Below are 193,683 nucleotides of genomic sequence, written 5' to 3' on the forward strand. Positions count from 1 at the left end.
GTCGGCGATCGCGGGACGGATGTACTTACGGATCGTCTTACGATCCACCGCCAGACTGTCGGCGATCTCGTACTGAGAGCGGCCTGCATACCAGTGGACCAGGATCTCCGTGATGTCGATCACGTCGAAGGTTCTCCTTGCCATCACGTCTCCTCGCCTGTCCCGACAAGGAGCGATGATCATCTTCTGGTGATGGCCAGGTCCACGCTGACACGCACGTCATCCCCCGGGGGAATTACGTGACACACCAGCCGCGCCCACGTCCTCCTCCAGGGGAGAACCGTGAAGCGCCAGGGGAATTACCTGATCGGAAACCCCTCACAGCAGGGGAATTCCGTGATCGTCGACAGCGATCCGTACACACTGGCTTCACCTCACCGGATCCACTGGTGCAGGAGATGCCGTCAACCCCACACACTCTCAGCTCGATCATCGAAAAATACGGTGACCGCACACCGTAGAACAGAGGCCTGGCACAACAGACCCCGTGACCACACACGTGATCGCCGTGCCATTAGCGTGCCATTAAGGGTGGTCAACAGAGGTCAGTCACGGTCACTGGCGGACTGTCGGTCGCCCAGGTCGAGGCCGTGGTAGTCGAAGATCAGACCGTTTTGCAAGCAGGAAGTCAGGAGTTCGAATCTCCTAGGCTCCACCTCTCTCTTCGTGTAGGTGGACCGTGTGCCACCCACCCCTTGCCCGTCTTGGTGGTTGGCCGTGGCAGCCCGCCCCGAGCGGTCCTCGCTATCGCTCGGGCTGTCCTTCCTTGGCGCACAATCGTCTTCGTGGGGGCGCTTCGCGCTGAGGGCTCAGGCGTTTCTTCCAGTCGGGCCGCAGCCCCGACCCCTGGAGGACTTCGCTTCGCTCAGACGTCTTATCTTCCTGAGCGCAGGCTTCGCCTGCGCCTCTACATGGCCGTTTATCTGATGTTCGCTGGAAAGCTCCTGCTGGCTCTCGAACGACGGCGGGACTCCGGGCCGCACACAGCACCCGCCGTACCAATCCTCACGCGCCGACCGGGGACGCGCCGTCGCAGCACAGTTGCAGCACGACGATCGCCATGCTGTGGCTGGCCAATGCACGGGGTTGGGGGCGATCGACGGTTCCTTAGCCCACCGAGCCACGTGCCTTGGGCCGTGTATCAGGTGATCGCTTTCCCGTCCTCACCATCTGGATGAATACTTCGCGGTGAGTGGTCTCCAGGCTGATGTTGGTTGAGGCGGACAGAACGGCCGACCTTGTCAGTCGTGTCCGCGTTGGCCCTGTCGAGGACCGAGAACGTTCGCCCATTCGGCGATCATTTGCTCATCGACTGTGGCGTTCCTGCCCGGGTCGAACTGGCTGCTGATGAATTCGTAGGTGTCCTGGCGGAACACCAGCCGAACCTCGATTTTGTGTATCGGACCGGCGGCACTGGCTCGGACTGGCTGAGTGTGGGCGAGGACGACCACCGGATGGCCTTCCGCGTCGAATGTGCTGCTGACGATCCGTACACCGTTGATCTGGGCCAGCATCCGATACAGGCCTGCACGCGCCTTCGGCGTGATCGGCTGAGCGAACAGGCCCGGGGCGAAGCTCCACAGGAAGCTGTCCAGAGCGGACCCTCGGGGCTTCCCCACGGCTGACTTGGCGATCACATCGCGAAGCGCGCTCGGGTCGGACGGCAGGTTCGTCAACTGATCGAGCCCCATGTGATTTCCGTCCAGACCCCACTTGGTGAAGATCTGATCGTTGTCCTCGGTGTAGCCGAGCCGCTGTGTCAACGCCGGTGCGCCGTCGGCACGCCAGTTGGATTCATCTCCAGGCGTGTCAAAGGAGACCTTCGGGTCGAGGCCGATGATGGTGCGGACGAATCCGCTCCTGGAAGTCCATTTCTCCAGGGTTTCGCATGCGGTGAATCGGTAGGGAAGCCCACTTGGTCGGGACGACGGCGGGTTGTCCACCGCGGCCATTGGTCGCTGAACGCCGGTGCGACACCTCCGCGTCTTCAAATGCCAGTACTTGCCGGCAACCGGCTCCCGGGCAGCCGCGATGTGCTCCGCCCCGGCGAGCAGGAAAGTCCTCGCGTCGAGGGGGGTGGCAGTGCCGGCATGGTTCGGAGGGGTGAGGCGGCGGTGATCGTTCGCGCTGGTAAGCGAGGTAACCCCTACGGCCGCCACGACGGCGACCACGACCGAAGCAGCCAGCAGAAGCGGCATCCGGGGCGCCCGGTGCCTACGGACGGCAGGAGCCGGCCGTGGAGTCGCAACGATGGCGGCGATCTTCGCGTCTGAATCGAGCGCGGTCACTTCGTCCAGGGCTGAAGGCTTGAGCGCCGCTACGAGGTCGTTGGTCATCAGCGATGTCCTTCCAGAACGTCCTTAGGGAATGTCGCCGAGGGTGCACCTTGCTTCAGCGCGCGTGCCAGGCGCCGGCGCGCACGGTGGATTCGGACGTAGTAGAGGGCTGTCGTGCAGCCGAGAACCGTCGCGGCCTGCGCCGGGGTGAGGCCGTACCAGGCGCTCAGGATCAGGATTTCGGCATCTTGTCCCGGCAGGGAAGCGAACGCGGCCAGGACGGCGTCTCGCTCGACCACCAGGTCACCGGTATCCCAAGCCGCCACGTCGCGCTCATCGGTGAGCTGCGCGATCCGCTGGGCGATCGTCTCGTGTCTGCGGCCGACGGCGAACTGTTTGAGCCGGTGGTTCCTGGCTACTCCCAACAGCCACGGCAACGGATCGTCGTGCGGAACCGCGTCGAGCTTGCGCCATGCCGTCATGAATGTTTCGTTGGCGACATCTTCTGCCATGCTGCGCTGGCTGTACGCGAGCGCATAGCTGAACACCTTCGCGTAGTTGCTCTGATAGATGAACGTGAAGCGGGCGACTTCATCGCTGTCATCGGGATCATGGAGGCTGTCGTTCGTCACGCCACCACCCCCTCTCGTGTGTGCTGCCAGGTCTGATACCGGGTAACCCCGCGCACACCTGCACTTCTTACACGCCGCACCAGAAATTTAGGCCGACCCACCGCCGATCGAGGGATCGCTTTTGAGCTCTGGGATCTGATCAACTATCGATTCCGCAGCACTGGTCAGGCTTCGTAGCGCTTACTCGGGCCCGGCCCTCTCCTTGGGCGGATCGGGACGATCAGCAGCGGATGGCAATCGAACAAGGAAGAAACACCAGGTAAGGGACAGCGAAGCACTTGTACCCTCGACTCCCTGTAAACCGTCAGCCGGTGTGGCGTGTCAGAACCGCATGTAACGGTCGCAGGGCAGTGTGATCACGAGTCCGCTCGGTGGATCCGCAAAATCCATCACGGCATTGAGGTGCCCAACAGATTCCGGACAGTCGGCTACATAAGCTGACAGAAGTCTGGAAGAGGTAGGTACGTGACGAGGCATCGCAGGCAGTTCTCACGCGAGTTCAAGGAAGAGGCCGTCCGCATGGTGTTGGAGGGCGAGCGGACGGTCGCGTCGGTGGCGCGGGAGTTCGGGATCAACCCCAGCACCCTGGGCAGTTGGGTGAACAGGCATCGGATCGTGCACGGCGAGGTCGAGCAGCCACCCTCCGGCCCGGAGCGGGCGCGGGTGCGCGAACTGGAGCGGGAGAACGCCGAGCTGAGGGAGAAGCTGGCGTTCTTGAAAAAAGCGGCCGCCTTCTTCGCGGCCGAGAGTCGATGACGCTCGCCAAGTTCGAGCTGATCGACGCGGAGAAGGCCCACCATGCGATCGCCCGGATGTGCGGCTGGCTGGAGGTGTCCCGGTCGGGCTACTACGAGTGGCGCGATCGGCCGGCCTCGGCCACCGCGCAACGCCGCGCGCTGCTCACCGCGCTGGTCGCCGAGGTCTTCGCCGGCTCGCACGAGACCTACGGCTACCGGCGGGTGCACGCCGCGTTGCTGCGCCGCGGCGAGCACTGCTCGGCCGAGCTGGTGCGTGCCCTGATGCGCGAGCTGGGCCTGACCCCGGCGCAGGTACGGGCGTTTCGGCCGGTCACCACCGTGCAGGGCGACTTTCGTGGCATCCCCGACCTGGTCAGGCGCGACTTCACGGCCGAGCGGCCGGGACTCAAACTGGTCGGCGACATCACCTACATCCCGACCTGGGAGGGCTTCCTGTATCTGGCCACCGTCATCGACTGCCACAGCAAGACGGTCCTGGGCTGGGCAATGGCCGACCATTACCGCACCGAGCTGATCAAGGACGCGATCCGGATGGCGGCCGGCACCGGCCTGCTCGAGCCGGACGCCGTCTTCCACACCGACCGCGGCTCCAACTACACCAGTGATGAGTTCGGCCGGTTCTTGGCCGGCCTGCGGATCCGCCACTCGGTCGGCCGAACCGGCATCTGCTACGACAACGCGATGGCCGAGTCATTCTTCAGCACGATCAAGAACGAATGGCTCCACCGCTTCGTCTTCACCACCCGAGCGAAGGCAAAACGGCAGGTCATCCGCTACATCGAAGGTTTCTACAACCGGCTGCGTCTGCACTCGGCACTCGGCTATCGGCCGCCTCTCGAGGTGCTCAACGAGTCCCTTTCATCCCGAACAGCCGCATAGGCTACGCCCATAAGGCGACTGTCCGGAATCACCGTGGCCCCTCAGCATACGGTCGGTGCATGCGCAACTGGATCTGCGTAGTACTTATGGGCACACTCCTGACCTGTCTCACCGGCTGCACAGTCGCCGCCAACGGCTATGTCGGTATCAGTGTGGACGAGTCCGGCCATCTCGTTGCCGTACTGGCCTGGTGTGGCCCTGCACCGGACGGAGTGCGGCTCTACCATGAGCGTGCCACCGCCCGGCGGAGCTCGACCGGTAACCCGGACGATGTATACGTCGATGACGCGAGGTATCACGCGTCCACCTTGAGTGGACAGAGCGCCTCGTTCCGGCTCGACACCCCTGTTGGCGGCTGGACGGTCACGCCCAAGCCTCCCTCCCTGGATCCAGCCATCACCTACAACGCGTACGGCTTCACCAATGACAGCACCAGTTCGCTACGACACGTGGCGTTCGAGATTGACGATGCCGCCAAGGTCGACCCGGGCCAGGTGCTGATACAGGAATGGGACGAGAAGAGGCAGCAAGACGTCGACGTCGTGATCTCTCTGGCTGCTTTCGAGCAGATGGGTCAGGATCCCCGGAACTGCCCTTGAGCGCGCCTGTGCAATATGTATGAAATGATCATGATGGCGGGAACGAAGTGACACCCTAGCGCCGCAGCTCGAGGGCCATACGTGAGTGGAAACGGTCGCGAGCTGTAAAACCGTCGGCGGTCTGTACCGTCCTTACGATCGCCTGTCTGTGGTCAGCCGCCGTAGGTGGTCGGGGGCGATCGACGGTTCAGGGCTTCGTTCCTCAGCCCCGGCCCACCGAACAACGTGGATGATCACCTTATCGGCGGTGGAGGGCGATGAGGTTCGGCGCTCAGTTCGTGCACCTAGAGGCCCCGCCCGTTACCGTGCGAGCGTTCCTATCGCCAGCCCTACGATAAGTCGTACTCGTCGATCCATAGATCGGCTCCAGCTCTGTTAAGAAAACTGATGGCTTCTTCGTCAAGAACGAGCCCCCGCGGGCTGAAGCCCCCTCCCGGTTCAAACGACCGAAGCATGACCAACGTGGCCGCTGCGCCACCAGCGGTCAGTTCTCCGATTCGATCCCAGGCGCCGGCCAACTGATTCATCACGGCTTGCACCTGCTCATTGAGTGAGGTGGTCTCCGCAAGGCCGGAGTCGAGCATCCATTCGTGTCGTCGTGGTATCAGGCGCCCACTCTTCCTGCCGCGTCGTGACTCCTTCGCCTCAGATCGAGTCGGCTCGACGCCCACGTACTGGGTGATCTGACCGGGATCCAGTTCATCGGACTGGATCATAAAGTAGACCTGCTGCTCGACGATCACGTGGACACGGTAGCGGTTCAAGGGTTGGCGAGCGCTTGCATGACTTGGAAGAGGCCATCGCTTCCACTTCTCAAGACCATGATCGTCGTGCCATTAGCGTGCCATTAAGGGCGGTCAGCAGCGGTCAATCACGGTCACTCGTGGACAGTCCTCAGCGCAGGTCGAGGCCGTTGTCCCTGAAGGTCGGACCGTTTTGCAAGCAGGAAGTCAGGAGTTCGAATCTCCTAGGCTCCACCATTTCCTTCGTCTAGGTGGACCATGCTCCGCCCACCCGTTGCCCGTCTGGGTGGTTGACCGTGGAAGCCCGCCCCGAGCGGTCCTCGCTATCGCTCGGGCTGTTCTCCCTGAGGCGCCTTCGGCGCACAACGGTCTTCGCAATGGGGCGCTTCGCGCTCAGGGGCTCGTACGCTTTCTTCCAGTCGGGCCGTAGCCCCGACCCCTGGAGGGCTTCGCTTCGCTCAGACGTCTTATCTTCTTGAGCGCAGGCTTCGCCTGCGCCTTCTACGTGGCCGTTTATGACGGTTAGCTGGAAAGAGCCTGCTGGCTCTGCGGCTCCCAGGTCAGACGCCTGAGCCTCGTTCTGCCGCTGGCCAATGGAGATCTGGTCTTCTCCTACCGTGAGCGGGGGTGACTGAGCGAGAGCATGATGGCGCGCTTTTATGCTCGGGAAGATAGGTTGGTCGGTATGGCCGCTCAGCCTGTGGAGCCCGTTGCGCCCCGTGATCCAGGTGAGGATCCGGCCGCGATCTTCGAGGCGCTTCCGCCGTCGCACCGTTCCCGGTTCCGGGCGGAGTACGACGAGGCTTTGGAGGCCGCGCACGACTTGGCCCGCTTCAAGCAGGTGCAGACGCTGTTGCGTCAGTGGCGCCTGCGTGCGATCGCTTACGCCCGACCGGGCTATGAGGAGGCTGTCCAGGACGCTCTCCAGAACCGTTCGGAGATGTTCACTCGCTACACCCCGCCGGAGTGGGAAGCCCGGGTGTGAGCTACAAGTTCGATGGTTTCCACGGACGCGCCCTCTAAGAGCTGGGAGACGAGCCGCGTTCGCTGCCTCACGCCCTACGAGTCCACCCTTGAGCCGGGAGACCTCATCGCGCAGCCGCACGAGGAGGGCGTCTGATTGCGTTGGTGCGACCGGGCAGCGCTTGTAGGGTCCAGGCCCAGGTCGGCGTGACCCATTACGCTGCACATGTGCACGCCGACGACGTCCTCGCGATCTACAGCAACCTCGCCGCCGAGAGTGTCCCCGTCTGGATTGATGGCGGGTGGTGTGTTGACGCACTTCTCGGCAAGCAGACTCGCGAACACGCCGACCTCGACATCGCCGTTGCCCGTGAGCACGCGCAGCGTCTCAAGGAGTTGTTCGCACGGTGGGGTTACGTGCTGCAGCCACGACAGGACGCGACCGACTGGAACTACGTTGTTGGAGTCGGAAGCGGCAGCACGGTCGATGTTCACGTGTTCGAGTTCGACGACCAGGGCAACAACACGTACGGGATCGAGTACCCCAAGGACTCCCTGACGGGCACGGGTGTCATCGCCGGGCAACAGGTGCGGTGCATCTCTGCTGAATGGATGTTCAGGTTCAAGACGGCGTACACGCCCAAGGACAAAGATCTTGATGACGTTCGCGCCCTCGGCGAAAGGTACGGGTTCGAGGTCCCGGCCACACATCGCCGCCCAGCGCCTCTGCTCTGAATCGCGCGCACGCTTCGGGTGGCCAGCGCCCGTTCCGCCGTGATCAAGCGGAAGAGGGTGCTGGACGATCTTCAGCCGACGTGCGCTTCGGCGCGTGCCTTGGTTTGTGCGAGCCGGTAGGACTGGATGCCGAACGCATGCTCATCGCTGCCTCTGTGCGTCTCTGAGGACCGTACCCGGAGTTCCAAAATCCCTCCAAAGGAGGCCGCCTCAGCCGGGGTAGCACAGCAACGAGCTAGCCCACGATCATGGTGTGCATGGCGATACTCCGGTTGCTGGCGATCGGCCTTTTCGGCGGTGTCATCACAGTGCCGTTCCTGTGGTTGCAAGATGGCGACGGCTTCGAGTACGCACGGCTCGCAGCCCTGACGGCGTTCGTACTCGGCCAGTTCCTTACCGTCCCTGCCGGGTTGGTGGTGGGTTGCGTACTTACCGCCACGGGATCGTGGATACGTACCCCTGGCTATGTCCTGGGTGCGATCACGACCGTGTTCGGAGTGATCGTCGCCACGCAGGCCTGGGCCACGATGAACTGGGTCGATGGAGGACCGGCCGGGCTTGGTGATCCGGAAGAGGAGTCCTTGGCGATGTTCCTTGCCTCTTTCTCCGGTGGGGTCACGTCTCTCGTCGGTGTCTCCATCGTCTTGTTTCGATGGGCTGGCTACGATTCGCAAGCCGCTCCGGTACGTCAACGAGGTCCACGTAGATACGGCAGGACGAGACGTCGGCGTTTGCCCCACGCGGAAGGCCATTCCCCGTGATCGAGGGAATGGCCTCGTCGACCTTCGCCGGTGCTGGACGCTACTACGACTCCAACTGATCACCGAGCTTCTTGAGCGCTCGGCGCGTGTCTGCGGACGAGACTTCGCTGTACACGTTCCTCCCGCGCGAGCATGCGGCCTGGGGGCCGGTCTCGCGCGGGAGCCGCGCGGCTAACCAACTGCCCTCTCCCGTGAATGTTCCTTCGACCACGCGCGGTGCCGGGCTCTACCGATGCCAACGATCATGAGCGCGACGAATGCGAGCACGAAGAACGACAGAAGGTGCCACATCGGCCAGGCCATTCTGGGCGTAGTGAACACGAAGCCTATTCCGGCTCCGAGCCACCCGATCTGGAAGCACCAGATCGCTGCCGCCACGCGGAACCAGATCGAGCGCTTGAACTCATCCACGCGGCGCAATCTTCCATTGAACTCCCACACTGGGCAAGAGCATGCCTCCGGCGGGGATTCAGCTCCGGGATGACCGCTCCCGGACTGCGTAGGTCAGGTGGGTCACCCGCTGCGTCGGCTCCGCGCGGACCTGCTCCAGGGCCACGCGGCCCGCGTCCACGCCCTCGAACAGGCGGATTCCGGAGCCGAACAGCACGGGTGAGAGCGCGATCGAGAACTCGTCGATCAGGCCGGCGTTCACGTACCCCAGGATCGTCGCGCCGCCGCCCGCGATGCGGACGTCTCGGTCGCCGGCGGCCTCGTGGGCCTGGTCGAGCGCGGTCTCGATGCCGTCGTTGACGAAGTGGAAGGTGGTCCCACCCGGCCGCTCCCAGGGGTCACGCTTCTCGTGCGTCACGACGAAGACCGGCGTGTGGAACGGCGCCTCCTCCGGCCACGCCTGCTCGCCGGCGTCGAACATGCGCTTGCCCATCACGCTCGCGCCGGTGCGCTCGAATGTCTCCCGCAGGATGTCGTTGTCGCGCCCTTCCTCGCCGCCCTCGCCGAGCTTCAGGTTCTCCCGGAAGAACCGCTGCGGGAATATCCACTGCTGCAGTTCCATCCACTGCTGCCCCATCAAATTCTCGAGGGACTCGGGTGCGATGAAACCGTCCAGCGACATCGACACGCTGAAGAACACCTTTCCGGCCATCAGTTCTCAACTCCCTTCCGAACGATCTCGGTGACGTAGGCAGCCAGGTTGCTCAGGGTCTGCTGGCCGCCCTCGATCGCGTGGTACTTCTCGACCGCCTCGTCGCGCAGCTCCTTGGTGGGGAACACCGTGCGCATCTCGATCCGGGTCGCCGCGCCGTCTGGCGCGAACGTGAGGACCGACTCGAAGGCGTTCGGGTCGCCGCGGGACTCACCGTGCAGCAGCGCGATCCGCTCCGGCGGGGCGATCTCGGTCCAGGAGATCCACTCCTGGTAGTCCGTCCCGTCCGGTCCGTGCATCACGAAGTCCCACTCCCCGCCGATGCGGAACTCGAACGCCCGCGTGGTGGTGGTGAACCCGTCCGGTCCCCACCATCGCGACAGGTGCCGGACTTCGGTGAACGCCTCGAACACCAGCTCCCGTGGGGCACTGATGACCCGGGAGATTACGATCTCGCGGTCGGCCGTCGCCGACTGCGCCGGCGCGTCCCGTCCTGTTGCTGCCATCGGTCACTCCTCCTGCCTTTCCTGCTTGAGGTCCTGCACGTACGCGTCCAGCCGGTCGAAGCTCTCATTCCAGAACCGCTCGAACCCGCCGGTCCACTCGTGGACCGGTCGCAGCCCGCGGGCGTCAAGGCCGTACAGGCGCTGTTTGCCTGCCTTGCGGTCCCGCACCAGCCCGACTTCCCGGAGCACCCGCAGGTGTTTGGACGCCCCCGGCTGGGTCATCCCCAGCTCCTGGGCCAACTCGGTCACCGGCCGCTCACCCGCCCGCAGCAGCAGCAGGATCTCCCGGCGCTGCGGCTCGGCGATCGCGTTGAACACGTCCGACGTCGTCGCTGCTCGTGCCATGGGCGCCATCATATGCCGTTATAGGCATGCGTCAAGCCGGAGGAATCAGGCGGGTCTTGTCAGATGACGATCGTGACCCTTGTCAGCGGCTGCGGAAACGCGTATCCCGGAGACGGCACGCGCGACGGCGGCGAGCAGGGAGGGCGATGGGTGAGCAGCTCGCCAACGGCTGGCGGGTGAGCCGCCACCGGCTGGTGGCCGATGCCACGGTCGGCGTCATCGCCAACCCGATGTCGGGCCGTGACATCCGGCGGCTCGTCGCGAGCGCGTCCGTGTTCCCCGACGCCGAGAAGGCCAGCATGGTGGTCCGGCTGATGGCCGCCGCCGGAGCGCTAGGCGTGGGCCGCGTGCTGGTGTCCACCGACACCTTCGGGGTCTCCGCGGCGGTCTTGCGGGAGTCGCGCCGCCGCGCCGAGGCGGGCGAACCCCGGTCAAAGCTGCGCATCAGCAGGCACGCCAGGGCCACCAGCAGCGTCGTGGCCACCGCCTGGTGGGAGAACTGGGCCGTGCTCGCGGCCTTTCGGACGGCTCAGTTGTAGGGGTTGTCGTAGGTCACGGATTTGGTGCGACTGTTGTAAGTGTTGCCGGGATAGAACCAGCCGCCCGTCACGTACAAGGTGACGTTCGTAAGGGTGGTGGAGTGGGTGTATTCACCGTCGTAGAGGAATAGGGATAACTGGCATCCGGGGGGAGCGGCTGCCGTGCCCGTCTGGCTCGGATAGAAGACGGTGCTGCCGTTGACGGAGACGTAGAAGTTCGGCATGGGGTAGGACCCGCTCCCCCAGCACAGCCGGAGCGCGTACCTGAACTTCGTGTTCCCGTCGTCGAACGCCAGCGTGCCGGTCAGCTGGGCGAGCATGATCGACGGGCCGGCATTCGAGGTCACCGTGATGGACACGGCCTGGTCTGGACCGTAGGCGGCGTGCGCGGGAGTGGCGGGCATCAGGATTGCCGCGAGTGTTGCGATGGCGATGGCGATGGCGATGGCGATGGCGACAGAGCTGGCCGCACGACGTGCTTTGGAACGTGTCAATTCCAACCTCATCTCTTTCACGATGTAGGCGGAGCGCGCACGGAGAATATTGTCGGGGCCTCCAGGCGTCCAGAGAGACGATTGAGAGCCACCGATTCGGCCCGGCGTTAACTTGTGCCATGGCAGCTTGCGCGTGGGTAGGCGAGGCGTGCCACCAGGTCGGGGATTAGACCTGCAGAGCCGTAATACCGGGATGACGGGTGAAATTTTCATTTCACCCGGACGCGGTCGGCTCCTGCACCGGAGACGGCTAGACCGGCGTGATCGTTACTCGCTGAGCGAGATGCACGCTGCTTGCTGTATAGCAGTCCTGTACAGCAACATCGACGCATACGAGCGCGCGGCACCAGTCAGCATCTGCCGCTTGACCAGGATGAAGACCGCTGGACGATGTGGCTGGTTCCCGTTTGCAAGCAGGAAGTCAGGAGTTCGAATCTCCTGAGCTCCACCGATAGAAAACCCAATTAGCCCGGTTTCGCTGCCGTGCCCGTTGCGTCTTCGGCTGTCCAAACGGGGTGATCAAGAGCTTCGCTGAATCAGGGCTGGTTCAGTGAAGTTTCTCCATTCAGGCCGCAGGGCCGGCCTCCCTCATGCACTGCCCCACCGTGGCCGAGTTACCGGGACCACGGTGAGCAGGTGGTCCAGGCCCTTGAAATCCTTGGGATTGCAGGTGTAAAGGGGGAGGCGGTTCGCGATGGCCACGCAGGCGATCATCAGGTCTGCTGTTCGGGGGCGGGGTTTGCGTCCTGACGTGATGACCGCGGTCCACAACTGGCCGTACTCGCGGGCAGCGGTGTCGTCGAAGGCAAGGGGGTCGAACTCGGCCTCGGCGGTTTGAAGGATCTTCATTCGCTGCGCGAGTTCCTGTGCGCCGGAGGCTACCAGTACGCCGACCGACAGCTCGGCAGTGGTGATGGCACTGATCATCATCTCGTCGGGCAGCTCGTCGGGGTCGATTCCGGCACGCAGGATGAGGATGTTGGTGTCGAGCAGCCCTTGAGTGAGAGTCATTCCCCGTCCTCTGCGAACTCGCCTCTGCTGTAGGCGCGATCGTAAGGGTCGTAGAGGTCGTCGTCGACGTGGCGGTCCATGTCCTCGCGGTATTTCTGGTCGTCCAGTCGCGGCATGCCGCGGGACACCGCGGCGAACTCGGCGCGCGAGATGGCCCGGCGCCGACGGCGGATGGGGACCAGGTCGCCGATGTGATGACCGTTGCGTGTGACGGCGAACCGCTCGCCGCGTTCCAGGCCGTCCATGATCTCCGCTGACCGGTTGCGCAGGTCGCGTTGGGAGATCTGATGGGAGTGGTCGGGCTCAGGAGCGCTCACCCGTCAACTCTATCCCAGCGTGCTATCCGGTGCTACATGGTAGCACCATCGGTGTCGTTCGTGATCCTTCACAGGGTCTGGCCCACTTTTTTTCATGGCCACGGACAAGTGGGGCGCTCCACCTTGACCCCTGGCCCTTGGCCCGCCTGTCCTACGGGTGGACGAGGCAGACGGGAAGATCGGGCTAAGGACGGCATACCCCGCAGTAAGGCCCTGGGCTACGCAGCTCTGATCGTCACATCCAAAGCCAGGAGCCTACTGGGCCGGAGACCGAACATCGCGTGGAAGGCGCTGCTGAAGTGGGAGGGGCTGGCGAAGCCCGCCTCCATGGCCGCCGTGCTCAGATCCGGCCATATCTCCAGCAGGGTGGCCACCCGCAGCATGCGCGCCCACAGGCGGTAGCGGCGGAACGTCGTCCCGGTCTGGGCTCGGAAGAGTCGAAGGAACGCCGATACGGACAGGCCAACCTCTGCCGCCAGTTTCTCCGCCGAGAGTTGCTGACCGGCATCCTCCGCCAGCCGGTGGCTAGCATGCCGGATCCGTGCGTCCCTGATCTCCGCGCGGTCGTCGGGGCCCGCGAGATCCAGCCAGTGCCGGACAGCCGAAACCGAGGTATCCCCGTCCATCGTCGCGGCCAGCCGCGAGAGTTCGAGCTCGTGTCCGTGCCCCCAGGCGAGGTCGACGTTCCCGTTCATCATCCGGCGGCACGCTCGCTCCCGTGCCGAGGCGGGGTCCAGGTAGCAGAAGGCCATCCGGTCCCCGTGAGCGACGATCCGGTGCCGCGCCCGAGCCACTATCAGCGCGGTACGGGCGACCTGGCAGGGGCCGTTCTCCAATTGGACGGTGAACTCCGCGTCGACGCCCACCACCAGGCAGCTCACCGATCCGGAGTGGACGTCCAGCGCCAGGGACGGGCCGACGTACAGCGCCTGACCGGGCCACAACCACAGCGCAGCCTGATCACGACACGTTTTTGAAAGCGGCGGCGGCTGCATGCGGACATGCTAGCCAGCACCTCGATCGCACTTCCCATCCCGTAGAAGGACTGACATGTGGTTTGACCGCGTCGCGCCCGCTCTGCTGCTCCTCGTCGGGGCAGTGAACCTCGTCCCTGGTTTCGTCGCGTTCGCGCCGTCTCGGATCGCGACGGTGTACGGAGTGTCGGTCGACGGCCCCGACTCCGCTGACCTGACAGTGCTCCTGCGTCACCGGGCCGTCCTGCTGGGGCTGGTCGGACTCTCCCTGATCTGTGCGGTGTTCATCCCGTCGCTACGTATCCCCGCCGTCACGGCCGGGGTGATCAGCATGGGGTCGTTCCTGCTGCTCGCTTACTCCACGTCTGGTCTCAACAGCGCGACGATGCGCGTGGCGCGGATCGACGTGGCGGCGATCGTGTTGCTGGCCGTCGCCGCCGTCCTCGTCTGGCGGAACAGCGGCTGAGTCTCTCCGAGCCAGTGGTGCGGTACGGACGGCCGCCGCACGTCGCTTCCTGTCCGACGAGGATTGCTGACGCCCTGAGACGGGCGCCGCGCTCGGTCGCCCCTGAGAGGAGGAGCGAGATCCGCAGCTCGCCGTTCAAAGCGCTGTGTGCGGCAAAAAGCGCCACTTTTAATGAGGCAGCTTCAGCACAGAAGTCCGTCGTCCTCCGGGACGTCGCCGTAGGAGGCGGAGATATCGATGCCGTAGCCCTCGACGCCCTCCACGCTGTGCTTTCCGACTGAGAGGAAGGCTGTGGCCCCCTCGATCTTCTTGGTGTAGCAGATGTCCGTTGAGGGCTCTTCGGTAGCGACCAGCCGCCATCCGTCCGCCTTGGCCGCGGTCGCGTAGAAAGAGGCGTACTCCTCCTGGGCGCCGCGGAACTCGTAGAACCTGCCCGCGTAGGGGAACGGGTCGTCCTGGAAGCATCCGGTGTAACTGTCGTGGGCGACGGCCTCTTGCGGCTGGGCGGTGAGGATCTCCTGTGCTGCCAGGACCGGGATCAGGTCTTCCTCTTCAGAAGTGCACTCTGAACCGGTGAACGTCATCAGGGTCATGTACCCGAGCCCGCCCAGCAGGAGAGCCGTTACCGCCAGACCGGCGACGATCTTCACGAAAGCGGAGCGGACTGCCATCGCTGGAGCGTACCGGAGCCGATCAAGGTCGGAAAAGCGCTGGAGCGTCTTCTTGAACTCCTCCGCGATCCGTGGGACGCGGATGCCGTAGTGCTTGGTGATCTCGTTGAATGCCAGTTGGACAGGGGTACGCAGAGCGCTTCCTTCTCTTCTCAGCGCGGACGACAAGCGCGACGTCCGCGGCGACCAGAACAGCTGAGACGAGTGATCAGCCCGGCGCCTTGCGGCTGAGGTGCTCCCAGGCCCGGTACTCCTCCGTGCGGGCTTGGTCCATCTGCTGGACCATGTCGTACGAGGCGGCGCCGACGATCAGCCGGAGCGGCGGCTCCGCCAGGCCGACCAACTCCGTAATCACCGGGGCCGCGGTGCTTGGGTCGGGACCGGCGTCCTCGCCCCACATCTCGGCCAGTTGGGCACGCAGCGGCTCGTACTCCGGGCGCGGCTCCGTCGTCGTGGTGCCCCGTGTGAACAGGTCCGTGCCGTACCCGCCGGGCTGCACGATCGTTACCTTGATCCCGAACGGCGCCACCTCCATCGCCAGTGCCTGGCTCATCGAGTCGAGCGCGCTCTTGCTCGCCGCGTAGAACCCGACCGACGCGAACCCGCCGCCGGTCCCCATCGAGGTGACCTGCAGGATGTGGCCGGATCCCCGCGCCCGCAGATGCGGCACGACGGCCTGGGCCACCCAGACCGCGCCGAAGAAGTTGACGTCGAACTGGGCGCGGATCTGCTCTTCAGTGGCCTCCTCCACCATGCCGAACAGCATCGAGCCGGCGTTGTTGACCACCACGTCGAGCCGCCCGAACGCCGCCGCTGCCCGGTCCACCACCGACCGCACGGCCGCGCGGTCGGACACATCCAGCGGCAGCCGTACGAGGTTGTCCGGATGGGCGGCAGCCAGGTCGTCGAGCGGGCCGAGGTCGCGTGCGGCGGCCACGACGCGGTCTCCAGCGGCGAGCGCCGCGTCGGCGAAGGCCCTGCCCAGGCCCCTCGACGCGCCGGTGATGAACCACACTCGGGCAGTCGTCATGCCATCTCCTCATTCATCCAAGACGAGACGATACGATCCGTCTCGCAGAAATTGAGTATGAAGGCATGCCGTCCTAACGTCAAGACGGAACGTCTCGTCTCGCTCGGTGGTAGGTTTCCGAACGTGTCCCACCCCAGAAAACCGAACCCCGCCCGGCGCAGTGAGCGATCCCGGCGAGCCATCCTCGACGCCGCGCGCGAACTGGTCTCCGAACTCGGATACGCCAAGGTGTCCATCGAGGCCATCGCCGCGCGGGCGGGAGTCGGCAAGCAGACCATCTACCGCTGGTGGCCGTCCAAGGGCGCGGTGATCTTCGACTCGTTCCTGGTGCTCAGCGAGGGCGAGGAGGGCATGCGACTGCCCGACACCGGCGACATCGAGGCCGACCTCAAGACCGTCATGCGGGCGACCGTCGCAGAGTTCGCCGACCCGGCGTTCGAGGCACCCATCAGAGCGCTCAACATGGAGATCATCGGCGATCCCGCCCTCGCCGCCCTGTACCGCGAGAAGTTGGCCGGCCCCGTTGACGAAGCCAAGAAGGAACGGCTGCGCAGCGCCCAGCGGGCGGGCCAACTGGCCGCGGACGCCGACCTCGACCTGGTGCTCGAGGTGCTGTACGCGCCGCTGTACCAGCGCTGGCTGCACCGCTCGGGGCCGCTCACCCAGGAGTACGCCGACGCGCTCGTGGAGATCACCCTCCGCGCGTTCGGCCCCTGACCGACCCGGAACCTCGACGACCGAGAGCTGGCCGACCGGCGTGCGACTTCAGGATGAAAGACCCCAAAGTCGGACCTCAGTACGTTTGACCGCGTTGGTGGCAAGGTTGCAGGCTGGCCCGCATGGTCTTCACACCGGCAGAACTTGACTATCTAGCCAGCCAGCACCTCGGTCGTCTGGCCACCGTCTCTCCCGCTGGTCAGGTGCAGAACAACCCCGTGGGATTCTTTGTGGACGCCTCCGCGGGCACGATCACGATCGGCGGGGGCGCGCTGGGAGCCTCCAAGAAGTTCGGAAACGTCCAGAAGGGCAGCACCGTGTCGTTCGTTGTGGACGACCTGGCCTCGGTGGACCCGTGGGTGGCGCGCGGCATCGAGATCCGGGGTACGGCGGTGGCTCTGACAGATCAGGAGCCGCCGGTGCCGGGCCTTTCTCGGGAGATCATCACGATCACGCCCAGCAAGATCATTTCTTGGGGAGTGGGCGGACCCCGATCGAGCCGCAAGGTGTGAAGGCTGGTGGCCCTTGCGAGACGATCCTCTCGCAAGGGCCACGAACGTTCGCGGGGGTGCGATCACGGTGCTCGCTGACATCGATTGGGCCACCGAGAGCGCCGGACGTGACATCCGAATGACCGTGGCGTCATTTCTCTTTGGCTGCACCATGGGTCGAACCCACTGGCCATGACCCGGGAGTGGCCTATTCGACCTGTACAGCTATAGGTGCGGTTTGTTGCCCGCTGGGCTATACATTCAGTTCAGGTGAGAGAGCCGACGAAGGCCTCTGCCTGGGCTCTCGGCTTGAGCGTTCCTGCCTCCGGGTCTCAGCATGCTAACCAGCATGTTGTTCGCATGCTCGTCCGTGCTGCTCAGGGAGAACACGGTGCTCGACGAAGAGCGCGGCTCCAGGATCAGACGCCGGTGCTATGAGGCGAAAGCGTTGCGTCTAGCCGGCGGCAGGTGCAGGGCAGAACACCGATACGAGGGCTTTGTCGACGCGCATCCCCACAGCGCCGCGCTCGGCATCGTCCGCGGCCACCGTCACGGAGACCGCGAACTGCAGCTTCCCGTCCGGGGAGGTGTAGGTCACGGCGACGAAGCCGGGAGCGCTGCCGCCGCGTGGCTGGAAGCTGGGGTTACCCTCGCACAGGCCGCCCTTCGGCGGCGGCTGCTGGCCGGGCACCGGGTCAGTGAGCACTTTGCTCAGGGAGTCCGGCAGCAGCTTGCCCTGAACGAACGCGCGTTGGAAGGCGCTGATGTCGTGCGTGGTGGAGATCACGCCGCCGGCGCCCAGCATGGTGGTGGGGTTGAGCTTGTCGACATCGAGCAGCTTGCCCGTCTTATCCACCATGTAGCCGTGCCCATGCGGGCCCTTGATCCCCTCGGCGGCCTTGACCGGCAGGTAGGTGTCCCGCATGCCCAGCGGGGTGAAGATCCTCCGCTTGAGCTCGGTCGCCAGCGAATGCCCGGTCAGCTTCTCGATGATCATGCCGAGCAGGATGTAGTTGGTGTTGGAGTAGTTGAAGGTCCCGATCTCCGATGGCCGTTGCTGCTTGCGGGAGGCGGCCAGCAAGTCGACGGGGCGATACGTGATCGTGGAGTCCAGCGGGTCGATGTCGGGGGTGAGGAAGTCGGGGATGCCCGAGGTCTGCTGGATCAGGTTGCGTACCGTGATCTCGTCGGCCCGTTCCACGAGATCCTTCTCCGGCACCTCGGGGAGCAGCTTGCCGAGCTTGTCGTCCAGCTTCAGCTTGCCGCTCTGCACGAGTTGCAGGGCCGCGGTGGCGGTCATGTTCTTGGTCTGTGAGCCGATCCGGTAGCGGGCGGTGGAGGGGATCGCGCCGCCCTGGCCGTCGAGCAGCCGGGATCCGGCCGACCCTTTCCCGGCCCGCTTGCCGTTCACGTACACCTCGCCGATGGCGCCCACCACGTGGCCTGTCTTCACCAAGGCCTCCATCGCCTTCTGCACGTCCCCTACCTTGACGGAGGCGTTGTCCGTCGACGCGATGGCGGGCGCGGACACGCTCAGGGCCAACGCCGCGCATCCCGCCGAGACGACGCGGGCGACTGCCGATTGACGCGAAACCATGAATCACTTCTCCTGGAAAGCCGAAGCTCCGATGTGAAGCTCCAGTCCTAGCCAGGAGACCGTTTCCTCGGCGTTTCCATCGAGCCGGTACGAGCCAGGCCCTGCCGCACCTTCCACCTCATATCTTTTCGAACCCGCCGGCCGCCGGCACGCCGCCAAGGTCGCCCATCGATCGGCATCCAGGTCCTCGGCCCGCTCGCTAAGATCACTCAACCCTTGAAGGAGGCAGTTGTTCCGTGGGTGGGTCCAGCGAGTTCTCTCGATCGAGTCGCAGGCTGCGAGGCATGTGGTGACGGCTTGCGGCGACGTCACATGATCGCGACTGTCCGGCGTGGACTGGTTCTGATGGTGTCGGGACTCGTGCTCTCAGCGGTTTACACGGTCGGCCTCCACGCGGCGATTCAGTACGCCGTCGATGCGACCATCCAGCACGACATGGAGATGAACATCAGGTTTGGCGCGGACCTGACCATGGATCCCGGGGGCCTGGCAGAGGATCTGGCCGGGATCCGAAGTACAGTGCGCCGGCTGGTGTTTCCGGTAGGCGCTGTCACAGTCTGCCTCAGCTTCATCACCCTTCTGCTGCCCTGGTTGCGAGGGCGGATCAAGTCCGGGGTGCTGGTTCTGTCGGGCGTCTTGTGGGTGATGTATCCGCTGACCGTGCTGTCCACCCTCGGCAGGTGGGTGGGGTTCATGGTCGGTGACGGCGGTGTCACCGGGGTTCCCCATCGGTTCGCCGGCGGGCTGGCTCTCGGGGCGCTCATCCTGTTCGTCGCCGCGACGCTGCAGGCGATCGGCCTGGTCCTGCTGGCACGCCGAGGTACGACCGATTCCCGCGTACCCACCACGTAGACAGCATCCCGAGCCGTAACTGAAGGAACTCCGGCCGGGTACCGTGCGCATCCTGTTCGCCTTTGTTCTCGCCCGGTACGCCACTGCGCTCGGTGGTCGGCTCCATCAGTCGATCTACTTCGACGACGGCGACATGAGGGTTTCAGGGAGACACGTGGTCTCGCGGTAAGCCAATGAGCTGTGAATGCCCCGAGACCCACAGCAGCCTCGATCCAGTCGCCAAGATGCTCTTGGTCACGCTCCTCACCGGTGACTCGTCCGTAAGCTGAGGGTGTGTCCCCCGCACTCGTCCTGCTCGACGACGTTCGCTGGCGGGGTGTGCGCGTGGTCGGTGATCGCGCGCAGACCCTGCTGGCCGTACTCGCCATGCACGGCCATGCGGGGGTCAGTGTCGAGCGCCTGGTCGAGGAGTTGTGGCCCGAGGAGGAGCCGGCCAACCCGGCGAAGGCGCTGCAGGTGGTCGTCTCGCGGACCCGGGCGGTGACCTGCGCCGACGTCGTGGTGCGGATCCCGCGTGGTTACCGGCTCGGGCTGCCCGCCGGTCAGGTGGACGCGCTGCTGCTCGGCGCGCTGGTGGAGCAGGCACGGGCCGCACTGGGCGAGGACGACATGGTGCTCGCGCGGCGCCGCGCCGAAGAGGCCATGGCTATCGTGGCCGACGGCGTGGACGGCGCCGCGGGCCCACTCGCTGAGCTGAGAGGCGTCGCAGCAGGGTGGGTGGCTGAGGCGCGGCGGGTGGCGGCGATCGCGCGGGGCCGGAGCGGCGCTCACGAGGGCGCGCTGCCGCTGCTGGAGGAGGCCGCGGCCGATCGGCCGCACGACGAGGAACTGCTTGCCTGCCTGCTGCGCAGCGAGGCCGCCGTAAGAGGTGCCGCCGCCGCTCTGGAGCGTTACGAGCGGTATCGCGCGGGCCTGGTCGCGCGGCTCGGCACCGGACCAGGGCCTGAGCTGGCCCGCGTGTACGCCGAACTCCTCGTCGCCGATCGGCCGGTACGTGAGGGCATCCTGTTCGACGCTTCCTCGCTGCTCGGCCGCGAGGGCGACATCCGTGCGGTGCACGCCCTGTTGCCGACCAACCGGGTGGTCTCCATCATCGGCCCTGGCGGACTGGGCAAGACGCGGCTGGCACATGTCGTCGGCAGGAACGCCACGCAGCCCATCGCTCACTTCGTCGAGCTCGTCGGCGTCTCCTCGCCGGAGGGCGTGGTGGGCGAGGTGGGCTCGGCGCTCGGGGTTCGGGACTCGGTCAGCGGGCGTCGTGTCCTGACCGCCGAGCAGCGCTCCGACGTACGCACCCGGATCGCCCAGCATCTCGACCAGGCTCCGGCGCTGCTGATCCTGGACAACTGCGAGCATGTGATCGAGGCCGTCGCCGACCTGGTGGCCTTCCTGACCGTGACGACCCGCGACCTGCGGGTGCTCATCACCTCGCGCGCTCCCTTGTCGATCCCCGCCGAACGCGTCTACCCGCTCGGCGAGCTGCCCACGGGCGACGCGGTGGAGTTGTTCCGCCAGCGCGCCACGGCCGCCCGCCCGGGTGTGCGGATCGACGAGAACGTGGTCGAGGAGGTCGTCGCCCGCCTCGACGGGCTGCCGCTCGCGATCGAGCTGGCCGCGGCCAAAGTGCGGGTGATGTCGGTGGAGGAGATCGCGCGGCGCCTGGCGGACCGGTTCGCCCTGCTGCGCGGGGGGAACCGGATGGCCCCCGACCGGCACAAGACACTGCTCGCGGTCATCGACTGGTCGTGGAATCTGCTGGAGGAGCCAGAACGGCGGGCGTTGCGCTGGTTGTCGCTGTTCGGCGACGGGTTCACGCTGGCCGTGGCCGAGGACGTACTCGGCCCGGACACCCTGCGCGCCGTGGACGCGCTGACCGAGCAGTCGATGCTGAGCGTCCGCGAGACGACGTACGGCCTGCGCTACCGGATGCTGGAGACCGTCAGGGAGTTCGGGCGGATGCGGCTGAAGGAGGCCGGCGAGGAGGCGCCCGCCCGGGCGGCGCAGCGGGCCTGGGCGACGGCGTACGCCCTCGAACACGCCTTCGCACTGTTCAGCCCGGCGCAGTTCGCGGCGGCCGACGCGTTGCACGCCGAGGAGAGCAACCTCGCCGAACTGCTCCGGCAGGCTCTCGGCGAGTCCGATCCCGTCACGACGGTCCAGTTGCTGGCCGGTGTCGGCGCGTTGTGGTCGATCCGCGGCGACCACTTCCGGGTGTTCGTTCACCGGGGCGCCATCACCCAGGTGATCACCGACTGGGTGCCGCCGCCGTACCTCGTCGAGGCGACCAGGGCCGCCATGCTGATCGCGCTCATGAACATCATGATCGTCACCGACCGCCGCGACGATCCGCTGCGCGATCTCCTCCGTGCGCTGCCCACCAGCGACACGACGGATCCCCGCCTGTCGGCGCTGGCCACGGTGCTGATCGCGTGCGACGTGCCCGATGGCGCCGACATGCGCCGCCGGCTAGCGGAGTTGTGCCGGAGCGCCGACCGTGACGTGGCCTTGGCGGCGATGCAGATGAACGTCCAGATCTTGGAGAACGCGGGAGACATGACCGAGGCGGTCGAGGCCGCCGAGCGAACCCTGACGATGATCCGCGAGGGCGAGGGGCCGTGGTCCGCCGCGATCATGCACGCCGTGCTGGCCCACCAGGTCATGCAGCTCGGCGACCGTCGGCGGGCGGTCGGACACGCGCGGACCGCCATCCCGGTGCTGAGCCGGCTCGGCGCCACCGACGACGAGACCCAGCTCCGCGCGCTGCTGCTGGTCTCCGCGCTCGCCGACGGCGATCTCGACACCGCGGCGGCCGAGCTCGCCGAGATCACCCGGATCAACGACAACGAGGCAGTGCTCGGCGGGGTGGCGATCGTCTCGTTGTGCGCGGCCGAGCTCGCGCTCGCCCGCGGCGAGACGGCCGCCGCGATGGTGGAATACCGCCTGGCCGCCCAGCGGGCGCACGACCTGCGCCTGCCCGGGGTGCCACGCTCGGAGCCCACGCTGTGGACGATCATCGCGGTGTCGGTCACCCTGACGGCGTACGCGTACCACGCTCCTCCGGAAGACGTCCGGTACGGCGAGGAGCTGTTCTCCACCGTCCGGGGCTACGACCTGCTGACCGCGGAAAACCCCAACTTCGACTACCCGGTGTGCGGCTCGATGCTCTTCGCGCTCGGCGCTTGGGGGCTGCTGCGGGGAGCCATGGCCCCCCGCGACGCAATCAGGTTGCTGGTGCTGGCCGAGCGGTTCGCGTACAACGGCAGCATGCCCTGCATGACCTTCGAGCGGATCATCCCGTACGCGGAGCGGGCCGCGCCCGGGATGATCGCGGCCGTGCGGGCCGAGTACGGCGATCGACGTGGCTCCGACCTGCTCGACGAGGCGCGCGGTCTCGTTGAGCAGGTCTCCGGCCGTGACGGGCGCAGGTCACATATGCCGCTTGTAACTGCGTACCGACAGCGGCGCGAAGATCGCGATGACGATCAGGCACGCCAGGAGCGTCCAGGCCACCTCTCCGCTGACGAGGGCACTGTTGGCGAGGTCGCGGGCGGCCGTGACCAGGTGTGAGACCGGGTTGATCCGAACGAACGCGGCCAGCCAGCCGGGCAGGGTCTCGACCGGGACGAACGCGTTCGACAGGAACGTCAGCGGGAACAAGATCATCATCGAGATGCTCTGGACGGCCTGGGCGCTCCGGGCGATTGTGCCGACCCAGGTGAAGACCCAGGCCAGAGACCAGCCCGTGATGATCGCCAGCAGGATCGCGGCGAGCACGCCGCCCGCTCCGCCCCCCGGGCGGTAGCCCATCACCAGGCCCATGCCGAAGGTCAGAGTGGCCGCGATCGTGTAGCGCAGCAGGTCGGCCACCATGGGGCCGGCGAGCGGCGCGATCCGCGCGATCGGCAGCGACTTGAACCGGTCGAAGACGCCCTTCTCCATGTCCTCGCGGAGTTGCGTGCCCGTGGCCATGCACGTCGTCAGCACGGTCTGGGCGAGGATGCCGGGGATCATCAGGGGGAGGTAGCTCTGCACGTCGCCGGCGATGGCGCCACCGAAGATGAAGGCGAACATCGCGGTGAACAGGATCGGCTGCAGCGCCACGTCGAAGAACTGCTCCGGGTTGCGGCGCATCTTCTTGAGCGCCCGCCACGCCATCGTCAGGGTCTGGACGATCGTCTCCCCCGTGGAGACGCGCCGCCGGGCGGCCGCCACGCGGTCGGCGGCCCGGACCACCTCGCGGGCGGGTGCGGTCATGGTGCTCATCGGTTCTCCTCCGTGCCGGTCTCGTCGTCCCCGTCCGTCCCGTGGCCGGTGAGGGCGAGGAACACCTCGTCCAGGCTGGGCTTGGCCACGCTCACCGAGGAGATCGACACCCCGGCGGCGCGCAGCGCGATCAGTACGTCCGCGGCCAGGTCGGCCTGGTCGAGGGCGACGTTGAGGCGGCCCTGCTCCGGGCTGAGGACCGGGTCGGAGCCGAGGACGCGCCGCACGACCTCCACGGCGGTGGGCACCTCGTCCGGCTCGGCGAGCAGCAACTGGAGGGCGGAGTTGCCGACCGCTGTCTTCAACTCGTCGGGGGTGCCCTCGGCGACTTTGCGGCCGTGGTCGATGACGGCGACGCGATCGGCGAGCTGATCGGCCTCGTCCAGATATTGCGTGGTCAGCAGCACGGTGCAGCCGTCGGCGACCAGACCGCGGATGGTGTCCCACATCTGGCCGCGCGTACGCGGATCGAGGCCGGTGGTCGGTTCGTCGAGGAAGATCAGCGGTGGCCTGGTGATCAGGCTGGCCGCCAGGTCGAGGCGCCGGCGCATGCCACCGGAGAACTGCGCGATCGGTCGGTCGGCGGCCTCCTCCAGGCCGAACTGGTCCAGCAGTTCGACGGCGATGCCCCGGGCGCGCGGCGCGGCGATGCCCTGCAGGCGGCTGAAGAGCCAGAGGTTCTCGCGGGCGGTCAGGTTCTCGTCGACCGACGCGTACTGTCCGGTGACGCCGACCAGTTGGCGGATCATGTGCGGGTTGCCGGCCACGTCGACCCCGAAGATCTCGGCACGGCCCGCGTCGATCTTCAACAGGGTGGCCAGCATCCGCAGCATGGTGGTCTTGCCGGCGCCGTTCGGGCCGAGGACGCCGAAGATCTCACCGGGGCGTACGTCCAGGTCGATCCCGTCGACGGCACGGTTCCCGCCGAACGTCTTGACGAGCCCTTCCGCACGTACGGCCAGATCGGTTCCTCCGCCGGAGGCCGGGCCGCCCCCGGTACGTCCGAGTTCTGTGATGCTCATGGCTTCACTCTCGGCGGCGCCGGTTTCACGGCACCTTCGGCCGGTTTCACCGATTGCCGGGAGCGGCGTTTGTGGCATTGCAGCCCTAGCGGCGTACCTTGAACCTCAGGTGCAGCACCCCGTCGCCCTGGATGACCACGTGGGGATCCTCCAGCAGATGCTGCCCATCGATGCTGCCGAAGTAGCGTTTGCCCGACCCGAACACCACCGGCACCACGTCCATCGCCACCTCGTCCACGAGGCCGGCCGCGAGGATCTGGCCGCCCACCTCGCCGGCGTTCACACCGATGGTTCGCTCCCCGGCGAGCTCCTGGGCCTTGTCGATCGCGGCCGTCACGCCATCGACGAAATGGTACGACGCCTCAGGGTGCCAGCCCTCGGGCTTGGGCCGGTGGGACACCACGACCACGTGGTCGCCCGCGGGCGGCCGCCCCTCCCAGCCGTTCACCAGGTCGAACAGGTTGCGGCCCATCACAATCACGCCGATCGCCGCCCACATCGGCCGGACGTACTCCGCCGACGCACGTGAGACCTTGAAGCGGCTTCCAGCTCCGGAGTGGTCGTACTGCTGGTCGCCACCCTCGGTTATCGGGGTATCCCCGTTGAAGTACCAATCGTGCAGTGGCCCGACATCGTCGTTCTTGTCGGCGATGAAGCCGTCCACCGACACCACGTTGTGCATGATCACTGTGCCCACAGGGTCTCCTCGAGTCTCCTCGTGCGTTCGCCCCCGATCCTGTCGCCCCTGGGGGCGACTGGGCTTGTAAAAAATCAATCAGCGGGCATCGGACCGCTGTCCGGCGGGAACCCCCGCTCGGCGGGGAATCGGCGCCGCAGGGCCAGGTATTCCGTCGGCGTGTGGCCGGTGAAGTCCTTGAACTCCCTGCAGAAATGCGCCTGGTCGAAGTAGCCCGCCGTTTGAGCGAGCTGCGACCAGTCGACCGGACGCAGGGCGTCCACGGACACGATCAGCCGCGCGAAGCGGTAGATCCGCGCCACCCGCTTCGGGGTGACCCCGACATGAGACTTGAACTGCGCGGCCAGGTGATTGCCACTCACCCCGGCGACATCGGTCAGCGCACCGACCGGGACCGCGCCATGGGAGATCTCCAAACGCCCGCCTGTGTACTGGACCAGGTCGAGGCCGCGCGGCGGTGCCTCGGCAAGTCGCGACCGCAGCTCCTCCTCCACCACCCGCAGCGTCTCGGTGGCCGATGCGATGTCGCCGACCTGGTTGCGAATCCGATCCAAAGACCGTTGCCAGACGGCGTCGACCGGTACCCATCGGTCCCGCAGCTCCATGGCCGGCATGTCGACGAACGGCGAAATCCCCCAAGGCTTGAAATGCACCCCGACGAGCCGCACCCGTGCGGGGTACTCGACGAGGAAACGCCTGGTCCATACACCCATGAACCACCCATCGGTGAACACTGCCGGCGGCACCGAAGGGTCGGAATCCCACAGGCGGGCGGGCCCGCCCAGGTTGATGAACAGGTGTGCCGACGGCATCGGCGGGACGTTCATCCGGCGGTGGCGCGGCACTCCGGTGAGGCAGTAGATGTCGTCGATGAACCGGTCGAGCGGCGGGGCGGGCACCCGGCCGACGTATTCCATGGACTCAGTGTGGCCGACGAGGCTTCAGTTCGACGTTGGCGCGTCGCCTGACATTTCCAGCAGTTGTTTCGTCGGACTACTGGGACACCGGGCCGCAAGGCTCGACAAAGGAGGGCTCATGTTCGCTGCTTATGCCACGGTCACCATCTTCGCCTCGGTACTGTACGGCAGCGCCGCCGTCGTCTACCTGATCGGCCACGAATTTCCCAAGGCTCAGGCGGACATGAAGCGCCTGCCACGGTCGTGGGTACCGGTGTTGGGCATGTTGCTGGCGGCGGGCTCCTTGGGACTGTTGGGCGGGTTCGCCGTGCCCATGCTGGGGACACTCGCTGCCGCCGGCCTCGTGCTGTACTTCATCGGCGCGCTCCTTGCGCACCTGCGAGTGGGTTCCCGCAAGCTCGTGAATTGGGGCGGATTCTTCGCCACCGCGGTTGCCGCACTTGCCGTGAACCTGGTCTACCACTGGTCGTGATCCGTGGAGACAGGCCGTCCCCGCGGCCGGCAACTTCGTGATGGAAGACCAGTTGTAAGTCCCAAGAAGGGAAACCTTGTCATGTCCACGCCCACGACGGCCGAGCAGGACAACCTCCGGTCGCGGCTGCCCGACCCCGCCCAGTTCTTTCCCGAGGTGGGAACAATCGCCGGGGCCATGCTCAAAGCCACCCTGAACGGTTCGATTCCGCAGGCCACCGTCAACCTGGTGCAGCTCCGCGCCGGGCAGATGGTCGGCAGCACGTACCACACCGTCCGGCAGACCGGCCTCCTCCGTAAAGCCGGGGAGACGGAGGAGCGCATCACCGCCGTGGCGTCCTGGCGGGACGCCCCTTACTTCACCGACGCCGAACGGGTCGCGCTGGAGCTCGTGGAGGCCGTCCTCACCCCGAACCCGTCCGGGGAACGCGTCCCCGACGAGCTGTACGCCAAGGCCTCCGCCCACTACGACGACAAGGCGCTGTGGACGCTCACCCTGGTGATCGGCCAGATCTGCTTCTTCATCCCCGTCGCTCTCATCGCCAAGCCGGTCCCCGGTAAGCCCCCCGGGAAGAATTACCGCACGTAACTGAGCATGGTGGGCGTGGCGGCGCTGCCAGGTGCCGCACCCTGGCCAGCGCCCTGAACTGGGCGCTCTCTCCGCGGTACCCCTAGCTATACCCCCATTGGGGCGTACGCGGGAACGACTGGGAAGGCCCGCGGCTGATGTGCTGATCACTGTCAGTCAAGCGCTCCTCCCAGGAGAAATAAAATGGCAGTCAACAGCCGGCCGGATATCGAGCAGCAGCCGAGTCAGACCGGGCTGCGGGGTTTCATCCGTCGCCGTCCACTGATCAGCTTCTTCGTCCTGGCCAACCTGCTGAGCTGGGTCGCCTGGGTGCCCTACATTCTCTCGGCGACCGGCCTGGGGGTCCTGGATTTCGCATTCCCCTCGCTGCTCGGTAGCACGCAGTTCCTCGGCGTTCTCCCTGGCGCCTATCTCGGTCCCATCCTCGCCGCGTTCATCGTGACCGTGGTGGCGGACGGCAAGGCAGGCGTCCGCCGGTGGATCGGAGGGATGACGAAGTGGCGGGTCAGCTGGGTCTGGTACGTCGTGACCGCTGTCGGCGTTCCGGCCGCCATCATCGTTACCGGTCTCGCGGTGTCCAACCAAGATATCCACATGCCGCCCGTCGCCGTGCTGGTGGCCTACCTGCCGGGGCTGCTGCTCCAGATGGTCACCACCGGTCTGGCGGAAGAGCCCGGCTGGCGTGACTTCGCCCTGCCCCGCCTGCAGCGCAGGTTCGGCCCGCTGGTCGCCACCTTCGTCCTCGGCCCGCTTTGGGGCCTCTGGCACATGCCGCTGTTCCTGAGCGAGTGGGGCGGGTGGCCGAACGTCACCCCGATCAGGATCGGCGAGTTCGTCGCCCTCTGCTGCGCCTTCAGCGTGATCATCACGTGGGTGTTCAACCGGACCGGCCAGAGCCTGCCGCTGGTCATGCTGCTGCACGTCAGCGTCAACAACTTCATGTCGATCGCCTACTCGGACATGTTCCCGTCGATCGCCACCGCCGAGCAGGCGTCCCAGGTCACCCTGCTCGCGGGCACCACGGCAGCGATCGTGGTGCTCGTCGCGACCCGCGGCCGCCTCGGCTACCGACCGGCCGAGGAACCCACACCTATGGTCGCCCATCAGAACTGACCGACCGCGCCACGAAAGCGGGCGTGGGACCGGAAAACCGGTCCCACGCCCGCTTCGCGTCTGGGAGAAAGGACGCACGGACGGCCGCTCCTCGGGAGGCGGGAAGAAGATGCGGGCGTGCGGCGAAGGATGGATGAAAGTCATAATCACCATCCGGAAGGCACACTTATGACGGAGACGGGCACGTGACCGCCAATGTGGGCGAACAGGTGACCGACGCCGATCTTGTCGCCGGCTACCGGCGGAACTCCGAGCTGTTCACCGCCGTGCATGACCGGTATTTCCGTGACATCTACCTGTACGTGGCGGGTCGCCTGGACACCCAGGTGGCCGAGGACATCACGGCGGAGACGTTCCTGCTGGCGTTCGACCGGCGTGACCGCTTCGACCTGGAAAAAGGGGGGTTGCGGCCCTGGCTGTTCGGCTTCGCCACGAACCTGGTGGCCAGGCACCGCCGCAAGGAGGCCCGCCACTACAAGGCGCTGGCCCGGCTGGACCCCGCTCCGGTCGTGGAAGGACACGAGAACCGGGTCGTCACCTCCGTGACCGCCCAGCGCATGCAGCCGCACCTGGCCATGGCGCTCGCCTCGCTGAACGGCGGCGAACGTGACGTGCTGCTGCTCCTGGCGCTGGGCCAGCTCAGTTACGACGAGATCGCCCAGGCGCTCGGCATTTCCATCGGCACAGTGGGCTCGCGGCTCAGCCGGGCCCGCGCCAAGATCCAAGCCCTCATCGACAAGGAGACGACCCATGAATGACCTGGAAGAGGTCGCCACGCTGCTGGCCAAGCCGGAGCCGTCCACTCAGGCGGTCGCGCGCAGCAGGGACCGCCTCCAGCAGAGGACGCGGGCGGGCCGGGCGCGCAGGCGCGTCGGCTGGTTCGTGCCGGGAGTCGCCCTGGTCGCCGCCGGGGCTGCCGCAGCGGTCGTGCTCGCCACGGGGGCGCCCACGAACGACGGTGCCCCGGTCACAGGCAAGGAGGTCCTGCTCATGGCCGCCGTTGGCGCGGAACGTACGCCTCAAGGTTCTGGGACGTACTGGCACGTCACGCGTAAGTGGTCCAAGGCGGACGTTCCGCCGATGGAGAGCTGGACCGGGCGCGACGGCAAGCGCTGGATCAAGGGCGAGCCCGGAAATCCCCCCGACGCCGTCGTACAGGTGCCGGCATGGATGACGCTCAGACTCAAGGGCGCCAAGGTGAGCTTCGAGGACCTCGAAAGGCTGCCGACGGACCCGGAGGCGCTGAAGGCGTGGATCGTCGAGCGCAAGGGCAACGAGAACGACATGTCCTCCTCCGAAATCGAAGGTAACCCCACATTCCCTCTGCTCACGCTGATCACGGAGCTGCCGGCACCCGCGGAGGTCCGCTCCGCGGCGTTCCGAGCGCTCGCCGCGACGCCGGGAGTCGAGAACACGGGCGCGGTCGAAGGCGGCCAGCAACTGCGCTTCCCTGATCCTGAAGGCGGTGAAAAGAGCATCGAGCTGGTCGTCGATCCCGAGAAGGCTCGGGTGACCCGCGCCAATCTCATCCTCGCCGGCGACGGTGGCGTGGCGTGGAGCGACACGTTCATCTCCGTGACCACCGAGTGGACGGACCAGCTTCCTTCGGTGAAGAAGAGCTAGCCCGGTTTTCCACACGTGGCAACACTCCCCAACAGCCCGATGCGCGGAAAGCGGGGTCAGCAGGAGTGGTCCTCCACGGTCGTGGAGAGCGTGGTGGTCACGCTTGACTTCGGTGCGTCGGGTTGCGGAGGTGAGACGCGCAGGCAGTAGACGCCGTCCACATCGTCCGACCTGATCTCGAAGTCGTCCGTCGTCCGGTTCGCACCGTAACCGTCGGCCCGCATGGCCGAGACCTTGACCGATCCGTGTGCTGGTCCCGCTCCGGTGTTCCTGATCGCCTCGTAGATCAGCTCTTCGTAGCCGGTGAAAAGACTCACGGTCTGCGGCTCTACCTCCAGCACGCGGGCAGCTCCATGGACGGCGTCCCGCAGCTCTCCCTCACTCCAGTTCGCTCGGTCGTTGATGTAGTACATCCCGCCTACCGCGAGCAGGAGGGAACCCACAATGAGGGCGACGCCCATGGGGTGCCTCGGGTTGTACACATAGCGAGCCGTCCCCCACTTCGAGCGGACGAAGACCGGTTCGACATCCTGCTCTCCGTCCATACGGCGACCCTAGTTGTCGATCGTCTGGTAGGCCGTGGTCCAGAAGTCGCGGTGCAAGCGAGGGGTGTCCAGGGAGTCCATCGCCGTCTGGGTGAACAGGATTCCGGTGAGCTGCGCGGCCGGGTCGACGTACGCGGTCGTGCCCAGGCCGCCGTCCCACCCGAACTGGCCCACGGACGCCAGGTCGCGGCGGTGGGTGCGGACGGCCATTCCGAAGCCGTAACCGCCGTGCCTGCCGAAATGGTCGCCGAACGCGTCCTTCTCGACCTTCTGCTCCGGCGTCAGGTGGTCCATGGTCATCAGTTCGACCGACGCCCGGGACAGGATGCGCTCGCTGCCATGAGCTCCCTTGTTCAACAGCATCCGGTAGAAGGCGTGGTAGTCGTCCACCGTCGAGACCAGTCCGTCACCGCCCGCTTCGAACGCCGGCGGCGAGCTGTACTTCCCACCGGCAGCCTCGTCCCACACGAGCAGCTCACCGGTCTGCGGATCGTGGGCGTAGCTGGTCGGCAGCCGGTCGATCTTGTCCGCGGGCACGGAGAAGCCGGAGTCCCTCATCCCGAGCGGACCGAAGAGCCGCTCACGCAGGAACGCCTCGAACGACTGCCCCGCGACCCTGCCGACAAGCACGCCGAGCACGTCGGAACCGGTGTGGTACTGCCACAGCTGTCCCGGCTGGTACATCAGCGGCAGCTTGCCCAGACGGCCAAGCCATTCATCCGGTCCTGCCGCCGGTGACGAGCCGTCGAGGCCCAGCTCGCGCATCGCGACCTGGATCGGGTACGTGTCCGGCGCCGCCAGCACCGCCCCGAACCCGAAGGTGAACGTCAGCAGGTCTCGTACGGTGATCGGCCGCAGCGCCGGCACCGTGTCCTCCAGCGGGGCGTCGATCCGCGTCAGCACCTGGCGGTCGGCGAGCTCGGGCAGCAACTCGTCGATCGGGTCGTCCAGCCGCAGCCGGCACTCCTCGACAAGGATCATCACCGCAGCGGCCGTGATCGGCTTGCTCAGCGAGGCCATCCGGAAGATCGTGTCCCTGCGCATCGGCGCGCCGCCACCGGCGTGCAGCGTCCCCATCGCTTCAACGTGCGTGTCATCTCCGCGACCGAGCAGGGCGACCAGCCCAGGAACCGCCCCAGATTCCACATATCCGGCCAGAACGTCACGCATCCGGCGCAACCCCGTCTCCGACAGGCCCCGCTTCTCCTGCATGCTCCAGTTACCCTGCGCATCCCAGCTCGCGATCGTCGACATAGCTTTCTCCTTCAATTATGCGCACACTGTGTGCGTCTTGCGCACACTGTACTCACGATGCGTTGCCGCATGCAAGGCGGTTGGCTGGAAAGTGCCTGCTGGCTCTGCGGCCCCCAGGACCTACAGATCAGATGTTCCGAGCGTGTATCGCGTGTACCGGTCGCCAGGAGGGGTGAACTCGATGCCGTTCTCATCAAGCGCGTTGTAGATCGTCACTCGGCCGTTGGGGAAGCTGAACCCCAGAGACACGCTTGCCCCCTCCACGAGGTCCCTGCTTCTCCACATCAGCAGTTCCACCGCCCAACAAGGCTGCCCGACCAGCGCAGTGAGCTCAGCTGGTACGTCGTCTCGCCATGTCAGGCGGAAATCCGGCCAGTCCAGCGCGCGCATCGGATCTACGGTGTTCCAGGTGATGGAGACCTCGTCGAACTTCCAGTGGTTGATCTCAACCTGTTCGCCCTCGAAGTCCAGGAGGACCGGGCAGTCGGCGAACCACTCATCCTCTTGGAGATCCCACACCAGCAGTGCGCGAGTCAGTCGCCGGTCGGCAAGGTGCGCGAGCCTCGCTCCATGAGCGGCCGTGATCGCCGAGCGTCCGCTCAACCACTCCGGCCTGTATCCGGGGACCCCGAAGTTGAACATCCAGTGATTGTGCCGGAACGTCCTCGCTTCCGTCGTGCCATTAAGGGCGGTCAGCAGTGGTCACTCGCGGACCATCATCAGCGCAGGTCGAGGCCGTTGTCAGACGGTCCATCGCGGGGCGTACTCCAGGTGGATGTCCTGCCCGTCGCCTGGATCCAGATTCGGCCAGTAGAACAGTCGGCAGACGTGATAGTTGCAGGCGCCCGAGATGTACAGCGAGGTCGCGGCAGCGGGCGGCCCTTCCTTCGCCACAGTGAAAAAGTGACGGGCCGGCTGCCGGAACGCCGCAGTGCTGCCGGTCAGAAACAGCGTCTCGGCGTGCACGCGCTGGTGGAGTGTGTCCTTGTTCTCCTGGTAGTTCAGGGCCCGGTAGTCGATCTCTTCGTCGTCGGATAGGTCGGTGTCCGGCACACCTGCTGTCCGTATTTCACGGGGAGAGCTTCCCGCGGTGATCTGCTTTCGTACCTGCTTCCAGCGGGAGGGCGGGAACTGCAGCGAATGGTGGACCAGCACGAGATCAAGCGGCCGGTCCGGGCACCTCTCCTCCTTGTCCCAGTCGGGGTTGATCCCAGGGGCGGCCGGAGTGGCGCGCATCGGCAGGTAGACCAGAGAGTGTGGCGATCGGGCCGCGAGCAGCCACAACGCGCCGATCCGTCGGCCATCCGTCCGGTCCACATACAGGTGATACTGACGGCCGGTGTCGTAGAGTGCCCCATTGGCCAAAGGTTTGGCCGGGCGGATCACCCGGAATTCCGAGGCTCCCAGCCGCACTCGCTGAATGGCGATCTTCACCTGCACGATCATCGGTTCCTTTCATCCTCAGGCTGGCTGTGCGACGCGGTGGTTTTGAAGGACGGCACAGGTGACCAAGGCCGTTCAGGCAGGCCTGGGGCGTCGGCCTCGAATCATCCGGCAAAAGGAGAAGCGCAATGTTCAGTACAGACGGGCCGGACTTCGGCTGATAGCCTGATAAACCATGAGGAAAGCTATTATCGCATTGGCGATCGCCGCTGCCACCCTCTTCTCCTTGTGCGCGACTTTCGCGTCACCCGCCTCGGCGACCGACGGGACGATCATCGTCGAAAACTAAGCACCCATTTGTTGATCTCCGCATGGGCCCGGCCGGACACGCCCAACCGGCGGGACGATCGAGCAGGAGAGGTGCGACGTGCTACTGGGTATGATCATTATGTTTGCCATACCCGTGGTTATTGTCGTGGCATTACTTTTCGTGACGTCCCGTAGCGCGCGACGTAATATCTGCTACTTGTCCGCCACCTTTGTCGCCTCCATTGTGGTGCTCGTGATCGCCTGGATGGTGTGGCCGGACGACTGGGGGTTCTGGATGTTCTTCGTGCTCCCCACCACGTTCGTCACGGGATTACGGCTCATTGTCGCGGCCGTCGTAGGTCCGCCGAATTCCGCCGACGCCCCGCCATGGGTCCGCGATGCGGGTCGCAATGGGTCAACGCCAGGGCTGAGTTGAGCGCATCTCCTTAGCAACCTAGGTTGACTATCTCGACGATAGTCAACTACGGTTGCTAAACGCCGTGGTCGGCGAGATGCTCCTCACCATGCCCAAGGAGGCAACATGTCCATTTCGCGTGCCCGTACAAGCCTGCTCGTCGTCGCCTTAGCCGTCGCGGGAACCGTCATGACGATCCCCGGCGCCGCCGCAGCGGACCGCGACCATGTCGAGATCCAGCGCGTGCTCAACGAAACCGTGGCCAACGGTGGCGGGCCCGGCATCGTCGCCGATCTAAGGGCCGGTCGCCGGGCGCCGTGGTTCGGCACGGCTGGGGTGGCCGACCTGGAGACCGGTCGAAAGCGGCAGCCGGGTGAGCACTTCCGCATCGGCAGCTTCACCAAGGCCTTTACCGGCACGGTGGTGCTGCGACTGGCGGCCGAGGGCAGGCTGGCCCTGACCGACACCGTGGCCAAGTGGCTGCCCGGGGTGGTGGAGGAGTACCTCGGCGCGGACGGTACGAAGATCACCATCAGGCAGTTGCTCAACCACACCAGCGGACTCCCCGACGCCATCCCCGGCCAGGAGACCCCGCACCCCGAGGAGCCCGGGAAGCGCTTCATCTACTCCAAGGTCAACTACAACCTCGCGGGAATGATCGTCGAGAAGGCGACGGGCTCGACGCTGGCGAAGGAGATAGAGCGCCGTATCGTCCGCCCGCTGCACCTGACGGGAACGTACCTGCCCGGCAGCGACAAGACGCTCCCCGACCCGCATGCCCGCCACTACTCGAAGTTCACCGAGACCGGCCAGGAAACGCAGCTCCACGACGTGACCGAGATCGATGTGAGCTGGGCCGGAGCCGCCGGCGGCATGGTCTCGACGACCTCGGATCTGCACCGGTTCCTGAGCGCCCTGCTGGGCGGGCGTCTCCTCCCGCCGGCTCAGCAGAAGGAGATGTTCACCACCGTCTCGACGGAGGGCGCGGACTGGGTGCCGAACACCAGGTACGGCCTCGGTATCTACTCCCAGACGCTCCCGTGCGGGGTCATGCTCTGGGGCGGCGGCGGCTTCATCCAGGGCTCGACGTCGTACGCGATGGGCGACCGCCAGGGCACCCACACGCTGGTCAGCAACATCAACGGCGACTGGAACGACTTCCTGAAGACCTTCACCGATCTCTTCGAGACGACCTTCTGCAAGAAGCCGGCCTAAGGAGCGTCCGGCGAACGCCGGCCGCCCGCCACCGCCGAGGCCCTGAGCGAGACAAGGCCCTCTAGTACCAGGCCAGGCTGTAGGTGGCCCGGTCCGGCTCCGGGATGAGGCCGGGCAGGCCGAGCTGGGCGGCGCCCGGCAGCCGCCGCATCACGTCACCCAGTTGCCTGTTGACGCCGGTCAGAAACTCGGCGGCGTCTTTGTCATCGCCGCCCCAGAGGTCGGATATCTCCCAGCCGCCCTTGTTGACCACCGCGTCGAAACGATGCTGGGCGCTGATCAGTATCTCGGCGCATTCGGTCGTGCGCAGCCCCATGTCGCCGTGGACGGACGCCAGCCCGCGGACGGTCTCGAAGATGGACTGCAGCGCCCCCTGCGCCTTGTCGGCCGCGGGGCCGTGCCAGGGCGCGTCCCGGATCTCCTGGGCGCGGAACACGATCCCGTGCGCGACCTCGACGAGACCGTTGGCGATGGCGGTCGTGGCGGTGGCGTAGTCGGTCAGCGCGTTCGGCTTCCACGACATCAGCATTTCCCGGATTTCGGCTCTGTTCAGGCCGTGGTGCGACGTCGTGTTGAGGTGGGTCACGTGTGGACGTTTGCCCGGGACGTGCAGCGGGACCGCCAACCGGTCCAGCGTGGCGCGAGGGTCCACGACGCCGAGGTGGAAGAAGGCCGCCCCGGTCATGGTCACCGCCCGCTCGATGAGGATCTGGGCGATGGACCGCGAGGTGATGCAGTTGGCCCAGACATGCTGGGGGCGGAGTCCACCGGCCAGCATCAGCGCCATGCCCGACATGCCCGACATGCCCGACATCAGGTCGATCTCGTACCGGGAGAACCAGACCATGGTCGGCACGCCCGTCGTGCCCGTGGTCTGGGCGAGTACGGCCGGGCGGGCCCGGTCGGCGACGAACGCGGAAGGCAGGTCGCGCAGCGCGGCCTTCGTCGTCGGCTCGATCGACGCCAGGGAGTTCAGGGTGATGGATCCGGGGTCGATGCCGTGCTGCTCGAACCACCGCCGGTAGTAGGGGGTGTCGCGGGCAGTCGACCGCACCGTCCGCCGGAGCCGGCGCGCGGCGAGGTCCCGCTGCATCTCGGGATCGGGTGCGGTCAGCATCTCGCCCGCGCCCTCACCGGGGGATCCGAACTCCTCCAGGGTCGCGCGCAGGTCGTCCACCAGCGCGGCCACGTCCTTCACCCGGAAGCGCCGGCCTGCCAGCATCGACCAGGCGTAACCCATCTGCCGGGCGGCTGTCCCGAACATCCTGTTCCATCCTTTGCGAGGTGGTCGTGGAACACGACGGCCCCTGGGGCGGCACGAGGCCGCTCCCAGAGGCCGTCAAGTGGGACCGAACCTCAGCCGTTAAGGACGAACACGGCAGTGGAGAGGGTGCTGACGACATAGCGCGCGTAGAACCGAACCGTCTTGACCATGACTTCCCCTTTCGTTCCTGTCCCTGTGAGAGACGGGAACGACTTTCGTCGCGGGGCCTACACGATCACTACACGGCCACTATCGGAGCAGGTCAGCACGCCGACTCCGGCGGGACCGAGGACGTCCAGGCCGGCCGGCGTGGGCCGGCCTGGACGTCATGATCAGACGAGGTCGAACCGGTCGAGGTTCATCACCTTGTCCCACGCCGCGACGAAGTCCTTCACGAACTTCTCCTTCGCGTCATCGCTCGCGTAGACCTCCGCGACCGCGCGCAGCTCGGAGTTCGAGCCGAAGACGAGGTCGGCGCGAGTGCCGGTCCACTTGACCTCGCCCGTGGCGGCGTCGCGGCCCTCGAACGTGTTCGCGTCCTCGGACGTCGCCTGCCACGTCGTGCCCAGCTCGAGCAGGTTGGCGAAGAAGTCGTTGGTCAGCGACCCGGGGGTCGTGGTGAAGACGCCGAGCTGCGACTGCTGGTAGTTCGCGCCCAGGACGCGAAGGCCACCGACGAGGACCGTCAGCTCGGGGGCGCTCAGGGTCAGCAGGTTCGCCCGGTCGAGGAGCAGGTACTCGGCCGGCAGCCGGCTGCCCTTCCCGAGGTAGTTGCGGAACCCGTCGGCGGCCGGCTCGAGCGCGGCGAACGACTCCACGTCGGTCTGCTCCAGCGAGGCGTCCGCGCGGCCCGGCGTGAAGGGGACCTCGACGTCGTAGCCGGCGTTCTTGGCGCCCTGCTCGACGGCCGCACCACCGGCGAGCACGATCAGGTCGGCGAGCGAGACCTGCTTGCCGCTCTGGGCGGCGTTGAAGGCCTGCTGGATCCCTTCCAGCGTGCGCAGCACGATCGCGAGCTGGTCGGGGTCGTTGACTTCCCATGCGCTCTGCGGCTCGAGGCGGACGCGCGCACCGTTGGCGCCGCCGCGCTTGTCGCCGCCGCGGAAGGTCGAGGCCGACGCCCACGCGGTGGATACGAGCTGGGACACCGACAGGCCCGAGGCGAGGATCTGGCCCTTGAGCGAGGCGATGTCCGCGGCGTCGATGAGCTCGTGCGTCACCGCGGGGAGGGGGTCCTGCCACAGCAGCGTCTCGGCCGGGACCTCCGGGCCGAGGTAGCGCACGATCGGGCCCATGTCGCGGTGGGTGAGCTTGTACCACGCCCGGGCGAAGGCGTCCGCGAACGCGTCCGGGTTCTCGAGGAAGCGTCGCGAGATCTGCTCGTAGATCGGGTCGATGCGGAGCGAGAGGTCGGTCGTCAGCATCGTCGGTGCGACGCGCTTCGACGGGTCGTGGGCGTCGGGGACGGTGTCCGCCCCGGCGCCGTCCTTCGGCCGCCACTGGTTCGCGCCGGCGGGGCTCTTGAACAGCTCCCACTCGTAGCCGAACAGGATCTCGAAGAAGCTGTTGTCCCACGTCACCGGGGTGTTCGTCCAGATGCCCTCAAGGCCGCTGGTGATCGCGTCGGCGCCCTTGCCGGTGCCGAAGCTGTTCTTCCAGCCGAAGCCCTGGTCCTCGATCGAGGCGGCCTCGGGGTCGGCGCCGACGTTCTCCGCCGGGCCGGCGCCGTGGGTCTTGCCGAAGGTGTGACCGCCCGCGATCAGGGCGACCGTCTCCTCGTCGTTCATCGCCATCCGGCGGAACGTCTCACGGATGTCGCGGGCCGCGGCGAGCGGGTCCGGGTTGCCGTTCGGGCCCTCCGGGTTGACGTAGATGAGGCCCATCTGGACCGCGCCGAGGGGGCTCTCGAGCTCCCGGTCGCCGGTGTAGCGCTCGTCGCCGAGCCAGGTGGTCTCGGGACCCCAGTAGACGTCCTCGTCAGGCTCCCAGACGTCCGCACGTCCGCCGCCGAAGCCGAAGGTCTTGAAGCCCATCGACTCCAGGGCGACGTTGCCGGTGAGGATCATGAGGTCGGCCCACGAGAGCTTCTGGCCGTACTTCTTCTTGACCGGCCACAGCAGGCGGCGAGCCTTGTCGAGGTTCCCGTTGTCCGGCCAGCTGTTGAGCGGGGCGAAGCGCTGCTGGCCGGCGCCGGCGCCGCCGCGGCCGTCGCTGATCCGGTAGGTGCCCGCGCTGTGCCACGCCATCCGGATCATGAACGGGCCGTAGTTGCCGAAGTCGGCCGGCCACCAGTCCTGCGAGGTCGTCAGCACCTCCGCGATGTCCCGCTTCACGGCCGCGAGGTCGAGGGTCTGGAACGCTTCGGCGTAGTCGAACTCCTCGCCCAGGGGGTTGGCCACGGCGGGGTTCTTGGCGAGGATCTTCAGGTTGAGCCGCTCTGGCCACCACTGGCGGTTTCCGCCGCCCTGCGTCGGGTGCGGAGCGCGCTCGTGCGCGACCGGGCAGCCACCTCCGCCCTCTGCCTTCGCGTCTGTGACGATTGCATCATGGTTCTCGGACATGGGAATCCTTCCGGACTTTGGGTTCACGGTGCTCAGGAACGGCTGGCGGTGGAACAGTCGGGACACAGGCCCCAGTAGATGACCTCGGCCTCGTCGATCAAGAAGCCGTGAGCGTCGGACGCGGTCAGGCAGGGCACCTCGCCCACCGCGCAGTCGACGTCACCGACGACACCGCACGACCGGCACACGACGTGGTGGTGGTTGTCCCCGACGCGTCCCTCGAACCGGGCCGGGCTGCCGGCCGGTTCGATGCGGCGTACGAGTCCCACCGCGGTGAGTGCGTTGAGGGCCTCATACACGGCTTGCAGTGAGATGTGGCCCACGCGATCGCGTACGCCGGAGGCGATCGCCTCGACGTCGAGGTGGTCACCCTCGCGGACGGTCTCGATCAGTGCGACGCGGGCGGCCGTCACCCGGAGGCCCGCACCGCGCAGTTCCTCGGCGGTGGTCGGAGTCCTGGATGCGGTCATAGCGCCAAACCTACCTACATAAACACGAAAGATACAAGTTAACGAACTATGTAAGTTTAGTGAGGTGTTGGCAATGTTTGTCCCGTTACGGAGTTATGTGCCGGCCGGGTGTTCCCCAAGATCCGCGCCCCGGTCCACTTCCTCGAACAGCGCCGCAGCCCGCCCGGCGGTGTCCGCGGCCCAGCGCCCCGTGCTGAGCAGCCCCAGGACAAGGATGCCGACGCCGAGCCCGAGCACCAGCCACCACACGCCGTGCGCCGCGCCGGTGTACGCCGTCCCGTCGCCGGCCAAGGCCGATCCCACGATCGTTCCGGAGATCGCGACGCCGAGGGTGGTGCCGGTCTGCCGTCCGGCGGAGGCCAATGAGGCGGCCACCCCGGCCATCGAGCGGGGCATTCCGGAGACCGCCGTGTTGGTGATCGGCGGGTTGACGGTGCCCAGGAAGACCCCGAACAGCAGATAGATCGCGAGTACGGCCGGCAGCGGGGTGGCCGGGCCGAGCCAGATCGACGCGCCGCCGCCCAGAGCCAGTGCGGCCCCGGCGACCACCAGCGGCAGCCGGGGACCGCGCCTGCCGACCAGCCGGCCGGTGAACGGGGACAGCACCACGACCAGCACCCCGACCGGGAGCAGGCACAGCCCGGCCGTCAGCGCCGACATGCCGCGTACGTCCTGTAGGTACTGGGTGGTCACGAACAGGAACGCGCCGAACCCGCACAAGGCGAAGAGCGCCATCAGGATCGCCGAGCTGAACGGCACGCTGCGAAACAGGCGCAGCTCCAGCAGCGGGTCGGCCCGGCGCGCTTCGTAGCCGAGGATGCCCAGCGCGCCGAGCACGGCGACGGCGAGCAGGCCGAGGATGAGCGGCGAGGTCCAGCCCAGCGTGCGGGACTCGATGATCGCGTAGACGACGCTGCCCAGCATCAGGATCACCAGAGCCTGACCCACCGGGTCGAACCGGCGCGCCCGGGCGGCACGGGACTCGGGCACGAACAGCGCGGTGCACACGATCGCGGCGACCACGATCGGCACGTTGATCCAGAAGATGGAGCGCCAGCCGAGGCCGTCGACCAGGGCGCCGCCGAGGATCGGCCCCAGCGCCAGCGACAGGCCGGACATCGAGCCGAACACACCGATGGCCCTGGCCCGCTCGGCCGGGTCGGGGAACGTGGTGGCGGTGATCGCCATCGCCACCGGGTTGAGCATCGTGCCACCGACAGCCTGCAGCGCCCGCGCCGCGATCAGCCAGCCGATGCTCGGCGCCAGGCTGCACAGCAGCGAGCCGAGCCCGAAGGCGGCGAGGCCGGCCTGGAAGACGCGCCGGCGGCCGACCCGGTCGGCGGTGGACCCGCCCAGCACCAGGAAGCAGGCCAGCACCAGGGTGTACGCGTCGACCGTCCACTGCAGGCCGGACACCGAGGCGTGCAGGTCGCGACGGATCGCCGGCAGCGCGACGTTGACGATGGAGATGTCCATCACCACGACGACGATGCCGGCGCAGCAGATCGCGAGAACCAGGAGCCGGCGGCCTCGGCCGAGCTCGTCGGCCGTGGTCTTCGGCAGCATTGAGGTAGCCATGACCACGACGCTAGAATTTAGAGCGTGCTCGAAGTCAAGCGCTCCGTCCCCCAGACCGGCCTGAGCATCGCCGAGGCCGCCCGCCGCACCGGGGTGAGCGTGCACACCCTGCGCTACTACGAACGCGCCGGCCTGGTCGTCACCACCGTCGACCGCACCGCCGGCGGCCGGCGGCGTTACCAGCAGCTCGACCTGGACTGGATCACCGTCTGCACCAGGCTGCGGGCCACCGGCATGCCCATCAAGACCATCCGGCGCTACGCCCAGCTCGTCTCCGCCGGGCACGGCAACGAGCAGGAACGACTGGCCCTCATGGAGGCCCACCGCGCCGACGTGAGCGCCAAGCTCGCCGAGATACAGGAGAACCTCAAGCTCATCGACCACAAGATCGACGTCTACCGAGGCCGGCTCGCCGCCGGTGACGCCGACCGGCTATGGGCGCCCAACCGCGAGAACCACACGAGAAAGGCCACTCCCTGATCGGGTAGTGGCCTTTGACGTGTGTTGCCGAGCCGAGAGAACTATCCGCAGTGCTCGGAAGGGCTGGTGTAGGTGCTGCTGCCGACCGAGCCGCCCCACACGACGCACTGTCCGGCCGCGTCGCGCTTGACCGGCCCCGCGTAGTACTCGAACTTGCCCGAGTCGCTCGCCTTGCTCTCGTCCTTCGGCTGCAGGAAGGCCGACACCGACGTCGCCGTGCCGAGGCTCGTCGTCTTCATCGTGACGACGCAGTTGTTCTTGTTGCCCGAGTTGTAGAGCAGGTAGGTGCGGCCACCGGTGAGGGCGGCCGAGTCGATGACCGTGAAGCCGCTGCCGCAGACGCTCTCCGGGGTGTTGGGGTTGGTGGGGGTGCCGCCGCCCCCGCAGCCGTTGGTGCTCTTGAGGGCCTTCTTCGAGCCCAAGGACACGGTCGTGCCCTCCACGGTCGGGCTGGTGTCCATCGCGCCGCTGGAGGTGCGCTGTTCGTAGTGCAGGTGCGGAGCGTTCGATCCGCCCGTCGAGCCGACGGTCCCGATCACGGTGCCCTGGCTGACGGTCATGGAGCTGCCGGCCGACTTCACCTGGGTCGCGAGGTGGGCGTAGCGGGTTCTGCTGCCGTCGCTGTGACGGATCTCCACCCACCTGCCGTAGCTGGTGCTTCCCGCGTTGTAGAAGGTCGCGGTGCCCGCAGCGGTGGCGCGCACGGTCTCACCGTTGATGGCATCGCTGCCATAGTTCTGCCAGTCGATGGAGCCCGCCGGGTTGTGGGTGGGGGTCCAGTTGTTGGCGTAGAAGGTCTTCCCGCAGTTGAACGGGCTCTTGTGGGACACGGCCAGTGCGCCGGCGGCCTGCGCTGAGGCGGCCTGGGGAATCAGCGCCACCGCGAAAGTGACCGCTAGGGCGGTGATCGCGGATCTGACGGTCGGCCTGCTGGTTGCGGGCATGCTCACCTCTCTGAACAGGTGCGTATGGGGGGGATACGGTTAGGCGCTCAGTTCCTTGCAGGACGAGTTGATCATGAACATAGCGCCGGAGAGTTCTCTTCATCCACCTTTGCGGACATGAAAAATTGGTGCGATCTGGTGTCCAGATGACTCCGGAAGCAGACGGTAATCGAGGGCCCGCATAGCACCCGCATATCGCCCGCATATCAAGGCGAGCGCTTTGCGGGTGGCGCCTTCGATCAAGCCAGGAGGAGCATATCTTTCTGCACGCCCAAAATCCTAGATTTGGTCACCTCTTAAGGAGCGTCGATGAGGCAACCCGTACACATTCCACTGCCGGACGGAAGTTCACTGACAGCGACAATGACACTACCGAAAGGGACCGCACCGGCGGCCGGATGGCCGGGAATGGTGGTCGTGCACGAAATCTACGGCGTCGAACCGGACATGCTTGATGTAATAGACCTGTTCGCCGCGCATGGCTACGCAGCGGTTTTGCCGGATTTGTACAGCCACGGCACCAGGATCGGGTGCCTGACACGGGCCATGCACCAGCTCGCGACCAACAAGCCGGGGCGCCCGGCCGCCGACATCGACGCGACCCGGCGGTGGCTGGCCGGCCGCGAAGACGTCGACGGCGGCCGGCTCGGGGTGATCGGATTCTGCATGGGCGGTGGATTCGCCCTCGCGTACGCGGCGAGCGAGCCGCCCGGCGTGCGAGCCGTATCGGTGAACTACGGCGCGGTCCCCCGGGACCAGGAAGAGCTGCGGGCGGTGTGCCCGGTCGTGGGCTCCTACGGCGGCCGCGACCTAGGCTTCCGGCCGCACGGTACGCGGCTGCGGGAGCACATGCGGACGCTCGGCATCGAGCACGACGTGGAGATCTATCCCGGCGCCGGGCACTCCTTCATGACCGACGGTCATCACCCCATCGCGAAACTCGCGCTGTTCCCGCTGCGTCACGGCCTCGTCCGTCCGGCGGCGGACGACGCATGGCAGCGCACATTCGCCTTCCTCGACAAACACATCGCGAACCACGAGTAGGCCGCAACCTGGGAGCCGCCTTCGGGATAGAGGAGATTGTCAGCACCTCGGACACGGAGGAACTACCCATGACGGGACACACCGCCCCATGGTTACGGCGAGAGTGGTGAGTCAACCTACGGAGCAGCTCGGCGATCTGGAAGTTGTCGCCGCCTCTCTGGAAGACCCCGAGGCCTTCGGCGAATTGTTCCGCCGCCACGCCCCACGACTCCATGCCTACATCAAGCGGCGCCTCGGGCCCGCTCTCGCCGATGACGTCGTGGCGGAGGCGTTCGCCACCGCGTTCCGGCAGCGGGAGCGGTTCGACGGGCGATCGGAGTTCGGCGCGTGGCTGTGGGGCATCGCCAGCAATCTGCTCGCCAAGCACCATCGGCAGGAAACCCGTATGTACAAGGCGTTCGCCCGAACGGGCGTGGATCCCGCGGAGGACGGCCTCGCCGAACTGGTCAGCGATCGGGTGGCCGCCGCGGCGCACGGCCCTCGTCTGGCGAAGGCCCTCGCCTCGCTGAGCGCCCAGGACCGCAGCGCCGTTCTGTTGCTCGCCTGGGGCGAGCTGTCGTACGCCGAGATCGCGGCGGGGAAAGGATCGGCACCCTGTTCCTGGAGACCACGAAGAGAGGGCGGACGTGCCACCGGAGTAGTGATCAACGATTCTTCGGCATGACCCCCGAACAGGTGGCCGCGCTGCCGACCCAGCCCGAGCAACTGGAGAACGCCCTGCTGGACCTCAACGGCAACTGGGAGGCGTACACCCCGACCGTCACGAGGAAGCCGATACGGGCGCTGCGGGGTGAGAAGCGCGTCCGGGCGCTGAGTGATGTGGCCGGCACCCTGCTGGCCGGGGCACCCGCCCCTCCGGAGGTACGGGCGGCCGCGTTCCGGATGCTCGCCACCCTGCCCGGCGTCAAGGTCGAGGCCGAGACGACCGACCCCCTGGGCCGCCGCGGAGTGGTGATCTCCTTGCCGGTGGAGACGACCATTCCCCTCGGCCTCTCCACCGCGCCCAAGCAGCTCGGCACGTACCGCCGCCAGTGGATCATCAACCCCCGCAACGGAACGCTGCTGGCCATGCGGTATGTCGTGGCGACGCCGCCGCATGGCTCCCGGGAACTCCCTCCGGGAGACGACGGCAAGCCTCGCCGCCTGACGGTCGGGGGCCAGCCTGACCGGTTCCATAAGCCTGGCGAAGTGTCCGAGTACGAGACGTACGAGGTCGCGGAGTGGACCGAAACGGCGCCGAACTGACCTATCCGAACCTCGGCCGATTCGGTAGATCGTCGCGTGGCCATCAATTATGGACGCGGCCGCCACAGGGCTCCCATAAAGCCGCCATAAAATGGCCACACGATGGACATTCGCCCCTCTGACCTGGGATGACGATATTTATTAGCGCTTTCCAGGAATTGCCGCAACGCATAGTCCGTACGCGATTTGAGCACCGACTTAAATGTTTGTACAGGCCCTTGTTGAGAGGTTTTTGGTCATCTACTGTCCAGGTGGCAATGATCAGATCACCAGCTCACCAGGAGAACTACTTGCGCCGATTAACGATAACCATCGCCGCCGCGATGATGATGCTCCCCTTGCTCTCCCCGGAGGCATCCGCCACCACCACCGATGAACCGGCGCCGGCCGAGGTCCAGGAAGTCGGCCCGGGTCAATACTTCGCCGACTCCAACACCTTCAAGATCAGCGAACTGGACGTGTCCGAAGGGGTGATCGGCCGCCAGCACGGCGTCGCCGCCGCCGCCGGTGATCTGGCTCGGCCGCAATCGGCCCCCGCCACCCGCCCCGAGCTGGCCGTCTTCGGGCCCGGATGGCAGGCGGAGTTCCTCGGCGGGGCGATCAACCGGAAACTGGAGGTCCAGAGCGGTGCCATCGTGGCCACCGAACTGGCCGACGGAACCGCGATCCGCTACACCCTGAAGAGCAGCGTCTCGTTCCCCGACGGCGGCGGTATCCAGACCTACGAGGACACCACCGGATCCAAGATCACCCAAACGACCAAGTGGGACGCGGTCGCCGGGACGATGCGCACCACGATGTCCGAGGCGGTCGTGGTGGATCCGGGCGCCGTGGAGGCCGGTGACGACACCTTCACCGACGCCAACGGCAACCCCGTCAGCGCGGCCGATCTCAAGTACACCTACACCTGGGCGCAGCCGGCCGGGCTGCAGAGTACCGACACCTGGCGGGTGACCAGCGCCGGTACCGCCGCCTACGGCAAGTCGACGGTGGGCTACGACTCCCAGGGCCGCATCGGCACCATCACGGAACCGGCCGGCGCGGAAGCGCCCGCGACGCTCCTCACGTTCGCCTACGCCACGACGACCACGGCCATCGGCAGCACGCTCGGTGACTACGCGGGCCGGCTCAAGGGGATCACGGTCACCGCCGGCACCGAGTCGCCGCAGACCTTGGCCGGCTATGCGTACGACCCGTCCGGCCTGCTGCGCACCGTGACCGATCCCAGCGACGGCAGCACCGAGGCGACCTACGGCTACGACGAGATCGGGCGCCTGACGTCGATCAACTCAAGCACCAACGGCGGGTGGCAACTGGCCTTCACGGCAGGCACCGCGGCTCCCACCGTGACCTCCACCGATTCCGACCGGCCGGCTCCCGACGCGCCGATCGCGGGTGCGGCATTCCCCGACCCCAACGCCACAGGCCCGCCGGCGAGCGATTTCCTCCCGGACGGCGTCGATCCTCCGCAGGCCTACCCCAAGTACTGCCCCGCGGCCAAGGACTGGATGTGGTGGACCAAGATCGGCTGCCTCTCCTGGGCGGCTCACTATGGCTGGCACATTCCGAGCTGGAAGCGGACCGCCAGCGGGTTCAAGGTCATGGGCATCACCCACGACCACTGCACGCAGTCTCCGGACCGACCCTCGGGGTTCGACTTCCGACCGGCCTGTGACTCGCACGACTACGGCTACGGGGTGATCGGCAACTCGTACAAGCATTACAAGTACTACCTCGACCGCAGTCGCAAGGCCGATGTGGACGGCCGGTTCTACATCACGCTGCGGGACAAGGTATGCGGTGGGTACTTCATCCTGTTCCGCGCGACCTGCAGGCGGATCGCGCTGGTCTACTGGGGGGTTGTCCGCGTCAAGGGCAATCCCAAGAACGGCGCGAACGCGACGTGATGCCACGGGTGAGCCGGGCGACATCGTCGTCCGGCTCACCCGGATTCATGCGGCTTCATCCTCGCCCGCGGGCGGCTGCGCGGGGCCGGGGGACCCGGCGTGGACCAACCGTATGATCGCCTGGCTCATCCGGGCGTAGTCATGGTCGTTGACCAGTTCGCCGCGGAGGCTGAAGTCGCTCATCACCGCGATCCGGTCGGCGAGGGTGACGATCTCCGGCAGGTCCGACGAGATCAGCAGCAGGCCCAGCCCGGAGCCGGCCAGTTCGGCGATCAGCTCGTGGAAGGCCGCCTTGGTGCGTACGTCGATGCCGACGGTCGGCTCGTCCACGATGAGGATCTCGCAGCGCGCGGCCAGCCATTTCGCGAGGCTCACCTTCTGCTGGTTGCCCCCGGAGAGCTGGCCGGTGAGCTGGCGTACCGAGGAGGCCCGGATGCCGAGCCGGTCGGCGTACTCCTCGGACAGACGCCGCTCCGCCCGGTCGGTCACGAGCCCGGCGCGGGCGAGGCCACGCCACACGGTCACGCCGATGTTGCGGGTGATCGGCTGGTCGAGGAAGAGCCCTTCTTCCTTCCGGTTCTCCGTCACGTAACCGATCCGGTAGCGCCGCAGCGCCTCGCCGACGTCGCGAATGCGCACCGGGTGGCCCTGGACCTCCACCGTGCCCGACGTGATCCGGTCCAGCCCGAGCAGCGCCTTGGCCAGCTCGCTGCGGCCGGCACCCACCAGGCCGTACAGGCCGAGGATCTCTCCGGGGCGTACGGACAGGGAGATGTCGCGGTGGCCCCGCGCGGTGCTCACCCCGCGCAGGCGCAGAGCGGCCGGCGTCTCGGGGTCGACCTGCCGCTCGGGGAGGCGCACCGAGGCGTACGCCCGCCCGACCATCAGATCGACGATCCGGTCCTGCGTGTAGTCCGCCAGCGGCTCGGCCTCGGCGACGGTACGCCCGTCGCGGAGCACGGTCACCGTGTCGGCGACGGCGAAGACCTCCTCCAGCTTGTGGCTGACCAGCACGACGGCGTGCCCGCTGTCGCGCAGCCTGCGGACGATCGCGTAGAGCCGGTCGGCCTCGTCGCCGGTCAGCGACGCGGTCGGCTCGTCGAGCAGCAGCACCTTGCTGTCGATGCTGAGCGCCTTGGCGATCTCGACCAGTTGCGCCTGCGCGACGGAGAGCCCGGCGACCAGGGCGTCCGGGTCGAGGTCGAGGTCGAGCAGGTCCAGGCAGCGCTGGGCCTCGGCCCGCATCCGGGAGCGGTCCACCAGCCCGAAGCGTCGTGGCAGGTGGTGCAGCACGATGTTCTCGGCGATGGAGAACTGGGAGATCAGGTTGCGTTCCTGGTGCACCACGCCGATCCCGGCCCGCTGGGCGTCCAATGGACCGGTCAGGTGCACCTCGGTGTCACCGAGCTGCACCCGCCCGCCGTCCGGCTGGTACACCCCGGTCAAGATCTTGATCAGTGTGCTCTTGCCCGCGCCGTTCTCGCCGAGCAGGGCGTGCACGCTGCCGGCGGTGAGCCGCAGGGTGGCGCCGTCCAGCGCGCGTACCCCCGGGAACGTCTTGACCAGACCCTCGGCCGTGAGCATCACGACGACCTCCGCAACAGTCTCTGCCGGACGGTGCCGAGCAGCACCGCGCCAAGGACGACCGCGCCGACGATCAGGTCGATCCAGCGCGGGTTGATGCCGAACTGGGCCTGCATGACGTCCACCAGCCGGACCAGGAACGCCGCGAGACAGGTGCCGATGACGCTGACCACGCCGCCGGTGAGCGCGACCCCGCCGATGATCGGCGCCGCGAAGCTCGGCAGCAGCAGGTCATCGCCGATGCTGGAGTTGACCGAGCCGGAGGCGGCCACCGTGATGATCGCGGCGACCCCGGCCAGCAGTCCGCTGAGCCCGTGCGCCACGATGATCGACCGGTCGTTGGAGACCCCGGACAGCCGCGCGGCGAAGGGACTCCCGCCGGTGGCGAGCAGTTGCCGACCGGCGACCGTACGCGCGAAGAAGACGCCCACGAGCGCGGCCACCGCGAGTGCGGCGAGGAAGACCACCGGCAGCCCGAGCACGGAGGCGCGGCCGAGGTCCCGCAACCCGGGCGAGTAGCCCTGGAAGGTGTCGGGGCCGTTCACCCCGTACCGGAGTCCCTCGATGATGGTCATGGTGGCGAGCGTGACGATGAAGCCGTTGATCCGGGTGAAGACGACGAGCAGCCCGTTGACCAGGCCGGCGGCGCCGCCGACGGCGAGTGCGCCGAGTACGGCCACCGGCGCCGGCAGTCCGGCGTCGATCATCAGCCAGGCCGCGACCATCGAGCAGAGCCCGGTGAGCGCGCCGACCGACAGGTTCATCTGGCCGATCGCGAGCACCACCATCTGGGACAGTCCGATGATGATCGGGACGGCCAGGAACCGGAAGAACGCGCCCAGCGTGCCGCTGGAGAGCAGGCCGCCCCCGGTGGCGACGGCCAGTGCCACGAAACCGGCCGCTGCCAGCAGCGCGAGGGTGAACTCCGGCCGGCCGGCGATCACGCTGGTACGGCTGGTGGTCATGCCCGCGCCCCCCTTCGCTCGGCGATCACGTGACGCACCCGGTCCAGCGAGAGGGCGACCAGCAGCACCAGCCCGATGTAGAGCTTGAGCTCGTCGAGCTGGAACTGCAGCAGGTTCAGTCCCTTGTAGATGACCTGGGTGAGCGTCGCGCCGAGGACCGTGCCGAGGATGCTGACCGCGCCGCCGGCCAGCAGCGTGCCACCGAGCACCGGCCCCAGGAACGACGGCAGGAGGAACTGGTCCCCGATACTGGCCGAGAACGCCCCGTTGTTCGCCGCGAGCAGGAACCCGGCCAGCCCCGCGAGCAGCCCGCTGAGCGCGTGCGCCTGCACGACGCGGTTCTTCGTGGGAATGCCGGACAGCTCGGCGGCCTTCTCGTTCGAGCCCGTCATCAGGATCTCCCGGCCCAGCCGGGTGTAGCGGAACAGCAGTCCGACCGCGAGCGCCGCGGCCAGCGCCAGTGGCACGATCAGCGGAACGCGCGGACCGCACACCTCGCCCAGGCAGTAGTCGGCGAACGTGTCGTTGCGCAGCACGGTCATGCCCGCCGGCTGACCGCTGAAGTCGACCCCGTCGGTGAACCTCGTGTAGAGGATCGTGATGAGCCCGACCAGGGCGAAGTCCATCGCGAGCGTGACCACGAACGAGTTGACCCCGGTCCGCGAGATGATCAGGCCGGCCAGCGCGCCGAGCAGCGTACCGACGGCCAGCCCGATCACCAGGCCGACCGGCAGCGGCACGCCGAGCCGGTCGTAGGCGAGCCCCATGGCGAACGCGCTCATCGCCGCCATGCGGCCGACGGCCACGTTCATGTGCCCGAGCGAGAGGACCGCGAGCTGGGCGAGCCCGACGACCGCGTACACGCTGATGTCCGACTGCAACGGCACCAGCGTGAGCACGGTGTCCAGGAACGCCGGCCGCAACGTGGTGAAGAGCGCGACCAGGCCGACGAGCAGAACGACCAGGCCGAGGCGGGGATTGGCCCAGAGCGGGATACGCGGCGGCTTGCGCGCTCCGGCCGGCGCGGCCTCCGGTGGCGCCGCGGTCCGCGTGCTCACCGGACTCTCCGGTCGTCGATCGCGTCGCGGTCCCACTCGATGCCGAGCCCGGGGGCCGTCGGCGCCAGCGCGTGCCCGTCCACGATCTCGATCTCGTGCTGGGTGATCGCCCGCAGCTGCGGGATGTGCTCCAGGTAGCCGCTGTTCGGCACCGCGCAGCAGAGGCTGACGTGCAGCTCCATGAGGAAGTGCGGGCAGACCGGGACGTTGTACGCCTCGGCCAGGTGCGCGACCTTCAGCCAAGGGGTGATGCCGCCGATGCGGGCCACGTCGACCTGGACGATGCCGGCCGCCCGCCGGTGCAGGTACTCGCGGAACTGGGCCACCGAATACAGCGACTCGCCGACGGCGACCGGGATCGTGCTCGCCGCGACCAGCGCCTCGTGCCCCGCGACGTCGTCGCCGGGCAGCGGCTCCTCGAACCAGTACGGGTCCGCCGGTTCGAGGAGCCGGGCCCGCCGGACCGCCTCGGCCGACGTGAGCGACTGGTTGGCGTCGAGCATCAGGTCGAAATGGGGGCCGACGGCCGCGCGTACGGCGGTCAGCCGCTCGGCGTCCTGCACAGGAGAGCGGCCGAGCTTCAGCTTCGCCCCGCGCCAGCCCGCGGCCTGACTCGCCTTCGCGCCGACGATCAGCTCCTCGGTGCTCAGGTGCAGCCAGCCGCCCTCGGTGTCGTACAGCGGAATGCGATCCTTCGCGCCCCCCGCGAGCATCCACAGCGGCCGGCCGGCGTCGCGGCACCGCCAGTCCCACAGCGCCGTGTCCACGGCGGCGAGGGCCAGCGAGGTGATCGCGCCGACCGTGGTGGCCCGCGTCGCGGCGAACAGATCCCGCCACACCGCCTCCACCCGGCTGGGGTCCGCGCCGACCAGCCGCGGCAACAGGTAGTCGCGCAGCAGGGCGAGCACGGCGGTGCCGCCGGTGCCGATCGTGTACGAGTAGCCGGTCCCGGAGCCGCCGTCATCGGTCTCGATCTCGACGAAGATGGTCTCCTGCTTGAGGAACGACTGGACTGCGTCGGTGCGTACCGTCTCGACCTCCAGATCGACAAGGTACGCCTCGACGTGACTGATCGCGGGCAACGAAGCTCCTAGTTCTCGCAGGTCAGGTACTGGCTGTCGAACGCCTTCCGGAGCTCTTCGGTCTTCGCCTGCCGTTCGGTCTCGTAGCTGTCGACGTTGGCCTTGGTGACGACGAAGGAGCCGGAGTCGACGGCCACTCCCGGCTTGCTCATCGTGCAGCCACCGGCGAGCTTCATCAGCGCGTACGAGCCGACGGACGCCTGGCCGACCGGGTTCTGCAGCACCGTGCCGGCGACGGAGCCGTCCTTGATACCGGCCAGGATGGTCTGGTCGTCGTCGATCGCGATCACCTTGATCGGCAACTTGGCCTGCTTGACGCCGTCGGCGGAGGCGACCGCCGGGTTGTAGGCCGTGTTGACGATGCCCTGCATCTGGGTGCCCTTGGCGGCGAGCAGGTCGGCGACGGCCTTCTGCGCGCTCTGCAGGTCCTTGTCGACGTCGGTCACCGTCTGCAGGAGCTTGACCTTGCCGCCGGTCTCGTCGACCGCCTTCTGCACGCCGGCGATGCGGCGCTGGGTGTTGGAGTCGACCTTGTTACCGGTCAGGTGCACCAGGTTGCCCTGGCCGCCCATGGCCTGGATCGCGGCCTGCGCGGCCTTGTACGCGGCCTGCTGGACATCGGTGGAGAGGCAGAAGCCGGCCTTGTCGACGTCCCCGGCCGGGCACGAGCCGAGGGAGGCGGTCGGGTAGCCCTGGCGCGTCAGGTCCTCGAAGGTGGCGTTGATGTTCTCCGGGGAGACCCCGAAGACGCCGAAGGCGTTGTAGCCCTGGGCGGCGAGCGACTTGAGGACGTCGTTCTGCTTGGTCTGATCCCAATCGGAGGTCTCGTTGAAGGTGACGTCGCCCAGACCCAGGTCGGTCTTCACCTTGGCGCCCGTTGCCTTCCAGGGCTGGAAGTAGGGGTGCGCACCGCCCGGGACCAGGGCGATCTTGACCTGCTCGGGCTTCCGGGTGGTCGTCGCGCCGGTTGCCGCGTCGTCGCTCTTCCTCGTGCAACCGGCCATGGTGCCGACGGCGAGCGCCAGGAGGGCAGCCACTCCGCCGAGCCTGGTGAATGGTCTTTGCTTCATGACCGCGCCTCTCGCGACATCATCGATCCTATAGGATATTTCATGGATGTATAGCCGCAGGTGACGGAACCCGTCAAGGGTTGACGTCCGCGAAATGCGCTGATGCGTACCGCGCGACGCTGAGGGTTGCGACCAGTGGGGCTCGGAATCGTACATCGTGCGTGATACGCTGCAGCGGATGATGTCCAGCGGCGTGGGGAGCAGTGATGGCCAGGGATCGGGTCGGCGCGGCCGGCAGATCGGCGGAGCCGATGATCGCCCCATTGCCCAGCCGCCAGTCTCTGACTGACGACGTCTACGAGGCGATCAAGACCCTGATCATGGATCACGTCATCGCCCCGCAAGCCCGGCTGAGCATCGATCAGCTGGCCCGCGACCTGCGCGTTTCGTCGACTCCGATTCGGGAGGCACTGATCCGGCTGGAGTCGGAGGGCCTGGCCCGGAAGGAGGCGCTGCGCGGCTACACCACCACGCCGATCCTGACGCCCGAGGAGGTCAAGGAGCTGTTCGAGTTCCGTGCTGTCATCGAGCCCTGGGCCGCGGCACGAGCCGCACAACGACGAGACGCCGCCAGTATCGCCCGCCTCCAGGCCGAGGTGGACTCCGTCGACACGCTGCCGACCGGCGATACCTACCAGGCATACCGCGAACTGGCCGGCCACGACGAGCGCTTCCACCGCCAGATCGCCGAACTGTCCGGCAACGACCAACTCCTACAGGCATTCGTCCGGACACACTGCCACCTGCACCTGTTCCGCCAGCGCTACAGCACGAGGCTCGGATCCGCCACCATCGCCGAGCACCAGGACATCGCCGCCGCCATCGCGGCCGGCGACGCCGAGCTCGCACGAGCGGCGATGCTCACCCACCTGCGGCGAGCCCAGCAGCGCCTCGCCTAGTAGGCGGTACGAGCTGAAGTGATCGCGGCTTGATTGAGCGCGATAGCGTCGTGGTCATGCGGCTTCATGTGGGATGCGCGATGTGGACGCACGTGCCATGGCAGGGGCGCTTTCTGCCTCATCCGCTTCCGCCCGGGGAACGCCTGCGCGCCTACGCGAGCTGGTGTAACGCGGTCGAGGGCAACACGACGTTCTATGCGACACCGGCGAGGAGCACGGTGGAGTCGTGGGCCCGGCAGACCGCGCCCGACTTCCGGTTCGTGGTCAAATTGCCCAAGTCGATCACGCATGAGCGCCGCCTTACCGGTATCGACGAGGAGCTCCGGTCGTTCCTGGAGGCGGTCGAGCCGCTCGAATCGCGGGCTCACGCCCTCTGGATTCAATTGCCGGGGTCGTTCGGTCCGACCGATCTCGGCACCCTGGCGGGCTTCTTTCGGCAGCTTCCCCGCTCCTACAGATACGCCGTCGAAGTCCGGCACCGCGCGTTCTTCGATGACGCGCGATCCGTACGGTTGCTCGAAAGCGTTCTCGCCCGCGCTGAGGCCGAATGGGTCCCGTTCGACACCACCACCCTCTTCCAGAGCCCTCCGACCAGCGACGCCGAACGAGATGCGTGGACGAAGAAACCGCGCGTGCCCCGCCGGTCGTCCGCTCTCACCGACCGTCCGATCGTTCGCTACCTCGGCAGGGACGCCACGGCGCGTACGGTCGAGGGCTGGCAGCACTGGATCGATACGGTCGTCGAATGGCTGCGCGAAGGGCGCTCGCCGACCGTGTTCGTGCATACCCCGGACAACGCCGACGCCCTCATGCTCGCCCGGCGGTTCCACGACGAGGTGCGGAGCCGGTTGCCCGAGATCGAACCGCTGCCTGAGCCCCTGCCGAACGAGCCACTGACCCTCTTCTGACCGTGTACGACCCGTGGAAGCCGACGGGCGGCTCCCACACCCTCAGCGCCTCGGCCCTGGCCAAGGTTCTCCAGCCGGGCGGCAACATGTACTACGTATCCAAGCTCTGAGTTGAGCGGGCGGGCATCGCCGCGGTCCGGCAAGCGGACCGCGGCGATGCGGCTCAGCCCTTGTCGTGCGGCTCAGCCCGTGTAGTCGGTGGTGTGGCTGTCGCCGTCGGTCGGCCACAGGTACTTGCCGTTGTCGGCCGTCGAAAAGGCGGTGTTGCCGTCCCCTGTACGTGCCTGGATGAGATTGTCGCGCCAGGTGGAGCCGCGAGCCGATCCGCCCCAGATATTGCCGTACAAGAAGCCGTACAACTGCTCGAGTTCGGCCGAGAAGATGTTGCCGGTGACAGTGATGTTGGTGGCATTGTTGGTGACGCCGATGCTCACGGCATAACCCCAGCCGGACACATAGTTGTTCGTGAACGAGATGTGATCGTAGACGCCGTCGCCCTGCAGGGCCAGGGCGTTGGTATTGCCCAAGGAGGCCAGGGTGTTGTGGTCGACGATCATGGGCCCGCCATCGCCTTCACTCTGCGGGCCGATGCCGTCGTGGTGATAGACGTCATGCGACGTATCAGCCATGTCATGAATGTAATTGTTCGTCCAGGTCGACGGGCGTCCCGGGAAACCCGTCGTCATCTCCAGACCCGCGTTTCCCCAGATGTCGTTGTGGTCCATGACCGCAACGGCTTCCTTCATCGTCGTGACCAACTGCCAGGATTTGTCGAAAGGCGTGCCCGGCTTGGTGGGGGATGACGAGACGGTGCCGTCGTTGCCGGGCGGCATCGAATAGGAGTTGGGCTTGAACGTCGAATACAGGAACTTGACGTTGTTGTCCGAGTAGATCTGAATGAGATTGTCATTGGGATCGGTGCCCTCGAACATGCAGCCGACGAACGTAAGATTGTCGCCGTAGATCACCACCTTCAACGCCAGGAAATGCTTGAAGGAGATGACGCTGTTGTCTGGATAACGCAGCGTCAACGGTTTGCTGGCGCTCATGTTCGCGGCATGGTCGGTGAGGCTGCCCGGATACGCGCCCAAGCCCAGTCCGCCGGCATTGGCAGGCGTGTTGGCATAGCCGGTGTTCGAGAAGTCCGGCCAATACCCGGAACCGTCGTTGGGCCGCGCGTCGACGGCCGAGACGGTCTTGGCCGACACGGACACCCGAGATTCGGCGCCGGCGGTGGAGGCGGACGTCATCAGCGCGAGAGCGGCCGCGACGGCGACGGTCGCGCGGATGAGGGGAGAACGGCGGAGCTTGAATAAGGCTCCGCGAGATGATGTCTTGATGTCGTGCTCCGATGTAGTCAAGACTCCCGTGCGGCTCAGGAGTGGCCACGCGTGTCCGGGACGTTATCAATCTTCACAAGAGCCGTCAATATTCGCGTTCTGCGACTAGTCAACCGCCTGCGGTAACGCCGCTTTCCCCTGGCGCTATATGGATTTCACCCACGAACGCGCCTTGTTGATGGGCATCGCAAGCTCGTCCTGCACCAGGCGTACGGCTTCATCTTCGTCGCCGCGCACCTTGAGCTGGCGCACGCGACCGGTGATGTCCATGGCTCGCATCGGATCCGTGTACTTGTGTATGCGTCGTTGCCGCATGACCCTGACGAGCTGCACCACCCAAACAATGATGAAGCCGATAAAGAGTCCGCAGAAGATGAGATGGATCGCCGTATCCAGCACGGAGTGATCATAAGATCGGCCGCCGTCTCCCAGGAGTTTCGGCGCGGGCATTCGCCCAGCTCGCACCGAAGTTTTGCCCTTTGGCGAGGTGGTGGGGCGGCAGGCGTGGATCCGGGGGTGACCGCCCGAGGTTCACCATGCGGACGCCTGGCTGCCCCCGATGGGAGACTCCACCGTCATTTCGGCATGTCGACATGGTCGCGAGACGCTTTCAGGGGAAGGACCCGCGCCCATGACGATCGCTCTTGACACCGGCCGCTACACCGTTGGCATGGCCACGAGCGCTGCCGACGTACAGGCCGCGCAACGGCTTCGACACCAGGTCTTCGGCGAGGAGATGGGGGCGCGGCTCGACAGCCCGGTCTCCGGCCTCGACGTGGACAGGTTCGACGCGTACTGCGACCACCTCCTGGTCCGCTACGACGACAAAGTGGTCGGTACCTACCGGCTGCTCCCCCCAGGGCGTATGGACCGGCTGTACGCCGACGCCGAATTCGAGCTGGCCAACCTCGCGCCCATCAGGAAGAACCTGGTCGAGGCAGGTCGCACCTGCGTGCATCCCGATCACCGAGATGGCGCGGTGGTCGGCCTGATGTGGGCGGGCATCGCGCGCTACATGGTGAACGGCGGTCACAAGTGGCTGGCCGGTTGCTGCTCGGTACCCCTCGATGACCGGGGCGTGCTCGCGGCCGGTGTCGTCGAACGGGTGCCGCTGGGTCCGGTGGAGTACCGCGTGACGCCGCGCGACCCGTGGCGGCGGGGTCGGGGCGTGGTCAGTTCCGACCGGTTCGTACCGCCTGCTCTTCTCCGCGGCTACCTGCGGCTGGGCTCCTGGGTGTGCGGGGCGCCCGCGCACGACCGTGACTTCGGCACCGCCGACTTCTTCGTCCTGCTCTCGATGGACAACGTGAACGCCCGCTACCTGCGGTACTTCCTCGGAGAGCCGCTGTGAGTGTCACCACCGCCCGCCCTCTGGAGATCAACCCCTGGCTCCGGATGGGGCCGTGCTCCCCCGCTGCCTGCGTGGACGCTCCGGCCGCCGCCGCCGGCCACGTCCACCGGGTGGCGCGGCTCCTCGCGGCCTTCCTCGTCCTGCTCGCGGGCCTCTCGATCTCCCTCGTAGCCTGTCGAGCCCGTACGGCCTGGCGGGCGGAGATCACGAAGATGTGGGCGAGGTCGCTGCTGCGCGCGCTCGGCATCAGAGTCGAGACCACGGCCGGCGCCGCGTTCTACGCGGAATCGCAGGTGGCGCCGGTCGTGCCGGTCGTGCCGGGAGAGGGGGCTCTTCTCGTGGCCAACCACGTCTCCTGGCTCGACCCGCTGGTCATGGCGGCGACGGTGCCGTCACGCCCGCTGGCCAAGCGGGAGATCGGTGAATGGCCGCTCATCCGTACGCTGGCGGCCGGCTCCGGCACGCTGTTCATCGACAGGGAGCGACTCTCCGCCCTCCCGTCGGCCGTCGCGACGGTCGCGAACGCCCTCAGAGCGGGCGACACGGTGGTCGCGTTCCCCGAGGGCACGACGTGGTGCGGGCGTGGGATGGGGGAGTTCCGCCCGGCCGTCTTCCAGGCGGCGATCGACGCGGGTGCCGCGGTACGCCCGGCGGCGCTGCGCTACCGCGAGGGAGAGTCGACGTCGACCCGCGGCTGTTATGTCGGAGACGACTCGCTGCTCGCCTCCCTCCTGCGGGTGACCGCGACCCGGGACCTGGTCGTCGAGGTGACCCTCTTCGCTCCGGTACGCCTCGCGCCCACCGGACGACGGCACGAGGCCCGCGCCACGCTGGCCAGAATCGCCGAGGACCAGGTGCGCGCCGGCGTCGCCGGCGCAGCCGTCGTCGAGGAACGCGACAGCCGCGCGGGCCTCCCCGCGGCGTTCGCGCTGACCGGACCGGCCACCTGCCACTCCAGAGGCGTGATCACCGAAGTTTCACGAACCATCTCTCTTTGAAGAGCCATTTACTTTACGGCCGGCATGGGCCGGCCCCACCCGCCGCACGTGGCCCGGCTCCCTCCAGGGGAACGCTCCTCCGGTTCCCGGGCTGAGCGCCGTGACGTGCGCATTCTTGACCCCGGCCACCCCCTGGTTGCCCGTCGTCATCGGACCACGGGCAACCAGGGGCCGTCCTATCGAGCCAAGGACGTGAGCGTGTCGGGCTTGTTGGTGATGATGCCGTCCACCCCATAGGCGATCAGGCGGCGCATGACGTCGGGATTGTCCACCGTCCAGGCGAAGACCGCCATCCCCAGGCTGTGGACGCGCCGGACGTACTGCGCGGAGAGGTCGCCATACGGTGTGTTGATGTGGCTGGCGTAGGTCGTCAGCTTCGGTAGGTCCGCGACGGACGGTGTGCCGAGCAGGCCGATGGGCACCTCGGGCATGGCGCGGTGAAATGTCCGCATCGATGCCCAGCTGAACGACTGCACGACCAGTCGGCCGGGGCTCAGCCACGAGGTGTTGCGCCGCAGCTCGTCGGCCACGCGGCCTTCGATGCCCTGGTAGAGCGCGGGTTCCTTGATCTCCAGGAGCAGGCTGAGGCCGCTGCCGTCCATCTCGTGCAGCGTCTCTTCGAGGGTCGGCACGGGCTCGCCGTCGTACTTGTCGGCGAACCACGAGCCCGCGTCCAGCCTGCGGATCTCGGCGAGCGTGAAGTCCCCGACCCGCCAGGGCGCCCGGTCGGGGAAGATCCGCTCGACGTCCGTGGTGCGCGACAGCGTCGTGTCGTGCATCAGGACCAGCTCGTGGTCCTTGGTCTCCTGTACGTCGAGTTCGAACGAGTCGGCTCCCAGCTTCCCGGCCAGTTGGAAGGCGGCGATGGTGTTCTCGGGCGCGTACGCGGAGGCTCCGCGATGCGCGACGGCGGTGATGTCGGGGGCTTCGCGATAGTTGATGATCGTCGACGGCGATACGGCGGAGGCTGTGGGGGCTACGGCGGCGAGGGCGGCGAAGGAGATGACGACGATTGCTCCGAGTGGGCGGAACATGGGGCTCCTCGGGCTTGGGGAAGCAGCCGGCAATCCAAACTTGACAACCACGTGTGACGAGGAGTTGAGGGAAGGGCAACTCACTGATGCCGGGAGGATGAGCATTGGGACACCGGGCTATCTCGTCAGATGTCCTCCGCCCACGACGTGCTCCTGGCGCTCCATCGCGGCTTCGGGCAGCCGCCCCGGAGCGGTGCCGGTCGGGCCGACGGCGCGGTCGTACGGGATGCCGTGCTCGTGGACCGTGCGCAGGCGCCCTCTGGCCAGGCCGCGCGGGTCGACCCGCGTCCGCTTCCTTTCCTCGGCGGCCTCCAGCGAGCAGTGCACCCCCACGAACAGCACGTCGAGCCCGGTCGGCGCCGACCTCCACACGTGGATGAGATCGGGGAGGGCGACATCTCGTCGATGACCACATGGGGTCCCGATCTCGGCGGAACCGCGATCGATGGGTATGCGGCCTCCAGCATCCGGCGCCTTGCGGGCCTGCACTGGATCTCGACCATGGTCGCCCTCCGTGAGCGGACAAGTACCTGTCGTAACGGAAGCCTTCCCGGCTCAGCGGTCCGCCACGCCTGCCGCCCCGCTTTGGCGGCACTCCGTGTGTGCGGGCTGGACGGCCCGGGCCGGCGTCGTCTTGCCCGCGCTGGAGGTGCCGTCGAATGTCGTGATGAGAGGTAGACCCAGCACTACTGCCTGCCCGCCCACCAGCGGATACCGTCGAACGCGTGTTGACGAGGACCGCGCTGGAAGCGCTGACTCAGCGGCCGCCGGCCTTCCTGCGGTCCGCCTGGCCGTGGCGCTCATTGGCGTACCTGCTCGCCGGTGCGGTTCCGGGGCTCGTGGTGTTCGCCGTCGTGGCGAATGGGCTGCTGTCCCGCCTGCCTCTGGTGGTGATCGCTGCCGTACTGGCCGTGGGGGTGCTGGGCAGGCCCCTGGTTGCCCGCTTCGAGCGACAGCGGCTGCGACTGGTGGACGGCGCTCCGCTGCCGGAGACGCCCGACCGGGGCAGGCGGGAGATGGTGCTGACCCTTGTCACGGTGTTCGGGCTGTGGTGGATCGATGTCGTGGTGGTCGGGTTCACCACCGGCGGGCCGATCGTCCTGATCCTGTCTCCTGTCGTCCAGCCCGACGCGACCGGGCTCGTCGCCGGGGTGGCCGCGCTGGCGGGGGTGCTGCTGCTGCCGGTGGCCGCGTACACGGTCACTGCCTGGGCCGGCGCCCGAGGCGCCATGGTCCGGGCGATGCTGGCCCCGCCCGAGCTGAACGAGGTGCTCAGGTCACGCGCCCGGCTGGTCGACGCGTTCGAGGCCGAGCGCCGCAGGATCGAGCGCGACCTGCACGACGGCGCCCAGCAACGGCTCGTCGCCCTGTCGATGACCCTCGGCCTGGCCAGACTGGACCTCGCCGATGACGACCCCGCCGGCAAGCTGGTCGAGCAGGCCCACGACCAGGCCAAGCAGGCGCTGGCCGAGCTGCGCGAGCTGATCAGGGGCGTACACCCGCAGGTCCTGACGGACCGCGGCCTGCCCGCGGCCGTACGCGACCTGGCCGGCCGCTCGCCCCTCCCCGTCAACGTGCACATCGACCTGACCCCCCACCCACCTGTCCGTGAGAAACCGTCACCCGAGAAACCGGAGCCTGGGAGAGCGGCGGCTGGGGAGCTGTCACCCGAGAAACCGGCGTCCGGGGGACCGGCGCTCCAGAAAGCGGTACCCGAGAAGCCGGACACCGACCTGACCCGCCGCTCCCCCGTACGTGTGGGTGGGGCTGGCCACCCACCAGCACCTGTTGGTGGCGATTCGCCGGTCAGGCTGCCGGTGGCCGTCGAGGCCACCGCCTACTACGTGGTCGCCGAGGCCCTGGCGAACGTCGCCAAGCATGCCCGGGCCACGAAAGCCACGATCAACGGTCACCTGGAGAAAGACAGGCTGGTCGTCGAGATCCACGACGACGGATGCGGCGGCGCCGACCCGGCCGACGGGACCGGGCTCACCGGCCTGGCCGACAGGCTCGCCGTGGTCGGCGGGAGACTGTCTCTGTCCAGCCCGGTGGGCGGCCCGACCCTGATGCGAGTGGAGATCCCGTGCGCGTAGTGATCGCCGAGGACGCCGTCCTCCTGCGCGAGGGCCTGGCCGGGCTGCTCGAACGCTTCGGCCACACCGTCCTCGCCGCGGTCGGCGACGCGTCCGCGCTGGTCGAGGCCGTGACGGAGCATCGGCCCGACGCGGTGGTGACCGATGTGCGGATGCCGCCCGGGTTCGCGGACGAGGGCCTGCGGGCCGCGCTGGAGCTGCGCGGGAAGGACCCGGGGCTGGCTGTGCTGGTGCTCAGCCAGTACGTCGAGCAGACGTACGCGGCCGAGCTGCTCGACTCCGAAGGCGGGGCCGGCATCGGCTACCTGCTCAAGGATCGCATCGGTGACGTGCGCGAGTTCGTCGACGCGCTCGACCGGGTGGCGGCGGGTGGCACGGTCGTCGATCCCGAGGTGGTGCGCCAGTTGCTGAGACGCCGCCGCGATCCCCTCCAACGGCTCACCCCGAGGGAACAGGAGGTGCTCGCACTGATCGCCGAAGGCCGCTCGAACGCCTCGGTCGCACGGGAGCTGTTCGTCACCGAAGCCGCCGTGGCCAAGCACATCGCGGGCATCTTCACCAAGTTGGACCTACCACCGGCGCCCGACAACCACCGCCGGGTGCTGGCCGTACTGGCGTATCTGCGGGCCTGATCGGGCCGCGACCCTGCGGGGTTGACCGGGTGGGACGCAGAGTTCATTTACGCGGGGCTGCTTGGGCCGCGACCCTGCGGGGTTGACCGGGCGCGACGCAGAGTTCATTTACGCGGGGCTGCTTGGGCCGCGACCCTGCGGGGTTGATCGGGCCGCGAGGCGGAGCTCGTCTACGCGGGCCTGACCAGGCCGCGACCCTCCGCCTCCTGGCCGAGCGCGCCGACCCATCAGTCCGCCGCGAGCGCGTGCGGGTCTTCGGTTTCGATCATGGCTTGAAAGTCCTATGCCACGTCGCGTTCCTAAGTAGAGTTCTAGCAGCGTCCCGACATGAGATTCAGGATCGAGCGATGAACGAGCAGTGGCGGGAAATCGGCGACCGGGTCTACGTCCGGCGCCACAAGTCATTCGACATGAACGTCGGCCTGATCGTCGGAGACGGTCACTGCTTAGTGCTCGACACGCGCGTGTCCCACCGCGAGGCCACCGACCTGATCGAGGCGATCAGGCGGATCACCGCCAGCCCGTGGACGGTCGTCAACACCCACTCCCACTTCGACCACTACTTCGGCAACGCGATGTTCCTGCCGGGCGAGATCTGGGGTCACTCCAGGTGCGCCGAGGAGATCGAGCTGCACGGCGAGCAGCAGCGGGCGACCTGGATCGAGCTCCTGCCCGCAAACCGGCGGGCGGAGCTGGAAGAGGTGGAGATCGTCCCACCCGATCACACGTTCACCTCCATGGCCACGCTCGACATCGGTGGCCGGGCCGTGCACCTGCGTCACTTCGGCCTCGGCCACAGCAGCAACGACATCGTCGCGCACGTGCCCGACGCCGGGGTGGTGTTCGCCGGTGACCTGCTCGAAGAGGGCGCACCGCCGGCCTTCGGCGACTCCTACCCGCTCGACTGGCCCGTCACGGTCGCCGCGATGCTGGCCGAGCTGCCCGAGCGGGTGATCGTGCCGGGGCACGGCGCGGTGGTCGATCGTGGCTTCGCCCTCGCCCAGCAGGCCGAGCTGGTCGCCGTGGCCGAGCTCGCCACGCGGGCGCACGTGGAGGGCCTGCGCGACCTCATCACCCGCTTCCCGTACCCGGAGGACGTCGCCAGGCAGGCCATCGAGCGAGCCTTCCTGCAGCTCGACAGCCAGCTGGCGTAGCCGAAGCCTGGACAGCCGTACTGCCTTCTTCTATATTGCATATTGCACTATAGAAGGAGGCATCATGGCACGACGCCATGACCTGGTGGGGCTGACGGTGCTCGCCATGCTCTCGGTACGTGCCAGCCATCCCTACGAGCTGCACCGCTTCATCATCGACACGCACAAGGACTACGTGACCGGGTTGCCACGCAGCCTCTACCACGCGGTCGAACGGCTGGCGAAGGACGAGCTGATCGTGCCCGCGAAGACCGACCGCGAAGGCCGCCGGCCCGAGCGGACGGTCTACGAGATCACCGGCGACGGCCGTCGGGAGCTGGCGACGAGGCTGCACAGGCTGGTGGAGCAGCCGGACCCCGACCGGCGCACGCTGGTGGCCGCCATATCCCTGCTCGGCGCGCTGGAGGTGCCTGACGCCAAGCGGGCCCTACGCACGCGTACGGCTTCCATCGAGGGGACGATCAGCGGGATCGACGCGCACCGGCGGGCGATGGCCGACAGCGGCCTGCCGGAGATCCTCACGCTCAAGCTGGAATGCGAGCAGGCTCTCTACACGGCCGAGCTGGCCTGGTTGCGCGACGTGCTCGACCGGCTGGACAAGGGCGAGCTCGACTGGACGGGCACGGTCAGGCAGTCGCTGATGGAGCAAGTGCTGGAAAGTTGAGTGGCCGCCGGGGTGCGCCAACACCCCAGCGGCCGGAAATCCGAACAAAGGCGCCTGCCCTGTCCAGGACTCGCAGTCTCAGGATAGGCGCCGCGACGACAGGAGCTGTGCCATGTCCACTGAGATCAAGGACCTTCTCACCAGGCTCACCGAAGCCTGGAACTCCGGCGACGCCACGGCCTATGCCGAGCTGTTCACCGAGGACGCCGACTACATCACCTTCTTCGGCCTGCACCTCCAGGGCCGGGAGGCCATCGAGGTCACCCATCGGCAGCTCTTCCAGAGTCCCATCAAGCTGACCGGAGGCGGCGGCGAGCCGGTCGTCAAGCCGCTGGGAGACGGCGCCGCGCTGGTGATCTCCGGTGGCGGCTCGACCGTCGACGGACGGCCCGACCCGAGCCGCGATTCGATCGTCACCTTCACCGCCGTCAGCACGCCCGGCGGCTGGCGCTTCGCCTCGTTCCAGAACACCCGGGTCGGCCGGCCATGAAGCGGTCACTGCTGGCCGAGGTGTCCGGGGTGGTCGAAGCGCCGCCGGAGCGGGTGCGGGAGGCGCTGGTCAAGAGCCTGATCCCCAACGGCGTCCCTAACGGCGTGCCCAACGGTGTGCTCGGTGGAGTGCCGGGCGTGCCGGGCGAAGGCCGGTTCACCGTCGAGGACGTGCCGGGCCACACCTTGACCGTCGAGGTCACCGACCGCTCGATCGCTTTCCAGGGCGGCTGGTGGTATCGCGGCGAGTGGTCGCATTCCGGGCACCCACAGGGCACGCTCGTCGTCCACCAGGTCTACAACGTCGCCGAGTGGATGCGCTGGGCCGTACCGCTGGCGAACCGGTTCTTCATCGGCTTCGACGACACCACTCGCGAGGGGTTCGCCAAGGGGCTTGCCCGGATAGGAGAGGACTTGGGGTGCTCCGTGCACCTCGCCTAGGCTCCCGGCCATGAGTCTGGAATGGGCACCCCTGGACGAGGACGACGCCGGGCCGCTCGCCGAGCTGGCCGCCGCGATCGAGGCGGAGGACAGGGCCGGCGAGCACTTCAGCCTCGAAGACGTCGCCGGACACCTGGCGAACCCGATGCTCGACCTGGCCGAGGGCACGCTCGCGGCCAGGGACGGGCAGCGGCTGATCGCCTACGGCCACCTGCCGGTCAAGCAGGTACGCGACGGCGTGCACACGATGCTCCTCCGCGCCGGCGTCCACCCCGCCTTCCGCGGGCGGGGACACGGTGCGCGGATCCTGGACTGGGCGATCGAGGTGGCGCCGAAGCTGCATGAGCGGGCCTTCCCCGGCAAGGGGCTGGAACTGCAGAGCCGAGTGCCGCAGGCGAACACCGCGGCGGCGGCGCTGCTCGAACGCAAGGGCTTCGCCGCCACGCGCTGGTTCTCCCAGATGCGCCGCGACCTGTCGGGGGAGCCGCCCCAGGTGCGGGTGCCCGACGGGATCGACTTCGTCACGTACACGCCGGAATTCGAGGAGGGCGCCCGGGGGGTGCGCAACGAGTCGTTCCGCGACCATTGGGGCGCCGTGCCGCACACCGCGGAGAGCTGGCGGCACAACATCACCGGCAGTCACGGCTTCCAGCCCGAATCGTCCTTCGTGGCCCGCGCGGGGGACGAGGCGGTCGCCATCGTGATGACCCATCACCACGAGGCGGCCACGGCCGAGACCGGCGTGCGTACGGCCTGGATCGACATCATCGGCACGCTGCGGGAGTGGCGCGGCAAGGGGGTGGCGGCCGGCCTGATCGCGCACGCGCTCGCCGCGTTCAAGGAGCAGGAGTACGACAGGGCGAGCCTGAGCGTCGACGCCGACAACCCCACGGGAGCTGTCGGCGTCTACACCCGCGCCGGGTTCGAGGTCTACCAGCGCACTACGGCGTACTCGCTGACGATCACGCCAGCGTGATCTTGCCCTTCACCAGTTTGATCTTCTTGGGGGCGAGCGCACGCTTGGCCGGACCGCGGACCACCTTGCCCGTGGTGGCGCTGAACTGGCTGCCGTGACACGGGCAATGGATCTTCCCGCCGCTGACGCTGGCCACCGTGCAGCCCTGGTGGGTGCATACGGCGCTGAAGCACTTGAAGACGCCCTTCTTCGGCTGGGTGATCACGTACTTGCCCTTAACAATCTTTCCCTTTCCGACCGGGATGCTCTTGGCGCTGGCCAGAACCGGACCGGCGGCCTCCTCTTCCGCCTCGGCGGGTTGTGCCCACAGGAAAACGACTCCTGCTGCGCCCGCGGCGCCACCTCGGGTGATCAGTGCACGACGTGTGAGCATGATTGCCTCCTTCAACTATCCACACGGCTGAGATGTGGCTAGTGGTTCAGGGGAAATCTTGCGATAAATCCGCCCTCTTCGGCGATGAGCGTGCCGCCGTGCAGCGACGCGATGTCCCGCGCGATCGGCAATCCGAGCCCGGCGCCGCCGACATCCCTGGCCCGCGCCTCATCCAGCCTGGTGAACCGGTCGAACACCGCCTCCCGCTGCCCCTCCGGGATCCCCGGCCCGTCGTCGAGCACGCGGAGCACGGCCTGACCGTCCTCCCCGTGCACCCGCACCCGTACGGCCGTCGCGGCGTGCCGTACCGCGTTGTCCACCAAGTTGGTCACCAGGCGGGCCAGGTGGGCGCGCGACCCCTGGAAGACCACGTCGGGCTCAACGTCCAGCTCCATGCGCAGCTCCGGCCGCCGCTTGATGCGCAGCGACTCCTCCGCCGCGACCTGGCCGAGATCGAGGTCGCCCGTACGCAGCGGCTCACCCGCGTCGAGCTTGGCCAGCAGGAGCAGGTCGGCCGCCAGCGACTGGAGACGGTCCACGTCGGCGAGCGCCTCGGCGGTCAGCTCGCTCGGTTCGGCCAGCTCCAGCCGGGCCCGCAGCGTGGCGATCGGGCTGCGTAGCTCGTGCGCCGCGTCGGCGACGAACCGCTTGTGCGTCTCGACGGCCGTCTCCAGCCGGTCGAGCGTGCCGTTCACGGTGGTCGCCAGGGCGGCGATCTCGTCGCCCGAACGGGGTACGGGCACCCGCTGGTGCAGGTCGCGGGCCGTGATGTCGGCCACCTTGGCCCTGATGGCCGCGACCGGGGCGAGCGTGCGGCCGACCGAGAACCAGGTCATGCCCGCCACCACGAGCAGCAGCGCGGGCACACCGGGCAGGAGGGCGCCGTTGAGCGTCGCCAGCGCCTGGTCGGCACTGGCGAGCGAGGCTCTGGCCCAGAGCATCCCCGATCCGCTGGACGTCGACACGGGCATGCCCGCGACGGCGAATTCACCGCCCTGCGCCCAGCTCTCCACCGGCACCGCTCGCTCGGCCGTGACCACGACGTCCATATCGGCCATCCGCACCGCACCACCCGACTCGGCCGTCCGCCCGGTCAGCATGTCGCTGTAGGTGCGGACCTTGCCGGTTGCGGCGGGTTCGCCGCAGGCACGGGCCGGGCCGGCCGCGGCGGGTTCGCTGGACGTGCGGGCTGGGCCGGTTGTGGCGGGTTCGGTGCAGGTGCGGACCGGGCTGGTCGCGGCTGCTTCGCCGAACGTGCGCACCAGGCCGGTCGCGCCCTGGAGGGGTTCGACGCTCAGCGCGATGGTCTGCGCGTACGGCACAGCGGCCACGGCCTTCCTGGCCGCCTCCTCGTCCGCGCTGCTCAGCAGACTGCCCCGCAACGCCACCACCAGCACGACCGCCGCCAACCCCAGCGCGACGGCCACCACCAGCGTCGCTGCCGCGGTCGCGCGCAGCCGCACGGACGCCAGCCCCATCGGCAGCCGTCCCGCGAGCCGCTCAGCGACCCACCCCGTCAGACGCCTCCGCCGCGAAGCGATGCGATCCCATCCCGAGGTCATGTCGCCTCCAACCGGTACCCGGCGCCACGCACCGTCACCAAGGTCGTCCTGCCGAACGGTTGGTCGATCTTGCGGCGCAGCGCGCTGATGTACACCTCCACGATGTTCGGATCGCCGTCGTAGGCGAAGTCCCAAGCCTGCGCCAGCAGCTCGCTCTTGGACACCACCTCACCGGCCCGCCTCGCCAGCCCATGAAGCACCGCGAACTCCTTCGGCGTCAGCGCGATCTGCACCTCCCCCCGGCGGCACCGCAACCCGGCCGGATCGACGACCAGGTCGCCGACCGTGATCGTCACCGGCCGCTCGTGCCCGCCCCTCCGTACCAGCGCGCGCAGCCTGGCCAGCAGCACCACGTACGAGAACGGCTTGGCGAGGTAGTCGTCCGCGCCCGTGTCGAGCGCCTCGGCCTCGTCGTAGATGCCGTCCTTGGCGGTGAGCATCATGATCGGTGTCCAGTTGCCGGCCTCGCGCAACCGGGAGCACACCGTGTAGCCGTTCAGCCTGGGCAGCATCACGTCGAGCACGATCACGTCGTAGGCGTTCTCCGAGGCCATCCAGAGCCCGTCTCGCCCGTCATAGGCCACGTCGACGGCGAACCCCTCGCCGGCCAGGCCGCCCTTGACCAGATCGGCCAGCCGCTGCTCGTCCTCCACTAAAAGCACTCGCACACCGGCCAGAGTGCCGTATGTCACCTAAAGCCAACCTGAAGATCGTTTCGGCTGTCTTCAGGATCACTTCAGGTACGGCGGGCCAGGCTCGGGGCGTCCGATCGTTTCCAGCAAGGAGATTCCATGTTCAAGCGACGTCTCGCGGTACTCGGTGCGGTGGGCGTGCTCGTGCTCACGGCCCTGGGCGGATCCGCGATGGCCGACGAGGCCCCGTCGACGGCCCCGGGCGCCAAGGTGACGTGCACGACGAGCGACGGTAAGTCCATCGCGTTCGCGCGGGCGGAGGCCGCGGGGGCGCCCGGTGAGGTGTCGAAGGGGGAGGCGGGTGAGGGGATCGCGGTCACCCGTACCGTAGACGGCAAGATCGAGATCAAGCCGATGCCGGCGGGGGAGGTCTTGGAGGCTGTCCCGGCCACGCCCGCCACCCCCACCGAGGGTGAGAGGTTCACCACCAGCGGTGGCGAGCCGATCGACGCCGTGGAGATGGAGAGGGGCATCGCCCAGAAGGCGGAGGACGGCAGCGCCCCGGTCGAGCCCCCCGCCGAGGCGATCACCATCACGTGTGAGTCGAAGTAAGTGAGGCCGCCCGCCGTAGCACCGGGGGTGTACGGCGGGCGCGCGCTCACTCGGGGAACGACGGGTGCGGCCCCAGGGCCCAGTACTCGAACAGGCCGTGCCCCACCAGCCCGTCGTACTCGAAACGACCCACGGCGTCGACCATCCCCCACATCTTGGCCGCGTCGTCAGGCAGCGTGTACGTGACGCCCTGCACGACCGGCCCGGCACCCTGATACATCCCGTGCTTCCAGTCCGGCTCCAGGCCGTAACCGGTGCCGACCATGAGGTGGACCGGCAGCACGGGCGTGCAGCGCACGTCGAACGCCTTGCCGCCCGGCGGTGAGAACGTGATCGTGGCCTCGACGACGTCACGGGTGCCGGGGGCGTAGACGGGGTGGTACTCGGGTCGGCCCAGGTACTCCTCCTCGCGCCCGTCGGACCAGACCCGGGTGGCCTCCTCCAGCACCCGGCGGCCCTTCTCGTCCTCCTGGACGATGCAGAGGATCGCATGGTCGTCGAACCTCATGGGCGCGTACAGCCAGTAGAAAGTGCCCGCGTTCTTCGTCTGGATGCCGGGCGGCTCGGGCTCGCCGACGGGCCTGATGCCCCAGGAACGGTCGCGGGCGCCCTGCCACCGATCCGGGGTGACCGGTATGTCCACGTCGTCGATGCGGATGTGCCCGGACCAGAGCCCGGTCTGCGCCAGCCGTATGGAGTCGAAGATGACCCGCTCCTGCCAGCGGACGAAGTGCCGCGGTTCGAGCGTCGCCGGGATCGTGCCCTCCCAGGTGAGGTCGAAGGAGAGGCCATGCTCATTGGGCTCCAGGATGATCTGGAGCCGTTTGAGCCCTTCGAGGACCTTCACCTGGAACGGGCCGATCTCGGTGTTCATCCGGTCGGTGCCGAGCTCACGCGAGGCCCGGACGACGCGGTGCAGGTTCCCGTAGCGGACGCAGGCGAAGGCGTCGGTGACGCCCAGGTTCGGGTACTGGCCGGCGCCGACGAGCAGCATGAGCTCGTCGGTGCCCGCGTGGCAGTTGAAGTAGTAGCGGTCGTAGAAATTGCGGTCGGAGGTCGCCACGTGCCGCATGACCTGGGCCGCTTGGTGGATGGGGTAGTCGTCGAGCGGGGACAGCGCCATGCCGCTCGTTGTAGCAAGCGCTTGGTATGGGCGTCAACCAGGAAACGCGCTCGAACGCGAAGTGCGCCCCCCGCTCGATCGAGCGGGGGGCGCACCTTCGTGCGGATCACGACATCTTGCGCGATGTCTCGTCCGCCGTGTCGGACACCGTGGACGCCATCCCTTCGGTGGAGCCCGCGGTCCTGTCGGCCGTGTCGTCGGCCCAGCGCGACGCGTCCGAGGCCGAGTCCTTCATGTGCTCGGTCCACTGCTGGGCGTTACGCCGGTAGAACAGATAACCGATCGCGCCCACAGCCAGACCCGTCATCAGGATCATGACCGGCCACTGCCGCGACCTGCGCGGTGTGGGGTCGATCTTGTCGGCCGCGGTGACCAGCATGGCGCTGACCTTGGGGGCGAGCTGATCCTCGACCCGATGCGCGACCTCTTCGAGCCTCGGTGCCGCCCAGTAGCGGGCGTCCTCGATGCGATGGGCGGCGACCATCTTGGCCTGATCCGCCATCGGTGTCATTTGCCGGCCGGTTCGCACGGCCTGGGCCTTCATACGGCCCATCCACGTGGCTGGGACTGCGATGACCACGCGGCGATTTCTCAGTGTCAGGGACACAACAACCTCCCCTGCTTGATGGGGCCCCGAGCCTGACCTTCCCGGAGGGCGGCGGCTCAATCATCGCCGTCCATGGGAGGATGGCTCTCGAGGCCCAACGGCCGTCGTCATCAAATCACCGCAAAACCAACCTTGTGCATAGAGGGGGGCTGCTGTCTCGTGGCCGAGAAACTGATCGCAAACCTGCAGACAAATCGTGGAAATATCAAGATAGAACTCTTCCCCAACCAGGCTCCCAAGACGGTCCGCAACTTCGTCGAGCTCGCCGAAGGCGGCCGTGAGTGGACCCACCCGGGCACCGGCGAGAGGAGCACCGGCCGCTACTACGACGGCACGGTCTTCCACCGGGTGATCCCCGGCTTCATGATCCAGGGCGGTGACCCGCTGGGCGAGGGCATCGGCGGCCCGGGCTACGACTTCGACGACGAGATCCACCCGGATCTCTACTTCAACCGCCCTTACCTGCTGGCCATGGCCAACGCCGGCATCCGGTTCGGCAAGGGCACCAACGGCTCGCAGTTCTTCGTCACGGTCGTGCCCACGCCGCATCTCAACGGCAAGCACACCATCTTCGGCGAGGTGATCGAGGGCCAGGACATCGTCGACGCGATCGCCAAGACGCCGACCGGCCAGCGCGACAAGCCGATCGACGAGGTGGTCCTGGAGTCGGTCACGATCGACCGCGTCCAGGGTTGATCAGAGCGCACGGGGCGGGCTGCAGGGGCTAGCGCGGCAGTGTCGCGCAGGCCGTAGGCTGCGGTCATGACCAGCCAGCCGCCCAGCCCGCCCCCGCAGCCCGAGCAGCCCGCGGAGGCCGTGCCGACGTGCTACCGGCACCCGGGGAAAGAGACCTGGGTCCGTTGCCAGCGCTGTGAGCGCCCCATCTGTCCCGACTGCATGCGCGACGCCGCCGTGGGCTTCCAGTGCCCCGAGTGCGTGGCCGAGGGCAATCGAGGGCTACGCCAGGCGCGGTCGGCCTTCGGTGGCGCCGTGGTCGCCACTCCATACGTGACGTGGGCGCTCCTGGCCCTCAACGTGCTCGTCTTCGGCGCCCAATACCTGACGGGCAACGTGGTCACCGCCGAGCTGGCCATGCGGCCGTACGAGGTCGTCACGCAGAATGAGTATTACCGGCTGCTCACCTCGGCGTTCGTGCACGGCGGGGTCTTCCACATCCTGTTCAACTGCTGGGCGCTCTACGTCGTCGGCCCCTACCTGGAGCGAGCCTTCGGGCATACCCGCTACCTGGGCATCTACCTGGTCAGCGCGCTGGGCGGCTCGGTGCTCGGCTACTGGATCGACCCGCTCGACCAATTCACGGTGGGCGCGTCAGCGGCGATCTTCGGCCTGTTCGGCGCCGTGTTCGTGGTGGGGCGCAGGCTGAACATGGACGTACGCGGCATCGCCGTGCTGATCGTGATCAACCTAGTGATCACCTTCGTGGTCCCAGGCATCAGCTGGACCGGCCACATCGGTGGACTGATCACCGGATCAGCCCTGGCCGGGGCCCTGGCGTACGCTCCCAAGAGCAACAGGACCCTCTGGCAGGTGCTGACGATCGTGGGAGCGGTGGCCATCCTCGTCGTGCTCGTGGCCGTCAGATCCTCGGCCCTCTTGAGCGGCGTCGCGGGCTGACTTCCCCAGGGTGTGGAAAAACTGTGGAAAAAACTAACGCCAGCGGGTGGATAGCACCACCCCGAAGATGATGAAAACAAACCCGATCAGCAGATTCCAGTTGTGGAGATCGCCGATGAAGGGCGCGCCGGGAGCCACGTAGTAGATGGATATCCACAGGATGCCGATGATCCACGAAACCACCATGGTGGGCGCCAGCCAGCGGGGGCTGACCGTGACCTGCTGGGACTTCTGCGGCGGTGTGTAAACCGCCTTCTTGCGAGCCTTGGACTTGGGCACTGGAAACTCCTGCTGGGCGCCTGGGCATCCGGATTGTCCGCAGGCTATTCGTTGAGCGTAGTTGAAGCGTGCCCAGGATAGTCGCCACGCGCACGAGATGGCGATCCCCGGCAGCCGGATGGAGCGCGCATACGCTGGGCGCGTGAGGGCCGTGCTGCGGGCCGCGGGGGAGTTGAGCATCACCGCGGGCCTGATCCTGTTGCTGTTCTGCGCCTACCTGCTCTGGGGGACGGGCGTCTACACCCAGCGTATGCAGCTGCAGTTGCAGCAGGAGCTGGGGGAGGCGCACGCGCCGGGCAGGCTCCCGAAGATCGAGCTGGGCCGGGCCGTGGCCATGCTGCGCATCCCGAGGTTCGGGCGCGATTACCACTACGCCGTGGTGGAGGGCGTGGACACCGAGCATCTGAAGAAGGGCCCGGGCCACTACCCCGGCACCGCCCTCCCCGGACAGATCGGAAATTTCGTCGTATCTGGGCACCGGACCACGTATTTGGCGCCGTTCAACCGGATCGACCAGCTCAAACGCGACGACGAGATCATCATCGACGCCGCTGAGGCCCGCTACACCTACCGGGTGACCTCTCAGAAAATCGTGGAGCCCGACGAGGTGGACGTGCTCAGCCCGGTGCCCGGCAAGCCCGGCAGCAGGCCCACCAGAGCCTTCATCACGCTGTCGACCTGCCACCCCGAATACTCCGCCGCCCAGCGGCTCATCGTGTCCGGCGTGCTGAAGAAGACCGAGCTCAGGAAGGAATGACATGTACGGATGGCTCTGGCGCAGCCTGCCGGGCGGCACGGGTGCCAAGCTGCTGGCGGCCGCCGTGCTGGTCGCCGTGGCGGTGGCCGTACTCTGGTATGCCGTGTTCCCGCTTCTCGAACCCGCGGTGACGCTCGACGAGGTGACCGTACGGAAATGACCCGCGTGCTGGTCGTGGACAACCATGACAGCTTCGTCCACACCATCGTTCAATACCTGCGCGAGCTGGGCGCCACGTGTGAGGTGCGCCCGCGCGACGACGTCCGCGTGGGCGACGCCGACGGCTTCGACGGCGTCCTGGTGAGCCCGGGCCCCGGCACGCCGGAGGCGGCGGGCGTGAGCGTCCCCCTGGTGCGTTACGCGGCCCTGCGCGGCCTGCCGCTGCTCGGGGTCTGCCTCGGGCACCAGGCGATCGGCCTGGCCTACGGTGCCACCGTGTCGCGGGCGCCCGAGCTCGTCCACGGCCGGACCAGCGCGGTGTCGCACGACGGGCTCGGGGTGTTCGCCGGGCTCCCCTCGCCGGTGCGGATGACCCGCTACCACTCGCTGGCCGTACGGCCCGACACGGTGCCCGCCGAGCTCGACGTGACGGCGCACACCGCCGACGGCGTCATCATGGGGCTGCGGCACCGTACGGCGCCCATCGAGGGCGTGCAGTTCCATCCCGAGTCCGTGCTGTCGGAGCATGGCCACCAACTGCTCGGCAACTGGCTGCGCGGGATCGTGTAACACTCGCCCGCCGCCGGACGACAGACAGATGAGCGTCCCCGCCGTTGCCCCCGAGCGGCGGGGGCGCTCTTTTACGTGCCCACCCCCTGACGCACCAGGGCCGCCCTCCCGGTGCGGGAGGGCGGCCCTGGTGGGCGGCTAGGGGGTCAGCCCAGGTCGCCGTCGTCGATCGGTGAGTCGTCGGTCGGCTGTGTGTCGTCCGTGGGCTCTTCCGTAGGCTGCTGCGTGTCGTCCGTGGGCTCGGCCGTCGGCTGCTGCGGATCCTGCGTCGGCTGCTGCTCGGGACCCGTGGAGACCACGATCGTCACGGTGATGCCGGGGTTGACCGTGGCGCCCTCACCGGGGACCTGCTGGACGACCGTGCCCCGCGGCTGGTCACTCGACTGCGGGTCCGCCTTGACCCTGAAGCCTGCCCCCTTGAGCGTCTTGGTGGCTTCCGCCTGGGTCAGGCCGATCACGCTCGGGACCTGGATCTGCGCCTTGGGCACGTAAAGGATGACGGTGCCGTCCTTCTCGACCTCTTCGCCGGCCTTGGGGTCGGTCTCGAGGACCTTGTCCTGCGGCTTGCCCGGCGCCGTCTTGGTCTTGACCGTGCCGGTCAGCCCGACCTCCTCGAGGATCTTGTTGGCCTCCACGGTCGTGGCGCCGACGAGCCCCTCGGGAACCTTCACCTTCGGCGGACCCTTGGACACGTACAGCTTGACCGTCGAGCCCTTCGCCACCTCGGTGTCCTGGGCGGGATCGGTCTTGATCACCGTGCCCTTGTCGAACTCGGCGTTGGCCTCCTGCACCACCTCGGACTTCAGGCCCAGAACATCGAGCTGGGCCTGGGCGGCCTTCGCCGTCTGCGTGGAGAGCGCGGGGACCTTGATCTGCCCGGTGGTCTTGTCGCCGCCGCTGCTGAACACCGCGTAACCGATGCCGATGAACGCCCCGATGATCAGCAGCGGGATGATGATCCAGGCCGCGGTCTTGAGCGCCTGGTTGCCGCCGCCGGACGCCCGCCGCCGGCCGCCACGGCCGCTGTGCCCGTCGTCGTACTCGTACGGCGGGACCGCGCGGTTGCCCTGAGTGGCCGGGCCGGTGGCGGACTGGGTCGCCGTCATCATGCGGGTGCCCGCGCCGTAGTTACTGGTCATCGCCATCGTCTGGGCGTCGATCGGCTGGCCGGACACCGCCCGCTGGATGTCGGCCCGCATCTCGGTCGCGTTCTGATAGCGATGCGCGGGGTCCTTGGCCATGGCCTTCAGCACGATCGCGTCGCACCACGGGGGGATCTCGGGGTCGATCTGCGACGGCGGGATCGGCTCCTCACGCACGTGCTGGTAGGCGATCGCCACGGGGGAGTCGCCGGTGAACGGCGGCTGGCCGGTGAGCAGCTCGTAGAACACGCAACCGGTGGAGTAGATGTCGCTGCGGGCGTCGACCCGCTCACCGCGTGCCTGCTCGGGCGACAGGTATTGGGCGGTCCCTATCACCTGCGCGGTCTGCGTCATCGTCGCGGCCGAGTCGGCCATCGCGCGGGCGATGCCGAAGTCCATCACCTTGACGTCGCCGGCGCGGGTGATCATGACGTTGGCGGGCTTGATGTCGCGGTGGACGATGCCGCCGCGGTGGCTGTAGTCGAGCGCCCGCAGGATGCCGTCGACGAGCTCGGCCGCCCGCTCCGGCAGCAGCCGCCGGTCGGCCCGCAGCAGGTCGCGCAGCGTCCTGCCGTCGACGTACTCCATCACGATGTAGGGCACGGGGGCGCCCTCGCTGACATCCTCACCCGTGTCGTAGACCGCGACGACGGCCGGGTGGTTCAGCGAGGCCGCGGACTGCGCCTCACGCCGGAAACGGGCCTGGAAGGTGTGATCACGCGCCAAATCAGAGCGGAGAGTCTTGATCGCGACTATGCGGTCCAGCCGGATGTCTCGGGCGCGATAGACCTCGGCCATGCCGCCGCGCCCGACGACGCCGTCGAGCTCGTAGCGACCTCCGAGTCGCCGAGGCTGAGTCATTTCCTGCACTGTCCCTTACCGTTCATCTTGGGTACCGGCCTGCTCGGGGGGGACGCCGGTGTCCATCATCGACCCCGTGGCGCATCACGTCTTCTCCTTCGGCGGGTTTGTTACCCCGGGATCAGGCGAAGCGCTTGGTGTCGGACTTTTCGGTGTCGTGGTGGGCGTTGGGGTTGGTGTGGGAGTCGGGGTCCGGGTGGTCGGCGTCGGCTTGGGGCTTGGTTTCTTCGTTGGGCTTGCCGACACGCTTACCGTAGCCGAACGTGAGGGTACCGGCCTCTTCGACTTCACCGTAATCACCGGCGGTCGTCGAGTGTGAGGTTTGGCCCGAGGTGTCTTCGAGGTCGGAGCATGGCTCGCCGACTCCGACGGGTCGGCGACGCTGGGCGGGCCGGGCACCGCGTCGCGTTCCATGAACGTGAAGGCGCTGAACCCGACGGCGGCGGCGCATCCCGCGCTGGCGACCAGCGCCAGCGTCAGTCTGCCCCGGCGGCGGCGGGGTCCGGTGGTCGAGCCGGCGGGCGACGCGTGCATCGTCGCGCCCGCCGAGCCGCCGAAGTCGTGGGTCGTATGGTCGGCCGCCGGCTGCCGCACCCGGAAGCCCGCCGGGTCGGTGAGCATGCTGAGCTCGGTGGCCGATGTGCCGCCGGCCAGTGACTCGCGCAGCATGCGGGCGCGCTCGGCGACGTCCGTCGCCGATGCCGGGCGGTGCCGCGGGTCCTTGATCAGCAGCGTCATGACCAGCTCGCGCACCGCAGTGGGCACGTCGGCGCCGAGCGGCGGCGGCGGCTCGTTGAGGTGCATGAGCGCGATCGCCACCTGGCCCTCGGCCTGGAACGGCGTGCGCCCCGACAGGCACTCGTAGGCCACCACGCCCAGCGAGTAGAGGTCGGTCGAGGGAGTGAGAGGCAGGCCCTGCGCCTGCTCCGGGCTGACGTATTGGGCGGTGCCGAGCACGGTGCCCGTCAGCGTCACCGGAGCCGCCTCCACGGCGCGGGCGATGCCGAAGTCGGTCACCTTGATGGCGCCCTCGGACGTGACGAGCAGGTTGCCCGGCTTGATGTCGCGGTGGATGACCCCCGCCGAGTGGGCGGCGTGCAGCGCCTTGGCCGTCTGGTGCACCACGTCGAGCGCCACCTCGGGGCCGAGCGCGCCGTTGCGGGCCAGGATGGCGGACAGCGGCTCGCCGTGCACCAGCTCCATCACCAGGTAGGCCAGGTCGCTCTGCTCGCCGTAGTCGAAGATCTGCGCGATGCCGGGGTCGCCCAGGGCGGCCGTGATCCTGGCCTCGTTGCGGAAGCGGCTGCGGAAGGTGGGGTCGGCCTGGATGTGGCTGCGCAGCACCTTGACCGCGACCTCGCGGCCGAGGAGCTCGTCCCGGGCGCGCCAGACATCCCCCATACCGCCCGAGGCGATGCGGGAGAGCAGAAGATAGCGGTTACCGAGCCGCATGATCCAGCAGCGTAGCGGTCATCACTTGTTCAGCACCGCCTCCATCACGGCTTTGCCGATCGGCGCGGCGGTGTGGCCGCCCGTCGCCTCGGCGCCGACGTTGGCGGCGCCCGACTCGACGATGATCGCGACCGCGACCTTCGGGTCGTTGGCCGGCGCGAAGCTGATGAACCAGGCGTGCGGCGGCTGCTTGTCGGCCGTCTCCGCGGTGCCGGTCTTGCCCGCCACCTCGACGCCGGGGATCTGGGCCAGGTTGGCGGTGCCGTTGTTGACCACGCTGACCATCATCTCGCGCAACTTGCCCGCCGTCTCGGAGCTGACCGCCTCCGACAGCTCCTCGGGCTCGGCGTCCTGGATCGAGTCGCCCTTGGAGTCAGTGATCTTGTTGACCAGGTACGGCTTCATGACCTTGCCGTCGTTGGCGATGCCCGCGGCGATCATGGCCATCTGCAGCGGGGTCATCTGGTTGCTGCGCTGGCCGATGGAGGCCATGGCCAGGGCCGCCTGATCCTCCTTCTTGCCGAAGGAGCTCTGGGCCACCGGCATGGGGATGCCGAACTTCTCCCCCATGCCGAACTTCTGCGCCTGCTCCTGCATCTTGTCGTAGCCGAGCTCCATGCCGATCTTGCCGAACGGCGTGTTGCAGGACTTCTCCAGCGCGTAGACCAGCGGGACCTGTCCGGCTCCGCAGGCCGCGCCGCCGTAGTTGGGCAGGCTGATGTTGGTGCCGGGCAGCGGGAGGCGCTGCGGGGCGTCCACGACCGTCTGGGGGCCGCGGCTGGAGTCGTCCTCCAGGTATGCCGCCGCGGTCACCACCTTGAACGTGGAGCCGGGCGGGTAGGTGCGGTCGGTGACACGGTTGAGCAGCGGCTGGCCCTTGTCCTTGGCCAGCTCGTCATAGCGGGGGAAGACCTTGCCCTTGTCGGTGTCCGACAACTCGGCCGGCTCGTAGGTGGGCAGCGACACCATCGCCAGGATCGCCCCGGTCTTCGGGTCGAGAGCGACGACCGCGCCGCGCTTGCCGCTCTCGCGCAGCGCGTCGTAGGCGGCCTTCTGGGCCTTCGGGTTGATCGTCACGTCGACGTTGGCGCCCTTGGTGGGCTCGCCGGTGAACAGGTCGATGCTCCGGCGCAGCAGCAGGTCGGGGCTGGAGCCGTCGAGCAGTTTGTTCTCGGACGCCTCGATCTGCGAGGCGCTCTCCGGCGAGAAGAAGCCGGTGATGTGGGCGTAGAGCTTGCCGTCGGGGTATTCCCTGAGGAACTTGAAGTCGCCCGTCTTCTGCTCCACCGACTGAGCCAGGATCACCTTGCCGCCGGCGGTGATGCGGCCGCGCTCGACGGCATAGCGGTCGTAGTAGTTGCGTGTGTTGCGGGCATCGCTGCTCAGGGTTTCGGCCCGACCGACCTGCAGGACGTTCACGTTGATCATCAGGAGCGCGAACATGGCGAGGCAGGCCACGGCCACACGCTTCAGAGTGCCGTTCATCGCTGGAACACCTGCGTCATTCCTTCGTTCTGGATCGCCTGGGGCGGAGGCTGCCGCGCCGCGTCCGACATGCGTACCAGCAGCGCGATAAGGATCCAGTTAGCCAGCAGCGCGGATCCGCCCTGGGACATGAACGGGGTCACCAGTCCGGTCAGCGGGATCAGGTTGGTCACGCCGCCGACGATGATGAACACCTGCCAGGCGAGGATGAACGACAGCCCGCCCGCCAGCAGCTTGGAGAAGGGGTCGCGGGCGGCGAGCGAGGTGCGCAGCCCGCGCTCGACGATCAGCGCGTAGACCATCAGCAGCGCCATCAGCCCGGTCAGCCCGATCTCCTCGCCGGTGGCGGGGAAGATGAAGTCGGAGAAGGCCAGCGGGATCAGATCGGGATGGCCCTGGCCCAGGCCGGTGCCCATGATGCCACCGGCGCCCAGCCCGAACAGGCCCTGCATGATCTGGTAGCTGCCGCCGAACGCGCGGTTGTAGTAGACGTTGCTGCCGGGGTCGAGCCAGACGTCGAACCGGTCGCCCACGTGGCTGAAGATCTGCCCGGCCAGCCACGCGCCGCCGACGAAGAGCAGGACGCCGATCAGCACCCATGAGGTGCGCTGCGTGGCGACGTAGAGCATCACCACGAACGCCCCGAACAGCAGCAGGGACGAGCCCAGGTCCTTCTGCATGACCAGCACGCCGATGGCGACCACCCAGGTGATGATCACGGGGCCGAGGTCGCGGGCCCTGGGCAGGTCGATGAAGAGCAGCCGCCGCCCGGCCAGCGCCAGCACGTCGCGCTTGGCGACCAGGTAACCGGCGAAGAAGATGACCAGCGCGATCTTGGCGAACTCCGCTGGCTGGATGCTGAAGACGCCTTTGATCCCGATCCAGATGCGCGCGCCGTTGATCTCCTGGCCGACCACGGGGAGCAGCGGCGAGACGAGCAGGCCCAGCCCGATCAGCCCCGCGGTGTAGGTCATCCGCTGCAGCATGCGCTGGTCGCGCAGCACGATCAGCGTCACCGTGAAGAGCACGACGCCCGCGCCGGTCATGACGATCTGGCTGGTGGACGACGCGCCGGCCTGGAGCTTGGAGCCGGAGTTCTCCAGCCGGTAGATCATGACCAGGCCGAGCCCGTTGACCAGCGTCACGAGGGGAAGGATGAGGGGGTCGGCCCATGGCGCCCACTTGGCGAGCACCAGGTAGGCGGCCAGCATCAGACCGCCCAGGCTCAGGCCGTACGTCAGCATGCCGGCCGGGATCGTGCCGTTGAGCCCCAGCCCGACGTTGGCATAGGCGCCCATGACGATCACGACCGCGAACGCCAGCATGGCCAGCTGGGCGCCACGCCGTTTGGCCGGCATCAGGACAGGTGCTTCCGCCACTTCACTCATCTACTGCGGCTTCGCCTTCGTCTTCGTCGCGCTCGGGGTGGCTGAGGCGCTCGCGCTCGGGGTGGCCTTCTGCTCCGGCTGCTCGGCCGTGGCCTTGAAACCGTTGATGCGCGTCACGCCCTCCGCCACGGTCTTGACATCGATGCCGCCCTTGACCAGTGCCTGGTCGGGATCGGAGAGCTGGGAGAGCGGCTTGCCGGTGTGCTGCGCGACCGAGAAGAACTGAAACGGCCCCACCTCTTGGCGGATGCCCCGGAACACGACCACCTCGTCGCCCTTGGCCCCCACGAAGAACTGGTCCTGAGTCCACTGCCAGCCGAAATAGCCGCCGACGCCGATGGCGACGACGGCCACGCCCAGCACCGAGACCAGCAGGGGCCACACCCGGCGCCGCTTGACCGGCCGCCGGACCGCCTGTGGGCCAGAATCTTCGAAGTCGTCCTCGGTCAGCACCGGCTGGGGCGCGGTCACCGCACCGGGCCGCCCCGGTGAGGTGTCGTGCGGCTCGTGCCGCAGGCGGGTCATGCCCGCCGCCCCGACGATCGCCACCTCGCCGGGCACCGGCTGCCCGTCGGTGAGCTCCAGCACGTCTGCCAGCACGCAGGTGATGTTGTCGGGCCCACCGCCTCTGTTGGCGAGGTCGATGAGCTGGCGCACGACCTCTTCCGGGTCGTCGATGTTCGTCAGCGTGGCGTGCAGCGTCTCCGCGCTCACCACTCCGGACAACCCATCGGAACAGAGGAGATAGCGGTCGCCCACCTGCGCTTCGCGCAACGTGAGATCGGGATCGACCTCGCCGCTCCCGTCGAGTGCCCGCAGCAGGATCGAGCGCTGCGGGTGCGTCGCCGCCTCCTCCGGTGTGATGCGCCCGTCGTCGACCAGCTGCTGCACCAGTGTGTGATCGTGGGTGATCTGGTAGAGCTCCCCGCGTCTGAGCAGGTAGGCGCGCGAGTCGCCGACATGCACCAGAGCCACCGAGGTGCCGTGCCAGAACATGGCGGTCAGCGTGGTGCCCATGCCCTTGAGGCTGGGATCCCGGCCCACCATCTCGTGCAGCTTGCGGTTGGCGTCGCGTACCGCTGCCTCGATGGCGTTGAGCAGGTCACCACCCTGTTGAGCCTCTTCGAGAGAGGCCATTGCGGCGATGGCGACAGAACTCGCCACCTCACCGTGTGCGTGTCCGCCCATACCGTCGGCGACGGCTAGCAGGCGGCCGCTTGCGTACGCCGAGTCCTCGTTTCCTTCGCGGAGGAGGCCGACGTCCGAGCGGGCGGCGTAGCGGAGTGCGATGGTCATTTGCGCAATTCAATGACTGTCTTGCCGACGCGGATCGGAACACCGAGCGGCACCGGGGTCGGACGGGTGACTTTTGAGCGGTCGAGGTATGTGCCGTTGGTCGAACCGAGATCTTCCACGATCCACTGACCGTCCTGAGGGAAGAGCCGGGCATGCCGACTGGAAGCGTAGTCGTCTGTGACTACCAGCGTGGCGTCGTTCGCCCGGCCAATGCTGATGGGCGTCTCCGTGAGAGTAATGGTGGTGCCTTGCAGCGGGCCACCCGTCACAACGAGCTGGCGTGGCTCGCCCTTCTTATTCTTCGGCTTAGCCGCCGGTTTGGTGGGCTTGATGCCACCCTTGCGTGGACCCGCGGGGGCCGTACGTGATCCGAACAAGTCAGTCCGGATCACGCCGACTGCGGCAATGACGAAGAACCACAGCACAGCCAGGAAGGCGAGCCGGATCAGCAGCAGCGTGAGCTCGGACATGGACCGTTTGTCTACCCCTAATCGCGCCGGAACACCAGAGTCGTGCGTCCCAGGGTCACTCGCGTGCCGTTCTGGAGCTCGACTCTGCGTACCGGCTGGCCATTGACGAACGTGCCGTTCGTCGATCCGAGATCGACTAGGGCGACTAGCTGACCCTCGACGCGAATCTCCGCGTGGTGGCGAGAGACGCCGGGGTCGACGAGACGAAGATCGCAGTCGGTGCCCCTGCCCAGCAAGGTCACCGGAGTGGTGAGCTCGTAGGAGCGGTCGCCCTGCGGATCGTCCTGAGTGGACACGAGCAGCCGGGGCCGCCCGTTGAAGGCATTGGGCCTGGATGGTGGCAGATCACTCGCCGGCTGGCGAATCTCGTCCTGCTCCACAGTGGCGCCGCGGATGACCCCCGACCTGATGCGGAACAACCCCACTGCCAGGTCGGCGGCGGTCTCGAAACGGACCCGGACCGGTCCCACGAAGGAGTAGCCCTGTTCTTTGGCGTACTCCCTGGCGAGGTTGGCCAGCTCGTGGCTGATGCTGTCGGCGTAGACCTCAAGCCGTTCGCTGTCGGTCGTGGACAGCTCAACCACGAAGTCGTTGGGCACGAGCGTCCGACCTTGAGCGACGATCGCCGCGCGCTCATCCATCTCCCGCTGAACCGCGCTGGCGACCTCGACCGGCTGAAGGTCAGATTTGAACGCCCGCGCAAAGGCCCCCTCAACCAAGCCTTCGAGCCTTCGCTCGAAGCGCTGAAGGACTCCCACCGGGTACCTCCCTTCCTCCGTGCATATGATCGCGGCCACCGGACGCTAGCCGCGCCTGGCCTCCGCTCGTCCCACGTCGCGGGTGGTCCGGGCGCTCGTCAGCTGTCGCGCCCAGCTCCTCCGCTCCCGTGTCTTATGCGATCGTATCCGGGTTCAGTACCAGCGACTGTTCCGTGCTACTGTTTCTCCGCACCCACAAGGGCGGGTGGCGGAACGGCAGACGCGCACGGTTCAGGTCCGTGTGTCCGAAAGGACGTGAGGGTTCAAATCCCTCCTCGCCCACTCGATGACAGGGGACCCATGGTCGCGACCCTCACGGGATCGCTTCCCTCGGTCCCCTCGTCGTTTACACCGGGGGATGACCCCCGGACCCCCAGCATTAGACTCGCTGGTGGCTTGGCTTTCATATGAGACTTTGCCTTCGTTGTGTTTGTTTGTTTGGTGCAGACCCACACTGACGAAGAGGGCCCCGGTTCGCAAGAGCCGGGGCTTTTTGTTTTTGTGGGTGGCGGTTGGAAGGTAGGCCCGGCCGGTTGCAGTTTGCTTTCGGATTGCTTTCCGGCCGGGTGTGTGGTTTTGGACACACTGGGGGTTAGGCGGCCAATGCTCGGGTGTCTAGGAGCTCGCCTAGTAGGTCGGTGAGGCTGACCATGCCGATGATCTTGCCGTCCTGTGTGGTGACCAGGGCCAGGTGGGCTCGGGCCTCCTGTAGTGCTGTCACTGCTTCGGGGGCTTGGGTTACGCAGGGCAGCTTGGGGATTGGGCGGGCCAGGTCGGCTGCTGTGCGGTTGGGGTGGATCAGGGCGTCTCTGGCGTGGAGGACGCCTCGTACGTCGTCTGGAGTGCCTACCAGGAGCCTTAGGTGGCCGCTCTCCGCTGCTACCTGTCTGATTCCCTTGGCGTCTGCCGATGGTGGGACGGTGGTGGCCTCGTTGATGGGGACCATGAGGCGTTCTATGCCTTCTGCCTGTAGGCGGAGGGCTCTTGTGAGGAGGTCGTGTTCCTCCCTGTCCAGGAGGCCCATTCGGCCTGATTCGCCGACCAGCATGGCCAACTGGCGGGGGGTTCTTGTCGTGGCCAGTTCGTCTCTTGGGCTTACGCCGAACAGGCGGAGGATGACGTTGGTCAGGCCGTTGAGGGTGGAGAGCAAGGGGCGCATCAGCCAGGTGAAGCCGCGGAAGGGCAGCGTCAGGATCAGGGCCGCTCGCTCGGGCTGGGTCAGTGCCCAGGACTTGGGGGCCATTTCGCCCACCACCATGTGGAGGAACGTGACCAGTGCCAGGGCGATGGTCAGGGCGATCGGCATGCGCATGGATTCCGGTATGCCGACCGCGGCGAAGACCGGCTCCAGGAAGTGTTCGATCGCGGGTTCTGTTACCTGGCCCAGGCCCAGTGTGCAGAGGGTGATGCCGAGCTGGGCGCCGGCCAGCATCAGGGAGAGGCGTCGGCCGCCGCCCACTGCCGACTTCGCGGCGATGCGGACCAGGCGGTTGCCGTTGGCGGCCATTTCCTCCAGGCGGTGGCGCTTGGCGGAGACGAAGGCGAACTCGGCTGCCACGAACAGTGCGTTCAGTAGCAGTAGCACCAGGCTGATCAGGATCATCGTCATCGGGTCGCCTCCGCGTGCTGGACCGGGGCCAGTCGTACTCGTTCGGGTACGCGGCGGTTGAGCGACAGGACGGTGAGCTCGGCCAGGTGCTCCTGGTCGTCCTCGGCGAACGGGTCCGTCTCCGGAATGACGGGCACGGTCACGGTGTCGCCGGGTTCGGGCATGCGCCCGAGTCTGGCGAGGACCAGCCCGGCGAGCGTGTCGTAGTCGTCGCTCTCGGGCAGCGAGACGCCGGTGGCCCGCTCGACCTCGTCGAGCCGGAGCCGGCCCGGCACCTCCCAGATGCCGCCCGGCTGCTCGACGGCGCCGTCGGGCTCCGGGTCGTTCTCGTCGATGAGCTCGCCGACCAGCTCCTCCGCCAGGTCCTCGACGGTGATGACGCCGGCGAGGCCGCCGTACTCGTCGATGACGCAGACGAGGTCGTCCTTGGACGAGCGCATCTCGTTCAGTACGGCGGGCAGCGGCAGCGAGTCGGGCACCAGCACCGCGGGGCGGGTGATGCCGATGATCGGGCCGTCGTCGAGACCGGACGTGATCAGCTCGCGCACACCCGTCACGCCCATCACGTCGCCGTCGGCGCCGAGCACGGGGTAGCGGGAGTGGCCGCACTCACGGATGACCTCCACGAGGTCGGAGACCGGCTGCGAGTCGCGGACCACGACCACGCGCGGGCGCGGGACCATGATCTCCTCCGCGGTGCGGTCGCCGAACTCCAGCGCCCGCTCCAGCAGCTCCGACAGGCGCGGGGGCAGCTCGCCCGCCAGGGTGGACTCGGCGATGATCCGCGAGAGCTCCTCGGGGGTCGCGCCGTGCTCCACCTCCTCGACGGGCTCGATGCCGACACGTCTGAGCAGGCCCGTGGCCGCCGAGTCGAACAGCCGGACCACCGGGCCGACCACGGTGAGGTAGGCCAGCGTCGATCCGGCGAGGAACTTGGCGACGGGCTCCGGATGGGCGATGCCGAGGTTCTTGGGCGCCAGCTCGCCGAAGACCATCTGCACGACGGTGGCGAAGAACACCCCGATGGCGACGGACAGGCCGGTGACGACACCGGCGGGCAGGCCGGTATTCGTCAGCCATGGGCCGACGATCGTCGCGATGGCGGGCTCGGCCAGGAAGCCGACCAGCAGCGCGGTGACGGTGATGCCGAGCTGCGCGCCGGACAGCATGAAGGAGAGGCGTGAGGTCACCTGGAGCGCCTTCTCCGCGGCCGGATCGCCGGCGGCGGCCTGCTCACGCAGGAGGCCCCGGTCGGCGGCCACGAAGGCGAACTCCTGCGCGACGAAGTAGCCGGTCGCGGCGGTGAGCAGGAAGAGGGCCAACAGCCCGAGATACGCGCTCACCGGGGTGAGCTCTGGAAAAGAGAGTTCTCAGGGGATCCCGTGCGTGTGCACGGGCGAATATTCCATGGGTCCGGGGCGGACACGATCATCCCTTCGATGGCGGAAGTCCATAAACCGTAACGATGGGGTTGGCAGCAATGTTTCCGAAGTGACGCTCCGCTAGTTCTGCGTACTTTTCCGTGGGAAAACCTTGGTGAGACGTCTTCACTGGTGGGGGGTTGGACGTAGCGTCTATGACAACCGAAGGGGAAAGAGGCCAAGTGTCTGAGGAAGACCGGACGAGAGCCATGCGCTCGCCGGGCGATGGCCGCCCGTTGCCCGGCAGGAACGCCGACGGCCCGCGCGCGGGTGGTGCGCCCGCGCATCGGATCCCGTCGGCTCAGCAGGTTCCGCCGACGGCCCAGCAGGCGCCGCCGTCCAACCTGCCCGCCGAGCCGGTCTCCGACGCGCCTCGGGCCGGCAGTTCGCGCGTGTACGGCCGGCAGCGCTCGGGCGGCAGCCCGATCAAGCCGTTCACGCCCAAGTCGGAGCCGACCCCGTCCGGCGCGTCCGATCCGTCGGGTCCCAAGCCGCCGCGCAGGCGGATCAAGGGCCGGACCATACTGACGATCATCGCCGCCGTGGTGGCGCTGCTGCTCGTGGTGGGCGTGGGCCTGTTCTTCTGGATCGACTCGCGGCTGACCGGGATCCCCGGCGTGCTCGACGACTACGCGGGCCGACCCGCCGACACCCCGGGCACCAACTGGCTGCTCGTCGGCTCCGACAGCCGCAAGGGCCTGTCGGCGGCCGACCGCAAGAAGCTCGCCACCGGCCGCGCGGCCGGTCAGCGCACCGACTCGATGATGCTGCTGCACATCCCCGCCGGCAGCGACAAGCCGACCCTGGTCAGCCTGCCGCGTGACTCGGCGGTCACCATCCCCGGCAAGGGCCGCAACAAGCTCAACGCCGCGTACGCCTTCGGCGGCCCCAAGCTGCTGGCCCAGACGGTCGAGACCGTCACCGGGATACGCGTCGACAACTACATGGAGATCGGCTTCGCCGGGTTCGTGGACATCGTCGACGCGGTCGGCGGCGTCGAGATCAACGTCCGCGCCGCGGTCGACGACCCCAAGGCCGGGCTGAAGCTCAAGAAGGGGCTCCAGACGCTGACCGGCGGCCAGGCGCTCGGCTACGTCCGTACCCGCAAGGGCGGCGCGCTGCCCGACTTCGAGCGGACCAAGCGCCAGCGCCAGTTCCTCGGCGCGGTCGTGAAGAAGGCGGCCAGCCCCGGCGTGCTGATCAACCCGTTCACCTCGATCCCGCTGGCCATGAGCGCCACCGACGCGGTCGCCGTCGACGCGAGCACGGGGGCGTTCGACATGCTGTCTCTGGGCCTGGCCATGGGCGACAGCCCGGTGACCACGGTCGTGCCGTTCGGCGGCAACGAGATCGCGGGCGGCGGCAGCGCGGTCAAGTGGGACAAGGAGAAGGCCCTGGCCCTGTTCGACGCGCTCAAGCAGGACAAGCCGGTGCCGAAGGAGATCCTCGACGCCGGCTGACCCCGGGGCCGCGAATGGTCCGGTACGGCATGCCGTACCGGACCGTCAGTTTCCGCTCGTGTAGCTGGGGCTGATGGCGGCGGTCGTGGCGGCGATCATGATGACCGAGTTGATGGCGGCGATCGTCTTGGCCACCGCGTCGCCCGCCCACTCGCCCTCGGCGATCGCCTTGACACGTGCCTTGTCCGACTCGGGGAACGCCTTGCGGTCGAGCTTGGCCGCGTACATGACGGCGATGAGCACCGCCGTGCGCGCGTCGGGATCGGCGCCCGCCAGCACGCTGCCGACGCGCTCTCTGACCTCCGCCTCGACGCTGCCGTCGGCCTCCGGCCAGCGGGTGGTGGGGAAGATGCCGAGCACCCGGCCGCGCTCCTCGGTCAGCACGCCCGCCTCGGCGAGCCGGGTCAGCAGGCGCCTGCGCAGCTTGGCGGAGTGGAGCTTCTGGACCCACCAGTCGGGTTTGCGCTCCTTGCTGTCCTCCGCGATGCGACTCAGTGCCGCGTCGAGCTCCTCGTCGCCCAGCGGGGTGGCGTTCTCGACCGACACCTTCTTATCGGTCAGGGCCACCCGCTCGGTCACCGCCAGCTCCGCCAGGATCGCGCCGCCGAGCGCTGGATCGAGCTGGGTGGCGCCGATCAACTGCTTGCCCTCCTTCTCGCTGTAAGCGAGCAAGAGCAGTTCCTCCGCGATCGTGACAGTCATCCTTTGACACTAACGTGCCGTTCATGGGTATCTCGGAGAAGCTGCACGCGGTGGGTCGCCCCCTCCTCGACGCGCAGCTCGCGCATCCCACCGTGGTGGGTATCGGGCGTGGCGATCTGGCGGAGCCGGTGTTCCGGTCGTGGCTGGAGCAGGACTACCTGTTCCTGCTGGACTATGTGCGGGTGTTCGCGCGGCTGGCCTGGCAGGCGCCGGCCGCGCATCTGGGCGACCTCGTGGACCTGGCGCACACGACCTTCCACGACGAGCTGAGCCTGCACCGGGAGCTGTCGGCCCCGTTCGGGGCGGACCTCGAGAACGCGCGGAAGGGGCCGGCGTGCGCGGCCTACACGGCGTTCCTGCTGGAGTCGGCCGCCGATTACGGCGAAGGGCTGGCGGCGCTTTATCCGTGTATGTGGGGATACTCAGAGCTTGGTCAGGCACTGGCCGAGAATTTGCCCGCCGAGCCGCGTTACCGCAGGTGGGTGGAGACGTACGCCGATCCCGGCTTCGCGGCGCTGACCGTGCGGATCGGCCAGATGATCGACGAGGCCGGGCCCGAGCCCGCGCGCGCCGAGGCGCTGTTCGCCGAGGGCATGGCGCACGAGCTGGCGTTCTGGAGCGTGCCGTAGTTGTCCACAGGCTGTGGACGACCACGGCACGTACCCTGGTGGCATGCCGGAACTCCCCGAAGTGGAATCGCTCGCCGGTTTCCTGCGCGAGCGGGCGGTTGGCCGTACGGTCCTGGGTGTCGACGTGGTCGCCTTCTCGGCGCTCAAGACGTTCGACCCGCCGGTCACCGCGCTCGGCGGGCTGACCATCACGGGCGTGGCGCGGCACGGCAAGTTCCTCGACCTCGACTGCGACGGGCTGCACCTGGTCATCCACCTGGCCCGCGCGGGGTGGCTGCGCTGGCGCGAGGACCTCTCGGGCGCGAAGCCGGTCCGTCCGGGCAAGAGCCCGCTCGCGGTACGGGTACGGCTGGCGCCCGACGACGAGGGGCTCGCACCCGGGTTCGAGCTGACCGAGGCGGGAACGCAGAAGCGCCTCGCCGTCTATGTCACGAAAAATCCGGATGACGTGCCGGGTGTCGCCGCCCTCGGCCCCGACCCCCTCGACGACGCCTTCACCGTGGCCGCGCTCAAGGCCATCCTGGGCGGTAGCCGTACCCAGGTGAAGGGCCTGCTGCGCGACCAGAAGGTCATCGCGGGGATCGGCAACGCCTATTCCGACGAGGTGCTGCACGCGGCCAAGATGTCCCCGTTCAAGATCGCCGCCACCCTCACCGACGACCAGATCGCCGACCTGCACGAGGCCATCGTCACCACGCTGCGCGAGGCGGTCGAGCGGGCGCACGGCCTGGCCGCCAAGGACCTCAAGGCGGAGAAGAAGTCCGGCCTCCGCGTGCACAACCGCGCCGGCCAGGCCTGCGACGTCTGCGGCGACACGATCCGCGAGGTGTCCTTCGCGGACTCCTCGCTCCAGTACTGCCCCACCTGCCAGACAGGTGGCAAGCCGCTCGCCGACCGCCGCCTGTCCCGCCTGCTGAAGTAACGCTTCACGCCCTGACGGCGACGGCCTCCTCGGCCTCTCCGTGCTGGTCGTTGGGGGCGGCCGGGCGGCGGCGGAGGCCGGTGGCGATGACGAGCGCGGCGACCGCCGTGGCGGCCACCGGCACCAGCAGCGCCGTCCTGATGGCCGCCAGCCCGGCCTCGGCGGAGGTCGCGTCACCGAGCGCCGCCACGCTGACGGCCGTGACCATCGACAGCCCGAGTGCCGCGCCGAACTGGAAGGCCGTGTTCAGCAACCCGCCGGCCAGCCCCTGCTCGTCCTCCGCGATGCCCTCCGTCGCGACGATCGTGAGCGGGCCGTACACGAAGGCGAACATCAGCCCGATCAGCAGCATCGAGGGCAGCATGGCCGCGTACGACCAGTCCATCCCGACTCCGATGAACAGGCCGTAAGCCGCCAGCCCGGACAGCAGGCCGCCGAAGATCACCCGGGCGTTGCCGTACCTCTGCACCAGCCAGGGGGTCAGCGTGGGCGCGAGCACCACGTCGGCGGCGGCGGCGAGCAGGGCCAGGCCGGTCTGGACGGTGGACCAGCCGCGCAGTTCCTGTAGGTACAGGGTGATGAGGAACTGGAAGCCGAAGAACGACGCGGTGAGCAGCAGCGCCGTCAGGTTGGCGCGCACCAGCGGAGCGGAGCGCAGGACGCCGAGGCGGACGAGGGGCGTGGCCACCCGCCGTTCGATCGCCACGAACGCCGTCAGCAGCGCCACGCCGCCCGCGAACGCTCCGATGGTCCAGCCGGGGCCATCGGCGGGGTGCTCCAGCCGTACGAGGCCGTAGACCAGCAGCGTCATCGCCCCGGTGATGGTCGCCGCCCCCGCCAGATCGACGCCGCCGGCGGGCCGGGGCGTGCGCTGCTCCTTCAGCACCGGGATGGCGATGATCAGGATCGCCAGCGACAGGATGACCGGCGCGAAGAAGACCCAGCGCCAGCCGATCGAGCTCAGCAGGCCGCCGATCACCAGCCCGAGCGCGAATCCGGCCGCGGCCGTCCCCGCGTACACGAGCAGCGCGCGGTTGCGCAGCCTGCCCTCGGGGAAGCTGGTGGTGATCAGCGACAGCCCGGCGGGCATCATGAACGCGGCCGCGACACCGGTGAGGAACCTGGCGACCAGCAGCACCCACCCCTCGGTCGCGAACCCGCCCAGCCCGGAGAACACCACGAACACGCCGAGCCAGAGCAGGAACATCCTGCGCCTGCCCAGCAGGTCGGCCGCCCGGCCGCCGAGCAGGATGAAACCGCCACAGCCCAGGACGTAGGCGCTCACCACCCCGCTCAGCATGCCCGTGGACAGCCCCAGATCCGCCCTGATCGACGGCAGGGCCACGTTCAGCATGGCCACGTCGGTGCCCTCGATGAAGACGGCCCCGCACAGCACGATCAACATGCCCCAAGCGCGTTTGGACATGATCAACCCCCGGTTACTTATCGGCATCTCGGTTATCTCTTGTAACCGTGAAAATGATCCGGCAGCATGGGATCCCATGGAAGACGGCACTTCAAAGTCACCCGGTTACTGCGAGGGCACCGTGGACGACGACGACTACGACGTGCGGCAGTGGGACACCAGGGAGGACTGCGAGGTCCGGCAGATACTCGACCGCGTCGCCGACAAGTGGTCGCTGCTGGTCATCGCCCTGCTCGACTGCAAGAGCCTGCGCTTCACCCAGTTGCGCCGCGAGATCGACGGCGTCAGTCAGCGGATGCTCAGCGTGACCCTGCGCCACCTGGAGCGCGACGGCCTGGTCAGCCGTACGGTCTATCCCGTGGTGCCCCCGCGGGTCGACTACGCGCTCACGCCCCTCGGCCGGACCCTGCACCAGACGATCAAGAGCCTGGTCACCTGGACCGAGGAGCACCAGCGGGAGATCGCCGAGGCGCGTGCCGCCTACGACGAGAGACGCGAGATGATGGAGGCATGACGGTTCCAGAGATCCCGGCCAGCGACGTTCCCGCCGACGGTTACCTGCTCGACGTGCGGGAGCAGGAGGAATGGGTGGCCGGGCACGCGCCCGAGGCAGTGCACATCCCGATGACGCAGATCCAGGGGCGGGTCGAGGAGGTGCCGGGCGACCGGACCGTCTACGTGGTCTGCCGGGTCGGCGGCCGCTCGTTCCAGGTCGCGGCCTGGCTCAACCAGCTCGGGCGCGAGGCCGTCAATGTCGACGGCGGCATGCAGTCCTGGGCGGGCGCGAGCCGTCCGATGGTCAGCGAGACGGGGCACCCGCCGTTCGTCGCCTGACGGATTACCTGATCAATACTTCTTGATGTCCCAGGCGTGGCCGACGGCGTTGCGATTACCGGGGCATACAGCGACGGATTGCCCCTCGGTACCACCGGTGACCGGCCTCCACGGACCCTTCACCTTCTTGGTGGTCGAGCCGTTGGGACACGTGGCTATGGCCTGCACATACCCCGAGCCTCTGTCGCAGCTGGCCCACGTCTTGTAGGGCTGGTAGTAGATACCGCTGTGGCAGCCGGAGGGCACCGGTTCGGCCAGCGCGGTGCCCGGCGCGAGCGGGATGACGGTCGCGGCGGCCGCGGCCACCACGAGGGACATGATCGTTTTCTTCATGGCGGCGATCTTACTGGGATGAACCGCCCTTATATGGCTTTTCGGATGATCACGGACGGGGGGTGTGAGACCCCCCTGTGGTCAGTCGCCTCCTCATAGGGCAAGATGAGGGCGCAAACTGCACAACTGACGCGGGAGCTTGGGGCAACCAGGCTGAGAGGGCAACTACCGCTGTTGCCGACCGCTTGAACCTGTCCGGGTAATGCCGGCGTAGGGAGTGAGCGATGACACATGTCGTTGACGAAGTTCCGCTGACCCTCGAGGGAACTCCCCCCAAGACGCTCGGGCTGCTCGACCAGGGTGCCCTGTGGGCGAACCTGGCCGTGAGCCTGCTGGGGTTCAGCGGGGCGCTGTTCCTGCTCGACCCGCTCGGCGGGGCCCCGCTCACCCTGGCCGCCGCCCTGGCGGCCGCGCTGGTCGGCAGTCTGGTCGGCACGGCCATGGTGGGGCTGTCGGCCATTCCGGGCACGCAGACCGGGCGGCCGGCGATGGTGTTGCTGCGCGGGTTGTTCGGGGCGCGGCTGTCGTACATCCCGACCGTGCTCAACATCGTCCAGATGATCGGGTGGGGCGCCTTCGAGCTGTGGGTGATCTCCAAGGGCGCCATGGCCATCTTCGGCGACACCGTGCCGTACCAGGTGTGGGTGGTGGTGGCGGGGGTGCTGACCACGTCGCTGACCATCTGGCCGCTCGGGTCGATCCGGCTGCTGCGGCGTTACGTCACCATCGGGGTGATCATCTCGCTCGTCTGGTTCGCCGTGGAGTTCCTGTCGAAGGCTCCGCCGCAGGTCGGTGGGTCGTGGACGGCGTTCGCTCCCGCGGTCGACTACGTCATCGCGCTGTCGGTCTCGTGGGTGCCGATCGCGGCCGACTTCGCCCGGCACTCCAGGTCGAGCCGGGCGGCCTTCACCGGCGTGGTCGGTGGCTACACGCTGGCGCAGGTCGCCTGCCTGGGGCTGGGCGTGTACGCGGTGGCCATCGCCGGGTCCGCCGCGGTGACGGCCGACGGCACGGCCGTGTTCGGGCCGTTCGTCGCGGCGCCGCTGGGGGCGCTGTTCTTCGCGATCCTGGTGCTGCGGGAGGCCGACCAGTCGTTCGCGAACGTCTACTCCACGACCATGTCGCTGCAGAACCTCATGCCACGCGTCGACCGGCGGGTCTTCTCGATCGCCATCGGCGTGCTGACCACCGGCATCGCGCTCGTGGTCGACGTGAACTCCTACGGGGCGTTCCTGGGGGTGATCGGGGCGGTGTTCGTGCCGATGTTCGCGGTGCTGGCGGTCGACTACTTCCTGCTCGGTGGCTACTCGCGGTGGAACACCGAGGAGGACGCGCCCGCCCGCTGGTCCATGCTGGTGCCCTGGGCGCTCGGCTTCGTGGCGTACTGGCTGACCACCTCCACGCCCACGGTCGCGCCGTGGGACCACCTCTGGGCGGTGGTGCGTGAGGCCATCGGGTTCACCCGGCAGCCGTGGATGAACGGCGCGCTGGGCGCGGCCCTCGTGGCGACGCTGGTGACCCTGGCGATCGGCGCGACTGCCAGGCGCGCGGCGGCCAGGCGCGCGGCGGACACCCGCCGCTGAGTACGGGCGTCAGGCTCTGTGTATGGACGTCAGGCTTCGCGTACGGGCGTCAGGCGCGCGAGCGCTGCTCGACGTTGAGGAGGTGGCGTTTGGCCGCCTGGCCGCCCGCGTAGTCGCCGAGCTCGCCGTCGCCCGGCACGATCCGGTGGCAGGGCACGATCACGCAGACGGGGTTGGCGTTGAGCGCGTTGCCGACCGCGCGGAGCGCGCGGGGCCGGCCGATGCTCTCGCCGATCTCGCCCAGCGTCGCCGTGCTCCCGTACGGCACGGCCATCGTCTTCTGCAGCACCGTGCGCGCGAACGCCGTGGCGATGGACAGGTCGACCGGCGTGGCGAAGGCCCGCAGGCGGCCGGAGAAGTAGGCGTCGAGCTCCCTGCGCACCGGGTCGAGCCGCCCGGGGTCGGGTCCGACGAACGCGCCGACATGCCTGACGACCAGCTCGAAGACGGTGTCCTCGGCCTCGAAGCTGCACGCCACGACGCCCTTGCCGCTCACCGCCAGCACGAGCCGGCCGACCGCGCCGTCATAGGTGCCGAACGCCACATCGGGCGGCACCTCGCCGCGATAGGTGGAGGAGGTCACCCGCAGCAGGGCATCGAGATCGCCACTCGACATACCCGTCACCCTCTTCCCCCGCCTGGAAAGGCCGTGCCCGCAGCGTATCGGACGGATCGCCCGACGAACGCCGCACGCCACAGGCACTATGGAGGTGTGGGTGACGACAGAGCAGGCAGTGACGATGAGATCGCACGCGCGGTGCTCGCCAGCTCGCCCAACGCCGTGATCGCGCTCGACCGGGATCAGACCGTACTCGTCTGGAACCGCGCGGCGGAGCGCCTCTTCGGCTGGTCCGCCGAGGAGATGCTGGGCCGCAGGGCGCCGATCGTGCCGGGGGAGCTGACAGCGGAGCACAACGCGGTGCTCGAACGCGTGCGCACGGGCGGCCAGGTGTCGCTGCGTACCAAGCGGTTGCGCAGGGACGGCACCGTGCTGGATCTTCGGGTCGACACGAGCGCGTTGCTCACGGGCAGCGCCGTGGCGGGCTACGTCTTCGTACACCATCTGACCGAGGCCGACGAGGCCGCCAGGAACCGCATGGCGCGGCGGGCCAGGCTGGTGCGCCGGCTCACCGACGTGGTCGGTGACATCAACGCCGAGCTGGAGCTGCCCGCGGTCCTCGATCGCATCGCGGCCAGCCTGACCGAGCTGACCGGCGCCGACGCGGGCGGCTTCGTGCTCATCGAGGACGAACGGCTGCGGCTGGTGAGCACTCACCAGTTGCCCGACTCGCTCAAGGGCGTGACGGCAGAGCTGCGCACCAGCCTGGTCGGCAAGCTCTTACGCACCGGCAAGACGGTGATGCTGGAGTCGCAGGGCCTCGGCGACCTGGTCTGGGCCGAGCTCGACGGGCTGCACACGATCGCCCTCGGACTGGCCGCGGTCGGCGGGCGCCCCTATGGCGCGCTGTACGCGCTGTTCGCCAAGCGCAAGCCCGGCCACCTGGAGCTCGAACTCCTGGAGCTGCTCGCCGGGCACGCCGGCATCGCGGTCGGCAACGCGGTGGCCTACCAGGAGGCGGTACGCCAGCGGGCGCACGAGCGGGCGGTGTTCGACGCCAGCGCCGACGGCATCGCCGTGCTCGACCGCGCGGGGCGGGTCAGCCAGTGGAACCCGGCCGCGGCCGAGCTCACCGCGATGCCGGTCGAGGCCGTCATCGGTGGGCCGCTGCCGTTCCCGCTGCCCAGCCCGGGGGAGAAGCTCGCCCACCAGTTGGAGACCGGGCGCTGGCTGGACGTGGTCAGCGCCGAGATCGAGGAGACGGGAGAGGTGGTCATCGACTTCCGCGACGTGACCGCGGCCAAGGAGCTGGAGGAGGCCAAGGACCTGTTCCTGGCCACGACCAGCCACGAGCTGCGCACGCCCATCACGATCGTGCGCGGGTTCGCCAGCACGCTCGACTCGCGCTGGGACAAGCTGAGCGACGCCGAGCGCCGCGCCGCCGTCCACACGATCGCCGAGCGGGCCAGGTCGCTCGGGCAGCTCATGGACCATCTGCTGCTCGGCGCCAGAGCGGGCGCCGACGAGCCGCCGGTACGCATCGAGGCGTTCGATCTGGCCGAGCGGATCCACGCGGCCACGCTCGGGCTGCCCGTGCTGTCCGACAGGCACCGGGTCGAGGTGGCCATCTCCGACGCCCTGCCGCATGTCAGCGGCGACGCGCTCGCCACCGACATCATCCTCGGCCAGTTGCTGGAGAACGCCTTCAAGTATTCGCCGAAGGGCGGCCTGATCAGCGTCGGCGCCTGGCCCGAGGAGAACACGGTGGTCGTGGTCGTGGACGACGAGGGAGTCGGCATCGCCGCGCCGGACCGCGAACGGGTCTTCGAACGGTTCGTCCAGGTCGACAGTGGTGACCGGCGCAGGTTCGGCGGAGTCGGCCTCGGGCTGTACATCGTCCGCAGTCTCGCCAGGGCTCAGGGCGGCGATGTAAGCGCTCATCCGCGACCCGGCGGAGGCACCCGAATGCGCCTCGTGTTGGGCAACGCTTCTCTTATCCGATCCGACACACCGATGCGGTAACGACGTGGTCACAGTTGAGCTGATCTATCGTCCAATGTGTACAAGCTGTGATCGAGATGCGGTTTCTGGGATCGAGTAACGGGGCATTTCGGTCGTACCGGGGAAGTGTTCCCGTGGGGGGCACTGGGAGCGGGGAGGTGGGTGTGTCAAGCGTGGTGCTACTGCCGTACGCGCCGTCCAGCGTCGCCGTCGCCCGCCAGCGTCTATCCACTGACCTGCAGGATTGCGGTGTCTTCTCCACCGCGATCGACGATGCCGTCCTCGTGGTGAGCGAGCTGCTGAGCAACGCGCTACGGCATGCGCATCCGCTGCCGTCGGGCATGGTCAGGGTGGCCTGGCTGCGGAGTGACGAGCACATCGAGGTGGCGGTGAGCGATGGGGGCGCGGCAACCGAGCCCCGCGCCGGCCGGCCGACTCTGTCGTCGCTCGGGGGCAGGGGGCTCGGCATCGTCGAGTACGTCGCGGAGAGCTGGGGAGTCCGCCACGACGGTGACATCACGACGGTGTGGGCGATCCTGCTCGCCCCCGACGGAACGATGAACGGGCAGGTCCACGCACTCAAAGAGGCCGGCTAGCCGGGCGCTCAGAGCGGCCGGGCGGCCAGGATCGCGCGCTCGCCCGCGACCCACGCCGTGGAGATCAGCAGATAGAGTCCCGCCGCCAGCGGCAGCACCGCGGCGGCCAGCACCGAGCCGAACGGCATCAGCGGCATGAGCCTGCGCATCAGCGCGGGCTGTTCCGCCGGCAGTGTGGCGCTCACCTTCCGGGCCGAAAGCCATGCCACGACCGCGATCAGCACGATGACCACGGCGAAGACCGTAAATGGCACACTGACCAGACCGTAATTGGTGACAATTCCGGCGACATGCTGACCCAGCGGAGCGCCCAGCAGGTCGTGGCCGAGGAAGGCGGTCGGGTGCGTGGCGACCCGATACATCACCCACATGAACGGGAGCTGCCCCAATCCCGGCAGGATCGAGGCCAGAGGCGAGGTGCCTTCCTTCGCGTACAGCTTGGAGGTCTCCTTGACCAGCCGCTCGGGATTACGCGACCACCGCTTCTGCAACTCGCGCAGCTTGGGCGCCAGCCGCTGCTGGATCTGCGTGGCGCGGGCCTGGCGGATGCCGAGCGGCAGCAGCAGCAGGCGTACGGCCACGGTGAACAGCATGATGGCGACCGCGGCATTGTCGCCGGAGACGGTCAGCAGGAACGAGACGAGAGAGTCGAACATGAGCCCCTTCAATCAAGAAAGATGGATCAGGGCTCACTGAAGAGAGAGAGCCCCGCTCAACCGGAAGCGGGGCGCGATGACGGAGCTCGTGGCCGCGGCCGACCGGCGGCGGCGGGGTGGCGCAGGCGCTGGAAGGCCGTGCGCCGGGCATAGCTCAGCGGGAAGCCGGGCGCGTCGCCGCCGATGGCGGGCAGCAGCCGGGCGGCCCAGGTGGCGAGCAGCAGGATCGCCACCATGGTCACGCCGATGAGCCAAGGGTCGAGCAGGAAGAGCGTCACCGTGACGAGGACGACTTCCCGACGAGCGTGACGGCGATGAACACCAGAAGGGCGACGACTCCGATGATGAGCGCGACCTTGAGCAGCCCCATGATCATGGGCAGCACGAAGTTGAAAAGTACGAAGAGCCCCAGAAGGGCGCCCAGTACGAGCATGATGACTCGACTCATGGGCCCACCGTACGTCCTGCGGGCATGATCCGCGACGCTTACGAACCAATGACGTAAGTGTCGATTCGGGGTGCCCCGCCGTACGGTGAAAGAGTGAATGCGCGCATCCTGGTGGTCGACGACGACCCGACCGTGGCCGAAGTGGTGGCGCGTTACCTGGAGCGCGACGGACACGAGGTCGAGTGCGTGGGTGACGGCGCCGAGGCGCTGCGCCGGGCGCTCGCCAGGCCGCCCGATCTGATGGTGCTCGACCTGATGCTGCCCAAGATGGACGGGCTGCAGGTGTGCAAGAAGCTCAGGGAACGCTGGCCGGTCCCGGTGATCATGCTGACCGCGCTCGGCGAGGAGATCGACCGCGTGGTCGGCCTCGAAACCGGCGCCGACGACTACGTGACCAAGCCCTTCAGCCCGCGAGAGCTGGCGCTGCGCGTCCAGTCGGTGCTGCGCCGCGCCCGCGGCGCCTCGGTCACGGGCGGCACGGGCGTGCTGCGTGACGGCGACCTGGTGGTCGACGTCGGGGCCCACGAGGTGGGGCTGGGCGGCGCCGAGGTGATGCTCACCGCCCGCGAGTTCGACCTGCTGGCCTACCTGATGCGCAACCCGCGGCAGGCGTTCAGCCGGTCGGCGCTGCTCGACCAGGTGTGGGGATGGTCGTTCGGCGACTCGTCCACGGTGACCGTGCACGTCAGGCGGCTGCGGGAGAAGATCGAGCCGGACCCGACCGCGCCGCGGCGGATCGTCACGGTCTGGGGTGTGGGCTACCGGTACGAACCGCTCGAAGGCCAGCCATGAGACCCCACCCCGCGATCGTGATCGACCTGGGCATGATCGTGGCGGTCACCGCGGGGCTGGGGCTGCTGGTGGCCATCCTGGGCGTGTCCGTGATGTGGTGGCTGCGCACCCGCTCGATCGGGGTCATGCTGGCCGTCGTCATGGTGGTCGCGATCGCGGCGACGCTGGCCGGCCTGGTGGCGATCACGCTCAAGATGATCATCGAGGGCCCGGTCAAGGACACCGTGCTCAGCGTGGTGGCCGTCGGCGGGCTGGTCGGGCTGGGAGTGGCGTTCGTGCTGGCCAGGCGGGTCGTGGGCGAGAGCAGGCGGCTGGTGGCGGCCGTACGCGACCTGCCGTTCATCGCGCCCAAGGGGCTGCCGTCGGAGCTGCAGACGATCGCGAACACGCTGGAGGAGGCGTACGAGCGGGAACGCGCCCTGGAGGGGGCGCGGCGCGAGCTCGTCGCCTGGGTGAGCCACGACCTGCGTACCCCGCTCGCCGGGATGCGGGCGATGGCCGAGGCGCTCGAAGACGGGGTGGTGTCCGACCCCGTGACCGTGGCGCGCTATCACCACCAGATCAAGCTGCAGGTGGAGCGGCTGTCGGCGATGGTCGACGACCTGTTCGAGCTGTCCCGGATCCACGCCGGGGCGCTGCGGCTCTCCCCTGTCCGGATCGGGCTCGCCGACCTGGTCGCCGACACGCTCGCGGGGGCCGAGCCGCTGGCCCGCGCCAAGGGGGTGCGGCTGACCGCCGAGGCCGCCGAGGCGGTGCCCGTGCGGGCGGACGCGAACGCCCTGAGCCGGGCGCTGGGAAACCTGGTCGTCAACGCGATCAGGCACACGCCGTCGGACCGCACGGTGGTGTTGCGGGCGGCCGTCGACTCGGGCATGGCGTGCCTGTCGGTCAGCGACTGCTGCGGGGGCATCCCCGACGAGGACCTGCACCGGGTGTTCGAGGTGGCCTTCAGGGGCGAAGCGGCCCGGACCCCGACCAAAGACGGCGGGGCCGGGCTCGGCCTGGCGATCGCTCAGGGCATCGTGGAGGCGCACGACGGGGTGATCGGCGTGGTCAACGACGGGCCGGGCTGCCGCTTCGAGATCCGGCTGCCGCTGGTCCCGGGATAGCGCGTCCGTCAGGTCGGGACTTCAACCGGACTCCGGAAGGGTGCTGTCGTGGCCGCCGCCGAACGACTCCGACATCGCGCGGAACGTCGGGCACGGCCAGCGCCACATGCAACTCCGGCACCGAAGGATGGGATTGGCGGAGTCGCTGGTGATGCCTCCCGCGTCGCGCGGCTGGTGGAGGTCGAACAGCCGCAGCCCGAGCTCGGAGAATCTGAGCAGGTCGTCGCGGGCGTCGGCGAGGAAGTCGAGGTCCTCGCCGGCGAGTTTCGTGTGTACGGGGACGAAGCCTTCGTGATTGACCAGGCTACGCAGGCGTCCCACTCTGTCATGCCACGAGGTGGCCTTCTCGGTGCGAATGAGGATGGCTTCCAGTCGTTCGCGGAGTCGCTGTCGGTGCGGATCTTCGGATCTGTCTGTTCTCATGAATGCTCGGGCCCGTGGTCGCCCGGCCCCTCCTTCAGTGAAGTAGTGACCAGAAGCGAGGTGCCGGGCCGCCCCCCTCTCCGGCCATGCCGGTGTCACACAGTCAAGCTTCGCGTACTCTCAGTTTTCATGGAGCCCAAACGCAGGACAAAAACCTGTGCTTGCCCTATCGGCGTGACAACGTGACCGGAAGGCTCCGCGCCGCTAGCCTGCCCATGTGGAGCTCAAGGTCTCGACTCGATCACATGCCGGCCATGCGCTAGTCGCCATCACCGGTGAAATCGACCTCTATACGGCACCCCACCTGCAGGCGGAGTTCGCTCGGCTGTTGCAGGACGGGCCCAGCCGCGTGGTCATCGACATGTCCGGCGTGGATTTTTGCGACTCCACGGGGATGAACGTGCTGCTGTCCGCGCTCAAACGCGTCAAGGAGCAGGGCGGGGCGCTCGACGTCGCCGCCCCTCGGCCGGCCGTGCGTAAGATTCTGCAGGTCACCGGCCTCGATTCGGTCTTCACCGTGCACGACGAGGTGCCGCAGGAGTTCCTCATCTCCGAGGGGTCATGACGGACACCGCGGTCATCATCCCGGCCAAGGACGAGGCCGACCGCATCGGTGCCACGGTCGGTGCGGCGCTCGCCCTGCCGGGCGTCGACCTGGTCGTGGTCGTCGACGACGGTTCGACCGACCAGACCGGCCGGGTGGCGCGGGGCGCGGGGGCCAGGGTGGTACGCCACAGCCGCAACCGCGGCAAGGCGGCGGCCATGGAGTCCGGCGCCGAAGCCGTGCGCCTGCTCGACGGTGAGACGCCGCACTACTTACTCTTCCTGGACGCCGATCTGGGCGAGACCGCGCGGGCCGCGGCTCCGCTCATCGAGCCGGTGCGGTCCGGCGCGGCCGACATGACCATCGCGGTCTTCGCCACGCGCGTCAGGCTGGGCGGCCACGGCCTGGTCGTCCGCCTGTCCAGGGACGGCATCCGCAGGGCCACCGGCTTCGAGGCCGCTCAGCCGCTCAACGGCCAGCGTTGCGTCACCAGAGATGCCTTCGAGGCCGCCCGGCCGCTGGCGCACGGGTTCGGCGTGGAGACGGCGCTGACGATCGACCTGTTGCGCAAGGGCTACCGGGTGGAGGAGGTCGAGGTGGAGATGACCCATCGGGCCACCGGCACGGACTGGCGGGCCCAGGTGCATCGGGCCGGGCAACTGTGGGATGTGGCACGCGCGCTCGCCACTCGGGAGCCGCTAATCGCCCAAAACATCAACAAACTCCGCCCCAAGCGCTAGCCCCCTGCGTTGCTGAATCCGGCAAACTTCGTCAACTCCCCGATCCGCTGGAAAAAGGGCCGTTTTACCGCGTCGTGTTTACCGGGACACGGGCGGGCCGCCGCCGGCGGGAACTGTCGGTGTCGGCCTGTTGAATACAGGCTCATGGACACCGAAGCGCAGGGGCGCGGGCCGTTCTGGGACATGCTGGCCGGACGGGTCCCGCCGCCCGCCGCGGCCGAAACCCTGGGCTGGGAGCTGATCGAGGTGGATCCCGACCAGGGCGCCATCGAGGTGGCGTTCAAGGCGAGCGAGCGGTTCGTCAATCCCATCGGCGTGATCCAGGGCGGCTTCCTCGCCGCGATGCTCGACGACACGCTGGGTCCCGCGCTGGTCGCGACGCTGCCGGAGGACCAGTTCGCGGTCACCCTCGACCTGCACGTCCAATACCTCCGCCCGGCGCGGCCGGGGCGGCTCATCGGCCGGGGGCGGGTGGTGCGGCGCGGCAGGGAGGTGTGCTTCCTGGCCGGCGAGCTCATCGCGCCCGACGGCAAGACCGTGGCCGTGGCCACCGCGACCGCGCACCTCCAGACCCGCCGGGGCTGAGAGAATGCGGTCGTCGTCGCCGCCGTGCGCGAGGCGGGCCTGGAGGTGTCGAGCCTGGTCAAGGTGACGACGTTCCTGTCCGACCGCCGATACGCGGACGTCAACGGCGCGATACGCCGGGAGGTGCTCGGTGAGCACGCCCCGGCACTGACGGTGATCATCGCCGAGATCTTCGACAGCGCCTGGCTTCTGGAGATTGAGGCCGTCGCCGCCGGGTGAGATTGCACACCCGAAATAGGCCACTAAAGTAGCCCTCGGACGAGTGTGGCCAGGGGCCACGGTCAACCTCTGGAATGGAGTGTCATGAGCGATGACAGCCCTGCCGGCCAGCCTGCCTGGGAACGCATTGACACGACCATCCCCCATTCGGCCCGCGTGTGGAACTACCTGCTGGGCGGCAAGGACAACTTCGCGCCAGACCGTGAGGCCGGCGAGCTGCTCCTCCGGACATTTCCTGACTTCGCCGAGGTTGCCCGGCTGCAACGTGAATTCCTCATCCGTGCGGTGACGTACCTGGTGGAGGAGACCGGTGTCCGGCAGTTCCTGGACATCGGCACCGGCTTGCCGACGGCCAACAACATCCACGAGGTCGCCCAGCGCATCGCGCCCGAGACCCGGGTCGTCTATGTCGACAACGACCCCATCGTGCTGGTCCACGCCCGTGCCCTGCTGACCAGCACCCATCCGGGCGTCACCGCGTACATCGACGCCGACGTGCGCGACCCCGACGTGATCCTCGAAGGCGCGGCCAAGACCCTCGACTTCAGCGAGCCGATCGCCCTGGTGATGCTGAGCATCGCCGGGCAACTGCCCGACGAGGACGACCCGTGGGCGATCGTCGACCGGCTGATGGCCGCGTTACCGTCGGGCAGCTACCTGGTGCTCAGCGACGGCACCAACACCAACCCGGCCTTGCTGGAGGCCGTCACCGCCTACAACAAGGCCGCCGCCAACTCCTACCACCTGCGCAGCCCTGCCCAGATCGGCGCCTTCTTCGAGGGGCTCGATCTCGTCGAACCCGGCGTCGTCCCCACCCCCGAGTGGCGGCGGCCGAGCGATGCGTGGGATGAGCCGTCCAGGGTGGTGAGCGCGGTGTGTGGCATCGCGCGTAAGTCGTAGCGGCTTCTGGACGTCCATCGCGCCGTCTGCTCCTCGGTCGCGGCGGCCGGGCGATGCGTGGTGTGTGGCATCCCGCGTAAGCCGTACCGGTTTCCGGACATCCATTGCGCTCTCTGATCCGAAGCACCTATGGTCGGCGCCGCGTCGACCACCGTTGGAGGGTGCATGGAAGCGGGACGCGAACCGGGCCGCATCGCAGCGGGACGCGAGCCGAACCGCATCGAGCCGAACCGCTTCGAGGCGGGACCCGAGTCGGGTCGCCTCGCAGCGGGAGGTGAGCCGGGTCGCTTCGAGGCGGGACCGCAGCCGGGCCGCGGAGGTGGGCAGCCGCCGAGCGTCGAGGAGTTGCTGGAGGCCACCGCGCGGGGTGACCGGGCGGCGTTCGAGCGGCTGTACGAGGCCGTGGCGCCACGGGTGTTCGGGTTGGTGCTGCGGGTGCTTCGGGACCGGGCCCAGAGCGAGGAGGTCGCTCAGGAGGTGCTCGTGGAGGTGTGGCGCAACGCGGCCCGCTTCCAGTCGGGGCGGGGCTCGGGGCTGGCGTGGGTGCTGACGATCGCGCACCGCCGCGCCATCGACCGGGTCCGCTCGTCTCAGGCGAGCATGGACCGCGAGGAGCGGGCGGCCCGGATGGAGGTGTACCGGCCCTTCGACGAGGTGGTCGAGTCCGTCGAGGGCCGGCTGGAACGCGAGCGTCTGCGCCGCTGCCTGAAGGGCCTGACCGCGCTGCAGCGAGAGTCGGTCACCATCGCCTATTACGGCGGATACTCCTATCGTGAGGTTGCTGAGCTGGTCAAAGTCCCGCTCGCGACGGTGAAGACCAGGATGCGCGACGGGCTGATCCGGCTGCGCGACTGCCTGGGGGTGGACCGATGAGGGGTACGGCCGGCGGGTCCGATCCGCACACGCTGGTGGGCGCGTACGCGCTGGACGCCATTGACGACGAGCTCGAACGGCACCGCTTCGAGGAGCATCTGGCCGGGTGCCCTGATTGCGCCCTGGAGGTCGCCGGGTTCGCCGAGACGGCGGCCCGGCTGGGTTCCGCCGTGGCCATCGAGCCGCCGCCCGGCCTCAAGGAGCGGGTCTTCGCCCAGATCGACCAGGTCCGGCAGGCCCCACCGACCGTCGCCGAACCCACCCACGGGGACCAATCCCAGTGGCAGCCTCAGCGGCGGCCAGAGGGATGGGCAGAGGAACGGCCGGTGGGTCGGTCGGGCGAGTGGTCGGAGGAGCGGGTCCAGGGGGGACCGGCGGGTCGGTCGGACGAGTGGTCAGGCGGGCGGCTGCCGGGTCGGTCGGACGAGTGGTCAGCGGGACGACCAGCGGGACGGCCCGAGGGACGGCCGTCGGGGCGGTCAGAGGAGTGGGCCGAGCGGCGGACACAGCGGGGGCAACGGCGGCGGCCAGAGGGACGGGCGCGGCGGTCACGGTGGCGGCCGCTGGTGGCGGCCGTGGGCGTTGCCGCCTGTCTGGCGGCGGTCGCCGTGCTCGGTGCGGTCGCCTTGCAGGCCCGCGGCGAGCTGGAACAGGCACGGCGTACGGACCGTGAGGTCGCCGCCGTGCTGACGGCGCCGGACTCCCGCACCGCCACGGCCTCGGCCCGGCAGGGCGGTCGTGGCACGGTGGTCGTGTCACGCTCGCAGGGCAAGATGGTCTTCCTGGCAGCGGGGCTGTCCGATCTGCCGGAAGGCAGCGTGTACCAGCTCTGGCAACTGGCCCCTGGACAGATCAGCTCGGCCGGACTGCTCACCGCCGACGCCGCAGGCCACATGCTGCCGGTGATCACCGAACCGGGACCCGGGGTGGCCAAGATCGGCGTGACCGTCGAACCGACCGGCGGCTCCGCACAGCCGACCACCAAGCCACTGTTCCTGGTGAACCTGCCCACCACCTGACCGAGAACGGCTCCTGATCGGGAACGGCTCCTGACCCAGGTCCGCACCCGATCCGGAGGCGTCACCCATCCGTCCGGGGGGCTGCGACGAATCCCTGATACCGCAGCACCGGCGAGCGCGTCACCCTTGGCCATCTCGTGAGTGACGCGCCGACCGGTCTGTTGTTGAACTGTTATTCGGCGCGCCACGTATCTCCACGTGACCCATCCCCCCACCCCAGCAAGGGGAAGCATGCGTTGGACCACGATTGCCGGCGCGCTGCTGTGCGTAGCGCTGGCCGGCGGCTGTGCCGCATCAGCGGCGGGAGCGCCCGTCGCCATGGCCGCCTACGACCAGGAAGACGTCCAGTTCAGTCAGGACATGATCACTCACCATCGCCAGACCATTCAGCTGGCCGAACTGGTCGCGAAACGCACTACCACGCCGTACGTACGCGAGCTGAGCGAGAAGCTGGAGGCCGGTGAGAAGGCCGACATCCAGAAGATGTCGTCGTGGCTGAAGTCCTGGCAGGTGGCCGTACCGCCAGAGGACGCCAAGGGCGTCGCCAATCAGGTCGCCCAGCTCAGCCCGAAGTCCGGCAAGGCCTTCGACAAGCTCTGGCTGTCGCTGATCTCGGCGCACCTCGACCACGGCATCATGATGGCCTCGGCCGCGCAGAGTGGCGGGAAGCACGGTCCCACGATCGAGATGGCGGCACGGCTCGTCACTGAGCAGACCGCCCAGATCGCGGAGATCAAGGAGCAGCTGGCCTGACCGTGACCAGTACTCAGGATTCGTGGCGGCAGGTGGGCGTGACGCGCGCCCGGATGCCGTTGCGCCTCGCGCGGTCGGCCTCGTTCACGGTCGTCTGCGTGGCCCTGTCCGCCATCGGGCACTGGCTGGCGGGTGGCGACGCACCCGGGCCGGCCATGGTCGCGGGCGCGGGCGCCGTCGTACTGGCCGCGGCCACCGCGATGGCCGGCCGGGAGCGATCCCGGCCGCTGATCATCGGGCTGCTCGGCACGGCGCAGGTGGGCCTGCACGTGCTGTTCGCCGCGCAGGGGGAGACCCCGCATCTGGCCGGGGTTCATGATCAGAGCGCCTGGCCCGGTATGTTCCTGTGCCACGCCGTCGTCACGCTGCTGACCGCGTGGTGGCTGGCCGGTGGCGAGGCCGCTCTCTGGTCGCTGCTGCGCCGTCTCGCCGCGCGCGCCGTACGGATCCTCCCGCCCGTCAACGACCCTATGTGGCCGCTCGCCGCTCCCGTGGCCGCGGACCTCGTTCCCGACCGGCCGCGCGAGCACATGTTGCGGTACGCGGTCGTCCGGCGCGGACCTCCCTTTCGTTCTGCCTGACTCCCTACGACGCGAGCCGCCTGCTTGAGCGTCATGTCCGGCATTTCTGAAAACGAAGTGGAGATCCCATGCTTTACCGCCGAATCGGTACCATCTCCGCGGCAGCCCTGGCCCTCACGTTCGGCCTCGCCCTGCCCGCCCTCGCACATGTCTCGATCAACCCCGGCACCGCGGAGAAGGGCGGCTGGACCAAGCTCGCCTTCCGGGTGCCCAACGAGCGTGACGACGCCTCGACCACCAAGCTCGTCGTCACCTTCCCCACCGACCACCCTCTGCCCTTCGTCTCGGTCAAGCCCGTGCCCGGCTGGAAGGCCGAGTTGACCGAGGGCAAGCTGCCCGAGCCCATCGTCGCCGACGACGGGGACAAGGTCACCGAATCCGTCCTGAAGATCACCTGGACCGGCGGCAAGATCGAGCCGGGACAGTTCCAGGAGTTCGAGGTGTCGGTCGGGCCGCTGCCCAAGGACGTGGACGAGATCGCCTTCCCCACCGAGCAGACCTACTCCGGTGGCGATGTCGTCAAGTGGGCGGATGAGCCCAAGGCCGACGGCACCGAGGCGGAGCATCCGACGCCCACGCTGAAGCTGGTGGCGGCCTCCAGTGAGGAGCACGCCGGGATGGCCATGCCCGCGGCGGCTCCGCCCGCCACGCAGGCCGCCCAGAGCGTCGCCATGATGAAGCAGGCCGCCTCGTCGCCGGTGTCCGACGGCACCGCCCGGATCATGGGCGTGGCCGGCATCGTCGTCGGCCTCGTGGGCGGCGGCATCGGGCTGGTCGGCTTCAGGCGGCGCTCGACGGCCGCCTAGCACGTCGGCCTCGGGACGTACTCGACGGTCGCGTAGCGCGTCGGCCTCGAGACGCACTTGACGGCCGCCTGGCGCGTCGGCCTCAGGACGCACTCGACGGCCGCCTGGCGTGCCCGGCTCGGGACGCAGGGCGGCCGTCGAGCGGGTCAGCGACAACCGTTCGGCGGCCGCTTCCGATGAGTTTCCGGCGGTTAGCCTGTCTGCACCTGGGACAGCGGTAGCAGCAGGCGGAGGGAGCGGGGATGAGCGACATCCAGCAGCGGGTTCAGCGGGCCATCGACCGGATGGTCGAGTCGGGGGCGGAGCGTGGCGTGCAGGTCGCCGTCTACCTGCACGGCGAGCAACTGGTCGACGCGGTCGCCGGGATCGCGGATCCGGCGACCGGACGGCCGGTGACGCCGGGCAGCGTGTTCTACAACTATTCGATCGGGAAGGCGGCGACCGCGACGGTGGTGCACGTGCTCGCCGAGCGCGGCGCCTTCTCGTACGACACGCGCGTGGCGGAGCTGTGGCCGGAGTTCGCCGCGCACGGGAAGGGCGCGGCGACCGTCCGGCACGTGCTGACCCACGCGGCCGGCGTGCCGGGCGTGCCGGCGGAAACCACCGTGGCGGACCTGTGCGACTGGGACAAGATGTGCGCGGCGATCGCCGACGCCGAGCCGTGGTGGGAGCCGGGCGCCGCGGTCGGCTATCACGCCTACACCTTCGGCTACATCCTCGGTGAGATCGTCCGCCGGGCGACCGGTAAGCCCATCTCGCAGGTACTGCGCGAGGAGGTGACCGGGCCGCTGGGCGTGGCCGACGAGCTCTACTTCGGCATGCCGGCCGCCGAGCACGGCCGGTTGGCCCGGCTGGAGGACCCGGAGGGTGCGGGGGAGATGATGGCGGGCCTGCCCGCGGACTCGCCGATGTTCAGGGCGGGGCCGCCGGCGACGTTCCCGTCGGCCGCACTCGGCAATCGGGAGGACGTCCTGGAGGCCGACATCCCGGCGGGTGGCAAGACCTCGGCCCGCGCCATCGCGCGCATGTACGCCGCGCTCCTGGGCGACGTCCCCGGTACGCGCCTGATCTCGCCGGAGCGGCTGCGCGAGGTCACCGCCGTCACCACCGAGGGCATCGACCAGGTCTTCGGCAATCCGGTCACGTGGGGGCTGGGGTTCTCCATCGGCCTGCCGGGTGCCGCCGAGCCGGTCACCAGCGCGTTCGGGATGGGCGGCGCGGGCGGGAGCTTCGCGTACGGGGACACGGCCGGCGGCATCGCGTTCGCGGTCACCAAGAACCGGCTGACCCCCGACTTCTCCGCCGCCACCGAGCTCATCGGGATCGTCACGAAGGGCTGATCCGCGATAATCCCTCCGTGAACGGATACTCCCGGCGATTATTCCTCCGGCTCGGCGGTGCCGCCGTGGCCGGAGGGCTGATCCCCACCGCGCGGGCCGCCCACGCGGCGGACTTCGCCCTCCTGCGCCGCCGGTGGCAGGACGTGACGGCGGGAGCGGGGTTCGACGCGACCGTTGAGCCGTACCGGACCAGGCTGGTGCGGATGGGCAGGACGGCGGCCGGCTACCGGGACACCATGGCGCCGGCCGGCACGTCGCTCTGGCCCGGCCTGGTGTTCCCGTCCTTCGCCGCGACCACGGTGCGGCTGCAGGCCATGGCCCGCGCGTACGCCCTGCCCGGGACCGGCCTGACCGGCGACGCGAGCCTGGGAGCGGCCGTCGCCACCGGCCTCGACCACTACCGGCGGCAGGTGTACGCGGCGGGCGCGCGCCCGGCCGGCAACTGGTGGCCCTGGCAGATCGGCGTTCCGAAGCGGCTCCTCGACGTGGCCCTGCTGATCGGCCCGCACCTGACGGACCTGCAGAGCAGGGCACTGAGTGAGGCCGTGGACCACTTCGTCCCCGAATGGCGCCTGGGCCACTACAGCGGTAACAGCACCGGCGCCAACCGGGTGGACCTGTGCACGGTGACGCTGCTGCGCGCCATCCTCGGAGCCGACCCGGACAAGGCCGCGCGGGCCGTCTCGGCGCTGTCCCCGGTCTTCCCGTACGTCACCGAGGGCGACGGCTTCTACCGGGACGGCTCGTTCATCCAGCACACGTCCGTCCCCTACCAGGGCGGGTACGGGGCCGTGATGCTGTCCGGCCTCGCGACGCTGTTCGCGGTGCTGCGCGGTACGCCATGGGAGATCACCGCCCCGAACATCTTCGACATGGTCGAGCGGTCGTTCGCGCCGTTCGTCCACGACGGCTTCTGCATGGACCTCGTCAGCGGGCGCGGGATCGGCCGGGATCCGTACGGTGACCACAGGAGGGGACGGATGATCGCCTCGGCGATCCTGCTGCTGGGCGACGTGGCGCCCGCCGGGGCGCGGACCCGCTGGCAGGGCCTGGTCAAGGGCTGGGCGGTACGTGACACGGTCAAGCCCATGCTCGACGAGGCCGACAACCTCGGGTTCCACGCCCGCCTCGCCGCCGTGCTGGACGACGACGCGATCCCCGCTTCGCCGGAACCGGCCGGGCACCGGCTGCTGCCCATGAGCGCCCGCGCCGTCCATCGCGGGCGGGGCTGGTGCGCGGGCCTCAGCATGGCCTCCAACCGGATCGGCCACTACGAGCACGGCAACGGCGAGAACACCCGCGGCTGGCACACCGGCTCGGGAATGCTCTACTGGTGGGCCAAGGGCCACGGCGACCAGTACTCCGACTCGTTCTGGCCGACCGTCGACCCGTACCGGCTGCCGGGCACGACCGTCTCCACCAAACGGCTGGCCGACGGCGCCGGCGATGGGTGGGGCGACACCTGCCCGCCGGGCCGCTGGGTGGGCGGGGCCACGGACGGCACGTACGCGGCGGTCGGCCAGCACCTGAACGGCTTCGAGAGCACGATGGAGGCGTTCAAGTCGTGGTTCTTCCTCGACGACGCCGTGGTCTGCCTGGGTGCCGGGATCACCGGGCGGGACGGCGTACCGGTGGAGACCATCGTGGACAACCGCAGGACCGGCGCGCTTCTCACGCTCGACCAGAAGGCGGGCTGGGCGCACCTGGCCGGCCACGGCGGCTACGTCTTCCACGGCCTCCTTCACACGCTGCGCGAGAACCGCACCGCCGGCTCGGTGTCCCGGAGCTATGTGACCCTCTGGCTCGACCACGGGATCGACCCGGACGCGGCCGGGTACGTCTACTTGCTCCTTCCGGGCGCGACCCCGGCCCAGACCCGGGCCCGCGCCACGGACCCGGCCTGGCCGCGGGTGCTCGTCAACACCGCGCGGCAGCAGGGTGTCCAGGTGCCGTCGCTCGGACTGACCGCCGTAAACTTCTGGAACGCCGGAGCCGTCGGCGGCCTGACGGCGTCCGCTCCCTGCGCGGTGCTCGTCAGGGAGCGCGGCGACGGCACGGCCACGGTGACCGTGTCTGATCCCCGGCGCGACCTGAGCGAGCTGACCGTGACCTGGGACCGGCCGGTGGCCAGGGTGCTGCGCGGTCATTCGCTCCTGGCCGGCGCCACGACCGGCGCGAAGCTCACGCTCAGGTGGGGACGGCTGTCGGACCGGGGCGGCGGCTCCAAGACGATCACTGTCCGGCTGGACTGCTAGCGGGCCCGGGGTGTGATCGTCGTCGGCAGCCGGGTGTATCCGCGCACGCTCGTACTGCGGGCCAGCTCCGCGTGCTCCAGGTGCACCTCGTAGTCGGGCCGCACCATCGCGGCCACTTCACGCAGCACGACCCGGGCCTCCAGGCGGGCCAGCGCGGCGCCCACGCAGAAGTGCCGGCCCACGCCGAACGCCAGCGTCTCGGAGGTGTCCCGGCCGATCTGGAAGCGCGCCGCGTCGGGGAAGACCCGTTCGTCCCGGTTGGCGGCGCCCATGAGCAGCAGCATCATGGAGTCGGCGGGGACCGTCTCGTCGTACAGCCGCACGTCGCGCGTCACCCGCCGGGCGGTGTACTGGGAGGGCCCCTCGAACCGCAGGCTCTCCTCCACCCACGCGTCGACGTCGGCGAACGCGCGCTCGCGCTGATCCGGGTACTGCCACGCCAGACGCCAGGCGATGCCCAGCAGCTTGATCGTCGTCTCGTTCCCCGCGGTCCCCAGCAGCATGAGCGTCGACACCACGTCACCGTGATCGAGCCGGTCGCCGTCGATCTCTGCTTCGAGCAGGGCCGTGGCCAGGTCCTCGCGCGGCCGGCGCCGCCGCTCCTCGACCAGTTCGTGGTAGTAACCGGCCAGTTGCGTGATCGCGTCGCGCAGTCTCTCGGTCAGCCGGCCGTCGATGTCCTCGCGCTCCATGATCGCCTCTGACAGGCGTTGCAGCAGAGGCCGGTCCGCTTCCGGAACGCCGATGAGCTCCGAGATGACGTCGACCGGGATCATGCTCGCGAAGTCCGCGACGAAGTCGAACGCCTCCTTGTCCAGCCCCGGCTCCAGGTAGCCCCGGGTGAGCTCGGCGATGCGCGGCCGGAGCCGTTCGACCCGCGCGGGGGTGAACCCGCGGGCGATCAGCGCGCGGATCCGGCTGTGCTCGGGCGGGTCCATCGCCAGGAACGACATGGTGTTCCGCGCGTCGGGGCCCCATTGTTCGATCACCGCGCCGTGGTCGCTGGAGTAGAGCTCGAAGTCCCGCCAGGCCGACTCGACGTCCCGGTGGCGGGACAGCGCCCAGTAGTGGGGTGCCGATTCGTGGTGGTAGAGCGGGGCTTCCTCCCGTAGCCGCTGGTACGTGGGATACGGATCGGCGCGTAACGCAGGGTCATTGGGGTTGTACACGATCATGATCGGCCGCCTCCTCGCCATGGTGAGCTGCCAGACCTACAGATCCAGGCGGACGCCGTAGGACTCGAGCCAGACGTTCAGGTCCAGGGCCAGCTCCAGACTGAACCGCGACATCGTCGTGGTCGTCTTGCCGACCGGGGCCGTGGTGATCTCCCGGACGGCCGCCGCGTCGAGCAGCTCCAGGACCGGCGCCTTCCCGGCGCGGGCAAGGTCACGCAGCGCGTCGCGGAGCCCCTGCTCGTAGGCGACGTCCTGGGTCGCCGGGTAGGGGCTCTTGACCCGGCGCAGGATCGACTCGGGCACCAGGTCGCCGACGGCGGCGCGGAGCAGACTCTTCTCCCTGCCGTCGAAGTTCTTCATCGCCCATGGCGTGTTGAAGACGTACTCGACCAGCCGGTGGTCGCAGAACGGCACGCGGACCTCCAGCCCGACGGCCATGCTCAGCCGGTCCTTGCGGTCCAGCAGCACCGGCAGGAACCGGGTCAGGTGCAGGTAGCAGACCTCCCGCATCCGCCGCTCATGGCCGTTCTGGCCGGGCAGGTACGGCACCTCGGCCAGCGCGGTCCGGTAACCGTCGGCGGTGAACGCCGGTATGTCGAGCCGCTCGACCAGCGCCCGGTCGAGCAGATCGCCCGGGTTGTGGTCGCGCATGACCATCGCGAGCCAGGGGAAGGTGTCGGCCTCGACCGCCTGCGGCATGTGGAACCACGCGTACCCGCCGAACAGCTCGTCGGCCGACTCGCCGGACAGGGCCACCGTGGAGTGCTCGCGGATCGCCCTGAACAGCATGTACAGGGAGCTGTTCATGTCGCCGAGGAATTGGGGCATGTCCCACGCGCGCACCACCGCCGACCGCAGGCGCGGGTCGGTCAGCTCCGCGGTGTCGAGCGTGATGTCGGTGTGGTCGCTGCCGACGTGGTCCGCGAGCTCCTTGACGAACGGCGCGTCCGGGTCACCGCGCAGCTCGTCGGGCTGGAACTTCTCCGCGTAGCCGGCGAAGTCCACCGCGAACGACCGGATCTGCCCGCGCTTCCTGGCCAGCGCGGTGATGGTGCTGGAGTCCAGCCCGCCCGACAGCAGGCTGCACAGGGGCACGTCCGAGACGAGCTGGCGGCCCACGATGTCGTCGAGCAGGGCGCGGATCGTGGCGACCGTGACGTCGAGGTCGTCGGTGTGCTCGCGCGGCTCCAGCGCCCAGTAGCGGCGGAGGGAGCGCCCTTCCCGGCGTACCCGCAGCAGGTGGCCGGGGCGCAGCTCACGCATGCCCTTGAAGACGGCCTGTTCCGGGCTCCTGCCCATGGTGAGCAGCTCGCGCAGGCCGTCGGCGTCCACCACGGGCTCGGCCAGCGGGTTGGCGAGGATCGCCTTCGGTTCGGAGCCGAACAGCACGCCGTCGCGCAGCGGGTAGTAGTACAGCGGCTTGATGCCCATGCGGTCACGCACCAGCAGGAGCTCCTGGCTGCGGTCGTCCCAGACGGCGAAGGCGTACATGCCGTTGAGCCGGTCGGCGACGCCCTCACCCCATTCGAGATAGCCGTGGAGCACGACCTCGGTGTCGCTCCTGGTGTGGAAGCGGTGCCCCTTGGCCGCCAGCTCGGCCCGCAACTCGACGAAGTTGTAGACCTCCCCGCTGTAGGTGATGACAACGGGCCCTTCGGCCGTCATGGGCATGTGGCCGCCCTCGATGTCGATCACCGCGAGCCGCCGGTTGCCGAGCAGGGCGTGCGGCGACTGCCACAGTCCCTCATCGTCTGGGCCGCGGCAGCACATCGTCTCGGTCATGGCCTGGCCGGTTGCGCGTTCATGGGTCAGGTCGCGGTCGAAGTCCACCCATCCGGCGATTCCGCACATGTGAGAGTCCTCCCAAAGGGCATGGGAATGGTATGTGCAACGTATCCGTGTGCGGACGGCTGGTCTACGGACAGGAAACGAAATACTCGTACAAATCGTGCGCCAAATACCGTCTAAGCGAAGGCATGCCCAAAATGGGGTGACTTGTCGGACCGAAACGCGCCAGAGGTCAGCCGGATTTCCCGAAATTGATCGAGCCGAAGACGTCACCGGCTTGGAGCACCGGGCCGGTGATCCGGGCGTCGCCGCTGATCGTGTTGGTCACGTCGTGTTTGGTCTGGACGAGGCGGGCCGTCTCCGCCGTCCACGACGTCAGGGTCTCCGCGAATGCGGGATCCAGCTGAGCGCGCTCGAGCAGGTTTTGGGCGGTCTCTTCTGGAGTCTGTGCCGTTTCGATGGCGGCCACGGCATCGTCACCGAAACGGCGGCGTACGAGGCCGGTCAAAGAGGTCCAGGCATTCTTGCCGACTTCGCCCGCGGCGCCGCCGACTATCGCGGAGATGACCGCCGCGAGTGCGGGAATGACGCTCGGATCCATCGCGCCTCTTTTCATCAAGAACGTTCTCCCAGACTAGCGCGCGGCTTGCCACGATCCGGCCCGGCGGGAACACTACTGAAACGTGGCTGGGCCGGAGAGCGGTGGAAATGACGCTGGTATACGCAACGAGGTGTCCGGGCAGGTGTCCGGCGGGGTGGTGCAGGCCCGCGACATAGGGTCCGTGACCATAGGCGCCGTGCCCCCGCCGCCCGTGCGGATCCCCCGGCAACTGCCCGCGATGCCGCCCGGCTTCGTCAACAGGACCACCGAGCTGGCGCTGCTCGACCGCCTCCTCGAAGGGGGACCGGCGATCGCGGTGGTCAGCGGCCTCAAGGGAGTCGGCAAGAGCGCGGTCAGCCGCCGCTGGGCGCACCAGGTCCACGAACGCTTCAGCGACGGCCAGCTGTACGCCGACTTCGGCGCGCTGCGCCACCGGGGCGGGACCGAGGTCAGCGATGTCCTCGGCGGATTCCTGCGCGCGTTCGGCGTCCACGAGGAGTGGATCCCGGCGGAGCTGCCCGAACGGGCGGCCATGTTCCGCTCCATGACGGCCGACCTGCGGCTGCTCGTGCTGCTGGACGACGCCGAGCACGCCGCCGAGGTGACGCCGCTGTTCCCCGCCTCCGCCGCCAGCGCGGTCGTCGTGACCAGCCACCGCCAGCTCGGCGAGCTGCTCGTCGCGGGCGCGCGGCCGGTCAGGATCGCGCCGCTCCAGGACGAGGAGGGTGTACGACTCCTCGCCGGCATGCTCGGCGAGGACCGCGTCGCCGCCGAACGAGAGCGGGTGAGCGAGCTCGTACGGCTGTGCGGCGGCCTGCCGATCGCCCTGCGCGTGGCCGGGGCGCGGCTGGTCCAACGGCCCACCTGGACGGTCGATCGGCTGGTCGGCGAGCTGGAGGACGCCGAACGACGGCTGGATCAGCTGATGACGGAGGGCAGAGCGATCGTCGAAGCGGTCTTCGACTCCGCGTACACCGGGCTGCCGGAGCAGGCGGCCCGGCTCTACCGCTTGCTGGGCACGCTGCCCGGCCCCGGCTTCTCACCCGGCGTGGCACGGGCCGTCCTCGACGGCGATCCGGAGCAGGCACTGGACCTGCTGCTCGACGCGAGCCTCGTCGAGGAGCTCGAAGGCGACACATACCGCTTCCACGACCTGGTCCGGCTGCACGCGGCCCGGTGCGCGCGGCGGGTGGACCCGCCCGAGGAGCGGGAGGCGGCGCTGCGCCGGGTGGCGGAGTGGTACCTGCGGCAGGTGGCCGCCGCCGACGCCGCCATGGGTCCGCGCCTGCGCCTGGCCGATCACCGGGAGCGGCTGCCGGTCGCCGGCCGGCCGTTCGCCACGCCCGGTGCGGCCCTCGACTGGCTGGAGAAGGAGCGGGCCAACGTGCTCGCGCTGCTGCGCGCGGCGGCGGCGCTCGAATGGGATGAGCTCGTCTGGCAACTGGCCGAGGCCCTGTGGCCGCTGTACCACGCGCGTAAGCACTATGCCGACTGGATCGAGACCAACCGGCTGGGCGTGGCGGCGGCACTTCGGTGCGGCGACCGCGCGGTCGAGGCCAGGATGCGGAACCAGGTGGCCCGCGCCCAGTTGGAGCTCGGCGAAACCGACCAGGCGCGGGCCGAGCTGGTCCGCGCGCACCAGGCGGCCCGTGAGGCGGGGGAGCCGAGGATGGAGGCGGTGGTCCTGGAGTCGCTCGGCCAGGTCGCCCTGGCCCGGGATCTGCCGGACGACGCCAACGCCCACTTCGCCGCGGCGCTGGCCATCCACGAAGGGCTGGGCAACCCGCGCGGGGTCGGCATGCAGAGCTACCATCTCGGGCTGGCCCACAGCCGCGCGGGCCGCTACGAGGCGGCGATCTCGGCCTTCGAGCGCGCGCTGGCTCTCATGGACGAAGTCGGTGACGAGCTCAGCCAGGGCAAGATCCACCTTGTCCTGGGAGAGGTCCACCGCGAGCTCGGCCACCACCCGCAGGCGCTGCGCTCGGCGCGGACCGCCGCGGACATCATGCGCGAGCGCCGCATACCGGCCAAGGAGACGCGAGCCCTGGAGCTGCTGGCCGACCTCGCGGACGACCAGGAGAGCGCTGAGGCGTATGTGCGGCAGGCCCTCGCGGTCTGCCTCACCTCAGGCAACCTGCCCAAGGCCGAGGAGCTGCGCGCCCGCCTGCGTTGCTAGGTGAGGCGGACCGTCGCTTCTCGTTCGCCGACCCGGACGGTGGTCAAGGGGCCGTTGCCGTTCGCCAGCCAGCCGTACACCGCGGACGGCAGGCACCGGGGGTCGGGATCGCCGTGCTCTCCAGCGGTCACCTCGAACCGGCGGCCGTCCCGCAGCGCCAGCCGGACCCGCCGCGCACCGACCACCTCGGCCGCCATGAAGCAGCCGGGGTAACGCCGCAGGGTCTCCGCCGCCCAGCCATCGGCCGCGTCCCCGCGGACGATGATCGCCGCGCTCTCCAGCAGCCGCCGGTCCAGCTCCTCGGCGTCGACGACCAGATGCGGGTCCCGTACCCGCTCTCCCGGCTCGCCGGCGGCGGGGAAGCGGCGCAGCGCCACGGTGCCGTCCCGGACCTCGGTTTCCACCAGGAACGAGAGCACCTCGCCGCGCTCCCCCAGGGGATCGGGCAGGGCGGTGGCGGCGGGGTCGGGTCCGGGTTCGAGGTCCATCAGCCGGTACGCGAGGCGCCGTAACAACGTGCTCGCCTGGCCGGACATGCCGAGCGTCCGCCCGGTCACCTCGTCATAGGCGCCCGGCCGGTACGCGCCCATGATCGTTTCGATCTGCCCCAGCAGGTCCCGGCGCGGGTCGAGACGGGGCAGCGCCCGGGACAGCGCGGCCGTGGGGGAGGCCGGGTCGAGCTCCTCGGCCTCGCGCCCGGAGGAGGCCAGGAGGGTGGGGCGGCCCAGCGCGGCCCCGTAGAAGGTGACGGACCCGTGATCGCCCACGACCACGTCCGCCGCCAGGAGCGCCGCCTGCCAGCCCCGCTGGGGAGGGAGCAGCACCAGACCCGCGTCGAGGGCGTCCGCCAGCCACAGACGGAGCTGGAGGCCGCCGTGGCCGTACCGGATGTTCGGGTGGGCGGCCAGGACCACCTGGTACTCGTCGAACGGCAGCTCGGTCGTCAGGCGCGCTACCAGGTCGCTGTTGGCGCCGAGCAGGGAGTTAGGGCCCCAGGTGGAGCTGATCAGCACCAGTTTGCGGTCACCGGCGCCGAGGGAGCGCCGGTAGCGGTCGCGGCGCGCCGCGTTCGCCAGGATCCGGTCGAAGCACAGATCACCGGTCACCACGGCCAGCGGCACCGCCTCCGGGCATTCGCCCGCCAACCGGGTCAGTTGCTCGTGGTGCGACAGGGCGATGGCCGCCGGCACGATCCGGCCGTCGTGCACGAGCTGGCGCCGGGCAAGGCCCGAGACGCCGCCCGAGACGCCGCCCGAGACGCCGCCCTGGACGCCCCCCGTGACGTCGCCCGAGACACCGCCCGAGACACCGCCCGCGGCGTCGCTCGTGGCGGCGAGCAGCCGGTTGTGGCCGGCGCCGTGCGGGACCAGCAGCAGCGGAGCCTTCAGCCGGTGCAACTCGCCGTTGGCGCTGGCGGAGACGGCCAGGTCGAACGGCGTGTCCACGGCCTGCGCCCAGGAGACGACGCGCGCCTCGACGTCGCGCAGATAGTCACCGACCCCGTCGTCGAACGCCGAACCCGCCGCGACGGTGAACAGCACCTGGACACGAGGATCCGAACGGAACAGCGGCAACACGTCCAGCAGCCGGCTCGCCGAGGTCACCGTACGCGCGACCGCGAGGACGTTCCGGCTGGTGCCGACCGTGCGCCAACGGCGGGACCCGGGGCCGATCGGTACACGAAGCCAATCCTCGCCGCTCACCACCACTCCGACCGGCCCGATTCCTCAGTAAAAGCCCACCTTATGATGACGACCCGTCGTACAGGTACGCGGCCGTCCCATTCCCCCCGCCGGCCCCAGCAGGTCGGGGTGCCGCGTACTCCTCGATCAGGGTCCGGCGCGGCGAGCAGACCTCGTCGAGGTGTCACCGTCAGCTACTTTTTCCGTCATTTACCACATTCCTGACGTGTCATTGGAAAGCCGGGGGAAGTCCCGCTCGCCTCTCCGGTGGTGACGATAAATTCCCGGCCCGACGTCCTGGGGCCACTCTCCTCGTACAAGGCCGCATTCCCCGACATATCAGACGTATTCCTAATAAGTACTGACATGTTGTGAAATGAGGTTTTGCCTGTCGTCGGGAGACCGGGCCGGTCTCCGCGATTATCGTGGGACGTGTTCAGCCGTATCGGCGTATCCCGGGGAACCCGAAACCGGCGCTCTCATCCGAATCCGTTTCAGGGAGTGATCTCTGATGCTCAAGCGTCTGCTTCTCACCGCCTCCTTGGCGGTATCCACCCTCATCGTCACCGGAACGGCCACGACACAGCCCGCCAGCGCCGCAGCGACATGCCAGCCAAGCGCCCAGCACGTCACCGCCACGTCGCAGAGCGTGGCCAGGAAGTGCGAGTGGCGCTGGTGGCACAACAAGTGGTGCAAGTTCTGCTGGCGGCACGGCCACTGGGAACGTCAGTGGTGTAAGAGCTGGGACCACGACAACATGGGCTAGTCCCAGCCAGCACAACCAGCGCACAACAGTCGCCCCGCGTGGCCTGCCCATGCGGGGCGATCTCCCATGCACAACTCAACCGACGGTTTCCGCGCGGCTGACTGCTGAGCCGTCAGAAGTCGCGAATAGACCGGCCAAAGCGCTGCCATTTGGGCCCTCTCGACGCCATCACGGAAGGCGCGACCGAGCCGTCGCCGCAGCCGATCACCGGCTGGAGTCGTTATCGCGGCCGGTGATAGGGCTTGCTCGGATTGGACGTTTCCGTCGGCCCGCCGAGCACGTTGACTGATATGTGATCAGTCGCCGCATCTCGCGTCGCTCTCACCGTGAGGGGGTCGTGATGACCCTGGACGCTGAAGACATGGAAGTGACCGCACGCGCCGCCCCGAACGGGCAGGCGCCGCGCTGTGACCACGTCGACGTCCCGGTGGCGGAACAGGGGTTGCCCGAATGCACCGAATGTCTGGTCCGCGGCTGGCCCTGGACGCGCCTGCTGGCCTGCCTGACCTGTGGATGGGTGGCCTGCTCCGACGACTCGCCGGGTGGCCACGCCAAGGCGCACTACCAGGAGACCGACCACCCGGTGTTCGCCTCGCTGGAGCCGGGCGAGAGCTGGCGATGGTGCTACGTGCACGGACGGACCGTATGAGCGGGAAGAGACGAGATTCATGACCATTTCCCAACAACAGGTGAGACACCGGCCGGAATACGACGGCGAATCACCGTTCCCCGGCGCGGACGAGCATGCCCAGGTCGGCCGGGTCCAGGTAGGCCTGACCGCGACGATCGTGGTCGTGCCGTTCGTCGCGCTCGGCGTCGCGATTCTCCTGGTCTGGGGCAACGGATTCGCGCTCACCGATCTGCTGCTGGCCGCGGTCTTCTACGTGGTGACCGGGCTCGGGGTGACCGTCGGGTTCCACCGGCTGCACACCCATGGGTCCTTCACCGCCCGGCCGTGGCTGCGGGTGGTCCTCGGAATCGCCGGATCGATGAGCTTCCAGGGCAACATCATCGACTGGGTGGCGGTCCATCGCCGCCATCACGCCTACACCGACCGGCCGGGCGATCCACACTCCCCTTACCGGTACGGCACCAGCCTGCGTGGGCAGTTGCGGGGGCTTGCCCACTCCCATCTCGGCTGGATGTTCACCGACGATGAGACGTCCGCCGCCAGGTATGCCCCCGACCTGCTGGACGACCCGGCGATGGTCAGGGTGGCGCGGGCCTTCCCCGCGCTGTGCGCGCTGTCGCTGGCGCTGCCGTTCCTGGCCGGCTGGGCGATCAGCGGATCCCTGTACGGCGCGCTGACCGCCTTCCTCTGGGCCGGACTGGTCCGCGTCGCCCTGCTGCAGCACGTCACCTGGAGCGTCAATTCGCTCTGCCATGTGATCGGCAGCAGACCGTTCAGGACCCGCCGCCACGACCGTTCGACGAACCTGTGGCCGCTGGCCCTGCTGTCGTTCGGTGAGAGCTGGCACAACGGCCACCACAGCGAGCCCACCTCCGCCCGCCACGGCATGGAGCGCGGCCAGATCGACCCTTCGGCCGGCCTGATCCGCCTGTTCGAGCGGCTGGGCTGGGCCACGGACGTGCACTGGCCCGACCCCGACCGCCTCGAACGCCGCCGCACCGGCCTCCCACGACAAGCCCGCGCGCCGTCCGGCGGCTGATCGAAGTCCCTGGCCGCCCGGGAAGTCAGGGAGGTGTCTCCGCGGGGCTCGTCGGTGCCAGGCCGAGCATGCGGGCACTGAGCCGGTGCAGGTGGACGCGGAAGCGCGCCACGGTCCTTTCGCCCGCCAAGAAGCCGGCGGGGGGTGAGCTCATCGTGGCGTAGCGCACGAAAACGATGGTGGTCCAGGCGATCGTTCGCACGCAGAGCTCCACATCGGCGTCAGAATCGAGCAGGCCCGCCTCGGCCATTCTGTTGAACACGGTCAAGACGCTGTTGACCAGCGGCTCGTTGTAGATCTGCTCCAGGTCGCGCAGATCGGCCGCGTCGCCCAGCCAGCGGTGCATCAGCAGAGCGGAGATGTCGGGGTTGTTCAGGCAGAATTCCAGGTAGTCATCGATGAGCGCGTGGATGCTCGCCGCCACCTGCGGCGCTCCCGACTCGTCGATGCGGGCGAGCGCACCCTCCAAGACCGCCTTCTGCTCTGTGTAACCGCGCCCCATCACCGCCAGATACAGCTCCCGTTTGGAACCCGCGATTTCCATGACGGTGTCGATGTCCAGCTCGGCGGCCTCGGCGATCTGGGCCATCGTTGTCGCGTCGTATCCGAGGGCCGCGAACAATCGCGACGCGGCCGAGATGATCCTTTCCACGCCGCTCCTTTCTGGAACACGCGATTCGAGCCTCGGTACGCGTGGTCGGCTCCCCTTCCACTCCAACAGATCGGCTGCCAAGCCCCGGCAAAACGACACGCCGGAAGCGGGATCTGGCATCATGCGATCATGCGAATCGGGACGCTCGGCGCAGCTCGGATCACCCCCACCGCGCTCATCAAGCCGGCCCGTGCCGTACCCGAGGTGGAGGTGGCCGCGGTCGCCGCCCGGGACCGGTCGCGGGCCGCCGAGTTCGCCGCCAAGCATGGCATCCCGCACGTCCACGACTCCTACGAGGAACTCGTCGCCGACCCCTCGCTGACCGCCGTCTACAACCCGCTGCCGAACGCGCTGCACGCCGAGTGGACTCTCAAGGCGATCGAGGCGGGCAAGCACGTGCTCTGCGAGAAGCCGTTCACCTCCAACGCAGCCGAGGCGCGGTCCGTCGCCGACGCCGCGGCGCAGTCCGGTGTGGTGGTCATGGAGGCGTTCCATTACCGCTACCACCCGCTGATGGAACGCGCTCTCGAGATCGTCGGCAGCCAACTCGGCGAGGTCCGGCATGTCGAGACCTGGATGTGCTTTCCGCTGCCCAGGTTCTCCGACATCCGCTACTCGCTGAAGCTCGGCGGGGGCGCGCTCATGGACGCGGGCTGCTACGCGGTGCACTGCCTGCGGACGCTCGGGCCGGGCGAGCCCTCGGTCGTGGCCGCGGCGGCACTCACGCGGTCTCCGGGGGTCGATCGTGCGATGGCCGCCGACCTGCGGTTCCCCAACGGCGCGACCGGGCGGCTGCACGCCTCCATGTGGTCGGGACAGTTGCTCAGGATAGCCGCGCGGGTCGAGGGCGAACGCGGGTCGCTGCACATCACGAACTTCGTCGCCCCGCAGTTCTTCCACCGCATGACCGTGACCGTCGACGGCGTGCGGCGCCGCGAGCGCGTCGCGGGCGACCCGACGTACACCTGCCAGCTCCGCGCCTTCGCGGCAGCGGTACGCCAGGGCACCCCGACACTGACCCCACCGGCCGACTCCGTCGCCAACATGACGATCATCGACGACATCTACCGCAAGGCGGGACTTCCTCTGCGCGGCACCGTCTAGTCGGCCGCCTCCCGAGGCGGGCCGCTCCAGGGGCTCGCGACCGGGCACAGGCGGTCGCGGACCGGGCTGAACGGCAAGGCGGTGGGTGGTCGCTGACTCGGCTACCTGGCAACGCGGCTTCGACTGCGCCGGGCAAGGCGGCTTCGACGACGCCGGGCAAGGCGCAGGGTGAGGACCAGAGGGATGACGAACGCCGCGGCGAGGCCGATGATGAGGACCCACGGCCAGGATGAGTCGATCAGTGCAGGGAGGCCCCAGCTCGCGGGTTTGCCGGGGAAGAGGAGCGTTCCGTTGACGGTGTGGTGGATCCGGCCGCTTTCCAGCAGGAGTTCGACCTGCCACGGGCCGTCGGGCAACCGTTCGTCGAGCACGACGGTGACCGGCGCACTCGCGTTGAGCTCCAGCGTGGTGCCCAACTGGGCGGGGAACGGTCCGGTGCGGAGGCCGCCCGGCCCCTCGCTCAGCCGCATCTCCCCGCTGATGTCCAGCGCGCGCTGACCGGTGTTGTGCACTGTGGCCTGGACCACGGGCATGCCGTCGGCCGTGCGGCCGGGGGTCAGCCGGTCGATCTGGAAGTCCGATGGCGGGTCACCGCCGGGGCCGACGTCGAGATAGATCCTGATCCCGACCCGGTTGACCATCTGGACGCTGCGCGCGGAGCCGGCGGCGGATGGGGAGGTCGCCTCGGCGAAGATGGCGCCGTACCGTTCCCCCTTGGTGGCGGACCGGGGAATGGTGATCGTCGCCTTGAGCGGGATGCGGCTGTGCGGCGGTGCGATCAGCTCGGTGCGGTTGATGGACACCCACGAACTCAGCTCGTTCGCGTCGCGCGCCGGCGACGGCACGAACTTGTGGTCGCGGATCTCCGCCGCGCCGGGGTAGACCGCGATGCGCTGGGGACTGCTGGAGGTGTTCTCGATCTCGAAGCGCCGGGAGATCTTGGTGCCGGGGTTGATGTGGTCGACGATGTACAGGTAGGCGCGGGGGTCGTCGCGGCGGTTGGCGGAGGCCTCCAGCAGCTTGATGCCGATGACGCCGCGGGAGTCGTGGTGGGACGGGTCCGGACCGCCCGATCCGCTTTGTGCGAGGGCGGGGGCGCTGATCGCGCTGAACAGCAGCGTCAGCGCCCCGATCGAGGAGAGCAGCATGGTGCGCACGGCCACGTGGTCAGGTCACCGTGTGCGTGATCGTGGCGCTGTACTGGCCTGCCACGTTGCTCAGGGCGACCGCGATGGTGATCAGCGGGTTCCACGTCGCCGAGTTGCTGCCGGTACCGCCCGAATGGCTGTAGGCGGTGCGCGAGGCGTTCAAGGCTTGTCCCGTCGCGGGAGGCGGTGCGGCACACCCGGTCTGGCCAGGGGTGAAGGTGCCGTTGCCGGTTGTGGCGGTGGCGGTGCCCGAGCAGTAGGACACGCTGGCGTTGGAGATGGTCTCCCCAGGGTCGTCACCGCCGCCGGTGGTGAAGGCCGTCGAGGTCACGGCCGTCGACCAGGTGGGGGTGGCCGAGCCGCGCGCGTCGTTCACGGTGACCGCCCCCAACTGCCCGGAGGCGTAGCCGCCCGGCGCCGCGTCGGTGGTCAGATCGACCGTGCTGTTGGGCACGGTGATCTCCAGGGAACCCGCGGTCACATCGAAGGTGACCGTGGTGTTGCACGCCGTGTTGTTGGCACAGGTGCCGGCCTCGGCCGGTATTCCGGTCAGCGCCCCCAGCGTCATCACCCCCGCCAATCCCATCAGGCTGGTCCTCAAAAGCGTTTTCATGCTGGTGAATTCCCCTTGAACTCGCAGACATCGAAAACCCCGGCCCGCTTCGGACCCAGGATGTGGGGACATTAACACGGAGCGAAAGCGACTCCTCTGCCGATACGGTCAATCGCCCCACCAAAAAACGCCAAGCCTTCGAATACCGTGATTGACCTGGTCGCAGCCCCCCGGTCTATGAGCTGTCCACCAAAATGCTGCATAAGTGTTGGCGACGAATTTACCGGCCACGAGGATTGCCCTATGAACGCGGCCCGCCGTCCGCCGCTTAGACTGCCGACGACTTTTCGCTTGTCGAATCGGGCGGTCCAGTTCATGCAGGTTCATCGGAATCGAGGAGATACGTGCGGACATTCGCCTCGCTGATGGCGTCGATCGTCGTAAGCCTCGGGCTCGGCGCTCCGGCGGCCCCCGTGGCTGCCGCCGGTGCCATCGGTGCGGCGACGAACTCCACGTTCGCCTTGCATGCCAATACCCTCACGATCACCGTGCCCGCCTCGGCCAACCTGGGGAACGGCACTCAGGGCAACCAGCGCAGCGCCAGCATGGGCACGATCACCGTGGAGGACGGCCGTAACGGGTCCATGTCCTGGACGGCCACGGTGACGTCCACCAACTTCACCACCGGCGGCGGGAGCGCCGGCGAGACGATCACCAAAGGCAACGTCTCGTACTGGTCCGGCCTCGCCACCGTCCAGACGGGTGGCGGCTCCCGCTTCCCGGGGCAGCCCACCGCGGCGGACAAGGTTCCGCTGTCTTCGCCGGTGATCGCGTTCAGGGGGACCAAGGCGCCGCTGGCCACCGTCACCAGCTGGCAGCCGACGCTCGTGATCAGCATCCCGATCGCGGCCGTCTTGGGCCACTACACCGGCGTCATCACCCATACGGTCACCTGATCACCCGCTTCCCACCATTGCGCGGACCCCGGTTCGACGACGTCCTTTGCATCCACGATTCTCAGCATGCCGCGAAGCCGACATTCCCCCCTGACCAGGCCGTCTGCCGCTTAGGCAACCCGGCCGGTGAATTGGCGTACTCATGACCGGCCACAAACAAAGACAGTCGAGGCGGAACGGCGGCGCCGGGAGATATTGGGACGGCTGAGCCGGGCGGAGATGAGGAATGTCCGGTGTATCGAGTATTCGGCGGTGTTCGCGGCCAATATTTGAGCATGTCGGACATAGCGCCGACGAAACCGGCTCGAATCCACCCGCTCGTCCAGTCGATTTATTTCCATTCTTCCTGAAAGGGAATGTCATGCGTCGACGCTCCAGAATCCTCGGATATCCACTCGCCGTCATGGCCCTGCTCCTGGCGGCTCACATACCAGCCGCCGCATCCGAGGCCAAGCCACCCCACCCGCCCTCACCTCCACGCCCCTGGGTCAAGCTCTGCCTCAAGCTCAAGCAGCAGGCGCGCCATAAGCACATCCGGTGCACCTTCCCGCCCGCCGACCGGCGCGGAAGCGCCCCGATGCGCGTAGCCGACTCCCTGCGCACACCGACGATCAACGAGATCGCCGTACCGACCGACGCGGCGGTCCCCGTCGGAATCACCACCGGGCCGGACGGCAACGTGTGGTTCACCGAGAACTACGCGAACAAGATCGGGAAAGTCACCCCGGGCGGCGTGTTCACCGAATACAGCCTGCCCAACGCGGACGCTCAGCCCGGCCACATCACCACTGGACCTGATGGTGCCCTGTGGTTCACCGAAGCGACCGGCAACAAGATCGGGCGCATCACCACCACCGGGACGATCACCGAGTACAGCCTGCCGACCAGCGGCGCCTACCCATGGGGCATCACCGTCGGACCGGACGACAACCTGTGGTTCACCGAGACGAACGTCGACCAGGTCGGAAAGATCACCACGGGCGGGACGATCACCGAGTACGGCCTGCCGACCAGCGGCGCCTACCCCATGTTCATCACCACCGGCCCTGACAGCAACCTGTGGTTCACCGAGCCCCTTCTCGGCAGCCTCGCGAAGATCACCACTGGTGGAACGGTCACCGAGTACGCCGGTCCAAGTGGCGCGTTGCCCATAGGGATCACTACCGGCTCCGACAGCAACCTGTGGTACACCGACGCCCAAGGAAGGGTCGGCAAGGCCACCACCGGCGGCAGCTTCACCGACTACTCCCTCAGCGATCCCAACAGCTTCCCCTGGGGAATGACCCTCGGCCCGGACGACAACGTGTGGTTCGTCGAACAGAGCGCCAACAACGTGGCCAACGTCACCACAACCGGCACCATCAGCGAATACGCCCTCCCGAGCGCCTACTCCGGCCCCATGCAGATCACCGTCGGATCCGACGACAACCTCTGGATCACCGAGGACGCCGTCGACCAACTCGCCATCGTCACCCCCTGACTTGACCGGATCGGCAGCCGCGTCACCTGGCGTCGCGGCTGCCGATCCGTGCGTCCGGACACGGTGAGCATGCCCTGGCCAAACACCTACTTGTAACTTCCTGCATAATTGGTAGGAAATTGGAAGTTAGGAGTAGGGATTTGGAGGGATGACCGTGCACATGCCGAACTTCCTGGTCGTAGGCGTCCCCAAGGCGGGAACGACAGCCCTGCACGCCGCGCTCCAGCGGCATCCGCAGCTCTACCTGCCCCAGGTCAAGGAGCCCAAGTACTTCCTCACCGACGGCCCGCCGCCGACCAGAGGCGGGCCGGGCGACCTGGAGACGTACCGCGAGCACGTCTGGCGGCGCGCGGACTACGAGGCGCTGTTCGCCCCGGCGCCCGCGGGCACGCTGGCCGGTGAGTGCACACCCTTCTACCTGTACGACCGGGACGCGCAGCGGCGCATCAAGGCGGCCATCCCGGACGCCAGGCTCATCGTGATCGTGCGGGACCCGGTCGAGCGGGCTCACTCCAACTGGACCCACCTGTGGTCGGCCGGGCTCGAACCGATCGGCGACGTGGTGCGCGCCTGCGAGGAGGAGGCCCGGCGGATCGCCGCCGGGTGGGCGCACTTCTGGCACTACGTGGCACTCGGCCGGTACGGCGAGCAGCTCGCCGCCCTGTACGAGCTGTTCCCGCGCGAGCAGGTGCTGGTCTTCCGCTACCGGGACCTCGTCGACCGGCCGGCCGACACCCTCGACCGGATCTGCGGGTTCCTCGGGGTGGAGCAGGGACTGCTGACCGAGACGCCGAGGGAGAACGTCACGGCGCATCCCGACGCCAGCCCGCGGCACGCGGTGCTGTCCACGGTCCGGCGGCTCCTGCCCGGGGCCCTGGCCGATCCCGTCGAGCAACTGCTGCAGCGGCGGGGAGCCCCTCGCCGCCCCCTGACCTGGGAGCAGCGGAGCCGGCTCATCCCGTACTTCACCGAAGACATCCAGCTTCTGCAGCAGGTCACCGGCGAGGACTTCGGCGACTGGCTCAGGCCCCGGGAGCGTTCGGGCGGCCTGGTCGGCGCGCGGCCGCCCGGCCAGCGGCAGGCCAGGAACGGCCGCCCAACCCGCCCTGATCAGCCCACCCCATCCTGATCGGCGCAGCTCGCGCTGATCAGGACAGCCCACATCCTGATCAGCGCAGCTCGGTGCGCAGCTCGTGGGCCCCGTCGGCGCGGGTGTACTCGTAGTAGAGCCGGATCCGGCCGTCCGGCAGGTCGACGATGTCGAGGTAACGCAGTCCGCCGCCCCGGTGCGGCGACATGGCCGCCGGGGCGGTCCCCAGCGGGGTCAGCTCGCCGGGGTCGGGGCCCACGGCGATCCCGGTGCGCTCCTCGTAGTTCTCGGCCGCGCTGGCCCGGCCGTCGTAGAAGGCCAGCACCCGGTCGCCGTCGAAACGCACCGAGCTGATCCGCACGCCGCGCCCGTCCCACAGCCCCGGCCGCCCGCTCAGCGCCGTGCCCTGCCATGTCCACTCCAGGCCGTCGGTGCTGGTGGCGTAGTCGGTCACCATCCGGTCGGCCTCATCGGAGTCGGCCAGCGGATGGCAGGAGGCCCACAGATGCCACTTCCCGTCCCGCCGGACGATCACCGGGTCCTTCACGCCGGTCTTGGGGTCGCCGGGCAGGACGGTGTCGCGTGAACGCGGGTCGAACCCGGCGGGGTCGTCGCTCTCCAGCACCTCCACCCGCCAGTGCTTGGTGCCCGGGGTGGCGCAGCTCAGGTAGAGCCGCCAGCGCCCTTCGTCCGTACGCACCAGGGCGGGCCGTTCCAGGGACTCGGCGGCCATCTCCTCGCGGGTGATGGTCGTCAGGGTCTCGAACCGCTCACCGTCGACCGAACGGGCGACCACCACCGCGTACCCGCGCCCCTCTCCCACCGGGCGCCGCAGCCGGTAGGCGAGATAGATCAGCCCGTCGGCCGCGACCGCACTGGGTCCGCCGGCCCAGTGTCCCTCGCTCGCGATCGGTGGCAGGACCGCGACGGTGGCGCGGTCGGGGTCGGGGAGCAGGGCTTCGTGAACATCCTGGTCGGTCGGCATGGAGACGAGGTTAGGCCACGACGTGGAGCTGGACACCGATGCTCACCTTCCCTTTGCGTTCCCTTATTCCTACCTAAATAGTATGAATACTACACGGCCCGACGAGAGAGCGGCTCGTGGGTGGCGAATACGGCGGTCACGAGCTCCTGCCGGTCCGGCGGCATCGGTTCGACGCGCCCGCTGAGCTGGTTGACGTGCAGGTAGACGAATTCGCCCGTGGCGATCTCCTCGTCGCCGCCGTTGCGCAGGCTGTGGCGCATCCGCAGACGCTTGGGAGCGGCTTCGACGAGGAGCGTCAGCACGCGGACCGTCTCGCCGGCGCGGGCCTCCTTCAGGTAGCGCAGGTGCGACTCGACGGTGTAGGTCGTGCATCCGGTTGATTCCTGGTACTTCGCGCCGAGGCCGAGCGCGTCGAGGAGCGCCTCGCTCGCCCGGCCGCACACGAGCGCGTAGTACGCGTCGTTCATGTGGCCGTTGTAGTCGACCCAGTCAGTCAGGACCCGCGTGCTGTAGGCGGCGAACGGCGCCTGCCGAAGGTCAGGCACGGCCCCACCGCTCGGCGTGGCGTTCCAGGAGGAGCAGCAGGTCGGCCAGGAAGTCGTCCCGCTCCCGTTCGAGCTGCTCGATCGATCGGCCGGCGGCCTCGGCCGCACACCCCGACACCATCTGGTCGCGCAGCGACGGGGTGAGCGGGGGCGCCTGGAGCCGGGTCCACGGTTCCAGCAGCGCGGGCCCGAAATGGTCGAGCATGTGGGACATGCCGCCGGGGCCGCCCGCGAGATGGAAGGTGAGGCAGGGGCCCATCAGCGCCCAGCGGAGTCCGGGCCCGTACGCGATGGAGGCGTCGAGCTGGTCCACGGTCGCCTCCCCCGCCGCGACCATGTGGAGAGCCTCGCGCCACAGCGCCTCCTGCAGCCGGTTGCCGATGAAGCCGGGCAGCTCGCGGTCCATCTTCAGCGAGACCTTGCCCGCGGCCCGGTAGAACCGGTCCGCCCAGTCGACCGTGGCGGCCGAGGTCGCCTTGCCGCCGACGACCTCCACGAGGGGGATCAGGTACGGCGGGTTGAACGGGTGGCCGACGACGAAGCGGTCAGGGGTACGGCAGCCGGACTGCATGTCGGTCATGGCGAAGCCGGACGTGCTCGACGCGACGACGACTCCCGGCGGGGCCGCGGCGTCGATGTCGGCGAGGACGCGGACCTTCGCGTCGAGGTTCTCCGGCGTCGACTCCTGCACGAAGCCGGCACCGGAGACGGCCTCATCCAGAGACCCGGTGAAGCGCAGGCGGTCGCGGCTCGCGCCGGCGGCCAGGCCGAGCCGTTCCAGCGTCGGCCACGCGTTGTCGACCAGGGCGGTCAGCCGCTCCTCCGCCTGGGGGCCGGGGTCGAACGCGACGACGTCATACCCCATGCGCAGGAAGTGGGCCGCCCACCCGCCGCCGATGACACCGGTGCCCACGACCGCGACGACGGTCACGGACTCGGGAGTCGCCAAGCCCATCAGAAGGCCACCTGGTCCAGGCCCTTGAGGTCGAGGATCTGGCGGGTCTCCGCCGGGGTCGCCACTTCCAGGGACAGCTCCTCCAGGATCCGGCGGAGCTTGCGCACCTGCTCGGCGTTGGACGGCGCCAGCCGTCCCTTGCCGAGGTAGAGGCCGTCTTCGAGGCCCACCCGCACGTGCCCGCCCATGACGGCCGCCACCGTGACCATGTTGAACTGGTGGCGCCCTCCGCCCAGCACGGACCACTCGTACGTGTCGCCGAGCAGGCGGTCGGCGGTCCGCTTCATGTGGACGAGATGATCGACGTCGGCGCCGATGCCCCCCATCACACCCATGATCGTCTGGAGGAAGATGGGCGGCTTCACCAGGCCGAGCTCCAGATAGTAGGCCAGCGTGTAGAGGTGACCCACGTCATAGGCCTCGTACTCGAACCTGGCCCCGGTCTCCGGGCCGACCGTGCGGAGCATGTGCTCGATGTCGGCGTACGTGCTCACGAACGGCTCGCTACGGGTGCTTTCGAGGTAGGGCTCCTCCCAGTCGAAGCGCCACTGGCCGCGGTGCTTGTCGATCATCGGGAAGCCGCCGTAGTTCATGGTGCCCAGGTTGAGCGTGCACAGCTCGGGCCGTGCCACGTCGATGACCTCAAGGCGCTGCTCGACGGTCATCCCGGTGCCGCCGCCGGTGGTGATGCTCACGACGGCGTCGGTGGCCGCCTTGATGGGCTTCAGGTACTCCATGAAGACCGCCGGATCGGGCGTCGGCCGGCCGTCTCTGGGATCGCGGGCGTGCAGGTGGATGACCGAGGCGCCCGCCTCCACGGCGGCCACCGAGTCGGCGACGATGTCCTCGACGGTGAACGGCAGGTGCGGTGACATCGTCGGCGTGTGACCGGACCCCGTCACGGCACAGGTGAGGATGACCTTACGAGACATTGGCCTGTCCCTTCGCTCATATTACGAACGGTCATCTCACAATCTGCAATGGGAACCCGGTCTGTCAAGCCCTCGCCATCGCCCGCGCGATGTCGGCGGCGGCCTCGCACGCCAGAGCGCCGAGCGCGGCGAACCGGTCCTGCGGCACCCGGTCCTTCGGACCCCAGATGCTGATCACGGCGATGGGGCGCTCGTGCTCGTCGAGCACCGGGGCGGACACGCCGTACAGGTTCGGCTCCATCTCGCCGACGCACACGCCATAGCCGCGCTCCTTCGTGAGCGCCAGCTCCGAGCGCAGCCGCGCCTGGTCGATGACCGTCGTGTCGGTGTACGCCGTGAGCGGCCCCGCGAGCAGCGACTCGACGTCGGCCGCCGGCAGCCAGGCCAGCAACGCCTTGCCGGTGGACGTGGCGTGCAGCGGGACCTGGCGGCCCAGCCACTTGGCGCTGAGCACGACCGGCGGGGTGACCTCGTCGACGTAGGTCAGCCCGAGAGGGCGGGCGACCGCGAGGTTGGCGGTCTCGCCGGTCTGCCGGGAGACGCGCTCCACCACGCCGTGGGCGCGCCGGACCAGGCCGTCGACGCCGGCCGCCGTGGCCAGCCGGGCGACGGCGAACCCGATCGCGTACCGGCTGGTGTGCGGGTCGCGCTCGACCATCGAGTGCCGCTCCATCGTGGCGAGCAGCCGCCAGGCGGTCGCGCGGTTGAGGCCGCACCGGGCGGCGAGGTTCGCCACGGTCTCGCCTTCCGGCGAGCTGTCCGCCACGGCGTTCAGCAGCGCGATCGCCCGCTCCAGTGACTGCACCCTGCCGGACGGCGCTCCATCTTGCTCCTGGCCGGTGTCCGTCATCGTGGCCTCACATTCTGGACTCTTGACCTGTTCGCATGGTGCATCTATTGTCACGCCATTCGAGCATTGATTGCACGATGAGAGCAACGGGACATGATCGCGAGGTCCAAGTTGTTATGAGCACTCGGAATCAGGGCCAGACAAGGCGGGAGATTCTCCGCAACAGTGCCCTGCTCAGCGCAGGAATCGTATCCGGAGGACTTCTCGCCGCCTGCGGCGACAACACCGGCACCACCCAGCGACCGTCCACCTCCACCGCTCCCATGAGAGGCGGCGTCCTGCGCGTCGGCGCCACGGGGGGCAGCGCCAAGGACACGGTGGATCCGCACAACCCCGTCACCTACCCCGACCAGGCGCGGGTGCTGAACCTCTACGAGCCACTGTTCACCCGCAGCCCGGCGTACGAGATCCAGCCGCTGGTGGGCGAGAGCCTGGAGACGTCGAAGGACGGGCAGGTCTGGACGCTCCGGCTGCGAGAGGGCGTCCGGTTCCACAACGGCAAGACCGTGGACGCCGACGACGTCATTTTCTCCCTGAGACGGATCATCGACCCGAAGGATCCGGGCTCCGGGGCATCGGGCCTGGCGGTGATCGATCCGGCCGGGCTCAAGAAGATCGACGCGCGGACCGTCCAGATCGGGCTGAAGTACCCCTACGCCCTGCTCAAGGACCAGCTCGCGCAGTACGCGCTCGGTATCGTGCCGGTCGGCTTCGACGTCCGCAAACCGGTCGGCACCGGACCGTTCGCCTTCGAGTCCTTCCAGCCCGGCGAGCAGAGCTCGTTCAAGCGGTTCGACGACTACTGGGGGGAGAAGGCCTACGCCGACCGGCTGGTCATCATCGACTTCCCGGACGACAACGCCAAGGTCAACGCGCTGCTCAGCGGCCAGGTGGAGGCGATCGACAACCTGCCCCTGTCGCAGATCGACGTGGTGAAGGCGGCGGGCGGGCAGGTCCTGATCTCCGAGACCGGCTCGTGGACCCCCTTCACCATGCGGGTGGACGCGGCGCCGTTCAACGACGTGCGGGTACGGCAGGCGTTCCGCCTCGCCGTCGACCGTCCGCAGCTGGTCGCCCAGGCGCTCAACGGCCAGGGCCGGATCGCCAACGACCTGTACGCGCCGTTCGACCCGGCCTACGCCGCCGAGCTGCCGCAGCGCCATCAGGATCTCGACCAGGCGAAGTCCCTGCTGAAGGCGGCCGGTCACGCCGATCTCAGGATCGAGCTGGTCACCTCCACCGGCATCGGCGCCGGCGCCGTCGACGCCGCCGAGCTGTTCGCCGGGCAGGCGCGAGGGGCCGGGATCACCGTCGAGGTCCGCAAGGTCGACTCCTCGACCTTCTACGGCGACCAGTACCTCGGCTGGACCTTCGCCCAGGACTTCTGGTTCACCCGCGGTTACCTACCGCAGGTCGCCGACGGCTCGCTGCCGGGATCGCCGTACAACGAGACCCACTGGGCCGACAAGACGTTCATCTCGCTGATCAAACGAGCCGGCCGCGAACTCGACGCCGCCAAGCGCACGGACCTGCTCAAACAGGCGCAGAAGATCGAGTACGACAGCGGCGGCCACATCGTCTGGGGTTTCAGGAACCAGGTGGACGCGTACTCGAGCAAGGTCACCGGGTTCGTCCCGGACAAGAACCTCCCCCTGTCCAACTACCAGTTCCGTCGTGTCTCGATCGGCTGAGGCGGCCGGCCGGGCCCCCGCCTGGGGCTGGGTGGCCTGGCTGGCGCGCCGCCTCGCACTCGCCGCCATCACGCTCTGGCTGATCTCCGTCCTGGTGTTCGTGACGACCCAGGCTCTGGGCGACCCCGCCAGGGCCATCCTCGGCCGCTCGGCGACCCCGGATCGCCTCGCGGCGCTGCGCGAGCGGCTGCGTCTCGGCCAGCCGCCGGTGGAGCGGTACCTGTCCTGGCTGGGCGATCTGCTGCACGGGAACCTCGGCACGTCCCTGGCCGCGCAGGAGCCGGTGAGCACGCTCATCGGCACCCGGGTGGTCAACAGCGCGGTCCTCGTGGCCGTCTCGGCGGTGCTGATCATCCCACTCGCCTTCCTGCTCGCGCTCGTGGCGGCGCGACGTCACGACCGGGCGGCCGACCACGCCGTCCAGGTGGTCATGCTCGCCGTCGCGGCGTTGCCGGAGTTCGTGATCGGCATCCTGCTCGTCGCGCTGTTCTCGACCACGGTGTTCCGCTGGCTGCCCTCGGTGTCGATGTCGGTGCCGGGCGCGCCGCCGTGGGCCGACCCGGCGTCGATGATCCTGCCCGTGGCCACGCTGATGCTGGCCGTGGTGCCGTACATCAGCCGCATCCTGCGAGCCTCGCTCATCGAGGTCCTCGAAAGCGACTACGTGGAGATGGCCAGGCTCAAAGGCGTGCCCGAGCGGCTGGCGGTGCGCCGCCACGCGCTGTCCAACGCGATCGTGCCCGGTATCCAGGTGACCGCGCTCCAACTGGCCTGGCTGGCCGGTGGCGTGGTCGTCGTCGAATACCTCTTCCAATACCCGGGGATGGGCGTGAGCCTGGTCGACGCGGTGCGTAACCGGGATATCCCCGTCATCCAGGCGCTGGCCCTGCTGATCGCCGCGATCTACGTCGTGGTGAACCTGATCGCCGACGCCCTGACGATCCTGGTCACGCCGCGGCTGAGGACGGCGATCCGATGAGCGAGCGGAGTGAACGCATCGGCATCGGCGGCCGATCGGCGGCGATGCCGTCGCGGCCACGCGCGTTCCGGGCCTCGCTGAGGACCTCACGCATGTGGGCCGGGCTCTTCCTCACCGTGGTCGTGGCCGCCACCGCCCTGGCCGGTCCGCTGGTCGCGCCGCACGATCCGAGCGCGATCGTCGGCCGGCCGTACGCGCCGCCCGGCGGGGTGGCCCTGCTCGGCGCCGACTACCTCGGCCAGGACGTGTGGACGCGCTTCCTGTACGGCGGGCGGTCCATCCTGCTCACCTCGGCCCTGGCCACGCTGCTCGGCATGGTGCTCGGTGTCGTCATCGGCCTGGTCGCCGGATACGCCCGAGGCTGGGCCGACGAGGTGATCATGCGCCTGAACGACGTGGTGCTCGCCTTCCCCCAGATCGTGCTCGCCCTCGTGCTCCTCGCGACGGTGGGTCCCGAGCCGTGGCTCGTCGTCCTGGTCGTCGGGGTCTCGCACGCCCCCCGTGTCGCCCGGCTGGCCCGGGGCATGGCCACGACCCTGGCCACCCGCGAGTTCGTCCAGTCGGCCGAGGCGCTCGGCGAGCGGCGTACCCGCATCCTGTTCTCCGAGTTGCTGCCCAACATGTCCGGCCCGCTCCTGGCCGAGGCGGGCCTGCGGCTGACCTACTCGATCGGGCTGGTGGCCTCGATCGGTTTCCTCGGTTTCGTGGCGGACCCTCGGGCGGTGGACTGGGGCATGATGATCAACCAGAACCGGCTCGCCCTGCTGGTACAACCATGGGCGATCCTCGCACCGACGATCGCGATCGCGGTGCTGACCATCGGGACCAACCTCATCGCCGACGGCATCGCGGGGAGCAGCACGCGCGCCCCAGGAGCGCGATCATGACCGCGGCCCGCTGCTCGGTCGCCGCCCTCCGCGTCGAGCTGGACCACGGCGGCCCAGACGTGGTGGACGGGATCCACTTCGACGTCCAGCCCGGCGAGGTGCTGGCGCTGGTCGGCGAGTCGGGCAGCGGAAAGACCACTGTCGGTACGGCGCTGCTCGCGCACACCCGCAAAGGGGCGCGCATCGCCGCGGGCGCCGCCGAGATCGACGGCGTCGACATGCTGAGCCCGCCGCGCCGGGCCGCTCGCGACCGCCGTGGCTCCGTCGTCGCCTACGTCCCCCAGGATCCCGCGGCCTCGCTCAACCCGGTGTTGCGGATCGGGTTCCAGATCCGCGAGGTCCTCGACGTGCACCGAGTGGGCTGCCGTGCCGACCGGATGGCCCGCGTCCGTGAGGTGCTCGAAGACGTGGCGCTGCCCACGTCCGGCGAGTTCCTGCGCCGCTACCCGCACCAGTTGTCCGGTGGTCAGCTCCAGCGGGTGGCGATCGCCATGGCCTTCGCGCCGCGGCCCAAGGTGCTCGTGCTCGACGAACCGACCACCGGCCTGGACGTGACCACCCAGGCCCACGTCCTGGCCACGGTGCGGGACCTCTGCGAGCGCCATGGAGTCGCGGCGGTGTACGTCACCCATGACCTGGCGGTCGTCGCGGAGCTGGCCCATCGCGTCGCGGTGATGTACGCGGGCCAGATCGTCGAGATCGGCCCCAAGGCGGAGGTCTTCGCCGCCCCCTCCCACCCCTACACGCGGGCGCTGCTGGCCGCGATTCCCAGCGTCACCGAGGGGCGCACGCTCGCCGGGATCCCCGGCCGCGCCCCCGCTCCTGGAGGACGGCCGACGGCCTGCCGCTTCCACGACAGGTGCGCGATGGCCATCGCGGAGTGCACGCGGGCCGAGCCTCCCATGACAGAGACGGGCCACGGGCATCAGTCGCGCTGCCTGCGGGCGGAGCACGTACGGGCCCAACCCCTGCCGGTCAGCCCGGCGGCACCGGGACGGCCCGCGGCGGCGGAGACGGTCCTCGACGTCCGCGAACTCCGCGCGCACCACGGCCGGACGCCCGTGCTGCACGCGGTGGAACTGCGGGTCGGCCGGGACGAATGCGTCGCCGTCGTGGGGGAGTCCGGCAGCGGCAAGACCACGCTGTCGCGCTGCCTGGCCGGGCTGCACGGCGAATGGACGGGATCCATCACGTTCGAGGGCGAGCCGGTGCCCCCGGTCGCCCGCCGCCGCACCCGGGAGCTGCGCAAGGCGATCCAGTACGTCTTCCAGAATCCGTACCTGTCGCTGAACCCGCGCATGAGCGTGGGGGAGATCATCCGCAGACCTCTGCGCCTGTTCGGCCTCGCGCGGGGGAGGGAAGCGGAGCGGCGGGTGCTCGACCTGCTCGACCAGGTGGCGCTCGCTCCGTCGGCCTACCACGTCTTCCCCGACCGGCTGTCCGGCGGGGAGCGGCAACGCGTGGCGATCGCCCGTGCGCTGGCCTGCGAGCCGGACCTGCTCATCTGCGACGAGGTCACCTCGGCCCTCGACGTCTCCGTCCAGGCGTCGATCGTGACGCTGCTCGACGAGATCCGCCGGACCCGCGGGCTGTCGATGCTGTTCGTGACCCACAACCTGGCCCTCGCCCGGTCCATCGCGTCGCGGACGGTGGTGCTCCACGGCGGCCGGGTCGTGGAGGCGGGCCCTACCGGGCAACTGCTCGACCATCCCGTCGAGCCGTACACCCGTGCCCTCCTCCGCGACACGCCCCGGCTGAAGGTGTGATGAGCATGTCTCGCGTCGTGACGCCGTACGAGGGGAGCGGGCACCGGCCCTGGGACGCCTCGGCGGCCATCCCCGCCCCGCTGTGCCTGCACCGGACGCCGGTGCTGCCCGAATGGGTCGACTACAACGACCACATGAGCGAGTCGTGCTACCTGCTGGTGTTCGGCGACAGCTCCGACGCGTTCTTCCGCTACTTCGGCATCGACGAGCGCTACCGGCTCGACGGCCACTCCCTCTTCACCGCCGAGACCCACCTCTCCTACCTGCGGGAGGCGGCGAGGGGCGAACCGCTGCGCCTCACCGTCCAGCTGCTCGATCTCGACGCCAAACGCCTGCACGTCTTTCACGAGATGCGCCACGGCGACAGTGGCGCGCTGCTGGCGACCGCCGAGCAACTGCTGCTGCACGTGGACACCCGCGCGGGTCGCGTGACCCCGCTGCCGCCGTACCTGCGCGAACGCCTGACCGCGATCCACACCGCCCACGCCGCCCTGCCCCCGCCGCGGGCGGTGGGCCACGTGATGGGGATCAAGACTCCTTCCGTACGACCGTGAGGACGGAATCCGTGCACTTCGCACTCACCACCGAACAGCACATGATCGTCGACACCGTGCGCGGCTTCGTCGAGAGCGAGCTCTACCCGTACGAGGACGAGGTCGAGCGGCTGGACGACGTGCCCAAGGAGCTCGCGGACGAGATCAGGCGGAAGGCGGTCGCCTCGGGCCTGTACGCCGCCAACATGCCCGCGGAACTGGGCGGGGGCGGGCTGGACGCGTTCGACATGACGCTCGTCGAACGCGAGCTCGGGCGCGCTTCCTACGCGTTGCAGATGCTGGTCACGCGGCCGAGCAACATCCTCCAGGCGTGCCGGGACGAGCAGATCGACGCCTACCTGCTGCCGGCGATCCGCGGCGAGCGCCACGACTGCCTGGCCATGACCGAGCCCGGCGCGGGTTCCGACGTGCGGTCGATGCGGACCCGGGCGGAGCGCGACGGCGACGACTACGTCGTCAACGGCATCAAGCACTTCATCAGCCATGCCGACCAGGCCGACTTCGTCATCCTGTTCGCCAGGACCGGGCCCGGCATCACCGCGTTCCTCGTCGACACCGACACGCCGGGCCTCTCGGTGCGGCGCGGCTCGCCCTGCGTCTCGCACCGTGGCTACCACCAGTGCGAGCTGTCCTTCACCGACTGCCGGATCCCGGCCCGGCAACGCCTCGGCGAGGAGGGCGCCGGCTTCGAGCTGATGGCCGAGTGGCTGGGCAGCAGCCGTCTGGCCGTCGCCGCGACCAGCGTCGGACGCGCCCGCCGGGTGCTCGAGTCGGCGACACAATGGGCCGCGACGCGCGAGCAGTTCGGCCAGTCCATCGGACGCTTCCAGGGCACCGGTTTCAAGCTGGCCGACATGCTCACCGAGCTGGAGGCGGCGGAGCTGCTGACGCTGCGCGCGGCCTGGAAGCTCGGCCAGGGCAGCATGACCGACCAGGACGCCGCGATGGCCAAGCTGTTCGCCTCCGAGGCGCTGGGCCGGATCACCGATCACGCGGTCCAGATCTTCGGCGGCATGGGGCTGATGACGGAGCTGCCGATCGAGCGCTTCTGGCGGGACGCCCGCGTCGAACGGATCTGGGACGGCACCAGCGAGATCCAGCGGCACATCATCTCCCGCGCGCTGCTGCGCCCGTACGGCGGATGAGCCACGCGAGCCGGACGCACCGGCACAACCTGCGCCGGCTGCTCGCCCCGCGGCACATCGCGGTGTTCGGCGGGCGGCCCGCCGCCGAGGTGATCCGCCAGTGTCGGCAGGTCGGCTTCGCGGGCGAGCTCTGGCCCGTGCATCCCTACCACGACTCGATCGAGGGACTCACCTGCTTCCGCGCGGTCGACGAGCTGCCCGAGGCGCCCGACGCCGCCTTCGTCGCGGTGCCGCGCGAGCCGACGGTGGACATCGTCGCGGCACTCGCCCGGCGGGGCGCCGGCGGCGCGGTGTGTTACGCGTCGGGCTTCGCCGAGGCGGGCGGCGAAGGGTCCGCCAGGCAACGCGGCCTGATCGAGGCCGCCGGCGCGATGGCCATCCTCGGCCCGAACTGCTACGGCGTCCTCAACTACCTCGACCGCGCCGCGCTCTGGCCCGACCAGCACGGCGGCACGCCCGTCGAGCGTGGCGTCGCCATCGTCACGCAGAGCGGCAACCTCGCCGTGAACCTGACCATGCAGCGCCGATCGCTGCCGCTCGCGTACGTGATCTCGCTCGGCAACGCGGCCGGCGCCGGCCTGCCCGAGATCGTGGACGCGCTGCTGGACGACCGGCGGATCACCGCGATCGGGCTGCACATCGAGGGGCTGGACGACGTGGCGGGCTTCTCGCGCGTCGCGATCAGGGCGCTGACCCGGCGGGTTCCGCTGGTCGCGCTCAAGTCGGGCTCCTCCGAGCTAGGTGCGCTGGCCACGCTCGCCCACAGCAGCTCGCTCGCCGGCCCGGACGACCTGTACGACGCGCTGTTCGCGCGGCTGGGCGTGGCCCGGGTCCACGATCCAGTGGGTCTGCTGGAGACGCTGAAGCTGCTGAGCGTGCACGGCGCCCGGAAAGGCACCCGCATCGCCTCGGCGAGCTGCTCGGGCGGCGAGGCCTCACTGGTGGCCGACCTCGCCCAGCCGCGCGGCCTGACGCTGCCCGCCTTCCCGCCCGCCGTACGGCACCGCCTGCGCGCGGTGCTGGGCGAGGCGGTCGCCATCGCCAACCCCCTCGACTACCACACCTACATCTGGGGCGATCGGCGAGCCCAGACGGAGTGCTTCGCCGGCCTGCTGAGCGCGGGATTCGACGCCCACCTCCTGGTCGTCGACCTCCCCCGGGAGGACCGCTGCGTGCCGGAGGACTGGGAGACGACGCTGGCGGCGTTCATCGCGGCGACCCGGCGCGTGGGCGGGCCGGCGTGCGTGGTCAGCTCGCTGCCCGAAGGGCTGCCGGAGCACGTCGGTGCCCGGCTCCTGGCCGAAGGCATCGCGCCCATGCAGGGCCTGCCCGAATGCCTGGACGCGATCCGCGCCGCCGCGCTGATCGGCGCCGCCCAGGCGCGGGCCGGAGACGTCCGGCCCGTCACGCCCGCGCCACGGTCCCCGGGGACCACGCCGCTGCTCCTGGACGAGTGGAACGCCAAGCGCGCACTGGCCGCTCTCGGCCTGCCGGTTCCGGAAGGCGCGCTGGTGGGCGCGGAGGAGGCCGGGCCGTACGCCGACAAACTCGGATATCCCGTGGTGGTCAAGGCCGTGTCCACGTCCCTCCCGCACAAGACCGAGGCCGGGGCGGTGCACCTGAACTTGTGCGGCGTGGATGACGTGCGCGGTGCGGTGGGCCGGATGTCCGGCCTGTCCGACCGGTTCCTCGTCGAGCGGATGGTCCAGGACACCGTCGCCGAGCTGATCGTCGGTGCCCGGCACGATCCCCGGTTCGGCCTCGTGCTGACCGTCGGTGCGGGCGGGGTACTGGTGGAGCTGCTGCGGGACGTGGCTCAGCTGCTCCTGCCCGCCTCGCGGCAGGAGGTCCGCGCGGCGCTGGCCTCGCTGACGATCTGGCCGCTGCTCAACGGGTACCGAGGGCGGCCGCCGGGCGACGTGGCGGCGGTGCTGGACGCCGTCAGCGTGATCGCCCGCTACGCCGAGACGCACGCCGGGCGGCTGATCGAACTCGACGTGAACCCGCTGCTCGTACGGCCCGAGGGGCACGGCGTGCTGGCCGCCGACGCGCTGATCCGGTTGGCGGCGGACCATGGCTGATCCCGTACGGATGTCGGAGGACGGCGGCATCCTGACCGTCACCCTCGACCGGCCCAAGGCGAACGCCATCGACGTCGCGACCAGCAAGGCGTTGTACGCGGCGTTCGAACGGCTGCGGACGGACCCCGGCCTGCGCGTCGCGATCCTCACCGGGGCGGGCGCGCGGTTCTTCTCGGCGGGCTGGGATCTGAAGGCCGGCGAGGCGATCGACGCCGACCACGGTCCTGGCGGCTTCGCCGGTCTGACCGAGTTCTTCACCCTCGACAAGCCGGTGATAGCCGCGGTGAACGGCCTCGCGCTGGGCGGCGGCTTCGAGCTCGCCCTGGCGGCCGATCTGATCGTCGCCGCCGAGCCCGCCGAGTTCGCGCTGCCGGAGGTGCGGCTGGGCATGGTGCCCGACTCGGGCGGGGTCCTGCGCCTGCCGCGGCGCCTGCCGTACGTGCTCGCGACCGAGATGCTGGTCACCGGACGGCGCATGACCGCACCCGAGGCGGCCCGCTGGGGCCTGGTCAACCGGGTCGTGCCCGGCGACCGGCTCCTTGAGGCGGCCATGGAGCTGGCCCGCGGCGTCTGTTCCGCGGCGCCCCTCGCCATCGCGGCGATCAAGGAGATCGCGCGCACGACCGAGGGACTGGGTGTGGCCGAGGCTTACCAGACGCTCCGCAGCGCCGACCTGCCGCGCTACCGGGCGATGCTCGGCTCACAGGACGCCCACGAAGGTCCGCGCGCCTTCGCGGAAGGCAGACCCCCGCGCTGGACCGGCCGGTAACGCCCTAGAGGTGCGCATCGCATTCCCGGCGCATCATGCGGACGGCACCTCTGAAAGTGCATGAATCGGCAAGGGAAGCGACCTGGTCGTCCGCATTCCTCCATCGCCGTGCTCGCTATGTGCATCGAGTGCTTACTCCGTGTCATTGGAGGCGATACCTAACGCATTACGCCCAACTGCCGAGACGGGGGCCGTGGACATGAGCGAAGCCACGACGGACACCGCTGTGGACGAGGTGCACATTCTGTGGACCTCGGAGGGTATGAGCTGCGACGGCGACACGGTCTCGGTGACGGCGGCTTCCCAGCCGAGCCTCGAAGAGGTGCTGCTCGGCCTGGTGCCCGGACTGCCGAAGGTGCGTCTGCACAACAAGGTGCTGGCGGCGGAGACGGGCAGCGACTTCATGGCCGCCTTCCACCAGGCCGCGGCGGGCGGCCTGCGCCCGTTCGTCTTCGTCGTCGAGGGGTCGATCCCCAACGAGAAGATCAACGGCGACGGTTTCTGGACGTCGATGGGGAACGATCCGGTGACCGGGCAGCCGATCACCGTCAACCAGTGGATCGACCGGCTCGCGCCGCAGGCGTGGGCGGTGGTCGCGATAGGCACCTGCGCGACGTACGGCGGCATCCACGCCATGGCGGGGAACCCGACGGGCAGCATGGGACTCGGCGACTACCTGGGCCACGACTTCCGCTCGGCCGGCGGGCTGCCCATCATCAACGTGCCGGGCTGCCCGGTGCAGCCCGACAACTTCATGGAGACCCTGACCTGGCTGCTGTACCAGGCCGCGGGACTGGCGCCCATGATCCCTCTCGACAAGCAGTTGCGGCCGACCTGGCTGTTCGGCAAGACGGTGCACGAGGGGTGCGACCGGGCCGGCTACTACGAGCAGGGCGACTTCGCCCAGGACTACAACTCGCCCAAGTGTCAGGTCAAGATCGGCTGCTGGGGCCCGGTGGTCAACTGCAACGTCCCCAAGCGCGGCTGGATGGGCGGGATCGGCGGCTGCCCCAATGTGGGCGGCATCTGCATCGGCTGCACGATGCCCGGGTTCCCCGACAAGTTCATGCCGTTCATGGACCAGCCACCCGGTGCGCTGGTGTCTTCCACCGCCACCGGCGCGTACGGATCGCTCATCCGCAAGCTGCGCGGCATCACCAACAAGACGGTCAACAAGGAGCCGAAGTGGCGTCACAACGAGCCTGAGTTGACGAGTGGCTACCACCGGAACGGCGCTAGGCGAGAGGGAACGACGCGGTGACCATCCGATCCAAGGAGGCTCAGGAGACTCGGCAACTGGTCGAGATGTCCTGGGATCCCATCACCCGCATCATCGGCAACCTGGGGATCTACACGAAGATCGACTTCAACAACAACGAGGTCGTCGAGTGTAAGAGCACCTCCTCGTTGTTCCGGGGCTACAGCGTGTTCATGCGCGGCAAGGACCCGCGGGACGCGCACTTCATCACCAGCCGCATCTGCGGCATCTGCGGCGACAACCACGCGACCTGCTCGGTCTACGCGCAGAACATGGCGTACGGCATCAAGACTCCGCCACTGGGCGAGTGGATCATCAATCTCGGCGAGGCGGCCGAGTACATGTTCGACCACACGCTGTTCCAGGACAATCTGGTGTTCGTCGACTACTGCGAACAGATCGTCAAGGAGACCAACCCCAGCCTGCTGCGCAGGGCGGAGACCACGGAGGCGCCGCACGCCGACGTCCACGGGTATCGGACGATCGCCGACATCATGCGGGCGTTCAACCCGTTCACCGGCGCGATGTACCGCGAGGCGCTGCAGGTGAGCCGGGTCACCAGGGAGATGTTCTGCCTGATGGAGGGGCGGCACGTCCATCCCTCGACGATCTATCCGGGCGGCGTGGGCACGGTGGCGACGCCCCAGCTGTTCACCGACTACCTGTCCCGGCTGCTCAGGGTCCTCGACTTCATCAAGAAGGTCGTCCCGGTCAACGACGACCTGTTCGACTTCTTCTACGAGGCGCTGCCCGGATACGAGGAGGTCGGCCGGCGGCGGATCATGCTGGGCTGCTGGGGCTCCTTCCAGGACCCGGCCGTCGTCGACTACGACTACCGGACCATGAGCGAGTGGGGCCGGGGCATGTTCGTCACCCCGGGCATCGTCCTGGACGGCGAGTTGCGCACCACGAACCTGGTGGACATCAACCTCGGCATCCGGATCCTGCTGGGCAGCTCGTACTACGACGACTGGCAGAACGAGGAGCTCTTCGTCAGCCACGACCCGCTCGGCAACCCCGTGGACCGGCGCCATCCGTGGAACCAGACGACGCTGCCGAAGCCGCAGAAGCGGGACCTGGACGGCAACTACAGCTGGGTCATGAGCCCCCGCTGGTACGACGACCGCACCGGCGATCACCTCGCGCTCGACACCGGCGGCGGGGCGCTCGCCCGGCTCTGGACGACGGCGCTGGCCGGCATCGTCGACACCGGATTCGTCCGGGCGACCGGTCACAGCGTGGAGATCAACCTGCCCAAGAGCACGCTCCTGCCGGAGATGAGGTTCGAGTGGAAGGTGCCCCAGTGGTCCAACACGATCGAGCGCAACCGGGCCCGCATCTACTTCATCGCCTACTCCGCCGCGATGGCCTTCCATTTCCTGGACAAGGCGATGGCCGAGGTACGGGCCGGCCGGACGAAGGTCTTCACCGACTTCGACGTGCCCGATGACGCGATCGGCTGCGGTTTCCACGAGGCGGTGCGCGGGGTTTTGTCCCACCACATGGTGATCCGCGACGGCAAGATCGCCAACTACCACCCCTACCCGCCCACGCCGTGGAACGCGAGCCCGCGCGACAGCTACGGCACTCCCGGTCCGTACGAGGACGCCGTACAGGGGATGCACATCTTCGAGGAGAACGGCCCGGAGAACTTCAAGGGCATCGACATCATGCGCACGGTACGCAGCTTCGACCCCTGCCTCCCGTGCGGTGTCCACATGTACCTCGGCGACGGGAAGGTGCTCAAACAGGTGCACTCCCCGACGCTGGGCACGAGCGTCTCCGGATAGGGGCGGGCGATGTCACTGACCGACCGCGAGGCCGCCGAGCGGGTGGCCCGGGTCGACGCCCTGCTGGACAGCGTCGAGTCGCTGCCCGACCCCGGGTTCACCGTCGAGGTGCTCCAGGCGCTGCTCGACCTGTACGGCGAGGCTCTCGCCCGGATCGTCGCGATCGGCGGGGAGACGCTCGGGCCCGCGCTCGCCGAGGACGAACTGGTCGCCTACCTGCTGGTGCTGCACGGCCTGCATCCGCTGGACGTGTCCGCCCGGGTCGAGCGGGCGGTGAGCCGCGTACGGCCCCGGCTCGGCGGCTCGGCCGTCGAGGCGGTGACCGTGGCGGACGGCGTGGCGAGGGTGCGGCTCCAGCGCGGTCGCGGTGGCTGCGGTGCCGCGACCGATCCGTCGGCCCTGCTGGAGGAGGCGATCCGGAACGCCGCCCCGGAGGTCGACCGGGTGGAGATCGAGGAGGTCGGCCCGCCCCCGGTCCTGATCCCCATCGACACCCTGCGCCGCCCCGGCACACGGGCGTCATGAGGGAGCACGACATGGCGCCAGGGGGTCTGCGCGGCCTCATCAACCGACCGGCCGAGCGGTCCCCGGCGGGCCAGGACGGCGACCCGTGCCGGTGCGAGCTGTGTGCCGCGCCCATCCCTGCCGAGCACCGGCACCTGCTCGAGCCGGCGGTCCGCGAACCGCGCTGTGCCTGCCGGCCGTGTGCCCTGCTCTTCGAGCACCCACCGGCGGCGGGCGACCGCTACCGCCTGGTGCCCGACCGCCGGTGGTACCTGCCGGATTTCGCCCTCGACGAGGCCACCTGGGAGTCCCTGGAGATCCCCGTACAGATGGCGTTCGCCTGCCGCGACTCGTCCGAAGGGCGGACCGTGATCCGGTACCCCGGCCCGGCCGGAGCGGTCGAGGCCGCGACCGCTCCGGCCGCCTGGGCCTCGGTGGAAACGGCCAACCCCGTGCTGCGGCACCTGGCCCCCGACGTGGAGGCGCTCCTGGTCAACCGGACCGGCGGCGCGCGAGACCACTGGCTGGTGCCGATCGACGACTGCTTCGCCCTCGTCGCCGTGCTCAGGTCCCGGTGGAAGGGCCTGGCCGGCGGCCAGGACGTCTGGAACGGGGTCGGCGCCTTCTTCACCGAACTGCGGAGCCGGGCCAAGCCCGTGCCCGCGGACCTGTCGAAAGGAGTTCCACGATGACCGGCGACATCAAGGTGGGCCGCCCCCAAGTGCGGCCCGACGCGTCCGCGCACCTGAAGGGCGTCCATGAGGGGAACGCGCTCGGCAACTACGAGAAGCAACCGGGTCACCTCCCCGGCGGCTTCTCGACGGCGGCGCGATCCACCGGCATCAACCCACGGGACCGCGACCCGATCGACCCGGCGATGCCCAACCTGTCCCCGGCATGAGGCCAGGATCGGGCAGGGAGTCCGATCAGGGCTTCGTGAACAGGGACGACGCGCGGCCGCCGGAGCTGAGGTTCGCGGTCGAGAAGGCCGAGGCGGTGGACTTCGCCGCCGTGCCCACGGTGCGGTTCACGCTGCGGATCGACGGCGCCGGCGCGCCGCCGGTCCGGTGCCTCGCGCTGGACACCCAGATCCGCGTCGCCGCCGCGCGGCGCCGCCACGACCCGCCGACCCGGCGGCGGCTCACCGAGCTGTTCGGCGCGCCCGAGGAGTGGGGCAGGACGTCGAGGAGCCTGCTGTGGGCGCGGGTGGTGACACAGGTACCCGGGTTCGACGAGGGAACGATCACGAGCATCGACGTGAGCTGCACCTACGACTTCGAGGTGGCGGTCGCCAAGTACTTCCACAGCCTGCCGGACGGCGAGGTCCCGCTGGACTTCCTGTTCAGCGGGACGATCTTCTACGCCGACGCCGGCCTGCTCCAGGTGGCCCGGATCCCGTGGGACACCGACGCCGCGTTCCGGATGCCGGTCCAGGTCTGGAAGGACGTCATGGACCACTACTTCCCGCGCAGCGCCTGGCTCCGGCTGGACCGCGAGGCGTTCGACCGGCTGTACGACTACAAGATCCAGCACACGCTGACGACCTGGGAAGACGTGGTGGGGAAACTGCTGGCGAGCGAACCGGGTGGTGGCTGACCGATGGACGCGGTGACACAGATCGCGCGCGCGGTGCTGTACGAGGGCTACCTGCTGTGGCCCTACCGCCGCTCGGCGCTCAAGAACGCGCAGCGCTGGACCCTGGGCGGCGTCTACCCGGAGCGGTGCGGTGAGACGGGCGACCGCTCGCTGATGCGCACGCAGGTCCTGATCGAGGCGGACCCGGCCGACACCGTCGACGTCCGGGTGTGCTTCCTGCACGCCGTCGCCCGCGAGGTGGCCGGCGCGGACCTCGTGCCGGTCCCGGAGCTGGTGGCCGGGGGCGAGCGCCACGTGGCCAGGGAGGAGGCGGCCGAGCGGGAGGTCGCCGTGTTCGGGCTCGACCTCGCGGGGCTCGTCCGTCAGCCGGCCCTGGTGGACATCGACATAGCCGAGGGCGCGGACGTCGAATGGCTGACCGGCCCCGACGGGCAGCGGGCCGGCGCGCTTTCGCGTAGCTGGCAGGGGCTGCGCGGACGGATCGAGATCAGGGCCGAACGCCCGCGGCCCGGCGTCTTCCGGATAACCGTCGAGGTCGGCAACACGACCGGCTGGGCGGGCGGGAGCCGTACCGAGGCACTGAGACACACCTTCCTGTCCGCGCACATGATCCTGCACGCGCCGCGCGGCCGGTTCGTCTCCCTGACGGACCCGCCCGAGGAGCTGCGGCCGCTGGCGGAAGGCTGCGACAACGCCGGTGCCTGGCCGGTCATGGTGGGCGAGGAGGGCGAGCGGCACACGATGCTCGCGGCGCCGATCATCCTCTACGACTATCCCCGGATCTCCCCGGAGAGTCCCGGAGACCTCTTCGACGCCACCGAGATCGACCAGTTGCTGACCCTGAGCGTGCTCGCCCTGACCGAGGAGGAGCAGCGGGAGATCCGCGACGGCGACCCCCGGGCGCGGGAGATCCTCGACCGCTGCGCCTCGCTCTCACCCGATCGGCTCATGCGCCTGCACGGCACCCTGCGGAAGGAAGGACATGACGGCGACCGATGACTTCTGGGCCCGGATGGAACGACGGGGACCGGACACCGTGATCGTGGACGGCGCGACGCTCGGCGCGGGCAGCAGGGTGCGGCTGCGCCCGCGATCGAGGGCGGACATCTTCGACCTCGCCCTGGACGGTCGGGTCGCCGTCATCGAGAGCGTCGAGCAGGACGAGGCGGGCGGCATCCATCTGGCCGTCACCCTTGAGGACGATCCGGGCCGCGACCTGGGAGAGGCGAAGCTGCCCGGGCACCGGTTCTTCTATTCCGCCGAGGAGGTGGAGCCGATCGTGGCGGACAGCCGGACCGCCCGCGTCCTGGTCGCCGGCATCGGCAACATCTTCCTCGGCGACGACGGCTTCGGCGTCGAGGTGGCGCGGCGGCTGTCGGCCGAGCCGCTGCCCGCCGGGGTGGACGTGGTGGACTTCGGGATCCGCGGCATGGACCTGGTCTACGCCCTGCAACGCGACTACGACACGGTGATCTTCGTGGACGCCGCGCCCCGCGGCCACGCTCCCGGCACGCTGACCGTGCTCGAACCGGCGGAGCCGGAGGCGGGCGTGCCCATGGAGACCCACGGCATGGATCCGGTACGCGTGCTCCGGCTGGCCGCCGAGCTGGGCCGGATACCGCCACGGGTGCTCGTCGTGGCCTGCGAACCGGCGACGGTGATGACCGGGGCGCCGGACGAGGACGTACGGGTCGAACTGAGCGAGCCGGTACGCGCGGCCCTCGGCCCGGCCCTGGAGACGGTCCGGTCCCTTGTCGAGACTTGATCGAAGTAATCGACGGACCGGGGTTCCGGAAGACCGAGGAGGTGGAAACGGATGAGGAAGAGGCCTCTGGTGGGGCTGGTGATGCTGTGCGCGGTCGCCGCGGTGATCGCCGTGCAATGGCCGGAGATCAAGCGCTACCTGAACATGACAAGGATGTAGGGCAGTTCATGCATGAGATAGGAATGTGCGAGGGACTGGTCGACCTGGTCCGTCAGCACGCGGCCGGCCGGCGGGTGGCCGGCGTGCGGGTCCGGATCGGCGCCCGCCATGCCGTCGTCGGTGAGGCGTTCGACCAGGCCTTCGCGTTCGCGGCCCTGGGCAGCGCGGCCGAGGGCGCCGCCCTCGACCTCGTCGTCACACCCGTCACCGTGGACTGCGGCACCTGCGGCCACATGTCGGAGTCCATCGACGTGCTCGCCGTCTGCCCGAGGTGCGGCGACGACGACGTGGACGTCCGCGGCGGCGACGAGCTGGTCCTCGAATCGGTCCAGTTCGAGGGGGAAGCCGATGTGCCTCGGGATTCCCGGTGAGCTCGTGGGGGCCGTCGAGGAGTTCACCGACCTCGCCATGGTGGACGTCAGTGGAGTACGCCGCCGCATCAACATGGGGCTGCTCGCCGACGACGACCTCAAGCCCGGCGACTGGGTGCTCGTCCACGTGGGATTCGCCCTGTCGAAGATCTCCGAGTCCGAGGCCAAGGCCGTGATGGACATGCTGCACGGGATCGGGCAGGCGTACACCGACGAGATCGACGCGCTCAAGGAATCGGACATCTCATGAGATTCGTCGATGAGTTCCGCGACGCCGACACGGCCCGGGCGCTGGCGGCGCGGATATCGGCCCGGTGCGAGCCGGGACGCCGGTACAAGTTCATGGAGGTGTGCGGCGGACACACGCACACCATCTACAAACACGGCATCGAGGACTACCTGCCGGAGGCCGTGACGCTCGTCCACGGGCCGGGCTGTCCCGTCTGCGTCATCCCCATGGGACGGGTGGACGACGCCATCCACATCGCGCGTCAGCCCGATGTGATCATGACCTCGTTCGGCGACATGATGCGGGTGCCCGGGGGCGAGTCGACGTTCCTCGACGCCAAGGCCCAGGGCGCGGACATCCGGATGGTCTACTCGCCCCTCGACGCGCTCAAGATCGCCCGGGCGAATCCGGACCGGCGGGTCGTGTTCATGGCGATCGGCTTCGAGACCACGGCGCCGTCGACGGCGGTGACCGTGCTGCGGGCGGCCGAGGAAGGCATCGAGAACTTCTCCGTCTTCTGCAACCACGTCCTGATCATCCCGGCCATCAAGGCGATACTCGACTCGCCCGACCTGCGGCTGGACGGCTTCATCGGGCCCGGCCACGTCTCGACGATCATCGGCTGCCGGCCGTACGAGTTCATCGCGCGCGACTACGGGCAGCCGTTCGTGGTCGCCGGGTTCGAGCCGCTCGACATCCTCCACTCGGTCCACATGCTCCTCGGCCAGCTCGCCGAGGGCCGCGGCGAGGTGGAGAACCAGTACGCGCGGGTGGTGCCGTGGGAAGGCAACCGGATCGCCATGGAGGCGATCGGGACGGTGATGCGCGTACGCCCGCACTTCGAATGGCGCGGGCTCGGCTTCATCTCCCACTCGGCGCTGGGCATGGCCGAGGAGTACGCCGCCTTCGACGCGGAGCGGATCTTCGACATCCCCGGTACGCGCATCGCCGATCCCAAGGCGTGCCAGTGCGGTGAAGTGCTCAAGGGCGTGCTCAAACCGTGGGAGTGCAAGGTGTTCGGCACCGCGTGCACCCCCGAGACACCGATCGGGACCTGCATGGTCTCGTCGGAGGGGGCGTGCGCGGCGTACTACAACTTCGGCCGGTTCAGCCGGGAACGAGTGCGGGAGGCGACCCGGGCATGACCACGGAGAAGCAGGTCCTCGACCGGATCGAGCGCATCCGGCGCCGCCGCCCGGTGGTGCGGGAGGAACGGATCACGCTGGCGCACGGCTCCGGCGGCAAGGCGACCCGGAACCTGATCGACGCGATCTTCCTGGAGGCGTTCCGCAATCCGCTGCTCGCCCCGCTGGAGGACGGGGCCACGCTGGCGCTCGACAGCTCGCGCGTGGTGTTCACCACGGACGCGTTCGTGGTCTCCCCGCTGTTCTTCCCCGGCGGCGACATCGGCGACCTGGCGGTCAACGGCACCGTCAACGACCTCGCGGTATGCGGCGCCCGCCCGCTGTATCTGTCCGCCGGGTTCATCCTCGAAGAGGGCTTCCCGATCGGCGACCTGCGGCGGATCGTCGCCTCGATGGCCGCCGCGGCCGAGATGGCGGGCGTCTCGATCGTCACCGGCGACACCAAGGTCGTCCAGCGGGGCAAGGCCGACGGCTGTTATGTCACCACCGCGGGCGTCGGCGTCGTCGACCGCCCCGGCACGCCGTCCATCTCCGCTGCCCAGCCCGGCGACGCGGTCATCGTGTCCGGTCCGATCGGTGAGCACGGCGTGGCCATCATGCTGGCCCGCGGCGAGCTCGGCATCGAGGCGGACACGGTCTCGGACACCGCCCCGCTGAACGGTCTGGTGGCCGAACTCCTGGACGTCCTCCCCACCCAGGTGCGGACGTTGCGGGACGCCACCCGCGGCGGCGTGGCCACTGTGCTGAACGAGGTGGCGACCGCCTCGGGCGTCACCGTGGTGATGGACGAGGAGTCCGTACCGGTCCGGCCGGAGGTCACCGGGGTGTGCGAGCTACTCGGGATCGACCCGCTGTACGTCGCCTGCGAGGGCCGGCTGGTCGCCGTCGTCGACGGCGAGCACGCCGAGCGGGCGGTCGAGATCATGCGGAGCCATCCGGTCGGCGCCGAAGCCGCGATCATCGGCTGGGTGGGGGAGGACCCGCCCGGCCTGGTGCTGCTGAGAACCGCCTTCGGCGGCACCCGCATCGTGGACATGCTGGTCGGCGACCCGCTGCCGCGCATCTGCTGACGCTCGGACCCGCTGCCGCGCATCTGCCGACGTTCGGTCCCGGGCGCCGGCGGATGACGCTCTGTCCCGAGCCCCCGCCACCGCGGCCTGCCCGAGACTGATGCCGCCGTCGTTGCAGGGGACGCGCCGGTGCAGCAGTACGCGCAGGCCGTGGTGGCGCAGCCCGTCGACCACGGCGCCGAGCAGGAGGGTGTTGCAGAACACCCCGCCGGACAGCGCGGCCACCTCCAGACCGGTGGTGGCCGCGACCCGGGTCGCCGCCGTCACCACCGCCGCGGCCAGCCCGTGGTGGAACCTCGCCGCGATCACCTCCGGCGCCTCGCCCCGGCGCAGGTCGCCGACGACCGCGCGGATCAGATCGGTGGTACGGATGACCGTCCCGGCCACGGTGACCGGATACCCCGCGCGGACACCCGGGTCCGCCCGCTGCTCCAGCTCCACCGCCGCCTGTCCGTCGTAGGTGATCGTGTCCCTGACGCCGAGGAGCGCGGACACCGCGTCGAACAGCCGGCCCGCGCTCGACGTCACCTGCCCGGCCGGGCCGTTCGCCACGAGGGCCGCCACGGCCGGCCACCGGTCCTGGTTGCGGCGGACCACCCCGAGGTCGTCGAAGGAGCCGGGGCCGAACGCGCTGTGCAGGAAGGCCGCGGCCATCCGCCAGGGCTGCCGGATCGCCGTGACGCCGCCGGGCATCGGCACCGGCTCCAGGTGCCCGGCCCGCTCGAAGCCCGCCAGGTCGGCCACGAGCAGCTCGCCGCCCCAGATCGTGCCGTCCGTGCCGTAGCCCGTACCGTCGAGGGCGATGCCGACGACCGGGCCGGTCTCGCCGTTGTCGGCCAGGCAGGACGCGATGTGGGCGTGGTGGTGCTGCACACCGAGCGGCTGAACGCCGTCGAGGGTGAGGGCGTACTTGGTGGACAGGTACTCCGGGTGGAGATCGTGGACTACCACCTCCGGCTCGATGCCGAACAGCCGCCGGAAGTGCGTGACCCCGCCGGCGAAGGCCTGCATCGTCGCGTAGTTCTCCAGGTCGCCCAGATGCTGGGAGACGACCGCGTGGCTCCCCGTTGCCAGGCAGAACGTGCTCTTGAGCTGCGCTCCGCACGCGAGAACCGGCCGGGGGAACGCCCAGGGCAGCGCGATCGGCGCGGGCGCGTGGCCACGGGCTCGCCGTACCGGCACCTCCGTGTCGCGGAAGATCCGGACCACCGAGTCGTCGAGCCCCGTGTGGATCGGCCGATCGTGGGTGAGGAAGGCGTCGGCGGCCAGCCGCCGCGCGTCCTCGTCGCGGTGCGCGATGGGCTCGCCCGACAGATTTCCGCTGGTCAGCACATATGGGCGGCCCAGCTCCCTGGCCAGCAGATGATGCAGAGGCGTGTACGGCAGGAGCACGCCGAGGTCACGGTTGCCGGGCGCCACCGAGGCGGCGATGGGGCAGCCGGGGCGCCGTGGCAGCAGCACGATCGGGCGGCGCGGGCCGGTGAGGGCGGCCACCGCGCCGCTCGCCGCGCCGTCCAGATCACACAGCTCCCGTACGGCGGCCAGGTCCGGCGCCATCACGGCGAACGCCTTGTCCCCACGGTGCTTGCGGGCCCGCAGCGCCGCGACCGCGTCCTCGTCGGCGGCGTCCACCGCGAGGTGGTGGCCCCCGAGTCCCTTCACCGCGAGGACGGCTCCGCTGCCGAGCAGCGCCGCCGCCTCGGCCACCGGATCGCCCGCGATCACCGCGCCGCCGGAGGTGTGCAGCGTGAGCGTGGGACCGCAGCCGGGGCAGCACACCGGCTGGGCGTGGAAGCGGCGATCGCCGGGATCCCGATATTCGGCCTCGCATGCCGTGCACATGGCGAAGCCCCGCATGGTGGTGGCGGCGCGGTCGTACGGCACCGACGTGATGATCGTGAACCTGGGACCGCAGTTGGTGCAGTTGACGAAGGGGTACCGGTAGCGGCGGTCGGCCGGATCGAACAGCTCGGCCAGGCAGTCGTCGCAGGTCGCCGCGTCAGGTGACACCTGCGCGCGGCGGGATCCGCCGGTCACGCTCTGGACGATCCGGAAGCCGCCGGCGCCGGTGGGCGACAACGGCTCCACGTTCACCCGGTCCACGACCGCCAGCTCGGGCGGGTTCCGGCGGACCGCCTCGATCAGCGCGGTCACCGCCTCCGGAGGGCCTTCCACCTCGATGAACACCCCGGAGCCGTCGTTGGCGACCGTGCCCGACAGGCCGTACCGGATGGCCACGCCGTGGACGAACGGCCGGAACCCCACGCCCTGGACGATGCCCTCGACCTGGATCCGGGAGCGGACGATCCGGTCCAACGGTCAGACCGCCTTGTCCAGGGCCCGCTGAACCGACTCCCACAGCACATGGCACACGGTGGCCTGCGCCTCCTGAATCCGATGGACGGACGAGGACGGGATGACCAGCAGGTGGTCGACGGCACCGCACTCGGCCATCTGCCCGCCCCCCGAACCGGCGAGCCCGACCGTCACCATGCCGAGGCGCCTGGCCTCCTGGAGTCCGCGCACCACGTTCACCGAGCCGCCGCTCGTCGAGATCCCCATCGCGATGTCCGCACCGGTGCCCAGGGCGGCGAGCTGCCGGGCGAAGACCGCGTCGAAGCCGATGTCGTTGGTGAGCGCGGTCAGCAGCGCGACGTCGGCCGTCAGCGACATGGCGGGCAGCCCGCGGTGCCCGTCTCCCGGCGAGAGGAACAGGTGGGCCACCGCCTGCGCGTCGGTGCTGCTGCCGCCGTTGCCGAAGGTGAACAGGCGGCCCCCGGCGGCGAACGCCTCGGCGAGGGCCGCACCGCACGCGGCGATCCGCGGGCCGAACAGGGTGAGCACCTCCCGCCGCAGCGCGACGATCTCCCGAGCCTTCTCCGCCGTGGACCTGGCCACCGTGGCCAGCAGCGGTTCGGTGTCGCTCTCGGCTGAGGACAGGAAGGGGTAGAGCGCGTCGGTCACGGCCTTCTCTCCACTACCGCGATGGCCTCTTTCGCGTGCACCAGGACCACGTCGCCCGCCCGCGCGTCGACCAGCCGCACGCTGATCTCCTCTTCGCCGCCGGGGGTGTCGGCCAGCGCGAGGTGTCCGGGCCGCAGGGCGGTGATCCGGACGGGTACGGCCGCGTCCGAGCAGGTCACGCATACCTCGTCGGGGCACTCCTCCGTCAGCCGGGGGTCGTTCAAGAACACGTGCACCAACTCCCAGAGGACGTGATACGTCGTCATATGGATCTCCCGGGCGACCCGCGGATCGCGGCTGCGTGCCACGAGAAGGTGATCGACCACCGGCAGGTCGATGCCGGTCTTCGTCAGCGCGAGCGTCATCATGCCCAGCTCGTGCGCCGCCGCGAGCCCCGCCGTCACCTCGCCACCGGTCTCGTCGATCGTGATGCCCACCGCGATGTCCCCGGCCCGCCCGAGCAGCCGCAACTGGCTCGCGAAGACTCCCCCATGGGCGAGCCCGCTCAGCGCCGACGCGTCGTTGGCCAGCGAGACGGCCGGCAGCGCCGGCTTCCCCACGATCACCGGATGAACGAACTCCACCGCGAGATGCGCCGCGTCGGCCGCCGACTGGCCGGTGCCGAAACTCAGCAGCCGGCCGCCCCGCTGGAATCGCCGGGCCACGGCCTGACACGCTCGGGCGATCACCTCGGCATCCGCCGCCAGCGCGAGGCCCGCCGCGTCCCGTTCCTGAAGAGACGTGCCGAGAACGAGTGTCATGAACGGTCCTTTCCGCGGCTCTCGATGCGCTGTTCCCGGGCATGAATACCGGCAATCCCATGGGACCGTTAATGAATTCGATGATGCTGATGCTTCCTTAAAGAAGCGAAGTCCTAACCGGAGCCGACTCGGTGGCGGAAAACCCAGTAGGTCCAGCTCTGATAGAGCACCACCAGCGGCAGGAAGATCGCCGCGACCCCGGTCATGATGCCGAGCGTCTTCGGCGTCGCGGCCGCGTTCTCGACGGTCAGGCTGTAGGCCGGGTTGATCGTCGATGGCAGGACGTTGGGGTGGAGGACCACGAACAGGCTGATCACGGTCACCCCGATGGCGACCGCCGACAGCAGGAACGCCCACCCCTGACGGCCCCTGGCGATGGCGCCCAGTGCGCACACGAAGGCGAGAACGGCGAAGACGGCCAGGATCGCCGTACCGACCACGCCGCCGTAGATCTGCGTCCAGGCCAGGAAGACCACCGCGAGCACGGCCGCCGCGACGCCCGTCCTGAGCGCCACCGAGGCCGCGCGCCGGCTGATCTCCCCGCGGGTCTTCAACGCCAGGAAGACGGCTCCGTGCGTGGCGAACAGGGCCAGCGTGGTCAGCCCACCGAGCAGCGCGTAGGGGTTGAGCAGGTCCCAGAACGTACCGACGTACTCATGATCGGCGTCGAGTCGCACGCCCCGCACGATGTTGGCGAACGCGATCCCCCACAGCAGCGCGGGCACGAACGAGCCGCCGACGATGCCCGCGTCCCACCGCCACCGCCAGGCCACGGAGTCCCGTTTACCGCGATACTCGAAGCCCACCCCGCGCACGATCAGCGCCACCAGGATCAGCAGCAGCGGCAGGTAGAACCCGCTGAACAGCGAGGCGTACCACTCGGGGAACGCGGCGAACGTGGCGCCTCCCGCGGTGATCAGCCACACCTCGTTGCCGTCCCAGACGGGGCCGATCGTGTCGATCATCACCCGGCGTTCCGTGTCGTTCCGGGCCACGACCGGCAGCAGCATGCCGACGCCGAAGTCAAACCCCTCCAGGACGAAGTACCCGACCCACAGGACGGTGATCGCCACGAACCAGACCTCGGTGAGCTCCACTGGGCGGTCCTCCTAGTAGGCGAACGACGTCTCGCCGCCGTCATGCGGCTCCGCGTCGTCGGCGGACGGTGGTGTCGCTCTGCCGTACTTGATCATCAGGCCGACCTCCACCAGGGCCAGCCCGCCGTACAGGACGGTGAAGACGATCAGTGAGGTGAGCACCGTGCCCGCGCCGACACTGGGCGAGACGCCGCCGGCGGTCTTCATCTGGGTGAACACGATCCACGGCTGCCTGGCCATCTCGGTGAAGATCCACCCGAAGCTGTGCGCGAGGAAGGGCAGCACGACCGACCAGACGGCGACCCTCCAGACCCAGCTCGGGCCCCGGACCTGCCGCCCACGGGTCAGCCAGAGCAGGACGAGCGCCACCAGCGCGGCCAGCAGGCCGAACCCGATCATCAACCGGAAACCCCAGTAGGCGACCGGGATGTAGGGACGGTAGTCACCCGGGCCGAACTTCCGCTCGTACGCCGCCTGAAGGTTGTTGATGCCCTCGACCTTGCCGTCGAAGGAGCCGGTGGCGAGCTGTGACAGCAGGTTCGGGATCTCCAGTCGGTAGATCGGCTTGGTGCCGTCAAGCGTCCCGATGGTCAACAGGGAGAACGGCGCGGGCTGCCGCGTCTCGTAGAGCGCCTCGGCGGCGGCCATCTTCATCGGCTGGGTCTGCGTCATGATCTTGCCAAGAACGTCGCCGGAGACGAGAGTGCCCAGGGCACCCACCAGCACCGCGGTGATGCCGAGCCGCAGAGACGGCCGGAACACCTCGAGATCCCGCTTTCTAGCCAGATGCCAGGCGGAAACGGCCATCAGGATCACCCCACCGGCCAGCCAGCACCCGAAGACCGTGTGCGGAAAGGTGGCCAGCACCACCTTGTTGGTCAGTACGGCTCCGAAGTCGACCAGCTCGGCGCGCCTATTGATCCTGAAGCCCACGGGCCACTGCATGAACGAGTTGGCGGCCAGAATGAAGTAGGCGGACACCATCGTCCCGAACGCCACGATCCAGATGCACGCGAGATGCACCCTTTTCGGCAGCCGACCCCAACCGAAGAGCCACAGCCCCAGAAACGTCGACTCCAGAAAGAACGCCAGCAACGCCTCCAACGCGAGCGGCGCGCCGAAGATATCGCCGACGAACCTGGAATAGGCGCTCCAGTTCATCCCGAACTGAAACTCCTGCACAATCCCCGTCACCACGCCCATGGCGAAGTTGATCAGAAAAAGCGTGCCGAAGAACTTGGTGGCGCGAAGGTAGGCGGCCTTACCGGTGCGCACCCACGCCGTATTCAGGATCGCCACCAACAGCGACATCCCTATCGTGACCGGCACAAACAGGAAGTGGTACACCGTAGTAACCCCGAACTGCCAGCGCGCGAGATCCAAGGCATCCACGACTCTTACTGTAAGTGTCCGAGTATGCACGCCTTGTCATGGCGCGCCGCTAGAAGATCGCTGCGGCCACGAGGAAGGCGAGTCCCGCGACCACCCGGACGACATGGAGGACACCCAGCGATCGTCCGGCGGCCGGGGCGGAGAGCACGACACTGACGAGCTCGAACACCTTCAGCATCATGTCGCCGCCTCAGGGGGTCTGACGGGTGCCGGTGATGGGGATGGTCATCATCGGCGCCTTCGCCGTGCCGGTCATCGTGTCGCCCTCGACCGAGGCGGTGAACGTGACCTTCATCTTGAAGGGTGAGGTGAGGGTGGCGACGAAGCCGATCTCGGTGCCGTCGACCCGCCCGCCCTGGATCGGGGTGCCGTCGAAGGTTCCGGTCAGGGAGCCGGCGGTGGCGGCGAGACGGAGTTCGGCCTGCTGCCGGCCGCGGGGCGTACGGAAGCTCACCGCCCAGGTGCCGTCCACCGCCGTGGCACGCGACTGCCCGCGGCGGTAGTCGGCGGCGGCCTCCCGGTACCTCTGGTGTTCCGCCTCGTGGTCGGGGAAGTCGGCGGAGCCGAAGTCGCCCGAGGCGAAGAACGCGTCGAGCCCGCCGTTGGCGGCGACGGCGTGCTGTCCCGAGCGGGGCAGCATGACGGCCTCGTATCGGGTGATCGCCTCGTCGAGGGTGGCTTCCCCTGCGATGGCGTGGGCCAGCTCGGCTCCGTCGAGCATGGCGAGGTTGACCCCGTACCCCCCGAAAGGCGCCATCAGGTGCGCCGCGTCGCCGAGCAGCGTCGCGCCGGGCGTGTGCGCCCAGGTGAGCGGGGCGGGAAGGGCGTAGATCGGGCGGTTGAGGTAGCCGCCGTCGATGTCGGTGAGGAAGGGCAGCAACTCCTCGGCCCAGCCGCTGAACTCCTTGAGCAGGAACCGTCGTACGGCGGCCGCGTCGCCCAGGTCGACGCCGGCCTTGCCGTGCCAGTCGAGGTCGGTACGCAGGGCCAGGTAGGCGCGGATGTGGCCGTTGCTGTTGCGCTGGCCGATGATGGCCCGGCCGTCGCCGTCATTGGCGAACAGGTGGCCGTCCCCGACGAGGTTCGCGATCTGGGGATGACGCTCTTCCACGTCCTCGAAACGGACATCGAGGAACGAGACGCCGGTGTAGTCAGGCGTGGCGTCGCTCAGGAGCGGCCGGACCCGAGACCAGGCGCCATCGGCGCCGATCACCAGATCCACCTCGGCGGTGACGCCGTTGCCGAACTCGAGGCGGTGCCCGCCGTCACCGAGCGGGGTCGCGGTGACCAGCTTGTGTCCCCACCGCACGGTGCCGGGCCGCACGTGTTCGGAGAGCATGGCGCGGAGCTGCCCGCGATCGATCTCCGGGGCGGCGGTGTCGTCCTGGTCGGGGACGAACGCGTCGAGCACGGTGCCGTGCTGGTCGAGCCGGCTCTTGGCCTGTCCTTCGAGCCGGGCGAGCTTCATGAACTCCTCGAACAGGCCGGCGTCTTCCATGGCGATCTGTCCGGTGTCGGCGTGCAGGTCCAGGGTGCCGCCGGCGTCACGGGCTTCGACGGAGGCGTCGGCGTCGTACACGGTGACGTCGATGCCGTGTCCTTGCAGGACGCGGGCGCACATCAGGCCGCCGGGGCCGGCGCCGACGATGGCGATGCGTACGGGGGATTTCATGGCGTGATCCTTGCTTAACGGGCGTTCGTTCAGCAATATCGACAATAACTGAACGGGCGTTCGTTGAGCAAGTACGCTGAGGCGACCGAAGGGACCATCCATGTCGACGAACACGGGAAGCGACCGGCGTACGGGCACCGAGACCCGCGCGGAGATCCTCCGCGTCGCGTTGCGGCTGTTCACGGAGAAGGGGTACGAGGGCACCTCGACCCGAGACATCTCCAGCGCGCTCGGGATGACGAAATCCTCGCTGTACTACCACTTCCAGAACAAAGAGGAGATCGTGGCGAGCCTCGTGGAAGGGCGCCGGCACGAACTCGACGACTTCATCGAATGGCTCGCCGCACAGCCGCCCGCCCCCGATCGGCTGGAGAAGGCGGCGCTGCGCTGGCTACAGGGCACTACCCCCGAACACCTTCAGGCCATGCTTTTCGCGCAGGCCAACCAGCCGGTCATGAGGCGGTTGGCGGAAGGCGGCCGGGATATCCGGTCGAACTTCGACCGCGTCATCGACCTGCTCGTCGACGAAGGGGCGAGCATGGAAGACCGCCTCTTCACGCGCATGGTCTTCGACACCGCCGGCGCCGCGCTCCTGTCGGCGCGGGGCACGGAGGCCGACCCGAACGATGTCATCGCGGCCGCCCGACGCGCGAGCATCGCACTCGCCCGGGCAACCACGAACGTGAACGCGGCGGAAGCGAACACGGCGGAGGCGAACACGGCGGAAGCGAGCAGAGGGGCGCTCTGAGACCCCCATGGAGCTCTCATCCGGCTCCGGACCTCACGGAGAAAACAAGTGAAACGGGCGCTCCGTCCAAGAGCGCCCGTTCCGGTGAAGCAGATCGTGGGCGGTCAGTCCCAGGTCGGGAGGTACTCCGCGGGGTAGCGGGCGCCGAAGCCGCCGGCCGGGAGGATGTCGGCGATGCGCTTCAGATCGGCGTCGTCGAGGGTGAGGTCGGCGGCGCCGATGTTCTCTTCCAGGCGCTTGGGGTCGCGGGTGCCGGGGATGGGGACGATGTCGTCGCCCTGGGCGAGGAGCCAGGCCAGGGCGAGCTGGGCGACGGTGGCGTCCTTGGTGGCGGCCAGGTCGGCGAGCAGGCGGGTGGCCGCCAGGTTCTTCTCGTAGTTGCCGGGCTGGAAGCGGGCGTCCCAGGAGCGCATGTCGCTGGGGTCGTACTCGGCGCCGGGCTTGGCCTGGCTGGTGAGGAAGCCCCGGCCGAGCGGCGAGTAGGGGACGAACCCGATCCCGAGCTCGCGCAGGACGGGGAAGAGCACCTCGACCTCCCGCTCGAACAGGCTGAACTCGGTCTGCAGGACCGACACGGGTTGTACGGCGTGCGCGCGGCGGATGGTGTTCTCGCCCGCCTCGCTCAGGCCGAAGTAGCGGACCTTGCCGGCGTCGATGAACTCCTTGACCGTCCCGGCCACGTCCTCGATCGGCACGCTGGGGTCGACGCGGTGCTGGTAGAGCACATCGATGACGTCGACGCCGAGGTAGCGCAGGCTGTTGTCGACGACCTCGCGGATGTGCTCGGGACGGCTGTCGACACCGCCCTGCCGGGTGCCGGTGAAGTCGAACCCGAACTTGGTCGCGATGACCACCTCGTCCCGTACCGGTGCGAGCGCGGCCCCGACGATCCGCTCGTTCTCCCCCTGGCCGTACAGCTCGGCCGTGTCGAAGAACGTCACACCCAGCTCGTGGGCCCGGCGGATCGTCGCGGCCCCCTCCTGCTTGTCCGAGGGCCCATACGCCAGGGAGATGCCCATCGCGCCGTATCCCAGCGCCGACGCGCTCAGGCCCTGCTGTCCGAGATTTCGCTGCTGCATGGTGCTCGACCTGCCCTTTCTCCGAATGTTAGAGCATACATACATAAAGTAAGAGTACTCTAACATCGAGAAGAGGGGAGAATCGTTCGCCGTGAGCAGTCCCACGACACCGCGACGCGGCTACCATCACGGCGACCTGCGTGCCGGATTGATCCGCGAGGGCATAGCCCTCCTGGCCGAGACGGGCGTCGCGGGTTTCTCGGTGGCCAAGGTCGCCGTCCGCGCGGGCGTGTCCTCGGCCGCGCCGTACCGCCACTTTCCTGATCGTGAGGCTCTGCTGGCCGCCTGCGCGGCCGCCATCCTCGCCGACATCACCGACCTGCTCGCCGCGGCGGCCGAGCAGGCGGGACCCGACCCGCTCGACCGGCTCGCCGCCACCGCGGGCGCCTACACGCGCTATGTCCTGGAGCATCGCGCCGGCATCGATCTCATCTACTCGTACGAATTCAGCGGTCCCCACCACCCGACCGTCCAGGAGCAGAGCCGCCGCCTCACGGGCACTCTCATGGATCTGGTCTCAGCGGTCCTGCCCGCCGACGTCCCCTGGGCCGACACCGCCGACTTCGCGTACGTCCACTTGTCCACCACACACGGCTACGCCGCCCTGCTCGTGAAGGCCACCCGCCCACCCCACGACATCGACAGCCACGCCGCCCGCGCCGTCACCGTCGCTCGCGACCACATCACCGGCTACCTCCAGCGCCTGTACGGTCGCGAGACCCCATAACGAGGCGATGCTGTAGGCGGGGTGGCGCTCATGGCGTCCCCAGGTAGGTGTCGAGCGCGGCCGCGCCCGCCAGCATCGCCAGGCCCCGCGCCGTCAGCCGGTCGCGCCACTCCCGCATCGTCGCCTGCAGCGGCTCCGGCCCGCCCGCCGCCCGCACCCGCTCCAGCACCCGAGCGATCTGCTCCAGTCCGTGCCCGCCCCGCCGCAACTGGTGGGCCAGCAGCACGTCGCGCTCGTCGGCGGAGGTGTAGACCCGGTAGCCGGTACGCGGGTCGCGCCGGGGCACGATCAGCCCGGCCCGCTCCCATTTGCGCAACGTCGCCGGCCGAATGCCGAGCCTGCGCGCCAGCGGCCCGATGAACGTCACACCGGGCGCCGGTTCACGGGGCGGCGCCAGGCCGCGCGGCGACTCCGGGTCGCGTGGTGGCGCCAGGTCGCGTAGCGCCCGTTCCACGGCCTCCAGCGTGTGCCGGTCGCCGGCCAGCAGCGCGTGGCTCTCGTCGATCAGCCGCAGCGCCTCCTCGACCGCGCCGCCGTTCACGGCCCGCATGATCGCCCCCGCGTTCGCATGGCCGTGCGCGGGGATCAACGCCAGGAACGTCCGCAACGCCGCCGCATGGCGCGGAGCATAGGCGCGGTAGCCGTGCGGCGACCGCTCGGCCGGCGGTAGGATCCCCGCCTCCTCGTAGTTGCGCACCGCCTGCGTGGACAGGCCGTGCTCGCGCGCCAGATCGATAGGTCGCAACCGCATTTTGAAGGTACGTCCTCGTCAATAGCTTTAAATGCCGCCAAAGTTTACACAGAAGGTTCAACGATACAGTCGAAGGCATGACATCCTCGATCCAGGAAGCCGCCCATCAATTCACCAGCGCGGCCCTCACCGCGCTCCTTTCCCCGGCCACCCGCCTGCTCGGCCTCGGCGAGCCCACCCACGGCGTCGAAGCCTTCCTCGAACTGCGCAACGAGCTCTTCCGCCACCTCGTCGAACACGAGGGCTACCGCTCGATCGCCATGGAGAGCGACTGCCTGGCGGCCCTGGCCGCCGACGCGTACGTCACCGACGGCAGCGGAACCCTCGACAACGCGATGAGCCTCGGCTTCAGTCACCGCCTCGGCGCCTCACCCGCCAACCGCGAGCTCCTGCGTTGGATACGCGCCTACAACCAGCAGCGTCCGCCGCACGAGCGACTCCACTTCTACGGCTTCGACGGCCCCCTGGAGATGACCGGCCCCGCCGGCCCCCACCTGGCTGTGACCACACTGCACGACTACCTCGCCGCCCACCTCGACCTGGCCTGGAGTCGTGAGACTCTGGACGAGCTGCTCGGCCCCGACGAGCGCTGGACCAACCCGGCCGCCACGACAGATCCCACCCAGTCCGTCGGCCGCACCTCCGAGGCGAGGGAACTGCGGCTGATCGTCGACGACCTGCGCGCGCTGCTCACCGCGCACGCCCCCCACCTGACGGCCGCAACCTCCCCCGACGACTGGTGGCGCGCCGCCCTGTACGCCCGTACCGCCGCCGGGCTCCTGCGCTACCACGCCGGCATGGCCGACACCGCGGCCACCCGCGTCGGCACGCTGATGTGCCTGCGCGACGCGATGATGGCCGACAACCTCGACGCCATCGTCCGCCGCGAGGCCCGTCGCGGCCCCACCCTCGCCTTCGCCCACAACCGCCACCTGCAGAAAGACAAGAGCCGCTGGCTGCTGCCGGAGGGCTGGGGCCCCCTGGCGGGCCGGACGCTGGAGTGGTGGGGCGCCGGGGCGATCGTCGGCACACGCCTCGGCGACCAGTACGCCTTCGCCGCCACCACCTTCGGCACCCGCGGCTCCGACGTCCCCCATCCCGACACCCTCGAAGGGCTCCTGTCGACTCTCCCCGCCGACCGCGCCGTCATCGATCCCGGCCGCCTCGCCGCGGCCCTCGACCGGAAGCTGACGCCCCGAGTCCCCGCCGACCACACCTACTTCGCCCTCGACCCGGCCACCACCGACCAGACCGACGCCATCGTCTTCGTCAAGGAAATCTGAGCCACCCATGGTGGCGACGCCTGGCTCCCGGTGCGTGGCGATCGTCTTGCGGGACAAAACGGGGCACGTGCGACACTCGGGATGGCGGCCCCGCCGAGCCGTCCCGGACGCCGCCGTCAGCAGCTGGACGTGGGAGGCATCAGGGTGAATGCGCAGCGTTCGCAGCCGTACCGGCACCTTGACGCGGCACTGATCCGCGCCACCGCGCACGCGGGCGAACCGGATCTCCCACCCTGGCCCGAACAGGACGGCGAGGCCGACGCCGAACGGTGGCGCGAATGGCTCGTCCAGGTCTGGGCGCGAGATCCCGTGGCGGCGTCCGTCTCCATGGCCAGCCCGGTCCTGGCGGCCCAGGTCGAGGCGGTGTGCGCGGGCCGCCCTCCCCGCGCCGCCCGCCTCCGGCGCATGGCGCTGTCACTGGCCCGGTATCTGGTGCGGATGCGCGGCCGCGCCACACCTTTCGGCACATTCGCCGGCGTGGCCCCACTCCGTTTCGACACGACACCGACGGGCTGGACCGGTGTCCCGGTCACGAGGACGACCGCGGACGGTGTGTGGCTGGCCGCGGTGATCGCCCGGCTGGAATCTGGCCCGGAGCTGCGGCGTCGCCTCCCCGTCGTGGTGAACGATCTCGCGTTCGTACGCGGGGAACGGCTGGTGGTGCCCTGGCAGCCGCACGCCGGCGACCCGGCCCGCAGCGAGCTGTCGGAGGTGTCGGTGCGCCACGGCCCGGCCGTCCGGACGGTCATGGACCTGGCCCGGGCACCCGTTCAGATCGGCGACCTGATCGACGGGCTGGCCGCCGCGTACCCGGGTGCCAGGGTTCCGGCGATCGAGGTGATGGTCGCGGAGCTGGTCACGTGCGGGGTGCTGATCACCAGCCTGCGTCCCCCCTCTACCAGTGTCGACGGGCTCGCGTACGTACTGGACCGGGTGCGAGACGCGGCGGCGGACGCGCTCGACGAGGCCGCCCCGCTGGTCCGGGAGCTGTGCGCGATCCACGAGGAGCTGCGCGCGGCCGACCACGCGACCGGCGAGGCCGCCGTGCGGGCCAGGCGAACGGTCGCCGATCGGATGCGGGCCGCGCTGCCGGTCGAGGTCGTCCAGCCGCTCAAGGTGGACCTGCGGCTGGACGGCACCGTGGTACTGCCGCCGGAGGTGGCGGCCGAGGCCGAGTCCGCCGCCGGGGCGCTCCTGAGGCTGACACCGCATCCGGCAGGGCACCCGGCCTGGCGGGAGTACCACGTCAGGTTCCTGGACCGGTACGGAGCCGGCGCCGTCGTCCCGATCGAGCAGCTCGTCGACGACACGGCGGGGCTCGGGTTCCCCGCGCACTACGGAGAACCACGGCAGCCGGCCGAGCCCCTGTCGCGCAAGGACCAGCGGCTGCTAACGCTGGCGCAGCAGGCGGCCCTGGACGGCGCGCAGGAGATCGTACTGGACGACGCGGCGATCGACAGCCTGGCCACGGACAGTAGGAACAACGCCGCGGCCGACAGCCTGGCCGCAGACAGAAAGAACAACGCCGCGACCGAGGGCCTGGCCGCGGACGGTAGGGACCGCGCGCGACCGCTCCCGTACATGGAACTGGTGGCCGAGGTGTGCGCACCCACCGCCGGCGCGCTGGCCGCCGGCGCCTTCACCATGACGGTGCTCGCCGTCGACGGCACGGCGGCCTGCCTGAGCGGCCGGTTCGTCGACCTGCTGCCGGACGGTGACCGGCGGCGGATGGCCGGTCTGTACGATCGGCTGCCGGTTTCGGTGGACGGTGCCGTGCCGGTGCAGTTGTCGTTCCCGGCCCGGAACGCGCGTACCCAGGAAGTCGCCCGCACCCCGCTCCTCCTGCCGGAGCTGATCACTCTGGCCGAGCACCGCGCCGACTCGCCCGGCCGGATCCCCTGGCGGGATCTGGCGGTCACCGCGGACAACGACCGGATGTACCTGCTGTCGCGGTCCCGGCGGCAGGTGGTGGAGCCGGTGCTGACCAGCGCCGTTGCCCGGCGGGCCATGCCGCCGATCGCGCGCCTGCTGTTCGAGATCCCGCGTGCTCGGGGCGCCGTGGTGTCGCCGTTCTCCTGGGGTGCGGCGGCGTGCCTGCCGTTCCTGCCGCGGGTCCGCTACGGCCGCAGCGTGCTCGCTCCCGCGCGGTGGCGCATCCCCGCCGAAGCCCTGCCCGGGCCGGGCACCGCGTGGCCGGATTGGGCGCGGGCCATGACAGACCTGCGTGCCCGCCTGGGACTGCCCACCACTGTGTCCGTGGGTACGGAGGACCGCCGCCTGCGGCTGGATCTGGACGAGCCCATGAGCCTGGCGCTGCTACGCGCCCACCTGGACGGCGCCGGCGAGGCCGCCGTCGTGTCGGAGGCGGCGGGCCCCGCCGACCACGGTTGGTTCGGCCGCCGCGCGCACGAGATCGTCATCTCGCTGGCCGCCACCACGCCGTCCGCCCGCCCACCCGCCGCCGTGACCGTGCCGGGGCCGCTGTCGCTGGTCGGGCGCGAGGACGGGATCCTGCCGGGGGCGCGCGTCCTGTTCGCCAAGCTGTACGGGCATCCCGGCGTGGTCGACACGATCCTCACCAAGCACCTGCCCGACCTGCTGGAGACCTGGGACGAGCCGCCGATGTGGTGGTTCGTGCGCTACCGCGACCCTCGCCCGCACCTGCGGTTGCGCCTGCACCTCGCCGGCGGCCACGACTACGGCCCGGCCGCCGCCCGGGTCGGGGCGTGGGCCGCCGACCTGCGCGGCCGTGGTCTCGTCGGGGACCTGGTCCTGGACACGTACCACCCGGAGACCGCACGGTATGGATCGGGAGAGGTGCTGGCCGCCGCGGAGGCAGCGTTCGCGGCCGACTCCGCCGCCGTGGTCGCCCAGCTCGCGGCCCTGTCCGCGGCTCGCCAGGTACACCCGCACGCGCTCACCGCCGCCAGCCTGGTCGATCTCACGGCCGCCATGGCGAAAGACCAGGCAGCGGGGGCGCGCTGGCAGATCGAGCATCCCCCGAGCGGGCCCGCCCCCGCGAGCGACCGCGCGGTCGTCCGCCAGGCGGTCGGCTTGGCGGACATGAGCGAGGACCGGGCGGCGTTACGGGCCATCCAGGGCGGTCCGCGGATCGTCGCCGCATGGCAGGACCGGTGGCGAGCCATGGCCGCCTATATGGACCGGCTCGCCGCCGACGCCCCACACCTGAGCGAATCAGCGGTGGTGGAGTCCTTCATACACATGCACCACTTACGGGCGCTCGGGATCGACCGCGACGTCGAACGCGGGTGCCGCAAACTGGCCCGCGCCGTCGCGCTGGCCTTCACCGCCCGCCACGACACCGCACCGGGCCACGACGCATGACGTGTTCTGTGTGATCGCCTGGCGCGGTGGTAGGTATGGATGGTGGCGCCTTTCTTCCGGACCAACAGCCGGGAATTCGACTTTCCGCCGTTCGCCGGACTGCCGCCGATCCGCTACGTCCTGGCCGCGGCACCGCGCTCCGGCAGCAATATGCTCGTCCGCGCGCTCTGGCACACCGGGCGGGCCGGTTTCGCCGACGGATATCTCACGGACACCCACGTCCTCGACTACTTCGAGCGCTGGGGATTCGACACCGCCGATCCGGCCGCCTTGGTGAAAGGCTATATCGCCAAATTAATGACCTGCCGGACCAGCCCGAACGGAGTTTTCGGCATCAAGGTACACGGCGAGCACCTGCAGGGACTCGAAGTCGACCTGGACGAACTCCTCATGTCGCCCCGCTACATCTGGCTGCGGCGCAGGGACCGGCTCCGGCAGGCCATCTCGTACGTCCTGGCCAGGCAGACCGGCGTCTGGATCGTGGACGGCATCTATCTGTCCACCAGCCGGGCACTTTCCGAGCCCCAGTACGACTACGCCGAGATCCGCCGCCACCTGCAACACCTCGACGGCGAGACGAGGGTTTGGCAGCAGTATTTCGACCGCCACGAACTCGTCCCGCACGTCATCTTCTACGAGGACATGCTCGCCGACTATCCGCGAACCGTCCTCGGCTGCCTGCGATACCTGGGCGTCGACCCGCCCGATTCCCTGCCGGACCCCGGTATCAAACGCCAGTCGGGCGAGATCACCGAACGGTGGCTGGACATGTTCGAGCAGGACAGCGCCCGGTACGGAGACGGCGCGGCAATCGTCAAGGAATCGTCGAGCTGAGCGGCCAGCGCCTTATCCGGTACGGCGTCCACCACACGAACCCGCCCACCTGATGCAGCAGTTCCGCCCGCAGATAGCGCTCCGTCACCGCCGGCGAGAGGGTCGTCACCCGCACGCCGCGCAGCAGCGGCGCGATCGCCTCCTCGCGGTGCGGATGGCGGATGACCAGGCGCCTGAACGAGCCCGTCCGGCGGTCGCGGATCTCGATGAAGCCGGGGCCGAGCCGGTAGCCGTACTTCGCGATGTGGAAGGTTGCCCGCCACTCGGCCGCGATGCCGTCCCCGGCGGCGCCCGCGTACACGGCCGCCGGCGGGTGGAGGTGGCTGAGCGCCCGCCAGCCCGCCGGACCGTCCGGCATGCGGATGGTCCAGTCGACCGCGATGCCGTGGCTGGTCAGCTCGCGGATGACGGTGAGGGCGGCCACCGCCGCGGCGCCGTCCGCGTCGTCCAGGTCGACCGTGTCGTCCAGTCGGGCGAGCTGGACGCCGTCTTCGGCCACCCGTGACACGGTCGCGACGGGGTCACCGGTGACGTCCACGCGGCCCGCGTACATGCCCGGGACCCGCATGGCCGCCGGGTCGCGGTCCTTCCACAGCGTCAGCGGGACGCAGGCCGGTGGCGCGCTCATCGCGGCATCCCCGCCGGAACCGCCATCGCCGCGAGTGCCGGTACGAGCGGCTCGCCCCGGCTGAGATTCTCGCCGTCGAGACGCATCAGGTCCTGATTGGCGACGGCCGGCGCGACGTGGACCGCCTGACCCGCGTCACAGAAGATCAGGCCGAGCGCGCGCCAGCGGGCGAGCAGCGCGTCGATCAGGGCCTCGGTCACGCCGTCGTGCCGGGCCGCGGCCTTGCGCGTGAGCCCCGCCGGGCTGTGCGGCGTGTCGAGCAGGCGGAACACCGTCACCTCCAGCGGTTCGGTGAGGTCGAGCAGGTGCCAGGAGAAGCCGGGCCGGGTGTCGACGAGGACGATGTGGTCGCCCAGGTCACAGTGGGTCAGGCGGCTCCGCGAGTAGGCGTTCTTCCAGTCGGCGACTGCCCCGCGCAGGCGGTCGAGGCAGCCCGCGTCGATGCCGCGGCGCGGCGAGTCGAAGACGTAGACGAGGTCGGCGAGCTCGGATTCGGGCAGGTCGTAGATGTGCCGGTACTGCGCGGCCGGACGGAGCTCACCGAAACCCAGCTCGGGCCGGTCGAAGTACGGGCTGAAGCGCTCGACCTTCAGCCGGGTGGCGTTCGACGGCGGCATGAGGTGATGCAGGGCGGGCACCTGGTCGATCACGCTGTCGTAGTCGGCCTCGGACTCGCCCGGGAAGCCGTAGAGGTAGTTCCAGTTCAGGTTGATGCCGACGGTCTCCGAGTCGCGCAGCAGCCGGACGTTCAGGCAGCCGCTCACCCCTTTGTCCATCAAGGTGAGCACCCGGCTGCTGAGGTTCTCCACCCCCGGCTGCACGTAGTCGATGCCGGCCGCGCGCAGGGTCTCCAGCTGGTCCCGGCGCAGGTTCGACTTGATCTCGTAGCCGATCCGCAGGTCGTAGCCGGATTCCTGGAGGCGCGGGGCCATCGAGGACAGGTAGGTCATGTCGAGGATGTTGTCGGTCACCCACACGTCGAGGACCCGGTGCCGTTCGACGAGGGTGAGGATCTCGTCGACGAACCGGCCGGGGTCCTTGCTGCGGAACTGCATGAGCGACCCGTTCAGCCCGCAGAACGTACAGTGGTGCTTCTCGCCCCACCAGCAGCCGCGCGACCCCTCCACGGTGAGCCGCGGTTCCACCCAGGTGCCCGCGACGGACCTCGCGTGCTGGTCGAAGTAGTCACCGAAGTCGGGCGGGACCAGCGCCTCCGGTGGCAGAGGCCGGGCCTCCACCCGGTTCGTGACGGACTCGCCGTGCGGCCCGCGCCAGCACAGACCGGCGATCCCGCTGACATCGCCGGCGGCCCCGGCGCCGGCGCCGGCGCGGATCGCGCTGAGCAGTTGCGGGAAGACCAACTCGGCCTCGCCGCGCACGATGAAATCGACGTACGGGAAGTTCCGGTGCATCGCCGCGCCCTGCGGTCCTTCGCAGTTCGGGCCGCCGAATACCGTGACGGCGTCCGGCGCCCGCTTCTTGACCTCGCGGGCCGCCGCGAGGGCTGCGGCGTTCTGGGCGAAGGTGGCGGTGAACCCGACCACGTCCGGCTCCATGGCCGCGATCCGGTCGGCGATCTCCTCGATGAACAGCGGCGCGAGCTCATGGAGTTCGGTCGCCTTGGCGAGCATCCGCTCCGGCACGCTGCCGCCGAGGAACTCGGCGTACTCCGCCACCTTCCACCGGGGCCGCTCGTTCAGCGCCGCCGAGAAGATCCACTCGCTGTGGCCGGAGAAGTAGGAGCTCACGAAGGTGTCGTACTCCTCGAACGTGAAACCGACGTGGGCGTGCACCCAGTCGATGTAGTCGAGGTTGGCGTGTATGACATCGACGTCGTCATCGGGGAACACGTCGAGGACCCGGCGCTTGAGCACGCCGAGCGAGAGCGACGGTGCGTCGATCGACGACCACGGCATGTCCACCAACACGATGTGCATGGGTCTTGCCCCTCATCTCCAGGTCGTACCGGTCACCACAGGCCACGCCGGGACAGCGCGCGCCGCGCCGCGTCGCTCTCGGCCGTCGGGATGGCCGCGAACGCCGCGGCCACGCGCTCGGAGACCACGCCGCGGGTGACTCCGGCGGGCGTGGCGAAGTACGCGTACGGTACGGCGCCGTCGCCCGCCGCGGCCTCGCCCCAGGAAACGAGGGCGGCCGGCGCGTACCGGCGGAGGGCGGCATGACCGCGGTCCGTCTCGACGATCCCCTCGCTCCCGATGAAGAACGACAGCGGCTGCTCGCAGGCCAGCGCCGTGAACAGGGAGATCATCAGCTCGTGGTCCACGGTCTCCCGCAAGATCGCGGTGTCGGGCCGCGTCTCGGCCAGGCTGAGCAGGTACGACGCGAACGCCTCCTCCACCGACACCCCGGCCCCCGAGTACGGAATCAGCCGGAACCTGGCGAAACTCGGCGACCCGAGGAAGCCGTCGAGCAACTCCGCCTCGCCGACGCCGGCCGCCGCGAACAGCGACACGCTGCGCGGGAACGTGGACGCGAGGCTGCCCCCGGTGCCGAGTCGCCAGATGTTCGAGCGGAACCGGCGCGCGGCGGCGTCGAGCTCGTCGAGGTCGATCGTCTCCAGGCACTCCAGCTCACCGGCGTCCGCGGCCACGGCCACGGCGCCTTCGGTGGCGAGGCGCTCCCGCAGCCGGCCGTCGAGCAGCAGCCGCATGATCAGGTCGGCGAGCTGTTCACCGTCGAGGGACCGCACGACCGGGGTACTCACCGCGCCGTCCCGTCCTGCCGCACTGCCGCGTCCTGCCATGCTGTCCCATCCCGCCACGCGGCGACCAGCGTTTTCAGCCGGCCATAGTTCCGCCGCGACTTCTCGACGAGCCGGCCGTCGTCGCGGAACATCGGGTCCTCGTAGGTCACGCCGAGCAGGTTCGGACAGCGCGGCAGCAGGTACTCGGTGAGTTCGAGCTGCTCGTCCAGCAGGACTCCGTGGTGCAGGTCGCGGAACTTGCCCTTCACGATCTGACAGCCGGACAGGTGCAGCTCGCGGCAGCGCCCGAGCGGCAGCGCCTCGATGTCGTCGAGCATGTGGCGCCCGGTACGCCCGCGCAGCCACTGGTAGCTGAGCAGGTGACCCACATCGAGCGTCACCTGTACGTCGGCGTCGTCAGCGAGCCGGGTGAAGTACGCGAACGCATCGAGGTGCCCCAGAACGAACGACCCACCCTCGGTGAAGCCGGGGAATTCGACGTGCAGCGGCAGCTCCAGGAGGCCGGCCGTCTCGGCCACGTTCCGCGTGGCGATCTCCAGGCCCGGTTCGGTCAGCGGCGGCGGCAGCGGGTACGGCAGCGGGCAGCCGCGCAGGTTCCAGATGCCGAGGTCCTCGACCACCCAGCGGAATCCGTAGCGAGCCGCGAGCTCGTTGGTGTACTCGGCCGCGGGCCGCCGGTCGTAGCGCTCGGGCGTGCCCATGTTGAACTCGGTCTGGTGGAAGGCCCGGTCGAGCCCGGCGGGCAGCGCCTCGAAGAAGCGGTCGTAGGCGTGTACGTAGTCGGCCACCCGGGGGGTCGCGCGTGAGCGTGGCTGGTAGGCGAAGGCCGCGTACGCGAAGTCGGCGCCGTGGCGCTCGGCGAAGGCGCGTACCCGTGGCGTGATGTCCCCGCCGTCGTCCGTCTCCACGAACCCGACGCCTCGCCGCCCCAGCGCCCCTCCGCCCCACGGCATGTCCATGAGCAGCCCGAACCCCAGCCTGGCCGCGCCGGCCCTGCCCCCCGCGACCGCCTGCCTGGTCCCTGTCGTGATGTCGGTCGTCATGTCGGCCTCCTGACGGCTTCGCCACCTGCGACGGCAGGCGCCTCCCAACGCACCGCGCCCGGCCGGTCTGCGCCCGCCTGGTCTACGCCCGCTGGACCTGCGTGTACCTCGTCCGTGCCCGTCTGGTCCGTGCCCGCCGTCACCTCGACGCCCGCCGTCACCTCGACCAGGCCGGCCAGCAACCGGCGCCCGTGGGCGGTGCGCGCCCCGAGCAGGCCGTCGGCGCGCTGCTCGACGTCGCGCCGCGGGAGCGCGTAGAACCGCTCCCAGACCAGGTCGGCAACCACGATCCGACCGGCCCCGTCTCCGCTCGCGTCCTTCAGTCCGTTCGCGTCGCCGGTGGTTTGGCCCTTTGTGCCCGGGACCCCGGCCACGTCGACGCCCGCCGGCACGGTCCGTACCCACGGATACGGCCTGACGGTCGCGACCCCCGCGCCGGCTGCAGCCACCCGCGACCCGGCGCCGGGCCGCCGCGGCAGGATCGCAGTCGCCTTCCCGGGCCGGACCGTGTGAAAGACCCGCACCAGACGGTCGAGCGCCTCCGCCCGGGTCGGACCGTCGAGCACGGTCAGCGGATGGCCGACCCGCCCGGAAAGGTAACTGAGCTCGGGATTGCCGGCGAGCGCGCCGGAGGTGTCCAGGGAGAGGCCGAAGCCGTCCGGATCCCGCGCGAGCCTGCTGCCGGGCTCGGACACCATGAGTTCCAGCGCGTCGATGCCGATCCGCTCCTGGTTCGCGGCGAGGAACCGCAAGGACTCCTCGAACTCGGCGTCCGTCTCGTCGAAGACGTAGCCCATCACGGAGAACCGCAGGACGATGCCCGCCGACGCGACGTTCTCGACGATCCGCTGGTAGTCGGCCGCCCGCACGCCCCGGTCCATCAGGTCGAGCAGCCGCTGGGAGGTCCCCTCGTAGCCCACCGACATCAGCTCGCAACCGACCTCGGCGAGGCTCCGGCAGAACGCCGGATCGGCCAGGGTCGCGTCCAACCTGCTGCGTACGCCGAACCCCACCTTGACGCCGCGGTCGCGCACCTCGCGCATCGCCTTCACGATCAGCCGCAGGTTGGTGTTCTCATCGGAGATCGACACGAACTCCGCGCCCGTGTCGCGGACCACCGTCTGTACGGCGTCGGCGATCTGGCGCACCGTCCCCTGCTGGTAGGCGCCCGGCGCGAGAGACCGGTTGCCGTACGAGCAGAACGCGCACCGACCCCAGTAGCAGCCGACGCACGAGATGATCGCGACCTCCATGGTCTCGTTGAGGTAGGACCGGACCGGCAGCCCGGCGAAGTCGGGCGGCCCGAGGTCGTGGAAGCGCAGCGTGATCGGCTGTTCGGACCGGCGGGCGGGCGCCGCGCGGGGCAGCCAGATCATGCCGGGGACCGCATCCTGCGGGGCGTTGCCGTCCAGCGCGTCCAGCCAGCGTTCGAGCGGCTGCTCGCCGGCGGTCCAGCACAGCGCGTCCACCGCGGCCCGGACGCCGGGGAGCCGCGCGAGCTCCTCATGCCGGATCATCACCTGCTGGCCGCCGAGGCAGATCTTGGCGTCCGGCCGCAGCCGCCTGACCCAGGCGGCGATGATCAGGGCGGGCGCGAGCTGGCTGAAGAACGCCACGGACAGGCCGACCACGCGCGGACGATGCCGGGCCAGCAGCGTCTCGACCATGCCGGACAGCCGCTCGATCGGCATCCCCGACGCGGCGGGCGGCAGCAGAGCGGCCTGCCGCGCCGCACCGTCGAGCTGGGCCAGATCCCGCCATGTCCGGACGAGGAAGGCGTCGCGTACGAGCAGCTCGATCGCGTGGTGGGCGAGGCGGACCGCACGGGCCGGGCCCAGTTCGCCTGGCGGTTCCTTCCGCAGGACGTGGGCCCGGAGCTCGTCGATGTGTCCGGCGACGACGTCGGCCATCGCCCGTCGGTACCAGGCGCCCGCCCCGGTGCCCGGCTGGTCGCGCACCACGTCGCTCAGCAGCTCCGGATGTTCCAGCAGGTCGTGCAGCAGGGCGATGTTCAGGTCGGCCTGGTGGACGCGCCGACCTTGCCGCCGTAGATGACCGCTGAGGTAGGGCAGGCTCAGATAGGGAAAGAACCTGGCTTCGGTCTGCGGCGGAAAGATGAGCAGGACGTCGACACCCTCGCCGCCTGCCTCCTGCCCAGACGGCACGATCTGCTCGGACGGCAGTCTCGTCAGGCCCTGGCAGGCAGGTCGCCGGTGTCCTCGGCCGCCTTGTAGGTGTAGGAGTGGTACGACCCGCTGAGCTTGAGTTCGCTGGATTCGATCACCTCGAGCTGGTCCAGCTCGGTGAATTCGTCGTCGATGAGCATTTCGGGTTTCACCGCGGCCACGGTTCCTCCTCGTGGGAATCTGCCGACAGTCATGGGCTTAACCTGTTCAACGATAGTCAAGCGATTCTTGGCGTCAATAGCCGCCGAAAAGGGTCGCAGCAGAACCAGTACAAATGCCTTTTACGATCTCTGAAAGGGCGCCGGAACAGCGCAATAAGGACTGCTATAAAACGTGGTCACGGCGCAGAAGGTTCGTCCCCTTGATGAGTCGACCGCTCAAAGGCGGCCACAGCGGTCGGCAGGGTGGGAAACAGATGCTCAGGACCGATCGCGGCAGTAAGCCCGTAGGCATCGAGTGAGGTGCGCAGGTCCTGTTTGACCCGGGCCATCGCGAACACGATGCCCCGGCGGACCAGTTCGGCGCGCAACGCCTCGACGGCGTCCAAGGCGGTGACATCCACCTCGACATTGGCCTCGACATTGAGCACGAACCAGGAGACCTCGCCCTCATGCTGGTCGACGGCGGCCAGAGCGCGGCGCCTGAAGTCCTGGGCGTTGGCGAAGAAGAGCGGGGAATCGTAGCGGTAGACGATCAGGCCGGGCACCGTGTGCGCCTCGGGATAGTCGTCGACGTCGTGCATGCCGGCCAGCCCTGGCACGAGTCCCAGGATCGCGTCGTGAGGGCGGGCCACGCGGGCCAGCATTTCGGCCACGGACAAGGCGACCGCGAGCAGCACCCCGTACAGGATGTCGAAGACCAGCACCCCGGCGAACGCACCGAGAGCGAGCAGCAGTTCGCTACGTCGGAAGGCGGCCAGCCTGCGGAACTCGGCCAGGTCGATCAGCCGGAAAGCCGCGTAGACCACGATGGCGCCGAGCGCGGCGGCGGGGAAGTGGGTGAGCAACGGCCCGGCGAACAACAGCACCGCGACCACCCCCGCCAGGGCCACCAGGGAGTACAGCTGGGTGCGGCCGCCCGCCGCGTCGCCGAGTGCGGTACGGCTGCCGCTGCTGCTCACCGGGAACCCGCGCAGCACCCCGGCGCCCACGTTGGCCACGCCGAAGGCGAGCAGCTCCCGGTTGGCGTCGATCTCCTGGTTGTGCCTGGCGGAGAAGGAACGCGCGGTGAGCATGTTGTCGCTGTAGCCCACCAGGAGCACGCCGAGGGCGGGCAGTATCAGCTCGCTGAACTCGCCGAGGGCGGGCATGGCCGGCGTCGGCAATCCGGAGGGGATCGTGCCGACCACCTTGATCCCGTAGCGCTCCAGCCCGAAGATCGTGACGCAGCCGGTGGCCAGCAGCACGGCGAGGAGCGGCGCGGGTGCCCGTGGCCAGCGCCACTGCAACAGGAAGAGGAAGGCCAGGACGGTCGCGGCCAGCAGCAGCGTCCACGGATGCAGGTGCGGCAACCCGCCGGCGAAGGAGACCAGTTGCTCACGGAAGGTGTCGCCGGACACCGAGGTCCTGGTGAGCTTGCCGAGTTGACTGGCGATCATGATGACCGCCACGCCGGCCAGGTAGCCGACCAGGATGGGCTTGGACAGCAGGTCGGCGACGAACCCCAGCCGCAGCAACCAGCAGACCAGCGCGAGCAGCCCGACGACGACGGCCAGACCGGCCGCGAGCGCCGCGTACCTGGCCGGGTCGGCCCCGGCCAGGGGGCCGATGGCGGCGGCCGTCATGAGCGCGGTCGTCGACTCGGGGCCGATCGACAGCTGCCGGGAGGAGCCGAGGAGCGCGTACAGCACCAGCGGGGCCAGGCTGGCCCACAGCCCGGCCACGGGAGGCAGACCGGCGACCGTGGCGTACGCCATGACCTGAGGGACCAGGTAGGCGGCCACGGTGAGCCCGGCCAGCAGATCACCGCGCAGCCATGCGCGCTGATACCCGGGCAGAAGTGAAGTCACGTTCTGCTTTGTACCGCACACCGAGGTCCTTAAGGCTCAGGGCGGTCGGGCGGAGAGCATCGATCGTCCTAAAGCCCCGCCTGCACGTCCTGCTCGGCCTGCTGGGCGAGCAGGCGGTGGCGGTTGGCTCGATTGGCCTCCTGCCGGCGCGGATCCGGGATGGGCGCCGCGAGCAGGAGGCGCTGGGTGTACGGGTGCTCGGGGCGCGATGTCACGACATCCCCGTCCCCGTCCTCGACCAGCTCCCCTCGATACATCACCGCCACCCGATGGCTGATGTAGCGCACGACGCCCAGGTCGTGCGACACGAACAAGTAGGCCACACCCAGCGACTCCTGCAGCTCGATCAACAGATCGAGCACGGTCGCCTGGGTCGACAGATCAAGTGCCGACACAGGCTCGTCACAGACGACGAGCTTCGGCCGCAGCGCGAGTGCCCGGGCGATCGCGACCCGCTGGCGCTGTCCGCCGCTGAACTCCCGCGCGTAGCGGTCCACGGCGTCCTTCGGCAGTCGAACCTTGTCGAGGAGTTCGCGTACCTGCGCCTGGGCGGCCTGACGCTTGACGCCCGTGATCCAGAGCGGCTCGGTGAGGATGTCGCCGACCGTCATGCTCGGGTTGAGCGAGGTGTAGGGATCCTGGAAGACCACCTGCAGCTCGCGCGCGAGCCCGCGACGCTCACGGCGCGAGGCGTGCCCGATCTCCCGGCCCTCGAACCGAATCGAGCCCCCGGTCACCGGGGCGAGACCGAGGATGGCGCGCCCGAGCGTGGTCTTGCCTGAGCCCGACTCGCCGACCAGACCGACGGTCTCGCCGGGCCGAACGTTGATCGAGACCCCGTGAAGGGCACGGAACGGCTGCGCGCGGAAACCCTTGGACGGGTACTCGACAACGAGGTCTTGCACCTCAAGCAGCGATTCAGGCACGACCGTCCCCCGTAACCCGGGCGAGCCGAGCGGGCCGCCCGTCGAGCATCGAGCCGAGCAGCGACCGTGTGTAGTCGTGCCGCGGCGTGTCGAAGATCGCCTCAGCGGGCCCGTCCTCGACGATCTCGCCCTGCCGCATCACGAGGACGCGATCGCAGATGTCGGCCACGACACCGAAGTCGTGCGTCACGAACAGCACGCCGAGACCCTTCTCCTGTTGGAGGTCACGAAGCAGGTCGAGGATGTCGGCCTGCACCGTGACGTCGAGCGCCGTGGTCGGCTCGTCGGCGATGAGCAGTTCGGGATCGCATGACACGGCACCGGCGATGAGGACCCGTTGCGCCATACCGCCGGAGATCTCGTGCGGGAAGGCGCGGTACGTGCGCGCCGGGTCCGGGATGCCCACCCGGGCGAGCAGGTCGAGCACGCGGTCACGGGCCGCCGCGCGGGAGAGGCCGAGGTGCACCCGGACGACTTCGCTCAGCTGGTTGCCGATCCGGAACGACGGGTCGAGGTTGCTCAACGGCTCCTGCGGGATGTAGCCGATCCGGTGCCCGCGTACGGTGCGCAGGAACGAGGCCGAGCGGCCGAGCAGCGGCTCGCCGGCGAGCGCGATCGCCCCGGAGGTGACCTCGCCGCCGGTCGGCAGCAGGTCGAGCACCGAGAGCGCGACCTGGGTCTTGCCCGATCCGGACTCGCCGACGAGGCCGACGACCTCGCCGTGCGCGACATCGAGCGAGACTCCGTGGACGACCTCGACGGAGCCGCCGCCGTAGGCGACGCGTAGATCACGGACCGAGAGCAGCGCGTCCGACGGGGCCGCCCCGCTCCCGGCCGGAGGAGCTTTGACACTGCGGCGGCGGACCGGCTTCGCGGCGCCGGCCTGCAGGGCGTCCCGCAGACTGCTCGCGACCAGCGCGAGGGCGGCCGAGGTCAGGAAGAGGGCGAGGCCGGGCCAGAACAGCATCTGCGGAGCCTGGAAGATGTTGAGGAAGCCCTCGTTGAGCATGGAGCCCCAGCTGGCGGTCTGAGGGTCGCCGAAGCCGAGGAACTCCAGGCCGGCCTGGATGTTGATGCAGATCGCCAGCACCATCGCGCTGTGCATGATGAGCGGCCCTCGTACGACGCGAAGCATGTGCCGGGCGATGATCCTGGTGTCGCTCAGGCCGGACACCAGGGCGGCGTCGATGTAGAGCTCGTTGCGTACCCCGCTCACCGTGGCGCGCACCAGACGGTAGGCCCCGGGCGCGAGAATGACGCCGAAGATGACCATCGACGTCCAGATGGAGGGGCCGAACACCGTGCGCAGCGCCAGCAGGACGATGATCGCGGGCAGCGCCTGGAGCAGGTTGGACGCCCACGAGCTGACCGAGTCGAAGGTCCGGCCGTAGTAGCCGGCGATGAGCCCTGCGGGCAGACCGATGACGAGCGAGGTGAGCAGGGCGATGGTCGCGCCGAGCAGGCTGACCTGGGCGCCGTACAGAAGCCGGGAGAGCAGGTCGCGGCCGGCGCTGTCGCCGCCGAGCGGGTGCGCGGCGGAGATCGGGGCGAAGATGTCGTCGAGCGACGACCGGGCCGGGTCCTGCGGGGCGAGCACGGCCGCCAGTACGGTCGCGAGCAGGATGAGCAGCAGGATCACCAGTGAGATGACCCCGAGCGGGTCGTGCACCACCTTGCCGATGACGCCACGCCGTGCCGGAACCGCTGCGGGGGCCGGGATCGGGACGAGCTGACTCATGAGAGACGCACCTTCGGGTTGAGCAGGCCGATGGCGAGGTCGACCACGAGGTTGACCAGCACGACGATCGTGGTCATCACCAGGACCACGCCCATGATGACCGGGACGTCGCCGTTGACCGCCGCGTTCGTGGCGGCGAGGCCGAGTCCGGGGAGCGCGAAGATGCGCTCGACGAAGACGGCACCGCTGAGCGTGCCGATGAAGGTGAGCGCGACGACCGTCAGCGCCGGCGCGCTCGCGTTGCGCAGGACGTGCGCGACGACCCGCCAGGACGGCAGGCCGCGCGCACGGAGCGTCCGCACGTAATCCTGTTCGAGGACGTCGATCACGGACCCGCGCACCTGCTGCGCCACGCCGGCGACCGCGCCGACCATGAGCGCGACGACGGGCAGGGTGATCGAGGCCAGCCACTGGCCGGGCGAGGCGGTGAAGGCGACGAATCCCGTCGCGGGAAAGAGCCGCAGTCGCAGCGCGAGGTTCGACACGAGCAGCAGCGCGAGCCAGAACCCCGGCACCGCGAAGCCGACGATCGCGAGCACCTGGAGCGCGATGTCGAGGGCGCCCCGGCGGAGCGCGGCGGCGATGCCCAGGGCGAAGGCCAGCAGCGTCGAGACCAGGATCGAGCCGATCACGACGGTGAGGGTGACGGTGGCCCGGCTGGTGAGCAGGGAGCCGATGGGCTCCGCCGTGAACCACGAGCGGCCGAGGTCCCCCACGGAGAGATGCCCGACATAGTCGAAGAACTGGACGTACAGCGGCCTGTTGACACCAAGCTCGGCCGACTTGGCGGCGACCTGCTCGGGCGTCGCGGTCTCACCCAGGATCTGCCGCGCGGCGTTCGCCGCGTTGCCGAACATGAGCAGGAACGTGAGGGAGGGGACCACCAGGAGCACTGACAGACCCGCGCCGATTCTCTTCGTGAGGAACGCCAACACCTTGACTGCCTGCTTCCTACTTGCCGGCCGGCGCGTAGTTGTAGATCGACGGGATGTTCTGGCTCTTCTGCAGCGTCACGTTGACGGGGCCGGCCACGAAGTACTGCTCCTCGATGAACAGCCAGGGATCGAACCAGACGTTGTCGATGAGGAACTTGTTGATCTCACCGATGATCTTGGCGTGGTCCTTCTCGGCCGCGGCCGGGTAGGACTCGATCAGCTGGGACAACTTGGGGTCGGTCGTGTGCAGCGGATTCCAGGTGGCCTTCTCGACGAGGTAGTTGTTGATCACGATCCAGTCGGTCGGGCCCGCGCCGAAGATCGCGGGGGACATCGCGTACTTACCGCTCTGCAGGCCCGCGAGATACTGCGGGATCGTGCCGAGGTTCTCGAATTTCACCCGGATGCCCAGGGCGCCGAGGCTGTTCTTGAAGTTCTCCATCGCGGCGGGCGTGGTGTTCGCGTTGATCGGCAGGGTCAGCTCGAAGCCGTTGGCGTAACCCGCCTCCGCCATGAGCTTCTTCGCACCGGCGACGTCGTAGGCGTACGCGTTGTTGAGCGATTCGTCGTATCCGGGGGAGGACTTTCGGAAGATCTGCGTGTCGGGCACCCCGGTGTCCGCCATCAGGGCTTTGCGGATCTGCGGCACGTTGAACGACATGGCTATCGCGCGGCGAACCCGCTTGTCCCCGAGGGCCGGGACGATCGAACCGGCGCGGTCGAAGAAGATCGTGCCCATCCACGAGATGCTGTCGTCCGGAGTCAGATGTTTGATGCCCGCGGCCGTGGCGGCCTTGCGGTTGTCGGCGCCGGAGAGGTTGGCGGCGTCCACCTGACGGCCCTGGAGTGCGTTCACCAGCGACACCTCGTCGGGGAAGATCTTGAACACGACCTTGGCGAACTTCTGCAGCTCGGGGTTCCAGTACCCCTTACGCGCGGTGAAGGTGTAGGTCGAGCCCTGAACCGTCGCGGCGGCGTCGAGCACGTAGGGGCCCGAGCCGACCGGGGTCGTGGCCAGGCTCTTCGGGTTCTTGAGCGCGGCCGGGCCGGCCATGCGGCCGGCCGCGTCCGAGAGGTTGTAGAGGATGTCGGGATCAGGCTTGGTGTAGGTCAGCGTGACCGTGTCCGGGTCGACGACCTTGACCGAATCGAGGAAGGCGAGCTCACGCGAGAGCGGGCCGGTGCCGTCGTGGAAGTGTTCGAGGCTCGCCTTCGCCGCCTCGGCGTCGAAGGGAGTGCCGTCACTGAAGGTGACCTTGGGGCGCAGGTTGAGCGTGATCGACTTGTTGTCCTCGGAGAGCTTCCAGTCGGTCGCCAGCATGGGGGCGAAGGTGCCGTCCGGCTTGCGCAGGATGAGGGAGTCGTAGGCGGCCTGGGCATAGGGGACGAAGTTGGCGTCGCCGGCCCCGGCGGGGTCGAACGTCTGCGGGGCGATGGTGCTGCCGAGGGTCAGCGTGCTGGTGGCGGCGCCGCTGGGGCTCTGCGGCTCGGTGCCGGAGCAGGCGCCGACACCCATGGTGACGCCGACAGCGAGGGCGGCTGCGACGACGGTGCGGATGTGCATGAATACTCCCTTGTATGCCACTTCGGTCCGTTGCGCGGCGGCGACGGCGTGGCGGGTCTTGCCAAGCACCTGAGCGGTCAGGCTGGAAGGACGATCGACCGCATCGCCTGGGCGATGCGGAGCGCCCGGGCGTCGCAGCCGCCGGGCGGTGGCATACGGCGGACGATGTACCCGAAGCTGATTCCGGTTTCCGGGTCGTGGAAGCCGAGCGCGCCGCCCATGCCGTCGTGGCCGAAAGCACGGAATCCGCCGAAGAGGAGCCCCGGGACGGGCTTCTGGAAGACGATGCCGTAGCGCCGCTCGATCCCGATCACCTCGTCGATGCCGGCCACCTGGGGTTGGGCCAGTTGCGCGATGGTGTCGGCGGAGAGCAGGGGCGCGCCGGTCAGGCCCACAGTGCTCTCCGCGAAAAGAGCCGCGATGCCGCGCGCGGACGCGGTCGCGCCGGCGGCCGGCATGCCGATGGCGCGGTCACGCCAGGCCTGGCGACGACGCTCGTCCTCATCCGCGGGGATCGCGCCGCCCGCCATCACGTAGACGCCGAGCTGGCCGGGTGTGCGGGGAAAGGGCGGGGCGGCGGAGCCGGTGACCGGGCGCATCGGCAGCAGGTCGAGAGCGCGCGGTTCGAGCTCCTCGGGAAGTCCTAGATAGAAGTCGAGGGCACGCGGCCGGCGGATCTCCTGCTCGTAGAACTCGGCGAGGGTCCGCCCGGTGATGCGGCGGACGATCTCGGAGCCGAGGATGCCGATGGTCACGGCGTGGTAGCCGAAGGCCGAGCCGGGATGCCAGAGCGGGCGCTGCGCGGCGAGCAGTTCGGCGCCGCGTACGGTGTCGGCGAGCTCGTCACGGGTCAGCCTGGGCGCGGTCTGCGGCAGGCCGGCCTGGTGGGAGAGCAGTTGGCGGACGGTGATCGCGGCTTTGCCGGCGGCGGCGAACTCGGGCCAGTAGCGCGCCACCGGGGCGTCGAGGTCGAGCTGCCCGCGTTCGAGGAGGAGGCCGATGCTCATGGCGATCGTGTTCTTCGACACGGAGTAGGGGATGAGCAGGCTCTCCCGGGTGATCTCGGGGCCGATCGCGATGTCGAGCACGAGCTCCGAGCCCGCGTAGGCGGCGATCTGGATGTCGTCGTCGCCGAACTCCCCTCGCTCGGCGATCCCGTCGATGAGCGGGCGGAACGGGGCGGCGACGTATCCGTCGAAGCTCGTCGTGGGGACGGTCATGCGATGGCTCCCTACGTTCTCACGGTGGCGCGTGAGCAACAGTTATGGAAGATTAAACACTGACCGGTGGTAGGTATGTCAATGATGCCTTATGCCGGACCTGCGCTTACAAGGAAGCTGGAGTCGCACATGCCACCCACCTCGCCGGCAGCCGCCGATGACACGCTGACCGCGCGGAACGGCACGCGCTTCAGGGATCTGGACGGCAACGGCGCGATGGAGCCCTACGAGGACCCGCGACTCTCCACCGCCGAGCGGGTCGCCGACCTCATGACCCGCCTCTCGCTCGCCGAGAAGGCCGGCCTCATGTTCCACACCCAGGTGGTCGCGACCGCTGACGGTCAGGTCTCGAACGTGCCGATCCGACCGGGCCGCGTGGGCGCCGCCGACCTCGTCGGCGGCAAGCTCATCACGCACCTCAACGTCGTCGAGATGCCCGGGCCGCGGGAAATGGCGCGCTGGCAGAACGCGGTGCAGGAGCTCGCCGCACGGAACCCGCACGGCATCCCGGTCACCCTTTCGACCGACCCGCGACACGGTTTCGGGCACAACGCGGCCGCGTCCTTCGCGGCGAGCGACCTCTCCGCCTGGCCCGACCCGATCGGCCTGGCCGCGATCGGCGACGCCGATCTCGTCCGCCGATTCGGCGATGTCGCACGACGCGAGTACCTCGCGCTCGGCATCCGGGCGGCGCTGCACCCCTCCGTCGACCTGGCGACCGAGCCGCGCTGGGCCCGCCAGTACACGACCTTCGGCCAGGACGGCGAGCTCGCCGGCCGCCTCGTCGTCGCGTACCTGGAGGGTTTTCAGGGTGCGACCCTCGGTTCCGGCAGCGTCGCCTGCATCACCAAGCACTTTCCCGGCGGCGGGCCGCAGCGCGACGGCGAGGACCCCCACTTTCCTTACGGGCGCGAGCAGATATACCCAGGCGGCCGCTTCGACGAGCACCTCGCGCCCTTCCGCGCGGCGATCGCCGCCGGCACCGCCGGCCTCATGCCGTACTACGGGATACCGATGGCCCTTGAGCTGGCAGGCGAGCCGATCGAGGAGATCGGCTTCGGCTTCAACAGGCAGATCATCACCGGCCTCCTGCGCGAGCGTCTCGGCTATGACGGCGTGGTGTGCAGTGACTGGGGACCCGTCACCGACGCGCTGTCGCCCGACGGGAGCCGCGGCCTGCCCGCACGGGCCTGGGGCGCCGAGGAGCTCACGCCGCGCGAGCGGGTACGCCGCCTCGTGGCGGCGGGTTGTGACCAGATCGGCGGAGAGGAGTGCGTCGACATCCTCATCGACCTCGTCGAGAACGGCGACATTCCCGAGTCGCGGATCGACGAGTCCGCGCGCCGGCTGCTCGCGGTGAAGTTCGATCTCGGACTGTTCGACGATCCGTTCGTCTCCGAGGACGAGGCCGTCGCCGTCGTCGGCGCGCCCCGGTTCGTCGCCGAGGGGCTGGCCGCCCAGGCCCGTGCGATGGTCGCGCTCACCCCGCTCGACGCGCTACCGCTGCGGCCCGCGCGGCTCTACGTCGACGGTCTCGATCCGGCGGCTGTGGCAGGGGCCGCCGAGATCGTCGACGACCCGCGTGACGCCGACCTGATCGTGGTCCGGATCGCGGCGCCGTGGGAGGCCCGCGACGCGTACATGCTGGAGAGCGGCTTTCACGCCGGCAGCCTCGAGTTCGCCGAAGCCGACATCGCCCGGATCCTCGGCCTCGTGGCGGTGGCGCCGACGGCTCTCGTGGTGGGCCTGGATCGACCCGCGATCCTCACGCCGTTCCTCGGCACCGGGGTCACGTTGCTGGCCGAGTTCGGCGCCTCCGACCGCGCGGTGCTCGACGTCGTCCTCGGCATGGCGAAGCCGGAGGGACGGCTGCCGTTCGACCTGCCACGCTCGATGGCCGCGGTCGAGACGAGCCTTCCCGACGTGCCCGGGGACACCGCCGACGCATTGTTCCGTGCCGGATACGCTGCCAGCAGCACAGCCGGGAACACGGACCTGAGATGAAGGGAACACCGTTGCCCGACAGGGAATCCCCCACACCCGCGCGCCCCGGCCCCTATGACAGCCCGGGCCCCTATGAGAAGGGGCGGGCGAAGCGCCGGGAGATTCTCGACGCCACACTCGAACTGATCGCCGCGAACGGCTACGGCAACATGAGCCTGCAGCAGATCGCCGACGCGGTGAACATCACCAAGGCCGGGCTGCTCCACCACTTCGGCTCGAAGGAGAACCTCCTGACCGAGGTGCTCCGCCGCCGCGACGAACGCGACACCGCCTCCTTCACGAACAGCGCAGCCGTCGAACCGCGCATCACCCGCATCGTCCGGCACAACAGCGAGGTGCCCGGCCTCGTGGAGCTGTACTCGGCGCTGATCCAGGAAGGAGTCGACACGGAGCACCCCGCGCACGACTACTTCAGGGAGCGTTTCCACCGGGTCGCCGGGAATGTGGTCGCCGACATCAGACACGCCGCTGACGCGGGCGAGCTGCGGCCCGGGCTCGACGCCGAGATGCTGTCCCGCGTCATGATCGCGGTCGCGGACGGTCTCCAGCAGCAGTGGCAGTACGACCGCTCGATCGACATGGCAGCGCATCTCGACTACCTGTGGTCGTTGCTCGGCACAGCACCGGCTCGGCACATCGACCTGCCTGAGGATCCGGCCACGGGTGGCACGGCATGAGCGACCGGGGATTCGGGCCGCACAGTATGCTCGCCGACATTCTGGACCACGCCGAGGCCCGCGACATCATCCGGCGCACGTTGCCCGGGGTCGTGAACTCGCCGCTGCTGGTGCAGCTCCGCCGACGCGCCCTCGGCGACATCACGGCCGCCGGTCCGTACGCCCGGCTCACCCCCGCACAGCTCGATGACCTGTGGCGCGAGCTCGCCGCACTCGACTCCGGCGACCCGGGCGTGCGCTCTGATCCGCCGGCGATCACGCCGGATGCCCATTATGAGCAGGCCGGCACGCCTCGCGGTTCGGCCGAAGTGGTCTCCGCGCCCGCAACGGGCGACGTATGGGCGACCTGGGAGCTCGTACTCGCCGGACCGAGCCATGGCAATCCGTTCGTCGACGTCGAGTTGTCCGCCCGCGCGACCGCCCCCGACGGCTCGACACGCCGGCTCGGCGGCTTCTACGACGGCGACGGGATATGGCGCGTCCGGCTGCTGCCCGACCGGGCCGGACGCTGGGTCGTCACGACGGAAGCGACCACGCCCTCCCTCGACGGCGTCACCGTCGAGCTCACCGCGGCGGCCGGTGCCGGTCGAGGGCCGGTTCGGGTGGCGGACCGGTATCACTTCTCGTACGCGGACGGCACCCGTCATCTGCCGCTCGGCACGACGGCGTACGCCTGGACCCACCAGAGCGAAGCGCTGCAGGAACAGACCTTGCGCACGCTCGCCGACTCGCCCTTCACCAAGATCCGGATGGGGACCTTCCCCAAGTCGTATCTCTTCAATGCCAACGAGCCGCCGCTCTATCCGTTCGAGCGGAACAGCGACGGTGGGTGGGACTTCACTCGCTTCAACCCCGCCTACTTCCGCGCCTTCGAGCGTCGGGTCACCGATCTCGCCGCGATCGGCGTCGAGGCCGATGTCATCCTGTTCCACGCCTACGACCGCTGGGGCTTCTCGGACATGGGCACCGCCGCGGACGACCGCTACATCCGGTACGTCGTCCGGCGACTGTCGGCGTCGCCGAATGTCTGGTGGTCGCTCGCGAACGAATACGACCTGCTGTTCTCGAAGACCGTCGATGACTGGGAGCGGCTGGCCGCGATCGTGGTCGAGGAGGACCCGGTCGGGCATCTGCTCTCGATCCACAACTGCTTCGGCTTCTACGACTACGGCCGGCCGTGGATCACCCACGCGAGTGTGCAGCGCATCGATGTGTACCGCACCGCCGAGAACACCGACCAGTGGCGTGAGCAGTGGGGCAAACCCGTCGTCATCGATGAGTGCGCCTACGAAGGCGACATCGACCAAGGGTGGGGCAACATCACGGGTGAGGAGATGACCCGGCGGTTCTGGGAAGGCGCGGTGCGCGGCGGCTACGTGGGGCATGGGGAGACCTACCTCAACGATCGCGAAGAGCTGTGGTGGTCCAAAGGCGGCGAACTCATCGGATCGAGCCCGGACCGGATCGCCTTCCTCAAACAGATCATCGAGGAATCACCGACCGGCGTGCTCGACCCGCTGCCCAGCGACTGGGACACCCCCTGGGGCGGCGTGGCGGCGCGCTACCTGATCGCCTACTTCGGCTTCAACCGGCCGTCCTATCGCGACGTCACGCTGGAGCCCGGAACGGTCTGGACGGTCGACGTGATCGACACGTGGAATATGACCGTCGAACGGCTGCCCGGCACATACTCGGGCGGCTTCCGGATTCCGCTGCCGGCGCGCCAGTACATGGCGATCCGGCTCGTCGCGGCCGACGGGTAGCCGATCGCCGGGACCGACGAAAACAATCGGATCCGGGGTCTCTGACCTACACCCACCCGACAACCGGGTGGGTGTAGTTCGTTCAGTCCCACCTGATTCCGGAATACCATGGGGGGGTATGGTGTTCCGGACATCAAGGATGTCGATCGGAGGGGCGGAGATGGCCGGATACAGCGACAACAAGCAGGACCACGCGCGACGGCTGCGCCGGGTGGAGGGGCAGATCCGCGGCTTGCAGCGGATGGTGGACGAGGACAAATACTGCATCGACATCCTCACCCAGGTCTCCGCGGCGACCAGCGCGCTGCAGTCCTTCGCCCTCTCCCTCCTCGAAGAGCACCTGGCCCACTGCGTGGCCGAGGCCACCTTGAAGGGCGGTCCCGAGGCCCAGGCCAAGATCAAGGAGGCCTCGGACGCCATCGCGAGACTCGTCCGTTCCTGACCACTGACCCACTCGAAGGAGAGATCGATATGAGCACCCCTCTCAAGCTCGGCTCCTACGTCCTGGGGCTCGCCGTGGTCTTCGGCGGTGCCTTGGGCGTGGGCAAGGTGGTGGGGCCGATCGGGACACCGCCCGCCGGCCACGCCGCCATGGCGACGTCCCGCGACCTGGGCAGCTTCCAGCACCTGCACCCCGTCGAGGCCGACGGCATCTGGTCGGTCAAGCTCACGCTCCCGGTCGCGGGGAGTTATCGCGCGTTCGCCGACTTCGCTCCCACCGGGGGCAGCGCTCTGACACTGGGCGCCGACCTGTTCGCCGCGGGCGCGTACGCGCCGAAGCCCCTTCCGCAGGCCGCCCGTACAGCCACCGTGGACGGATACACCGTCACCCTCGACGGCGATCTGACTCCCGGCCAGTCGAGCAAGCTCACCCTCAAGGTCAGCAAGGACGGCAAGCCGGTCACCGACCTGCAGCCCTACCTCGGCGCCTATGGCCACCTGGTGGCACTGCGGGCCCGGGACCTGGCCTACCTCCACGTCCACCCGGACGGCGAACCCGGTGACGGCAAGACCAAGGCCGGTCCCGAGATCGTCTTCTATGCCGAGGTGTCGAGCACCGGCGACTATCGCCTGTTCCTCGACTTCCAGCATGAGGGCAAGGTCCGCACCGCCGACTTCACCGCCCACACCGCCCAGCCGGCCACGGCCACTGAGCGAGAGAAAGGAGAAAAGTGATGTCCTCTCTCACCGATGACCAGCACAACGCGGTCGAGCTCTCGATCGGTGGCATGACCTGCGCGTCCTGCGCCAACCGGATCGAGCGCAAGCTCAACAAGATGGACGGCGTGACGGCGACGGTCAACTACGCGACCGAGAAGGCGAAGGTCACCTTCCCCGAAGGCATCGACCCGCTGCAGCTCATCTCGGAGGTGGAGAAGGCCGGTTACACGGCCGCGCTGCCCGCACCGCCCAAGGCCGCTGAGCAGGAGCCGCAGGACGAGCTCCGGCCGCTGCGCGACCGCCTGATCACCTCAGTGGTGCTGTCCGTGCCGGTGATCGCGATGGCGATGATCCCGCCGTTGCAGTTCACGAACTGGCAGTGGCTGTCGCTGACGCTGGCCGCGCCGGTGGTGGTCTACGCGGGCTGGCCGTTCCACAAGGCCGCCTGGACCAACCTGCGTCACGGCGCGGCGACGATGGACACGCTGATCTCGCTCGGCACCATCGCCGCGCTCGGCTGGTCGCTGTGGGCCCTGTTCTTCGGTACGGCCGGGACTCCCGGCATGACGCACCCGTTCGAGTTCACGATCCAGCGCACCGCCGGCGCCGGCAACATCTACCTGGAGGCCGCGGCGGGGGTGACCGCGTTCATCCTGGCCGGCCGCTACTTCGAGGCCCGTTCCAAGCGCCGCGCCGGCGCCGCCCTCCGCGCGCTGCTCGAACTGGGCGCCAAGGACGTCGCTGTGCTGCGTGACGGTGTGGAGACCCGCATCCCCAGCGACCAGCTGAACGTCGGGGACACCTTTGTCGTACGCCCAGGCGAGAAGATCGCTACGGACGGTGTGATCCAGGAAGGCACCTCAGCCGTTGACGCTTCCATGCTGACCGGCGAGTCCGTACCAGTGGAGGTACGGCCCGGCGACGCCGTTACCGGCGCCACCGTCAACGCGGGCGGCAGGCTCGTCATCCGCGCGACCAGGGTCGGGACCGATACCCAGCTGGCTCAGATGGCCAAGCTGGTGGAAGCGGCGCAGACCGGCAAGGCACAGGTCCAGCGGCTGGCCGACCGGATCTCCGGCATCTTCGTGCCCATCGTGATCGCGCTGGCCATCGGCACCCTCGGCTTCTGGCTGGGTACCGGCAACGGTGCGGGAGCGGCCTTCACCGCGGCGGTGGCCGTACTGATCATCGCCTGCCCGTGCGCCCTCGGCCTGGCCACTCCGACGGCGCTGCTGGTCGGCACCGGCAGGGGAGCGCAGCTCGGCATCCTGATCAAGGGGCCGGAAGTGCTGGAGTCGACCCGCAAGGTCGACACGATCGTGCTGGACAAGACCGGCACGGTCACCGAGGGCAAGATGACCCTCACCGGCGTGCACCTGGCCGACGGCGAGAACCGCGACGAGGTCCTCAGACTCGCCGGCGCGCTGGAACACGCCTCCGAGCACCCGATCGCCCAGGCCGTGGCGAAGGGCGCCAGGAACCGGGTCGGCGACCTTCCCACGCCTGAAGACTTCGCCAACGTCGAAGGACTCGGCGTGCAGGGCATCGTCGACGGGCACGCGGTGCTGGTCGGCCGTCCGAAGCTGCTCGCCGAGTGGTCGCAGTACCTCACGCCCGAACTGGAGCGTGCCCTGCACGCCGCGCAGGCCGCCGGCCGTACCGCGGTGGCTGTCGGCTGGGACGGTCAGGCGCGCGCGGTGCTCGTGGTGGCCGACGTGATCAAGCCGACCAGCAAGGAGGCCATCGGGCAACTGCGCGGCCTGGGCCTGACCCCGGTGCTGCTGACCGGTGACAACGAGGCGGTGGCCAGGACGGTCGCGGCCGAGGTCGGCATCGACGAGGTGATCGCGAAGGTGCTGCCCGCCGACAAGGTGGACGTGGTCAAGCGGCTGCAGGGCGAGGGCAAGGTCGTGGCCATGGTCGGCGACGGCGTCAACGACGCGGCCGCGCTGGCCCAGGCCGATCTCGGCCTCGCCATGGGCACCGGCACCGACGCGGCCATCGAGGCCGCCGACCTGACGCTGGTCCGCGGCGACCTGCGGGTGGCCGCCGATGCCATCAGGCTGTCGCGCAGGACGCTCAGCACGATCAAGAGCAACCTGTTCTGGGCCTTCGCCTACAACGTGGCCGCCCTGCCACTGGCCGCGCTCGGCCTGCTCAACCCGATGATCGCCGGAGCGGCCATGGCGTTCTCCAGTGTCTTCGTGGTCAGCAACAGCCTGCGACTGCGCGGCTTCAAGTAATCGACCTGGACGCGAGCTCGCCCCACTGTCCTTGGAGGAATCTCATGTGCCGTCTTCGCCCGTTGGCCTCATGGCGGTGGCGCTGCGGCCGGTGACCGCCGATTAATACTTCAGCTCGTAGTAGTACCGACCTCAAGTACAGGTCAGACGTGGCTCAGGTGCGTAGACGGTGTGGAACTTCTGTTTGCGCTGTACCTTGCCGTCCTGCTTGAAGATGCGCCAGACGTCGATGGCGAAGCCCTCGACCCCGTCCATCGGGATGCACTTGGGGGCGGACTCGGTGAGGGTGGGGATGGGCTTGACGTCATAGCGGGAAGAGCTCTGCGAGTCGATGTCGAAGCGCTTGGTGCTCCAGAACTGGACGGTGATCGAGGTGCTGGTGTACGAGGCCTTGATCAGTACGCCGTAGGGGGAGTCGTTACGCCATCTGAAGTCCGGTTGCGGGAAGGAGACCGTGGACTCCCGGCCGGCCGGATAGCGGGAGATGTAGTACTGGTGCGCCATGTGCTGCACATCCTGGAAACCGCCGAAGAACACCGCGTTGAACATGGTGGTGGCGAACTGCGACACCCCGCCGCCGACGTCGTTGACGAACCGGTTGTTCAGGATCATCGGCGCCTCGACGAAGCCGCGTGCCTTGTCCCGCTTGCCGACGATGCCGTTGAGGGAGAACGTCTCGCCGGGTCTGACGACGTAGCCGTCCACGATGTCGGCGATGTGGTGGATGTTGGTCACCCTGGGCGCGCAGCAGGGGTGGCGAGTGGTGAAGGAGCTGACCTTCTCCTTGATGCCGAGCTTCGTGGCCTGGGCGGTGGTCACCCGCGGTTGCGTCTCGGTCACCGGCACGCGCACGCTGCGCTGACCGGCCGCGAGCGCGGCGGAGACGGCCTTGTTGAGCGCCTTGGCGTCGATGCCGCGGCCCAGGCGCGCCGACATGACCTGAGGCTTGCCGTTCACAATCTTGAAAGAGGCATCCTTCGGACGCTGGGTCGCGGCGACGAGCTGGTTGTCCAGGCCGGCCAGGACGTCCTTCGCGTTGAACGAGGGCATCAGCCGCCCTTGGCCGTCGGCGACGAAGCGCAGCCCCGTGGCCAGTCCCGCTGCGGGTAGTTCCGCCTTCTTGCTGCCGTTGACCAGCGTCAACGGTGCGGCCACGGCGGTCCGGGCCAGGGCGCCGGCGACCCGCTTCACTTCGGACGCCGAGCCGGCAGGCGGGCTCGTAAGAACCTTCAGCGCCACCGACGCGCGACCATTCAGATACGCCTCTTGTACGGCTCCCACCGCACCGGCGCGATCGAGGGCGCGGCCTGACTTGGGCAAGATCACCTGCGGCTCGAGCCCGCGGTAGCGAATGCTGCCCTCGCGGGGCTTGGCGTCGATGTTCCGGGCCAGGTCGGCGAGCTTCGCGGTAAGGCGACGCTCATCGACCGCGACCCGTGGCCGCAGGTCACGGGTGCCACCGAACAGCGAGCGCGCGATTCCCGCCGGAGTGCCGGCGCCGTTGAGCGCGGCCTCGACCGTGGCCCGGGTATCGAAGGTCAGCCCCAGCGCGGACGGCACCAGCCGAACCGTCTTACCTGCCGCCGACAATGCCAGCGGGCGTGCGGCCCGTTCACTCAGCTCTCGATCCAGCTTCGTGCGTGCGTCGGCCGCCGACAGACCGCCGATGTCGACGCCATCGACGCGGGTGCCGCGCGGCACCTCACCGGCGAGCGCGATCGCGGGTACGGAGTAGGCCAGCACCGGGACGGCGACCACGGCCGCCAATATGACGGCGACCCGGCCCCGCCGAGAGGACGCGGTGCGCCGGCCGCGCCGAGAGGACATGGTGCGCCTGCCGCTCGTGACCGGCTGGGCGGCTTCCTTGTTCCGGCGTTCGTGATCGTTTCGTGATTTCATGGTTCGTGGCACATCGTAGGGCCGGGCGGAAGGTTTCGGTGACGTTCTGGCCACAGTGGCCCGATTCGTAGCTCGCGCGATCTTCGACGCCGAGGGCCGGCCGTCGTAGACCGTCGGCCGTGAAGGCGCTCACGTCGCACTACTAATGGCCATCGTAGAACAGCCGTGGCGGGAGTCCTGACTCTGGTCTACGGCGTCGCCCTCGCGCTGCGCCCCCGCACCCACTCCAGGCCACGCGCCGAGCGGGACGGGACCGTCAAAGCTGGTGCAACCGGTTGTACTCACCGGCAAAACATTCATCCGACCCTTTCGTCACGAAAGCTGTGTGACCTGGGAGATCTAGTTATCGATATATCGGTAACGTCTTTGTAACGCCTGCAAAGGGTTGACGAAACTTTTGGCGCACCTATAGGAAAGCGCTATCCGATCCCGCCGTGCCCGGGCGGCCTGGAATGAGGGATGCATGCGTCCATGACCGATTCAATCCCTGTGACCCCGGAACGTGCGCTCGCTCCCCGGCGATCCCACGTCAACTCGCCGGGAAGGAGGCGCGCCAAGCAGGTGAACGCTCACAGACGGCGTGAGGCGCGTACCGCCTACGTCTTCCTCGCGCCATGGTTCATCGGTCTGTTCGTGATCACGGTTGGTCCGATCCTGGC

General features: G+C 69.0%; 192 protein-coding genes, 1 tRNA gene, 2 pseudogenes and 1 riboswitch. Of the genes and pseudogenes, 101 read left to right on the top strand and 94 right to left on the bottom strand.

The annotated features are described in order from the left end of the window. Nucleotides 1-1,241 precede the first annotated feature (1,241 nt). Complete coding sequence (locus tag AB0F17_RS41545) at nucleotides 1,242-2,336, bottom strand: CU044_5270 family protein (protein WP_358034854.1); 1,095 nt, start codon at nucleotides 2,334-2,336, stop codon at nucleotides 1,242-1,244. Then, nucleotides 2,336-2,908, bottom strand: coding sequence for a sigma-70 family RNA polymerase sigma factor (locus tag AB0F17_RS41550; RefSeq protein ID WP_358034857.1), 573 nt, complete (start codon nucleotides 2,906-2,908; stop codon nucleotides 2,336-2,338). The genes AB0F17_RS41545 and AB0F17_RS41550 overlap by 1 nt, the downstream gene beginning before the upstream one ends. Before the next feature lie 465 nt (nucleotides 2,909-3,373). On the opposite strand from AB0F17_RS41550, the gene AB0F17_RS41555 reads away from it, so the two are divergent. Further along, a protein-coding gene (locus tag AB0F17_RS41555) for an IS3 family transposase (RefSeq protein ID WP_358034860.1) occupies nucleotides 3,374-4,545 on the top strand; the annotation gives its coding sequence in 2 pieces (ribosomal slippage) (nucleotides 3,374-3,632 and nucleotides 3,632-4,545; 1,173 coding nt in all). Between the two features lie 59 nt (nucleotides 4,546-4,604). Further along, nucleotides 4,605-5,144 (top strand): hypothetical protein, encoded by a 540-nt coding sequence (locus AB0F17_RS41560; RefSeq protein ID WP_358034863.1) that lies wholly within the window; start codon nucleotides 4,605-4,607, stop codon nucleotides 5,142-5,144. Between the two features lie 329 nt (nucleotides 5,145-5,473). On the opposite strand, the gene AB0F17_RS41565 is transcribed toward AB0F17_RS41560, so the two are convergent. Further along, complete coding sequence (locus AB0F17_RS41565) at nucleotides 5,474-5,887, bottom strand: DUF4279 domain-containing protein (RefSeq protein ID WP_358034866.1); 414 nt, start codon at nucleotides 5,885-5,887, stop codon at nucleotides 5,474-5,476. Nucleotides 5,888-6,572: 685 nt separating this feature from the next. Between AB0F17_RS41565 and AB0F17_RS41570 the strand changes: the two genes are divergently transcribed. The 3 genes from AB0F17_RS41570 to AB0F17_RS41580 all read left to right on the top strand — a co-directional run bounded on the left by AB0F17_RS41570 (nucleotide 6,573) and on the right by AB0F17_RS41580 (nucleotide 8,346). Beyond that, nucleotides 6,573-6,872, top strand: coding sequence for a DUF6247 family protein (locus tag AB0F17_RS41570; RefSeq protein WP_358034869.1), 300 nt, complete (start codon nucleotides 6,573-6,575; stop codon nucleotides 6,870-6,872). A gap of 206 nt (nucleotides 6,873-7,078) precedes the next feature. Continuing rightward, nucleotides 7,079-7,585 carry a hypothetical protein gene (locus AB0F17_RS41575; RefSeq protein WP_358034872.1) on the top strand — a complete coding sequence of 169 codons (507 nt, stop codon included), beginning with the start codon at nucleotides 7,079-7,081 and terminating at the stop codon, nucleotides 7,583-7,585. A gap of 257 nt (nucleotides 7,586-7,842) precedes the next feature. Then, entirely contained in the window at nucleotides 7,843-8,346 is a 504-nt protein-coding gene (locus AB0F17_RS41580; RefSeq protein WP_358034875.1) for a hypothetical protein, read from the top strand. Nucleotides 8,347-8,517: 171 nt separating this feature from the next. On the opposite strand, the gene AB0F17_RS41585 is transcribed toward AB0F17_RS41580, so the two are convergent. The 4 genes from AB0F17_RS41585 to AB0F17_RS41600 are packed head-to-tail and all read right to left on the bottom strand — an operon-like array spanning nucleotide 8,518 to nucleotide 10,299. Beyond that, a complete protein-coding gene (locus tag AB0F17_RS41585; RefSeq protein WP_358034878.1) occupies nucleotides 8,518-8,757 on the bottom strand; it encodes a hypothetical protein in 240 nt (79 codons plus the stop codon). Between the two features lie 58 nt (nucleotides 8,758-8,815). Beyond that, nucleotides 8,816-9,448 (bottom strand): dihydrofolate reductase family protein, encoded by a 633-nt coding sequence (locus tag AB0F17_RS41590; protein ID WP_358034881.1) that lies wholly within the window; start codon nucleotides 9,446-9,448, stop codon nucleotides 8,816-8,818. Continuing rightward, nucleotides 9,448-9,954 (bottom strand): SRPBCC family protein, encoded by a 507-nt coding sequence (locus AB0F17_RS41595; protein ID WP_358034884.1) that lies wholly within the window; start codon nucleotides 9,952-9,954, stop codon nucleotides 9,448-9,450. Before AB0F17_RS41595 ends, AB0F17_RS41590 begins: the two co-directional genes overlap by 1 nt. A gap of 3 nt (nucleotides 9,955-9,957) precedes the next feature. Further along, on the bottom strand, nucleotides 9,958-10,299 hold the full coding sequence (locus tag AB0F17_RS41600) for a metalloregulator ArsR/SmtB family transcription factor (RefSeq protein ID WP_358034887.1): 342 nt from the start codon (nucleotides 10,297-10,299) through the stop codon (nucleotides 9,958-9,960). Between the two features lie 146 nt (nucleotides 10,300-10,445). Here AB0F17_RS41600 and AB0F17_RS41605 point away from each other — a divergent pair, with 146 nt between their 5' ends. Further along, on the top strand, nucleotides 10,446-10,838 hold the full coding sequence (locus AB0F17_RS41605) for a hypothetical protein (RefSeq protein ID WP_358034889.1): 393 nt from the start codon (nucleotides 10,446-10,448) through the stop codon (nucleotides 10,836-10,838). On the opposite strand, the gene AB0F17_RS41610 is transcribed toward AB0F17_RS41605, so the two are convergent. From AB0F17_RS41610 to AB0F17_RS41625, 4 genes are all read right to left on the bottom strand, one after another. Next, nucleotides 10,829-11,344, bottom strand: a complete 516-nt coding sequence (locus AB0F17_RS41610; RefSeq protein ID WP_358034892.1) for a hypothetical protein — start codon at nucleotides 11,342-11,344, stop codon at nucleotides 10,829-10,831. The genes AB0F17_RS41605 and AB0F17_RS41610 overlap by 10 nt on opposite strands. Before the next feature lie 576 nt (nucleotides 11,345-11,920). Beyond that, a complete protein-coding gene (locus tag AB0F17_RS41615; RefSeq protein ID WP_358034895.1) occupies nucleotides 11,921-12,343 on the bottom strand; it encodes a type II toxin-antitoxin system VapC family toxin in 423 nt (140 codons plus the stop codon). After that, nucleotides 12,340-12,660: a prevent-host-death protein gene (locus AB0F17_RS41620; protein ID WP_358034898.1), complete on the bottom strand. Its 321-nt coding sequence runs from the start codon at nucleotides 12,658-12,660 to the stop codon at nucleotides 12,340-12,342. Before AB0F17_RS41620 ends, AB0F17_RS41615 begins: the two co-directional genes overlap by 4 nt. 218 nt (nucleotides 12,661-12,878) lie before the next feature. After that, nucleotides 12,879-13,604, bottom strand: a complete 726-nt coding sequence (locus AB0F17_RS41625) for an AraC family transcriptional regulator (RefSeq protein ID WP_358034900.1) — start codon at nucleotides 13,602-13,604, stop codon at nucleotides 12,879-12,881. A gap of 106 nt (nucleotides 13,605-13,710) precedes the next feature. On the opposite strand from AB0F17_RS41625, the gene AB0F17_RS41630 reads away from it, so the two are divergent. Continuing rightward, nucleotides 13,711-14,100: a hypothetical protein gene (locus AB0F17_RS41630; protein WP_358034903.1), complete on the top strand. Its 390-nt coding sequence runs from the start codon at nucleotides 13,711-13,713 to the stop codon at nucleotides 14,098-14,100. Between the two features lie 182 nt (nucleotides 14,101-14,282). On the opposite strand, the gene AB0F17_RS41635 is transcribed toward AB0F17_RS41630, so the two are convergent. Then, nucleotides 14,283-14,771 carry a hypothetical protein gene (locus tag AB0F17_RS41635; RefSeq protein WP_358034906.1) on the bottom strand — a complete coding sequence of 163 codons (489 nt, stop codon included), beginning with the start codon at nucleotides 14,769-14,771 and terminating at the stop codon, nucleotides 14,283-14,285. Between the two features lie 208 nt (nucleotides 14,772-14,979). After that, the gene (locus AB0F17_RS41640; protein WP_358034909.1) at nucleotides 14,980-15,801 is read right to left on the bottom strand and encodes an SDR family NAD(P)-dependent oxidoreductase; all 822 of its coding nucleotides are present in this window, start codon (nucleotides 15,799-15,801) and stop codon (nucleotides 14,980-14,982) included. A 123-nt stretch (nucleotides 15,802-15,924) separates the two neighbouring features. Here AB0F17_RS41640 and AB0F17_RS41645 point away from each other — a divergent pair, with 123 nt between their 5' ends. Both AB0F17_RS41645 and AB0F17_RS41650 read left to right on the top strand, forming a co-directional pair. Then, entirely contained in the window at nucleotides 15,925-16,518 is a 594-nt protein-coding gene (locus tag AB0F17_RS41645; RefSeq protein ID WP_358034912.1) for a TetR/AcrR family transcriptional regulator, read from the top strand. 122 nt (nucleotides 16,519-16,640) lie between these two features. After that, nucleotides 16,641-17,030, top strand: coding sequence for a PPOX class F420-dependent oxidoreductase (locus AB0F17_RS41650; protein WP_358034914.1), 390 nt, complete (start codon nucleotides 16,641-16,643; stop codon nucleotides 17,028-17,030). A 433-nt stretch (nucleotides 17,031-17,463) separates the two neighbouring features. Here the strand turns inward: AB0F17_RS41650 and AB0F17_RS41655 are convergent, their stop codons facing one another. After that, entirely contained in the window at nucleotides 17,464-18,606 is a 1,143-nt protein-coding gene (locus AB0F17_RS41655; RefSeq protein ID WP_358034916.1) for a serine hydrolase domain-containing protein, read from the bottom strand. A 360-nt stretch (nucleotides 18,607-18,966) separates the two neighbouring features. Between AB0F17_RS41655 and AB0F17_RS41660 the strand changes: the two genes are divergently transcribed. Beyond that, on the top strand, nucleotides 18,967-19,458 hold the full coding sequence (locus AB0F17_RS41660; RefSeq protein WP_358034919.1) for a hypothetical protein: 492 nt from the start codon (nucleotides 18,967-18,969) through the stop codon (nucleotides 19,456-19,458). A gap of 366 nt (nucleotides 19,459-19,824) precedes the next feature. After that, nucleotides 19,825-21,195, top strand: a pseudogene (locus AB0F17_RS41665) (BTAD domain-containing putative transcriptional regulator); the annotation flags it as partial. Nucleotides 21,196-22,884: 1,689 nt separating this feature from the next. Here AB0F17_RS41665 and AB0F17_RS41670 read toward each other — a convergent pair. From AB0F17_RS41670 to AB0F17_RS41685, 4 genes are all read right to left on the bottom strand, one after another. Next, nucleotides 22,885-23,721 carry an ABC transporter permease gene (locus AB0F17_RS41670; RefSeq protein WP_358034922.1) on the bottom strand — a complete coding sequence of 279 codons (837 nt, stop codon included), beginning with the start codon at nucleotides 23,719-23,721 and terminating at the stop codon, nucleotides 22,885-22,887. After that, nucleotides 23,718-24,743 carry an ATP-binding cassette domain-containing protein gene (locus tag AB0F17_RS41675; protein ID WP_358034925.1) on the bottom strand — a complete coding sequence of 342 codons (1,026 nt, stop codon included), beginning with the start codon at nucleotides 24,741-24,743 and terminating at the stop codon, nucleotides 23,718-23,720. The genes AB0F17_RS41670 and AB0F17_RS41675 overlap by 4 nt, the downstream gene beginning before the upstream one ends. A gap of 85 nt (nucleotides 24,744-24,828) precedes the next feature. Further along, on the bottom strand, nucleotides 24,829-25,440 hold the full coding sequence (locus tag AB0F17_RS41680) for a dihydrofolate reductase family protein (RefSeq protein WP_358034928.1): 612 nt from the start codon (nucleotides 25,438-25,440) through the stop codon (nucleotides 24,829-24,831). A 74-nt stretch (nucleotides 25,441-25,514) separates the two neighbouring features. Further along, a complete protein-coding gene (locus tag AB0F17_RS41685; RefSeq protein WP_358034930.1) occupies nucleotides 25,515-26,357 on the bottom strand; it encodes a helix-turn-helix domain-containing protein in 843 nt (280 codons plus the stop codon). Nucleotides 26,358-26,475: 118 nt separating this feature from the next. Between AB0F17_RS41685 and AB0F17_RS41690 the strand changes: the two genes are divergently transcribed. The 5 genes from AB0F17_RS41690 (at nucleotide 26,476) to AB0F17_RS41710 (ending at nucleotide 30,153) form a co-directional block, all read left to right on the top strand. Next, complete coding sequence (locus AB0F17_RS41690) at nucleotides 26,476-26,829, top strand: DoxX family protein (RefSeq protein ID WP_358034932.1); 354 nt, start codon at nucleotides 26,476-26,478, stop codon at nucleotides 26,827-26,829. An 81-nt stretch (nucleotides 26,830-26,910) separates the two neighbouring features. After that, the gene (locus AB0F17_RS41695; RefSeq protein ID WP_358034935.1) at nucleotides 26,911-27,417 is read left to right on the top strand and encodes a carboxymuconolactone decarboxylase family protein; all 507 of its coding nucleotides are present in this window, start codon (nucleotides 26,911-26,913) and stop codon (nucleotides 27,415-27,417) included. Nucleotides 27,418-27,600: 183 nt separating this feature from the next. Beyond that, nucleotides 27,601-28,530 carry a type II CAAX endopeptidase family protein gene (locus AB0F17_RS41700; protein WP_358034938.1) on the top strand — a complete coding sequence of 310 codons (930 nt, stop codon included), beginning with the start codon at nucleotides 27,601-27,603 and terminating at the stop codon, nucleotides 28,528-28,530. Nucleotides 28,531-28,715: 185 nt separating this feature from the next. Further along, nucleotides 28,716-29,288 carry an RNA polymerase sigma factor gene (locus tag AB0F17_RS41705; protein WP_358034941.1) on the top strand — a complete coding sequence of 191 codons (573 nt, stop codon included), beginning with the start codon at nucleotides 28,716-28,718 and terminating at the stop codon, nucleotides 29,286-29,288. Further along, the gene (locus tag AB0F17_RS41710; protein ID WP_358034944.1) at nucleotides 29,281-30,153 is read left to right on the top strand and encodes a CU044_5270 family protein; all 873 of its coding nucleotides are present in this window, start codon (nucleotides 29,281-29,283) and stop codon (nucleotides 30,151-30,153) included. The genes AB0F17_RS41705 and AB0F17_RS41710 overlap by 8 nt, the downstream gene beginning before the upstream one ends. Before the next feature lie 56 nt (nucleotides 30,154-30,209). On the opposite strand, the gene AB0F17_RS41715 is transcribed toward AB0F17_RS41710, so the two are convergent. From AB0F17_RS41715 to AB0F17_RS41735, 5 genes are all read right to left on the bottom strand, one after another. Beyond that, entirely contained in the window at nucleotides 30,210-30,698 is a 489-nt protein-coding gene (locus tag AB0F17_RS41715) for a hypothetical protein (RefSeq protein WP_358034946.1), read from the bottom strand. Between the two features lie 9 nt (nucleotides 30,699-30,707). Next, the gene (locus AB0F17_RS41720; RefSeq protein ID WP_358034949.1) at nucleotides 30,708-31,952 is read right to left on the bottom strand and encodes a serine hydrolase domain-containing protein; all 1,245 of its coding nucleotides are present in this window, start codon (nucleotides 31,950-31,952) and stop codon (nucleotides 30,708-30,710) included. 120 nt (nucleotides 31,953-32,072) lie between these two features. After that, complete coding sequence (locus AB0F17_RS41725; RefSeq protein ID WP_358034951.1) at nucleotides 32,073-32,594, bottom strand: hypothetical protein; 522 nt, start codon at nucleotides 32,592-32,594, stop codon at nucleotides 32,073-32,075. A gap of 99 nt (nucleotides 32,595-32,693) precedes the next feature. Further along, nucleotides 32,694-33,398, bottom strand: coding sequence for a hypothetical protein (locus tag AB0F17_RS41730; protein WP_358034954.1), 705 nt, complete (start codon nucleotides 33,396-33,398; stop codon nucleotides 32,694-32,696). Between the two features lie 129 nt (nucleotides 33,399-33,527). Then, complete coding sequence (locus AB0F17_RS41735; RefSeq protein ID WP_358034957.1) at nucleotides 33,528-33,671, bottom strand: hypothetical protein; 144 nt, start codon at nucleotides 33,669-33,671, stop codon at nucleotides 33,528-33,530. 514 nt (nucleotides 33,672-34,185) lie between these two features. Here AB0F17_RS41735 and AB0F17_RS41740 point away from each other — a divergent pair. Beyond that, the gene (locus AB0F17_RS41740; protein WP_358034959.1) at nucleotides 34,186-35,274 is read left to right on the top strand and encodes a serine hydrolase domain-containing protein; all 1,089 of its coding nucleotides are present in this window, start codon (nucleotides 34,186-34,188) and stop codon (nucleotides 35,272-35,274) included. 61 nt (nucleotides 35,275-35,335) lie between these two features. On the opposite strand, the gene AB0F17_RS41745 is transcribed toward AB0F17_RS41740, so the two are convergent. From AB0F17_RS41745 to AB0F17_RS41760, 4 genes are all read right to left on the bottom strand, one after another. Beyond that, nucleotides 35,336-36,538, bottom strand: coding sequence for a hypothetical protein (locus tag AB0F17_RS41745; RefSeq protein ID WP_358034961.1), 1,203 nt, complete (start codon nucleotides 36,536-36,538; stop codon nucleotides 35,336-35,338). A 332-nt stretch (nucleotides 36,539-36,870) separates the two neighbouring features. After that, nucleotides 36,871-39,099, bottom strand: a complete 2,229-nt coding sequence (gene katG, locus AB0F17_RS41750; protein WP_358034963.1) for a catalase/peroxidase HPI — start codon at nucleotides 39,097-39,099, stop codon at nucleotides 36,871-36,873. Nucleotides 39,100-39,131: 32 nt separating this feature from the next. After that, nucleotides 39,132-39,569: a Fur family transcriptional regulator gene (locus tag AB0F17_RS41755; protein ID WP_358034966.1), complete on the bottom strand. Its 438-nt coding sequence runs from the start codon at nucleotides 39,567-39,569 to the stop codon at nucleotides 39,132-39,134. A gap of 93 nt (nucleotides 39,570-39,662) precedes the next feature. Further along, nucleotides 39,663-41,147 (bottom strand): MFS transporter, encoded by a 1,485-nt coding sequence (locus AB0F17_RS41760; protein WP_358034969.1) that lies wholly within the window; start codon nucleotides 41,145-41,147, stop codon nucleotides 39,663-39,665. A 24-nt stretch (nucleotides 41,148-41,171) separates the two neighbouring features. On the opposite strand from AB0F17_RS41760, the gene AB0F17_RS41765 reads away from it, so the two are divergent. After that, nucleotides 41,172-41,627 carry a MerR family transcriptional regulator gene (locus AB0F17_RS41765; RefSeq protein WP_358034972.1) on the top strand — a complete coding sequence of 152 codons (456 nt, stop codon included), beginning with the start codon at nucleotides 41,172-41,174 and terminating at the stop codon, nucleotides 41,625-41,627. 41 nt (nucleotides 41,628-41,668) lie between these two features. On the opposite strand, the gene AB0F17_RS41770 is transcribed toward AB0F17_RS41765, so the two are convergent. Then, a complete protein-coding gene (locus AB0F17_RS41770) occupies nucleotides 41,669-42,571 on the bottom strand; it encodes a M23 family metallopeptidase (RefSeq protein WP_358034974.1) in 903 nt (300 codons plus the stop codon). Between the two features lie 309 nt (nucleotides 42,572-42,880). Here AB0F17_RS41770 and AB0F17_RS41775 point away from each other — a divergent pair, with 309 nt between their 5' ends. From AB0F17_RS41775 to AB0F17_RS41790, 4 genes are all read left to right on the top strand, one after another. Continuing rightward, nucleotides 42,881-43,615: a dienelactone hydrolase family protein gene (locus AB0F17_RS41775; RefSeq protein WP_358034977.1), complete on the top strand. Its 735-nt coding sequence runs from the start codon at nucleotides 42,881-42,883 to the stop codon at nucleotides 43,613-43,615. Between the two features lie 106 nt (nucleotides 43,616-43,721). Next, entirely contained in the window at nucleotides 43,722-44,279 is a 558-nt protein-coding gene (locus AB0F17_RS41780; protein ID WP_358034979.1) for an RNA polymerase sigma factor, read from the top strand. After that, nucleotides 44,276-44,860, top strand: a complete 585-nt coding sequence (locus tag AB0F17_RS41785) for a hypothetical protein (protein ID WP_358034982.1) — start codon at nucleotides 44,276-44,278, stop codon at nucleotides 44,858-44,860. The genes AB0F17_RS41780 and AB0F17_RS41785 overlap by 4 nt, the downstream gene beginning before the upstream one ends. Before the next feature lie 290 nt (nucleotides 44,861-45,150). Continuing rightward, nucleotides 45,151-46,767: a phospholipase A2 gene (locus AB0F17_RS41790; RefSeq protein ID WP_358034985.1), complete on the top strand. Its 1,617-nt coding sequence runs from the start codon at nucleotides 45,151-45,153 to the stop codon at nucleotides 46,765-46,767. 45 nt (nucleotides 46,768-46,812) lie between these two features. Here the strand turns inward: AB0F17_RS41790 and AB0F17_RS41795 are convergent, their stop codons facing one another. The 5 genes from AB0F17_RS41795 to AB0F17_RS41815 are packed head-to-tail and all read right to left on the bottom strand — an operon-like array spanning nucleotide 46,813 to nucleotide 52,526. After that, nucleotides 46,813-48,351 carry a sugar ABC transporter ATP-binding protein gene (locus AB0F17_RS41795; RefSeq protein WP_358035348.1) on the bottom strand — a complete coding sequence of 513 codons (1,539 nt, stop codon included), beginning with the start codon at nucleotides 48,349-48,351 and terminating at the stop codon, nucleotides 46,813-46,815. After that, the gene (locus AB0F17_RS41800; protein WP_358034987.1) at nucleotides 48,351-49,316 is read right to left on the bottom strand and encodes an ABC transporter permease; all 966 of its coding nucleotides are present in this window, start codon (nucleotides 49,314-49,316) and stop codon (nucleotides 48,351-48,353) included. The genes AB0F17_RS41795 and AB0F17_RS41800 overlap by 1 nt, the downstream gene beginning before the upstream one ends. Beyond that, entirely contained in the window at nucleotides 49,313-50,374 is a 1,062-nt protein-coding gene (locus tag AB0F17_RS41805; protein ID WP_358034989.1) for an ABC transporter permease, read from the bottom strand. The genes AB0F17_RS41800 and AB0F17_RS41805 overlap by 4 nt, the downstream gene beginning before the upstream one ends. Next, on the bottom strand, nucleotides 50,371-51,456 hold the full coding sequence (locus AB0F17_RS41810; RefSeq protein ID WP_358034992.1) for a mandelate racemase/muconate lactonizing enzyme family protein: 1,086 nt from the start codon (nucleotides 51,454-51,456) through the stop codon (nucleotides 50,371-50,373). Before AB0F17_RS41810 ends, AB0F17_RS41805 begins: the two co-directional genes overlap by 4 nt. Before the next feature lie 8 nt (nucleotides 51,457-51,464). Then, on the bottom strand, nucleotides 51,465-52,526 hold the full coding sequence (locus tag AB0F17_RS41815; protein ID WP_358034994.1) for a sugar ABC transporter substrate-binding protein: 1,062 nt from the start codon (nucleotides 52,524-52,526) through the stop codon (nucleotides 51,465-51,467). A 206-nt stretch (nucleotides 52,527-52,732) separates the two neighbouring features. Here AB0F17_RS41815 and AB0F17_RS41820 point away from each other — a divergent pair, with 206 nt between their 5' ends. Next, on the top strand, nucleotides 52,733-53,425 hold the full coding sequence (locus AB0F17_RS41820; protein WP_358034996.1) for a GntR family transcriptional regulator: 693 nt from the start codon (nucleotides 52,733-52,735) through the stop codon (nucleotides 53,423-53,425). A gap of 56 nt (nucleotides 53,426-53,481) precedes the next feature. Then, on the top strand, nucleotides 53,482-54,333 hold the full coding sequence (locus tag AB0F17_RS41825) for a DUF72 domain-containing protein (RefSeq protein WP_358035000.1): 852 nt from the start codon (nucleotides 53,482-53,484) through the stop codon (nucleotides 54,331-54,333). Nucleotides 54,334-54,515: 182 nt separating this feature from the next. Here the strand turns inward: AB0F17_RS41825 and AB0F17_RS41830 are convergent, their stop codons facing one another. Then, nucleotides 54,516-55,694, bottom strand: coding sequence for a hypothetical protein (locus tag AB0F17_RS41830; protein ID WP_358035003.1), 1,179 nt, complete (start codon nucleotides 55,692-55,694; stop codon nucleotides 54,516-54,518). A gap of 123 nt (nucleotides 55,695-55,817) precedes the next feature. Beyond that, nucleotides 55,818-56,072, bottom strand: a complete 255-nt coding sequence (locus AB0F17_RS41835; RefSeq protein WP_214635349.1) for a hypothetical protein — start codon at nucleotides 56,070-56,072, stop codon at nucleotides 55,818-55,820. Between the two features lie 232 nt (nucleotides 56,073-56,304). Between AB0F17_RS41835 and AB0F17_RS41840 the strand changes: the two genes are divergently transcribed. Both AB0F17_RS41840 and AB0F17_RS41845 read left to right on the top strand, forming a co-directional pair. Beyond that, the gene (locus tag AB0F17_RS41840) at nucleotides 56,305-57,024 is read left to right on the top strand and encodes a GNAT family N-acyltransferase (RefSeq protein WP_358035006.1); all 720 of its coding nucleotides are present in this window, start codon (nucleotides 56,305-56,307) and stop codon (nucleotides 57,022-57,024) included. After that, nucleotides 57,021-58,022, top strand: coding sequence for a lysophospholipid acyltransferase family protein (locus tag AB0F17_RS41845; RefSeq protein ID WP_358035009.1), 1,002 nt, complete (start codon nucleotides 57,021-57,023; stop codon nucleotides 58,020-58,022). Before AB0F17_RS41840 ends, AB0F17_RS41845 begins: the two co-directional genes overlap by 4 nt. Before the next feature lie 176 nt (nucleotides 58,023-58,198). On the opposite strand, the gene AB0F17_RS41850 is transcribed toward AB0F17_RS41845, so the two are convergent. After that, nucleotides 58,199-59,056 (bottom strand): glycerophosphodiester phosphodiesterase family protein, encoded by an 858-nt coding sequence (locus AB0F17_RS41850; RefSeq protein WP_358035012.1) that lies wholly within the window; start codon nucleotides 59,054-59,056, stop codon nucleotides 58,199-58,201. A gap of 117 nt (nucleotides 59,057-59,173) precedes the next feature. Next, nucleotides 59,174-59,428 (bottom strand): hypothetical protein, encoded by a 255-nt coding sequence (locus AB0F17_RS41855; protein ID WP_358035015.1) that lies wholly within the window; start codon nucleotides 59,426-59,428, stop codon nucleotides 59,174-59,176. A 353-nt stretch (nucleotides 59,429-59,781) separates the two neighbouring features. Here AB0F17_RS41855 and AB0F17_RS41860 point away from each other — a divergent pair, with 353 nt between their 5' ends. The 7 genes from AB0F17_RS41860 to AB0F17_RS41890 all read left to right on the top strand — a co-directional run bounded on the left by AB0F17_RS41860 (nucleotide 59,782) and on the right by AB0F17_RS41890 (nucleotide 65,505). Continuing rightward, a complete protein-coding gene (locus tag AB0F17_RS41860) occupies nucleotides 59,782-61,149 on the top strand; it encodes a histidine kinase (RefSeq protein WP_358035018.1) in 1,368 nt (455 codons plus the stop codon). Then, complete coding sequence (locus AB0F17_RS41865) at nucleotides 61,140-61,781, top strand: response regulator transcription factor (RefSeq protein WP_358035021.1); 642 nt, start codon at nucleotides 61,140-61,142, stop codon at nucleotides 61,779-61,781. The genes AB0F17_RS41860 and AB0F17_RS41865 overlap by 10 nt, the downstream gene beginning before the upstream one ends. Before the next feature lie 347 nt (nucleotides 61,782-62,128). Beyond that, complete coding sequence (locus tag AB0F17_RS41870) at nucleotides 62,129-62,935, top strand: MBL fold metallo-hydrolase (RefSeq protein ID WP_358035024.1); 807 nt, start codon at nucleotides 62,129-62,131, stop codon at nucleotides 62,933-62,935. Nucleotides 62,936-62,999: 64 nt separating this feature from the next. After that, nucleotides 63,000-63,599, top strand: a complete 600-nt coding sequence (locus AB0F17_RS41875) for a PadR family transcriptional regulator (RefSeq protein ID WP_358035027.1) — start codon at nucleotides 63,000-63,002, stop codon at nucleotides 63,597-63,599. A gap of 112 nt (nucleotides 63,600-63,711) precedes the next feature. Beyond that, a complete protein-coding gene (locus AB0F17_RS41880) occupies nucleotides 63,712-64,089 on the top strand; it encodes an SgcJ/EcaC family oxidoreductase (RefSeq protein WP_358035030.1) in 378 nt (125 codons plus the stop codon). Beyond that, a complete protein-coding gene (locus AB0F17_RS41885) occupies nucleotides 64,086-64,529 on the top strand; it encodes a hypothetical protein (protein ID WP_358035033.1) in 444 nt (147 codons plus the stop codon). Before AB0F17_RS41880 ends, AB0F17_RS41885 begins: the two co-directional genes overlap by 4 nt. A gap of 10 nt (nucleotides 64,530-64,539) precedes the next feature. Then, nucleotides 64,540-65,505, top strand: a complete 966-nt coding sequence (locus AB0F17_RS41890; RefSeq protein ID WP_358035036.1) for a GNAT family N-acetyltransferase — start codon at nucleotides 64,540-64,542, stop codon at nucleotides 65,503-65,505. Here the strand turns inward: AB0F17_RS41890 and AB0F17_RS41895 are convergent. Genes AB0F17_RS41895 through AB0F17_RS41905 form a run of 3 tightly spaced genes read right to left on the bottom strand, consistent with a single transcriptional unit; the run spans nucleotide 65,492 to nucleotide 68,108 of the window. Then, the gene (locus tag AB0F17_RS41895; RefSeq protein WP_358035038.1) at nucleotides 65,492-65,878 is read right to left on the bottom strand and encodes a Rieske (2Fe-2S) protein; all 387 of its coding nucleotides are present in this window, start codon (nucleotides 65,876-65,878) and stop codon (nucleotides 65,492-65,494) included. The genes AB0F17_RS41890 and AB0F17_RS41895 overlap by 14 nt on opposite strands. A 38-nt stretch (nucleotides 65,879-65,916) precedes the next feature. Further along, the gene (locus tag AB0F17_RS41900; protein ID WP_358035041.1) at nucleotides 65,917-67,440 is read right to left on the bottom strand and encodes a HAMP domain-containing sensor histidine kinase; all 1,524 of its coding nucleotides are present in this window, start codon (nucleotides 67,438-67,440) and stop codon (nucleotides 65,917-65,919) included. Then, entirely contained in the window at nucleotides 67,437-68,108 is a 672-nt protein-coding gene (locus AB0F17_RS41905) for a response regulator transcription factor (protein WP_358035044.1), read from the bottom strand. The genes AB0F17_RS41900 and AB0F17_RS41905 overlap by 4 nt, the downstream gene beginning before the upstream one ends. Nucleotides 68,109-68,231: 123 nt before the next feature. Here AB0F17_RS41905 and AB0F17_RS41910 point away from each other — a divergent pair, with 123 nt between their 5' ends. Then, nucleotides 68,232-68,684, top strand: a complete 453-nt coding sequence (locus AB0F17_RS41910) for a hypothetical protein (RefSeq protein WP_358035047.1) — start codon at nucleotides 68,232-68,234, stop codon at nucleotides 68,682-68,684. 46 nt (nucleotides 68,685-68,730) lie between these two features. On the opposite strand, the gene AB0F17_RS41915 is transcribed toward AB0F17_RS41910, so the two are convergent. Then, complete coding sequence (locus tag AB0F17_RS41915; protein ID WP_358035050.1) at nucleotides 68,731-69,807, bottom strand: hypothetical protein; 1,077 nt, start codon at nucleotides 69,805-69,807, stop codon at nucleotides 68,731-68,733. A gap of 106 nt (nucleotides 69,808-69,913) precedes the next feature. Further along, nucleotides 69,914-70,309, bottom strand: coding sequence for a hypothetical protein (locus AB0F17_RS41920; RefSeq protein ID WP_358035053.1), 396 nt, complete (start codon nucleotides 70,307-70,309; stop codon nucleotides 69,914-69,916). A 264-nt stretch (nucleotides 70,310-70,573) separates the two neighbouring features. Here AB0F17_RS41920 and AB0F17_RS41925 point away from each other — a divergent pair, with 264 nt between their 5' ends. Beyond that, on the top strand, nucleotides 70,574-71,110 hold the full coding sequence (locus AB0F17_RS41925; protein WP_358035056.1) for a peptidylprolyl isomerase: 537 nt from the start codon (nucleotides 70,574-70,576) through the stop codon (nucleotides 71,108-71,110). A 66-nt stretch (nucleotides 71,111-71,176) separates the two neighbouring features. Next, a complete protein-coding gene (locus AB0F17_RS41930) occupies nucleotides 71,177-72,049 on the top strand; it encodes a rhomboid family intramembrane serine protease (protein WP_358035059.1) in 873 nt (290 codons plus the stop codon). Between the two features lie 33 nt (nucleotides 72,050-72,082). On the opposite strand, the gene AB0F17_RS41935 is transcribed toward AB0F17_RS41930, so the two are convergent. Next, nucleotides 72,083-72,328, bottom strand: a complete 246-nt coding sequence (locus AB0F17_RS41935) for a cell division protein CrgA (RefSeq protein WP_358035062.1) — start codon at nucleotides 72,326-72,328, stop codon at nucleotides 72,083-72,085. Between the two features lie 142 nt (nucleotides 72,329-72,470). Between AB0F17_RS41935 and AB0F17_RS41940 the strand changes: the two genes are divergently transcribed. From AB0F17_RS41940 to AB0F17_RS41950, 3 genes are read left to right on the top strand one after another with little or no spacing between them, the layout of a single operon-like run. Next, nucleotides 72,471-73,085 carry a class E sortase gene (locus tag AB0F17_RS41940; protein WP_358035065.1) on the top strand — a complete coding sequence of 205 codons (615 nt, stop codon included), beginning with the start codon at nucleotides 72,471-72,473 and terminating at the stop codon, nucleotides 73,083-73,085. Nucleotide 73,086: 1 nt separating this feature from the next. Then, nucleotides 73,087-73,245, top strand: coding sequence for a hypothetical protein (locus tag AB0F17_RS41945; protein ID WP_214635370.1), 159 nt, complete (start codon nucleotides 73,087-73,089; stop codon nucleotides 73,243-73,245). Then, nucleotides 73,242-73,814 carry a gamma-glutamyl-gamma-aminobutyrate hydrolase family protein gene (locus tag AB0F17_RS41950; RefSeq protein WP_358035068.1) on the top strand — a complete coding sequence of 191 codons (573 nt, stop codon included), beginning with the start codon at nucleotides 73,242-73,244 and terminating at the stop codon, nucleotides 73,812-73,814. Before AB0F17_RS41945 ends, AB0F17_RS41950 begins: the two co-directional genes overlap by 4 nt. Nucleotides 73,815-73,960: 146 nt before the next feature. Here the strand turns inward: AB0F17_RS41950 and pknB are convergent, their stop codons facing one another. From pknB to AB0F17_RS41985, 7 genes are all read right to left on the bottom strand, one after another. After that, a complete protein-coding gene (gene pknB / locus AB0F17_RS41955) occupies nucleotides 73,961-75,817 on the bottom strand; it encodes a Stk1 family PASTA domain-containing Ser/Thr kinase (protein ID WP_358035071.1) in 1,857 nt (618 codons plus the stop codon). An 84-nt stretch (nucleotides 75,818-75,901) separates the two neighbouring features. Beyond that, nucleotides 75,902-77,269: a serine/threonine-protein kinase gene (locus AB0F17_RS41960; RefSeq protein WP_358035074.1), complete on the bottom strand. Its 1,368-nt coding sequence runs from the start codon at nucleotides 77,267-77,269 to the stop codon at nucleotides 75,902-75,904. A gap of 21 nt (nucleotides 77,270-77,290) precedes the next feature. Beyond that, a complete protein-coding gene (locus tag AB0F17_RS41965) occupies nucleotides 77,291-78,754 on the bottom strand; it encodes a penicillin-binding protein 2 (RefSeq protein WP_358035076.1) in 1,464 nt (487 codons plus the stop codon). Further along, nucleotides 78,751-80,142, bottom strand: a complete 1,392-nt coding sequence (locus AB0F17_RS41970) for an FtsW/RodA/SpoVE family cell cycle protein (RefSeq protein WP_358035078.1) — start codon at nucleotides 80,140-80,142, stop codon at nucleotides 78,751-78,753. The genes AB0F17_RS41965 and AB0F17_RS41970 overlap by 4 nt, the downstream gene beginning before the upstream one ends. Next, nucleotides 80,143-81,438 (bottom strand): Stp1/IreP family PP2C-type Ser/Thr phosphatase, encoded by a 1,296-nt coding sequence (locus tag AB0F17_RS41975; RefSeq protein ID WP_358035080.1) that lies wholly within the window; start codon nucleotides 81,436-81,438, stop codon nucleotides 80,143-80,145. Beyond that, nucleotides 81,435-81,908: an FHA domain-containing protein gene (locus AB0F17_RS41980; protein WP_358035083.1), complete on the bottom strand. Its 474-nt coding sequence runs from the start codon at nucleotides 81,906-81,908 to the stop codon at nucleotides 81,435-81,437. Before AB0F17_RS41980 ends, AB0F17_RS41975 begins: the two co-directional genes overlap by 4 nt. A gap of 17 nt (nucleotides 81,909-81,925) precedes the next feature. After that, nucleotides 81,926-82,666 (bottom strand): DUF3662 and FHA domain-containing protein, encoded by a 741-nt coding sequence (locus AB0F17_RS41985; RefSeq protein WP_358035085.1) that lies wholly within the window; start codon nucleotides 82,664-82,666, stop codon nucleotides 81,926-81,928. 199 nt (nucleotides 82,667-82,865) lie between these two features. On the opposite strand from AB0F17_RS41985, the gene AB0F17_RS41990 reads away from it, so the two are divergent. Further along, nucleotides 82,866-82,948, top strand: a tRNA-Leu gene (locus AB0F17_RS41990). 310 nt (nucleotides 82,949-83,258) lie between these two features. Here the strand turns inward: AB0F17_RS41990 and AB0F17_RS41995 are convergent. Further along, the gene (locus AB0F17_RS41995) at nucleotides 83,259-84,275 is read right to left on the bottom strand and encodes a hemolysin family protein (protein ID WP_358035088.1); all 1,017 of its coding nucleotides are present in this window, start codon (nucleotides 84,273-84,275) and stop codon (nucleotides 83,259-83,261) included. Further along, nucleotides 84,272-85,618: a hemolysin family protein gene (locus AB0F17_RS42000; protein ID WP_358035091.1), complete on the bottom strand. Its 1,347-nt coding sequence runs from the start codon at nucleotides 85,616-85,618 to the stop codon at nucleotides 84,272-84,274. The genes AB0F17_RS41995 and AB0F17_RS42000 overlap by 4 nt, the downstream gene beginning before the upstream one ends. Nucleotides 85,619-85,878: 260 nt before the next feature. Here AB0F17_RS42000 and AB0F17_RS42005 point away from each other — a divergent pair, with 260 nt between their 5' ends. Then, entirely contained in the window at nucleotides 85,879-87,156 is a 1,278-nt protein-coding gene (locus tag AB0F17_RS42005) for an LCP family protein (RefSeq protein WP_358035093.1), read from the top strand. Nucleotides 87,157-87,201: 45 nt separating this feature from the next. Here the strand turns inward: AB0F17_RS42005 and AB0F17_RS42010 are convergent, their stop codons facing one another. After that, entirely contained in the window at nucleotides 87,202-87,858 is a 657-nt protein-coding gene (locus tag AB0F17_RS42010; protein WP_358035095.1) for a GPP34 family phosphoprotein, read from the bottom strand. A gap of 23 nt (nucleotides 87,859-87,881) precedes the next feature. On the opposite strand from AB0F17_RS42010, the gene AB0F17_RS42015 reads away from it, so the two are divergent. Continuing rightward, on the top strand, nucleotides 87,882-88,487 hold the full coding sequence (locus AB0F17_RS42015; protein WP_358035097.1) for a transcriptional regulator: 606 nt from the start codon (nucleotides 87,882-87,884) through the stop codon (nucleotides 88,485-88,487). Between the two features lie 43 nt (nucleotides 88,488-88,530). Continuing rightward, nucleotides 88,531-89,409 (top strand): DNA-formamidopyrimidine glycosylase family protein, encoded by an 879-nt coding sequence (locus AB0F17_RS42020; protein ID WP_358035100.1) that lies wholly within the window; start codon nucleotides 88,531-88,533, stop codon nucleotides 89,407-89,409. Between the two features lie 4 nt (nucleotides 89,410-89,413). On the opposite strand, the gene AB0F17_RS42025 is transcribed toward AB0F17_RS42020, so the two are convergent. Beyond that, nucleotides 89,414-90,835 carry an MFS transporter gene (locus AB0F17_RS42025; protein ID WP_358035102.1) on the bottom strand — a complete coding sequence of 474 codons (1,422 nt, stop codon included), beginning with the start codon at nucleotides 90,833-90,835 and terminating at the stop codon, nucleotides 89,414-89,416. A gap of 76 nt (nucleotides 90,836-90,911) precedes the next feature. On the opposite strand from AB0F17_RS42025, the gene AB0F17_RS42030 reads away from it, so the two are divergent. Next, entirely contained in the window at nucleotides 90,912-91,349 is a 438-nt protein-coding gene (locus AB0F17_RS42030) for a helix-turn-helix domain-containing protein (protein WP_214635385.1), read from the top strand. Further along, nucleotides 91,346-91,669, top strand: coding sequence for a rhodanese-like domain-containing protein (locus AB0F17_RS42035; RefSeq protein WP_358035105.1), 324 nt, complete (start codon nucleotides 91,346-91,348; stop codon nucleotides 91,667-91,669). Before AB0F17_RS42030 ends, AB0F17_RS42035 begins: the two co-directional genes overlap by 4 nt. 12 nt (nucleotides 91,670-91,681) lie before the next feature. Here AB0F17_RS42035 and AB0F17_RS42040 read toward each other — a convergent pair whose 3' ends face one another. Continuing rightward, nucleotides 91,682-92,002: a hypothetical protein gene (locus AB0F17_RS42040; protein WP_358035107.1), complete on the bottom strand. Its 321-nt coding sequence runs from the start codon at nucleotides 92,000-92,002 to the stop codon at nucleotides 91,682-91,684. 121 nt (nucleotides 92,003-92,123) lie between these two features. Further along, nucleotides 92,124-92,236, top strand: a riboswitch (TPP riboswitch). On the opposite strand from AB0F17_RS42040, the gene AB0F17_RS42045 reads away from it, so the two are divergent. Further along, entirely contained in the window at nucleotides 92,227-93,585 is a 1,359-nt protein-coding gene (locus AB0F17_RS42045) for a cytosine permease (protein ID WP_358035110.1), read from the top strand. (Overlaps the previous riboswitch by 10 nt.) A gap of 49 nt (nucleotides 93,586-93,634) precedes the next feature. On the opposite strand, the gene AB0F17_RS42050 is transcribed toward AB0F17_RS42045, so the two are convergent. Then, nucleotides 93,635-94,201 carry a methylated-DNA--[protein]-cysteine S-methyltransferase gene (locus AB0F17_RS42050; RefSeq protein WP_358035113.1) on the bottom strand — a complete coding sequence of 189 codons (567 nt, stop codon included), beginning with the start codon at nucleotides 94,199-94,201 and terminating at the stop codon, nucleotides 93,635-93,637. A 96-nt stretch (nucleotides 94,202-94,297) separates the two neighbouring features. Between AB0F17_RS42050 and AB0F17_RS42055 the strand changes: the two genes are divergently transcribed. Together AB0F17_RS42055 and AB0F17_RS42060 are read left to right on the top strand one after the other, a co-directional pair. Beyond that, nucleotides 94,298-96,166, top strand: a complete 1,869-nt coding sequence (locus tag AB0F17_RS42055; RefSeq protein ID WP_358035115.1) for a PAS domain S-box protein — start codon at nucleotides 94,298-94,300, stop codon at nucleotides 96,164-96,166. A gap of 143 nt (nucleotides 96,167-96,309) precedes the next feature. Then, nucleotides 96,310-96,741: an ATP-binding protein gene (locus AB0F17_RS42060; RefSeq protein ID WP_358035118.1), complete on the top strand. Its 432-nt coding sequence runs from the start codon at nucleotides 96,310-96,312 to the stop codon at nucleotides 96,739-96,741. Between the two features lie 8 nt (nucleotides 96,742-96,749). Here AB0F17_RS42060 and yidC read toward each other — a convergent pair whose 3' ends face one another. From yidC to AB0F17_RS42075, 3 genes are read right to left on the bottom strand one after another with little or no spacing between them, the layout of a single operon-like run. Next, nucleotides 96,750-97,397 (bottom strand): membrane protein insertase YidC, encoded by a 648-nt coding sequence (yidC, locus tag AB0F17_RS42065; protein WP_358035121.1) that lies wholly within the window; start codon nucleotides 97,395-97,397, stop codon nucleotides 96,750-96,752. Between the two features lie 56 nt (nucleotides 97,398-97,453). Beyond that, the gene (locus AB0F17_RS42070; protein ID WP_214635392.1) at nucleotides 97,454-97,675 is read right to left on the bottom strand and encodes a DUF6412 domain-containing protein; all 222 of its coding nucleotides are present in this window, start codon (nucleotides 97,673-97,675) and stop codon (nucleotides 97,454-97,456) included. After that, entirely contained in the window at nucleotides 97,672-97,845 is a 174-nt protein-coding gene (locus AB0F17_RS42075) for a hypothetical protein (protein ID WP_358035123.1), read from the bottom strand. Before AB0F17_RS42075 ends, AB0F17_RS42070 begins: the two co-directional genes overlap by 4 nt. A 93-nt stretch (nucleotides 97,846-97,938) precedes the next feature. On the opposite strand from AB0F17_RS42075, the gene AB0F17_RS42080 reads away from it, so the two are divergent. Next, complete coding sequence (locus tag AB0F17_RS42080; RefSeq protein ID WP_358035125.1) at nucleotides 97,939-98,637, top strand: response regulator transcription factor; 699 nt, start codon at nucleotides 97,939-97,941, stop codon at nucleotides 98,635-98,637. After that, on the top strand, nucleotides 98,634-99,746 hold the full coding sequence (locus AB0F17_RS42085; RefSeq protein ID WP_358035128.1) for a HAMP domain-containing sensor histidine kinase: 1,113 nt from the start codon (nucleotides 98,634-98,636) through the stop codon (nucleotides 99,744-99,746). The genes AB0F17_RS42080 and AB0F17_RS42085 overlap by 4 nt, the downstream gene beginning before the upstream one ends. Before the next feature lie 21 nt (nucleotides 99,747-99,767). Here the strand turns inward: AB0F17_RS42085 and AB0F17_RS42090 are convergent, their stop codons facing one another. After that, a complete protein-coding gene (locus AB0F17_RS42090; RefSeq protein WP_246653767.1) occupies nucleotides 99,768-100,067 on the bottom strand; it encodes a hypothetical protein in 300 nt (99 codons plus the stop codon). 319 nt (nucleotides 100,068-100,386) lie between these two features. On the opposite strand from AB0F17_RS42090, the gene AB0F17_RS42095 reads away from it, so the two are divergent. From AB0F17_RS42095 to AB0F17_RS42150, 12 genes are all read left to right on the top strand, one after another. Then, on the top strand, nucleotides 100,387-100,734 hold the full coding sequence (locus AB0F17_RS42095; protein WP_214635395.1) for an STAS domain-containing protein: 348 nt from the start codon (nucleotides 100,387-100,389) through the stop codon (nucleotides 100,732-100,734). Beyond that, a complete protein-coding gene (locus AB0F17_RS42100) occupies nucleotides 100,731-101,453 on the top strand; it encodes a glycosyltransferase (RefSeq protein WP_358035131.1) in 723 nt (240 codons plus the stop codon). Before AB0F17_RS42095 ends, AB0F17_RS42100 begins: the two co-directional genes overlap by 4 nt. Nucleotides 101,454-101,597: 144 nt before the next feature. Beyond that, nucleotides 101,598-102,038 (top strand): PaaI family thioesterase, encoded by a 441-nt coding sequence (locus AB0F17_RS42105; protein ID WP_358035134.1) that lies wholly within the window; start codon nucleotides 101,598-101,600, stop codon nucleotides 102,036-102,038. Between the two features lie 24 nt (nucleotides 102,039-102,062). Next, entirely contained in the window at nucleotides 102,063-102,257 is a 195-nt protein-coding gene (locus AB0F17_RS42110) for a RidA family protein (RefSeq protein WP_358035137.1), read from the top strand. Nucleotides 102,258-102,341: 84 nt separating this feature from the next. After that, entirely contained in the window at nucleotides 102,342-103,157 is an 816-nt protein-coding gene (locus AB0F17_RS42115; RefSeq protein WP_358035139.1) for an SAM-dependent methyltransferase, read from the top strand. A gap of 165 nt (nucleotides 103,158-103,322) precedes the next feature. Next, nucleotides 103,323-104,030, top strand: a complete 708-nt coding sequence (gene sigK / locus AB0F17_RS42120) for an ECF RNA polymerase sigma factor SigK (RefSeq protein ID WP_358035142.1) — start codon at nucleotides 103,323-103,325, stop codon at nucleotides 104,028-104,030. Then, nucleotides 104,027-105,049 (top strand): anti-sigma factor, encoded by a 1,023-nt coding sequence (locus tag AB0F17_RS42125; RefSeq protein WP_358035144.1) that lies wholly within the window; start codon nucleotides 104,027-104,029, stop codon nucleotides 105,047-105,049. The genes sigK and AB0F17_RS42125 overlap by 4 nt, the downstream gene beginning before the upstream one ends. A 231-nt stretch (nucleotides 105,050-105,280) precedes the next feature. After that, nucleotides 105,281-105,802, top strand: coding sequence for a DUF305 domain-containing protein (locus tag AB0F17_RS42130; protein ID WP_358035146.1), 522 nt, complete (start codon nucleotides 105,281-105,283; stop codon nucleotides 105,800-105,802). A 2-nt stretch (nucleotides 105,803-105,804) separates the two neighbouring features. Then, nucleotides 105,805-106,383, top strand: a complete 579-nt coding sequence (locus tag AB0F17_RS42135; protein ID WP_358035149.1) for an MFS transporter — start codon at nucleotides 105,805-105,807, stop codon at nucleotides 106,381-106,383. Nucleotides 106,384-106,451: 68 nt separating this feature from the next. Beyond that, nucleotides 106,452-107,189 carry a YcnI family protein gene (locus AB0F17_RS42140; protein ID WP_358035152.1) on the top strand — a complete coding sequence of 246 codons (738 nt, stop codon included), beginning with the start codon at nucleotides 106,452-106,454 and terminating at the stop codon, nucleotides 107,187-107,189. 242 nt (nucleotides 107,190-107,431) lie between these two features. After that, a complete protein-coding gene (locus AB0F17_RS42145; protein ID WP_358035154.1) occupies nucleotides 107,432-108,529 on the top strand; it encodes a serine hydrolase domain-containing protein in 1,098 nt (365 codons plus the stop codon). Nucleotides 108,530-108,546: 17 nt separating this feature from the next. Then, on the top strand, nucleotides 108,547-110,784 hold the full coding sequence (locus AB0F17_RS42150) for a polysaccharide lyase 8 family protein (protein ID WP_358035156.1): 2,238 nt from the start codon (nucleotides 108,547-108,549) through the stop codon (nucleotides 110,782-110,784). Here the strand turns inward: AB0F17_RS42150 and AB0F17_RS42155 are convergent. The 3 genes from AB0F17_RS42155 to AB0F17_RS42165 all read right to left on the bottom strand — a co-directional run bounded on the left by AB0F17_RS42155 (nucleotide 110,781) and on the right by AB0F17_RS42165 (nucleotide 114,348). Continuing rightward, nucleotides 110,781-111,959, bottom strand: coding sequence for a cytochrome P450 (locus tag AB0F17_RS42155; RefSeq protein ID WP_358035159.1), 1,179 nt, complete (start codon nucleotides 111,957-111,959; stop codon nucleotides 110,781-110,783). The two genes, AB0F17_RS42150 and AB0F17_RS42155, sit on opposite strands and share 4 nt — an antisense overlap. 36 nt (nucleotides 111,960-111,995) lie before the next feature. After that, nucleotides 111,996-113,810: an asparagine synthase (glutamine-hydrolyzing) gene (gene asnB / locus AB0F17_RS42160; protein WP_358035161.1), complete on the bottom strand. Its 1,815-nt coding sequence runs from the start codon at nucleotides 113,808-113,810 to the stop codon at nucleotides 111,996-111,998. A 169-nt stretch (nucleotides 113,811-113,979) separates the two neighbouring features. Then, nucleotides 113,980-114,348 carry a hypothetical protein gene (locus AB0F17_RS42165; protein ID WP_358035164.1) on the bottom strand — a complete coding sequence of 123 codons (369 nt, stop codon included), beginning with the start codon at nucleotides 114,346-114,348 and terminating at the stop codon, nucleotides 113,980-113,982. A gap of 130 nt (nucleotides 114,349-114,478) precedes the next feature. Here AB0F17_RS42165 and AB0F17_RS42170 point away from each other — a divergent pair, with 130 nt between their 5' ends. Continuing rightward, nucleotides 114,479-116,524 carry a tetratricopeptide repeat protein gene (locus AB0F17_RS42170; RefSeq protein ID WP_358035166.1) on the top strand — a complete coding sequence of 682 codons (2,046 nt, stop codon included), beginning with the start codon at nucleotides 114,479-114,481 and terminating at the stop codon, nucleotides 116,522-116,524. Here AB0F17_RS42170 and AB0F17_RS42175 read toward each other — a convergent pair. Continuing rightward, nucleotides 116,521-118,227, bottom strand: a complete 1,707-nt coding sequence (locus AB0F17_RS42175) for a hypothetical protein (protein WP_358035169.1) — start codon at nucleotides 118,225-118,227, stop codon at nucleotides 116,521-116,523. The two genes, AB0F17_RS42170 and AB0F17_RS42175, sit on opposite strands and share 4 nt — an antisense overlap. A gap of 490 nt (nucleotides 118,228-118,717) precedes the next feature. Between AB0F17_RS42175 and AB0F17_RS42180 the strand changes: the two genes are divergently transcribed. From AB0F17_RS42180 to AB0F17_RS42190, 3 genes are all read left to right on the top strand, one after another. After that, entirely contained in the window at nucleotides 118,718-118,972 is a 255-nt protein-coding gene (locus AB0F17_RS42180; protein ID WP_358035171.1) for a hypothetical protein, read from the top strand. Between the two features lie 361 nt (nucleotides 118,973-119,333). Then, on the top strand, nucleotides 119,334-119,621 hold the full coding sequence (locus AB0F17_RS42185) for a UBP-type zinc finger domain-containing protein (RefSeq protein ID WP_358035173.1): 288 nt from the start codon (nucleotides 119,334-119,336) through the stop codon (nucleotides 119,619-119,621). Nucleotides 119,622-119,640: 19 nt separating this feature from the next. Then, entirely contained in the window at nucleotides 119,641-120,642 is a 1,002-nt protein-coding gene (locus AB0F17_RS42190) for an acyl-CoA desaturase (protein WP_358035175.1), read from the top strand. 25 nt (nucleotides 120,643-120,667) lie between these two features. Here AB0F17_RS42190 and AB0F17_RS42195 read toward each other — a convergent pair whose 3' ends face one another. After that, nucleotides 120,668-121,294, bottom strand: coding sequence for a helix-turn-helix domain-containing protein (locus AB0F17_RS42195; protein WP_358035178.1), 627 nt, complete (start codon nucleotides 121,292-121,294; stop codon nucleotides 120,668-120,670). A gap of 129 nt (nucleotides 121,295-121,423) precedes the next feature. Between AB0F17_RS42195 and AB0F17_RS42200 the strand changes: the two genes are divergently transcribed. Beyond that, nucleotides 121,424-122,398: a Gfo/Idh/MocA family oxidoreductase gene (locus AB0F17_RS42200; RefSeq protein WP_358035181.1), complete on the top strand. Its 975-nt coding sequence runs from the start codon at nucleotides 121,424-121,426 to the stop codon at nucleotides 122,396-122,398. Between the two features lie 101 nt (nucleotides 122,399-122,499). On the opposite strand, the gene AB0F17_RS42205 is transcribed toward AB0F17_RS42200, so the two are convergent. Both AB0F17_RS42205 and AB0F17_RS42210 read right to left on the bottom strand, forming a co-directional pair. Continuing rightward, nucleotides 122,500-123,561, bottom strand: coding sequence for a hypothetical protein (locus AB0F17_RS42205; protein ID WP_358035183.1), 1,062 nt, complete (start codon nucleotides 123,559-123,561; stop codon nucleotides 122,500-122,502). A 4-nt stretch (nucleotides 123,562-123,565) separates the two neighbouring features. Next, complete coding sequence (locus AB0F17_RS42210; RefSeq protein WP_358035185.1) at nucleotides 123,566-124,159, bottom strand: hypothetical protein; 594 nt, start codon at nucleotides 124,157-124,159, stop codon at nucleotides 123,566-123,568. A gap of 344 nt (nucleotides 124,160-124,503) precedes the next feature. Between AB0F17_RS42210 and AB0F17_RS42215 the strand changes: the two genes are divergently transcribed. The 3 genes from AB0F17_RS42215 to AB0F17_RS42225 all read left to right on the top strand — a co-directional run bounded on the left by AB0F17_RS42215 (nucleotide 124,504) and on the right by AB0F17_RS42225 (nucleotide 127,664). After that, on the top strand, nucleotides 124,504-125,055 hold the full coding sequence (locus tag AB0F17_RS42215) for a hypothetical protein (RefSeq protein WP_358035188.1): 552 nt from the start codon (nucleotides 124,504-124,506) through the stop codon (nucleotides 125,053-125,055). 403 nt (nucleotides 125,056-125,458) lie between these two features. Then, nucleotides 125,459-126,535: a virginiamycin B lyase gene (locus AB0F17_RS42220; RefSeq protein ID WP_358035191.1), complete on the top strand. Its 1,077-nt coding sequence runs from the start codon at nucleotides 125,459-125,461 to the stop codon at nucleotides 126,533-126,535. Between the two features lie 148 nt (nucleotides 126,536-126,683). After that, on the top strand, nucleotides 126,684-127,664 hold the full coding sequence (locus AB0F17_RS42225) for a sulfotransferase (RefSeq protein WP_358035194.1): 981 nt from the start codon (nucleotides 126,684-126,686) through the stop codon (nucleotides 127,662-127,664). 40 nt (nucleotides 127,665-127,704) lie between these two features. On the opposite strand, the gene AB0F17_RS42230 is transcribed toward AB0F17_RS42225, so the two are convergent. From AB0F17_RS42230 to AB0F17_RS42250, 5 genes are all read right to left on the bottom strand, one after another. Further along, nucleotides 127,705-128,610 (bottom strand): hypothetical protein, encoded by a 906-nt coding sequence (locus AB0F17_RS42230; protein ID WP_358035197.1) that lies wholly within the window; start codon nucleotides 128,608-128,610, stop codon nucleotides 127,705-127,707. An 89-nt stretch (nucleotides 128,611-128,699) separates the two neighbouring features. Next, nucleotides 128,700-129,155, bottom strand: coding sequence for a thioesterase family protein (locus AB0F17_RS42235; RefSeq protein WP_358035200.1), 456 nt, complete (start codon nucleotides 129,153-129,155; stop codon nucleotides 128,700-128,702). Next, nucleotides 129,148-130,110, bottom strand: coding sequence for a 3-hydroxyacyl-CoA dehydrogenase NAD-binding domain-containing protein (locus tag AB0F17_RS42240; protein WP_358035203.1), 963 nt, complete (start codon nucleotides 130,108-130,110; stop codon nucleotides 129,148-129,150). Before AB0F17_RS42240 ends, AB0F17_RS42235 begins: the two co-directional genes overlap by 8 nt. Beyond that, a complete protein-coding gene (locus AB0F17_RS42245) occupies nucleotides 130,110-131,042 on the bottom strand; it encodes a 3-keto-5-aminohexanoate cleavage protein (RefSeq protein WP_358035206.1) in 933 nt (310 codons plus the stop codon). The genes AB0F17_RS42240 and AB0F17_RS42245 overlap by 1 nt, the downstream gene beginning before the upstream one ends. A 64-nt stretch (nucleotides 131,043-131,106) precedes the next feature. After that, nucleotides 131,107-131,892 (bottom strand): IclR family transcriptional regulator, encoded by a 786-nt coding sequence (locus AB0F17_RS42250; RefSeq protein ID WP_358035209.1) that lies wholly within the window; start codon nucleotides 131,890-131,892, stop codon nucleotides 131,107-131,109. A gap of 116 nt (nucleotides 131,893-132,008) precedes the next feature. Here AB0F17_RS42250 and AB0F17_RS42255 point away from each other — a divergent pair, with 116 nt between their 5' ends. The 20 genes from AB0F17_RS42255 (at nucleotide 132,009) to hypE (ending at nucleotide 151,651) form a co-directional block, all read left to right on the top strand. After that, complete coding sequence (locus AB0F17_RS42255) at nucleotides 132,009-133,583, top strand: ABC transporter substrate-binding protein (RefSeq protein WP_358035212.1); 1,575 nt, start codon at nucleotides 132,009-132,011, stop codon at nucleotides 133,581-133,583. Next, nucleotides 133,567-134,562, top strand: a complete 996-nt coding sequence (locus tag AB0F17_RS42260; RefSeq protein WP_358035215.1) for an ABC transporter permease — start codon at nucleotides 133,567-133,569, stop codon at nucleotides 134,560-134,562. The genes AB0F17_RS42255 and AB0F17_RS42260 overlap by 17 nt, the downstream gene beginning before the upstream one ends. Then, the gene (locus AB0F17_RS42265; protein WP_358035217.1) at nucleotides 134,559-135,449 is read left to right on the top strand and encodes an ABC transporter permease; all 891 of its coding nucleotides are present in this window, start codon (nucleotides 134,559-134,561) and stop codon (nucleotides 135,447-135,449) included. Before AB0F17_RS42260 ends, AB0F17_RS42265 begins: the two co-directional genes overlap by 4 nt. Continuing rightward, nucleotides 135,446-137,215, top strand: coding sequence for an ABC transporter ATP-binding protein (locus tag AB0F17_RS42270; RefSeq protein WP_358035220.1), 1,770 nt, complete (start codon nucleotides 135,446-135,448; stop codon nucleotides 137,213-137,215). The genes AB0F17_RS42265 and AB0F17_RS42270 overlap by 4 nt, the downstream gene beginning before the upstream one ends. Before the next feature lie 5 nt (nucleotides 137,216-137,220). Then, nucleotides 137,221-137,769 (top strand): thioesterase family protein, encoded by a 549-nt coding sequence (locus AB0F17_RS42275; RefSeq protein ID WP_358035222.1) that lies wholly within the window; start codon nucleotides 137,221-137,223, stop codon nucleotides 137,767-137,769. Between the two features lie 11 nt (nucleotides 137,770-137,780). Next, the gene (locus AB0F17_RS42280; RefSeq protein ID WP_358035224.1) at nucleotides 137,781-138,914 is read left to right on the top strand and encodes an acyl-CoA dehydrogenase family protein; all 1,134 of its coding nucleotides are present in this window, start codon (nucleotides 137,781-137,783) and stop codon (nucleotides 138,912-138,914) included. Further along, complete coding sequence (locus AB0F17_RS42285; RefSeq protein ID WP_358035227.1) at nucleotides 138,911-140,995, top strand: acetate--CoA ligase family protein; 2,085 nt, start codon at nucleotides 138,911-138,913, stop codon at nucleotides 140,993-140,995. The genes AB0F17_RS42280 and AB0F17_RS42285 overlap by 4 nt, the downstream gene beginning before the upstream one ends. After that, nucleotides 140,988-141,764, top strand: a complete 777-nt coding sequence (locus tag AB0F17_RS42290; protein WP_358035229.1) for an enoyl-CoA hydratase-related protein — start codon at nucleotides 140,988-140,990, stop codon at nucleotides 141,762-141,764. Before AB0F17_RS42285 ends, AB0F17_RS42290 begins: the two co-directional genes overlap by 8 nt. A 199-nt stretch (nucleotides 141,765-141,963) precedes the next feature. After that, entirely contained in the window at nucleotides 141,964-143,025 is a 1,062-nt protein-coding gene (locus AB0F17_RS42295; protein WP_358035232.1) for a hydrogenase expression protein HypE, read from the top strand. Continuing rightward, on the top strand, nucleotides 143,022-144,812 hold the full coding sequence (locus AB0F17_RS42300) for a nickel-dependent hydrogenase large subunit (protein WP_358035234.1): 1,791 nt from the start codon (nucleotides 143,022-143,024) through the stop codon (nucleotides 144,810-144,812). Before AB0F17_RS42295 ends, AB0F17_RS42300 begins: the two co-directional genes overlap by 4 nt. 9 nt (nucleotides 144,813-144,821) lie before the next feature. Continuing rightward, on the top strand, nucleotides 144,822-145,337 hold the full coding sequence (locus AB0F17_RS42305; protein ID WP_358035236.1) for a hypothetical protein: 516 nt from the start codon (nucleotides 144,822-144,824) through the stop codon (nucleotides 145,335-145,337). Between the two features lie 11 nt (nucleotides 145,338-145,348). Then, nucleotides 145,349-146,008 (top strand): DUF5947 family protein, encoded by a 660-nt coding sequence (locus AB0F17_RS42310; RefSeq protein ID WP_358035238.1) that lies wholly within the window; start codon nucleotides 145,349-145,351, stop codon nucleotides 146,006-146,008. Further along, complete coding sequence (locus AB0F17_RS42315; protein ID WP_358035241.1) at nucleotides 146,005-146,217, top strand: hypothetical protein; 213 nt, start codon at nucleotides 146,005-146,007, stop codon at nucleotides 146,215-146,217. The genes AB0F17_RS42310 and AB0F17_RS42315 overlap by 4 nt, the downstream gene beginning before the upstream one ends. Before the next feature lie 35 nt (nucleotides 146,218-146,252). Continuing rightward, the gene (locus tag AB0F17_RS42320) at nucleotides 146,253-146,912 is read left to right on the top strand and encodes a DUF6084 family protein (protein WP_358035244.1); all 660 of its coding nucleotides are present in this window, start codon (nucleotides 146,253-146,255) and stop codon (nucleotides 146,910-146,912) included. 3 nt (nucleotides 146,913-146,915) lie between these two features. Next, the gene (locus AB0F17_RS42325) at nucleotides 146,916-147,911 is read left to right on the top strand and encodes a hypothetical protein (RefSeq protein ID WP_358035247.1); all 996 of its coding nucleotides are present in this window, start codon (nucleotides 146,916-146,918) and stop codon (nucleotides 147,909-147,911) included. Continuing rightward, the gene (locus AB0F17_RS42330) at nucleotides 147,895-148,677 is read left to right on the top strand and encodes a hydrogenase maturation protease (protein WP_358035250.1); all 783 of its coding nucleotides are present in this window, start codon (nucleotides 147,895-147,897) and stop codon (nucleotides 148,675-148,677) included. The genes AB0F17_RS42325 and AB0F17_RS42330 overlap by 17 nt, the downstream gene beginning before the upstream one ends. A 167-nt stretch (nucleotides 148,678-148,844) precedes the next feature. After that, on the top strand, nucleotides 148,845-149,207 hold the full coding sequence (locus tag AB0F17_RS42335; RefSeq protein ID WP_358035252.1) for a hydrogenase maturation nickel metallochaperone HypA: 363 nt from the start codon (nucleotides 148,845-148,847) through the stop codon (nucleotides 149,205-149,207). After that, nucleotides 149,185-149,457: a HypC/HybG/HupF family hydrogenase formation chaperone gene (locus tag AB0F17_RS42340; protein WP_358035255.1), complete on the top strand. Its 273-nt coding sequence runs from the start codon at nucleotides 149,185-149,187 to the stop codon at nucleotides 149,455-149,457. Before AB0F17_RS42335 ends, AB0F17_RS42340 begins: the two co-directional genes overlap by 23 nt. Then, complete coding sequence (gene hypD, locus AB0F17_RS42345; RefSeq protein WP_358035258.1) at nucleotides 149,454-150,581, top strand: hydrogenase formation protein HypD; 1,128 nt, start codon at nucleotides 149,454-149,456, stop codon at nucleotides 150,579-150,581. Before AB0F17_RS42340 ends, hypD begins: the two co-directional genes overlap by 4 nt. After that, nucleotides 150,578-151,651 (top strand): hydrogenase expression/formation protein HypE, encoded by a 1,074-nt coding sequence (hypE, locus tag AB0F17_RS42350; RefSeq protein WP_358035260.1) that lies wholly within the window; start codon nucleotides 150,578-150,580, stop codon nucleotides 151,649-151,651. Before hypD ends, hypE begins: the two co-directional genes overlap by 4 nt. A gap of 90 nt (nucleotides 151,652-151,741) precedes the next feature. On the opposite strand, the pseudogene hypF reads toward hypE, so the two are convergent. From hypF to AB0F17_RS42385, 7 genes and pseudogenes are all read right to left on the bottom strand, one after another. Then, nucleotides 151,742-153,967, bottom strand: a pseudogene (gene hypF / locus AB0F17_RS42355) (carbamoyltransferase HypF); the annotation flags it as partial. A 3-nt stretch (nucleotides 153,968-153,970) separates the two neighbouring features. After that, the gene (locus AB0F17_RS42360; RefSeq protein ID WP_358035263.1) at nucleotides 153,971-154,615 is read right to left on the bottom strand and encodes an SIS domain-containing protein; all 645 of its coding nucleotides are present in this window, start codon (nucleotides 154,613-154,615) and stop codon (nucleotides 153,971-153,973) included. Further along, entirely contained in the window at nucleotides 154,612-155,376 is a 765-nt protein-coding gene (locus tag AB0F17_RS42365) for an SIS domain-containing protein (RefSeq protein WP_358035266.1), read from the bottom strand. Before AB0F17_RS42365 ends, AB0F17_RS42360 begins: the two co-directional genes overlap by 4 nt. A 113-nt stretch (nucleotides 155,377-155,489) precedes the next feature. After that, entirely contained in the window at nucleotides 155,490-156,473 is a 984-nt protein-coding gene (gene cydB / locus AB0F17_RS42370) for a cytochrome d ubiquinol oxidase subunit II (RefSeq protein ID WP_358035269.1), read from the bottom strand. 12 nt (nucleotides 156,474-156,485) lie between these two features. Beyond that, nucleotides 156,486-157,865, bottom strand: a complete 1,380-nt coding sequence (locus AB0F17_RS42375; RefSeq protein ID WP_358035271.1) for a cytochrome ubiquinol oxidase subunit I — start codon at nucleotides 157,863-157,865, stop codon at nucleotides 156,486-156,488. 49 nt (nucleotides 157,866-157,914) lie between these two features. Continuing rightward, nucleotides 157,915-158,046 carry a hypothetical protein gene (locus tag AB0F17_RS42380; RefSeq protein WP_358035274.1) on the bottom strand — a complete coding sequence of 44 codons (132 nt, stop codon included), beginning with the start codon at nucleotides 158,044-158,046 and terminating at the stop codon, nucleotides 157,915-157,917. A gap of 9 nt (nucleotides 158,047-158,055) precedes the next feature. Continuing rightward, a complete protein-coding gene (locus AB0F17_RS42385; RefSeq protein WP_358035276.1) occupies nucleotides 158,056-159,537 on the bottom strand; it encodes an NAD(P)/FAD-dependent oxidoreductase in 1,482 nt (493 codons plus the stop codon). 100 nt (nucleotides 159,538-159,637) lie between these two features. Here AB0F17_RS42385 and AB0F17_RS42390 point away from each other — a divergent pair, with 100 nt between their 5' ends. Next, nucleotides 159,638-160,285 (top strand): TetR/AcrR family transcriptional regulator, encoded by a 648-nt coding sequence (locus tag AB0F17_RS42390; protein WP_358035279.1) that lies wholly within the window; start codon nucleotides 159,638-159,640, stop codon nucleotides 160,283-160,285. A gap of 104 nt (nucleotides 160,286-160,389) precedes the next feature. Here the strand turns inward: AB0F17_RS42390 and AB0F17_RS42395 are convergent, their stop codons facing one another. Continuing rightward, nucleotides 160,390-161,364: an aldo/keto reductase gene (locus AB0F17_RS42395; RefSeq protein ID WP_358035284.1), complete on the bottom strand. Its 975-nt coding sequence runs from the start codon at nucleotides 161,362-161,364 to the stop codon at nucleotides 160,390-160,392. A gap of 91 nt (nucleotides 161,365-161,455) precedes the next feature. Here AB0F17_RS42395 and AB0F17_RS42400 point away from each other — a divergent pair, with 91 nt between their 5' ends. Then, nucleotides 161,456-162,091 carry a TetR/AcrR family transcriptional regulator gene (locus tag AB0F17_RS42400; RefSeq protein WP_358035287.1) on the top strand — a complete coding sequence of 212 codons (636 nt, stop codon included), beginning with the start codon at nucleotides 161,456-161,458 and terminating at the stop codon, nucleotides 162,089-162,091. 28 nt (nucleotides 162,092-162,119) lie between these two features. Here AB0F17_RS42400 and AB0F17_RS42405 read toward each other — a convergent pair whose 3' ends face one another. Further along, nucleotides 162,120-162,842: a MerR family DNA-binding transcriptional regulator gene (locus AB0F17_RS42405; RefSeq protein ID WP_358035290.1), complete on the bottom strand. Its 723-nt coding sequence runs from the start codon at nucleotides 162,840-162,842 to the stop codon at nucleotides 162,120-162,122. Between the two features lie 77 nt (nucleotides 162,843-162,919). On the opposite strand from AB0F17_RS42405, the gene AB0F17_RS42410 reads away from it, so the two are divergent. The 3 genes from AB0F17_RS42410 (at nucleotide 162,920) to AB0F17_RS42420 (ending at nucleotide 168,304) form a co-directional block, all read left to right on the top strand. After that, nucleotides 162,920-164,125 (top strand): erythromycin esterase family protein, encoded by a 1,206-nt coding sequence (locus AB0F17_RS42410; RefSeq protein WP_358035293.1) that lies wholly within the window; start codon nucleotides 162,920-162,922, stop codon nucleotides 164,123-164,125. A 144-nt stretch (nucleotides 164,126-164,269) separates the two neighbouring features. Beyond that, entirely contained in the window at nucleotides 164,270-167,470 is a 3,201-nt protein-coding gene (locus AB0F17_RS42415; protein ID WP_358035296.1) for a lantibiotic dehydratase, read from the top strand. A 39-nt stretch (nucleotides 167,471-167,509) separates the two neighbouring features. Further along, nucleotides 167,510-168,304, top strand: coding sequence for a Stf0 family sulfotransferase (locus tag AB0F17_RS42420; protein ID WP_358035299.1), 795 nt, complete (start codon nucleotides 167,510-167,512; stop codon nucleotides 168,302-168,304). On the opposite strand, the gene AB0F17_RS42425 is transcribed toward AB0F17_RS42420, so the two are convergent. From AB0F17_RS42425 to AB0F17_RS42480, 12 genes are all read right to left on the bottom strand, one after another. After that, the gene (locus tag AB0F17_RS42425; RefSeq protein ID WP_358035301.1) at nucleotides 168,285-168,932 is read right to left on the bottom strand and encodes a DUF5825 family protein; all 648 of its coding nucleotides are present in this window, start codon (nucleotides 168,930-168,932) and stop codon (nucleotides 168,285-168,287) included. The two genes, AB0F17_RS42420 and AB0F17_RS42425, sit on opposite strands and share 20 nt — an antisense overlap. Then, entirely contained in the window at nucleotides 168,929-170,869 is a 1,941-nt protein-coding gene (locus AB0F17_RS42430; RefSeq protein ID WP_358035303.1) for a RiPP maturation radical SAM C-methyltransferase, read from the bottom strand. The genes AB0F17_RS42425 and AB0F17_RS42430 overlap by 4 nt, the downstream gene beginning before the upstream one ends. A 32-nt stretch (nucleotides 170,870-170,901) precedes the next feature. Continuing rightward, nucleotides 170,902-171,657: a hypothetical protein gene (locus tag AB0F17_RS42435; protein ID WP_358035306.1), complete on the bottom strand. Its 756-nt coding sequence runs from the start codon at nucleotides 171,655-171,657 to the stop codon at nucleotides 170,902-170,904. After that, complete coding sequence (locus AB0F17_RS42440; RefSeq protein WP_358035308.1) at nucleotides 171,654-172,700, bottom strand: DUF692 family multinuclear iron-containing protein; 1,047 nt, start codon at nucleotides 172,698-172,700, stop codon at nucleotides 171,654-171,656. The genes AB0F17_RS42435 and AB0F17_RS42440 overlap by 4 nt, the downstream gene beginning before the upstream one ends. Then, complete coding sequence (locus AB0F17_RS42445; protein WP_358035310.1) at nucleotides 172,697-174,865, bottom strand: radical SAM protein; 2,169 nt, start codon at nucleotides 174,863-174,865, stop codon at nucleotides 172,697-172,699. The genes AB0F17_RS42440 and AB0F17_RS42445 overlap by 4 nt, the downstream gene beginning before the upstream one ends. A gap of 23 nt (nucleotides 174,866-174,888) precedes the next feature. Further along, a complete protein-coding gene (locus tag AB0F17_RS42450; RefSeq protein WP_214635454.1) occupies nucleotides 174,889-175,047 on the bottom strand; it encodes a hypothetical protein in 159 nt (52 codons plus the stop codon). 176 nt (nucleotides 175,048-175,223) lie between these two features. Next, nucleotides 175,224-176,894 carry a sulfate permease gene (gene sulP / locus AB0F17_RS42455; RefSeq protein WP_358035312.1) on the bottom strand — a complete coding sequence of 557 codons (1,671 nt, stop codon included), beginning with the start codon at nucleotides 176,892-176,894 and terminating at the stop codon, nucleotides 175,224-175,226. Between the two features lie 68 nt (nucleotides 176,895-176,962). Then, the gene (locus AB0F17_RS42460) at nucleotides 176,963-177,820 is read right to left on the bottom strand and encodes an ATP-binding cassette domain-containing protein (RefSeq protein WP_358035314.1); all 858 of its coding nucleotides are present in this window, start codon (nucleotides 177,818-177,820) and stop codon (nucleotides 176,963-176,965) included. Continuing rightward, a complete protein-coding gene (locus AB0F17_RS42465) occupies nucleotides 177,813-179,558 on the bottom strand; it encodes a dipeptide/oligopeptide/nickel ABC transporter permease/ATP-binding protein (protein WP_358035317.1) in 1,746 nt (581 codons plus the stop codon). The genes AB0F17_RS42460 and AB0F17_RS42465 overlap by 8 nt, the downstream gene beginning before the upstream one ends. After that, nucleotides 179,555-180,490, bottom strand: a complete 936-nt coding sequence (locus AB0F17_RS42470) for an ABC transporter permease (protein ID WP_358035320.1) — start codon at nucleotides 180,488-180,490, stop codon at nucleotides 179,555-179,557. Before AB0F17_RS42470 ends, AB0F17_RS42465 begins: the two co-directional genes overlap by 4 nt. A gap of 19 nt (nucleotides 180,491-180,509) precedes the next feature. Beyond that, on the bottom strand, nucleotides 180,510-182,057 hold the full coding sequence (locus AB0F17_RS42475; protein WP_358035323.1) for an ABC transporter substrate-binding protein: 1,548 nt from the start codon (nucleotides 182,055-182,057) through the stop codon (nucleotides 180,510-180,512). A gap of 77 nt (nucleotides 182,058-182,134) precedes the next feature. Beyond that, nucleotides 182,135-183,277 carry a serine hydrolase domain-containing protein gene (locus tag AB0F17_RS42480; protein ID WP_358035326.1) on the bottom strand — a complete coding sequence of 381 codons (1,143 nt, stop codon included), beginning with the start codon at nucleotides 183,275-183,277 and terminating at the stop codon, nucleotides 182,135-182,137. A 129-nt stretch (nucleotides 183,278-183,406) separates the two neighbouring features. On the opposite strand from AB0F17_RS42480, the gene AB0F17_RS42485 reads away from it, so the two are divergent. The 6 genes from AB0F17_RS42485 to AB0F17_RS42510 all read left to right on the top strand — a co-directional run bounded on the left by AB0F17_RS42485 (nucleotide 183,407) and on the right by AB0F17_RS42510 (nucleotide 191,125). Further along, a complete protein-coding gene (locus tag AB0F17_RS42485; RefSeq protein ID WP_358035329.1) occupies nucleotides 183,407-185,281 on the top strand; it encodes a glycoside hydrolase family 3 N-terminal domain-containing protein in 1,875 nt (624 codons plus the stop codon). An 11-nt stretch (nucleotides 185,282-185,292) separates the two neighbouring features. Continuing rightward, nucleotides 185,293-185,958 carry a TetR/AcrR family transcriptional regulator gene (locus tag AB0F17_RS42490; RefSeq protein ID WP_358035332.1) on the top strand — a complete coding sequence of 222 codons (666 nt, stop codon included), beginning with the start codon at nucleotides 185,293-185,295 and terminating at the stop codon, nucleotides 185,956-185,958. After that, entirely contained in the window at nucleotides 185,955-187,721 is a 1,767-nt protein-coding gene (locus tag AB0F17_RS42495; protein ID WP_358035335.1) for a DUF5605 domain-containing protein, read from the top strand. Before AB0F17_RS42490 ends, AB0F17_RS42495 begins: the two co-directional genes overlap by 4 nt. Nucleotides 187,722-187,881: 160 nt before the next feature. Beyond that, nucleotides 187,882-188,163 carry a metal-sensitive transcriptional regulator gene (locus AB0F17_RS42500; protein WP_358035337.1) on the top strand — a complete coding sequence of 94 codons (282 nt, stop codon included), beginning with the start codon at nucleotides 187,882-187,884 and terminating at the stop codon, nucleotides 188,161-188,163. Between the two features lie 29 nt (nucleotides 188,164-188,192). Further along, nucleotides 188,193-188,897, top strand: a complete 705-nt coding sequence (locus AB0F17_RS42505; protein WP_358035340.1) for a hypothetical protein — start codon at nucleotides 188,193-188,195, stop codon at nucleotides 188,895-188,897. Continuing rightward, the gene (locus tag AB0F17_RS42510) at nucleotides 188,897-191,125 is read left to right on the top strand and encodes a heavy metal translocating P-type ATPase (RefSeq protein WP_358035343.1); all 2,229 of its coding nucleotides are present in this window, start codon (nucleotides 188,897-188,899) and stop codon (nucleotides 191,123-191,125) included. The genes AB0F17_RS42505 and AB0F17_RS42510 overlap by 1 nt, the downstream gene beginning before the upstream one ends. Nucleotides 191,126-191,257: 132 nt before the next feature. On the opposite strand, the gene AB0F17_RS42515 is transcribed toward AB0F17_RS42510, so the two are convergent. Next, the gene (locus AB0F17_RS42515) at nucleotides 191,258-193,024 is read right to left on the bottom strand and encodes a VanW family protein (RefSeq protein WP_358035346.1); all 1,767 of its coding nucleotides are present in this window, start codon (nucleotides 193,022-193,024) and stop codon (nucleotides 191,258-191,260) included. Between the last annotated feature and the right edge of the window lie 659 nt (nucleotides 193,025-193,683).

Origin of the sequence: Nonomuraea sp. NPDC026600 (assembly GCF_040638335.1) — a bacterium.
Lineage (GTDB): Bacteria > Actinomycetota > Actinomycetes > Streptosporangiales > Streptosporangiaceae > Nonomuraea.

Bases quoted from the DNA above. Each gene is read 5' to 3' on its own strand.
- AB0F17_RS41545 (WP_358034854.1), bottom strand. From the start codon at position 2,336: ATGACCAACGACCTCGTAGCGGCGCTCAAGCCTTCAGCCCTGGACGAA.
- AB0F17_RS41560 (WP_358034863.1), top strand. From the start codon at position 4,605: ATGCGCAACTGGATCTGCGTAGTACTTATGGGCACACTCCTGACCTGT.
- AB0F17_RS41570 (WP_358034869.1), top strand. From the start codon at position 6,573: ATGGCCGCTCAGCCTGTGGAGCCCGTTGCGCCCCGTGATCCAGGTGAG.
- AB0F17_RS41580 (WP_358034875.1), top strand. From the start codon at position 7,843: ATGGCGATACTCCGGTTGCTGGCGATCGGCCTTTTCGGCGGTGTCATC.
- AB0F17_RS41590 (WP_358034881.1), bottom strand. From the start codon at position 9,448: ATGGCCGGAAAGGTGTTCTTCAGCGTGTCGATGTCGCTGGACGGTTTC.
- AB0F17_RS41595 (WP_358034884.1), bottom strand. From the start codon at position 9,954: ATGGCAGCAACAGGACGGGACGCGCCGGCGCAGTCGGCGACGGCCGAC.
- AB0F17_RS41600 (WP_358034887.1), bottom strand. From the start codon at position 10,299: ATGGCACGAGCAGCGACGACGTCGGACGTGTTCAACGCGATCGCCGAG.
- AB0F17_RS41605 (WP_358034889.1), top strand. From the start codon at position 10,446: ATGGGTGAGCAGCTCGCCAACGGCTGGCGGGTGAGCCGCCACCGGCTG.
- AB0F17_RS41610 (WP_358034892.1), bottom strand. From the start codon at position 11,344: ATGAGGTTGGAATTGACACGTTCCAAAGCACGTCGTGCGGCCAGCTCT.
- AB0F17_RS41615 (WP_358034895.1), bottom strand. From the start codon at position 12,343: ATGACTCTCACTCAAGGGCTGCTCGACACCAACATCCTCATCCTGCGT.
- AB0F17_RS41630 (WP_358034903.1), top strand. From the start codon at position 13,711: ATGTGGTTTGACCGCGTCGCGCCCGCTCTGCTGCTCCTCGTCGGGGCA.
- AB0F17_RS41635 (WP_358034906.1), bottom strand. From the start codon at position 14,771: ATGGCAGTCCGCTCCGCTTTCGTGAAGATCGTCGCCGGTCTGGCGGTA.
- AB0F17_RS41640 (WP_358034909.1), bottom strand. From the start codon at position 15,801: ATGACGACTGCCCGAGTGTGGTTCATCACCGGCGCGTCGAGGGGCCTG.
- AB0F17_RS41650 (WP_358034914.1), top strand. From the start codon at position 16,641: ATGGTCTTCACACCGGCAGAACTTGACTATCTAGCCAGCCAGCACCTC.
- AB0F17_RS41655 (WP_358034916.1), bottom strand. From the start codon at position 18,606: ATGGTTTCGCGTCAATCGGCAGTCGCCCGCGTCGTCTCGGCGGGATGC.
- AB0F17_RS41670 (WP_358034922.1), bottom strand. From the start codon at position 23,721: ATGAGCACCATGACCGCACCCGCCCGCGAGGTGGTCCGGGCCGCCGAC.
- AB0F17_RS41675 (WP_358034925.1), bottom strand. From the start codon at position 24,743: ATGAGCATCACAGAACTCGGACGTACCGGGGGCGGCCCGGCCTCCGGC.
- AB0F17_RS41685 (WP_358034930.1), bottom strand. From the start codon at position 26,357: ATGGAATACGTCGGCCGGGTGCCCGCCCCGCCGCTCGACCGGTTCATC.
- AB0F17_RS41690 (WP_358034932.1), top strand. From the start codon at position 26,476: ATGTTCGCTGCTTATGCCACGGTCACCATCTTCGCCTCGGTACTGTAC.
- AB0F17_RS41695 (WP_358034935.1), top strand. From the start codon at position 26,911: ATGTCCACGCCCACGACGGCCGAGCAGGACAACCTCCGGTCGCGGCTG.
- AB0F17_RS41700 (WP_358034938.1), top strand. From the start codon at position 27,601: ATGGCAGTCAACAGCCGGCCGGATATCGAGCAGCAGCCGAGTCAGACC.
- AB0F17_RS41710 (WP_358034944.1), top strand. From the start codon at position 29,281: ATGAATGACCTGGAAGAGGTCGCCACGCTGCTGGCCAAGCCGGAGCCG.
- AB0F17_RS41715 (WP_358034946.1), bottom strand. From the start codon at position 30,698: ATGGACGGAGAGCAGGATGTCGAACCGGTCTTCGTCCGCTCGAAGTGG.
- AB0F17_RS41720 (WP_358034949.1), bottom strand. From the start codon at position 31,952: ATGTCGACGATCGCGAGCTGGGATGCGCAGGGTAACTGGAGCATGCAG.
- AB0F17_RS41725 (WP_358034951.1), bottom strand. From the start codon at position 32,594: ATGTTCAACTTCGGGGTCCCCGGATACAGGCCGGAGTGGTTGAGCGGA.
- AB0F17_RS41730 (WP_358034954.1), bottom strand. From the start codon at position 33,398: ATGATCGTGCAGGTGAAGATCGCCATTCAGCGAGTGCGGCTGGGAGCC.
- AB0F17_RS41735 (WP_358034957.1), bottom strand. From the start codon at position 33,671: ATGATCGTCCCGTCGGTCGCCGAGGCGGGTGACGCGAAAGTCGCGCAC.
- AB0F17_RS41740 (WP_358034959.1), top strand. From the start codon at position 34,186: ATGTCCATTTCGCGTGCCCGTACAAGCCTGCTCGTCGTCGCCTTAGCC.
- AB0F17_RS41745 (WP_358034961.1), bottom strand. From the start codon at position 36,538: ATGTTCGGGACAGCCGCCCGGCAGATGGGTTACGCCTGGTCGATGCTG.
- katG (WP_358034963.1), bottom strand. From the start codon at position 39,099: ATGTCCGAGAACCATGATGCAATCGTCACAGACGCGAAGGCAGAGGGC.
- AB0F17_RS41755 (WP_358034966.1), bottom strand. From the start codon at position 39,569: ATGACCGCATCCAGGACTCCGACCACCGCCGAGGAACTGCGCGGTGCG.
- AB0F17_RS41760 (WP_358034969.1), bottom strand. From the start codon at position 41,147: ATGGCTACCTCAATGCTGCCGAAGACCACGGCCGACGAGCTCGGCCGA.
- AB0F17_RS41770 (WP_358034974.1), bottom strand. From the start codon at position 42,571: ATGCCCGCAACCAGCAGGCCGACCGTCAGATCCGCGATCACCGCCCTA.
- AB0F17_RS41775 (WP_358034977.1), top strand. From the start codon at position 42,881: ATGAGGCAACCCGTACACATTCCACTGCCGGACGGAAGTTCACTGACA.
- AB0F17_RS41785 (WP_358034982.1), top strand. From the start codon at position 44,276: ATGACCCCCGAACAGGTGGCCGCGCTGCCGACCCAGCCCGAGCAACTG.
- AB0F17_RS41795 (WP_358035348.1), bottom strand. From the start codon at position 48,351: ATGCTCACGGCCGAGGGTCTGGTCAAGACGTTCCCGGGGGTACGCGCG.
- AB0F17_RS41800 (WP_358034987.1), bottom strand. From the start codon at position 49,316: ATGACCACCAGCCGTACCAGCGTGATCGCCGGCCGGCCGGAGTTCACC.
- AB0F17_RS41815 (WP_358034994.1), bottom strand. From the start codon at position 52,526: ATGAAGCAAAGACCATTCACCAGGCTCGGCGGAGTGGCTGCCCTCCTG.
- AB0F17_RS41820 (WP_358034996.1), top strand. From the start codon at position 52,733: ATGGCCAGGGATCGGGTCGGCGCGGCCGGCAGATCGGCGGAGCCGATG.
- AB0F17_RS41825 (WP_358035000.1), top strand. From the start codon at position 53,482: ATGCGGCTTCATGTGGGATGCGCGATGTGGACGCACGTGCCATGGCAG.
- AB0F17_RS41840 (WP_358035006.1), top strand. From the start codon at position 56,305: ATGACGATCGCTCTTGACACCGGCCGCTACACCGTTGGCATGGCCACG.
- AB0F17_RS41850 (WP_358035012.1), bottom strand. From the start codon at position 59,056: ATGTTCCGCCCACTCGGAGCAATCGTCGTCATCTCCTTCGCCGCCCTC.
- AB0F17_RS41870 (WP_358035024.1), top strand. From the start codon at position 62,129: ATGAACGAGCAGTGGCGGGAAATCGGCGACCGGGTCTACGTCCGGCGC.
- AB0F17_RS41875 (WP_358035027.1), top strand. From the start codon at position 63,000: ATGGCACGACGCCATGACCTGGTGGGGCTGACGGTGCTCGCCATGCTC.
- AB0F17_RS41880 (WP_358035030.1), top strand. From the start codon at position 63,712: ATGTCCACTGAGATCAAGGACCTTCTCACCAGGCTCACCGAAGCCTGG.
- AB0F17_RS41885 (WP_358035033.1), top strand. From the start codon at position 64,086: ATGAAGCGGTCACTGCTGGCCGAGGTGTCCGGGGTGGTCGAAGCGCCG.
- AB0F17_RS41890 (WP_358035036.1), top strand. From the start codon at position 64,540: ATGAGTCTGGAATGGGCACCCCTGGACGAGGACGACGCCGGGCCGCTC.
- AB0F17_RS41895 (WP_358035038.1), bottom strand. From the start codon at position 65,878: ATGCTCACACGTCGTGCACTGATCACCCGAGGTGGCGCCGCGGGCGCA.
- AB0F17_RS41900 (WP_358035041.1), bottom strand. From the start codon at position 67,440: ATGACCTCGGGATGGGATCGCATCGCTTCGCGGCGGAGGCGTCTGACG.
- AB0F17_RS41910 (WP_358035047.1), top strand. From the start codon at position 68,232: ATGTTCAAGCGACGTCTCGCGGTACTCGGTGCGGTGGGCGTGCTCGTG.
- AB0F17_RS41915 (WP_358035050.1), bottom strand. From the start codon at position 69,807: ATGGCGCTGTCCCCGCTCGACGACTACCCCATCCACCAAGCGGCCCAG.
- AB0F17_RS41920 (WP_358035053.1), bottom strand. From the start codon at position 70,309: ATGGCGGATCAGGCCAAGATGGTCGCCGCCCATCGCATCGAGGACGCC.
- AB0F17_RS41930 (WP_358035059.1), top strand. From the start codon at position 71,177: ATGACCAGCCAGCCGCCCAGCCCGCCCCCGCAGCCCGAGCAGCCCGCG.
- AB0F17_RS41945 (WP_214635370.1), top strand. From the start codon at position 73,087: ATGTACGGATGGCTCTGGCGCAGCCTGCCGGGCGGCACGGGTGCCAAG.
- AB0F17_RS41950 (WP_358035068.1), top strand. From the start codon at position 73,242: ATGACCCGCGTGCTGGTCGTGGACAACCATGACAGCTTCGTCCACACC.
- pknB (WP_358035071.1), bottom strand. From the start codon at position 75,817: ATGACTCAGCCTCGGCGACTCGGAGGTCGCTACGAGCTCGACGGCGTC.
- AB0F17_RS41960 (WP_358035074.1), bottom strand. From the start codon at position 77,269: ATGCGGCTCGGTAACCGCTATCTTCTGCTCTCCCGCATCGCCTCGGGC.
- AB0F17_RS41965 (WP_358035076.1), bottom strand. From the start codon at position 78,754: ATGAACGGCACTCTGAAGCGTGTGGCCGTGGCCTGCCTCGCCATGTTC.
- AB0F17_RS41970 (WP_358035078.1), bottom strand. From the start codon at position 80,142: ATGAGTGAAGTGGCGGAAGCACCTGTCCTGATGCCGGCCAAACGGCGT.
- AB0F17_RS41975 (WP_358035080.1), bottom strand. From the start codon at position 81,438: ATGACCATCGCACTCCGCTACGCCGCCCGCTCGGACGTCGGCCTCCTC.
- AB0F17_RS41980 (WP_358035083.1), bottom strand. From the start codon at position 81,908: ATGTCCGAGCTCACGCTGCTGCTGATCCGGCTCGCCTTCCTGGCTGTG.
- AB0F17_RS41995 (WP_358035088.1), bottom strand. From the start codon at position 84,275: ATGACGATGATCCTGATCAGCCTGGTGCTACTGCTACTGAACGCACTG.
- AB0F17_RS42010 (WP_358035095.1), bottom strand. From the start codon at position 87,858: ATGACTGTCACGATCGCGGAGGAACTGCTCTTGCTCGCTTACAGCGAG.
- AB0F17_RS42015 (WP_358035097.1), top strand. From the start codon at position 87,882: ATGGGTATCTCGGAGAAGCTGCACGCGGTGGGTCGCCCCCTCCTCGAC.
- AB0F17_RS42020 (WP_358035100.1), top strand. From the start codon at position 88,531: ATGCCGGAACTCCCCGAAGTGGAATCGCTCGCCGGTTTCCTGCGCGAG.
- AB0F17_RS42025 (WP_358035102.1), bottom strand. From the start codon at position 90,835: ATGTCCAAACGCGCTTGGGGCATGTTGATCGTGCTGTGCGGGGCCGTC.
- AB0F17_RS42030 (WP_214635385.1), top strand. From the start codon at position 90,912: ATGGAAGACGGCACTTCAAAGTCACCCGGTTACTGCGAGGGCACCGTG.
- AB0F17_RS42035 (WP_358035105.1), top strand. From the start codon at position 91,346: ATGACGGTTCCAGAGATCCCGGCCAGCGACGTTCCCGCCGACGGTTAC.
- AB0F17_RS42040 (WP_358035107.1), bottom strand. From the start codon at position 92,002: ATGAAGAAAACGATCATGTCCCTCGTGGTGGCCGCGGCCGCCGCGACC.
- AB0F17_RS42045 (WP_358035110.1), top strand. From the start codon at position 92,227: ATGACACATGTCGTTGACGAAGTTCCGCTGACCCTCGAGGGAACTCCC.
- AB0F17_RS42050 (WP_358035113.1), bottom strand. From the start codon at position 94,201: ATGTCGAGTGGCGATCTCGATGCCCTGCTGCGGGTGACCTCCTCCACC.
- yidC (WP_358035121.1), bottom strand. From the start codon at position 97,397: ATGTTCGACTCTCTCGTCTCGTTCCTGCTGACCGTCTCCGGCGACAAT.
- AB0F17_RS42075 (WP_358035123.1), bottom strand. From the start codon at position 97,845: ATGAGTCGAGTCATCATGCTCGTACTGGGCGCCCTTCTGGGGCTCTTC.
- AB0F17_RS42085 (WP_358035128.1), top strand. From the start codon at position 98,634: ATGAGACCCCACCCCGCGATCGTGATCGACCTGGGCATGATCGTGGCG.
- AB0F17_RS42100 (WP_358035131.1), top strand. From the start codon at position 100,731: ATGACGGACACCGCGGTCATCATCCCGGCCAAGGACGAGGCCGACCGC.
- AB0F17_RS42105 (WP_358035134.1), top strand. From the start codon at position 101,598: ATGGACACCGAAGCGCAGGGGCGCGGGCCGTTCTGGGACATGCTGGCC.
- AB0F17_RS42115 (WP_358035139.1), top strand. From the start codon at position 102,342: ATGAGCGATGACAGCCCTGCCGGCCAGCCTGCCTGGGAACGCATTGAC.
- sigK (WP_358035142.1), top strand. From the start codon at position 103,323: ATGGAAGCGGGACGCGAACCGGGCCGCATCGCAGCGGGACGCGAGCCG.
- AB0F17_RS42125 (WP_358035144.1), top strand. From the start codon at position 104,027: ATGAGGGGTACGGCCGGCGGGTCCGATCCGCACACGCTGGTGGGCGCG.
- AB0F17_RS42130 (WP_358035146.1), top strand. From the start codon at position 105,281: ATGCGTTGGACCACGATTGCCGGCGCGCTGCTGTGCGTAGCGCTGGCC.
- AB0F17_RS42140 (WP_358035152.1), top strand. From the start codon at position 106,452: ATGCTTTACCGCCGAATCGGTACCATCTCCGCGGCAGCCCTGGCCCTC.
- AB0F17_RS42145 (WP_358035154.1), top strand. From the start codon at position 107,432: ATGAGCGACATCCAGCAGCGGGTTCAGCGGGCCATCGACCGGATGGTC.
- AB0F17_RS42155 (WP_358035159.1), bottom strand. From the start codon at position 111,959: ATGATCGTGTACAACCCCAATGACCCTGCGTTACGCGCCGATCCGTAT.
- asnB (WP_358035161.1), bottom strand. From the start codon at position 113,810: ATGTGCGGAATCGCCGGATGGGTGGACTTCGACCGCGACCTGACCCAT.
- AB0F17_RS42165 (WP_358035164.1), bottom strand. From the start codon at position 114,348: ATGGATCCGAGCGTCATTCCCGCACTCGCGGCGGTCATCTCCGCGATA.
- AB0F17_RS42180 (WP_358035171.1), top strand. From the start codon at position 118,718: ATGCTCAAGCGTCTGCTTCTCACCGCCTCCTTGGCGGTATCCACCCTC.
- AB0F17_RS42185 (WP_358035173.1), top strand. From the start codon at position 119,334: ATGGAAGTGACCGCACGCGCCGCCCCGAACGGGCAGGCGCCGCGCTGT.
- AB0F17_RS42190 (WP_358035175.1), top strand. From the start codon at position 119,641: ATGACCATTTCCCAACAACAGGTGAGACACCGGCCGGAATACGACGGC.
- AB0F17_RS42200 (WP_358035181.1), top strand. From the start codon at position 121,424: ATGCGAATCGGGACGCTCGGCGCAGCTCGGATCACCCCCACCGCGCTC.
- AB0F17_RS42210 (WP_358035185.1), bottom strand. From the start codon at position 124,159: ATGAAAACGCTTTTGAGGACCAGCCTGATGGGATTGGCGGGGGTGATG.
- AB0F17_RS42220 (WP_358035191.1), top strand. From the start codon at position 125,459: ATGGCCCTGCTCCTGGCGGCTCACATACCAGCCGCCGCATCCGAGGCC.
- AB0F17_RS42225 (WP_358035194.1), top strand. From the start codon at position 126,684: ATGACCGTGCACATGCCGAACTTCCTGGTCGTAGGCGTCCCCAAGGCG.
- AB0F17_RS42230 (WP_358035197.1), bottom strand. From the start codon at position 128,610: ATGCCGACCGACCAGGATGTTCACGAAGCCCTGCTCCCCGACCCCGAC.
- AB0F17_RS42240 (WP_358035203.1), bottom strand. From the start codon at position 130,110: ATGGGCTTGGCGACTCCCGAGTCCGTGACCGTCGTCGCGGTCGTGGGC.
- AB0F17_RS42245 (WP_358035206.1), bottom strand. From the start codon at position 131,042: ATGTCTCGTAAGGTCATCCTCACCTGTGCCGTGACGGGGTCCGGTCAC.
- AB0F17_RS42250 (WP_358035209.1), bottom strand. From the start codon at position 131,892: ATGACGGACACCGGCCAGGAGCAAGATGGAGCGCCGTCCGGCAGGGTG.
- AB0F17_RS42255 (WP_358035212.1), top strand. From the start codon at position 132,009: ATGAGCACTCGGAATCAGGGCCAGACAAGGCGGGAGATTCTCCGCAAC.
- AB0F17_RS42265 (WP_358035217.1), top strand. From the start codon at position 134,559: ATGAGCGAGCGGAGTGAACGCATCGGCATCGGCGGCCGATCGGCGGCG.
- AB0F17_RS42270 (WP_358035220.1), top strand. From the start codon at position 135,446: ATGACCGCGGCCCGCTGCTCGGTCGCCGCCCTCCGCGTCGAGCTGGAC.
- AB0F17_RS42275 (WP_358035222.1), top strand. From the start codon at position 137,221: ATGTCTCGCGTCGTGACGCCGTACGAGGGGAGCGGGCACCGGCCCTGG.
- AB0F17_RS42285 (WP_358035227.1), top strand. From the start codon at position 138,911: ATGAGCCACGCGAGCCGGACGCACCGGCACAACCTGCGCCGGCTGCTC.
- AB0F17_RS42290 (WP_358035229.1), top strand. From the start codon at position 140,988: ATGGCTGATCCCGTACGGATGTCGGAGGACGGCGGCATCCTGACCGTC.
- AB0F17_RS42295 (WP_358035232.1), top strand. From the start codon at position 141,964: ATGAGCGAAGCCACGACGGACACCGCTGTGGACGAGGTGCACATTCTG.
- AB0F17_RS42305 (WP_358035236.1), top strand. From the start codon at position 144,822: ATGTCACTGACCGACCGCGAGGCCGCCGAGCGGGTGGCCCGGGTCGAC.
- AB0F17_RS42310 (WP_358035238.1), top strand. From the start codon at position 145,349: ATGGCGCCAGGGGGTCTGCGCGGCCTCATCAACCGACCGGCCGAGCGG.
- AB0F17_RS42315 (WP_358035241.1), top strand. From the start codon at position 146,005: ATGACCGGCGACATCAAGGTGGGCCGCCCCCAAGTGCGGCCCGACGCG.
- AB0F17_RS42325 (WP_358035247.1), top strand. From the start codon at position 146,916: ATGGACGCGGTGACACAGATCGCGCGCGCGGTGCTGTACGAGGGCTAC.
- AB0F17_RS42330 (WP_358035250.1), top strand. From the start codon at position 147,895: ATGACGGCGACCGATGACTTCTGGGCCCGGATGGAACGACGGGGACCG.
- AB0F17_RS42335 (WP_358035252.1), top strand. From the start codon at position 148,845: ATGCATGAGATAGGAATGTGCGAGGGACTGGTCGACCTGGTCCGTCAG.
- AB0F17_RS42340 (WP_358035255.1), top strand. From the start codon at position 149,185: ATGTGCCTCGGGATTCCCGGTGAGCTCGTGGGGGCCGTCGAGGAGTTC.
- hypD (WP_358035258.1), top strand. From the start codon at position 149,454: ATGAGATTCGTCGATGAGTTCCGCGACGCCGACACGGCCCGGGCGCTG.
- hypE (WP_358035260.1), top strand. From the start codon at position 150,578: ATGACCACGGAGAAGCAGGTCCTCGACCGGATCGAGCGCATCCGGCGC.
- AB0F17_RS42365 (WP_358035266.1), bottom strand. From the start codon at position 155,376: ATGACACTCGTTCTCGGCACGTCTCTTCAGGAACGGGACGCGGCGGGC.
- AB0F17_RS42380 (WP_358035274.1), bottom strand. From the start codon at position 158,046: ATGATGCTGAAGGTGTTCGAGCTCGTCAGTGTCGTGCTCTCCGCCCCG.
- AB0F17_RS42385 (WP_358035276.1), bottom strand. From the start codon at position 159,537: ATGAAATCCCCCGTACGCATCGCCATCGTCGGCGCCGGCCCCGGCGGC.
- AB0F17_RS42390 (WP_358035279.1), top strand. From the start codon at position 159,638: ATGTCGACGAACACGGGAAGCGACCGGCGTACGGGCACCGAGACCCGC.
- AB0F17_RS42395 (WP_358035284.1), bottom strand. From the start codon at position 161,364: ATGCAGCAGCGAAATCTCGGACAGCAGGGCCTGAGCGCGTCGGCGCTG.
- AB0F17_RS42405 (WP_358035290.1), bottom strand. From the start codon at position 162,842: ATGCGGTTGCGACCTATCGATCTGGCGCGCGAGCACGGCCTGTCCACG.
- AB0F17_RS42410 (WP_358035293.1), top strand. From the start codon at position 162,920: ATGACATCCTCGATCCAGGAAGCCGCCCATCAATTCACCAGCGCGGCC.
- AB0F17_RS42420 (WP_358035299.1), top strand. From the start codon at position 167,510: ATGGTGGCGCCTTTCTTCCGGACCAACAGCCGGGAATTCGACTTTCCG.
- AB0F17_RS42425 (WP_358035301.1), bottom strand. From the start codon at position 168,932: ATGAGCGCGCCACCGGCCTGCGTCCCGCTGACGCTGTGGAAGGACCGC.
- AB0F17_RS42430 (WP_358035303.1), bottom strand. From the start codon at position 170,869: ATGCACATCGTGTTGGTGGACATGCCGTGGTCGTCGATCGACGCACCG.
- AB0F17_RS42440 (WP_358035308.1), bottom strand. From the start codon at position 172,700: ATGACGACCGACATCACGACAGGGACCAGGCAGGCGGTCGCGGGGGGC.
- AB0F17_RS42465 (WP_358035317.1), bottom strand. From the start codon at position 179,558: ATGAGTCAGCTCGTCCCGATCCCGGCCCCCGCAGCGGTTCCGGCACGG.
- AB0F17_RS42475 (WP_358035323.1), bottom strand. From the start codon at position 182,057: ATGCACATCCGCACCGTCGTCGCAGCCGCCCTCGCTGTCGGCGTCACC.
- AB0F17_RS42480 (WP_358035326.1), bottom strand. From the start codon at position 183,277: ATGACCGTCCCCACGACGAGCTTCGACGGATACGTCGCCGCCCCGTTC.
- AB0F17_RS42485 (WP_358035329.1), top strand. From the start codon at position 183,407: ATGCCACCCACCTCGCCGGCAGCCGCCGATGACACGCTGACCGCGCGG.
- AB0F17_RS42495 (WP_358035335.1), top strand. From the start codon at position 185,955: ATGAGCGACCGGGGATTCGGGCCGCACAGTATGCTCGCCGACATTCTG.
- AB0F17_RS42500 (WP_358035337.1), top strand. From the start codon at position 187,882: ATGGCCGGATACAGCGACAACAAGCAGGACCACGCGCGACGGCTGCGC.
- AB0F17_RS42505 (WP_358035340.1), top strand. From the start codon at position 188,193: ATGAGCACCCCTCTCAAGCTCGGCTCCTACGTCCTGGGGCTCGCCGTG.
- AB0F17_RS42510 (WP_358035343.1), top strand. From the start codon at position 188,897: ATGTCCTCTCTCACCGATGACCAGCACAACGCGGTCGAGCTCTCGATC.
- AB0F17_RS42515 (WP_358035346.1), bottom strand. From the start codon at position 193,024: ATGAAATCACGAAACGATCACGAACGCCGGAACAAGGAAGCCGCCCAG.